General features: G+C 69.0%; 212 protein-coding genes and 3 tRNA genes (2 of these 215 cut by a window edge). 78 read left to right on the top strand and 137 right to left on the bottom strand.

What is annotated here, in order from left to right:
- Together AOP72_RS04600 and AOP72_RS04595 are read right to left on the bottom strand one after the other, a co-directional pair.
- Positions 1-720, bottom strand: partial view of an alpha-E domain-containing protein gene (locus AOP72_RS04600; RefSeq protein ID WP_062133031.1) — the 5' portion only. It extends 204 nt beyond the left edge of the window; 720 of the gene's 924 nt are visible here — the first part of the coding sequence; the start codon lies at positions 718-720; its stop codon lies beyond the left edge, outside the window.
- Positions 714-2315, bottom strand: a complete 1602-nt coding sequence (locus AOP72_RS04595) for a circularly permuted type 2 ATP-grasp protein (RefSeq protein ID WP_062133027.1) — start codon at positions 2313-2315, stop codon at positions 714-716. The genes AOP72_RS04600 and AOP72_RS04595 overlap by 7 nt, the downstream gene beginning before the upstream one ends.
- An 88-nt stretch (positions 2316-2403) precedes the next feature.
- Here AOP72_RS04595 and AOP72_RS04590 point away from each other — a divergent pair, with 88 nt between their 5' ends.
- The 7 genes from AOP72_RS04590 (at position 2404) to AOP72_RS04560 (ending at position 7550) form a co-directional block, all read left to right on the top strand.
- Positions 2404-2919 carry a PH domain-containing protein gene (locus AOP72_RS04590; RefSeq protein WP_062133024.1) on the top strand — a complete coding sequence of 172 codons (516 nt, stop codon included), beginning with the start codon at positions 2404-2406 and terminating at the stop codon, positions 2917-2919.
- 126 nt (positions 2920-3045) lie between these two features.
- Positions 3046-3558 (top strand): MogA/MoaB family molybdenum cofactor biosynthesis protein, encoded by a 513-nt coding sequence (locus AOP72_RS04585; protein WP_062133022.1) that lies wholly within the window; start codon positions 3046-3048, stop codon positions 3556-3558.
- Positions 3558-3977: a molybdenum cofactor biosynthesis protein MoaE gene (locus AOP72_RS04580; protein ID WP_062133019.1), complete on the top strand. Its 420-nt coding sequence runs from the start codon at positions 3558-3560 to the stop codon at positions 3975-3977. The genes AOP72_RS04585 and AOP72_RS04580 overlap by 1 nt, the downstream gene beginning before the upstream one ends.
- The gene (moaA, locus tag AOP72_RS04575; RefSeq protein WP_062133016.1) at positions 3974-5014 is read left to right on the top strand and encodes a GTP 3',8-cyclase MoaA; all 1041 of its coding nucleotides are present in this window, start codon (positions 3974-3976) and stop codon (positions 5012-5014) included. Before AOP72_RS04580 ends, moaA begins: the two co-directional genes overlap by 4 nt.
- Entirely contained in the window at positions 5015-5758 is a 744-nt protein-coding gene (gene modA, locus AOP72_RS04570; protein WP_062133012.1) for a molybdate ABC transporter substrate-binding protein, read from the top strand.
- 20 nt (positions 5759-5778) lie between these two features.
- Positions 5779-6537 (top strand): ABC transporter permease, encoded by a 759-nt coding sequence (locus AOP72_RS04565; protein WP_369345469.1) that lies wholly within the window; start codon positions 5779-5781, stop codon positions 6535-6537.
- The gene (locus tag AOP72_RS04560) at positions 6537-7550 is read left to right on the top strand and encodes a sulfate/molybdate ABC transporter ATP-binding protein (RefSeq protein WP_084631276.1); all 1014 of its coding nucleotides are present in this window, start codon (positions 6537-6539) and stop codon (positions 7548-7550) included. The genes AOP72_RS04565 and AOP72_RS04560 overlap by 1 nt, the downstream gene beginning before the upstream one ends.
- A gap of 31 nt (positions 7551-7581) precedes the next feature.
- On the opposite strand, the gene AOP72_RS04555 is transcribed toward AOP72_RS04560, so the two are convergent.
- From AOP72_RS04555 to AOP72_RS04460, 20 genes are all read right to left on the bottom strand, one after another.
- Positions 7582-7818, bottom strand: coding sequence for a MoaD/ThiS family protein (locus AOP72_RS04555; RefSeq protein ID WP_062133001.1), 237 nt, complete (start codon positions 7816-7818; stop codon positions 7582-7584).
- On the bottom strand, positions 7818-8069 hold the full coding sequence (locus AOP72_RS04550; RefSeq protein WP_062132997.1) for a DUF6457 domain-containing protein: 252 nt from the start codon (positions 8067-8069) through the stop codon (positions 7818-7820). The genes AOP72_RS04555 and AOP72_RS04550 overlap by 1 nt, the downstream gene beginning before the upstream one ends.
- The gene (gene mobA, locus AOP72_RS04545; protein ID WP_062136848.1) at positions 8066-8644 is read right to left on the bottom strand and encodes a molybdenum cofactor guanylyltransferase; all 579 of its coding nucleotides are present in this window, start codon (positions 8642-8644) and stop codon (positions 8066-8068) included. Before mobA ends, AOP72_RS04550 begins: the two co-directional genes overlap by 4 nt.
- On the bottom strand, positions 8641-9111 hold the full coding sequence (gene moaC, locus AOP72_RS04540) for a cyclic pyranopterin monophosphate synthase MoaC (protein ID WP_062132994.1): 471 nt from the start codon (positions 9109-9111) through the stop codon (positions 8641-8643). The genes mobA and moaC overlap by 4 nt, the downstream gene beginning before the upstream one ends.
- Positions 9108-10316 (bottom strand): molybdopterin molybdotransferase MoeA, encoded by a 1209-nt coding sequence (locus AOP72_RS04535; RefSeq protein ID WP_062132991.1) that lies wholly within the window; start codon positions 10314-10316, stop codon positions 9108-9110. The genes moaC and AOP72_RS04535 overlap by 4 nt, the downstream gene beginning before the upstream one ends.
- The gene (locus AOP72_RS04530) at positions 10303-11046 is read right to left on the bottom strand and encodes a HesA/MoeB/ThiF family protein (RefSeq protein ID WP_062132989.1); all 744 of its coding nucleotides are present in this window, start codon (positions 11044-11046) and stop codon (positions 10303-10305) included. Before AOP72_RS04530 ends, AOP72_RS04535 begins: the two co-directional genes overlap by 14 nt.
- Positions 11027-11713 carry a sirohydrochlorin chelatase gene (locus AOP72_RS04525; protein ID WP_062132986.1) on the bottom strand — a complete coding sequence of 229 codons (687 nt, stop codon included), beginning with the start codon at positions 11711-11713 and terminating at the stop codon, positions 11027-11029. Before AOP72_RS04525 ends, AOP72_RS04530 begins: the two co-directional genes overlap by 20 nt.
- On the bottom strand, positions 11710-12816 hold the full coding sequence (locus AOP72_RS04520) for a uroporphyrinogen-III synthase (RefSeq protein WP_369345474.1): 1107 nt from the start codon (positions 12814-12816) through the stop codon (positions 11710-11712). Before AOP72_RS04520 ends, AOP72_RS04525 begins: the two co-directional genes overlap by 4 nt.
- A 20-nt stretch (positions 12817-12836) precedes the next feature.
- On the bottom strand, positions 12837-14057 hold the full coding sequence (gene cobA, locus AOP72_RS04515) for a uroporphyrinogen-III C-methyltransferase (RefSeq protein ID WP_062132981.1): 1221 nt from the start codon (positions 14055-14057) through the stop codon (positions 12837-12839).
- On the bottom strand, positions 14054-14473 hold the full coding sequence (gene nirD / locus AOP72_RS04510; RefSeq protein WP_084631274.1) for a nitrite reductase small subunit NirD: 420 nt from the start codon (positions 14471-14473) through the stop codon (positions 14054-14056). The genes cobA and nirD overlap by 4 nt, the downstream gene beginning before the upstream one ends.
- Positions 14470-17043 (bottom strand): nitrite reductase large subunit NirB, encoded by a 2574-nt coding sequence (gene nirB / locus AOP72_RS04505; RefSeq protein ID WP_062132978.1) that lies wholly within the window; start codon positions 17041-17043, stop codon positions 14470-14472. The genes nirD and nirB overlap by 4 nt, the downstream gene beginning before the upstream one ends.
- 13 nt (positions 17044-17056) lie before the next feature.
- Positions 17057-18574: an FAD-dependent oxidoreductase gene (locus AOP72_RS04500; RefSeq protein ID WP_084631272.1), complete on the bottom strand. Its 1518-nt coding sequence runs from the start codon at positions 18572-18574 to the stop codon at positions 17057-17059.
- A complete protein-coding gene (locus tag AOP72_RS04495; RefSeq protein WP_062132974.1) occupies positions 18571-20742 on the bottom strand; it encodes a molybdopterin oxidoreductase family protein in 2172 nt (723 codons plus the stop codon). The genes AOP72_RS04500 and AOP72_RS04495 overlap by 4 nt, the downstream gene beginning before the upstream one ends.
- Positions 20743-20744: 2 nt before the next feature.
- Positions 20745-22145, bottom strand: a complete 1401-nt coding sequence (locus AOP72_RS04490) for an MFS transporter (RefSeq protein ID WP_062132970.1) — start codon at positions 22143-22145, stop codon at positions 20745-20747.
- A 267-nt stretch (positions 22146-22412) separates the two neighbouring features.
- A complete protein-coding gene (hemL, locus tag AOP72_RS04485) occupies positions 22413-23723 on the bottom strand; it encodes a glutamate-1-semialdehyde 2,1-aminomutase (RefSeq protein ID WP_062132967.1) in 1311 nt (436 codons plus the stop codon).
- 37 nt (positions 23724-23760) lie between these two features.
- Positions 23761-24747, bottom strand: a complete 987-nt coding sequence (hemB, locus tag AOP72_RS04480; RefSeq protein ID WP_062132964.1) for a porphobilinogen synthase — start codon at positions 24745-24747, stop codon at positions 23761-23763.
- Positions 24744-25673: a uroporphyrinogen-III synthase gene (locus AOP72_RS04475; RefSeq protein ID WP_062132961.1), complete on the bottom strand. Its 930-nt coding sequence runs from the start codon at positions 25671-25673 to the stop codon at positions 24744-24746. Before AOP72_RS04475 ends, hemB begins: the two co-directional genes overlap by 4 nt.
- A gap of 1 nt (position 25674) precedes the next feature.
- Positions 25675-26592, bottom strand: coding sequence for a hydroxymethylbilane synthase (gene hemC / locus AOP72_RS04470; RefSeq protein ID WP_062132958.1), 918 nt, complete (start codon positions 26590-26592; stop codon positions 25675-25677).
- Between the two features lie 19 nt (positions 26593-26611).
- The gene (locus AOP72_RS04465; protein ID WP_062132955.1) at positions 26612-27853 is read right to left on the bottom strand and encodes an MFS transporter; all 1242 of its coding nucleotides are present in this window, start codon (positions 27851-27853) and stop codon (positions 26612-26614) included.
- A gap of 31 nt (positions 27854-27884) precedes the next feature.
- A complete protein-coding gene (locus AOP72_RS04460) occupies positions 27885-28496 on the bottom strand; it encodes a copper resistance CopC family protein (protein WP_062132951.1) in 612 nt (203 codons plus the stop codon).
- A gap of 129 nt (positions 28497-28625) precedes the next feature.
- On the opposite strand from AOP72_RS04460, the gene AOP72_RS04455 reads away from it, so the two are divergent.
- From AOP72_RS04455 to AOP72_RS04445, 3 genes are read left to right on the top strand one after another with little or no spacing between them, the layout of a single operon-like run.
- On the top strand, positions 28626-29795 hold the full coding sequence (locus AOP72_RS04455; protein WP_062132949.1) for a glycosyltransferase family 4 protein: 1170 nt from the start codon (positions 28626-28628) through the stop codon (positions 29793-29795).
- Positions 29792-30982, top strand: a complete 1191-nt coding sequence (locus AOP72_RS04450; protein ID WP_084631268.1) for a glycosyltransferase — start codon at positions 29792-29794, stop codon at positions 30980-30982. The genes AOP72_RS04455 and AOP72_RS04450 overlap by 4 nt, the downstream gene beginning before the upstream one ends.
- Before the next feature lie 16 nt (positions 30983-30998).
- The gene (locus AOP72_RS04445; RefSeq protein ID WP_193746353.1) at positions 30999-31775 is read left to right on the top strand and encodes an SGNH/GDSL hydrolase family protein; all 777 of its coding nucleotides are present in this window, start codon (positions 30999-31001) and stop codon (positions 31773-31775) included.
- A gap of 45 nt (positions 31776-31820) precedes the next feature.
- Here AOP72_RS04445 and AOP72_RS04440 read toward each other — a convergent pair whose 3' ends face one another.
- Positions 31821-32399 carry a DoxX family protein gene (locus AOP72_RS04440; RefSeq protein ID WP_084631261.1) on the bottom strand — a complete coding sequence of 193 codons (579 nt, stop codon included), beginning with the start codon at positions 32397-32399 and terminating at the stop codon, positions 31821-31823.
- Positions 32400-32561: 162 nt separating this feature from the next.
- Here AOP72_RS04440 and AOP72_RS04435 point away from each other — a divergent pair, with 162 nt between their 5' ends.
- Positions 32562-34508, top strand: coding sequence for a M3 family metallopeptidase (locus tag AOP72_RS04435; protein ID WP_062132939.1), 1947 nt, complete (start codon positions 32562-32564; stop codon positions 34506-34508).
- Positions 34509-34532: 24 nt separating this feature from the next.
- Here AOP72_RS04435 and AOP72_RS13880 read toward each other — a convergent pair whose 3' ends face one another.
- Positions 34533-35135, bottom strand: a complete 603-nt coding sequence (locus AOP72_RS13880) for a TetR/AcrR family transcriptional regulator (RefSeq protein WP_062132936.1) — start codon at positions 35133-35135, stop codon at positions 34533-34535.
- Positions 35136-35202: 67 nt separating this feature from the next.
- On the opposite strand from AOP72_RS13880, the gene AOP72_RS04425 reads away from it, so the two are divergent.
- From AOP72_RS04425 to AOP72_RS04390, 8 genes are all read left to right on the top strand, one after another.
- Positions 35203-37449: an exo-beta-d-1,3/1,6-glucosidase gene (locus tag AOP72_RS04425; RefSeq protein WP_062132933.1), complete on the top strand. Its 2247-nt coding sequence runs from the start codon at positions 35203-35205 to the stop codon at positions 37447-37449.
- Positions 37450-37457: 8 nt separating this feature from the next.
- Positions 37458-38693: an MFS transporter gene (locus AOP72_RS04420; protein WP_062136840.1), complete on the top strand. Its 1236-nt coding sequence runs from the start codon at positions 37458-37460 to the stop codon at positions 38691-38693.
- 97 nt (positions 38694-38790) lie between these two features.
- Entirely contained in the window at positions 38791-39552 is a 762-nt protein-coding gene (locus tag AOP72_RS04415; protein ID WP_062132930.1) for a fructosamine kinase family protein, read from the top strand.
- Positions 39553-39746: 194 nt separating this feature from the next.
- A complete protein-coding gene (locus tag AOP72_RS04410) occupies positions 39747-40931 on the top strand; it encodes an LLM class flavin-dependent oxidoreductase (RefSeq protein ID WP_062132927.1) in 1185 nt (394 codons plus the stop codon).
- Positions 40932-40941: 10 nt separating this feature from the next.
- Positions 40942-41406 (top strand): MarR family winged helix-turn-helix transcriptional regulator, encoded by a 465-nt coding sequence (locus tag AOP72_RS04405; RefSeq protein ID WP_062132924.1) that lies wholly within the window; start codon positions 40942-40944, stop codon positions 41404-41406.
- On the top strand, positions 41403-42107 hold the full coding sequence (locus AOP72_RS04400; protein WP_062132922.1) for a CE1759 family FMN reductase: 705 nt from the start codon (positions 41403-41405) through the stop codon (positions 42105-42107). The genes AOP72_RS04405 and AOP72_RS04400 overlap by 4 nt, the downstream gene beginning before the upstream one ends.
- Before the next feature lie 64 nt (positions 42108-42171).
- The gene (locus AOP72_RS04395) at positions 42172-42462 is read left to right on the top strand and encodes a GNAT family N-acetyltransferase (protein WP_062132918.1); all 291 of its coding nucleotides are present in this window, start codon (positions 42172-42174) and stop codon (positions 42460-42462) included.
- Between the two features lie 9 nt (positions 42463-42471).
- Positions 42472-43506 carry a pirin family protein gene (locus AOP72_RS04390; protein WP_062132913.1) on the top strand — a complete coding sequence of 345 codons (1035 nt, stop codon included), beginning with the start codon at positions 42472-42474 and terminating at the stop codon, positions 43504-43506.
- Here the strand turns inward: AOP72_RS04390 and AOP72_RS04385 are convergent.
- A complete protein-coding gene (locus AOP72_RS04385; protein ID WP_238581606.1) occupies positions 43472-44203 on the bottom strand; it encodes an NADPH-dependent F420 reductase in 732 nt (243 codons plus the stop codon). The two genes, AOP72_RS04390 and AOP72_RS04385, sit on opposite strands and share 35 nt — an antisense overlap.
- Before the next feature lie 57 nt (positions 44204-44260).
- Between AOP72_RS04385 and AOP72_RS04380 the strand changes: the two genes are divergently transcribed.
- Together AOP72_RS04380 and AOP72_RS04375 are read left to right on the top strand one after the other, a co-directional pair.
- Positions 44261-45097 carry an HAD-IIB family hydrolase gene (locus AOP72_RS04380; protein WP_152650245.1) on the top strand — a complete coding sequence of 279 codons (837 nt, stop codon included), beginning with the start codon at positions 44261-44263 and terminating at the stop codon, positions 45095-45097.
- 79 nt (positions 45098-45176) lie between these two features.
- Positions 45177-46697 carry a DHA2 family efflux MFS transporter permease subunit gene (locus AOP72_RS04375; protein ID WP_084631259.1) on the top strand — a complete coding sequence of 507 codons (1521 nt, stop codon included), beginning with the start codon at positions 45177-45179 and terminating at the stop codon, positions 46695-46697.
- A gap of 40 nt (positions 46698-46737) precedes the next feature.
- On the opposite strand, the gene AOP72_RS04370 is transcribed toward AOP72_RS04375, so the two are convergent.
- From AOP72_RS04370 to AOP72_RS04340, 7 genes are all read right to left on the bottom strand, one after another.
- Positions 46738-47220 carry an NUDIX hydrolase gene (locus AOP72_RS04370; protein WP_062132905.1) on the bottom strand — a complete coding sequence of 161 codons (483 nt, stop codon included), beginning with the start codon at positions 47218-47220 and terminating at the stop codon, positions 46738-46740.
- Positions 47221-47224: 4 nt separating this feature from the next.
- Positions 47225-47986: an SGNH/GDSL hydrolase family protein gene (locus AOP72_RS04365; protein ID WP_062132903.1), complete on the bottom strand. Its 762-nt coding sequence runs from the start codon at positions 47984-47986 to the stop codon at positions 47225-47227.
- A 9-nt stretch (positions 47987-47995) separates the two neighbouring features.
- Positions 47996-49969 (bottom strand): glycoside hydrolase family 127 protein, encoded by a 1974-nt coding sequence (locus AOP72_RS04360; RefSeq protein WP_152650244.1) that lies wholly within the window; start codon positions 49967-49969, stop codon positions 47996-47998.
- Positions 49970-49972: 3 nt separating this feature from the next.
- Positions 49973-50794: a carbohydrate ABC transporter permease gene (locus AOP72_RS04355; RefSeq protein ID WP_062132900.1), complete on the bottom strand. Its 822-nt coding sequence runs from the start codon at positions 50792-50794 to the stop codon at positions 49973-49975.
- Complete coding sequence (locus tag AOP72_RS04350) at positions 50794-51759, bottom strand: carbohydrate ABC transporter permease (RefSeq protein WP_084631257.1); 966 nt, start codon at positions 51757-51759, stop codon at positions 50794-50796. The genes AOP72_RS04355 and AOP72_RS04350 overlap by 1 nt, the downstream gene beginning before the upstream one ends.
- Before the next feature lie 74 nt (positions 51760-51833).
- Positions 51834-53120, bottom strand: a complete 1287-nt coding sequence (locus AOP72_RS04345; RefSeq protein ID WP_062132896.1) for a sugar ABC transporter substrate-binding protein — start codon at positions 53118-53120, stop codon at positions 51834-51836.
- A gap of 54 nt (positions 53121-53174) precedes the next feature.
- Positions 53175-54200 carry a LacI family DNA-binding transcriptional regulator gene (locus AOP72_RS04340; RefSeq protein WP_062132892.1) on the bottom strand — a complete coding sequence of 342 codons (1026 nt, stop codon included), beginning with the start codon at positions 54198-54200 and terminating at the stop codon, positions 53175-53177.
- Positions 54201-54354: 154 nt separating this feature from the next.
- Here AOP72_RS04340 and AOP72_RS04335 point away from each other — a divergent pair, with 154 nt between their 5' ends.
- The 3 genes from AOP72_RS04335 (at position 54355) to AOP72_RS04325 (ending at position 56621) form a co-directional block, all read left to right on the top strand.
- Positions 54355-54837, top strand: coding sequence for a glutathione peroxidase (locus AOP72_RS04335; RefSeq protein WP_062136834.1), 483 nt, complete (start codon positions 54355-54357; stop codon positions 54835-54837).
- Between the two features lie 72 nt (positions 54838-54909).
- On the top strand, positions 54910-55956 hold the full coding sequence (locus AOP72_RS04330) for an LLM class flavin-dependent oxidoreductase (protein WP_062132889.1): 1047 nt from the start codon (positions 54910-54912) through the stop codon (positions 55954-55956).
- Complete coding sequence (locus tag AOP72_RS04325; RefSeq protein ID WP_062132885.1) at positions 55953-56621, top strand: NADPH-dependent F420 reductase; 669 nt, start codon at positions 55953-55955, stop codon at positions 56619-56621. The genes AOP72_RS04330 and AOP72_RS04325 overlap by 4 nt, the downstream gene beginning before the upstream one ends.
- A 27-nt stretch (positions 56622-56648) precedes the next feature.
- Here AOP72_RS04325 and AOP72_RS04320 read toward each other — a convergent pair whose 3' ends face one another.
- Positions 56649-57416, bottom strand: a complete 768-nt coding sequence (locus AOP72_RS04320) for an SDR family oxidoreductase (RefSeq protein WP_062132884.1) — start codon at positions 57414-57416, stop codon at positions 56649-56651.
- Positions 57417-57646: 230 nt separating this feature from the next.
- Here AOP72_RS04320 and AOP72_RS04315 point away from each other — a divergent pair, with 230 nt between their 5' ends.
- From AOP72_RS04315 to AOP72_RS04285, 7 genes are read left to right on the top strand one after another with little or no spacing between them, the layout of a single operon-like run.
- Entirely contained in the window at positions 57647-60448 is a 2802-nt protein-coding gene (locus AOP72_RS04315; protein ID WP_062132881.1) for a DUF4040 family protein, read from the top strand.
- Positions 60445-60783, top strand: coding sequence for a cation:proton antiporter subunit C (locus tag AOP72_RS04310; protein ID WP_062132878.1), 339 nt, complete (start codon positions 60445-60447; stop codon positions 60781-60783). The genes AOP72_RS04315 and AOP72_RS04310 overlap by 4 nt, the downstream gene beginning before the upstream one ends.
- A complete protein-coding gene (locus AOP72_RS04305) occupies positions 60780-62336 on the top strand; it encodes a monovalent cation/H+ antiporter subunit D family protein (RefSeq protein WP_062132875.1) in 1557 nt (518 codons plus the stop codon). The genes AOP72_RS04310 and AOP72_RS04305 overlap by 4 nt, the downstream gene beginning before the upstream one ends.
- Positions 62333-62698: a Na+/H+ antiporter subunit E gene (locus AOP72_RS04300; protein ID WP_062132872.1), complete on the top strand. Its 366-nt coding sequence runs from the start codon at positions 62333-62335 to the stop codon at positions 62696-62698. Before AOP72_RS04305 ends, AOP72_RS04300 begins: the two co-directional genes overlap by 4 nt.
- Positions 62695-62952, top strand: a complete 258-nt coding sequence (locus AOP72_RS04295; protein WP_062132870.1) for an MrpF/PhaF family protein — start codon at positions 62695-62697, stop codon at positions 62950-62952. The genes AOP72_RS04300 and AOP72_RS04295 overlap by 4 nt, the downstream gene beginning before the upstream one ends.
- A 1-nt stretch (position 62953) precedes the next feature.
- Entirely contained in the window at positions 62954-63289 is a 336-nt protein-coding gene (locus tag AOP72_RS04290; protein WP_062132868.1) for a cation:proton antiporter, read from the top strand.
- On the top strand, positions 63289-64524 hold the full coding sequence (locus tag AOP72_RS04285; RefSeq protein WP_062132866.1) for a BaiN/RdsA family NAD(P)/FAD-dependent oxidoreductase: 1236 nt from the start codon (positions 63289-63291) through the stop codon (positions 64522-64524). The genes AOP72_RS04290 and AOP72_RS04285 overlap by 1 nt, the downstream gene beginning before the upstream one ends.
- Here AOP72_RS04285 and AOP72_RS04280 read toward each other — a convergent pair.
- Positions 64521-64907, bottom strand: coding sequence for a DUF1304 domain-containing protein (locus tag AOP72_RS04280; RefSeq protein WP_062132863.1), 387 nt, complete (start codon positions 64905-64907; stop codon positions 64521-64523). The two genes, AOP72_RS04285 and AOP72_RS04280, sit on opposite strands and share 4 nt — an antisense overlap.
- A 211-nt stretch (positions 64908-65118) precedes the next feature.
- Between AOP72_RS04280 and AOP72_RS04275 the strand changes: the two genes are divergently transcribed.
- Positions 65119-66204, top strand: coding sequence for an ATP-binding protein (locus AOP72_RS04275; RefSeq protein WP_062132860.1), 1086 nt, complete (start codon positions 65119-65121; stop codon positions 66202-66204).
- Positions 66205-66337: 133 nt separating this feature from the next.
- On the opposite strand, the gene AOP72_RS04270 is transcribed toward AOP72_RS04275, so the two are convergent.
- The 14 genes from AOP72_RS04270 to AOP72_RS04210 all read right to left on the bottom strand — a co-directional run bounded on the left by AOP72_RS04270 (position 66338) and on the right by AOP72_RS04210 (position 80980).
- Positions 66338-66410, bottom strand: a tRNA-Ala gene (locus AOP72_RS04270).
- 53 nt (positions 66411-66463) lie between these two features.
- Positions 66464-67063 carry a histidine phosphatase family protein gene (locus AOP72_RS04265; protein ID WP_062132858.1) on the bottom strand — a complete coding sequence of 200 codons (600 nt, stop codon included), beginning with the start codon at positions 67061-67063 and terminating at the stop codon, positions 66464-66466.
- Positions 67060-67677 carry a histidine phosphatase family protein gene (locus AOP72_RS04260; protein WP_062132855.1) on the bottom strand — a complete coding sequence of 206 codons (618 nt, stop codon included), beginning with the start codon at positions 67675-67677 and terminating at the stop codon, positions 67060-67062. The genes AOP72_RS04265 and AOP72_RS04260 overlap by 4 nt, the downstream gene beginning before the upstream one ends.
- Before the next feature lie 10 nt (positions 67678-67687).
- Positions 67688-68065 carry a ribosome silencing factor gene (gene rsfS / locus AOP72_RS04255; RefSeq protein WP_367304238.1) on the bottom strand — a complete coding sequence of 126 codons (378 nt, stop codon included), beginning with the start codon at positions 68063-68065 and terminating at the stop codon, positions 67688-67690.
- On the bottom strand, positions 68041-69972 hold the full coding sequence (locus AOP72_RS04250; RefSeq protein WP_062132849.1) for a hypothetical protein: 1932 nt from the start codon (positions 69970-69972) through the stop codon (positions 68041-68043). Before AOP72_RS04250 ends, rsfS begins: the two co-directional genes overlap by 25 nt.
- Positions 69965-70561, bottom strand: a complete 597-nt coding sequence (gene nadD, locus AOP72_RS04245; RefSeq protein WP_062132847.1) for a nicotinate-nucleotide adenylyltransferase — start codon at positions 70559-70561, stop codon at positions 69965-69967. The genes AOP72_RS04250 and nadD overlap by 8 nt, the downstream gene beginning before the upstream one ends.
- 1 nt (position 70562) lies before the next feature.
- The gene (locus AOP72_RS13520) at positions 70563-70709 is read right to left on the bottom strand and encodes a hypothetical protein (RefSeq protein WP_193746352.1); all 147 of its coding nucleotides are present in this window, start codon (positions 70707-70709) and stop codon (positions 70563-70565) included.
- A 67-nt stretch (positions 70710-70776) separates the two neighbouring features.
- Positions 70777-72063 (bottom strand): glutamate-5-semialdehyde dehydrogenase, encoded by a 1287-nt coding sequence (locus AOP72_RS04240; protein WP_062132843.1) that lies wholly within the window; start codon positions 72061-72063, stop codon positions 70777-70779.
- Positions 72064-72176: 113 nt separating this feature from the next.
- Complete coding sequence (locus tag AOP72_RS04235) at positions 72177-74930, bottom strand: cation-translocating P-type ATPase (protein WP_062132840.1); 2754 nt, start codon at positions 74928-74930, stop codon at positions 72177-72179.
- Positions 74931-74998: 68 nt separating this feature from the next.
- Positions 74999-76114 carry a glutamate 5-kinase gene (gene proB / locus AOP72_RS04230; RefSeq protein WP_369345468.1) on the bottom strand — a complete coding sequence of 372 codons (1116 nt, stop codon included), beginning with the start codon at positions 76112-76114 and terminating at the stop codon, positions 74999-75001.
- Between the two features lie 33 nt (positions 76115-76147).
- The gene (gene obgE / locus AOP72_RS04225; protein ID WP_062132834.1) at positions 76148-77671 is read right to left on the bottom strand and encodes a GTPase ObgE; all 1524 of its coding nucleotides are present in this window, start codon (positions 77669-77671) and stop codon (positions 76148-76150) included.
- A 90-nt stretch (positions 77672-77761) separates the two neighbouring features.
- On the bottom strand, positions 77762-78013 hold the full coding sequence (gene rpmA, locus AOP72_RS04220; protein ID WP_062132831.1) for a 50S ribosomal protein L27: 252 nt from the start codon (positions 78011-78013) through the stop codon (positions 77762-77764).
- A gap of 14 nt (positions 78014-78027) precedes the next feature.
- On the bottom strand, positions 78028-78336 hold the full coding sequence (gene rplU, locus AOP72_RS04215) for a 50S ribosomal protein L21 (RefSeq protein ID WP_062132823.1): 309 nt from the start codon (positions 78334-78336) through the stop codon (positions 78028-78030).
- Between the two features lie 139 nt (positions 78337-78475).
- Positions 78476-80980 (bottom strand): Rne/Rng family ribonuclease, encoded by a 2505-nt coding sequence (locus AOP72_RS04210; RefSeq protein WP_062132820.1) that lies wholly within the window; start codon positions 80978-80980, stop codon positions 78476-78478.
- Between the two features lie 417 nt (positions 80981-81397).
- On the opposite strand from AOP72_RS04210, the gene AOP72_RS04205 reads away from it, so the two are divergent.
- Genes AOP72_RS04205 through AOP72_RS04185 form a run of 5 tightly spaced genes read left to right on the top strand, consistent with a single transcriptional unit; the run spans position 81398 to position 88783 of the window.
- A complete protein-coding gene (locus AOP72_RS04205) occupies positions 81398-82870 on the top strand; it encodes a cytochrome ubiquinol oxidase subunit I (RefSeq protein ID WP_062132817.1) in 1473 nt (490 codons plus the stop codon).
- Between the two features lie 11 nt (positions 82871-82881).
- Entirely contained in the window at positions 82882-83904 is a 1023-nt protein-coding gene (gene cydB / locus AOP72_RS04200) for a cytochrome d ubiquinol oxidase subunit II (RefSeq protein WP_062132814.1), read from the top strand.
- Positions 83905-83908: 4 nt separating this feature from the next.
- The gene (locus tag AOP72_RS04195) at positions 83909-85495 is read left to right on the top strand and encodes an ABC transporter ATP-binding protein/permease (RefSeq protein WP_062132810.1); all 1587 of its coding nucleotides are present in this window, start codon (positions 83909-83911) and stop codon (positions 85493-85495) included.
- Entirely contained in the window at positions 85492-87168 is a 1677-nt protein-coding gene (cydC, locus tag AOP72_RS04190; protein WP_062132807.1) for a thiol reductant ABC exporter subunit CydC, read from the top strand. The genes AOP72_RS04195 and cydC overlap by 4 nt, the downstream gene beginning before the upstream one ends.
- On the top strand, positions 87161-88783 hold the full coding sequence (locus AOP72_RS04185) for a sensor histidine kinase (RefSeq protein WP_062132804.1): 1623 nt from the start codon (positions 87161-87163) through the stop codon (positions 88781-88783). Before cydC ends, AOP72_RS04185 begins: the two co-directional genes overlap by 8 nt.
- Here the strand turns inward: AOP72_RS04185 and AOP72_RS04180 are convergent.
- From AOP72_RS04180 to rsmD, 7 genes are all read right to left on the bottom strand, one after another.
- Positions 88780-89397, bottom strand: a complete 618-nt coding sequence (locus AOP72_RS04180) for a response regulator transcription factor (RefSeq protein WP_062132802.1) — start codon at positions 89395-89397, stop codon at positions 88780-88782. The genes AOP72_RS04185 and AOP72_RS04180 overlap by 4 nt on opposite strands.
- Before the next feature lie 36 nt (positions 89398-89433).
- A complete protein-coding gene (mutM, locus tag AOP72_RS04175) occupies positions 89434-90363 on the bottom strand; it encodes a bifunctional DNA-formamidopyrimidine glycosylase/DNA-(apurinic or apyrimidinic site) lyase (protein ID WP_062132800.1) in 930 nt (309 codons plus the stop codon).
- Between the two features lie 51 nt (positions 90364-90414).
- Complete coding sequence (gene rnc, locus AOP72_RS04170; protein ID WP_062136832.1) at positions 90415-91134, bottom strand: ribonuclease III; 720 nt, start codon at positions 91132-91134, stop codon at positions 90415-90417.
- 31 nt (positions 91135-91165) lie between these two features.
- Positions 91166-91360, bottom strand: coding sequence for a 50S ribosomal protein L32 (gene rpmF / locus AOP72_RS04165; protein ID WP_062132798.1), 195 nt, complete (start codon positions 91358-91360; stop codon positions 91166-91168).
- A 2-nt stretch (positions 91361-91362) separates the two neighbouring features.
- Positions 91363-91914, bottom strand: a complete 552-nt coding sequence (locus AOP72_RS04160; RefSeq protein WP_062132796.1) for a YceD family protein — start codon at positions 91912-91914, stop codon at positions 91363-91365.
- A 119-nt stretch (positions 91915-92033) separates the two neighbouring features.
- The gene (gene coaD, locus AOP72_RS04155) at positions 92034-92513 is read right to left on the bottom strand and encodes a pantetheine-phosphate adenylyltransferase (RefSeq protein WP_062132795.1); all 480 of its coding nucleotides are present in this window, start codon (positions 92511-92513) and stop codon (positions 92034-92036) included.
- Positions 92510-93070, bottom strand: coding sequence for a 16S rRNA (guanine(966)-N(2))-methyltransferase RsmD (gene rsmD / locus AOP72_RS04150; protein WP_062132793.1), 561 nt, complete (start codon positions 93068-93070; stop codon positions 92510-92512). Before rsmD ends, coaD begins: the two co-directional genes overlap by 4 nt.
- 85 nt (positions 93071-93155) lie before the next feature.
- Here rsmD and AOP72_RS04145 point away from each other — a divergent pair, with 85 nt between their 5' ends.
- Entirely contained in the window at positions 93156-95045 is a 1890-nt protein-coding gene (locus AOP72_RS04145; protein ID WP_062132790.1) for a cellulase family glycosylhydrolase, read from the top strand.
- 2 nt (positions 95046-95047) lie between these two features.
- Here AOP72_RS04145 and AOP72_RS04140 read toward each other — a convergent pair whose 3' ends face one another.
- Together AOP72_RS04140 and AOP72_RS04135 are read right to left on the bottom strand one after the other, a co-directional pair.
- Positions 95048-97306, bottom strand: coding sequence for an ATP-dependent DNA helicase RecG (locus AOP72_RS04140; protein WP_062132787.1), 2259 nt, complete (start codon positions 97304-97306; stop codon positions 95048-95050).
- Positions 97303-98805 carry a DAK2 domain-containing protein gene (locus AOP72_RS04135; RefSeq protein ID WP_084631247.1) on the bottom strand — a complete coding sequence of 501 codons (1503 nt, stop codon included), beginning with the start codon at positions 98803-98805 and terminating at the stop codon, positions 97303-97305. The genes AOP72_RS04140 and AOP72_RS04135 overlap by 4 nt, the downstream gene beginning before the upstream one ends.
- A gap of 258 nt (positions 98806-99063) precedes the next feature.
- On the opposite strand from AOP72_RS04135, the gene rpmB reads away from it, so the two are divergent.
- Positions 99064-99255 carry a 50S ribosomal protein L28 gene (gene rpmB, locus AOP72_RS04130; protein ID WP_061962473.1) on the top strand — a complete coding sequence of 64 codons (192 nt, stop codon included), beginning with the start codon at positions 99064-99066 and terminating at the stop codon, positions 99253-99255.
- Between the two features lie 116 nt (positions 99256-99371).
- Here the strand turns inward: rpmB and AOP72_RS04125 are convergent, their stop codons facing one another.
- A complete protein-coding gene (locus AOP72_RS04125; RefSeq protein WP_062132781.1) occupies positions 99372-100316 on the bottom strand; it encodes a thiamine-phosphate kinase in 945 nt (314 codons plus the stop codon).
- Positions 100317-100325: 9 nt separating this feature from the next.
- Positions 100326-101699, bottom strand: coding sequence for an MATE family efflux transporter (locus AOP72_RS04120; protein WP_152650243.1), 1374 nt, complete (start codon positions 101697-101699; stop codon positions 100326-100328).
- Between the two features lie 89 nt (positions 101700-101788).
- Here AOP72_RS04120 and AOP72_RS04115 point away from each other — a divergent pair, with 89 nt between their 5' ends.
- On the top strand, positions 101789-102256 hold the full coding sequence (locus tag AOP72_RS04115) for a DUF3515 family protein (RefSeq protein ID WP_062132776.1): 468 nt from the start codon (positions 101789-101791) through the stop codon (positions 102254-102256).
- Between the two features lie 15 nt (positions 102257-102271).
- Here AOP72_RS04115 and AOP72_RS04110 read toward each other — a convergent pair whose 3' ends face one another.
- From AOP72_RS04110 to murA, 4 genes are read right to left on the bottom strand one after another with little or no spacing between them, the layout of a single operon-like run.
- Positions 102272-103372, bottom strand: a complete 1101-nt coding sequence (locus tag AOP72_RS04110) for a D-alanine--D-alanine ligase family protein (RefSeq protein ID WP_062132773.1) — start codon at positions 103370-103372, stop codon at positions 102272-102274.
- A 1-nt stretch (position 103373) separates the two neighbouring features.
- Positions 103374-104375 carry an NAD(P)H-dependent glycerol-3-phosphate dehydrogenase gene (locus AOP72_RS04105; RefSeq protein ID WP_062132770.1) on the bottom strand — a complete coding sequence of 334 codons (1002 nt, stop codon included), beginning with the start codon at positions 104373-104375 and terminating at the stop codon, positions 103374-103376.
- Positions 104372-105085: a lysophospholipid acyltransferase family protein gene (locus AOP72_RS04100; RefSeq protein WP_062132767.1), complete on the bottom strand. Its 714-nt coding sequence runs from the start codon at positions 105083-105085 to the stop codon at positions 104372-104374. Before AOP72_RS04100 ends, AOP72_RS04105 begins: the two co-directional genes overlap by 4 nt.
- A gap of 3 nt (positions 105086-105088) precedes the next feature.
- Positions 105089-106399, bottom strand: a complete 1311-nt coding sequence (gene murA / locus AOP72_RS04095) for a UDP-N-acetylglucosamine 1-carboxyvinyltransferase (RefSeq protein ID WP_062132764.1) — start codon at positions 106397-106399, stop codon at positions 105089-105091.
- Positions 106400-106560: 161 nt separating this feature from the next.
- On the opposite strand from murA, the gene AOP72_RS04090 reads away from it, so the two are divergent.
- On the top strand, positions 106561-107442 hold the full coding sequence (locus tag AOP72_RS04090; RefSeq protein ID WP_062132761.1) for a PfkB family carbohydrate kinase: 882 nt from the start codon (positions 106561-106563) through the stop codon (positions 107440-107442).
- 9 nt (positions 107443-107451) lie between these two features.
- On the opposite strand, the gene arfA is transcribed toward AOP72_RS04090, so the two are convergent.
- The 5 genes from arfA to AOP72_RS04065 form a co-directional block, all read right to left on the bottom strand.
- Positions 107452-108966 carry an arabinosylfuranosidase ArfA gene (gene arfA, locus AOP72_RS04085; protein WP_238581604.1) on the bottom strand — a complete coding sequence of 505 codons (1515 nt, stop codon included), beginning with the start codon at positions 108964-108966 and terminating at the stop codon, positions 107452-107454.
- Entirely contained in the window at positions 108963-110246 is a 1284-nt protein-coding gene (locus tag AOP72_RS04080; protein WP_062132757.1) for a family 1 glycosylhydrolase, read from the bottom strand. Before AOP72_RS04080 ends, arfA begins: the two co-directional genes overlap by 4 nt.
- Positions 110243-111091 (bottom strand): carbohydrate ABC transporter permease, encoded by an 849-nt coding sequence (locus tag AOP72_RS04075; protein WP_062132754.1) that lies wholly within the window; start codon positions 111089-111091, stop codon positions 110243-110245. The genes AOP72_RS04080 and AOP72_RS04075 overlap by 4 nt, the downstream gene beginning before the upstream one ends.
- Entirely contained in the window at positions 111088-111930 is an 843-nt protein-coding gene (locus AOP72_RS04070; RefSeq protein ID WP_238581603.1) for a carbohydrate ABC transporter permease, read from the bottom strand. Before AOP72_RS04070 ends, AOP72_RS04075 begins: the two co-directional genes overlap by 4 nt.
- 188 nt (positions 111931-112118) lie before the next feature.
- Positions 112119-113420, bottom strand: a complete 1302-nt coding sequence (locus tag AOP72_RS04065) for an ABC transporter substrate-binding protein (protein WP_062132747.1) — start codon at positions 113418-113420, stop codon at positions 112119-112121.
- A 317-nt stretch (positions 113421-113737) separates the two neighbouring features.
- Here AOP72_RS04065 and AOP72_RS04060 point away from each other — a divergent pair, with 317 nt between their 5' ends.
- On the top strand, positions 113738-115840 hold the full coding sequence (locus AOP72_RS04060; RefSeq protein WP_062132744.1) for an RICIN domain-containing protein: 2103 nt from the start codon (positions 113738-113740) through the stop codon (positions 115838-115840).
- A gap of 23 nt (positions 115841-115863) precedes the next feature.
- Here AOP72_RS04060 and AOP72_RS04055 read toward each other — a convergent pair whose 3' ends face one another.
- The 4 genes from AOP72_RS04055 to leuC all read right to left on the bottom strand — a co-directional run bounded on the left by AOP72_RS04055 (position 115864) and on the right by leuC (position 120177).
- Positions 115864-116889 carry a LacI family DNA-binding transcriptional regulator gene (locus tag AOP72_RS04055; protein ID WP_062132741.1) on the bottom strand — a complete coding sequence of 342 codons (1026 nt, stop codon included), beginning with the start codon at positions 116887-116889 and terminating at the stop codon, positions 115864-115866.
- A 52-nt stretch (positions 116890-116941) separates the two neighbouring features.
- The gene (locus tag AOP72_RS04050) at positions 116942-117787 is read right to left on the bottom strand and encodes a CPBP family intramembrane glutamic endopeptidase (protein WP_062136826.1); all 846 of its coding nucleotides are present in this window, start codon (positions 117785-117787) and stop codon (positions 116942-116944) included.
- A gap of 302 nt (positions 117788-118089) precedes the next feature.
- The gene (gene leuD, locus AOP72_RS04045; RefSeq protein WP_062132738.1) at positions 118090-118731 is read right to left on the bottom strand and encodes a 3-isopropylmalate dehydratase small subunit; all 642 of its coding nucleotides are present in this window, start codon (positions 118729-118731) and stop codon (positions 118090-118092) included.
- Positions 118732-118743: 12 nt separating this feature from the next.
- On the bottom strand, positions 118744-120177 hold the full coding sequence (leuC, locus tag AOP72_RS04040) for a 3-isopropylmalate dehydratase large subunit (protein ID WP_062136823.1): 1434 nt from the start codon (positions 120175-120177) through the stop codon (positions 118744-118746).
- A gap of 50 nt (positions 120178-120227) precedes the next feature.
- Here leuC and AOP72_RS04035 point away from each other — a divergent pair, with 50 nt between their 5' ends.
- The 4 genes from AOP72_RS04035 (at position 120228) to AOP72_RS04020 (ending at position 125422) form a co-directional block, all read left to right on the top strand.
- Entirely contained in the window at positions 120228-120947 is a 720-nt protein-coding gene (locus tag AOP72_RS04035; RefSeq protein ID WP_062132734.1) for an IclR family transcriptional regulator, read from the top strand.
- A 220-nt stretch (positions 120948-121167) separates the two neighbouring features.
- Positions 121168-124224: a glycoside hydrolase family 9 protein gene (locus AOP72_RS04030; RefSeq protein ID WP_084631245.1), complete on the top strand. Its 3057-nt coding sequence runs from the start codon at positions 121168-121170 to the stop codon at positions 124222-124224.
- Positions 124225-124359: 135 nt separating this feature from the next.
- A complete protein-coding gene (locus AOP72_RS13515) occupies positions 124360-124914 on the top strand; it encodes a hypothetical protein (RefSeq protein WP_062132731.1) in 555 nt (184 codons plus the stop codon).
- Positions 124915-124945: 31 nt separating this feature from the next.
- Entirely contained in the window at positions 124946-125422 is a 477-nt protein-coding gene (locus AOP72_RS04020; protein WP_193746351.1) for a thiol-disulfide oxidoreductase DCC family protein, read from the top strand.
- 4 nt (positions 125423-125426) lie between these two features.
- On the opposite strand, the gene AOP72_RS04015 is transcribed toward AOP72_RS04020, so the two are convergent.
- From AOP72_RS04015 to AOP72_RS04005, 3 genes are all read right to left on the bottom strand, one after another.
- Positions 125427-126536: a hypothetical protein gene (locus tag AOP72_RS04015; protein WP_062132725.1), complete on the bottom strand. Its 1110-nt coding sequence runs from the start codon at positions 126534-126536 to the stop codon at positions 125427-125429.
- Positions 126526-127119: an RNA polymerase sigma factor gene (locus tag AOP72_RS04010; protein ID WP_193746350.1), complete on the bottom strand. Its 594-nt coding sequence runs from the start codon at positions 127117-127119 to the stop codon at positions 126526-126528. The genes AOP72_RS04015 and AOP72_RS04010 overlap by 11 nt, the downstream gene beginning before the upstream one ends.
- A gap of 120 nt (positions 127120-127239) precedes the next feature.
- A tRNA-Glu gene (locus AOP72_RS04005) sits at positions 127240-127312 on the bottom strand.
- 279 nt (positions 127313-127591) lie between these two features.
- Between AOP72_RS04005 and AOP72_RS04000 the strand changes: the two genes are divergently transcribed.
- Positions 127592-129745 carry an ATP-dependent Clp protease ATP-binding subunit gene (locus AOP72_RS04000; protein ID WP_062132719.1) on the top strand — a complete coding sequence of 718 codons (2154 nt, stop codon included), beginning with the start codon at positions 127592-127594 and terminating at the stop codon, positions 129743-129745.
- A gap of 69 nt (positions 129746-129814) precedes the next feature.
- Here AOP72_RS04000 and AOP72_RS03995 read toward each other — a convergent pair whose 3' ends face one another.
- The 7 genes from AOP72_RS03995 to AOP72_RS03965 form a co-directional block, all read right to left on the bottom strand.
- A complete protein-coding gene (locus AOP72_RS03995) occupies positions 129815-129994 on the bottom strand; it encodes a hypothetical protein (protein ID WP_062132715.1) in 180 nt (59 codons plus the stop codon).
- 193 nt (positions 129995-130187) lie between these two features.
- Positions 130188-130262: transfer RNA gene (locus AOP72_RS03990), tRNA-Gln, on the bottom strand.
- A gap of 117 nt (positions 130263-130379) precedes the next feature.
- Positions 130380-131396 carry a hypothetical protein gene (locus AOP72_RS03985; protein WP_062132713.1) on the bottom strand — a complete coding sequence of 339 codons (1017 nt, stop codon included), beginning with the start codon at positions 131394-131396 and terminating at the stop codon, positions 130380-130382.
- A 79-nt stretch (positions 131397-131475) separates the two neighbouring features.
- On the bottom strand, positions 131476-132465 hold the full coding sequence (locus tag AOP72_RS03980; RefSeq protein ID WP_062132710.1) for a hypothetical protein: 990 nt from the start codon (positions 132463-132465) through the stop codon (positions 131476-131478).
- Positions 132466-132599: 134 nt separating this feature from the next.
- The gene (locus AOP72_RS03975) at positions 132600-133325 is read right to left on the bottom strand and encodes an HAD family hydrolase (RefSeq protein WP_062132708.1); all 726 of its coding nucleotides are present in this window, start codon (positions 133323-133325) and stop codon (positions 132600-132602) included.
- Positions 133326-133335: 10 nt separating this feature from the next.
- Positions 133336-134838, bottom strand: a complete 1503-nt coding sequence (gltX, locus tag AOP72_RS03970) for a glutamate--tRNA ligase (protein ID WP_062132705.1) — start codon at positions 134836-134838, stop codon at positions 133336-133338.
- A complete protein-coding gene (locus AOP72_RS03965; protein WP_062132702.1) occupies positions 134835-135620 on the bottom strand; it encodes a fumarylacetoacetate hydrolase family protein in 786 nt (261 codons plus the stop codon). Before AOP72_RS03965 ends, gltX begins: the two co-directional genes overlap by 4 nt.
- A gap of 86 nt (positions 135621-135706) precedes the next feature.
- Between AOP72_RS03965 and AOP72_RS03960 the strand changes: the two genes are divergently transcribed.
- From AOP72_RS03960 to AOP72_RS03950, 3 genes are read left to right on the top strand one after another with little or no spacing between them, the layout of a single operon-like run.
- Positions 135707-136795, top strand: coding sequence for a heparan-alpha-glucosaminide N-acetyltransferase domain-containing protein (locus AOP72_RS03960; RefSeq protein WP_193746349.1), 1089 nt, complete (start codon positions 135707-135709; stop codon positions 136793-136795).
- Positions 136796-136838: 43 nt separating this feature from the next.
- A complete protein-coding gene (locus tag AOP72_RS03955) occupies positions 136839-137798 on the top strand; it encodes a hypothetical protein (RefSeq protein ID WP_062132696.1) in 960 nt (319 codons plus the stop codon).
- Positions 137799-137841: 43 nt separating this feature from the next.
- Positions 137842-138720, top strand: coding sequence for a hypothetical protein (locus AOP72_RS03950; protein ID WP_062132693.1), 879 nt, complete (start codon positions 137842-137844; stop codon positions 138718-138720).
- A gap of 63 nt (positions 138721-138783) precedes the next feature.
- On the opposite strand, the gene AOP72_RS03945 is transcribed toward AOP72_RS03950, so the two are convergent.
- Positions 138784-139347: a TetR/AcrR family transcriptional regulator gene (locus AOP72_RS03945; protein ID WP_062132690.1), complete on the bottom strand. Its 564-nt coding sequence runs from the start codon at positions 139345-139347 to the stop codon at positions 138784-138786.
- A gap of 239 nt (positions 139348-139586) precedes the next feature.
- Here AOP72_RS03945 and AOP72_RS03940 point away from each other — a divergent pair, with 239 nt between their 5' ends.
- Positions 139587-141149 (top strand): MFS transporter, encoded by a 1563-nt coding sequence (locus AOP72_RS03940; protein WP_084631239.1) that lies wholly within the window; start codon positions 139587-139589, stop codon positions 141147-141149.
- Positions 141150-141246: 97 nt separating this feature from the next.
- On the opposite strand, the gene AOP72_RS03935 is transcribed toward AOP72_RS03940, so the two are convergent.
- The 5 genes from AOP72_RS03935 to AOP72_RS03915 form a co-directional block, all read right to left on the bottom strand.
- Complete coding sequence (locus AOP72_RS03935) at positions 141247-142332, bottom strand: hypothetical protein (RefSeq protein ID WP_062132686.1); 1086 nt, start codon at positions 142330-142332, stop codon at positions 141247-141249.
- Positions 142325-142891, bottom strand: coding sequence for an RNA polymerase sigma factor (locus AOP72_RS03930; RefSeq protein WP_062132683.1), 567 nt, complete (start codon positions 142889-142891; stop codon positions 142325-142327). Before AOP72_RS03930 ends, AOP72_RS03935 begins: the two co-directional genes overlap by 8 nt.
- Before the next feature lie 211 nt (positions 142892-143102).
- Positions 143103-143759 (bottom strand): CueP family metal-binding protein, encoded by a 657-nt coding sequence (locus AOP72_RS03925; RefSeq protein WP_084631237.1) that lies wholly within the window; start codon positions 143757-143759, stop codon positions 143103-143105.
- Positions 143760-143874: 115 nt separating this feature from the next.
- Positions 143875-144288, bottom strand: a complete 414-nt coding sequence (locus tag AOP72_RS03920) for a hypothetical protein (protein ID WP_062132680.1) — start codon at positions 144286-144288, stop codon at positions 143875-143877.
- Between the two features lie 121 nt (positions 144289-144409).
- Positions 144410-145063, bottom strand: a complete 654-nt coding sequence (locus tag AOP72_RS03915) for an IMPACT family protein (RefSeq protein ID WP_062132677.1) — start codon at positions 145061-145063, stop codon at positions 144410-144412.
- Between the two features lie 62 nt (positions 145064-145125).
- Between AOP72_RS03915 and AOP72_RS03910 the strand changes: the two genes are divergently transcribed.
- Positions 145126-145722: an RNA polymerase sigma factor gene (locus AOP72_RS03910; protein ID WP_062132674.1), complete on the top strand. Its 597-nt coding sequence runs from the start codon at positions 145126-145128 to the stop codon at positions 145720-145722.
- Complete coding sequence (locus AOP72_RS03905; RefSeq protein WP_062132671.1) at positions 145715-146473, top strand: hypothetical protein; 759 nt, start codon at positions 145715-145717, stop codon at positions 146471-146473. The genes AOP72_RS03910 and AOP72_RS03905 overlap by 8 nt, the downstream gene beginning before the upstream one ends.
- Positions 146474-146637: 164 nt before the next feature.
- On the opposite strand, the gene rnhA is transcribed toward AOP72_RS03905, so the two are convergent.
- Positions 146638-147063 carry a ribonuclease HI gene (gene rnhA / locus AOP72_RS03900; protein ID WP_193746421.1) on the bottom strand — a complete coding sequence of 142 codons (426 nt, stop codon included), beginning with the start codon at positions 147061-147063 and terminating at the stop codon, positions 146638-146640.
- Positions 147064-147154: 91 nt separating this feature from the next.
- Here rnhA and ybaK point away from each other — a divergent pair, with 91 nt between their 5' ends.
- The 6 genes from ybaK (at position 147155) to AOP72_RS03870 (ending at position 155830) form a co-directional block, all read left to right on the top strand.
- Positions 147155-147649: a Cys-tRNA(Pro) deacylase gene (ybaK, locus tag AOP72_RS03895; protein ID WP_062132665.1), complete on the top strand. Its 495-nt coding sequence runs from the start codon at positions 147155-147157 to the stop codon at positions 147647-147649.
- Positions 147646-148389, top strand: coding sequence for a YggS family pyridoxal phosphate-dependent enzyme (locus AOP72_RS03890; protein ID WP_062132662.1), 744 nt, complete (start codon positions 147646-147648; stop codon positions 148387-148389). Before ybaK ends, AOP72_RS03890 begins: the two co-directional genes overlap by 4 nt.
- Positions 148390-148456: 67 nt before the next feature.
- Complete coding sequence (locus AOP72_RS03885) at positions 148457-151159, top strand: DEAD/DEAH box helicase (protein WP_084631235.1); 2703 nt, start codon at positions 148457-148459, stop codon at positions 151157-151159.
- Positions 151160-151282: 123 nt separating this feature from the next.
- The gene (locus AOP72_RS03880; protein WP_062136811.1) at positions 151283-151987 is read left to right on the top strand and encodes a VIT1/CCC1 transporter family protein; all 705 of its coding nucleotides are present in this window, start codon (positions 151283-151285) and stop codon (positions 151985-151987) included.
- Positions 151988-152144: 157 nt separating this feature from the next.
- Positions 152145-154631 (top strand): hybrid sensor histidine kinase/response regulator, encoded by a 2487-nt coding sequence (locus AOP72_RS03875; protein WP_193746348.1) that lies wholly within the window; start codon positions 152145-152147, stop codon positions 154629-154631.
- Entirely contained in the window at positions 154628-155830 is a 1203-nt protein-coding gene (locus AOP72_RS03870) for an EAL domain-containing response regulator (protein ID WP_062132656.1), read from the top strand. The genes AOP72_RS03875 and AOP72_RS03870 overlap by 4 nt, the downstream gene beginning before the upstream one ends.
- Before the next feature lie 23 nt (positions 155831-155853).
- Here AOP72_RS03870 and cimA read toward each other — a convergent pair whose 3' ends face one another.
- The gene (gene cimA, locus AOP72_RS03865) at positions 155854-157449 is read right to left on the bottom strand and encodes a citramalate synthase (RefSeq protein ID WP_062132651.1); all 1596 of its coding nucleotides are present in this window, start codon (positions 157447-157449) and stop codon (positions 155854-155856) included.
- Positions 157450-157755: 306 nt separating this feature from the next.
- Here cimA and AOP72_RS03860 point away from each other — a divergent pair, with 306 nt between their 5' ends.
- From AOP72_RS03860 to AOP72_RS03850, 3 genes are read left to right on the top strand one after another with little or no spacing between them, the layout of a single operon-like run.
- The gene (locus AOP72_RS03860) at positions 157756-160956 is read left to right on the top strand and encodes a CDP-glycerol glycerophosphotransferase family protein (protein ID WP_193746347.1); all 3201 of its coding nucleotides are present in this window, start codon (positions 157756-157758) and stop codon (positions 160954-160956) included.
- A 3-nt stretch (positions 160957-160959) separates the two neighbouring features.
- On the top strand, positions 160960-162414 hold the full coding sequence (locus tag AOP72_RS03855; RefSeq protein ID WP_062132645.1) for an MBOAT family O-acyltransferase: 1455 nt from the start codon (positions 160960-160962) through the stop codon (positions 162412-162414).
- A gap of 1 nt (position 162415) precedes the next feature.
- Positions 162416-163684 carry a DHHW family protein gene (locus tag AOP72_RS03850; RefSeq protein WP_062132642.1) on the top strand — a complete coding sequence of 423 codons (1269 nt, stop codon included), beginning with the start codon at positions 162416-162418 and terminating at the stop codon, positions 163682-163684.
- A gap of 9 nt (positions 163685-163693) precedes the next feature.
- Here AOP72_RS03850 and AOP72_RS03845 read toward each other — a convergent pair whose 3' ends face one another.
- From AOP72_RS03845 to AOP72_RS13380, 3 genes are read right to left on the bottom strand one after another with little or no spacing between them, the layout of a single operon-like run.
- Positions 163694-164071 carry a type II toxin-antitoxin system death-on-curing family toxin gene (locus tag AOP72_RS03845; protein WP_062132639.1) on the bottom strand — a complete coding sequence of 126 codons (378 nt, stop codon included), beginning with the start codon at positions 164069-164071 and terminating at the stop codon, positions 163694-163696.
- Positions 164071-164277: a hypothetical protein gene (locus AOP72_RS03840; protein ID WP_062132636.1), complete on the bottom strand. Its 207-nt coding sequence runs from the start codon at positions 164275-164277 to the stop codon at positions 164071-164073. Before AOP72_RS03840 ends, AOP72_RS03845 begins: the two co-directional genes overlap by 1 nt.
- Positions 164278-164324: 47 nt before the next feature.
- Positions 164325-164882 (bottom strand): M48 family metallopeptidase, encoded by a 558-nt coding sequence (locus AOP72_RS13380; protein ID WP_193746346.1) that lies wholly within the window; start codon positions 164880-164882, stop codon positions 164325-164327.
- A gap of 132 nt (positions 164883-165014) precedes the next feature.
- On the opposite strand from AOP72_RS13380, the gene AOP72_RS03830 reads away from it, so the two are divergent.
- A complete protein-coding gene (locus AOP72_RS03830) occupies positions 165015-165578 on the top strand; it encodes a sigma-70 family RNA polymerase sigma factor (RefSeq protein ID WP_062132630.1) in 564 nt (187 codons plus the stop codon).
- On the top strand, positions 165578-166555 hold the full coding sequence (mltG, locus tag AOP72_RS03825; RefSeq protein WP_193746345.1) for an endolytic transglycosylase MltG: 978 nt from the start codon (positions 165578-165580) through the stop codon (positions 166553-166555). Before AOP72_RS03830 ends, mltG begins: the two co-directional genes overlap by 1 nt.
- Here the strand turns inward: mltG and AOP72_RS03820 are convergent.
- The 5 genes from AOP72_RS03820 to AOP72_RS03800 all read right to left on the bottom strand — a co-directional run bounded on the left by AOP72_RS03820 (position 166552) and on the right by AOP72_RS03800 (position 172510).
- Positions 166552-166893 carry a YciI family protein gene (locus tag AOP72_RS03820; protein ID WP_062132625.1) on the bottom strand — a complete coding sequence of 114 codons (342 nt, stop codon included), beginning with the start codon at positions 166891-166893 and terminating at the stop codon, positions 166552-166554. The genes mltG and AOP72_RS03820 overlap by 4 nt on opposite strands.
- A gap of 141 nt (positions 166894-167034) precedes the next feature.
- Positions 167035-168849, bottom strand: coding sequence for a glycoside hydrolase family 9 protein (locus AOP72_RS03815; RefSeq protein WP_062132621.1), 1815 nt, complete (start codon positions 168847-168849; stop codon positions 167035-167037).
- Positions 168850-169021: 172 nt separating this feature from the next.
- Positions 169022-170287 carry an AGE family epimerase/isomerase gene (locus AOP72_RS03810; RefSeq protein WP_238581601.1) on the bottom strand — a complete coding sequence of 422 codons (1266 nt, stop codon included), beginning with the start codon at positions 170285-170287 and terminating at the stop codon, positions 169022-169024.
- A gap of 31 nt (positions 170288-170318) precedes the next feature.
- Entirely contained in the window at positions 170319-171812 is a 1494-nt protein-coding gene (locus tag AOP72_RS03805; protein ID WP_062132618.1) for a mannitol dehydrogenase family protein, read from the bottom strand.
- Positions 171809-172510, bottom strand: coding sequence for a nucleoside/nucleotide kinase family protein (locus tag AOP72_RS03800; RefSeq protein ID WP_062132615.1), 702 nt, complete (start codon positions 172508-172510; stop codon positions 171809-171811). The genes AOP72_RS03805 and AOP72_RS03800 overlap by 4 nt, the downstream gene beginning before the upstream one ends.
- Positions 172511-172684: 174 nt before the next feature.
- On the opposite strand from AOP72_RS03800, the gene AOP72_RS03795 reads away from it, so the two are divergent.
- A complete protein-coding gene (locus AOP72_RS03795) occupies positions 172685-173416 on the top strand; it encodes an SDR family oxidoreductase (protein WP_062132612.1) in 732 nt (243 codons plus the stop codon).
- A 79-nt stretch (positions 173417-173495) separates the two neighbouring features.
- A complete protein-coding gene (locus AOP72_RS03790; protein WP_062132609.1) occupies positions 173496-174500 on the top strand; it encodes a LacI family DNA-binding transcriptional regulator in 1005 nt (334 codons plus the stop codon).
- Here the strand turns inward: AOP72_RS03790 and AOP72_RS03785 are convergent.
- From AOP72_RS03785 to AOP72_RS03750, 8 genes are all read right to left on the bottom strand, one after another.
- Positions 174497-175384, bottom strand: a complete 888-nt coding sequence (locus AOP72_RS03785) for a hypothetical protein (protein ID WP_202965639.1) — start codon at positions 175382-175384, stop codon at positions 174497-174499. The genes AOP72_RS03790 and AOP72_RS03785 overlap by 4 nt on opposite strands.
- Positions 175385-175445: 61 nt before the next feature.
- On the bottom strand, positions 175446-176804 hold the full coding sequence (locus AOP72_RS03780; RefSeq protein ID WP_062132604.1) for an FGGY-family carbohydrate kinase: 1359 nt from the start codon (positions 176802-176804) through the stop codon (positions 175446-175448).
- A gap of 112 nt (positions 176805-176916) precedes the next feature.
- Complete coding sequence (locus AOP72_RS03775) at positions 176917-177927, bottom strand: ABC transporter substrate-binding protein (protein ID WP_062132601.1); 1011 nt, start codon at positions 177925-177927, stop codon at positions 176917-176919.
- Positions 177924-179039: an ABC transporter permease gene (locus AOP72_RS03770; protein ID WP_062132598.1), complete on the bottom strand. Its 1116-nt coding sequence runs from the start codon at positions 179037-179039 to the stop codon at positions 177924-177926. The genes AOP72_RS03775 and AOP72_RS03770 overlap by 4 nt, the downstream gene beginning before the upstream one ends.
- On the bottom strand, positions 179036-179800 hold the full coding sequence (locus AOP72_RS03765; protein ID WP_062132595.1) for an ATP-binding cassette domain-containing protein: 765 nt from the start codon (positions 179798-179800) through the stop codon (positions 179036-179038). Before AOP72_RS03765 ends, AOP72_RS03770 begins: the two co-directional genes overlap by 4 nt.
- Before the next feature lie 64 nt (positions 179801-179864).
- Positions 179865-180932: a LacI family DNA-binding transcriptional regulator gene (locus tag AOP72_RS03760; protein ID WP_062132592.1), complete on the bottom strand. Its 1068-nt coding sequence runs from the start codon at positions 180930-180932 to the stop codon at positions 179865-179867.
- 302 nt (positions 180933-181234) lie between these two features.
- Positions 181235-181804 (bottom strand): P-loop nucleotide/nucleoside kinase family protein, encoded by a 570-nt coding sequence (locus AOP72_RS03755; protein WP_062132588.1) that lies wholly within the window; start codon positions 181802-181804, stop codon positions 181235-181237.
- Positions 181805-181898: 94 nt separating this feature from the next.
- Positions 181899-183005, bottom strand: coding sequence for a branched-chain amino acid aminotransferase (locus AOP72_RS03750; RefSeq protein WP_062132585.1), 1107 nt, complete (start codon positions 183003-183005; stop codon positions 181899-181901).
- Between the two features lie 117 nt (positions 183006-183122).
- Between AOP72_RS03750 and AOP72_RS03745 the strand changes: the two genes are divergently transcribed.
- Positions 183123-183506: a RidA family protein gene (locus AOP72_RS03745; protein WP_062132582.1), complete on the top strand. Its 384-nt coding sequence runs from the start codon at positions 183123-183125 to the stop codon at positions 183504-183506.
- 4 nt (positions 183507-183510) lie between these two features.
- On the opposite strand, the gene AOP72_RS03740 is transcribed toward AOP72_RS03745, so the two are convergent.
- From AOP72_RS03740 to AOP72_RS03730, 3 genes are all read right to left on the bottom strand, one after another.
- Positions 183511-183948 carry a hypothetical protein gene (locus AOP72_RS03740; protein WP_062132579.1) on the bottom strand — a complete coding sequence of 146 codons (438 nt, stop codon included), beginning with the start codon at positions 183946-183948 and terminating at the stop codon, positions 183511-183513.
- Between the two features lie 80 nt (positions 183949-184028).
- Positions 184029-184883 (bottom strand): ABC transporter permease, encoded by an 855-nt coding sequence (locus tag AOP72_RS03735; protein ID WP_062132576.1) that lies wholly within the window; start codon positions 184881-184883, stop codon positions 184029-184031.
- A complete protein-coding gene (locus AOP72_RS03730; RefSeq protein ID WP_062132573.1) occupies positions 184880-185851 on the bottom strand; it encodes an ATP-binding cassette domain-containing protein in 972 nt (323 codons plus the stop codon). Before AOP72_RS03730 ends, AOP72_RS03735 begins: the two co-directional genes overlap by 4 nt.
- A gap of 117 nt (positions 185852-185968) precedes the next feature.
- Here AOP72_RS03730 and AOP72_RS03725 point away from each other — a divergent pair, with 117 nt between their 5' ends.
- Positions 185969-186625: a TetR/AcrR family transcriptional regulator gene (locus AOP72_RS03725; protein ID WP_062132570.1), complete on the top strand. Its 657-nt coding sequence runs from the start codon at positions 185969-185971 to the stop codon at positions 186623-186625.
- Here AOP72_RS03725 and AOP72_RS03720 read toward each other — a convergent pair.
- The 3 genes from AOP72_RS03720 to AOP72_RS03710 all read right to left on the bottom strand — a co-directional run bounded on the left by AOP72_RS03720 (position 186591) and on the right by AOP72_RS03710 (position 189323).
- Positions 186591-188354: an AfsR/SARP family transcriptional regulator gene (locus AOP72_RS03720; protein WP_062132567.1), complete on the bottom strand. Its 1764-nt coding sequence runs from the start codon at positions 188352-188354 to the stop codon at positions 186591-186593. The two genes, AOP72_RS03725 and AOP72_RS03720, sit on opposite strands and share 35 nt — an antisense overlap.
- A 33-nt stretch (positions 188355-188387) precedes the next feature.
- Entirely contained in the window at positions 188388-188660 is a 273-nt protein-coding gene (locus tag AOP72_RS03715; RefSeq protein ID WP_062132564.1) for a hypothetical protein, read from the bottom strand.
- Positions 188661-188876: 216 nt separating this feature from the next.
- The gene (locus AOP72_RS03710) at positions 188877-189323 is read right to left on the bottom strand and encodes a MarR family winged helix-turn-helix transcriptional regulator (protein ID WP_062132561.1); all 447 of its coding nucleotides are present in this window, start codon (positions 189321-189323) and stop codon (positions 188877-188879) included.
- 62 nt (positions 189324-189385) lie between these two features.
- Here AOP72_RS03710 and AOP72_RS03705 point away from each other — a divergent pair, with 62 nt between their 5' ends.
- Both AOP72_RS03705 and AOP72_RS03700 read left to right on the top strand, forming a co-directional pair.
- On the top strand, positions 189386-189754 hold the full coding sequence (locus AOP72_RS03705; RefSeq protein WP_062132558.1) for a VOC family protein: 369 nt from the start codon (positions 189386-189388) through the stop codon (positions 189752-189754).
- A gap of 59 nt (positions 189755-189813) precedes the next feature.
- Complete coding sequence (locus AOP72_RS03700) at positions 189814-190644, top strand: alpha/beta fold hydrolase (protein ID WP_062132555.1); 831 nt, start codon at positions 189814-189816, stop codon at positions 190642-190644.
- A 134-nt stretch (positions 190645-190778) separates the two neighbouring features.
- Here AOP72_RS03700 and AOP72_RS03695 read toward each other — a convergent pair whose 3' ends face one another.
- Both AOP72_RS03695 and AOP72_RS03690 read right to left on the bottom strand, forming a co-directional pair.
- On the bottom strand, positions 190779-191081 hold the full coding sequence (locus AOP72_RS03695; protein WP_062132552.1) for a DUF427 domain-containing protein: 303 nt from the start codon (positions 191079-191081) through the stop codon (positions 190779-190781).
- Between the two features lie 65 nt (positions 191082-191146).
- A complete protein-coding gene (locus AOP72_RS03690; protein WP_062132549.1) occupies positions 191147-191794 on the bottom strand; it encodes an NADPH-dependent F420 reductase in 648 nt (215 codons plus the stop codon).
- A 92-nt stretch (positions 191795-191886) separates the two neighbouring features.
- Here AOP72_RS03690 and AOP72_RS03685 point away from each other — a divergent pair, with 92 nt between their 5' ends.
- Positions 191887-192429: a hypothetical protein gene (locus tag AOP72_RS03685; protein ID WP_152650239.1), complete on the top strand. Its 543-nt coding sequence runs from the start codon at positions 191887-191889 to the stop codon at positions 192427-192429.
- A gap of 477 nt (positions 192430-192906) precedes the next feature.
- Here AOP72_RS03685 and drmB read toward each other — a convergent pair whose 3' ends face one another.
- The 6 genes from drmB to AOP72_RS03655 all read right to left on the bottom strand — a co-directional run bounded on the left by drmB (position 192907) and on the right by AOP72_RS03655 (position 203605).
- A complete protein-coding gene (drmB, locus tag AOP72_RS03680; protein WP_274519734.1) occupies positions 192907-194808 on the bottom strand; it encodes a DUF1998 domain-containing protein in 1902 nt (633 codons plus the stop codon).
- A 14-nt stretch (positions 194809-194822) separates the two neighbouring features.
- Entirely contained in the window at positions 194823-198335 is a 3513-nt protein-coding gene (locus tag AOP72_RS03675) for a helicase-related protein (RefSeq protein ID WP_238581599.1), read from the bottom strand.
- Entirely contained in the window at positions 198332-200038 is a 1707-nt protein-coding gene (locus tag AOP72_RS03670; RefSeq protein ID WP_238581598.1) for a nuclease-related domain-containing DEAD/DEAH box helicase, read from the bottom strand. The genes AOP72_RS03675 and AOP72_RS03670 overlap by 4 nt, the downstream gene beginning before the upstream one ends.
- On the bottom strand, positions 200026-201288 hold the full coding sequence (locus AOP72_RS03665) for a DISARM anti-phage system protein DrmE domain-containing protein (protein WP_062132540.1): 1263 nt from the start codon (positions 201286-201288) through the stop codon (positions 200026-200028). Before AOP72_RS03665 ends, AOP72_RS03670 begins: the two co-directional genes overlap by 13 nt.
- A gap of 257 nt (positions 201289-201545) precedes the next feature.
- Entirely contained in the window at positions 201546-202406 is an 861-nt protein-coding gene (locus AOP72_RS13755; RefSeq protein ID WP_238581597.1) for a hypothetical protein, read from the bottom strand.
- A gap of 188 nt (positions 202407-202594) precedes the next feature.
- Entirely contained in the window at positions 202595-203605 is a 1011-nt protein-coding gene (locus tag AOP72_RS03655; RefSeq protein ID WP_062132537.1) for a DNA cytosine methyltransferase, read from the bottom strand.
- Between the two features lie 278 nt (positions 203606-203883).
- Between AOP72_RS03655 and AOP72_RS13750 the strand changes: the two genes are divergently transcribed.
- Positions 203884-204009 (top strand): PDDEXK family nuclease, encoded by a 126-nt coding sequence (locus AOP72_RS13750; RefSeq protein WP_238581596.1) that lies wholly within the window; start codon positions 203884-203886, stop codon positions 204007-204009.
- Positions 204010-204018: 9 nt separating this feature from the next.
- A complete protein-coding gene (locus tag AOP72_RS03650) occupies positions 204019-204588 on the top strand; it encodes a dihydrofolate reductase family protein (protein WP_062132533.1) in 570 nt (189 codons plus the stop codon).
- Between the two features lie 37 nt (positions 204589-204625).
- Here the strand turns inward: AOP72_RS03650 and AOP72_RS03645 are convergent, their stop codons facing one another.
- Positions 204626-205675 carry a zinc-binding dehydrogenase gene (locus AOP72_RS03645; protein WP_062132530.1) on the bottom strand — a complete coding sequence of 350 codons (1050 nt, stop codon included), beginning with the start codon at positions 205673-205675 and terminating at the stop codon, positions 204626-204628.
- A gap of 77 nt (positions 205676-205752) precedes the next feature.
- On the opposite strand from AOP72_RS03645, the gene AOP72_RS03640 reads away from it, so the two are divergent.
- Entirely contained in the window at positions 205753-206325 is a 573-nt protein-coding gene (locus tag AOP72_RS03640; protein ID WP_062132527.1) for a TetR/AcrR family transcriptional regulator, read from the top strand.
- Positions 206326-206347: 22 nt separating this feature from the next.
- On the opposite strand, the gene AOP72_RS03635 is transcribed toward AOP72_RS03640, so the two are convergent.
- The 7 genes from AOP72_RS03635 to AOP72_RS03605 all read right to left on the bottom strand — a co-directional run bounded on the left by AOP72_RS03635 (position 206348) and on the right by AOP72_RS03605 (position 212664).
- Positions 206348-208147 carry an AMP-dependent synthetase/ligase gene (locus AOP72_RS03635; RefSeq protein WP_084631231.1) on the bottom strand — a complete coding sequence of 600 codons (1800 nt, stop codon included), beginning with the start codon at positions 208145-208147 and terminating at the stop codon, positions 206348-206350.
- A 139-nt stretch (positions 208148-208286) separates the two neighbouring features.
- The gene (locus AOP72_RS13690) at positions 208287-208598 is read right to left on the bottom strand and encodes an SHOCT domain-containing protein (RefSeq protein ID WP_202965638.1); all 312 of its coding nucleotides are present in this window, start codon (positions 208596-208598) and stop codon (positions 208287-208289) included.
- A 175-nt stretch (positions 208599-208773) separates the two neighbouring features.
- Positions 208774-210201 (bottom strand): multicopper oxidase family protein, encoded by a 1428-nt coding sequence (locus AOP72_RS03625; RefSeq protein ID WP_238581595.1) that lies wholly within the window; start codon positions 210199-210201, stop codon positions 208774-208776.
- On the bottom strand, positions 210198-210467 hold the full coding sequence (locus AOP72_RS03620) for an SHOCT domain-containing protein (protein ID WP_152650238.1): 270 nt from the start codon (positions 210465-210467) through the stop codon (positions 210198-210200). Before AOP72_RS03620 ends, AOP72_RS03625 begins: the two co-directional genes overlap by 4 nt.
- 109 nt (positions 210468-210576) lie before the next feature.
- A complete protein-coding gene (locus AOP72_RS03615) occupies positions 210577-211302 on the bottom strand; it encodes a M50 family metallopeptidase (protein WP_062132514.1) in 726 nt (241 codons plus the stop codon).
- On the bottom strand, positions 211299-212285 hold the full coding sequence (locus AOP72_RS03610; RefSeq protein ID WP_193746344.1) for an alpha/beta fold hydrolase: 987 nt from the start codon (positions 212283-212285) through the stop codon (positions 211299-211301). The genes AOP72_RS03615 and AOP72_RS03610 overlap by 4 nt, the downstream gene beginning before the upstream one ends.
- Before the next feature lie 40 nt (positions 212286-212325).
- Positions 212326-212664: a YrdB family protein gene (locus AOP72_RS03605; protein WP_062132507.1), complete on the bottom strand. Its 339-nt coding sequence runs from the start codon at positions 212662-212664 to the stop codon at positions 212326-212328.
- Between the two features lie 43 nt (positions 212665-212707).
- Here AOP72_RS03605 and AOP72_RS03600 point away from each other — a divergent pair, with 43 nt between their 5' ends.
- Positions 212708-213175, top strand: a complete 468-nt coding sequence (locus AOP72_RS03600) for a hypothetical protein (protein ID WP_062132503.1) — start codon at positions 212708-212710, stop codon at positions 213173-213175.
- Between the two features lie 161 nt (positions 213176-213336).
- Here AOP72_RS03600 and AOP72_RS03595 read toward each other — a convergent pair whose 3' ends face one another.
- Positions 213337-217227, bottom strand: coding sequence for an SdrD B-like domain-containing protein (locus AOP72_RS03595; RefSeq protein WP_062132500.1), 3891 nt, complete (start codon positions 217225-217227; stop codon positions 213337-213339).
- 406 nt (positions 217228-217633) lie between these two features.
- Between AOP72_RS03595 and AOP72_RS13745 the strand changes: the two genes are divergently transcribed.
- Positions 217634-220075, top strand: a complete 2442-nt coding sequence (locus tag AOP72_RS13745) for a helix-turn-helix transcriptional regulator (protein ID WP_238581594.1) — start codon at positions 217634-217636, stop codon at positions 220073-220075.
- Between the two features lie 34 nt (positions 220076-220109).
- Here AOP72_RS13745 and AOP72_RS03585 read toward each other — a convergent pair whose 3' ends face one another.
- The 8 genes from AOP72_RS03585 to AOP72_RS03550 all read right to left on the bottom strand — a co-directional run bounded on the left by AOP72_RS03585 (position 220110) and on the right by AOP72_RS03550 (position 228784).
- Positions 220110-220931: an SDR family NAD(P)-dependent oxidoreductase gene (locus AOP72_RS03585; RefSeq protein WP_062132492.1), complete on the bottom strand. Its 822-nt coding sequence runs from the start codon at positions 220929-220931 to the stop codon at positions 220110-220112.
- 219 nt (positions 220932-221150) lie between these two features.
- Positions 221151-222365, bottom strand: a complete 1215-nt coding sequence (locus AOP72_RS03580; protein WP_152650237.1) for an STAS-like domain-containing protein — start codon at positions 222363-222365, stop codon at positions 221151-221153.
- Between the two features lie 9 nt (positions 222366-222374).
- Positions 222375-223508 carry a branched-chain amino acid aminotransferase gene (locus AOP72_RS03575; RefSeq protein ID WP_062136795.1) on the bottom strand — a complete coding sequence of 378 codons (1134 nt, stop codon included), beginning with the start codon at positions 223506-223508 and terminating at the stop codon, positions 222375-222377.
- A 96-nt stretch (positions 223509-223604) separates the two neighbouring features.
- Positions 223605-224663, bottom strand: coding sequence for a 3-isopropylmalate dehydrogenase (locus AOP72_RS03570; protein WP_062132486.1), 1059 nt, complete (start codon positions 224661-224663; stop codon positions 223605-223607).
- A complete protein-coding gene (gene ilvC, locus AOP72_RS03565; protein WP_062132483.1) occupies positions 224660-225688 on the bottom strand; it encodes a ketol-acid reductoisomerase in 1029 nt (342 codons plus the stop codon). The genes AOP72_RS03570 and ilvC overlap by 4 nt, the downstream gene beginning before the upstream one ends.
- Before the next feature lie 92 nt (positions 225689-225780).
- Positions 225781-226299: an acetolactate synthase small subunit gene (gene ilvN / locus AOP72_RS03560; protein ID WP_062132480.1), complete on the bottom strand. Its 519-nt coding sequence runs from the start codon at positions 226297-226299 to the stop codon at positions 225781-225783.
- A 4-nt stretch (positions 226300-226303) separates the two neighbouring features.
- Positions 226304-228157, bottom strand: coding sequence for an acetolactate synthase large subunit (locus tag AOP72_RS03555; protein WP_062136792.1), 1854 nt, complete (start codon positions 228155-228157; stop codon positions 226304-226306).
- Positions 228158-228493: 336 nt separating this feature from the next.
- A complete protein-coding gene (locus AOP72_RS03550; RefSeq protein ID WP_062132478.1) occupies positions 228494-228784 on the bottom strand; it encodes a DUF1905 domain-containing protein in 291 nt (96 codons plus the stop codon).
- A 142-nt stretch (positions 228785-228926) separates the two neighbouring features.
- Between AOP72_RS03550 and AOP72_RS03545 the strand changes: the two genes are divergently transcribed.
- Together AOP72_RS03545 and AOP72_RS03540 are read left to right on the top strand one after the other, a co-directional pair.
- Positions 228927-229568 (top strand): TetR/AcrR family transcriptional regulator, encoded by a 642-nt coding sequence (locus tag AOP72_RS03545; protein WP_062132475.1) that lies wholly within the window; start codon positions 228927-228929, stop codon positions 229566-229568.
- A gap of 3 nt (positions 229569-229571) precedes the next feature.
- On the top strand, positions 229572-229833 hold the start of the coding sequence (locus AOP72_RS03540; RefSeq protein ID WP_062132472.1) for a DUF5692 family protein. It continues 707 nt past the right edge of the window; only the first 262 of its 969 coding nucleotides appear in the window; it begins with the start codon at positions 229572-229574; its stop codon lies off the right edge, out of view.

Genomic DNA, 229833 nt, shown 5'->3' with positions numbered 1-229833 from the left:
GGATTCCGAGCCTTCGATCTCGGTGAGAATCGTCTCCGCTCGATCGAGGTTGTACGCGATCGAGCGCGGGAACAGCCGGTCGATCAGCAGGAACTCGGCGGCGCGCTCCTCGGTCACGAGCGCACGCACCGTACGGAGGTAGGCCTCATGGGCCGAGCACGTGCGCAGCAGCGTGGTCCAGTTGGGCCCGGTGGTGCCCTCGAGGTTGCGGGTCATGAGCAGGCGGGCGATCATGTCCGCGCGTTCCAGGGATCGTCCCAGCTCCATGAAGTGCCACGCGTCGTCACGCGACGTGGTCGCCGACGACAGTCCCCACACGATCGCTGCCCGCTCGCGCACCCAGACGAAGTACTCGTGGGGCCGGGACGCCCTGGTCCACCGCGGCAGGCCCATGCGGGTGGTATTGAGCGCCTCCCACACCTCGGTGCTGATCACCTCGCGAGCGCGACGGGCGTTCTCGCGCGCAGCCGTGAGGGTGCCGGCGATCGAGGCGGAGCTGCCGACGTCGAACGCGAGCTTGCGCAGCACGTCGTCGCGGTTCACCTGGTCCTCATGCGGGATGTTCATCACGGACAGAATCGACGCGTTGGCGCTCGGCTCGTCGACCCAGGGGTCCTCGAGCAGCACGTTGAGGTGCACGTCGAGCAGCCGGGCGGTGTTGTCCGCGCGCTCGACGTAGCGACCGATCCAGAACAGTGACTCGGCGATGCGGCTCAGCATGGCTCGCTCCCTTGGGTCCGCTGCTGCTGTTGCTGCTGCGCCTGCTGCCCGGCGATGTTGTCCTCGGGGTGCGCGGCCTGCGGCACGGAGGTCATTCCGCTCAGTTCGATCCGGGACTCCGGCGGTGCCTGCGACGAGCCTCGGTGTCGGACGCCGCCCAGCACCCAGGTGTCCTTGGACCCGCCGCCCTGAGAGGAGTTCACGATGAGCTGCCCGCGTGCGAGCGCGACCCTCGTCAGGCCGCCAGGGAGGACCCACACGTCCTCGCCGTCGTTGATGGCGAACGGACGCAGGTCGACGTGGCGCGGCTCCAGCCCGTCATCCGTCAGCGTGGGCACCGTGGATAGCTGCACGACCGGCTGCGCGATCCAGCCGCGGGGGTCGCGCAGAATCTGATCACGCACCTGCGCGAGCTCGTCCTTCGAGGCGCGCGGGCCGATGGTGACTCCCTTGCCGCCGGCCCCGTCGACGGGCTTGACCACGAGCTCGTCGAGCCTGTCGAGCACTTCTTCGCGCGCATCGGCCTCCTCGAGGCGCCAGGTGTCCACGTTGGGGAGGATCGGCTCCTCGCCCAGGTAGTACCGGATCAGATCCGGCATGTAGGTGTACATCAGCTTGTCGTCGGCGACGCCGTTGCCGATCGCATTCGCGATGGTGACGTTGCCCAATCGTGCCGCGGTCACCAGCCCTGGCGCGCCGAGAGCACTGTCGGAGCGGAATGCGACGGGGTCGAGGTAGTCGTCGTCGACCCGTCGGTAGATGACGTCGACGCGGCGGCGGCCCGCCGTGGTGCGCATATAGACGCGGCCGTTGGTGGTCTCGAGGTCGCGGCCCTCGACGAGCTCGACGCCCATGGTTCGCGCCAGCAGCGAGTGCTCGTAGTACGCCGAGTTGTACACACCCGGCGTCAGCACCACGATCGTGGGGTCGTCGACGCCCTCGGGGGCGGACTTGGCGAGCGACGCTCGCAGTCGGCGCGAGTACTCCAGCACCGGCCGGATGCCCATCGCGCCGAACATCTCGGGGAACATCTGTGACATCGCGCGACGGTTGGACAGCACGTAGCTGACTCCGGACGGCACGCGCACGTTGTCCTCGAGCACGCGCCAGATGCCGTGCTGGTCGCGCACGAGGTCGATGCCGGAGACGTGCACCCGCACGCCGTTGGCGGGCTCGACGCCCGCCACCTTCCGGTAGAAGTGCGGCGACGTCGCGATGAGGCGTCTCGGGACGATGCCGTCGGTGACGCAGTGCTGGGATCCGTAGACGTCCGCGAGGAAGGCCTCCAGCGCCTTCACTCGCTGGGACACTCCGGGCGAGATGATGTCCCACTCGTCGCCGCCGATGACGCGTGGCACGATGTCCAGCGGGAACGGCCGCTCCTCGCCAGCATGGTCGAACGTGACGCCCTGCGCGAGGTACGTATTGGCGAGCGCCTCGGCTCGCGACACCAGGTCGTCGCCGGACATGCGGTCGATCTCGGCGTAGACGCGCGCGTACGGTTCGCGGATGCGCCCGTCGACATCCATCGCCTCGTCCCACGCCGCAGACGGCGCGTATCCGGTCCAGGGAGTCGAGGCAACGTCGTCGGTCATGACCCCACGGTAACCTCCGATGGTTGCAGGGACGTTTCTCACCCCGATCAACCGCGTGTCGACAGACGGGTGCCGCTAGAGTCCGACCATGGGATATCCGGAACGCCTGCTCGCGCCTGAGGAACGACTCCTGCTGCACCGGCACCGGCACTGGAAGGCGCTCGTCGCGCCCACGCTGTGGGCACTGGTCCTCACGGCGGCCAGCATCGCGCTGTACGCCTGGCTCGGCGCTCAGGACCTCGACGCGACGCTCGCCACCGTGCTCGAAATCGCCCTGATCGTGGTCTGGCTGATCCTGATGGCATGGCTCGTGGTCGCACCGTACGTGCGCTGGTTCACGACGCACTTCGTCATCACGGACCGGCGCGTGCTGTTCCGCACCGGGGTCTTCACGCGGTCCGGAATCGACATCCCGTTGGCGCGCATCAACACCGTGCAGTTCCGCCACGGCGTCATCGACCGCCTGTTCCGGACCGGGACCCTCGTCATCGAGTCAGCCTCCGACGACCCGCTCGAGTTCGACGACATTCCCCGGGTCGAGCGCGTGCACTCGATGCTCTACGACGAACTCCACCACGAGATCGAGGACGACGAGCGTCAGTAGATCCGGTCCGACTCGCGCGGTTCACGCGTTCACGATCGCGCCCCCAGCGCTGAGCGACCTTCGCAACGCGCCGGAAACCCGCGCCTGCCTACACTGACGTGACAGCGATCAGGAAGGGTCGGGACCATGACTGGTGCACGCGAGACACCCGCGCTGACGGGTGCCGCCGCAGCGGTCATCACCGTCTCCGACAGGCGCTCGGCCGGGCAGGCCGAGGACACGGCCGGCCCCGCCGTCGCCGATGCCCTCCATGCGGCAGGCGCCGCCGTGGAGGCGTGGGTGGTGGCCGACGGGCTGGACTCCGTCACCACCGCGATCGAGCAGGCGCTGGCCTCCGGAGCGCGCCTGATCCTCACCGCGGGCGGCACGGGCGTGCATCCTCGCGACGTCACCCCCGAGGCGACCAGGCCCTTCCTTGCCCGCGACCTGCCGGGCATCCCCGAACTGTTGCGCTCGACGGGCGCGCGCACCACGCCGACCGCCGCGCTCAGCCGTGGGGTCGCAGGAGTCAGCGCCGGACACGGCCCCGCGCTCATCGTGAACCTCCCAGGCTCCGAGGCCGGGGCACGCGAGGGCATCGACACCCTGCTTCCCTTGCTCGCCCACCTGCTGTCGCAGCTCGACGGCGGCGACCACTGATGGGGGTCGCTCTCGCTCGCGTCTCGGCGGAGGCGCTGAGCGTCGACGCTCACGTCGCCGCAGTGACCGGTGCCTCCCATGGCGCGATCGCCGCATTCATCGGACAGGTGCGCGACCACGACCCCAGCGTGGACGGCGAGGTCACGCACCTCGAGTACTCGGCCCATCCCGACGCTCCAGCCGTGCTCGCCCGACTCGCGCGAGAGAGCTGCTCCGGCGACACCACCGTCGCGGTCTCCCACCGCATCGGCCTGCTCGCCGTGGGCGAGGCCGCCATCATCGCTGCCGCCGCGAGCCCGCATCGGGCCGATGCCTTCGATACGTGCCGAGCGCTCGTCGAGCGAGTCAAGGCGGAGCTGCCGGTATGGAAGCGAGAGATCCTCGCCGACGGGTCGCACACGTGGGTGGGGATCCAATGAACGACGCCCGTCGCCCCCGCGCGAGCGACACCGCGCTCGCGAACCCCGATCTCACCGACCGGTTCGGTCGTGTGCACCGCGATCTGCGGATCAGCCTCACCGATCGCTGTTCGCTCCGTTGCACGTACTGCATGCCAGCCGAGGGTGTGCCGTGGCTGAAGAGCGACACGATGCTCACCACCGACGAGCTGGTGCGGGTGGCGCGCGTGGCCGTCGGGATGGGAGTCGAGGAGATCCGGCTCACGGGTGGCGAGCCGCTGCTGCGCCCCGATGTGGTGGACGTGGTGGACCGCCTGTCCCACCTCGAGGGACCCTCGGGACACCCCGAGATCTCCCTCACGACCAACGCTCTGCGCCTGCCCGCCCTCGCCGCTCCCCTGCGGGACGTGGGGCTCGCACGCGTCAACATCTCGCTCGACACGCTGCGTCGCGAGAGGTTCCTCGAGCTCACGCGCCGCGACAGGCTCACCGATACGCTCGCGGGGATCGCGGCGGCGGACGTCGCCGGGCTGTCCCCCGTCAAGATCAATGCCGTCGCGATGCGCGGCGTGAACGATGACGAGATCGTGGACCTCACGCAGTTCTGCGTCGATCACGGATACCAGATGCGGTTCATCGAGCAGATGCCCCTCGACGCCGGGCACACCTGGGACCGTGCCGAGATGGTCACGGGCGAAGAGATCCTCGAGGCGCTGTCCGCTCACTGGACGCTCACCGAGCGGGCCGGCCGCGGAGCCGCCCCCGCTCAGGTATGGGACATCGACGGCGGACCCGCGTCGGTCGGCGTGATCGCCTCCGTGACGCGACCGTTCTGCGGCACGTGCGACCGCGTGCGGCTCACCGCGGACGGTCAGCTGCGTGCGTGTCTGTTCGCGCGCAAGGAGTCGGACCTTCGCACCCTGCTGCGGGACGGCGCGAACGACGCGACCCTCGCGGGCGCCATCGCCGCCTGCCTGCGTCTCAAGCAGCCCGGACACGACATCGACGACCCCGCGTTCCTCCAGCCGGACCGCCCGATGAGCGCGATCGGCGGCTAGGTGAGGCGTGCATCGGCGGCGGCCGTGGGTGCGCTCGTCGCCACCGGAATCGGGGCGTGCGGCGCGCCCGCTGAGCCTGCTCACACGCTGACGGTCTACGCAGCGGCGTCGCTCACCGACGTGTTCGCCAGAATCGAGGAGGACTTCGAGACCGCGCACCCTGATGTCGAGGTCACGACGGTCTACGGAGGCTCCACCGACCTCGCAGCGCAGATCGCGGAGGGCGCGCCAGCGGATGTCTTCGCATCCGCGCACCTCGCCCCGATGGAGGCGATCGCGGACGAACTCGACGCCACCCCCGTCCCCTTCGCCACCAACACCTTGACCATCGCCGTGCCCACCGGCAACCCGGCACACGTCACGAGCCTTGCCGACCTCGCTCATGGGGGCGTCAGCAGCGTGATCTGCGCTCCACAGGTGCCATGCGGAACCGCGACGTCCGAGCTCGCCGCGGCCCAGGGTATGCAGCTGATGCCCTCGTCCGAGGAGAGCTCCGTGACGGACGTGCTGAACAAAGTGGCCTCCGGTCACGCCGATGCCGGGGTGGTCTACGCGACGGACATCGCGCGCGCCACGGGCGTCGAGGAGGTGGCGATCGCCGGCGCTGGTGGAGCCGTCAACACGTATCCGATCGCGGCGCTCGCGGGCGCACGGGACGGCGACCTCGCGGCGAGCTACGTGCGGCATGTGGTCGGAACGAGGGGCCAAGAGATCTTGGCGAGCGCGGGATTCGGCGCGCCATGACCGGGGCCATTCCTCGATGGATGATTCCCCTCGCCATCGTCTCGTCCGCCGTGGTGGCGCTTCCGCTGCTCGCGACGACCCTGCGGCTGGACTGGGCGCGCCTCCCCACCCTCCTCACCTCACCCCCCGCCCTCGAGGCTCTCTCGCTCAGCCTCCGCACGGCCGCGCTGTCCACGGTGCTGTGCATCCTGCTGGGCGTGCCGCTCGGCTACGCGCTCGCCACATGGCGATCTCGGCTCCGCCCCGCCGTGCGCGCGCTGGTGCTCGCGCCGTTGGTGCTCCCGCCCGTCGTAGGAGGTCTGGCGCTGCTGTACGCCTTTGGCCGCCGCGGCCTCATCGGCGGTCCGCTCGCGGACGCCGGGCTGGACCTCGCCTTCTCGACCGCCGCAGTCGTGCTCGCCCAGACGTTCGTCGCCATGCCGTTCATGGTGCTGACCGTCGAGTCGGCGGTGTCCGCACGGTCGGGCCATCACGAGTCGCTCGCGGCCACGCTGGGCGCCAGCAGATCGACGACGCTGTGGCGCGTCACCCTGCCGGCCTTGCGACCGGCGCTGGTCACCGGCACTGTATTGACCTTCGCGCGGGCGCTCGGAGAGTTCGGCGCTACGCTCACCTTCGCCGGCAGCCTGCCGGGTGTGACACGCACGCTGCCGCTGGAGATCTACCTGCGTCGGGAGACCGATGCGGATGCCGCGATCGCACTTGCGATCCTGCTGGTGACCGTGGCCGTGGTCGTGGTCGCCGTCGCGTACCGGCCCACCGTGCGGAGTGATCGCTGATGCTCACGGCGCGCGTGGTCGCCCCCGCACGGGGTGTGGACGCCGCGATCTCGGTGGAGGCGGGCCGCACACTCGCGCTCCTGGGCCCCAACGGCTCGGGCAAGTCCACTCTGCTCGCCGCCATCGCGGGCCTGGTGCGACCCGAGTCCGGGGCGGTCACCTCCGGAACGCGCGTGCTGCACGACCTCGACGCGGCGCGTCCCGTCTGGCTGAGTCCCCGCGAGCGCCGGGTCGGCCTCGTCACCCAAGGCGCGGATCTGTTCCCCACCATGACCGTGCTGGACAACGTCGCGTTCGGCCCTCGGTCGCAGGGCTCGCCGCGGGCCGATGCGCGCGCTCAGGCCGCGCATTGGCTCGACAGGCTGGGGCTCTCCGCATTGAGGGACAGGAGGCCCGCGCTCCTCTCGGGCGGTCAGCACCGTCAGGTGGCGATCGCACGCGCCCTGGCATCGGCGCCGGAGGTGCTCGCGCTCGACGAGCCCTTTGCCGGGATCGATGTGGAAGCGGCCTCTCAGCTCCGCTCCTTCGTTGCGTCCTTCGCCACTGACCTCACGGTGATCATCACCACCCACGACCCGCTCGACGTTCACCTGCTCGCACACGACGTCGCGGTCCTGGACCGCGGCTCGGTGATGGAACGCGGCACCGTCGCCGACGTGCTCACCCGCCCCAGAACCGCGTTCACCGCGCGCATGGCGGGAATGCTGCTGCTCACCGGTGCCGTCGGGGCGGACGGGACCCTCGTGACGGACGGCGGCATGCACGTGCCCTCGCTCGCGCCGCACCTGCCGGAGGGTCGCCGTGCCATGGCGGCGCTGCGCCCGCGCGCCGTGTCCCTCGCTCGGTCCGGCGGGATCGCGGACGTGGTCCGCACGATCGAGCCCCGGGGCGATGTGGTGCGCGTCCATGGAGAACGTCTGATGGCGGATCTCGATCCGGCCGCAGCCGCGGGACTGCTGCCGGGTGCCGCGATCGCCTTCGACATCCCCCCCGTCGCGGTGTACGAGTCCTAGCTGCCGTCCGGGATCAGCGGGCGTGCACGGATCACCCGCCGGCGAAGGGTGGCAGCACGTCCACGGTCGCGCCCGCGGGGATCGTGGCATCGTCCGCGCGCCGGTGCCCCGCCACCACGACGGCGCACTGGCGCAGCACCGCCTCGAGCCCCGCACCGTGAGCGTCGAGGAGCTGAGCGCGCACCTCCCCCACTGTCGTCGCTGACACCTGGCTCTCGTCGACACCGGCCGCCTCGGCGGCGGCCGCGAACAACCGCACGGTCACCATCAGCCGGGCATCTCCTCGGTCCACCGACGTGCGAACGCCGCGGCCGTCGCCGATGCCTCGGCTGCGGTCATGCCGCCACGGCCGACCGCGTATCCCACCAGGAAGGTGGTGAGGGGCGCGGCAGGCCTGGTCACCGAGTGAGCGGCGTCTCGCGCGACGTCGAGCAGCAGTTCGACATCGACATCGGTGAGGTCGAGGTCGAGCTCCTCCGACAGCGCGGCCACCCACGCGTCCAGTTGGCTGGTGGTCATCGCCACTCCTCTCGCAGTGCCATCACATCATCCCAGGTGTCGGCGTCGCGCGCCGCGCCGCCCACCGGCACGGTGCGCATGACGAGCGGCGACGCGAGGGCACGCATCGAGGCGCCGTGGGGGTCGCCCAGGGCTGCGAGCGCTCGCGTCAGCGACTCACGCCGGTAGACGGCGAGCAACGGCTGAGCACGGGAGTCGCGGTCGGTCGCCCAGGCACCGTCGACCCCGTCGGCACCCGGCCCCTCCAACGCTTCCAGCAGCGCGGGCACCGCCTCGTGGGCGTGCGGCATGTCGCATGCGAGCACCAGCACGCGAGACGAGTCGTCCGTCATCACGCCGAACCCCGCGGCGATCGCGGCGACCGGGCCGCCGCCGGGCGGGTCCTCTCGCGTGAAGACCACATCGGGGTGGCCGGGGGCGACGGGCCCCACGATGACGACGGGTGCGCAGCGAGCGGCCGCGGCGAGCGCGTGCTCCAGGAGCGTTGCCTCGCCCACGCGGACGGACGCCTTGTCGACGCCGCCGAGTCTGCGCGCACCGCCCCCGGTGAGGATGATCGCGCCAGTGGTGGTCACGGGCGTGTCCACCCTCCCGACTTGCCACCCTGCTTCGACAGCAGCCGCACGTCACGGATCGACGTGGCCTTGTCGAGCCCCTTGACCATGTCGACCACGTTCAGCGCGGCGATCGAGGCGGCCGTGAGCGCCTCCATCTCGACTCCGGTACGGTCGGCCGTCGAGACTGCCGCCACGATCCGCACCCCCTCCTCCTCGACCGTCACGTCCACTGCCACTCCGTGGACGCCGATCACGTGCGCGAGCGGGAGCAGCTCTGGCGTGCGCTTGGCCGCCGCGATGCCGGCGACGCGCGCCACGGCCAGCACGTCGCCCTTGGGAACCGAGCCGTCGCGCAGCGCCGCGACCACCGGGGCGGCGCACGCGACGAACGCCTCCGCCGTGGCGCGTCGCACCGTCGGCTCCTTCTGCGTCACGTCGACCATCCGGGCGTGCCCGCTGCCGTCCAGGTGCGTGAACTCGCTCATCCGCTCCACCTCATGAGGCTCACCGTATCCCCCGGTGCCACGCGCTCGGTACCGGCCGGAACGTCGGCAAGCGCCTCGGCCGCCGCGAGCCCAGCGATGAGGTGTGACCCGGAGCCGCCAAGCGTCGCCGGGACCACGGTGCCGACGTCGGTGAAGCGCACAGGCATGAACTGTCGGCGCCCCGGCGGCACGGCCCACCCGTCGCCCACCACCGCGGTCTCGGTCGCGCGGCCTCCCCAGTCCAGGCCCCCGTCTCCGTCGCCGCGCAGCCGCCGGAGCATCGGCGCCACGATGGCGGCGAAGCTCACCAGCACGCTGACAGGGTTGCCCGGCAGGCACACCGTCGGGGTGCCGTCCACGGTCCCGAGTCCTTGCGGCTTGCCGGGCTGCATCGCGACCCGGACGAACTCCACTCCGCGGGCGGCGAGCGCCTCCTTCACGACGTCGAAGGCGCCTACGCTCACGCCGCCCGTGGTCACCACGAGGTCGGCGTCGACTGCCGTCATGCGCGCGAGCAGCTCCGCGGGACGGTCGCCCACCCGCGCCATCACGATGGGCTTGGCGCCCGCCTCCCGCAGGAGTCCGGCGAGCAGCACCGAGTTGGAGTCGTGGATCTGGCCGGATGCGAGGTCATCGCCCACGTCCACCAGTTCGTCACCGGTCGCGATGACCGCGACCCGTGGCGTTCGCACCGCGTCGACGGTCTCGACGCCCACTGCCGCGAGGGCCCCCAGCCTCGCGGCGGTGAAGCGGCGTCCGGCATGGACGATGACGTCTCCCGGGCGGGCGTCCTCACCCGCGCGACGCACGTGGCGACCCTCGTCAACCGAGGCGGTCACCGCGGCCTCGGTGAGACCGCCGTCCGTCGACTCCACCGGGACCACGGCGTCTGCTCCGTCCGGCATGGGGGCGCCCGTCATGATCCGCCACGCGTGCCCTGCACGGACCACGCCGGGCGGTGCCCCTGCCGCCGTCTCCCCGGCGACGGGCAGCACCACCGGAGACGCGTGAGTCGCGCCCTGCACATCCGAGGCACGCACCGCGTATCCGTCCATCGCCGAGTTATCGAAGGGCGGACTCGCGTGGCGCGCGACGTGGTCGCGGGCCGCCGTCAGACCCAGCGCACTGGCGAGAGAGTGCGCCTCACCGGGGAGCGGCGCGACGAGCGCGAGCGCCCGCGCGACGTGAGCTTCAAGCTCCCGCACTCGCTGCCTCTCGCCTGGGCGTCACCGGCGACAGTGGGATCTCGCGCCAGCGCCCGGTGCGCGCATCGACCATCGCGAGGATCCCTGCCAGCGACGTGCCCGCGCCGCTCGCCAGCTTGAGCGCCTCGGTCGCCATCGCCGCGCCCACCTGACCGCACAGGGTGCCGAGCACCGCACCGCCCTCGCACGCGTCGAGCGGCTCTGGGGGCTCCACGGGGAACAGGTCGCGCATCCGCGCTGGCCCAGAGAACACGGTCACCTGGCCGTGCCAGCCCTGCACCGCGCCCCAGGCCACGGGAATCCCCAGCGCCTCCGCGGCATCGGCCACCGCCAGGCGTGACGAGAAGGTGTCCGTGCTGTCGACGATGGCGTCGTGACCCGCGAGCAGCGCGGCGGCGTTGCTCGCCTCCAGCCGGCGCACCACCGGGTGGAGGTCGAGCCCCGGAGCGAGCAGGCGCAGCGGGCGCACGGCCGCGTGCACCTTCGGACGCCCCACGTCGTCGGGACCATAGAGGATCTGCCGGTGCAGGTTGGTGAGCGAGACGTGATCCGCATCGATGAGCGTGAGGTGTCCCACGCCGGCGGCCGCCAGGTACTGCGCGGCCGGGCACCCCAGCCCGCCGACACCCACGATCGCGACCGAGGCGCCCGCGAGCGCGCGCTGACCGGCTTCGCCGAAGCCCGAGAGTCCTCGCTGGCGGGAGTACCGATCAGGCGCTGAGCGCGTCATGGAAGCGGTCCGCGATGATCTCGAGCAGGAAGTGGTGCGGCGCAAGCGGCTCCGTGACGAAGTCCGCGCCCGCGTCGTGAAGGCGGCGCTGGAACAGTCCGGGAGCGAGGAGGTACGAGGCGACGGCCACGACGCCATCCTCGCCGTTCTCGCGGGCCGATGCCACCGCATCGGTCACGGACGGCTTGGTGCCCGCCGCGAAGCCGATGCGCACCGGCCCGTCCCAGTGTTCGCGCAGCATCTCGGCCGCCCGCTCGGTGTCCGCCTGCGAGCGCGGGTCGGATGACCCGGCCGCCGCGAGCACCACGGTGGCGTCGTGCGGCACGCCCTGGTCGTCGAGACGTTCGCGCACGATCTCGAGCAGACGCGGGTCGGGCCCGAGCGCCCCCACGGAGCGGACGTCCGTGCGGCCCTCGACGGCCTCGGCGATGTCGACGTAGACGTGGTAGCCGCCGGCGAGCAGGATCGGCACCACCACCGCGGACACGCCATCGCCAGGCTCGACGCCCGCGATGACATGATCGATCTTGGGGTCCTGCACGTCGACGTACGCCTCGCGGACCTCCACGCCCATCGTCTCGCGCACCGCGTCGAGCAGTTCTCGCACGGTCTGCTGTCCCTCGTCTGCGCGTGTGCCGTGGGCACACCCGATCAGAATTGCGCTCATGTGGCGCTCACCCCCAATGCGTAGCCCCTCTTGACGACAGTGCGCACCAGCGAGCGGCTGCCCGCGTTCTCACGCAGTCGATTGATCGCGGCCTCGACCGCATGCGGCCCGGCCTGCGCCCCCGGCAGCAGCTCTCCGAGCTGGTCCCGCGTGAGCACGTTGCCTCTGGCATTCGCGAGCGCACGCAGGATCTCGAGCCCCGTGGGCGTCAGAGGCAGCACCTCGCCGTCGAGAACGGCCGCGGTGGCACGCATCACCAACGGCCCGTCGGGCGTCGCGACGGCCTCCGTCGCCTCGCCGTAGTGCTTGACGAGCTCGCGCACGAGCGCACCAAGCCGCCAGCGATCCGGAAAGCAGGTAGGCAGCCCCGCGCCCTCCAGCGGCGCGGCGGTCACCGGACCGACGCCCGCCAGCAGCAGGTCACCCGAGTGGACCCGTCCGCTGATCGCGTCGAACAGACCCGCCCGCCGCACATCCGTGAGCCAGGCGTGAGAGCCAGGAGCAGACGTGAACAGCACCGCATCGGCGTGCCCGGCTGCAGCGCCGTCGATCCAGCGCAGATGGGCGGCGGGGTCGAGCGGCGGCCCCCAGCCGTAGATGAGCAGGGACTGGACGTCCGCCCCGGCCGCCTCGAATGCCTCATCCAGACCATCCGAGCCGTTGCCGTGGTGCTGCACTGCGATCCGCAGGCCCGCCACGCCCTCTGCGAGCAGGTAGCCCTGCAGCTCGGCCGCGGTCTCCGACTCCGCGACCCAGTCCGCCTCGAGCCCGGCCGCCTGAATGGCGCCCCTGGCCTTGGGGCCGCGGGCGATGAGCCGTGCGTCGCGCATGCAGTCGAGAAGCTCTTCCGCGATCCCGGCGGCGTCGGCCGCCTCGATCCAGCCACGGAACCCGATGCCGGTGGTGGCCACGACGACGTCCGGGGGCGCGGCGATGAGCGCGCGCGAGTCCGCGATGAGCTGCTCGTCGTCCAGGTGCGAGATCGTGCTGAGCGCCGGGGCGTGGTGGACGGTCGCGCCACGGCGCTCGAGCGCCGATGCGAACTCGCGCTTGCGACGGTCCGCGGTGATGACCATCGCGCACCCTGCGAGCGGTTCCCCCACGTGACTCACGGCTCCCCCGTTCACAGCTCAGGCGTCGCTGCCACGGCGCTCGCCAACAGGCCCGGCTGACTCACCTGTCCCACGACGATAATGGCTGGAGGTTTCACGTCCGTTTCGTCCGCACGACGAACGATATCTGCCATGACGCCGTGAGTGACCCGCTCGTGAACGGTGGTGCCATTCTCGACGATCGCCACCGGCGTCTCCGGATCGCACCCGCCGGCGACGGCGGCCCTGACGATCTCGGGCAGCGCCGTCACACCCATGAGGATCACCACAGTGGCGCCGGCGGCCATGGCCGCGATCGAGGCGGGATCGGCCCCCGCGTGACCGGTCGTGACCAGCACGGACGTGGAGACCCCTCTTTGGGTCACGGGAATCCCGGCGCGGGCGGGCACCGCGAAGGCGGACGTGATTCCCGGCACCACCTCGACGTCCACCCCCGCCTCGATGCAGGCGTGGACCTCCTCGCCCCCGCGGCCGAACAGATACGGGTCGCCGCCTTTGAGACGCACCACCGTCTTGCCTTCGAGCGCTCGGCCCACCAGCAGGCTGTTGATCTCCCGCTGCGGCACCGGGTGGCGGTCGGGGGACTTTCCGACGTTCACGACCTCGACGTCGTATGGCACGGTGACCAGCAGCTCGGCGGTGCCCAGGCGGTCAGTGACCACGACGTCGGCCTCCGACAGGGCCTGGCGTCCGCGGACCGTGATGAGGCCGGGGTCGCCGGGGCCGGAGCCGACCAGGATGACCCGGCCGGAACCTGGCCGGCGGCGGCGCAGATCGACCTCGCCGCCGTCCAGATGCGCGGCGACCGCATCGCGCACCGCGCGAATCCGTCCAGGATCAGGGGCGCCGAGAGAGATCACTCCGACGCCGAGGTCGCCGTGCTTCGACATCGCCGCCTGCCGAGCAGTTCCCTTGGAGGCGTCGGACGCGTCGATGCACCAGATCTGACGCTCGTGCGCCCACTGCGCGACGGCGTCGTTGAGGACCGGGTCGTCCGTCGCGGCGAGCACGAACCACGCACCGTCAAGATCCATGGGTGCGACGCCGCGCCGGTGCACGACGATGTCGCCGTGGCCGGCATGCCGCTCGATGTCCTGCGAGACGTGAGGCGCGACCACCGTGACGCGCGCACCCTCGGCGACGAACCGTCGGACGCGCCGGGACGCGACGGAGCCGCCGCCCACGATCAGGATCGGCTTGTCCTTGAGATCGAGTCCGAAGAGTGCCGTCACTCGTCACCTGCCAGGTCGATGTACACCTGGCCATTGTCGACGGTGACGGGGTAGACGACCAAGTCCGCCGCGCGCCCGGGGCGCGGCGCCTTGTCCATCGTGGCCAGACACGTGCCGTCCACCAGGGAGAACACCTGCTTGTAGAGCGGCGACGCGATGGTGGGCACTCCCCCGCGGTCGCCTGTGATGCCCCGCGACATCACGGCAGCTCCCGAGAAGGGGCACACATTCTGCACGGCGTGGACGCTTCCGTCGGCGAGCCGGAAGATCGCCACCTGGTGTCCGTCCACGAGAGCGGCCACCCCGAGGTCCGGCGTGAGCCTGTCCACATCGCAGATCGGGACGCGAGTCGTGGCGGAGCCGCGCGTCCGCCCGGCCGATGCGGTGGTCGGGTGGTTCACGGAAGCGCCGGTCATGAGCGGACCTCGAGCGTCGCGGGAGCGATGAGGACGGCGCCGCCACCGCGCTCGGAGTCCGTGGCGGGCCGGCGCTGGCCGCGCTCCTCGACGTAGGCGAGAGACGGGTCGGGCTCTTCTGGCGCGTTGACGAAGGAGCTGAACTGGCGCAGCCGCTCCGGGTCCTTCAGCACGGCCGCCCACTCGTCCTCGTAGGAATCGATGTGGCGCGCCATGTGCGCGTCGAGATCGTCGCAGATGCCGAGCGAGTCGTTCACCACGACGTCGCGGATGGCATCGAGGCCGCCCTCGTACTCCTCCTGCCAGGGCGCGGTGCGCTGCAGTCGGTCCGCAGTGCGGACGTACAGCATCAGATAGCGATCGATGATCCGGAACACCGCATCGTCGTCGACGTCCTCGACCAGCAGCTGCGCGTGCCGGGGGGTGAACCCCCCGTTGCCGCCGACGTAGATGTTCCAACCGTTGTCCGTGGCGATCACGCCCACATCCTTGCCACGCGCCTCGGCGCACTCGCGTGCACAGCCGGACACTCCCAGCTTGATCTTGTGCGGGCTCCGGAGCCCGCGGTACCGCAGCTCGAGGGCGATCGCGAGCCCCACCGAGTCCTGCACTCCGTACCGGCACCAGGCCGAGCCCACGCACGACTTCACCGTGCGCAACGACTTGCCATAGGCGTGCCCGGATTCCATGCCCGCGTCGACCAGGCGCTTCCAGATGCTGGGCAGCTGCTCGAGACGCGCACCGAACAGGTCGATCCGCTGGCCGCCGGTGATCTTCGTGTAGAGCCCGTAGTCCTTGGCGATCTCGCCGAGCAGGATCAGGTGCTCGGGCAGGATCTCTCCTCCCGGCACGCGCGGGACCACCGAGTAGGTGCCGTCCTTCTGCATGTTCGCCATCACGCGGTCGTTGGTGTCCTGGAGCGCCGCCCGGTCCGCCGCGAGCACATGCTCGTTGTACAGCGTCGCGAGGATCGACCCGATCACCGGCTTGCACAGGTCGCAGCCACGGCCAGTCCCAAACCGCTCGATGATCTCGGAGAAGGTGCGCAGACCGCTCACCTGGACGGCGCTGAAGAGCTGCGCCCGCGACATGTCGACGTGCTCGCACACGGCATTCGAGATCTCGATGCCGGACTTCTCGAGTTCGGCGCCGACGATCTTCTTCACGAGCGGGAGGCAGGAGCCGCACGACGTCCCCGCCTTGGTGCAGGCCTTCACTCCCGCGACGTCGGTGCAGCCCTCGTCCGTCACGGCGCAGCGGATCGCGCCCGCGCTGACGTTGTTGCACGAGCACACGGACGCGTCGTCGGGCAGTTCGACGTTCGGGCGCTCGACGGCGCCCTCGGGCAGCAGCCAGCCGCCCGGATCGCCGCCGAGCTCGGATCCCACCATGGGGCGGAGCGAGGCGTACGCCGACGCATCCCCGACCAGGATCCCGCCCAGCAGCGTGCGTGCGTCGTCGGTCAGCACGAGCTTCTTGTAGACGCCCGCCACCGGATCGGCGTAGACCAGCTCGAGCGCACCCGGGGTGGTGGCGAATGCGTCGCCGAATGACGCCACGTCGACGCCCAGCAGCTTGAGCTTCGCGGCGGTGTCCGCACCAGGGAACGTGGAGTCGCCGCCGAGCAGCCGGTCCACCGCGATCTCCGCCATGGCATTGCCCGGAGCGATGAGCCCGATGCACGCGCCCTGGATGCAGGCGACCTCGCCGATCGCACTGATGGCCAGGTCCTCGGTCAGGCACGTGTCGTCGACCACCACACCGCCGCGCTCGCCCATCGCGAGCCCTGCGGCACGCGCGAGCTCGTCACGCGGCCGCACGCCGGTGGCGAAGATCACGACGTCGACCCGCTGCTCGCCGCCTCCCTCGAACACCAGTCGGCCCGCGCGGCCCGCGCGGTCGGGCTTGATGGCCTGCGTCTTGGTCGAGCAGCGCACCGTGACGCCGAGCCGTTCGATGAGGCGCTGCAGCGCGTGGCCGCCGCCCTCGTCCACCTGCAGGTTCATGAGTCGGTCCGAGAACTGCACCACCGTGCTGGTCGCCCCGAGCTCCTGGAGCGCTCCTGCGGCCTCGAGCCCCAGCAGCCCACCGCCGATCACCGCGCCGCGCACCGGACGCCCGAGTTCCTGCGCGCGGTGCTCGACGTACGTGCGCAGAGCGGCGACATCGTCAATGGTGCGGTAGACGAACACCCCGGGCAGGTGGGCGCCCTCCGTGGGCGGCGTCCAGGCGTACGAGCCGGTCGCGAGCACCAGGTGGTCGTACGGGTGCTCGCGGCCATGGCGGTCCGTCACCACCTTGGCATCGCGGTCCACCGTGTCGACGCGGGCATCCCGCTCCAGGCACACCAGGGGGTCATCCCACAGCGCCCGGTCACCGAGTTCGAGGTCCTCGGGGTGTCGACCCGTGAAGTAGGTGGTGAGGGCGACCCGGTCGTACGGCGCTCTCGGCTCCTCGGCGAGCACCGTGACGGCGAACCGCCCGTCGGCATCCCGTGCGCGCAGCGCCTCCGTGAACCGGTGCGCGACCATACCGCCGCCCACGACGACGATTCTTTGCGTCTCCGTCATGATCTTCCTTCTCTCAGGCACCCGCGAGCGCGGGGGCCGACATCTCGTCGTCATGGCTCGGCGAGCCGGGGTTCTCGGAGGCGCTGACGGCGATCAGCGCGGCCACCACGGAGCGGCAGTCGCCGCATCCGGTGCCGGCGCGGGTGGCCTTGGCCACGTCGTCGACGCTGGCGCAGCCGTCGCCCACCGCCGCCACGATGCGGCCCTTCGAGACGGAGTTGCATTGGCACACCGTGTGGTCGTCGCCCATGTCTGCCACCGCCGTCGCGGCCGGGCGGGCCGCACCCGCGAGCGGCCTGATGATGAGGTGCGCGGGGTCGGCAGGCACCGGCAGCATCCGTGTGTACATCGCGCTCAGCTCGGAGGCCGCCTGCTTGTCCCCCACGACCGTCGCGCCGACCAGCAGCCCGTGCGAGACCACCACCTCGACGAACCGGCCGATCGCGGGGTCGCTCATGCGCACGGCGCGCAGCTCGCGCTCGCCGTGCTCGAACTTGCCCGACAGCCCCATGGTGACCACGTCGAGTCCGGCGGCCTTGACCCGCACCACGTTCGTGGGGTCGAGGCCGTCAGCGTCCCTCTCCTCAGGTGGAGCATCGGCGCCACTGGTGCCGGTGCTCGCCCAGGAATCGACCAGACGCGTCGCCTGCTCCCATCCCTGCGCCACCAGCCCGGTGCCGCCTTCGGGCGGCTGGGCGCAGTCGCCGATCGCGAAGACCCGCGCATCGGCCGGCGAGGCGAGGTCGGCGCCCACGACGACCCCACGCTCGCACGGCAGCCCTGCGGCACGCGCCAGTGCGGTGTCGGGAATGGTGCCGGCGCACATGACGAGCATGTCGGTGAGCATCTCGGTGCCGTCGGTGAGCCTCACGGCGCTGAGTGCGCCCCGACGGTCCAGGGCGTGGGCCACAGATGTCTCGGTGATGACCGTGACGCCGAGCTTGCGCAGCGAACCCGTGGTCACCTGTGCGGCGGCCTCGCCGAGCTGGCGCTCCATGAGCCTGCCGTGATGGTGCACGAGAGTGACGGCCAGGCCTTGCGACGCAAGGCCGGTCGCGACCTCGAGGCCGAGAACGCCGGCGCCGAGCACCACCGCTCGACGTGCTTGCGGGATGCCCGCAAGGATGCGGTGCGCGTCGTCGAGATCCTTGAGGACGCTCACTCCCGGCAGGAGCCCACGGTCGTTGGCGACGCCCTGGATCCCCGGCACGCGTGCCTGAGAGCCGGTCGCGAGGACCAGTCGCTCGTACGGGTGATGTTCGCCCGCGGAGTCCACGACCTCGCGAGCGTCGCGGTCGATCGAGGCGGCCGAGACGCCGCGGAGCACCCTCACCCTGGCGGTCGGCGCACTGGGGAGCGCGAGGGAGCCGGGCTCGGTGCGACCGCTCACGACGCTCGACAGCAGCACGCGGTTGTAGGGCTCGTGGCGCTCCTTGCCGAGCACCGTGACCTCGGCGTGGGGGTCGCGTCCGACAAGGTCGTCGACGAACCGCGAGCCGACCATGCCGTGGCCGATCACCACCACCTTCATGGCGCAGTCACCTCCACGGGAACGCGGGCAGGAGCAATGGCGACGGCGGTGACCTTGAACTCGGGCATGCCGCTGATGGGGTCGGTGGCGTCGTTCGTGAGGCGATTCGCGCTGCCCGCGCCCGCCCAGTGGAAGGCCATGAACACCGTGTCCGGTCGGACGGACTCGGTGAGGCGCACGCTCACCGTGGCCGTGCCGCGTGCGGTCGTCAGCACCGCGTCCTCGCCTTCGGTCAGGCCGATGCGCTCGGCGAGCAGCGGGTGCACCTCGACGAAGGGCTCGGGCTGAGCGGCGGAGAGCTCGGGGACGCGACGGGTCTGCGCGCCCGACTGATAGTGCTGGAGCACGCGGCCCGTGACGAGGTACGTCGGCGCGTCGGCGCGCACGTCGTCGTCAGGTGCGTGGTGATCCACGGCCGTCATCCGCGCCCTGCCGTCCGGGGTGGGAAATCCCTCGAGGAACACTCGTGGTGTGCCCGGATGGTCCGCCGACGGGCACGGCCACTGGATCTGCTCGCCCGCGTCGAGGCGGTCGTAGTCGATGCCCGAGTAGTCGGCGACGCCCCCGGCCGATGCCCGCGCAAGCTCTGCGAAGACCGCCCGCGGGTCGTCGGGAAAGCCCTCGCTCACGCCCAGGCGACGGGCGAGCTCGCCCAGGATCCACAGTTCGGAGCGAGCGCTGCCCGGAGCGTCGACGGCCTTGCGGCGCCGCAGCACCCGACCCTCGAGGTTGGTCATGGTCCCGTCCTCTTCGGCCCACTGCGTGACCGGCAGGATCACGTCGGCGAGCAGCGCGGTCTCGGACGGCACCATGTCGCACACGACGAGCAGATCGAGCCTGGAGAGGGACTCGCGGACGGCATCGGCGTTCGGTGCAGAGACGACCACGTTGCTGCCGTGCACGAGCAGTGCTCGGGGTCCGCCCTCTCGCCCCAGAGACGCGAGGAGCCGCACGGCTGGCACGCCGGGGCCGGGCAGCGACTCCGGTGCGACTCCCCACACGCCGGCCACGTGGGCGCGCGCCGCGGGATCGGAGATCGACCGGTAGCCCGGAAGCTGATCGGACTTCTGGCCGTGCTCACGCCCGCCCTGGCCGTTGCCCTGTCCCGTGACGGGCCCGAAGCCGGACCCCTCGCGTCCCACGAGGCCCAGGACGAGGGACAGATTGATCGCGGCGGTCACGCACGCGGTGCCCTGCGTCATCTGTTCGACCCCGCGGCCGGTGAGCACGTAGGCGCCACGGCCGCCTTTCGAGGGCGAGGCGGCGGCCAGCAGGCGCGCGGTGCGGCGCAGCTCGTCTGCCGGGATGCCGCAGACGGTCTCCGCACGTTCAGGCCACCAGGACGCCACCGACCGCCGGACGGCGTCGAATCCGTGGGTGCGTTCCTCGAGGTAGTCCACGTCGGCGAGCCCCTCGGCCAGCACCACGTGGGTGATCGCAAGCAGCACCACCATGTCGGTTCCGGGCACGGGGGCGAGGTGAATGCCCTGGCCGTCGCTCGCCAGACGCGCCGTCACCGTCTCCCGCGGGTCCACCACCACCAGACCGCCGCGCTCGCGCGCTCCGGCCAAGTGCTGGACGAACGGAGGCATCGTGACCCCCATGTTCGAGCCCAGGATGAGGACCGCATCGGCGCCACCGAGGTCAGCGAGGGGGAAGCCCAGGCCCCGATCCATGCCGAAGGCTCGGTTGGACGCCGCCGCGGCGGAGGACATGCAGAACCGGCCGTTGTAGTCGATGTACGGGGTGCGCAGCACGGTGCGGGTGAACTTGCCGAGCGCGTACGCCTTCTCGTTGGTGAGCCCTCCACCGCCGAACACGGCGACCGTCTCGCGGCCGTGCGCCTCCTGCAGCGTCGTCAGGCGATCAGCCACCAGGTCGAGGGCCTCCGCCCACTCGGCCTCGCGGAAGCCGCCGTCGGTCGTGCGGATCAGCGGTGTGGTCACGCGGTCCGCGGCCCGCAGCACCTCGGCGGACGTCCAGCCCTTCTGGCACAGCCCTCCTCGGTTGGTCGGGAACTCGCGCCCGTCCACCTCGACCGGCAGGCGGCCGTCGGGAGTCCGGGTGAGAGTCTGCGCGCACTGGAGGGCACAGTACGGGCAATGGGTCGCGACGGCGTCGCCCGGCGCGGTGGCCCCGGGCGACGCCGACTCGGCGGGAGCAGACACGATCAGACGTTCGCCATCGGCGAGCCCTTGCGCAGGTAGAACACCCACGTCAGGGCCGCCATGACAAGGAACACGACCACGTAGATCTGCAGCGCGGGAACGATGGAGCCCTCGAAGGTCTCGCGGGACCACATGTAGACGAACGGGATCGCGAAGCCGCCGAAGGCGCCGATCGACGAGATGATGCCCACCGCTCCGGCACTCTGCCTCTTGAAGTCCAGAGCGGACGCCTCCGAGCCGTCGCCTCGGGTGTCGCGCAGGCGGGTGAAGATCGACGGGATCATCCGGTAGGTCGAGCCGTTGCCGATGCCGGTGAGAGCGAACAGGGCGATGAAGCTCGCGAAGAACATCCCCAGGCTCTCCTGCTGCACTCCGACGACCGCCGCATATCCGGCGGCCGCCATCGCGACGAACGCGATGATCGTGACGATCGACCCCCCGAACCTGTCGGCCAGACGGCCGCCATAGGGACGCGCGAGCGAGCCCACCAGTGCCCCGATGAAGCCCCACGCGAGAGCGATGTCGGTGCGCTCGAAGACCACGGACAGGAGCGTCGGGAAGGCCGCGGAGTAGCCGATGAACGAGCCGAAGGTGCCGATGTAGAGGAACGCCATCAGCCACGTGTGACCGTGACGCAGGGCGCGGGCTGTCGGCTTGGGATCCGCCTTCGCCTCGCGCAGATTGTCCATGTAGAGGAACGCCAGCACTGCGGCGGCGAGGGCGAGCGGGACGTACACGAGGCCCGCAGCGGCGAGGCCGACACCGCCGATTCCGATCACGAATGGGACCAGCTTCTGCGCCACGGCGACGCCGATGTTGCCACCCGCGGCGTTCAGGCCCAGCGCCCAGCCCTTCTGCTTGTCCGGGTAGAAGAAGGTGATGTTCGCCATCGACGAGGCGAAGTTTCCGCCTCCGAAGCCTGCGGTGGCGGCGATCGCCACGAGCACGCCGAACGAGGTGTCCGGCCGGCCCACGACCCACGCGAGGCCGAGGGTGGGGACGAGCAGCAGCAGGGCGGAGACGACCGTCCAGTTGCGCCCGCCGAAGATCGGCACGGCGAACGTGTACGGGATGCGCAGGAAGGCTCCCACACCGGAGGCGACCGCCAACAGCGTCAGTCCTTGGCTCGCCGTGAGCGCCCACCCGTTCGACCCGGCGGTCACCAGCGCGCCCGACTCGTCGAAGGTGCCGTACATCTTGACCACGACGATCGACCAGAGCAGCCACACCGAGAAGCCGATGTGCTCCGCGACGATCGAGAACGTCAGGTTGCGGAAGGCGATGGCCTTGCCCTTGGCCTCCCAGAACGTCCCGTCCTCTGGCGTCCAGTGCTCGATCCATCGGCCATGGCCGACAACGCCTGGCTCGACCTCTGCCGTGCCGGTCTTGTCTTGAATCGTCATGAACCCTCCCCAGGGTGCGATGCTGCGAGTGTTGTCCGCGCCAGACAATCGGCGGCGCGCTGACACAGCGCTCCATCGGACACGTCTCACGCTAGGGAGGGGATGTTTCTATCGGCTCCGCGCCATGTGAAAGGGGCGAGAACTCTTGCTCACCTCACAGGGGCGGCCGTTGTGAGGTGATCTTCTCGCAGGCCCGGCGCGCTAGAGGGACATGGGTGCAGGTTTCGGCCTCGATCCAGCACTCATGTCCCTCGAGGGAGCAAGAAGTCAGGCTGAGGGCTGCTCCGAGGCCGCCCACGCTCGCACGGCGTCGAGCACGTGCTCGATCTCGACGTCGCCATGCGAATACGACACGAACCACGTCTCGAAGGCGCTCGGCGGCATGTGCACGCCCGCGTCGTGGAGGGCGTGGAACAGGCGCGCGAAGGCCGCAGTGTCCTGAAGCGCGGCCTGCTCGAAGGTCACCGGTGGCTCCCCCAGTCCCAGGAACACCGAGAACAGGGTGCCCGCTCGGCCCACCGCGTGACGGACGCCCGCCTCGGCCAGGATCTCGCTGACGCCCCCAGCCAGCGCGTCGGCCGTGTGAGAGATGGTCGCGTAGACATCGTCAGTGAGCAGGCGCATCGTCGCGAGGCCGGCAGCGACCGCCACGGGGTTCCCCGACAGCGTGCCGGCCTGGTACACCGGGCCGAGCGGGGCAAGCTGCTCCATGAGATCGGCGCGACCGCCCAGAGCCGCGACGGGCATGCCGCCGCCGATGACCTTGCCGAAGGTCACGAGGTCCGGCTGCCACGGGTCGACGCCCGAGGCGAGGTCCGCATCGCGCTCGATGCCCCAGTACCCCGCAGGTCCCGCCCGGAATCCTGTCAACACCTCGTCGACGATGAACACCGCGCCCTCGTTGCGGCACAGCGTCGCGATGAGGCGGTTGAAGCCCAACGGTGGCGTGACGGTGCCCATGTTCGCCGGCGCTGCCTCGGTGATCACCGCGGCAATGCGCGGACCGTGCTCGGCGAAGGCGTCGGTCAGAGCCTCCTCGTCGCCGTACGGAAGCACGATGGTGTCGGCGGCAGTGCCACGCGTGACCCCAGCGCTGTCGGGCACGCCAGAGGTCGCGAGCCCGGAGCCCGCGGCGACCAGCAGCGAGTCCGAGTGGCCGTGGTAGCAGCCGGCGAACTTCACGATCGTGTTCCGGCCGGTCGCACCGCGCGCGAGGCGGATGGCGGTCATCGTGGCCTCGGTGCCGGTCGACACGAGCCTCACCCGCTCGGCGGGGGCATAGCGACCACGGATCTCCTCGGCCAGCTCGACCTCCCGCACGGTGGTCGCGCCGAACGACAGCCCGCGTGCTGCCGCTTCCTGGACCGCTTGCACCACGGTCGGGTGCGCGTGGCCCAGGATCGCGGGGCCCCACGACCCGACCATGTCGACGTACTCGCGTCCGTCCGCATCGGTCACCCGCGCGCCACGGGCGGAGGCGATCGGCACCGGCTCTCCCCCGACTCCATTCCAGGCGCGGACAGGTGAGTTGACGCCGCCGGGCAGAATCGCTGCGGCTCGCTCGGAGAACTGGGTCACTGCTCGCTCCTCAGGGATGGTGCGGGGCGCTGGTCGCTCACGCGTCTCTCAGCCAGCCGGCGAGTTCCACCGCCGCGTAGGTCAGGATGATGTCGCCGCCAGCGCGAGCGATCGACGTGACCGCCTCCAGATGAGCGGCGCGCCGGTCGATCCATCCGCGCTCGGCGGCGGCCTCGATCTGCGAGTACTCGCCGGACACGTGGTACGCGGCGACGGGGACGGCCGATGCGGCAGCGACGTCGGCGAGCACGTCCAGATACGGCAGGGCGGGCTTGACCATCAGCATGTCCGCGCCCTCGGCCTCGTCGAGCGCGGCCTCGAGGATGCCCTCGCGACCATTCGCCGGGTCGAGCTGGTATGCGCGCCGGTCGCCCTGGAGGTCGCTCTCGACGGCGTCACGGAAGGGTCCGTACGCAGCGGAGGCGTACTTCGCGGCGTACGCGAGCACGCTGGTGGACGTGTGGCCGGCGCCGTCGAGAGCGTGGCGCACCGCGGCGACCTGGCCGTCCATCATGCCGCTCAGTCCCAGGACGTGTGCCCCGGCATGTGCCTGGGCCAGCGCCATCTGCGCGTAGACCTCGAGCGTGGCGTCGTTGTCGACCGAGCCGTCGCTCGCCATCACCCCGCAGTGGCCGTGATCGGTGAACTCATCGAGGCACAGGTCTGCCATGACCACGAGGTCGTCGCCTGCGGCCTCGACAGCCGCCGCGATCGCTCGATTGAGGATGCCGTCCGCCGCGCATGCCTGAGTGCCCGTCGCATCGCGCGTCTCGGGGATGGCGAACAGCATCACGCCGCCAATCCCCGCATCGGCCGCCCGACGCACCTCGGCGCCGATGCCTGCCAGTGCGTGCTGGCATACGCCGGGCATGGAGGCGATGGGGCGCGCCTCGGCGGCGCCTTCGCGCACGAACAGCGGCAGCACGAGCTGAGCGGGGTCCACGCGGGTCTCGCGCACCAGCCGGCGCATGGCCGGGGTGGTGCGCAAGCGGCGCGGCCTGCGCGCGGGCTGGGGAACGTTCATCGGTTGCCGTCGTCCTCGGGAAGGTCATCGGCTGCTGACTCGTCGGCGTCCGTCGCATCGTCGTCGGCGTGAGGGGCGGCGTCGTCCTCGCCTGCAACCGTCTCGGTCGCTTCGATCTGGGCGTCCTCGGCGTCCTCGTCGTCGTACGCCTCGGCGACGTCGGGATCGAGAGCCTCGAGCAGTCCTGCGACGATGCCGTCATAGGACGGCGCGGTGGCGACGGCACTCACCGTCAGGCCCGCGGCACGCGCCGAGGCTGCGGTCATGTCGCCGATCGCGACCACCATCGTGTGCTCGGGCAGATCCGGCACGGTCGCGGCGAAGCGCTCGGCCACGGAACCCGACGTCAGCAGCACCGCGTCGAACTCCCCCGCCTCGAGTTCCTCGCGCGTCGCGCGACCCACGCCTGGACCGTCGATGGTGCGGTAGGCCTCGACACCGTGCACCTGCCAGCCCTTGCGCTCCAGGCCCCGCGGCAGCACGGGGGCCGCCAGATTGCCCAGGGGCGCGAGCACACGGCCCGGCCCCTCGGGAAACTCCTCGACGATGCCGCGCGCGTTCTGACGCCCCGAGGGCACCAGCGCCACGTCTAGACCGAGGCTCTCGCACACTGTCCGGGTCGCCTCGCCGACCGTGGCGACCTTCGCCTCCGGCAGCGGTGCCGAGAGCGACATGCCGCGCGTGGATGCGATGCGGTTCATCTCACGCAGCGCGTTGCGGCTCGTCACCGCGAGCCAGTCGTAGTCGCCGGAGCACCACGCCAACGTCGCCTCCTCCAGAGCGTCCTGGTCCTCTGCGGGGGCGATCGCGATGAACTCCGCCTCCTCGACCACGGCGCCGGCCTGGGCGAGTCGCTGCGCCAAGTGGCGACGGTGTGCGGTCACCGGCACCAGCAGGCGCCGTCCTCGTAGAGCTGTGAGATCCATGTCAGTTCCTCCCCATCAGGCGGGCGGCTCCGCGCCCCAGCAACGTCCACCCGGTGCTGCGTCCCAGCGACGCAGCTTCACTGGCCGGTCCTCGCATCGACTCGTTGAGGGCGAGGGTACCGGCCACGTCCACGACCCGTGCCCTGAGCGACAGCTGCCCGCTCTCGACCGTCGCGTAGGCGCCGATCGGCGCGGAGCACCCCGCATCGAGCACGCCCAGCAGCGACCTCTCCGCCGTGACGGCGGCGCGCGTGGCCACGTCGTCAAGCGCGCGAACGATGTCCGCCCACTGCGCATCCGCCGTCGGCAGGATCTCGATCGCGAGCGCGCCCTGACCCGGAGCCGGCATCATGTCCTCCGGATCGATCAGTTCGGTGGCCTCGCCCAGGCGCCCGAGGCGCGCGAGGCCAGCAGCGGCCAGCACGACGCCGTCGAGGTCCGCCCCCACACGACCCAGCCTGGTGTCCACATTTCCGCGCAGCGGCTCGACCCGAAGGTCCGGCCGTACGGCCAGCAGTTGGGCCCCGCGCCGCGGCGAGCCAGTGCCGATCGCCGCACCCTCCGGGAGGTCGCGCAGTCCTGGACCGGTGGTGCACAGCGCGTCTCGCACGTCCTCGCGGGCGGACACGGCCGCGAGCTCGAGCTCCGGGTGGAGCTGCGTCGGCATGTCCTTGAGGGAGTGCACCGCGAGGTCGCAGGTGCCGTCGAGCACGGCCTCGCGGAGTGCGGCGACGAAGACACCCACCTCCGACAGCCCCACCAGCGAACCACGTGAGATGTCGCCATGAGTCGTGATCTCGACCAGCTCGACCTCGAGGTCGACCCCACGCTCCCGTGCGCGCTCGGTGAGCGCATCGGCCACCATGCCCGACTGGGTGCGGGCGAGAAGGGACGCGCGCGTGCCGAGTCGAAGCTTCATGTCCCCCACTTTTCCATAGTCACGCGGTGGGCCGCCGCCACTGGACCGGCCCGCGGTAGCCGGGGCCGACGATGACGATCACGAGTGCCGCCACCGCGAGGACGAGCGCGACCCAGGCCGGAGCCCGGTATCCGAATCCCCACGCGATGACCAGCGCGCCGAGACCGGTGCCCACGGCGGTCGCCGCATTGAGCGCGGCGTGCGCGAGCGCAGACCCGAGCGACGGGGAACCGTGCAGCACGTCCATCAGGTGCACCTGGGATGACTGCGAGAACACCTGGACGGAGGCTCCGAGCGCGACCAGCAGCACCACTGTCGCGACGGGGATGTCGCCGAACAGCCCGATTCCCAGGAGTGCGCACGCGACGCCCACGAGTCCCAGGCGTCCCGCACCCACGTGCGAGCGGTCAGTGAGCTGTCCGCCCAGCCACGCGCCGAGCGTCATGGCACCACCCCACGCCACGAGGATCCACGTGACCTGGCTCGGCGCGAAGCCATTGGTGATCTCCAGCAGGGGAACGATGTACGAGAACACCGCGCCAAGCCCCGCGAAGCCGACGGTGATGGCGACGATCGCGGTCCACAGCGGCCGGCCGTGCAGCGCGCGCAGCTCAGATCGAGGTGAGGCGGCGGGGTCGCCCGGCAGGTCGGGCGTGAACAGCCAGACTCCCACCAAGCCGATCGCGGCGATGATCGCCACCACGATGTACGCCATGCGCCACGAGGCGACATTCGACAGCCATTGCATGAGGGGAACCCCGACCACCAGGGACGTCGTGAGACCCAGCATGATGATCGACACGGCCTTGCCGCGACGTTCGCGGCCCAGGACGCTCATCGCCACGAACGACGCGACGCCGAGCAGCGCACCATGGGGAAGCCCCGCGACGAAGCGCACGACCAGCAGGACCTCGACGGTCGGGGCGATCACCGTCGCCACGGTCGTCAGCAGGAACAGCCCCGCCATCACCACGAGCAGCGGCCTGCGGCGCACGCGGCCCAGGCCCACCATGATCAGCGGCGCTCCGACCACGACGCCGACCGAGTACGCGACCATGGTGAGTCCGAGCACATCGATGGTCGTGCCGAGGTCCGCGATCTGGTCCTGCACCACGCTGGCCGCGCCGTTCTGGGTGAGTCCGATGCCGAACCCGATGACGGCGAACGCGGCGAGCACGTGCCAGGCCCGAGGATCGAGAGCAGTGCGCGGAACCTTCCAGCGCGGTTGCCCGGCGGCGAGGGTCGACGGGAGGTCCGTCATGCGGACCGTGCCCTGAGGTCGGTGGCGCGTGTCATCGCTGGCGGGCCCGGGCCGCGAGGATCGCGACGAGAGCGCCGCCCGCCGCGAGCACCCCGAGCAGGGGCAGGACCCAGGTGGGAATGTCGTCGGGCGCACCGGAGTCGGGGACGGTCGACGCAGTGGGAGACGGATCGGCCTCGGGAGTGGCGGGCGTCGCGACCTCCTCACCGGCGGGCTCGTCGTCCGTGGCGGCGGGGCTCTCCACCGGCGCCTCGGGCTCAGGCGCTCCTGCGTAGGTGAATGCGAGCACGCCCTCGATCGGGTGTCCGTCCTCGGCGACGATGCGCCAGCGCAGCTCCGTCTCTCCCGCGGACAGCTCGTCCTCGACGGATCCCGTCACGGCATTCGCCGAGGGGAACTGCGGCTCCAGCTCGTGCTCGGCGCCGTCAGCGTCGACAAGGGTGAGCTCGGCGCCGATGTCGAGCAGGTCGCCCGTGAACTCGAGCCGGACCTCGGTCAGCTGCTCGACCGTCGACCCCTGCTCCGGGGTCGACGCCCGCAGCTCGGTGTGGGCGAACGCCGGCGGTCCCCATGCGAGGACGAGCGCCGCGACGGCGGCGAGAACGAGCACTGGACGAGCAAGGCTGCGAGCATCGACGGACATGGTTCCTAGTGTCCCACTCTCGTCGCACGAGAATCCCCCGGCGCCGTCATCGCGCCGACACTCAACGTTCACGCGACATTCGTGACACCGAGGGTCGCCGTCGCTCCCCCGGGTGGCGACAATGGGGGCGTGAAGGTCGCACTGGTCGCCGAGTCGTTTCTGCCGCATGCGAACGGCGTCACCCACTCGCTCCTGCGCGTGATCGAGCACCTCACCGCTCGCGGCGACGAGGCTCTCGTCATCGCCCCGGAGGCGAAGGGGTCGGCCGGTCCGATCCGCTACGGCTCCGCGACCGTGAAGCGACTGCCGTCGATGGGCTGGCCGGGCTACGACGATGTGCGGGTGTCACTGTCAGGCTCGGCGCGCATCGGCCGGATGCTCGACGACTTCGAGCCGGACGTGGTGCATCTCGCGTCCCCCTTCATGCTCGGGTGGTCCGCGATTCGTGCTGCCAACGAACTGGACCTGCCGACGGTCGCCATCTACCAGACCGAGGTCCCCAGCTACGCGGGGAGCTACAACGCAGCGTGGGGCGAGCCGCTCCTGTGGAATCGCGTCCTGAACATTCACGCGCGGGCCGGCCTCACGCTGGCGCCGTCGACGTACGCGATGCGCCAGCTCGAACAGCTCGGAGTCCCGCGCCTGCGCCTCTGGCCGCGTGGCGTCGACACGGGCCGGTTCCGGCCCGACCTCCGCAACGCGGACCTTCGCGCCCGCTGGGCGCCGAATGGTGAGGTGATCGTGGGGTACGCGGGCCGCCTCGCTGCGGAGAAGCGAGTCGAGGACCTCGCCCGTCTCACGGAGATCGACGGGATTCGCGTGGTCATCATCGGAGACGGGCCTTCCCGATCCCGTCTCGAGGCGCTGATGCCGGACGCGGTCTTCACGGGCTTCCTCGCGGGCGACGAGCTCGCGCGCGCTCTTGCAAGCCTCGACGTGTTCGTGCACTGCGGCGAGCTCGAGACGTTCTGCCAGACCATTCAGGAGGCGCACGCCTCTGGCGTTCCTGTGATCGCACCGCGGCGCGGCGGCCCCATCGATCTCGTCGACACGGATCACACCGGCTACCTCTACCCCCCGGGACGGCTCGACGTCATGGTCGACGGGGTGCGCACGCTCGTCGCCGACACCGAGCGCCGCGAGCGCTTCTCCGCGAACGCCAGGGTGTCCGTGGAGGATCGGACCTGGCCGCGGGTGTGCGACACCCTCATCGGCTACTACGAGGAGGCGATCCGCGACCACGGCGCGACGCCAGTGCGCCCCTGGGACGTCCTGGAGCACGACGTGGTCGAACCATGAGGATCGCCCACATCGCGAACTTCTACGGCCCCACGTCTGGCGGCCTCCGTACAGCCATGCATGAGTTGGGACGGGGCTACCGCGAGCGTGGTCACGAGTATCTGATGGTGGTGCCCGGGCCGCACGATACTGACGAAGAGACCGAGTACGGACGGCGTGTCTGCGTCGCGAGCCCCGTGCTGCCGCTCTCCGGGGGCTACCGGATGATCACCCGGGTGGCACAGGTACGGGAGGTCTTGACGGGCTTCGCACCGGATGTGCTCGAGGTGTCCGATCGCACCACCTTGCGCGACCTCGGCACCTGGGCGGCGCGGCGCGGCATCCCGAGCGCCTTCTTCGCTCACGAGCGCGCGGACGGCGCGCTGGCGTCGCACCTGCCGGGATGGCTCGGCGGCGTCCTTCCGCTCGGCCGGATCGCGGATGCCCACAACAGGGGCACCGCGCGCCGCTTCGCCACCATCGTCTGCACCACTGACTACGCGGCAGAGGAGTTCGCACGCATCGGGCAGGAGACCGCCCACGTTCCGCTGGGCGTCGACCTGGAGCGTTTCCACCCCTCGCACCTCGACGCTGCGCTTCGCGCCGAGGTGGCCCAACCCGACGAGGCGCTGCTGCTGATGGCGTCCCGCCTCTCTGCAGAGAAGCGGCCCGATCTCGCCGTCGGCGCCGTGCGCGTCCTCACGGAGCGAGGACGCCGGGTGCGGCTGCTGAGCGCCGGCACCGGCGCGATCGAGTCCGCGGTCCGCGCCGATGCTGCGGGCCTGCCCGTGGACTTCCTCGGGTTCGTCAAGGGACGGTCACGCTTCGCGCGGCTGCTCGCGACGGCCGATGCGGTCATCGCACCTGGCCCCATCGAGACGTTCGGCCTCGCGGCCCTCGAGGCGCTCGCCTCCGGCACCCCCGCAGTAGTGAACGCCGCTTCGGCGCTCCCCGAGGTGGTGGGCGACGGCGGCGAACCGGCAGCGGGTACCGCGGAGGCGTTCGCGGATGCGATCGAGACAGTGCTGGACCGCGATGAGCCCACGCGCCGCGCCGTGGCCCGCGCGAGGGCCGAGACCATGCCCTGGTCCGCCACGGTCGAGGCGATGCTTGCGCTTCACACCCGCGCTCTGGGCGCTGACCTTGACCCTCGCAGCGGCGCGGCGGCACGACGCCGCGCACGCGAGAGAGCCCGCTCCGGGCGCTGACGGACGGAGGATCCCCGTGCCCGCACCTGTGGTCGTCGCGATCGGGGACTCCATCACCCTGGGGGTGGGTGACGGGGTCCAGGACGCCCGCGGCGAGGTGGGGTGGGCGGCGCATACGGCCCGCGCCCTGGGAGCCGCGACCTACCTGAACCTCGCGGCGAACGGCACACGGGTGCGCGACCTTGACGGGGCGCAACTCGCCTCAGCGGTGGCGGTGCGGCCTGACGTGGTGCTCGTCACCGCGGGTGGCAATGACGTCCTGCGCGGCGACTTCGACCCGATCGACGTCGAGCTCAGGCTCAGGGCGGCGTGGGAGCGGCTGTCACGCCCGGGATGCCTGGTGGTCACGGTCACGATCGACAGGATCGGACTGTTCGACCTGCTTCCGGCGGCGGTTGGTGCGGTCATGGCGCGACGGGTCCACGCGCTCAACGGCGCGATCCGTGGGGCGGCAGAGGCGACGGGCACCATCGTCGTCGACGGGGCGCTGGTGTTCCGCCACGCCGGCCGGTCGGCATGGCACATCGACCGCATCCACCCTTCTCCGCTCGGGCACCGCGCCATCGCGGCCGGCGCCCTCGAACGACTGGCGCCGTGGTGGGCACCGGTGGCCCCCATCGAGCCCCCGCCCGTGCCGCCCCGCGCGGCGGAACGTGCCTGGTGGCTGATGCGCAAGGGCGCGCCCTGGGCCGCACGGCGCAGCCGCGATCTGATTCCGCAGGTGGCTCAGGCGGTCACGCACGAGATGCTCGAGGAGCGACGGGCGCGGCTGCGCGGTGCGGCTCGCGCCTGAAGGCGTGGGCCGCACCGCCGCAGCGTCGTCCGCGCAGGGCGGGTGCTAGACGAGCCAGCGGTTCTTCTGGACGATCGGCAGCCGGCGCCACCAGTTGCCCAGGCCCACTGCCTGCCAGGTGCGCTCGAGGAGCACGATGGCGATGATCGCGAGGATCTGGAGGATGTGGTCGTCCATGAACGGGTTGGTGGTGTTGCCGCCCGCGTTCGGCCACGCGTGAGAGACGTACATCATGGCGAGGAGCAGCGATCCGGCTACTGCCGCGACGCGAGTGCCGATGCCGAGAATCAGCGCGAGGCCGACTCCGGCGAGCCCGATCATGAAGCCCCAGTCCGTCCAGCGCTGGTCGGCGAGACCGATGAAGAAGTCGGCGAACGGGCCGGACGATGACGCGAGGTAGCCCTGCGTGACGGCACCTCCCTCGAGCCAGGCGCGCTCACACATCACCTGGATCGAGCCGTCGTCCTGGCGGCAGGTCGAGAAGCCCAGTCCGAACAGCTTGTCCAGGAACGCCCACAGGAAGATCCAGCCGATCGCGATGCGGGTGAGGCTGAGGAAGATCCAGCCCGTGCGCGACCCGACGGGTCCGGTTGCGTGGTCCTCGTTGTGCTCCATTGCAGACATGACAGTGCTCCTCGGGGTCTGAATCGGTCGTTCGCTCCCGACCGTAGCGAAGAAGGACGCAGGAAGCACGGCGAGAACCCGCAGGGACAGCGCGTGTCGCCGGGATCCAGGGGGCTGCCGGGCCCCGTCTGGGACGTACGTCCCGGGAGTACAGTCGTCGCCATGAGCCGAGCGCCCTCCTTCGTGACCCTTCCCACCGCCGACGCCGACTGGTTGGCCTTTGCCGAGAACTACGTGTCCGAGCGGCTCGACACCGCGCGGGCTCGCCTCGGAACACTCACGGCTGACGACGCTCTCACCGCCACGGAGGTGCTGGCGGCGTGGAACGCAGCGGACATCGCGATCACCCACGCGCACCAGCTCATGGAGAGCATCTCCGAGGTGCACCCCGATCGCGAGGTGCGCGTGCGGTGCACCGAGCTCCAGCAGCGCACACAGCGGTTCCGGACCGCACGCGACGGCGACCCTTCGCTCTACGCCGCGGTGGCCGGGGCGCTCCGCGATGCCTCGCTCGAGGGCGACGACGCGTATGCACGGGATCTCATTCTCGAGGACTTCAGGCTGGCAGGCGCCCACCTCGAGGCGGATCAGCGCGAACGGCTCGCCTCCATCGACGACGCGCTCTCGTCCGCCACGACCGAGTTCTCCGAGAACATCCGCGAGGACACGCGGCGCATCCGTGTCGCGCCGTCGGCACTCGCCGGTCTTCCTGAGGACTACGTCGACGCGCACCCCGCGGGCGACGATGGCCTGGTCGAGATCACGACGGATTACCCCGACATGACGCCGTTCCTCGACATGTCGAGCGACGCCGATGCGCGCGAGCAGCTCCTGCGCGCCGACTACCAGCGCGCGTACCCCGCGAATGACGAGGTGCTGGGGCGCCTGTTGCGCCTCCGTGATGAGAAGGCGCGGCTGCTGGGATTCAACGGCTGGGCTGACTACGCGACCGCACGCATGATGATGACGGACGGCGACGGCATCGAGACGTTCCTCGCGGGCGTGGAGGCGGCGGCGAGGCCGGCGGGCGAGGCCGACGCAGCGATGCTGCTCGAGCGCAAGCGCCGCGACGTGCCCGAAGCCACGCAGCTGCTCGTGTCCGACTCCCGCTTCTACATCGAGACCCTCAAGACCGAACGGTTCGGCGTCGATGCGCGCGAGGTGCGCCGCTACCTCGACTACGAGCGGGTGCGCGACGGCATCCTGGACCTCGCGGCCGAACTGTTCGGCGTCGCGTTCTCCCCGGTCCCCGACGCTCCCCGCTGGCACGACGATGTCCAGGTCTTCGATGTCGTCGACGGGGACGACGCGATCGGCCGCATCTACCTCGACATGCACCCGCGCCCGGGGAAGTACGGCCACATGGCCTGCTTCCCCCTCGTCACGGGGATCGGCGGACAGCACCTGCCCGAAGGCGCACTGGTGTGCAACTTCCCGCGTGGCCGGATGACGTTCGACGACCTCGAGACCTACCTGCACGAGTTCGGCCACCTGCTGCACGTGGTCTTCTCCGGTGGCGTGCGCCACTCTCGACTCGCCGGGCTGTCGGAGCAGGGCGAGTGGGACTTCGTCGAGGCGCCATCGCAGCTGCTCGAGGAGTGGGCCTGGACGCACGAGGTGCTGGCGCGCTTCGCGATCGACGACGACGGGGTGCCGATTCCCGCGGAGCTCGTGGAGGCGCTGCGGGCGAGCCGCGACCTCGGCGCGGGCCTCATGACGTGCCGCCAGCTCGTGTATGCGCAGCTGTCCTACCGACTCCACCGCGACATCCCCGAGGACCTCGCGAGCGCATCGGCCGCCATCGAGCGCGAACTGGACGTGCGCACCCCGCTCGACGGGACGCACCAGTACGCCTCCTTCGGCCACCTCACCACGTATTCCGCCTGCTACTACACGTATCAGTGGAGCCTCTCGATCGCCAAGGACCTGTTCACCGGCTTCGACCCCGAGCACCTGCTGGACCAGGGCCGGACGCGCCGTTACCGGGACACCGTGCTGGCGCCGGGCGGTTCGCGGCCCGCGACGCGCCTGATCGAGGACTTCCTGGGCCGACCGTTCAGCACTCGGGCCTACGAGGAGTGGCTGGCAGGCCTGGCCGCTCCGGAATAGCGAGCCGGCTCCAGAGCCAGGACGCTAGAGAGGCTGCGTCAGCTGAGCGTCGATGTGCGCCTTGACGAGGTCGCCCATCGGCGTGGGCCTCGCGCCCATCAGCCACTGCACCTGCAGTCCATCCATCAGCGCGACCAGCTGGGAGGCGGCCGCCGCAGGGTCGATGCCGGGCCGCAGCGCGCCGCGGTCGCGCGCCACCTCGTAGGCGGAGGTGACGCGCGCGAGCAGACTTGCGTAGCGCCTCGCAAAGTACTCGTGAGCTGGGTGGTCAGCGCCCGTCGCCTCGGCAGAGAGCACGGCATAGAGCTCGACGATCCCTCGCTGCGTCTCGTTGTGGCGGGCGGAGGCGACCAGGCTGCGCAGCGAGTCGAGGCCCAGCTCACCGCGCACCGGGCGGTCCTTGGAATCCACGTGGTCGCGGTACTCGAGCACCGCGCTGAGCAGGGACGCCTTGGTCGGGAAGTGGTACAGCAGGCCCGGATGGGTGAGACCCGCGCTGGCCGCGATGTCGCGCAGCGAGCTCCCGCGGTAGCCGCTGACGGCGAACTGACGCATCGCGGCGTCCAGGATCTGGGCACGCGTGTCGCGCCCCTTCTGGTAGCCGTCGCCGTCTCGGTCCGCATCCATAACTGCCAACTTACCACGCGGTAGGTTTGGTGCTACCGTGAGAGCGCTGGAAGGCGAAAGGATACGCGTGAACGACACGGCCCCCTACCTCGACTCGACTCTCGCGACCGCTGAGCGCGTCGCGGACCTGGTGTCCCGCATGACACTGCCCGAGAAGGTGGGGCAGATGATGCAGCTCAACGCCAAGGAAGGCGTCGCCCACCTGGTCAACGACTTCCATGTCGGCTCGATTCTGCACACCTCTCCGGAGAGGGTGCTCGAGGCCCGCGAGCTCGTCGAGGGCACCCGCCTGCGCATCCCGCTCCTGGTCGGAGAGGACTGCATCCACGGCCACTCGTTCTGGGAGGGCGCCGAGATCTACCCGACGCAGTTGGGGCTGGCGGCGTCGTGGGACCGCGACCTGCTCGTCCGCGTCGCGCGCGCGACCGCGGTCGAGGTGGCGGCGACCGGCGTCCACTGGACCTTCTCCCCCGTGCTGTGCATCGCCCGCGACCTCCGCTGGGGTCGCGTGTCCGAGACCTTCGGCGAGGACCCCTTCCTGCTCGGCGAGCTCGCATCGGCGATGGTCGCCGGCTACCAGGGCGACGGCCTGGCGGACCCGACCGCCATCCTCGCGACCGCAAAGCACTTCGCCGGCTATTCCGAGACCCAGGGCGGGCGCGACGCCTCCGAGGCCGACATCTCGCGCCGCAAGCTTCGCTCCTGGTATCTGCCGCCATTCGAGCGCGTGGCGCGCGAGGGATGCGCGACCTTCATGCTCGGCTATCAGTCCATCGACGGCACCCCGATCACGGTCAACGACTGGCTCCTGAACGACGTGCTGCGCGGCGAGTGGCAGTACGGCGGCACGCTCATCACCGACTGGGACAACGTGGGCAACCTCGTCCGCGAGCAGCGCATGTACCCCGACTACGCCGAGGCATCGGCGGCGGCGGTGAACGCCGGCAACGACATGATCATGACCACCCCATCGTTCTTCGACGGCGCTCAGCAGGCCGTCGAACGAGGGCTGCTCGAGGAGTCGCGGATCGACGAGGCCGTCTCGCGCATCCTCACCCTCAAGTTCGACCTGGGGCTGTTCGAGGACCCGCGCCTGCCCGACGTCGACCGTCAGCGGGAGGTCATCGCCCAGCCGGCGCACCGCGAGCTCGGGCTCGAGACGTCGCGACGATCGCTCGTCCTGCTCGAGAACGACGGCCTGCTGCCGCTGGACCCCGCCGGCGCACCCCGAAGGATCGCGGTGGTGGGCCCCAATGCCGACGACGCGCAGACGCAGCTGGGCGACTGGGCTGGCAGTTCCGGCCAGGCGGACTGGCTGCCCGATGGGCAACCGCGCGACATGATCACCACCGTGCTGGACGGCCTGCGGGAGCGGGTGCCCGACGGCTGGGACGTCAGCCACGCGCGCGGCGCGGACATCATCTCCACCGGCCCCGACCCCGCCGGCGAGTTCTTCCCGGACGGGCAGCCGCGCCCCCTCATCGCGATGCCTGTCGGGCCCGACGAGGCGATGATCGCCGAGGCAGTGGACGCGGCCCGCGACGCCGACACCGTGGTCGCAGTGCTCGGCGACCGCATCGAGCTCATCGGTGAGGGAAAGTCCACCGCCACCCTCGAGCTGCTGGGCGGCCAGACCGCGCTGCTCGATGCCCTGGTCGAGACAGGCACCCCGGTGATCCTCGTCGTGCTCGCGTCCAAGCCGCACGTCCTGCCCGCCTCGGCCGAGCGCGCATCGGCCATCATCTGGGCGGCGAACCCTGGAATGGCCGGGGGCCGCGCGATCGCAGAGCTGATCCTGGGCCACATCGAGCCCACCGGCCGCCTGCCGATCTCGTGGCCGCGCCACGTCGGCCAGCAGCCCACGTTCTACAACCAGATCGACGCCCAGCACGGCTATCGCTACGCCGACCTCACGCAGGAGCCCCAGTGGGTGTTCGGCGAGGGACGCACCTACACGACCCTCGAATACTCGAACCTGCAGATCCTGCCGCCGCGCGAGGGCGCAGAGGACCAGATCTTCGCTCAGGTCACGGTGACCAACACCGGCGATCGTGCCGCTCTCGAGACCGTGCAGGCGTACGTCCGCGACGAGGTGACGAGCGCCACCTGGGCGGATCGCGAGCTCAAGGCGTACCGTCAGGTGTGGGTCAGGCCTGGAAGTGCGGAAGACGTCGAGGTCCAGATTCCGGTCGCGTCGTGCACGATGGTGGATGCGAACGGAGTGCGCCGGGTCGAGCCCGGTGACTTCACCCTGCTGGTGGGCCCGTCATCGCGCCTGAACGATCTGCTCGCCGCGCGATTCCGCATCGGATGACGTCTCTGATGTCGCGCGCCTCCGCCGTCATGGAACCCCAGCTGCGTCGGGCACGGCTGGGCGTGGCACTCGTCTTCATGACGAACGGCTTGCTGCTCGGAAACCTCGCCCCCCGCCTGCCGGACATCCGCGAGGGTCTCGACCTGTCGTACGGCGGCCTGGGCGTCGCGATGGCGATGTGGCCCGTGGGGTCGCTGGGACTCGGTCTCCTCGCGGGCGTCCTGATCCGCCGGTTCCGCTCGTCGCGCGTGGCCGTCGTCGCCATGATGGGCAGCGCACTCGCGATGCTCGGCGCGGCCACCACCTCCAGCGTGCTGGTCTTCGGCGCGGCACTGTTCATCGTGGGCGTCACGGACGCGTGGGTGGACGTCGCGCAGAACTCGCATGGGTTGCGCGTGCAGCGGTTGTACGGGCGGTCCATCAACAACGCCTTCCACGCGATGTGGTCGCTGGGCGCGGTGCTGGGAGGCCTGATGGGCGGAGCCGCCGCAGGACTCGAGATTCCGGTCGAGTGGCACTTCGTCGGGATGGCCGGTCTCGTCATCGCGATGAATGTGGCGAGCTACCCCCTGCTCCTCAAGGGCCCCGAGCCCCGCGAGGGCGTGGAGCACGGCGCCGATGAGGCCGGGCTCCCGCACAAGACCAGCATCCGTCACATGCCCGGACGGCTCCTGATGGTGCTGCTCGCGCTCAGCCTCATCGGCATCGCCGGGGGCTGGTTCGAGGACGCCGCGTCCACGTGGTCCGCGAGCTACCTGCGGGACGAACTGTCTGCGAGCGCGACCATCGCTGCGCTGGGATTCGTGTCGCTCCAGGGCTTCCAGTTCATCGGACGCATGACCGGCGACCGCATGATCGATCGGTTCGGCCAGCGCACCATCGCCAGGGTCGGCGGAGTGCTGATGGTCCTCGGCATGGGGCTCGCCCTCGCCTTCCCCTCGACCTGGGGCACGATCGCGGGCTTCGGCGCAGCGGGCCTCGGCATCGCGACGCTCATCCCGGGCGCCTTCCATGCCGCGGACGAGATGCCGGGGTTGAAGCCGGGCACGGGTCTGACCGTGGTGTCGTGGCTGCTGCGGCTCGCGTTCCTCGTGTCACCGCCGCTGGTGGGCCTGATCGCGGACGCGACGAGCCTCCGGGTGGGACTGCTGATCATGCCGGTGCTCGGCGTGCTCGTGATCCTCCTCGCCGGAGTCATGGCCCCGCGCAGGCACGCCCCCGCCCCCTCCCCCTCCCGCGTGTAGGAAGGCTCTGTCCCCACTTCGCCCTCAGGGTGCGCCGTGTAGGAACGTCAGGACTCATCTTGTGCCGTGCCAGCCTCCTGTAGGAGCGTGAGGACTCATGGACACCTTCGTCAAGGAACGCGCCGATGCCCCTCCCGGCTTCTTCGAGGCCGAGGCCGCGGGCCTGCGATGGCTCGCCGAGGCGGGCGGAGCTCGCATCGCACAGGTGAGGAGCGCATCGGCCGGACGCATCGAGCTCAAGCGCATCGAACCGGCCCGCCCCACCGCCGATGCGGCAACGAGCTTTGGCCGCGCGCTCGCTCACACTCACGCGGCAGGTGCGGAGACGTTCGGGGCACCGCCAGAGGGATGGGATGGCCCGCTGTACATCGGCCGTCGCGAGATGCCTCGCGTCACGGACGAGTCGTGGGGGCGGTTCTACGCCGAGGGCCGGGTGCTGCCGTTCCTCGAGCCGGCGCTCAGTGCCGGGCATGTGCGCGAGTCCGAGGCCGGCGTGGTCCGCGAGGCGTGCGAGCTGATCGCGGACGGGGCATTCAACGACGATGCTCCTCCGGCGCGCATCCACGGAGACCTGTGGTCGGGGAACGTGCTCTTCTCCCCAGCCGGCGTGGTGCTGATCGACCCCGCCGCTCACGGCGGCCATGCGGAGACCGACCTCGCGATGCTCGCGTTGTTCGGGGCGCCGCATCTCGAGGCGATCCTGGTGGGGTACCACGAGTCGTCACCGCTTCGCGAGGGTTGGCAGGCGCGAATCCCGTTGCACCAACTGCACCCGCTTGCTGTGCACGCTGCGGGCCACGGGCGCGCGTACGGAGTCGAATTGGCCGAGGCGGCGCGGGCGGTGCTGGCGCTCACGTAGGCCGATGAGTCCTGACGTTCCTCCACGAGGTCAACGGCCGGGATTGTGAGTCCCCACGTTCCTACGAGGCGAAGGTGGGCCGATGCGGGGGAGGGTGGGAATGAACCTCGCCGCCCTGCGTTATTACATGCATACGCATATAATCGATGCAGGCGCGATTCCCCACCCCTCGCGCAGGCAGCCAGGAGGCACTCATGCAGTTCGGCATCATGTCCGTCTCGGACATCACCCGCGACCCCGTCAGCGGCTACACGCCCTCGGAGGCGGAGCGCATCGACGGCATCACGAAGATCGCCGTCAAGGCCGAAGAGGTCGGCCTCGACGTCTTCGCCATCGGCGAGCACCACAACCCGCCGTTCTTCTCCTCCTCCCCCACGACGCTGCTCGCGCACATCGCCGCCCTGACAGAGCGCCTGATCGTCACGACGTCGACGACGCTGATCACCACCAATGACCCGGTACGCATCGCCGAGGAGTACGCGATGCTCCAGCACCTCAGCAAGGGCCGCATGGACCTGATGCTCGGCCGCGGCAACACTGCGCCGGTGTACCCGTGGTTCGGTCAGGACATCCGTCAGGGCCTTCCGCTGGCACTCGAGAACTACAACCTGCTGCACCGGTTGTGGCGCGAGGACGTCGTGGACTGGGAGGGGAACTTCCGCTCCCCGCTCCAGGGATTCACGTCCACCCCACGGCCTCTCGACGACGTCCCGCCGTCCGTGTGGCACGGCTCGATCCGCACCCCCGAGATCGCCGAGCAGGCCGCGTACTACGGCAACGGCTACTTCGCGAACAACATCTTCTGGCCCAAGGACCACTACAAGCGGCTCATCGACTTCTACCGCCGCCGCTTCGAGGCCCATGGCCACGGCAGCCAGGCCCAGGCGATCGTCGGACTGGGAGGCCAGGCCTTCATCGGCAAGAACTCGCAGGACGCGCACGACCAGTTCCGGCCGTACTTCAACGAGGCCCCGGTGTACGGCAATGGTCCGCGCATGGAGGACTTCGAGGAGATGACGCCGCTGAGCGTCGGCTCCCCGCAGGAGGTCATCGACAAGACGCTCACGTTCCGCGACGCGTTCGGCGACTACCAGCGCCAGCTCTTCCTCGTCGACCACGCGGGCCTGCCGCTGGGCATGGTGCTCGACCAGCTCGAGCTGCTGGGCGGCGAGGTCGTACCGGTGCTCCGCAAGGAGCTTGCCGCAAAGCGTGCGCCCGAGGCGGCCGATGCCCCCACCCACGCGAGCCTCGTCAAGGCCAAGTACGGCGACGCCGAGCCGCGCCAGCCACGCCCGAACGCCAACCGCGGCGACAACGTGACCGGCGGCTCGCCGTACCAGGACTCCGACGCGGCAGTCGCGTCGTACCCCACGTCGTAGGGAGCGCCCGATGACCGTCATCGACTCACGCACCCTGCCCCGCTCTCGTACCGTGCTCGCGAACCAGGCCTGGGAGGCGGCGCTCACCGCACACGCGGTGCTCATGCGCCGTTTCGCCGCCGAGGACGTGTGGCACGGGCTGTCGATGCGCGAGTACGACGTGCTGTACACACTGTCCAAGTGCGATGCTCCCCAACGCATCAGCGACCTCGGCCGCCACGTGCTGCTGAGCCAGCCGGGACTCTCGCGACTCGTGGAGCGCCTCGTCGAACGCGATCTGCTCACCCGATGTGCCGATCCCGGCGATGCCCGTGCCTCCCACATCTCGCTCACCACTGCGGGACGAGCGATCCAGCGCAAGATCGGTCTCGCCCACGGTGAGGCCGTCGCGCACTCGCTGACCGCGGCGCTCTCCGACGAGGAGCTCCACGCGCTCGAGAACCTATCCACCAAGCTCGCCCAGGAGGCACCGTGACCGACCAGACCTACCGACTCGTCGTCGTGAGCGCGGGAGTCTCCGACCCGTCCTCGACCAGGCTGCTCGCTGATCGCGCCGTCCAGCGCACCGTCGCGACCCTCGAGGCGCGGGGGCACCAGGCAAGCGTGACCTTCCTCGACCTGCGCGAGCTCCTGCCGGAGCTGCCACAGGCGCTGTCGTCACAGCTGCTGGGCCCCAAGTTCACGCACGCCGTGGAGGCACTGGCAGCTGCGGACGGCGTCATCGCCGCCGCACCCGTGTACAAGGCGGGCGCCTCCGGGCTGTTCACGAGCTTCTTCCAGGTGCTCGACAACGACCTGCTCATCGGCAAGCCGGTGATCCTGGCCGCCACGGCGGGCACCGCGCGCCACGCTCTCGTCGTGGACCACGAGATGCGTGCGTTGTTCGCCTACCTGCGCGCACTGCCGGTCCCGACCGGGCTGTTCGCCTCGACGGAGGACTGGACAGACAAGGCGCTCAGCACTCGGATCGACCGCGCCGCGACGGAGCTCGCGATCCTCGTCGAGTCCGGCTTCGCCAGAGCCGTCCGCGACGATTCGTGGGGTCGCTACCAGCACAGCTTCGGATCCGCAGGCGGCACCGAACTCGGCATCGACCTCGACTCCGACCTGATGCGCCTGGCCACCGGTGGCACGCTTCGGGACGGCGAGGACCCGTTCGACCTGAGCAAGGGCTGACGGAAGACACGCGCCGCCGCGCGTGTTGACGCCCTCGACCACCACACGAGACACCAGGAGACCCATGACTGACACGACCGTCACCCGTAACGAGAGCGAGTCCCGCTACGACGTGCACGTCGACGGCGAGCTCGCAGGCTTCGCCCAGTACGAGATCGACGGAGACCGCGCGGCCTTCACCCACACCGAGGTGTTCGAGGCCTACCAAGGCGACGGCGTGGCCGGCACGCTGGCCGGCGAGGCACTCGCGGACACCGCGTCGCGCGGCCTCACCATCGTTCCCGTGTGTCCGTACATCGCGAAGTACCTGGACCGCCACGAGGTCGAGGGCGCGACGGTCGCGCCACCGCAGTAGGCCGGACCCATGACGCGCACCGACGTTCACGACGACGTCTGCGACGAGCCGGACTCCGGCACTGCGCCGCCGGCCTTCGATCCTGGCCGCCGAGCCGAGGTGCTGCCGTCGCGCGACGTGCCGCTGGGCGGTCTGCGCGGCATGACGGTGAGCCGGTCGCTGCCCCAGCGTGAGGTGCCGACCATCGGTGCGTGGTGCTTCCTGGACCGGTTCGGCCCCCAACGCACCACCATGCGCGTCGAGCCCCACCCTCACATCGGCCTGCAGACCGTGACGTGGCCGCTCACCGGCGAGATCCGTCACCGCGACTCGATCGGGTCGGACGTGGTGCTGCGCCCCGGAGCCCTCAACCTCATGACCAGCGGTCACGGCATCTCGCATTCGGAGTACTCACTGACCGAGGAGCCGATCGACCTCGATGCGCTTCAGCTGTGGGTGGCGTTGCCCGAGCACGTCCGTCACGGCGACCACGGCTTCGAGTCGCACTCGGACCTCCCCGAGGTCGTGCTCGAGGCGCCCCAGAGCACGGCTTCCCGTCACGGGGCCGATGCGGTCGCGGTCGTCGTCATGGGCACGTTCGCGGGTGCGACGTCCCCGGCGACCACCCATACCCCGATCGTCGGCGCAGAGTTGAGCATCCCTGCGGGCGCGACCGTTCGGCTCCCGCTCGACTCGGCCTGGGAGCACGGGCTCGCTCTCATCGACGGAGACATGGCGGTCCGGGGCGATGACGGCGCCGCTCTTCCGGACATCACCGCAGGCGACATCCTCTACCTGGGCAACCGGCGGCCCGAGGTGACGGTCAGCACGACCGGCGGCGCCCGCGTCTTCCTCCTCGGAGGGGAACCATTCCCGGACGATCTGGTGATGTGGTGGAACTTCGTGGGGCGCAGTCACGACGAGGTCGCGGAGGCTCGTCGTGCGTGGGAAGCGCGCGAGCCTCGTTTCGGCCACGTGGTGGGACACGGCCAGACGCGCGTTCCCGCCCCTCCCATGCCAGAAGTGCGTCTCACCCCGCGCCGTCGGCGCCCCGTTCCGGACTGAGCCCGCGCGCCCGCGCCACCACCCGTCCGCGCTGCGAGTCCCAGAAGCGCTCCAGCATGTCGCGCGCTTCGGCCACGTCAGCATCGGCCCCGAACAGCTCGGTGCCCGGCTCGAACCGGACTCCCTCGGCAAGGGTCCCCGCCGGCAGCGGGTCGAAGCCCAAGGCGTCGACCAGGGCGCCCACTGCGGCGACGTCGCGCTCGTCGTCACCCGCGATCGCCATGGCGAGTCGCTCCGGGTCGCCTGCGGCACGCGCGAGCTCCTCCAGTGCGTACGCACTCACATGACCGAAGGCCTTCACCACCCGAGCGTCCGCGAGGTGCGCCTGCACCGTCTCCGACGTGGATGTCGTGGGATCCTCGAACTCGGGCCGCGCGCCGTCGAGTTCCCACCAGTAGTTCATCGCATCGACGACGAGAGCGCCGGCCAGCGCCTCGGGCGGGAGCTGGCGATGACGGCCCAGCGGGATCGCGATCACCACGATGTCGGCGCGCGCGACGTCCTCGACCGAGACGGCCGATGCGCCGGGCGCGGCCGCCTCGACGTCGGCCCGGAGCTGTTCTGGCGGTCGCGACGCGGCGACTCTCACGTCGAGTCCCGCGCGGCGCGCCAGCACGGCGATCGCTCGACCGATGCGTCCCGCACCGATGATGCCGAGCGTCAGGGCGGGGGGCACCACAGTGTCGGGGGAGGTCACCTTCGTACCCTAGGTGATCCGCGACGGGCGCTCCGCAGCGCTCGATAGAGTGGCCAGGTGCCCTCCTCTCCCCTGCCCTCGCCCCGCATGGTCTTCCTCGACATCGACGGCACGTACGCCTCGCACGGGTCGGTGCCTGATGCTCATGTCGAGGCCGTGCGACAGGTGCGGGAGAACGGGCACCGCGTGCTGCTGTGCACGGGGCGTGCCCGATGCGCGGTGTCGTCGCGCCTGCTCGACGCAGGCTTCGACGGCGTGGTCGCGAGCGCCGGAGCCTACGCGGAGATCGACGGACTCGTCCTCCGCGACGAGGTGTTTCCGGCCGCGCTCGCTCGCCGCACCATCGACGCGCTCGCGACCTACAATGCCGTGAGCCTCGTCGAGTCGACGGCGGCGCTCTACGCCCTGTCCGACGCCCACGAGGCCATCGAGGAGCGCTCGCACCGGCACGGCGCTGCGGCCCAGGCCGCACTGTGGGAGGACCTGCGCGCGGCCCGAATCGTGGTCGACACCCTGCACGGGCTCAGCTTCGCGAAGGTGGTGACGCTGTCCGCCGACACCGACCTGTCGGTGATCGCTGCGGCGATCGGCCCCGAGGTCGCGGCGGTCGAGACCTCGCTGCGGGACCTCGGGCGCGGCGCCGGCGAACTGTATCTGACGCACGTCTCCAAGGCAGTGGGCATCGCGGCTGTGGTCGAGCACCTGGGCCTCACGCCGGCGGACGTCATCGGCGTGGGCGACGGCCCGAACGACATCGAGATGCTCGAGTACGCCGGCACCGCCGTGGGAATTGCCGGAGGCCACCCGGACGTTCTCGCCATCGCTGACGTGGTGGCCGAAGGCCCCGAGAGCGCCGGCCTTGCTGCGGCGTTCGCAGACCTGGGCCTCGTCTGACGTCAGTACCCAGTGCCACACTGGGTGGCAGTCGGCGTTCTGTCGCGCCGCCCCTCCTACGAGCAAGAACGGTCCCCGCATGCCTGACGCCCCCTCCTCCCCTGCCATGACGAGCGCGCCCCAGTCGGTGTCGCGCCGCGACGAGCTGGTGCTTCGCGTGTTGATCGTCTCGGCCTTCACGGTGATTCTCAACGAGACCGTCATGGGCGTGGCGATCCCCCACCTCATGGAGGATCTGGGTGTCACCGCCATCGCCGCGCAATGGCTGACCACCGCGTTCCTGCTCACCATGGCGGTGGTCATCCCCATCACCGGCTTTTTGCTGCAGCGCTACCCCACGCGACCGCTCTACATCGGAGCGATGACGCTGTTCCTGGTGGGCACCACACTGGCGGCGCTCGCGCCGGGCTTCGAGGTGCTCCTCGTGGCCCGAGTGATCCAGGCCGGCGGCACGGCCGTCATGCTCCCCCTGCTCATGACCACTGTCATCAGCCTGGTGCCCGAGCGTGAACGCGGCCGCCGCATGGGCACCATCGGCGTGGTGATCTCCGTCGCGCCTGCGCTCGGACCCACCATCTCCGGTCTGATCCTGTCCGTGCTGCCGTGGCGGTTCCTGTTCGTGTTCGTGCTCCCCGTCGTGGTCACCGTGCTGGCATTCGGCATCCTGCGCATGCGGAGCACGAATGAGCCGACCCCCTCTCGCATCGACGTCCTGTCCGTCGCGCTCTCGGCCCTGGGCTTCGGCTCGCTGGTGTTCGGCCTCAGCCGCATCGGCGAGTCCGCCGAGGGCGACCTCGGCACCGCGCTGAGCGCCATCGGCGTGGGCGTGGGCGTGCTCGCGCTGTTCACCTGGCGACAGATCGCGCTGCAGCGCCGCGAAGCCCCGCTGCTGGACCTGAGAGTCTTCAAGGTCCGCACCTTCTCGGTCGCCACCGCGATGTTCGTGGTCGCGATGATCGCGATGTTCGGCACGATCATCCTGCTGCCGCTGTTCATGCAGAACGTGCTGGGTCTGAGCGTCCTCGCCAGCGGGCTCCTGCTGCTCCCGGGAGGCCTCGCGATGGGACTCCTGGCGCCGCCCATCGGCCGTGCCTACGACCGCATCGGCCCGCGCGCGCTGCTGGTGCCGGGAACGGTGCTGGTGGCCGTCGCGCTGTGGGCGATGTCGCTGGTGCTGGGCGTCTCGACCCCGTGGTGGGCGCTGCTGGCCTGCCACGTCACGCTGAGCATGGGTCTCGCGCTCATCTTCACCCCGCTGTTCTCCGCGAGCCTGGGATCCCTCCCGCGGCGCCTGTACTCGCACGGCTCCGCGACGGTGTCCACCCTGCAGCAGGTCGCTGCGGCGGCCGGAACCGCGCTGTTCGTGTCGACGATGACCGCGGTGGCACTGACCCAGACCGATGCGGGAGTCGACGCCGTCGGGGCCGAGGCTGCCGGCATTCGCGCCGCGTTCATGGTCGGCGCGATCCTCGCGACCCTCGGTGTGGGCCTCGCGCTGCTCATCCGTCGACCCGAGTCGGTGGAGGGGACTCCGCCCGCGCCAGGCGAGCCGACGACCGCGGCCCACGTCGACTACGAGGCATCCGCCCCACTCCCGTGACACGGGTGGGGCCGCCGGGCGGTCAGCGCGCGGCGGCAGATCAGCGGAGGAACGCTGCGCGTTCGGACCCGTCGGTCGCCGCTGCGACGCGCGCGAGCATGTCCTCGGACATCGGCGGGAGGTCGTCGAGTGCGAACCATGCGGCGGCGGTGTTCTCGCCGTCTGCGGGATGCGGTTCGCCACTCACGTAGCGGAACCGAAAGGTGTGGTCCAGGTACTGCGCCTGGTCCCCGTTCGGGTAGCGCATCGGCGGCAGGGTGTGCACGCGCACGAGCGCCACCGGCTCGGCGACCACGTCGGCCTCCTCATGGACCTCCCGCACTCCCGCGACTGCGGGCTCCTCACCAGGGTCGACGATGCCGGTGACGGGCGTCCACGCGCCGTTGTCAGCACGCCTCACCAGCAGCACTTCGCGCGTGCCCGCGGGCCCGTCGCGCAGCACCACCGCCGTCACCCCAGGGAGCCACAGAAGCGCGTGGCCCACCTTCTCGCGCAGGTCGAGGACGAAGTCAGGCGTCGCCATCGCGTCACTCAGCAACGGGGTCGACGAGCGACCAATGAGGGTGCTTGGGCTCGCGGCCATCGCCGGACGAGCGGCGCGCGACGCGGCGCGCGAGCCACGGGAGCACGTAGGTGGCGTAGTAGCGCGCCTCTGCGACGGGACCTCCCGGCGGGTCCTCCGTCGCACCTGCTTCCGGCAGCTCCGTCGCAACGCCCAGCGCTGTCAGCACTCGCGCCGCGACCCTGCTGTGTCCCAGGGAGTTGAGGTGCAGCCGGTCAGGAGCCCAATACGGAGAGCGCCGCAGTTCGGCGTCGGACCAGTTGTCGACGAAGGTCACGTCCGGTCGCTCCGCTGAGAACGCGCGGGTCGCCTCGAGGAACTCGTTGCCGCGGCTGCGGATCAGAGAGCCACGCGGAAGACGCTCGGTGGGGTCGCCGCCGCTGAGCACCACGAGGGCAACGCCCTCCTCCGCGCATCGGTCAGCCACCCGCGCGGCGTACTCCATGACGCGCTCCACCCCGAAGCCGGGCCGCATCATGTCGTTGCCGCCGCCGTTGAAGGTCATCAGCGTCGGCCGCGGGTCGAGCGCGAGCGCGTCCTCGAGCTGCTGATCCACGATCGGCGCGATGAGCCGACCGCGAATCGCCAGGTTGGCGTAGTGCACGGGCTCCTCGCTCGCCTGCGCGAGGCCTGCGGCCACGAGGTCCGCCCACCCCCGCACGGAGCCGCCGTCGAGCTGGTCGCCCACTCCCTCGGTGAAGCTGTCTCCGATCGCTGCAAAACGCATACCGTGAGCCTATCCGGCGTCGGGTGCTCCCAGAGGAGTCGACACCGTCGGCAGGAACACTCGCATCGCACTGGGCTGACGAGAAGCCCACCGATGGTAGGGAATCAGGGGCACGAGGCGGTGCTCGCCTCCCTGCGCGGACGGGGCGAGGGATGCACTGAATGGCACCCGACCCTCGGGCACGGCTGGCTCGTCGAGGACCAGTGCTCGCACGACGGCGCCGTCCGCGTACGAGTCCGGTGCGGTGCCCGTGTCGACGAGCAGACGCTCCAGTCGGTCATCGCCGGGAACGTCCACGCCCTCGACGCACAGCACCAGCGGACCGCGCTCGACCGCCACCGTGCCCCGCATCGCGTCCACGCGGGGATCCGGCCAGCTGAAGCGCGGCTGAAGTGGAAGGTCGAGCGTGATGCGGTCCCCACGGACGAAGGTGCGACGCACGTCCCACCAGCCTGGCCCGACGGTGTGGCGCGCCTCGCCAGGACCGGCCCCGGCGGCATCGGCCGCCCACTGCGGAATGCGCAGCCTCACGGTCACGGCACTGGCGGGCGCCTCGGTGACCGTGACACGGATCGCGCCATCGTGTGGGTACGCCGTGTCGACGCGCAGCCCGAGCGTCGCGCCCGTCACCTCGATCGAGATATCGCCGGCGCCGTAGAGCAGCAGCGAGACCACATCACCCTTGACCGCGGACGCATACGTCTCGAGAGAGGCGAGGGTCCTGGCGACATTGGTGGGACAGCATGACACGTCGAACCACGGTGCCCGGACGCCGCCCTCGGCGCGCATGTTGACGTGTTCGCTGACCGCGTCTTCCGGCGCCTCCCGCTGTTGCAGCGGGTTCGCATAGAAGAACGCCCGCCCATCCGGCGCCTGCGCGGTGGCGACGACGTTGTACAGCGTGCGCTCGATCAGGTCGATGTGTCGCGCTTGCCCGGTCGCGAGGTACAGCCGCCAGGCGAACATGACGGAGGCGACGCCGGCGCACGTCTCGCAGTAGGCGCGATCCGGCGGCAGCTCCCAGTCATCGCCGAAGCCCTCATCCTGGTGGCGGGATCCCATGCCTCCGGTGATGTACGTCCTGCGCTCGACCGTGCGCACCCACTGACGCTGAAGCGTGTCCAGCAGCTCCGCGTCCTCGGTCTCGACCGCGACATCCGCGGCGCCTGCCGACAGATACAGCGCACGCACCGCGTGCCCACGGAGCGCTGCGGCCTCCCGGACAGGCACATCATCCTGGAAGTAGTCGGCGGCGAGCAGCGGGCGCACGGGCAGCGTGCCGTACCCACGCCTCGCCACGAACAGTCGTGCCTGCTCGACGTATCGGGCCTCTCCCGTCGCACGACCCAGCTCAGCGAGCGCGACCTCGATCTCGGGATGCCCGCACAGCGTCTCCCTGGCCCCGTCAGCGAACTCACGGCAGATGTGGTCAGCGGCACGGAGAACGACCTCCGTCAGCGCATCGTCGCCGGCGGTGCGCAATCGTGCCACGCCTGCCTGGAGGAGGTGGCCCATGTTGTACAGCTCATGGCCCATCGACATGTCGGTGTATCGCTCGGGAAGGCCCGGGTGCCCGAACGCCGTGCAGAGGTAGCCGTCCTCGTCCTGTGCCGCTGCAATTCGCGCCACGAGCGACTCGTAGCGGTGTTCGAGGAGCGGGTCGGGACGGCGCGCGAGCTCCCAGACGATGCCCTCGACGAGCTTGTAGATCTCCGAGTCCGAGAACTGCCATCCGGGGCGGTCCGTCGTGGTCTCTCCGCGTGCGACTCGATCGAAGTTCTCGAGCCAACCGAGCCGGTCCATCCACGCGATGCAGTGGTCGAAGGTCGCCTGGGCGTTGATGCGGATGCGCGATCCCCAGAAGCTGCCGGCATCCCACCGGACCTCGCCCACCCGCGCTCCACGGCGCGGACCCTTCGATGGGACGACGGGAGAGCCGCCCCGGGAGATCGGCTTCCGGCGAGTGTCGTGCGTCGTCGTCACGGGTCAGTCCTTCACTGCGCCGGCGGTCACGCCCGCAGCGACATAGCGCTGGGCGAAGACGAGCAGGACGGCGGCTGGAATCGAGGCCACGACCGCGGTCGCCATGATGGCGTTCCACTGGGTCGTGTTGTTGCCGATGTAGTTGTAGATGCTGAGCGTCACGGGGATGAAGTCCGAGTTCCGCGCCAGGGTCGAGGCGAACACGAAATCCGACCACGCCCACAGGAACGCGAACAGCGATGCGGTGAGGATGGCGTTGCGGCTCAGTGGCACCACGATGGACCGAAAGGTGCGCCAGGCGCCAGCCCCGTCCATGCGCGAGGCCTGCAGCAGTTCACGCGGAATTCCGCGCATGAAGGCGGTGAACAGCAAGACGGCAAACGGCACCGCGATGGTGGAATCCGCGACGATCAGACCCCAGACCGAGTTGAGAAGACCCAGCCTCACGTAGATCGCATAGAAGCCCATCGCCATCACGACGGCGGGAATCATCTGCGCCACCAGCAGCAGGAAGTTCAGAGTCCGACCGCCGCGGATGTCGAGCATCGCCATCGCGTATCCCGCGGGGGCGGCGATCACCACCGTCAGCACGACGCAGCCGAGGCCGATCAGCAGGCTCGTGACGAGCGCCGGGAGCTGCTGATCGAAGACCGCCTGGTAGCCCTCGAACGTCGGATCGACGGGGAACATCTGCGGGGGGTCGTTGCGCAGGTCGTTGCGCGGCGTCAGCGAGACGTTGAACATCCAATACACGGGGAAGAGCATGATCGCGGTGAACACCAGACCGAGCCCTGCGTGCCACCAGCGTCGAGTGGACGTCCTCATCACTGCTCGACCTTCCTCTGGAGGTTCACATACGCGAGGCCGAAGACGAGCGCGATGACGATCAGGATGTTTCCGATCGCCGCGGCCGGCGAGAAGTCGGGCTGACCGGTGCCGAAGGCCTCGCGGTATGACCAGACGGCCAGCGTCAACGAACTGTTCGCAGGACCGCCCTTGCTCATGATCCAGACCACATCCACGACCTTCAGCGTGTAGACGAGGCCAAGCAGGATGGTGATCGCGGACACGGGCCGCAGCAACGGGAACGTGACGCGCCAGAACACCATGAATGGCCCTGCGCCATCGAGTGCCGCCGCCTCGTAGACCTCCTCGGGGATGTTCTGCAGGCCGGAGTACAGGATGACGAGGTTGAACGGGATCCCGAGCCAGATGTTGGCGATGATCACGGACAGCAGCGACGTCTCGGGCGAGGTGAGCCAGTTGACGGGATCGATACCGACCACGCCCAGGAACGAGTTGAGCACCCCGGCGTCGGAGTTCATCATCCACGCCCACGTGGATGAGGAGACGATCAAAGGCAGGAGCCACGGGATGAGGAACATCGCTCGGAGGACACCCGACAGCGGGAAGCGGCGCTTGAAGAAGACCGCGAGGGCCAGCCCGATCGAGTACTGGAACACGAGCGACACGAACACGAACAGGAAGGTGTTCCACAGCGCCTGGGGGAACAGCGGACTGGACACCACGTTCGCGAAGTTCTCGAGGCCGACGAACTCCGCGTTCCCTTGCACGAATGCGCGAATGTTGTAGTCGTGCACAGAAAGGTCGATGCTGCGGATCAGTGGGTAGGCGTAGAACGCGATCAGGTAGACGATCAGCGGCGCAGCGAACGCGACAGCGACCCATGGTGACCCGTGAATGCGGCGCCTGCGGCGGTCGACGTGAGACCGCGACTCGCCAGGCGGCCGTTCCGGACGGCGCTCGTGCATAGTGGTGGCGGTAGTCATGAGTGTTCCTCGGCTCCGTGGTGTGGGGCGGATCCGAGGGATCCGCCCCACACCACGATCATGGGACGCTGACGTCAGCGGCCGGTGGTGGAGAGCGCCGTGTCCTGAGCGGCGTCAAGGGCCTCCTGCGGAGACATCGCACCCGACATCGCGGCCTGGACCGCGGTCCACAGCTGCTCGGAGATCAGCGGGTAGTCCGTGCCCAGGTTGTCGCTGGTGCGGCCCTTGGCGGCGCGCACCGCATCGACCCACACCTCGAGCTCGGGGTGAGCCTCGATGAACTGCTCCTGGCCCTCCGGCGTCGGCGGGATGTAGTAGGCGAAGGTCTCCGCCGTCTCGACAAATCCCTCAGGAGTCGTCATGCACTCGATGATCTGGCGAGTGGTGTCGTATCGCGCCTCGTCATCCTGCACGGGCGCCATGATGAACTCGCCGCCTGTCGGCGCGGGCGCCGCTCCGCCGTCCTTCGCCGGGAGCGTGATGTAGCTCGCCTCGAAGGGGGCCTCCGCGGCACTGTTGACCTGCCAGGTGCCGTTCTCGACGAACCCGGTCTGACCGTCGAGGAACTCTTCCCACGCGGTGTTCTGCGAGTTCTGGATCGCGGACTGCGGCGCCCAGTCGTTCTCGAGCCATTCGACCCACAGCTCCACGGCCTCGACGGCCTCGGGCGAGTTCAGTTCGAGCAGGTCGGCTCCGGAGCCCCAGAACCAGGGCAGGAACTGGAAGGACCCCTCTTCCGTTCCGATGCCGGCGAAGGTGATGCCGCGGTATCCCGCATCGGAGATCGAGCCAAGGGCGGCGTTCAGGCTGTCCCAGTCGGTCACAGACGCCGGGTCGACTCCCGCATCCTCGAGGATCTCGGCGTTGTAGTACAGCGCCAGGGTGTTGGCGCCGATGGGGATGCCGTAGGCCGTGTCATCGACCACGCCGGCAGCGAGCAGGTTGTCGTCGATGCTGCTGGTGTCGAAGCCCAGCTCGTCCATGCTGATGATGGCTCCCGTGTCGGCGAGCGTCGAGACGGCAGGGTTGTCCAGCAGCACCACATCCGGCGACGTGCCCTCCTGCGCGGAGAGCAGCAGCTGGTTGGTCAACGCGGTCGTGTCGTACGGCGTTCGGTCGATCGTCACGCCGGCTTCGTCTCCGCATGCCTGCACGCGCCCGTCCCAGTCTGATCCGTCTTCGTGCTGGGGATACGGGTCCCACCACGTGAAGGTGCCACCGACGCTGTCGCCGTTTCCTCCACCACCGGACGTTCCCGAGGTCTCGGGGTCCGAGGCGTCCGATGAACACCCGGCAAGGACGCCGAGGGCGAGCGCGGCACTGGCGAACGCCGTGACCGCTTGTGTCTTCTTCGCATACATCAGTGTTCCTCCTTGAACAGTCCCGCCACGAGGACGAGATGGGCTGTATGCCCCTTACAGGGCCTTCCGGGGTGGTGCAGTCGATCCGCGGTCATCGATCGCGGGGGGAATGAGCTCGAGCACGTGAGGGAGGGCGGTCGTGGCGCCACCTTCGATGCGGGCCACGAGCTGGCGCACCGCACGCCGACCGAGTTCGTCGGCAGCGGAGTCGATCGCGGTGAAGGGCAGCGAGAACGTGCGCGCGAAGTCGGTGGAGTAGCGGCCGATCACCGAGATGTCATGAGGAGCGTGGAGGCCACGAGCGGAGAGCACCGACGGCAGTGCGGCTGCCGCTCCCTCGTTGTTGAGGAGCAGGCCGGTCGCCGTCGGGTGTGCGTCCAGGTATCCGTGCAGATCGGTCCCGATCTGCGGTTGCGACGACGCCCCGAAGTAGTGGTGCAGCACGACCCCGCGCTCTTCCGCCCGCGCCCGCGCCGCGTTCGCGAGCCGCCAGACGTATGCCCCGCCACGCACCACGACATCCTCGGGCTGCGACACCAGGACCATCTCGCGATGGCCGAGATCGACGAGGGAGTCGACCATCAGGCGTCCGCTCGCCACGAAGTCGAGGTCGAAGACGTCGAACCCGCTGGTGTCGGCTGGAAGCCCCACCATCGCTCCCGGCTGAGGAGCGGCGCTGAGGATCGGCAGGCGGTCGTCGTGCTCCGCCACGTTGAGCAGCACGAACCCGTCGACCATCCGCGACGAGGACAGCCGTTGGAGGGCGTGGACCCCGTCCTCCTCGGAGACGAGCAGCGTGTCGTAGCCCAGCGCCCGCGCCTCATTGGTGACGCCCAGCACGTACTGGAGCATGGCGGGGGCGAACTCGTCGTCGAGGAACCTCGAGAGCAGCCCGAGCACCTTCGTCTCGGAGGTCGCGAGGGCTCGCGCTCCGGCGTTCGGCGTGTAGCCCAACTCCTCGACGGCGGCGAGAACCCGCTGCCTCACCGGCGTCGAGATACTGCGCTTTCCGGTCAGCGCGTACGACGCGGTGGACCTCGACACACCCGCGGCCTTCGCCACATCGCCAATCGTGACCACAGCGTCACTCCTTCGTTCGCATCATTGTCGAACCGGTTCGATTCGTACCGGTTCGACAGTAGCCGGAGCGCGGATCGAGACGCAACCCGCGAGCGGAGGGCTTTACCGAATCGTGATGCTCGTCCCGCGTCGCGGCGAGTGGCACGATGGCCCTATGCCCTCACTGACTGACTTCACCGCCACCGCTCTCACCGGCGACGAGCGCAGCCTCTCCGAGTTCGCGGGGCAGGTCGCCCTCGTCGTCAACACCGCGTCGAAGTGCGGCTTCGCCCCGCAGTTCGAGGGACTCGAGGCGCTGCAGCAACAGTTCAAGGACCAGGGCTTCACCGTCCTCGGGTTCCCCAGCAATCAGTTCAAGCAGGAATTGGCGGACGCCGACGAGATCGGCGACTACTGCCAGAAGAACTACGGCGTGACCTTCCCGATGTTCGCGACCATCGACGTCAATGGCAGGCATGCCCACCCCGTGTATCAGTGGCTGCGCTCCGAGGCGGGCGGAACGCTCAGCTCTGCGATCAAGTGGAACTTCACGAAGTTCCTGGTGGGACGCGACGGCCACGTGATCAAGCGCTATGGGTCGAACACCGAGCCCGCCGCGATCGCCGCCGACATCGAGGACGCCCTCGCCACCGACTGACCGGGAATGAATGAGCGCACCGGTACGCTCTTAGTTGAAGCATCAACTGATCAACGCGAGGAGCAGCAGTCCATGACGCAAGTCCAGTTCGGCATCGAGACCTTCGGCGACATCCCGCTGGCAGATGACGGCGCCCTGATGACGCACGCCGCCGCCATTCGCCAGGTCGTCGACGAGGCCGCACTCGCGGACCAGATCGGCATCGATGCCGTCGCTCTCGGAGAGCACCACCGCCACGACTTCGCGATCTCCTCCCCCGAGATGGTGCTCGGCGCGATCGCGTCCCGTACGTCCCGCGTGAGCCTCGGCTCCGCGGTGACGGTGCTGAGCTCGGATGACCCCGTCAGGGTCTTCCAGCGCTTCGCCACGCTCGACGCGGTCTCCTCTGGTCGGGCCGAAGTGATCCTCGGTCGCGGCTCGTTCACCGAGTCCTTCCCACTCTTCGGCTTCGACATGGCCGACTACGAAGTGCTCTTCGAGGAGAAGATCGAGATCTTCTCCCGACTCCTGACCGAGAAGCCGGTCAGCTGGGAGGGCACCACTCGCCCGGCGCTCCACGAGGCGGACGTCTACCCCAAGACCGAATCAGGTTCGCTGACCACGTGGGTGGGTGTGGGCGGCTCTCCGCAGTCCGTGATCCGGGCCTCCAAGTATGGATTCCGCCTGATGCTCGCGATCATCGGCGGCCAGCCCGAGCGCTTCGCCCCGTACGTCGACCTCTACCGCCGCGCCAGCGAGCAGCTCGGCACCACGGCACACCCGGTGGGCATGCACAGCCATGGGTTCATCGCCGCCACCGACGACGAGGCTCGCGAGGCGTACTACCCGGGCTACAAGGCGATGATGGACCGCATCGGGGCTGAGCGCGGCTGGCCTCCCATGGCGCGTTCCTCGTACGACGCGGAGATCACGAGCGGTTCGCTCTACGTGGGTTCCCCCGACACGGTGGCGCGCAAGATCGCCGCCTCGATCAGCGGCCTCGACGTGGGCCGGTTCGACCTGGTGTACACCGGCGGCGGCGCGATGCCTGCCAGCCAGCGCATGCGGGCCGTCGAGTTGTACGGCACCGAGGTCATCCCGCGCGTGCGGGAGCTCCTCGCCGACGGAGCACCGTCATGACCGCGACCGGATTGGGCACCGTGGGAATCCTCGGCGCCGGCAAGCTGGGGACCGTCCTCGCGCGCCAGGCCGTCGAGGCCGGCTACCGCGTGCTCGTCGCCGGCTCGGGAGATCCCTCGCGCATCTCGCTCACCCTCGAGGTCCTCTCCCCCGGCGCGGAGGCCACGACGGCCGATGCGGTCGCGCGGGAATCCGACCTCGTCGTCCTGGCACTTCCGCTGGGCAAGTACCCGACGCTCGACGCCGAGTCGCTCCGCGACACCGTCGTGGTCGACGCCATGAACTACTGGTGGGAGGTCGACGGCGCGCGGGAGGACCTCGCCTCACCCGCCACGTCGACCAGCGAGATCGTCGCGCAGCACCTCGAGGGCGCTCGGCTCGTGAAGGGCTTCAATCACATGGGTTACCACGACCTCGACGAGGGGGCTCTCCACGCCGGGGCGCCCGGACGCCGTGCGATCGCGATCGCGGGGGACGACGTCGGAGCGGTCGAGGCCGCGCGCACCCTGGTCGACGCCGTGGGCTTCGACCCCGTCGTGATCGGCGGCCTCGCCGCCGGCAGGAGGCTCGAGCCAGGCACTCCGGCATTCGGGGCCAACGTCGCGGCCGACGCACTCGTCGCCCTCGTCGGTCAGGCGACTGCGGACGCGTCCACGGCGCGCTGAGAGTCCCCGCTCGCGTTCCGGGCCGCCTTACGCGACAGGTCCGCTGGCCGCCGCCCTCAGCCGTTCCACGTCCTCGCGAACACGATCGGGCTCACGCGAGAGCGGCGGACCCGCCGGGTCAAGAGCGGCATCGAGCGAACCCGCGGCGTCCTTGGCGAGCGACCCGAACGCCGCCCGCCAGTCGGTCGCCACGTCTCCCGGGGCAGAGAACAGCTCGAAGGTCACCCCCGCGGCCTCCTCGTAGAGAAGGGCGTGGGCGATCGCCTCAGCGATGTGCCGTCGAGAGACTCCCCTGCGGCTGTCGACGGGCGTCCGATCTCCCTGCTCGAGCGTCGCCGAGTGGAAGCCGGACGGCTGCGCGTCGAACCAGCCGGGGCGAATGATGGTGGCCGGCACACCGCTGGACCGCAGCACCCGCTCGCCACGTGCCTTCCAGCGCATGATCTCGCGCCACGCACCCGTCTCGTGAGTCACCGCCATCGACGTCATCAGCACCACCCGCGGGCGGGCGCCGGCCAGTGCCTCCAGCACCGCCGGCACGGCCCCGTAGTCGACGTCCTCGGGCCGGCGATCCGAGCCGTGCACCATCACGATGCCGTCGGACCCGCGCACGGCCCGAGCGAGCCCAGCATGGTCGGTGACGTCGGCACGGATGGTCTCGACACCAGGCAGGAGCGCCCGGGCGCGCTCGGGGTCGCGCACCGCGGCGACCGGCTCGAGGCCGTGCGCGGCGAGCGCGGGCACGACCTCGCGACCGATGGACCCCGTCGCCCCGATCACGACCACCCGCGTCATGCCAGCCATCCTTCCGCAGCCTCCGCCTCCACAGCGCGACACGTCCGTCCGCCGGCCTCGCGCATCGGCGACAGACGGGCCGACCCCCTGCCCCGTTCCGGTAGAATATGGCGCGTAGTGCAGACGGAACCTCCCGTGCCGTGCACCCGTCCATCCGATTGCTCGCCGGGGGCCCTCAGAACCCTCGTGCCAGCAGCCCAGCGCTCCAGTGACCGGACCCAGGTGGTTTTTTGCTCCTCGCGTGTGTCGCGACTGTCGTCGCCACGTGTGTCCTGGCCCCGCTCGTGACGCGGCTGCTCGGACGCAGCGCCGGCTGGATCCTCTCGATCCCTCTGCTCGCGGCGGCCGCTGGGCTCATCGTCCTCGGCTCGGGAACTCAGCATGTGCCGTGGATGCCGACTCTCGGCATCGGCTTCGATCTGAGGCTCGACGGACTGTCGCTCACCTTCATGCTGCTGGTCCTCCTGATCGGCGCTGCGGTCCTGACGTACAGCTCGCGCTACTTCGCGGTCGGCCGCCACACCCGGTACTTCACGCTCATGACGGCCTTCGCGGCCGCGATGACCATGCTCGTGCTCGCGAACGACGTGGTGCTGCTGTTCGTGTCGTGGGAGCTCACCACCCTGTGCTCATTCCTGCTCATCGCGCGCTCTGGAGCGAAGGCCCGCAGGCCGGCCATCCGGACCCTGCTGGTGACGGCCATGGGCGGGCTGAGCCTGCTCGGCGCCGTCACGACCATGGCCGTGGCCACGGGCACCACCCAGCTGAGCGAGATCATCGCGGATCCGATGTGGCAGGAGGACACTGCCGTCGCGTCCACGGTGATCGCACTGCTCGCGATCGCCGCGTTCACCAAGTCTGCGCAGTTCCCGTTCCAGGCGTGGCTCCCTGACTCGATGGTCGCCATCACTCCGGTGAGCGCGTACCTGCATGCCGCCGCGATGGTGAAGGCCGGCATCTACCTGCTGCTGCGCTTCTCCCCCGCGTTCTCCGAGGTTCCACTGTGGAACACGATGCTCATCACCTCAGGGCTGATCACCGCACTGCTGGGCGCCGTCGCCGCGCTGCGCCGGTACGACCTCAAGGAATTGCTCGCGTACTCGACCATCAGCCAGCTGGGTCTGCTGGTCGCGATGATCGGCGTCGGCACCCCTGAGGCGATCAAGGCCGCGACCGTGCACACCGTGGCCCACGCCCTGTTCAAGTCTGCGCTGTTCCTCTTCGTGGGCGTGATCGACCATCGGGCAGGCACGCGCGACATCCGCGCCCTGACGCACATGCGCATCCGCATGCCGGTGACGCTCGGAGCGATCACGATCTCCGCCGCGTCGATGGCTGGTCTGCCACCGTTGCTGGGCTTCGTCAGCAAGGAGTCGATGTTCACGGCCTTCGTCGACGCTCCGGCGACGCCCTGGGGACCGATCACCATCACCGTAGCGGCCGCCGTCGCCTCCGCCCTGACCTTCGCGTACTCCGCCCGCATCGTCATGGGCGCGCGCGGCCACGATCCGGACGGCCGGGAAGTGACCGAGGTGCGACCCGCCGTGTGGGCCGCCCCGAGCCTGGCCGCGCTCGCCGGACTCGTGCTCGGGCTGATGCCGTTCACCCTCGACCCGCTCATCTCCGGCGCGGCCACCGCGGCGACCGGCACCACCGTCGAGGCTCACCTCGCGCTGTGGCACGGATTCAACCTGCCCCTGCTCATCTCCGCACTCGTCATCACCACCGGCGTACTGCTGGTGCTCGCGCGCAAGAAGATCCAGCCGGTGCTCCTCACGTACCGACTGCCCTTCTCCGCCCTCGACGTGGTCGAGGCCATCCTGGCCGGCCTCGCCCGGACGGGCCGCGTCGTGAGCGGCTGGTCCAGCTCGACCGCGCCGCGCCTCCACCTCGCCATGCCGGTGATCGTCACCATCGGCATCGGCACCGTGGGAGTGCTCGGCCTCTCGGGCCTGCCCGCCATCGACGGGAACGCCTCACGGCCGCTGGACTGGGTCCTGGTCGTGCTGCTCGCGGCCGGCGTCATCGCCGCCATGATGGTGTCCACGCGCGTGGGTGCCGTGGTCGTGGTCGGCGTGGTCGGATTCGCGATGACGCTGTGGTTCATGTCGCTGGGAGCGGCGGACGTCGCCCTGACTCAGCTGCTGGTCGAGATCCTCACCGTCACGGTGATGGTGCTGCTGCTGCGCCGGCTGCCCACGGACTTCAAGCCCACCCCGCTGCGTCGCACGCTGCCCTCCCTCGTGATCGCCGTTGCGGCCGGGCTGACCACCACACTGGGAGTGTGGGCGCTCACGGGCCGCCGGTCGATGTCGAGCGCCGCCGAGTACTACCTGACCGAGGGTGAAGGCGTCACCGGAGGCGCCAACGTCGTCAACACCATCCTGGTGGACTTCCGTGCTCTCGACACGCTCGGAGAGCTCTCCGTGCTGGGCGTCGCCGGCATCGTGATTGCGACGCTGCTGCGTTCACGCAGGCCCGCATCGGCCCGCCGGATCGAGATCGACGAGAACTCACCACTGGCCGATGCGCTCGACAACTCCGTCTTCACCCGCACCTTGGCCCGGCTCGTCGGCCCGCTGATCGTGATCCTCTCCGTCTTCCTCCTGCTGCGCGGTCATCAGGAGCCGGGCGGCGGGTTCATCGCCGCGCTGGTCGGCGGCGCGGGATTCGCCCTCATCTACCTGATGTCCCCCACCGACGATGTACGGCGCATCCGCCTGCCCTATCTCGCGCTGATCGGCGCCGGCATCGTGATCGGCGCGGGTACGGGCCTCTTCGGGCTGACGGAGGGCTCCTTCCTCGCGCCGCTGCACACAGAGATCCTGGGCTACAAGCTGACGTCGGCCCTGGTGTTCGACGTGGGCGTCTACCTTGCCGTGATCGGCATCGTGCTGTCGGCCTTCAACCTGCTCGGCCTGCCGCACCCGCACGAACGTGACGCGGCGCATGGCTTCGACGAGGGCGACGACGGTGACGACCCGCACGCCGATGCCCCTCAGACGCCCGACCACCAGGAGGTGACCGCATGACTCTCGCGATCACCGCCGGGCTGCTCGTCATGGGCGCCGTCTACCTGCTGCTCAAGCGGGAGATGCTGCGCATCGTGCTTGGCTTCGTGCTGCTCGGCCACGCCGCCAACCTGGTCATCATGGCCGCAGGGGGCGCCTCGCGACGGGACGCTCCCTTCGGCGCACCCGACGACCTCTCGACCGTGGCGGACCCATTGCCCCAGGCGTTCGTGCTGACCGCGATCGTCATCGCCTTCGCCATCACGATCCTGATGCTGGTGCTCGCGGTGACCGGTCGCGACCAGGACGACGACACCACCGTGGAATCGGACGTCGACGAGGAGGGCCGCTCATGACCGCGTCGATGCTTCCTCTCTTCGTCGCCATCCCCCTGGCGGCGGCAGGCGCGCTCACCATCCTCGGGCGTCGGCCACGCGTGCAGGCGGTGGCGATGCTCGTCGTGCTCGCATCTGCGCTCGCCGGGGCCGTCGCCCTGATCGTCGCCTTCCGCGACGGAGGGGCGTGGGCCGATGCAGTGGGTCTGTGGCCATTCGGCATCGCCATTCCCTTCGCGGCGGACATGTTCACGGCATTGATGCTCACGTTCACCCTGTTCGTCACGATCGTGTGCGCCGGCTTCGCGATGGCGTCCGGCCGCGCCGCGTCTCCGTTCTTCTCCCCGCTGCTGCTCGTGATGGTGGCGGGCGTCAGCGGCGCGTTGCTCACCGCGGATCTGTTCAACATGTTCGTGTTCATCGAGGTGATGCTGCTGCCCGCCTACGGCCTCTTCGTGCTGGCCGCACCGGGCTCCGCTCCGCTCCGCCAGATCGCGGGCGCACGTCTGTACGTGACGGTCAACCTGCTGACATCGACGATCTTCCTCACCGGAGTGGGATTCGTGTACGGCACCGCCGGCACGGTCAACCTGGCCGAGCTCGCCGGCGTCGCTGCGGAAGACGACACCGTGGCGCTCGCCATGGCGATCTGCATCTTCGCGCTGAGCATCAAGGCAGCCGCAGTGCCTGTTCACGGGTGGTACGTGCGCGCCTACCCCGCGACGTCTCCCGCCATGACCGCATTGTTCTCCGCCCTCCACGCCAAGGTCGCGATCTATGCGATCTACCGGCTGTACGCCGTGGTCTTCGACGGCGAAGAGCGGTTCCTGTGGATCGGTATCGCCGTGGTCATCACCGGAATGGTGATCGGCGGCCTCGGCGCGCTGGGCGAGAATGACAGCAGGACGGTCCTCGCGTTCAGCACCGTGAGCCAGATCGGCTACATCCTCCTGGGAGTCGCCCTCTTCACCGGAGCTGGGCTCGCTGCGGGCATCTTCTACCTGCTCCACCACATCGTCGCGAAGACCTCGCTGTTCCTCTCCGTTGGTGCCGTCGAGGAACGCTATGGCACCGGCACTATCGGCCACGTGTGGGGGATCACCAAGCGCGAGCCGTGGATCGCCGCAGCCTTCTTCGTCGCAGCACTGTCGCTCGCGGGCATCCCGCCGTTCTCTGGCTTCGTCGCCAAGCTGAGCATGATCATCGCTGCGATCGATGCGGGCCAAGTGCTGGCCGTCGTGGTGATGCTGGCGGTGAGCCTGATCACGCTGATCGCGATGCTCAGGATCTGGAACGGCGTGTTCTGGGGCCGGCCCCCTGACCAGGTGCTGCGCACCCACGAGGAGAAGGATCTGCCCGTCGCGGGGGCGACACCCGGCGACGGCACCTCCGTCGTGCTCGACACTGGCACCAAGCCGCGCATCGGCGTCGCGCTCGCCGTCCCTGCCGTCGTGCTCGCCATGCTCACCATCGCCCTCGGCCTGGGAGCAGAACTGCTGCTGGGGCTCTCCGAGACGGCCGCCGCTGGACTCACGGACACCTCCGCGTACATCGAGGCGGTGACGAACCCATGACCTGGCTGACCTGGCCCGTACGCATCGTCGCCTTCCTGCTGTGGTTCGCCTGGCTGGTGGTGCGCACCAACGCCGTTGTCCTCCGCGACGCGCTCACGCGTGGACAGGACTCGACGCCCGGCATCGCACGCTACGACTCCCGCTGCCGCACCGACGCCGAGATCACGCTGCTGTCGACCTGCATCACCCTCACGCCGGGGACGCTGACGGTGGGCCACCACACCCCCGAAGAGTCCGACGTCGGCCACACCATCTACGTCCACGGCATGTACTCCCCTGACGCCGACCACCTGCGGGCCGAGCTGAGAGACATCGAGGGGCGACTGCTGTCGGCGATACGTCGCGAGGGGGGTCCGTCATGATCGGCGTCGTCATCGGCATCGTGTTGGTGGGCCTCGCCGGGGTCTCAACCGTGTACCGCATGGTCACGGGCCCCACGGACGCCGAGCGCGCCATCGCCGGCGACATGCTGATGTTCTGCGTGATCGCGATGCTCGCGCTGTTCGGCGTGCTGCTCGACACGCCTTCTGCGCTCGAGATCGTGCTCATCGCCGCGCTGCTGGCGTTCCTCAGCACGATCGCGCTGGCGCGCGCACTCACGCGAGGAAGGAGATAGCGTGCTAGAGATCATCGGCGCAGTCATCATCGTCCTGGGCGCCTTGGTGTTCGTGACCGGCGCCCTTGCGCTGCTGAGGTTCCCCGACGCGTACACCCACGTCTCCGCCGTCGGCACTGCCGGCGGAATCGGCCTCGTGCTCATCGTGGTCGGGGTGCTGCTGCACGACTTCACCGTGTCGAACGCCGTGGTGGCGGTGTTGATCGTCACCGCCCAGCTGCTCACGTCCGCCGTAGGGTCGATGGCGCTCGCCCGCTCGGCCTACCTCGCTGGCTCTCCCCTGCGCCGCGTGACCTTCAACGAGCTCGAGGACGACGCCGGCGCTCGGCGCGCCTGATGCCCACCGCACGCGTTCTCGGGGGCGGCCCGGCTGGCCTGATGGCAGCCGAGGTGCTGGCCGGGGCCGGAGTCGACGTCACGGTCCACGAACGTATGCCGTCGCCAGGCCGCAAGTTCCTGCTCGCCGGTCACGGCGGGCTGAACCTCACTCACAGCGAGGACCGCGACCACTTCGTCACGCGCTACGGCGAGTCGGCGGAGCGGATCGCGCCGATGCTCGAGAGGTTCGGCCCGGACGTCCTTCGCGCGTGGGCCGCCGACCTTGGGGAGCCGACGTTCGTCGGCTCCAGCGGGAGGGTGTTCCCGCAGGCTCTTCGGGCGACGCCCCTCTTCCGCGCATGGCTCGCGCGGCTGTCTGATCTGGGCGTGGACATCGAACGCCGGACATCCTGGTCTGGCTGGGCGGGCGATGTGGGATCGGCGGACCGCACGCTGCTGATCACGAATGAGACGGGTCACACTCGCGAAGTCACCAGCGACGTGACGGTGTTCGCGCTCGGCGGGGCGTCATGGCCTCACTTGGGCGCGGACGGCACGTGGGTGGGGCCTTTCACCGCACGAGGAATCGACGTCACGCCCCTCGAGGCCGCGAACGTCGGCGTGCGCGTCGAGTGGTCCGACCTCTTCGCCGACCGATTCGCAGGCACGCCCCTCAAGAACGTGTCCGTCACCGTCAGCGGCGGCGATCCGCAGCGTGGTGAGCTGATGCTCACCGCCACGGGGGTCGAGGGTGGACTCGTCTACGCGCGAGGTGCCGCCATCCGCAACTCCCTCAAGGCACACGGCCGATGCGCCGTCAGGGTCGACCTCCGACCGGAGGTTTCGCTCGAGGACGTCGCGAAACGCCTCGGCAAGCGCAGGGCCAAGGACTCGGCCACCAATTGGCTGCGTCGGTCCATCGGCCTCGACCCCGCCTCCATCGGTCTCTTGCGGGAGACCTCCGGCGGCACGCTGCCCCACGACGCCGCCACCGTTGCCGCGCTCATCAAGGCGGTGCCCGTCGTGGTGACGGGAACGATGCCCATCGACCGCGCGATCTCGACGGCGGGTGGCATCGCGTGGACGGAGGTCGACGAGCGCCTCATGCTGCGCCGCATGCCCGGCACCTTTGTGGCGGGCGAGATGCTCGACTGGGAGGCACCGACAGGCGGCTATCTGCTCCAGGCCTCGTTCAGCATGGGCGTGGTCGCGGCGCACGGTGCGCTGGCGTGGCTCGAGGAACAGCACTCCTAGAGAGCGAGACCGGCCGCGAGCAGCACGACGGCCGCGGCGGGCAGCGCGCCCTGCTTGAGAGCGGAGCCGGCGTGTGCACGGTCGGAGAGCACCAGCACCAGCGCGGCTGCTGCCATGGAGCCCGCCCCGACGAACACCGAGGTCGCACCCGCCACGGTGTGCCCCACCGCGACGAGGACGATGCCGGCCACCACCGCAATCGCCAAGAACAGATTGTAGAACCCCTGGTTGAACGCGAGCCCGCGAGTCGCATGAGCCTCGCTCTCACTAGTGCCGAACACCGCGCGTGCCCTGGGACCAGTCCACGCGACGGACTCAAGGTAGAAGATGAAGACGTGCACTGCGGCGGCAAGCGCCGCGAGCACGAGGGCTGCGGTGACCATGAGGTCCTCTCGTATTCGCGCGCCCGCCTCGGTCACGAGCGCCTGTTGCTCCGAGTATGGCCTACGACGCTGCGCATCGACTGCGTGTCGGATCGTCGGACCCTGCGGGGCGCGGACGGTTCACCGTTCCACCCCCCACGCTCCACAGTCCCCTCCGCCAGGATGTGTTGCATGATGGCTCTGTAGACCGGCACCGCACGAAAGGACCGCCGTGACTCACATCGACATCGGGGCCTCACTCGGGGAGCGGGAGACGACAGCGCGACTCGATGCCACCCGGTTCAATCGACACACCTTCTGGTGCGGCCAGAGCGGCAGCGGCAAGACCTACGCGCTGGGGGTCGTGCTTGAGCAGCTGTTGCTCCACACCGAGCTCCCCATCCTGATTCTTGATCCCAATTCCGACTATGTGCGGCTGGGCGACGTTCGAGCGGCCCCGTCGAGTGAGGACGCATCGCGATGGCGCGACCTTGACATTCGCGTGCTTCGCTCGGGTCACGTCACGGGGGACCCGCTGCGTGTCCGATACGTCGACCTCTCCGCCGCTTCCAAGGCGGCGGTGCTTCAGCTCGACCCCATCGCGGACTCGGAAGAGTACAACGTGCTCCTGCACATGGAGATCGACGGTGAGTCGTTCGATGGTGAGGCCACGGTGCGTGACCTTCGCGCCAGCAGCGACCCGGTGAAGCGTCGGCTCGCCAACCGGATGGAGAACCTGCAGGTCTTGGAGTGGGATCTGTGGTCCCTGGGCACCGCGTCGGCCGTCGACACCGTCGACGAACGCCCTCGGGCGACGGTTCTCGACATCGGCGGGTTCGAGCACCCGGCTGAACCCAAGGTCGCCGCTCTCGCGGTGCTGGAGCGGCTGTGGGCGCGGCGTGAAGAACGGCGACCGGTGCTCATCGTCATCGATGAGGCGCACAACGTCTGCCCACCGTCACCCCTCACGGCTGTAGAGAGGGCGCTCACGGAGCAAGTGATCCAGATCGCGGCCGAGGGCCGCAAGTTCGGGCTGTGGCTGTTCCTGTCGACCCAGCGCCCCACCAAGATCCACCCGAACGTGCTGTCGCAGTGCGACAACCTCGGCCTGATGCGAGTGAACGCCCCACGTGACCTGGCGGAGTTGGCTGCCGTGTTCGGGTTCGCACCGGAAGACGCCGTTCGTCGGGCGCAGACCTTCGCCCAAGGGCAGGCGCTCTTCGCAGGAGGCTTCGTCAGCGCCCCGGTGTTCGTTCAGATGAGAGAGAGGATCACCCCCGAAGGCGGTGGAGACGTCAAGGTCCCGTTGCGGCAGTGACCGCAGGCCCCACGCGCGGAGTCCACAATGCTGGACACACCGCCGAGACGTCTCGGAGTCACGACTGCATGCGGAGACAGCGAAGGCCGCCCCTGACAGGGAGCGGCCTTCGTGATGCTGTCTCAACACATCGTGGAGCTGAGGGGACTCGAACCCCTGACCCCCTGCATGCCATGCAGGTGCGCTACCAGCTGCGCCACAGCCCCAAACCTCGCCCCGAAGAGCGACTGACAGTGTAACGCACCGCGAGGACGCGGCGCTAATCCGCTCCCTGCGAGAACGCGTCCACGTGCCATGCCCCGGAGTCGGACAGCGTCAGCACGTGCCATGCGCCGTGCGGGATCGTGCCGAAGGCCCGGGACGAAGTGTCCAGGCCGACCAGATCGAGCACCCCCAGCTGGATGGCGCTGCCGTGGCTCACCACGACGGTGGGCACCTCAGCGTCGTACCAGCGCCGCAGCCCCTCACCCACGCGTGCGGCGACGTGGGAGGACGACCCCCAGCCGTCGATGAAGGGCTCCTCACCTCGGTGACGGCGGTCGTAATCCTCGGGCCAACGCTCCCGGATCTCGTCCCAGGTGAGCCCCTCCCACACCCCGTAGGGGCGCTGCGTGAACGCGCCATCGACCACGGTCTCGACGCCCATCAGCGAGGAGAGCTCGTCCGCCGATGCGGTCGCGCGGGCAAGCGGCGACGACACCACGCGCGCGCGGTCGCCCACGTGCGCGGCGATGCGGGCGGCCGCGGCCGCAGCCTGCGCGCGCCCGTCCGCGTCGAGGGGGATGTCCAGAGACCCCTGCAGACGCCCCTCGGTGTTGTGGTCGGTGCGCGCGTGGCGCCACAGCACGAGCGAGCTCATGGCCGCTCCCCCAAGGTCTCCGGCGTCACGTTATGGCGCTCGAGCGTCCAGTCGCCGCAGTCGCGGCGCGTCAGTCGCGACCAGGCGGCGTTGCCGAGGTTGCCGAGCGTCCGGTGATCGAGCGACAGCCCGATCACGCCCTGCATCCCCACGCGAGCCGAGCTGCCGTGAGACACCACCAGCAGCGTGGATGGCGTGCGCTCCGCCCACTCCTCGAGGGCCTCGACCATGCGCGCACGCACGGTGTCATGATGTTCGAAGCCGGGCACGTCGGCGCTGCCGTACTTGCGCCACGCGAGGACCTCCTCCGGCCATTCACTCTCCCGCTTCTCCGGCGTGATGCCCTCCCATGCGCCGTAGGCGCGTTCCCGCAGCCGTTCGTCGACCTCGACCGCGGCACCGATGGCCCCCGCGATCGCATCGGCCGTGTCACGCGCGCGCACCAGCGGAGAGGTGACGACCGTCGTCTGCGAGCCGAGCAGGCCCGCCAGCGCCTGGGCGGTCGCGGCAGCCTGTGCCCGCCCCGCGTCCGTCAATTCGACGTCCGAGGAGCCCTGCAGGAGACCCTTGACGTTCCATTCGGTCTGGCCGTGCCGCACCACGAAGACATCCATGGCCGGCACCCTAGCCGAGCTCGACGACCGGGCAGTCCTTCCAGAGGCGCTCGAGCTCGTAGTACGCCCGATCCTCCTGGTGCATCACGTGGACGATGAGGCCGTTGAAGTCGAGCAGGGCCCAGCGGCCCTCGCGCACGCCCTCACGTCGCAACGCCTTCGAGCCCACGTCGTGCAGCGCCTCTTCGATGCCCTCTGCGATCGCGATGACCTGGCGTTCGGAGCTCCCCGACGCGACGAGGAAGATATCGGCGAGCGGCATGCGCGCACTCACGTCCAGCGCCACCAGTTCCTCCGCCTTCTTGTCGTCCGCTGCCTTGGCGGCGAGGCGTACCAGCTCCACCGCTTCCTTGGACGCGCCCATCAGGGCTTCACCGCGACGTTCCACACAACCACTCCTAGGAGAAAGGCGACGGCACCGAAGACCGCCAGATGAGCCCACTTGAAATGACGTGGGCCGCCGTCGGCCTCCAGGTCGGGACGCTCGCGTGGCGGCACCTCGATCTGGCCTGTCGGCACGGGTTCGATCGACGGCATGCCGCCGGACTGCGGCTCGAACGTGGGCCGCCGGACACTGCTCAGGTCCGGCTGAGGGATGTTCTGTGAAGGCCGGACCTCCGGCAGCTCGGGAGCAGCGCGCTGGACGCTCATGAGCGGGTGCGCCGCCCACGGCGACTCGGCCTGATCAGGAGCCTGGACCGACCCCTGCGGAACGTCGAACGCGGCATAGTGCGGAGCGAGCTGCGCGGAGGCATCGGGCACGCGCTCGGCGGCGCCGTACTGCGGCTGCGCCGAGACGGAGTGGAAGGCCGGCCGGTGCATCTCAACCGATGCCGTCGACGCCTCGTCGAGAGCCGCGGTCCCTGGGTGGTGGCCGATGATCGCATCGAAAGGGGCCTCGTCGAGCGACACGGGGGCCTGCTGGGACGGCTCGTCATCGGCGCGCGACGGCGCATGAGGGTCGCCGTCGCTCGCTGGCGATCCCCAGGCCGTCGGCGCGGAGGGCGCAGACCCTGCCCACGGCTGCGCGGCGTCGGGGAACGCGGCCTGCGGAGCGCTCGGCGACGACGGCGCCGTGTCGCTGGTGGAGTCGCTGTCGGCGTCCCGAGGTGGCTGCGCGTCACTGGCCGCCGGTCCCCATGCGTGTGGCAGGACAGCGTGAGCGGCGGATTCGGCCGCTGACTGGGCAACTGGATCCGCGTCGGCAGGCGTGGAGACGGACCGGCGCGAACTCGCGGCGTCGATGCCTGCCACGGCCTGCTGCGTCAGACGGCGAATCTCCTCCGCCGGGTCCTCGACGTCCGGCTCTTCCACGGCAGGCTCGGCCTGGTCGGTGGCCTGCTGCTCCATCAACCGACGCTGGAGAGAACCGGGCGGGAAGAGCGCGGCGAACATCTCTGGAGACATTCCCGGTGGCATCCCCAGGACCGACGGGGGTGCGGGGGGCGTCGGCTCCTCGTGGGGTGCGTCGTCGTGGTCGGACGCCTCGTCCTCGGGGACGGAATCGACGTGAGCGGGCGACTCGTCGGTCTCAGGAGCCCAGTCGACACCGGACTCCGGCTCGCTCTGCGGCGCCGAGACCGCGTGCGCGGGAGAGGGCTTGTGAAGGGCGGGGTCGGGGTGGCCCGCGTCCGGAGAGGCCGGGATCAGGCTCGTGCGCTGCGGGGCCGTGGGTCGCTCGGGCTCCGTCGACGGCTCAGGCTCCACGGGCTGCTCGGGCGACGACTCGGGCTCCTGGGAGTTCTCCTCCACCGCAGGCGCATCGTGCGAGCCATCCTCGGCGGACGGAGCAGAGACGTCGACGTCGTGATCGGTGCTCGCGGCCCCGTCCCGGACAGTCTCAGGCTCCTCATCAGCGTGCGTGTGCCACGAGGCGGGTGCCGCGGGCTCAGGCTCCGGCTGCTCGACCGCAGGAGCCTCGCCTTGGTGCGAGTCGACGGCGCCGGACTCGGAGGCGGCCTCGGCGGCGAGGCTCTCGGCCTCTCGCTGCGCGGCTTCGGCGCGCTCGCGCTCGACCCGCTCCTGTTCGGCGATCCGCTCGGGGGTCATCGCGGGGATCTGACCGGTGGCGATCATCTCTTCTTCCGCGGTCCACGTCTCGATGGGCTGGCGTGCGCGCTCGAGCCGGCGCCGCTCGCGGCGCGTCAGCATGCGCCCCTCGGGCGAGTGGGTGGGTATCGACTCCGAGATAGGCGCTCCGAGCAGTGCGTCGGTGTCGTCCGCAGGGCGGGCGGCGTCGCGAAGCTCCTGCTCGCGGCGTTCCCGCCGCGACAGCGGGCGGCTCTCGTCAGTCATCGATTCCTCCGGCATACAGATCGTGCTGCGCGATGTAGTCGGCGACCAAGCGGGGCACGAGGTAACGGATCGGTGCACCGGTCCTCACCCGACGGCGAACATCCGTTGAGGATACCGCCAGCGCCGGCACTTCTACCCACGCATGTGGAGTTTCCAACTCAGGGAACGAATGGCCGGGCCGAGTCACTCCCACGAACTGGGCGAGATCGCTCAGGCGGTCCGCGTCGCGCCACTCGTCGAACCGTTGCAGCGCGTCTGCTCCAGTGATGAAGTACAGGCTCGCATCTGGCAGCTGTGCGCGCAGATCGGTCAGCGTATCGACGGTGTACGTGACGCCGCCGCGCTCGATGTCGACGGGGCTCACGGCGAAACGATCGTCACCCTCGACCGCCAGACGACACATCTCGAGCCGGTGATCGGCGTCCGCGACGTCGAGTCCGTCCTTGAACGGCTGGATGTTGGCGGGGACCAGCAGCACCTGGTCGAGCCGCAGGGCAGCACACACCTCTGAGGCCGCCGCGAGGTGGCCGTGGTGGATGGGGTCGAATGTCCCGCCGAGGACTCCGACGCGCGCCTGCGGTGCGCTCACGTCAGTGACGCGTGCCGACGCTCCGGAAGGCGAAGGTGATGAACAGCAGGGCCATGAGCCCCGTGAACGCCAGCAGCCCGAACGCCTCGGCAGGAATGGGCAGCTCGTTGACGACGTGCTCGGCCGTCTCCGTCACCTGGGTGATCACTGTGAGTCCTTTCGTGTGCTTGGCTGTCGATTATTCCACGGTTGAGGGCCGTGACCCTGCACCCTCGTCAGCCGCGGACGTGGCCGTCGCCGTAGGCGACCCACGTGGTGGTGGTGAGTTCGCCGAGACCCATGGGGCCGCGCGCGTGCAGCTTCTGTGTCGAGATCCCGATCTCGGCTCCGAGGCCGAACTGCGCCCCGTCGGTGAACCGCGTCGACGCGTTCACCATGATGGCGGCGGTGTCCAGCTGGCTCACGAACAGATCGGCGGCACCGATGTCGTCGGTGACGATCGCCTCCGTGTGACCCGTTGAGTAGCGCTGCACATGCGCGATCGCCTCGTCGAGGTCATCTACGACCCGGACGGCGAGGTCGAGGCTCAGGTACTCCGTCGCCCAGTCCTCCTCCGTGGCGGCGACGGTGGGCACCCCCTGCGGGGCGAGGGCCGATGCGGACGCGTCCGCGTGCAGCGTCACCCCTTCCGCGTGGAGCGCGGCGAGCACGGCAGGGAGTACTCGCTCGGCCGCGTCGCGATGCACGAGCAGCGTCTCGGCTGCGTTGCAGACCCCCACCCGGTGCGTCTTGGAATTGACGACGATCTCGACAGACCGGTCCAGCGGCGCCGACGCGTCAAGGTAGACGTGACAGTTGCCCTCGCCGGTCTCGATCGCCGGCACAGTCGAGTCCCGCACCACGGCCTGGATCAGGCTGCGTCCGCCCCGCGGCACGAGCACGTCGACCAAACCTCGTGCGTTCATCAGCACGCGCGCGCCTTCGCGGCCGTAGGCATCGATCGACTGCACCGCATCGCGCGGCAGCCCCGCCGTGTCGAGTGCTCCCTGGAGCACGTCGACGATGGCCTCGTTCGACCGTGCCGCAGCAGAACCTCCGCGCAGCACCGCGGCATTGCCCGACTTCAGCGCGAGCCCCGCGGCGTCGACCGTGACGTTCGGTCGCGCCTCGTAGATCATGCCGACCACGCCCATCGGCGTCGCCTTCTGAATGAGCCTCAGGCCGTTGGGCAGCGTGGAGCCGCGCTTGATCTCTCCCACCGGGTCGGGCAGCGTCGCCAGGAACCGGAGGGCCTCGGCGATGCCGCCGATGCGCTCCTCCGTGAGCGCCAGTCGGTCCAGCAGGCCGGGCGTCATGTCGCTCGCGCGCCCTCGCTCCAGGTCTTCTGCGTTCGCCGAGACGATGCGCGCGCACTGCTCGACCAGCGCATCGGCCATCGCGTGGAGCGCCGCGTCCTTGGTGGAGCGCGTGGCGGTCGCGAGCGCTCGGGACGCGACCTTGGCGCGCCGACAGGCCTCGAGAACAGCGCTCTCGATGTCGACGGAGGGGACGGTCGCAGTCATGACGTCCAGTCTAGTCCCGGCGTCTGCCCGAGCCTCGTGGCCGCGCGAGGCGGACCTCCATCACGACGAGGCGGTCGATGTGGATGACCTTGCGGGCGTGGCCGTCCCCGAGCTCAGCGAACGCGAGCGGGCGCGACCGCCTCGGCGACGGCGAGCCCAGCGGTCGTGGCGTGCTGTCGCGAGCGCATCCATGCCTTATGCCCCTCGACGGCGACGACGACTCCGCCCGTGAGCAGCAGGCACGCGCCCCACTGCGCCCCGGACAGCGCGGTGGTGTCGAACCACTCCTGCAGGAACCCGATCTCGGTGACGAGTATCACGAAGCCCACGGGCCACAGCAGCAGACGTGCGCCGCGTCCCCACGGGCCGGTGAGCCCCGATTCGGGGTCGCGACGCAACTGCAGCCCGGTGGTGAGCGTGCCGAGAGCGACAATGACGAAGGCCATCGTCATGGGAGCCGATCCCGCGTCGGGAGACAGCTCCTCCGCGCCCACCAGCAGTGGCACCAGCGCCGCCGCACACAGCACGCCGCCGTAGAGCACCCAGCGCAGCACGTTGTCACCAGAGGCGAGCCCTGCGCCAGGATCGCGAGGTGGGCGTCTCATGAGACCCGGAGGAGATGGCTCCATCACGATGACCACCACCGCGAAGATGGCGACCGCGAAGTTCAGCGTCAGCACCTGCGTAGGCGTCATCGCCACTCCGTCGTTGAGATCGGCCGCGCTCGCGACGAGGAACAGCAACAGCAGCGCGATCAGCTGCGACATCTGGAACGTGAGGTAGCTGGAGATCTTCTGGTAGACGACGCGGCCCAGTTCGACCGCCCTCACCAGCGTTGCGAAGTTGTCATCCGTGAGCACGAGCTTGGCTGCCTGCTTGGTCACCTCAGAGCCCGAGCCCATGGCGACGCCGATGTCCGCCTGCTTGATCGCTGCGGCATCATTGACGGCGTCACCCGTCATCGCCACCACCTCGCCGCGAGCCTGAAGGCGCTGAACCAGACGCAGCTTGTCCTGCGGCGTGACGCGGCCGAACACCGCAAGGCGATCCAGTCGCGCATCGACCTCATCGTCATCGAGCGACGCGAACTGCTGTCCGGAGAGGCCCTCGCCGACGAGGCCCAACTCGTCACCGATCGCGGTCGCCGTCACGACGTGGTCGCCCGTGATCATGCGCACGTCGATCCCGGCGGCATGAGCCTGCTGGACCGCGATCCTCGCCTCCGGACGGAGCGGATCGACGATGCCCACCACCGCGACGAAGCCAAGGTCTGCGACGGCAGCCATCGGGTCGGCGACCACGGCCGGCTCCTCCTCGATCTCGTACACCCGCAGTGCGAGGGCGAGCGTGCGCAGACCCTCAGCCGAGCGGCGCTCGATCTCGGCCGTCACGTCATCCGCCAGCGACGCGATCGGCAAGACCTCGCGGCTCGCACCGAATGCCGTCGAGGATCGCGCCAGCAGCACGTCCGGCGCGCCCTTCACCACGCCGACCAGGCGTCGCTCGCCCTGCCACGGAACATGGTGGAAGGTCGCCATGAACTTGTAGTCGGAGTCGAACGGCACCTCCGCCACGCGCGGGAAGCGGCGTCTCACCTCGGGAGCATCGACGCCGAGCTTGTGCGCGAGCACCACGAACGCCGCCTCCGTGGGATCTCCCACCACCGTGCCGTCAGCGCTGACCGTCGCATCGTTCGGAAGCGCAAGCGCATAGGCGATCGGGGCGCCCAACGGCACCTCGTCACCCTGCGACCGGCACACTCTCCCGTCGAACGAGTAGCCCGCGCCGTCGACCGTGAAGGACTCGCCGCCGACCCACACGCTGCGAGCCATCATCTCGTTCATAGTGAGCGTGCCGGTCTTGTCGGAGCAGATGGCACTGGTCGCGCCCAAGGTCTCGACGTCGTTGAGGGAGGCGACGACCGCCTTCGCCTCCGCGAGCCGCGAGGCCCCCCACGACAGCAGTCCCTGCACGAACGTCGGAAGCCCGGTGGGGATCGCCGAGATCGCGACCGCGGTGCCCAGGAAGAGGAGGTCCGCGGGCGACTGCCCGCGGACGATGCCGAGACCGACGATGACCGCGACCGCGCCCCAGGCCACCGCACCGATGATGCGAGTGAGGGTGCCCAGTTCCTTCTGCAGCGGCGACTGGACGCGTTCGACGGTCGACAGCATCGTCGCGATCGCGCCCATCTCCGTTGCCATCCCTGTGGCGACGACCAGCACGGTGGCCGTGCCGCGCGTCACCGACGTGTTCTGGAACAGCATCGACGTCCGGTCGCCCAGTCCCGCCTCCGGGTCGGTCAGCGCCGCAGGCGACTTCGCAATGGGCGCGCTCTCGCCAGTGAGGGCCGCTTCCTGCGTCTCAAGCGAGGACGCCACCACGATGCGGGCATCCGCGGGCACGATGTCACCGGCCTCGAGCTCGATCACGTCGCCGGGGACCAGGTCGGGGGCAGGCACCGAGGCGAGCGTCCCATCACGACGGACGCGCACGCGCGGGATCTGCATCGTGGCGAGCGCGTCGACGCTCGCCTGCGCCTTGCGCTCCTGGCTGGCCCCCGACCCGACGTTGAAGACGACGAGCAGACCGACCATCACCGCTGTCGAGACCTGGCCGATCGCCGCGGATATCGCGGTGACCGCAAGCAGCATGAGGTTCATGGGATCCGCAAGTTGACGCATCGCGAGTTGCAGCAAGGTCGCCGACGGCGCCGCGGTGAGCGCGTTGGGGCCGTAGCGGGACAGACGTCGCTCCACCTCGGAGGACTCCAGGCCGTCGAGCCCGGTGGTGAGCCGCGCCGCTGCCTCGGCGGGCTCCATCGCCCACCATGCATCGGTGCCGCGGGAGTCGTCTTCCTTACCCAAAGCAGGCCCTTCGTCTCGGTGCCTCGATTCTAGGCACTGCGACGAGGTCGCGCGCGGGAGGGACGGCGTTACATCACCACAAGGTCGTCGATGTGGATCAGCTCGCGGGCGTAGCCGTCGCCGAGTGTCTCCCCCAGTGCATCGGTACTGAGCCCGCGCATCTGCTCCGCCTCTGGGGAGGAGAACCCCGCGAACCCGCGCGCGACGATCGCGCCGTCAGGGCCGACGAGGTCGACGGGCTCGCCCGCCTCGAACGAGCCCCGGATCTCGGTGACACCGGCCGCGAGCAGGGACGCGCGCCGGCCACGCAGCGCACGCACCGCACCGTCGTCTACCATGATCGCCCCGCGTGTCCGCGCCGCGTGCGCCAGCCATTGCAGTCTCGTGGTGTCGCGCTTGCCCGTCGGGTGGAACAGCGTCCCGACCGCGTCGCCCGCAACAGCCGATGCCGCATCGGCCGCGCTGGCCAGCACGACGGCGATGCCGGAGGTCGTGGCGATCGACGCGGCCTCGAGCTTGGTGATCATCCCGCCAGTGCCGAGGGCGGAGCCGCGCCTCGATACGTCGATGCCGGCAAGATCCTCCGGGCCGCGCACCTCGTCGATGCGCTCGGAGCCGGGAGTCCCCGGCGCGGCCGTGTACAAGCCGTCCACGTCGGTCAGGAGCACGAGGGCGTCGGCGTGGGCGACCGTGGCGACGAGCGCCGCGAGCCTGTCGTTGTCGCCGAACCTGATCTCGTCCGTCGCCACCGCGTCGTTCTCATTCACGATCGGCAGCACGCCCAGGTCGAGCAGGCGGTTGAACGCGCGCTGGGCGTTGCCGTAGTGCGAACGGCGCATCATGTCATCGGCGGTGAGCAGCACCTGGCCGACCGTGAGTCCGTGCCGCGCGAAGGCGGCGGAGTACGCGGCGACCAACGCGCCCTGACCCACCGACGCGGTCGCCTGCGCGGTCGCGAGGTCTCTGGGACGCTCGGGCAGCCCCATCGGACCCACGCCGGCGGCGATCGCGCCCGAGGTCACCAGGATCACCTGGCGGCCAGCGGCGCGCACCCCCGCCAGCACATCGGCCAGGCGGGTGACGGACTGTTCGCTCAATCGGCCATCGGCGCCGGCGAGCGAGGACGATCCGATCTTGACGATGATGCGACGGGACTGCGCGATGATCTCTCGCGTGGCCTCCACCGGGCCTCCTTCGTGTGCGGTCATACGGGACAGTCACTCGTCCTTGGCGGGATCCGTCCAGTGCCCGGAGCCACGCTCGGTCCAGAGTTCCTCGCGGGCCGCAGACTTGGCGTCCATGCGGTCCTTGTGCTCGGCCCTCTTCTCGGCGCGCGTGGCGCGACCGGAACGCTCGTGGTCCTCGACTCGCAGGTCGGAGCCCCGCTGGCCGAGCAGTTCGGCACCGGTGCCCATGGTGGGCTCCCAGTCGAACATGACGCCGCCCTGACGCGGCCCGATGACCACCTCTGAACCCGGCACCGCGCCCGCGCGGAACAGTTCGTTCTCGACCCCGGCCTTCGCAAGCCGGTCCGCGAGGTATCCCACGGCCTCGTCGTTGGCGAAGTTCGTCTGACGCACCCACCGCTCGACCAGCGAGCCGCGCACCTGGAAGTAGTCCTCAGCACCGTCCCGCACATGCGTGACGGTGAAGCCGGACTCGTCGACTGCCTTGGGCCGGATCACGATGGGAGCACGCTCGATGACCGGCGCCGCGGCGCGGTGATCGGTGACCATCGTCGCGAGCGCGAAGGACAACGGGCGCAGGCCCTCGTGGCTCACGGCGCTGACCTCGAAGATGGGCATGCCCGTCGCCTCGAGGTCCGGGCGCACGATCTCGGCGAGATCGCGGCCGTCGGGCACGTCGACCTTGTTCAGGATGATGATCTGGGGGCGATCCGCGAGCGGGATGCCGCTGATCGCGTCGTCTCCGCTGTACGCACGCAGCTCTGCCGCGATGACCTGGAGGTCACGAACAGGATCGCGGTCGGATTCCAGGGTGGCGGTGTCCAGGACGTGCGCGATCACGGAGCAGCGCTCGATGTGGCGCAGGAAGTCATGTCCGAGACCCTTGCCCTCGGACGCTCCCTCGATCAGCCCGGGCACGTCCGCCATGGTGAATCGTGTGCCGCCGGCCTCGACCACGCCGAGGTTCGGCACGAGCGTGGTGAAGGGGTAGTCGGCGATCTTGGGCCGCACGGCGCTCATGGCGGCGATCAGCGAGGACTTGCCTGCGCTCGGGTAGCCCACCAGGGCCACGTCTGCGATGGACTTGAGCTCCAGAAGCACGGTGCTCTCTTCGCCCGGCTCTCCCAGCAGCGCGAAGCCAGGGGCCTTGCGCTTGACGGTGGCCAGGGCGGCGTTGCCGAGCCCGCCCCTGCCGCCCGTGGCGGCGACGAACTCCGCGCCCTCGCCCACGAGGTCGGCGAGCACCTCGCCGGTAGGCGACTTGACGATGGTGCCGCTCGGCACGCCCAGGCGCAGATCGGGCGCGCTGGCGCCGTGCCGGTTGTCGCCTGCACCCTGTCCACCGCTCGCGGCGGTGCGGTGAGGTCCGTGGTGATAGTCCAGCAGGGTCGTCACCTGCGGGTCCACGCACAGAATGACGGAGCCGCCGCGGCCGCCGTTGCCGCCATCGGGGCCGCCGAGCGGCTTGAACTTCTCACGGTGCACGGACGCGACTCCGTGACCGCCATTGCCCGCCGTCACATGCAGGGTGACGCGATCCACAAACGTGGCCATGACGCCTCCCTTCGCGAGGTGGTCAGAATATGCGTCAGGGGCGCCGCCATATCGGCGACGCCCCTGACGAAGACGGTGATGCGGGTCGGGCTAGCCGGCCACCACATCGACGACCTTGCGACCGCGTCGCTGGCCGAACTGGACCGTGCCGGCCGACAGCGCGAAGAGCGTGTCGTCCTTGCCGCGGCCCACGTTGTTACCGGGGTGGTGGTGCGTGCCGCGCTGACGAATGATGATCTCGCCTGCGTTGACGACCTCTCCACCGAAGCGCTTGACGCCCAGGTACTGAGCGTTGGAATCCCGACCGTTGCGCGAGGAGCTCGCGCCCTTCTTATGAGCCATGAGTGCTTCCTCGCCTACTTGATGCCCGTGACCTTCAGGCGCGTGAGGTCCTGACGGTGACCAATGCGCCTGCGGTATCCGGTCTTGTTCTTGTACTTCAGGATGTCGATCTTCGGCCCGCGCTCGTCGCGAACGACCTCAGCGGTGACCGTGATCTTCGCCAGTGCCTTCGCGTCGGAGGTGACCTTGTCACCATCGACGTGCAGCAGTGCGGGAAGCTGGACAGAGTCACCTGCCGCAGCCTTGAGACGGTCGACGACGATGATATCGCCCTCGGAAACCTTCTCCTGGCGGCCACCGGCCTTCACAATCGCGTACACCATGAAATCTACAATCCTCTACATATGGTCTGGTTTCCTGCCGCTGCCTCACTGGGCGCAGGCAGGCCCTGACGCTTTCGCGCCGACGTACAAATGTACCCGGCCAAGACGCCCCCGGTCAAACCGGCGGCGTCCGGGGCGGCTACCGCTGCGCGTCCCCGTCGGAAGGCTCGGTCGGGTGGTCCTCACCGGCCATCGCATCCGCCTCGGATGTCTGGCTCGGCGAGTCGTGCGTGTCGGCCGATGACTCGGCCTGATCCGTGCGCTCGGGAAGATCGATGAGGGGCTCGACGACAGCATCGCCGTCGGTCCCCTTCTCGGCGCCCGAGGTGTCGTCCGTTGCCTCCGCCGGCGCGTCGACATCGTCATGATGATGCGCCTTCTCCGCCGCGGCAGCGATCGATGCGAGCGTCGCCTTGACGGCGGCGCGCGCCTCATCACGATCGTCCAGAGCGTGGGTCTCACCCTTGCCCTGGCCGTGCGAGTGGTCGTCGGACCCCGACTGCTTCTTGGCCGTCCTGGTCCCGCCACCGCGGTTGCCACGACGCTTCTCGGGCTGCTTCTCCGTCGCCTCGGCGACGGGCTCCCCCTTGACGAGGAATCCGCGACCCTTGCAGTGCTCGCAGGTCTCCGAGAACGCCTCGACCAGTCCTTGGCCCACGCGCTTGCGGGTCATCTGGACCAGACCCAGGCTCGTCACCTCGGCGACCTGGTGCTTGGTGCGGTCGCGCCCCAGGCACTCGATGAGTCGGCGCAGCACGCGATCGCGGTTGGCCTCGAGAAGCATGTCGACGAAGTCGATGACGATGATGCCGCCGATGTCGCGCAGACGCAGCTGCCGGACGATCTCCTCGGCCGCCTCGAGGTTGTTGAGCGTCATCGTCTCTTCGAGAGTGCCGCCCTTGCCGACGAACTTGCCGGTATTCACGTCGATGACGGTCATCGCCTCGGTGCGATCAATCACGAGCGACCCACCGGACGGGAGCCACACCTTGCGGTCCATGCCCTTGGTGAGCATCTCGTCCACGCGGAGTTCGGCGAAGAGGTCGCCGTCACCGGTGTACTTCTGCAGGCGGGGCAGCAGGTCGGGGGCGACTTGTCCCACGTAGGCGCTGAGCGAGTTCCAGGTGTCGTCCCCTTGGATCGTCAGCGACTCGAAGTCCTCGTTGAAGATGTCGCGCACCACGCGGATGGCCATGTCAGGCTCGCCGCGCAGCAGCGTGGGGCCCTTGTTGGACTTCGCCTCGGCCTGGATGTTCTCCCACTGGCGCTTGAGGCGCTCGACGTCGGCGCGCAGCTCGTCCTCGGAGGCGCCCTCGGCCGCGGTGCGCACGATCACGCCGGCATCCGCCGGGATCACCTCGCGCAGCAGCTTCTTGAGGCGGGCGCGCTCATTGTCGGGCAGCTTGCGGCTGATGCCGGTCACCCCGCCGGCGGGCACGTAGACGAGGAATCGTCCGGCCAGCGAGATCTGGCTCGTGACACGTGCGCCCTTGTGACCGATCGGATCCTTGGTGACCTGGACCATCACGGTGTCGCCGGGCTTGAGCGCGAGCTCGATGCGACGCGGCTTGCCCTCGAGGCCCGCAGCGTCCCAGTTGACCTCTCCGGCGTACAGCACGGCGTTGCGCCCCCGGCCGACATCGACGAAGGCGGCCTCCATGCCGGGCAGCACGTTCTGCACGCGCGCCAGGTAGACGTTGCCGGCCATGGACTGCTGCGCCTGGTGCGAGACGTAGTGCTCGACGAGCACCTCGTCCTCCAGCACGGCGATCTGTACGCGGTGGTCCTTCTCGCGCACGATCATGTCGCGCTTGACGGACTCGCGGCGAGCGAGGAACTCGGCCTCGGAGATGGTGGGCCGGCGGCGCTGGCCGTCGCGGTTGTCGCGGCGGCGCTGGCGCTTGGCCTGAAGTCGCGTGGAGCCCTGCAACTGGTCGTCGGAGCCGGACTTGTCTCCGGAGTTCGATCCCGAACCGGGGCCTGAACCCGAGCCACTGCTGGAGCGGGACCCGCGGCGGCGGCGACGTCGCCGCGACGAGCCGTCACCGTCGTCCTCGCCGGAATCCCCGGAGTCGTTGTCCTGGTCATCGCCGGCGCCGTTGCTCGCACCCTGGTCGCCGCCGGTCGACTCGTCATCTCCGGAGGAGTTGTCGCCGTCGGTGCGCTTCTTGCCGCGACCCCGACCACCACGACGACGGCGGCGCTTGCTGCCGTCTCCCGAGTCGCCGTCACCGTCGGAACCGTCGCCGGATCCCTGGTCCCGGGAGCCGGGGCTGCGGCTGTCGTTGTCGTCGGACGACGGCGCATCTGCGCCGGCCCGGTGCTCACCCGACGTCGCGCCCTCGGATGCCACGACCTCGCTCGAACCCGCGTCGGGGTTCGCGGAACTGTTCTTGGAGTCCGCGTTCTTGCCGCCCTTGGCACGACCGCCGCCGGACTTGCGCTTGGGCTTGTCGCCCTCAGACGAGTCGGAGGACGCCTTGCCGCGCCCTCGCGATCCAGATCCCTGCTCGGCCTTGGCCGGCGCATCGGGAATGGAGGGGGGTCCCGCGGGCGCCGATGCGCGGCGTGGGGCAGCGGGCTCGGGGGCCTGGAAGATGACGGCCGTGGATGGCGCTTCGGGTGTGGTCTTGTCCTCGCTCAACGCGGGTACCTCAGATCGATACGGCCCACACACCGCATCGACGCTCTCTCGTCGGTCGTGACTCGCGTTCTGCGGCCACGGAAGTCTTCAGGTCGCGGCGGACAGCGGCGCCTGCTCGAGAGCGCCTATCCCCGATGTCTCCGCCTCCGGCTGTAGCCGGACGGGACCGTGACGGGACTGGCAGCTGTCGCGGGCGCTGCGTCTGTCGCGCGGTAGGCACCCGGTGTGGCTGGGTGCGACCTGTCGACCATTGTGACACACGAACACGCGAACGCCTCGTGACGCGCCCGGCGATGATGGGACCGACGACAAGACATGAGGTTCTAGGACCAAGGTCCTGGCTCCCCACCCGGGCACACCCAGGTAGGTTAGGTGGCGCGATATTCCCCGTCTCGTGCCTGACCCTGGAGGCCCCGAATGGAAGTGCTTGAACTCGCCCGCTGGCAGTTCGGGATCACCACCGTCTACCACTTCATCCTGGTGCCCCTCACGATCGGGCTGTCCACGTTGGTCGCGATCCTGCAGACAGCGTGGGTGCGCACGGGCAAGGACAAGTACCTGCGGCTCACCAAGTTCTACGGCAAGCTGCTGCTGATCAACTTCGCACTCGGCGTGGCGACCGGCATCGTCCAGGAATTCCAGTTCGGCATGAACTGGGCGGAGTACTCGCGGTTCGTCGGCGACGTCTTCGGCGCTCCGCTGGCGATGGAGGCACTCGCCGCGTTCTTCCTCGAGTCCACCTTCCTCGGCCTGTGGATCTTCGGCTGGGACAAGCTGCCCAAGAAGGTGCACCTCGCGACCGTGTGGGCGTTCGCGATCGGCTCGATCCTCTCGGCCTACTTCATCATCGCCGCGAACTCGTGGATGCAGCACCCCGTCGGTGCCGAGTTCAACGAGGAGACCGGCCGCGCCGAGATGACGGACATCTGGGCCGTCCTCACCAACAACACCACCCTGGTCGCCTTCCCCCATGTGATCGCCACCGCCTTCCTCGTCGCCGGCACCTTCGTGGCTGGCATCGCGGTGTGGTGGATGGTCAAGAAGTCCCGCGAGGACCGCGACCACGCGGACCTCGGCATGTACCGCACCGCCGCGAGGTTCGGCGCCGTCGTCATGCTCGTCTCCGGCATCGGCGTGGTCGTCACCGGCGACGTCCAGGCCAAGCTCATGTTCGAACAGCAGCCCATCAAGATGGCGGCGGCCGAGGGACTGGTCGCGACCCCCGTCGGGCCTGCTCCATTCTCACTGTTCACCATCGGCAACCTCGCGGGAGACGACCCCGACTCGGTCCATCACATCCTCGAGATCCCGTACTTCCTCTCCTACATGGCCACCGGCGATTGGGAAGGTGAAGTCAAGGGTCTCGATGAGCTGCAGGAGATCTACGCCGAGCGCTACGGTGCCGTGGACGAGAACGGCGAGGCGATCGAGTACCGGCCCAACCTGGCCGTGACGTACTGGTCCTTCCGTCTGATGATCGGCCTCGCCTTCTTCAGCGCCGCGCTGTGCGTCGCGATCTTCTGGTTCACCCGCAAGGGCCGCGCCATCGACCAGGAGTGGATGTCGAAGCTCGCGCTGATCGCGCTGCCGATGCCGTTCCTCGCGGCCAGCTTCGGATGGATCTTCACGGAGATGGGACGCCAGCCGTTCGTGGTCGCACCGAATCCGACCGGGTCCGACCAAGTGATGCTGATGACCACCTTCGGGGTGTCCGACGCGACGTCCGTGGGCGAGGTGGCGACCTCTCTCGTGGCATTCACCGTCATCTACGCCGTGCTCGGGATCTTCTGGTACCGACTCATCCAGCGCTACGCGTCGGAGGGTGCCGCCCACGTCACGTATGAAGAACCGAGCGACGATTCCGACCGACCGATGTCGTTCGCGTACTAGAAAGGGCCGTCATGGATCTCGCAATCTTCTGGTTCATCCTGATCGCGGTCCTGTGGACCGGCTACCTCGTCCTCGAGGGTTTCGACTTCGGCGTCGCCATGCTCATGGAGAAGGTGGGCAAGGGCGACCGCGGGCGACGCACCGCGCTGAACACCATCGGCCCCGTCTGGGACGGCAACGAGGTGTGGCTGCTCACCGCAGGCGGTGCGACGTTCGCCGCGTTCCCTGAGTGGTACGCGACGCTGTTCTCCGGCTTCTACCTGCCGCTGCTGCTCATCCTCCTCGCGCTCATCGTGCGCGCGGTCGCGATCGAGTACCGGGGCAAGATCAACGACGACGCGTGGCGTCGCCGCTGGGACTGGGTCATCATGGGCTCAGCCTGGGTGCCGTCCATCCTGTGGGGAGTGGCGTTCGCGAACATCGTGCGCGGCGTGCCGATCGACGAGACCTTCACCTACACCGGTGGGTTCTTCAACCTCCTCAACCCGTACGCCCTGCTGGGCGGCGCGACCACTCTCGCCCTGTTCCTCAGCCACGGCGCGATCTTCCTGTCTCTCAAGACCGACGGCGAGGTGCGCGAGCGCGCCGAGGCGGTGGCGCGCCGCATGGCACCGATCGCGCTCGGGATCGCGGCGGTCTTCGCGATCTGGACCCAGCTCGCCTACGGGGTCGCGTGGACCTGGATCGCGGTCGTGGTCGCCGCCGCCGGCCTCGCGGTCGCACTGGTGGCCGGGCGCATCGGCCGATACGGCTACGCCTTCACCGGCAACGCCGTCGCGATCGCCTTCGCCGTGGTGCTGATCTTCGGCTCGCTCTACCCGGACGTGATGCCGTCCAGCACCGACCCCGCGTTCTCGCTGACGGTCCAGAACGCCTCGTCGACCGACTACACGCTGACCGTCATGACGTGGGTCGCCGTGATCCTCACTCCCGTGGTGCTGCTCTACCAGGGCTGGACCTACTGGGTGTTCCGGCGCCGGCTCTCGGCGGAGAACATCCCCGAGCACAACTCCCTCACGTTCCTCAAAAAGTAGGGACGTGCGCCCCGTCGACCCACGGCTGATCGCCCGCATCGGCCCTGCACGCCGCTACGTCATCACCACGGCGGTGCTGGGCCTGCTCACGGCGATCGTGATCGGCGTGCAGGCGCTCGTCATCGCGCGGCTTGTCGCGCCGGTGCTGGCACCGTCCCCGTTGACCGAGGACGGTCTGGGCTGGATCGGCACGATCGTGCCCACGAGTGCCCGGGCTCTCGAGACCGGTGTGGTGTGGTTGGCCGCGCTCGTCGTGGTGAGGGTGCTGCTGGTCGGGATTCAGGAGCGGCTGGCGCACCGCGCAGGCGTGGCCGTGATCGCGGACCTTCGCGGACGCGTGGTGGCCCACGCCGCGCGTCTGGGACCGAGGTGGGCGGCCTCCGGCGAGGGGTCGACGGTCACCACCACCGTGACGCGCGGCCTCGACGGGCTGCTCCCGTACTTCGTGCGCTACCTCCCCCAGCTCATGCTCGCGGCCACCGTGACGCCCATCATGCTGCTCGTGGTGCTCGACCTCGACTGGATCTCCGCGGCGATCATCGCTGGCACGCTCCCGCTGGTGCCCCTCTTCATGATCCTGATCGGCCTCGTGACGCGCCAGCACTCGGCGAAGCACCTCGAGGCCATGCAGCGGCTCTCCTCGCGGGTGCTCGACCTCATCTCCGGGCTCCCGACGCTGCGGGCGCTCGGCCGTCACCGTGGCCCGGCGGGCCGCGTGCGCGAGCTCGGCAATGCTCAGCGCCGCGCGACCATGGGCTCGCTCCGAATCGCCTTCCTCTCCGGCATGGTGCTGGAGCTGCTCACGACTCTTGCGGTCGCGTTGGTCGCCGTGACTCTCGGGTTCCGACTCGTCTACGGCGAGGTCAGCATCGAGACTGCGCTCGCGGTGCTGGTGCTCGCCCCCGAGGTCTACCTGCCCGTGCGCAACGTGGGCATGCACTTCCACGCGTCTGCCGACGGCCTTGCTGCGGCCGATGCGGCGTTCGACGTCCTGGACACGCCGGTCGCGCGCGTGGGCGGCACCGGCCCCGCCCCCTCGCTCGCCGGAGCCACGTTGTCGATGCGCGGGCTCGCCGTCGCGACTCCGGACGGGCGCCGCCACGCGCCCGAGTCGCTGACGTTCGACGCACCCCCTGGCTCCATCACGGCATTGGTGGGTCCCAACGGCGATGGCAAATCCACGGCGTTGCTGGCTCTCATGGGCCTGCTGCGCCCCGACGCCGGCGAGGTATCGGCGATGCTGGCCGACGGCACGAGCGTCCCTCTTGATGATGTCGACGCCGACGGCTGGGCACGCGAGTTCGCGTGGGTGCCGCAGCGGCCCGACCTCGGGGTGCCGGGTCGCACCATGAGCCTCGGGCAGCGGGAGCGGGCCGCGCTCGCTCGTGCCTTCGAGTCGGGACGCCCCGTGATCGTGCTCGACGAACCGACGGCCCACCTCGACATCGAGGCGCGCACCGAGGTGGTGGCGCACATCCGTGCGGCGGCCGCCCGCGGCGTCGCCGTCGTGGTCGCGACGCACGAGGTGGAGCTGATCGCAGCGGCCGACGCCGTGGTCGAGGTGGCGTCGGCCACGGCGGTCACGCCATGACGGACCTGCTCGCGACCCAGATGCGCAAGGGCGCGTTGCGGCGCGTGCTCGGAGACGCCGGCCTGAGCCGCGGGCGCACCGTGCTGGCAGTCCTGACCGGATCCGCCGCGCTGGGCTCCGCGGTGGGGCTGGCGGCGGTGGCGGCGTGGATGATCGCGCGCGCGGCAGGCATGCCCTCCCCCGCCGATCTCGCCATCGCCGCCGTGGTGGTCCGCTTCTTCGGCATCGGTCGGGGGCTGTTCCGGTACCTGGAACGCCTCACCTCTCACGATGTGGCGCTGCGCGGAGCCGTCTCCCTCCGCGTGCGCGTCTACGAGCGCCTCGCACACGCCCCGGCAGCGCACGTGCTCCCCCTGACCCGGGGACAGGTGATGGCGCGCATCGGCGCCGACGTCGACGCGATTGCGGACGCGGTGGTGCGCGGCCTCATCCCGATGGCGGTGGCCGTGGTGGTCTCCGGCGTCTCGGTCGGCATCGCCGCGTTCATGGTGCCGCTGGCGGGCGTCGTCCTCGCGGCATGCGTGCTGATCGCCGGCGTCGGGGCGGCGGCACTGACCCTCCGCTCAGCACGCGCCGCAGCGGCGCTGGCGGTGACCGCCGATGCGCGCGTGACTGAGAGCGCACTGTCGGCGCTCGAGGCGGCAGCCGAGCACCGCGTGTGGGGCACCACCGCGTCGGCCGAGGCAGAGCTCGCTGAGGCCGACGCAGCGTCGGCCCGCGCGCACGAGGCGATTGCGCGGCCCGCCGCCTTGGCCGCGGCCGTCCAGACCCTTGCCGCTGGGCTCGCACTGATCGGGTCGATCGCAGTCGCGGTCACCGCTGCCGCCGACGGCGCCATCGGGCCCACGACTGCCGCCGTCATCGCCCTGCTGCCCCTGGCGGCGTTCGAGGCCGTGGGCGCCGTCCCGGCAGCGATGCAGCAGCTGTTCCGCTCCGCCCGTGCGGCGGAGCGGATCGAAGAGCTCGCGCCGCCCTCGGACGCCGACGCCCCCGACCACGCCACGAGCGACTCCGACCCCCGCGCATCGGCCGTCCTCGAGGCGCGCGAGGTCTCGGCGGCGTGGCCGCGCATGACGCCCACCGTGCCCGTCAGCCTGCGGGTCGCGCCAGGCGAGGTCCTCGCCGTCGTGGGCCGCTCCGGGATCGGCAAGACGACCCTGCTCGCCACCCTCGGCGGCGCACTGGCCCCCGCTGCCGGAGAGGCGCTCATCGACGGTGCGGCCGTCACCGAGGATGACCTGGGCACCGTCGTGGCGATCACTGCCGAGGACGCTCACCTGTTCGGCACCACCGTGCTCGAGAATCTGCGCGTGGCGCGCGGAAGCGTCACCGAGGACGAGGCTCTCGACGCGCTCGGCGTCGTGGGACTGCGGGACTGGGCGGTGGCGCTGCCAGACGGCCTCGACACCGTGCTCGGCTCTGGCGGCGGGACGGTGTCCGGAGGCGAGCGGCGACGCCTGCTGCTTGCCCGCGCGCTCCTCGCGCCGCACCCGGTCCACCTCATCGACGAGCCGGGCGAGCACCTCGACCGCGCTGGTCGCGAGGCGCTGCGCGCGGCTCTGGCCCGGCTCAGCGGCGAAGGCCGTAGCGTGGTGATCGTGACCCATGACCTGACGCTTCTCGACGCCGCTGACCGCACCGTCAGCCTTGACGCGGTGAACTCCGATGCCTGACGCACACGCCAGAGAGATCGCGCTCGCACGCGCGGTCATCGCGCTCAACGAAGAGCTCGACCTGCCGCTCGTGCTCGACGCGTTCCTGGGCGCTGCGGCGGAACTCACCGCCGCGCGCTTCGCCGCCATCAACGTGCTCGATTCGAGCGGCCAGAGCACTGCCTTCTATGTGCACGGCATGCCCGCCTCCGTGCATGAGCAGATCGGCCGGCCTCCACGGCCCGTCGGCGTGCTCGGAGAGATCCCTCGCGAGGGAACGATCGCGCTCGAGGAGGTCGCGGCGCACCCGGCGTCGATCGGTCTTCCGGAGGGGCACCCGCCGCTCGACAGCTTCCTGGGCGCCGGACTGCACGTGGGCGGCCGGGCCTTCGGCCAGCTGTACCTTGCGAACAAGCCGGGCGGATTCCACCCCGCTGACGAGCAGGCGATCCAGGCGCTCGCGGCAGCCGCCTCGGTGGCCATCGACCACGCTCAGCTGTACGACCTCGCGCGGCAGCGGGAGCGATGGCTGGTCGCCACGCAGCGCATCACCATGGACCTTCTCTCCGACCCGGGGGCGGAAGGCGCCTTGCAGCGCACCATCGACGCCGCCCTCGAGCTCTCCGGTGCGGCGGCGGCCGCCTTGGTGCTGCAGGGCGTGGGCGACGCCTGGGTCATGGAGGTCACCGCCGGTGAGGGCGCCGATCACCTGCTCGGGCTCGCCCTGCCGCCAGGCGGGACGGGCATGGACGTGATCCATTCGGGCGAGGGGCTGATCGCCGCGGAGCCGCCCGGGAGTCACGTGCTCGCACCCGTGATGTCGTACGGGCCCACGCTGTACGCGCCGCTGGTCGCGCAGGGCCACGCCGTCGGCCTGCTGATGCTCTGGCGCACCCGTGGCGAGCCTGAGTTCGATGCCGGCGACCTGTCGCTCGCGCAGCGCTTCGCGGGCCAGGCGGCGCTCGCGCTCAGCCTGTCGGAGCTCAGCCACGTCAAGTCGGTCTCGGCCCTCCTCGAGGAGCGGGCGATGCTCGCGGACGATCTCCACGACTTCGTCTCGCAGGAGCTGTTCGCGACTGCGATGCAGATCGAGGCCATCGCAGAGGACAGCGATCAGAACGTCGCGACGCGACTGCGCGGCACGCTGGAGCACGTCAAGCGTGCGCAGCACGAGGTGCGGGGAGTGATGAGCTCGCTGGCGGGTCAGCGAAGCAAGGAGCCGATCGCGGAGCGGCTGCGCCGCGAGCTCCTGCTCGCGCGATCATCGCTGGGCTTCGAACCGTCCGTGGTCGCCGAGTGGCCACACCTGGACGACGCGGTGATGGGCGACCCGACCCTCGCGGACGACCTGGTGGCGGTCACCCGCGAACTCGTGTCGAACGTCGCACGGCACGCCCGGGCGCACGCGGTCAGGATCGTGCTCACTGCCCACGAAGGCCGCGTCGAGGTCCGGCTCGAGGACGACGGCATCGGCCCGGCCGGAGCCACTCAGCGGCACTCGGGAACGTCGAACCTCGCGAACCGCGCACTGCGGCGCAACGGCACCTTCAGCCTCACCGAGCGCTGGCCCGGCGAGGACCGCCCGGGATGCGTGGCCGTATGGAACGTCGAGTGCGCGCGCCGGGAGGGCGACTAGCGCCGGAACGACTGTGCGCGGCGCTGCGTGGCCCACGCCACCACCTGCGTGCGCCGCTGCAGGCCCATCTTGGCGAGGATGCTCGTCACGTGGTTCTTGACCGTCTTCTCGGCGATGCCGAGCCGGTCCGCGATCTCCTTGTTGGACATCCCGTCGCCGACGGCGGTGACGATCTTGCGCTCGGTGGGCGTGAGGGCCGCGATGTCGGCGTCCTCCTGCACGTCGATGTGCTGTCCGTGCTCGCGTCCGGAGGCCGCGTCGCGCACCGCCTTGAGGACCTCGGCCGAGCCCGCGGTCTTCGCGACGAACGCATCGGCACCCGCTGTGCGAGCCGCCGCCTTGGCGTCATCGTCGTCATAGCTCGTGAGCACCACGATGTGGGTGTCGGGGTGCGTCGCACGCACGTGGGCGATCACATCGAGTCCGGTGCCATCGGGCAGCCGCAGGTCGGACAGCACCACATCGGGGCGGGTCGCGTCGACGCGACGGATCGCCTGCGCGACAGTCGAGGCCTCAGCCACCACCTCGACGCCGTCGGCGCGGTCCAGGATGTCGCAGATCCCACGTCTCACGACTTCGTGGTCGTCCAGCACGAGCACTCTCACATCAGGCATACCCCGCATCGTAGCGGGACGCCGTTGCCGCTCGGCTCAGCCGCGCGCGGCGTACCGCCGTTGGCAGCGCGCGCACCAGTGCGTCGACCGCCCTCCGATGGTCTCGCGCCGGAGGGTCGCGCCGCAGCGGCCGCACGGCTCGCCGCCGCGTCCGTAGGCCTCCAGGTCGCGCGCGAAGTAGCCCGACTCGCCGTTGACGTTCACATACAGCGCGTCGAAGCTCGTGCCTCCCTGGGACAGCGCGCGCCGCATGACCGCACGCGAGGCGTCGAGCAGCGCACGCGCCTGCGGCGCCGTCACGGCCGATGCGGGACGCTGGGGGTGCACGCGCCCGAGCCACAGGGCCTCATCGGCGTAGATGTTGCCGATGCCGCTCACGAGGCTCTGGTCGAGCAGCACCTGCTTGACGCCCCTCGTCCCTCGTCGCCACGCGCGCACCACCGCGGCCTCGTCCAGGTGTGGATCGAGAGCATCGCGGCCGATGTGAGACACCGAGAGCGGGACCGCGGCGAGCTCCGCCCCCTGTCCCCCGGCGAGGGCGTCGGGCGTCGGAACGAGCGGCTCGACGTGGAGATAGCCGAACGTGCGCTGGTCCAGGAAGTCGAGCGTCAGCGGGGAGCCGTCGCGATCGAGCAGGAGCCGCGCACGGCAGTGCGGGTGCGGTTCGGGTGCACCGTCCCACGGTCCGGGGTGCACGCGGAACTGGCCGGACATCCCCAGGTGCGCCGAGAGCGCCTCCGCGGGCTCCGGCGCACCCGCGTGCGCCAGCGGCAGCCACAGGAACTTGCCTCGACGCACCACGGCGCCGATGCGCGCATCGGCCGCCATGGCGCTGAACTGGGCGGCGCCACCAGGGAGCAGGCGGACGCAGCTGTCCCGGCGGATGTCGACGGCACGGACCACCGCGCCCGTGATGAGCGGCGCAAGGCCTGATCGCACGGTCTCGACCTCGGGGAGCTCGGGCACGATCAGTGAGGAGGTGCGGTGGGCCGTCGCGGGCGGTGGCGCACGAGCCCGTCAGGCCGTGGTGTCCGGCGCGGGGTCGTCGGCGGTGATGGCGGCGTACGCACGCTCGGCGGCCTCCTGCTCGGCGTGCTTCTTGGCGCTCCCCGTGCCGGTGCCGCGCACGACGCCGTCGATCGCGACCGTCGCGGTGAAGGTGCGCGAGTGGTCGGGTCCGGCGCCCTCAGCGGCGTACGCGGGGACGCCGAGGCCGCGCTGGGCGCAGGCCTCCTGCAACGAGGTCTTCCAGTCGAGTGCCACGCCAGACGAGGCAGCGGCGACGAGCGACGGCCCGACGAGTCGCAGGATCACGTCACGCGCCGTGTCGATCCCATGCGTCAGGTACACCGCCCCGAAGACGGCCTCGAGCGAGTCGCACAGGATCGAGTCCTTGTCGGCTCCGCCCGTGGCGGTCTCGCCCTTGCCCAACAGCACGCATGGACCCAGCTCGAGGTCGCGCGCCACTCGCGCCAGCGCGCGCTGCGAGACGGTGGCGGCGCGCATCTTGGCGAGCTCGCCCTCTGGCAGGTCGGGGTGGGCGTGGTAGAGGCGGTCGGTGACGACCACGCCGAGCACCGAGTCCCCGAGGAACTCGAGGCGCTCATTCGTGGGAAGGCCACCGGCCTCGTACGCGAACGACCGGTGAGTGAGCGCGAGCACGAGAAGTTCGGGGTCGACAACGACACCCAACCGCTCTGCCAGGGCGGTGGCCGCAGCCTGCCCTGGAACGCTCACCTGAGTGCCTCGCACATGCGGCGAGGCCTGATCAGGCTCCGTGCTCGGTGCGCAGCGCCTCGGAGTACTGGCGACCGTTGTAGGCGCCGCACGTGGGGCATGCTGCGTGAGCGAGCTTTGCGCCCTTGCACGCGGGGCACGCGGTGAGGTTCGCAGCAGTGGTCTTCCACTGGGAGCGACGTGCACGCGTGTTCGAACGCGACATCTTGCGCTTCGGAACTGCCACGGTTAACTCTCTTCCTGTTCAGTCAAACTTGTGAGCGCCGACCACCTCGGGTCGATCACTTCGTGGGCGTGGTCCGGATCGTCCGCGAGCCTGGCGCCACATTGGTCGCACAGGCCCGGGCAGTCCGGGCGGCACAGCGGGGTGAACGGCAATTGAATCACGACCGCGTCCCGCACCACCTCTTCGAGATCGAGCGTTTCCCCGTCGAACTCGAAGACATCCTCTGATTCCTCGTCACCCTGATCCACGTGCGGATCGTCGTGCACGAACAGTCCCTGGACCGTGGCCGCGACATCGAGTCGCACCTCGTCCAGGCATCGTCCGCACTCGCCGACCGCCTCAGCGGTCACGGTTCCGGAGACCCAGATGCCTTCGGACACGGATTCCAAGCTCACCTCGAGCGTGGTCTCCGTCCCCTCCGGCACACCGACCATAGCGGTGCCGAGGACCGCGGGGGCCGGAAAGGTGCCGCTCACCGTGCGCTGAGCGCCCGGCTTCCGTGCGATATCCCTCACGGAGAAGGCATACGGAGAGCTGTCTGGGCGGTGCGACATCCGCGCCTCCCATCCTTCCGGTCCTGGTGGACCCCGGCCCGTGCACGTTCGGCAGGACCGGCGCACTATCCTACGTGATCCCCAGGGGGTCACTCAACCCGGCGCAATCGCCCGGGCGGTTAGGCGGCGTCGAGGGCGGTGCGCACGGCGGCGGCCACCCCGGCCGGCACGTACGCGTCGATGTCGCCACCGTGGCGCGCGACGTCCCGCACGAGCGATGAGGCAATGTGGCTCAGCGCGTTGTCGCCCGTGACGAACACCGTCTCCACCCCGGTCAGCGAGCGGTTCATCAGGGCCATCGGACGCTCGACGTCGTAGTCCGCACCGCCGCGCAGCCCCTTCACGATCGCGGTGGCTCCCACGTGTGCGCAGAAGTGCACCAGCAGTCCGTCGATCACCTCGACGCGGACGCCCTCGACGTGCGCCGTCGCCTCGCGCGCGAGGCGCGCACGCGTCTCGACGTCGAGCAACGGGGACTTGGTGGAGTTGTGGGCGATCCCGATGACCACCTCGTCGAACAGCCGGCGGGCTCGCACCGCGATGTCCACGTGGCCCAGCGTGATGGGGTCATACGTGCCTGGCAGAACTGCGAGCGTCATGCCTCGACGCTACCCCAGCGCGCCCAGTGCAGACGGGTCTCGCCGTAATCGCGTTCGCGCTCGACCACCAGTCCGGTGGGCCAGGTGAGCCGCGGCGCGCGGCTGGTCCACTCCACCACCACCACCGCATCGGCCATGAGACGCGGCGCGAGCGCCTCCAGCACCGCTGCGAGATCGTCGGCCGCGATGTCGTACGGAGGGTCGATCAGGACGAGGTCCCACTGGTCGGTGGTGCGGGCGAGGAACGGCAGCGACCGCTCCTTGACCACGCGAGTGCGGTCGGTGGCGCTGAGAGCCTTGGCGTTCGCGGCGATCACGCGCGCGGCGGAGGCCGCTGCCTCGACGAACGTGGCGGACGTCGCACCGCGACTGAGCGCCTCGAGACCCAGCGCCCCTGACCCTGCGAACAGATCGAGCACCCGAGCACCGTGCAGCGCGTCCTGGTGATCCAGTCGGGAGAACAGCGCCTCGCGGACGCGATCGGTCGTGGGACGGGTGCCGCGCGGGGGGACAGCGATGCGGCGGCCCCCGAGCTCTCCGGCGATGATGCGTGTCACCCGGACACTCTATGACCCTCGCCTCCGGCGTCAGGCGCCTCTCCGGCCGCTGGTTAGGCTGTGCCGGGACCGATGAGGGGGGCTCATGAGCGACCAGACGACACCCGGCGACGCCGCGGACGATCAGCACGCGGACGGCGAGGCCGCACCGACCACGCCCGCCCAGCACGAGCCCAGCCAGGCGCGTGCGCGACGCTGGCCGCCCACCACTCGCCGCGGCTGGGTGATGATCGCAGGCGCCGCCGTAGGCGTGCTGGTGCTCGTCGTGGCGGGGACCTGGGCGCTGGCGCAGTCGTCACGATCGGACACCTCTGCTGGCACCTCCCCCACCCCGTCCTCGACTGCGCTCGCCGACGCGGCCACCTCGGCGTCCTCGTGCTCGGCGGAGGTGGTGGTCCGCGACGAGTGGGACGGCGGCTTCACCGCTGACGTCGTGGTGCACGCGAGCGCCGGAGCGCTGGACTCCTGGTCCGTCATGCTCGAGCTCGGCGACGCCGTGGTCGACGGCGCGTGGAGCACGACCCTCATGCGAGGCGCCACGGGGCTGGTCGAGGCCGCGAACCTCGAATACAACGGTGTGGTCGCCGACGGCGCGGAGACGACGTTCGGCTTCACCGCGTCCGGCACGGCCGATGCGGTCTCCGCCGCGTGCGGCGGCACGGTGACGACTTCACCTGGCGACGAGGACAGCGACGACGTCGAACGCGCCCCCGGGGCCGCCGCCGACGTCGCTCCCCCGTCGAACGCGCCCAGCGGTGACGACTGGCTCAGCGTGGACGGCAGCAGCATCGTCGACGACGACGGCAACGCCGTCTGGCTCACGGGAGCGAACTGGTTCGGCTTCAACACCTCCGAGCGTGTGCTGCACGGCCTCTGGTCGGTGAACCTCGAGAGCACCATCGCGGCGATCGCGGAGCGCGGGTTCAACGTCCTGCGGGTGCCGATCTCGACCGAGCTGCTGCTCGAGTGGCGATCCGGCGATGCCCCTGCCGCCGACAACGTCAACACCGGCACCAATCCCGACCTCGAGGGCGCCACCACCCTCGAGGCGTTCGAGGCGCTGCTCGTCACCTCGAAGGCTCACGGGGTCAAGGTGATCCTCGACGTCCACTCGGCCAAGGCCGACAACGCGGGCCACAACGCGCCCCTCTGGTCCGCCGAGGGCATCTCCACCGAGGACTTCATGGTGGCGTGGGAGTGGGTGGCCGAGCGCTACCGCGACGACGACACCATCGTCGGCTTCGACCTCCAGAACGAACCGCACGGCAAGCCGCCGGAGGATCCGCGCGCGACGTGGGGCGACGGCTCGGACCATGACTGGCGCGCGGTCGCCTCAGAGGCGGCGCAGCGGATTCACGCCGCGCACCCGGAGGCGCTGCTGCTGGTCGAGGGCATCGAGGCGACCCCGGCCGACGGCGAGCAGTGGTCCTCGAACGATCCGGGCGACTATGACATCACCTGGTGGGGCGGCAACCTCCGCCTGGCTGGCGACCAGCCCGTGGACGGCCCGGCGGACAAGGTCATGTACTCGCCCCACGACTACGGCCCGCTGGTCTACGAGCAGCCATGGTTCCGGGGAACGTTCTCGGCCGCCAGCCTCGAGCGCGAGGTGTGGGGACCGACGTGGCTCTACCTTCACGACGACGGCCTCTCCCCCCTGCTGATCGGCGAATGGGGCGGTCGGTTGGGTCAGGACGAGCGCCAGGACCGGTGGATGACGTATCTGCGAGACCTCATCGTGGACCGCCACCTGCATCACACGTTCTGGGTCGTGAATCCCAACTCCAGCGACACCGGTGGGCTGCTCAAGGACGACTGGACCACGTGGGACGAGGAGAAGTACGCGCTCGTCGAACCCGCGCTGTGGCAGGACGAGGATGGGGCGTTCGTGGGCCTCGACCACGAGGTGCCGCTGCCGGGTGGCGTCACGGTGAGCGAGTACTACGAGAACGGCGGGAGTCCGCCCCTCGACTGACGTCAGCCGCGCTCGAGGAAGTCCTCGCGCTCGGGTCCCAGCCACAGGCTGATCGCAGACGCGAGCGCGGGGGCGGTCTCGAGCCGGGGGTCCGCGGCGACCAGGTCACGCGCGACGAGGCGCGCCTGGTCGATCAGGGTCGCATCCCTGACCACCCGCAGAAGCCGGAGCGAGTTCCGCCCTCCCGACTGCGCCGCACCCAGGACATCGCCCTCGCGCCTCAGCTCGAGATCCTTCTCCGCCAACGCGAAGCCATCGGTGGTGGACGCAAGCGCCTCGAGGCGCTCTCTCGACACCGAGCCCGGCTCCGCGCGAGACACGAGCAGGCACAGTCCAGGGAGGGTGCTGCGGCCCACCCGACCCCGCAGCTGGTGCAGCTGGGAGATGCCGAACCGTTCGGCGTCGAGCACGATCATCACCGTCGCCTGCGGCACGTCCACGCCCACCTCGATCACCGTGGTCGAGACCATCACGGGCGCCTCGCCCGACGCGAACGCCGCCATCGCGGCGTCCTTCGCGTCCGCCGCGAGCCGGCCGTGCAGACGTCCGATGCGCACGCCGGCGAGCTCGGGCCGGTCGGCGAGCATCGCGGCCGTCTCCGTCACGGAGGCGAGCGGGACGCTCGCTGCGGGTGCATCGTCGCCGTCCCACTCGAGCGTGAACGGCTCGTCACCGGGCGCATCGGCCGGCTCGGTCGGCGGGGCGTCCTCGCCCCGTGCCTGCTCGTCCGCGTCGATGCGCGGGCACACCACGTAGACACGCCGACCCTGGTCGACCTCCTCGCGCACGCGCTGCCAGGTGCGCGCGAGCCAGGCCGCATTGTCAGCGGGCACGATGTGCGTCACAGTCTCCGCGCGACCGGGTGGCCGGTCGGAGAGGGTGGACGTCTCCAGGTCCCCGAACACCGTCATGGCGACGGTGCGAGGGATGGGCGTCGCCGTCATCACGAGCATGTGAGGAGGGCGGTCGCCGCGGGCGCGCAGGGCGTCTCGCTGCTCGACGCCGAACCGATGCTGCTCGTCCACGACCACCAGGCCCAGGTCGGCGAACTGCACGCCCTCGCTCAGCAGCGCGTGAGTACCGACCACGATTCCCGCGGCGCCAGACGCGGCCTCGCCCAACGCCTGGCGTCGCGCCGCAGACCCTTGCGAGCCCGTGAGGAGAGCGACCCTCGTCGCGCGGGCGTCGCCGCCGAGCATCCCACCATGCGCGAGCGGCCCCAGCAGCTGCTCCAGGCTGCGCAGGTGCTGCGCGGCGAGCACCTCGGTGGGTGCCAGCAGCGCCGCCTGGCCCCCGGCGTCCACCACCTGCAGCATGGCGCGCAGCGCGACCACCGTCTTGCCGGCACCCACGTCGCCCTGCAGCAGTCGCATCATGGGCGTCGCACCGGAGAGCGACTCAGCGATCTCCCGCCCCACGCTCTCCTGCGCAGGCGTGAGGGTGAACGGCAGGCTCGCGTCCAGTGCGGCGACGAGGCCGTCGACGACGGGAGGCCGCGGCGTGGCGGCGAGATCCTCCCGCGCGGCCCGCCGGCGCGCCAGCGCAGTCTGCAGCACCAGCGCCTCCTCGAACCGCAGTCGGTCCTGACCACGTTCCCAGTCCTGTTCCCGTTCGGGCACGTGGACGGCACGGAGCGCCTCCAGCAGCGTCGGCAGCGAGCGCTCCGCGCGGATCCCGGCGGGGATCGGGTCCGGCACGTCCTCGTCGGTGAGGGGGTCCAGGACGGTGCGCACCGAGCGGCCGATGCGCCACGTGGGCACCGCGGCGGCCGCAGGATAGATCGGGATGGGACGGGAGGCCTCGAGGACGGCCTCAGCCTCGTCGGCCGCATCCACCCCCACGATGAGGTAGTCGGGGTGAGTGAGCTGGCGCCTGCCGCGGTAGTCGCCGACGGTGCCGGTGAACAGTCCGGTGCTGCCCGGCTTCAGCTTCGACTCGTGCATGCGCAGCACTCCCGCACGCTTGGCGAAGAACGTGAGCTGCAGCGTGTGGTGGCCGTCGGTGACGATCGCCTCGAGCATCGCGCCGCCGCGCGAGCGCATGCTGCGCACCTGGGTGGAACGCACCTCGGCCATGACCGTGACGTGCTCCCCCACAGTCAGCGCCGACATGTCCGTGCGCTCTCCTGGCGATCCGTAGCGACGCGGGTAGTGGCGAAGCAGATCCTCGACCGTCTCGAGGCCCAGCTTGGCAAGTCCGCCAGCGGTGCGGGCGCCCAGCACCCGCGAGAGCGGCTCGGCAAGCCTGTCCGCGCCGTTCATGAGGGCGCGCGCTCGACGCCGATCAGCACCCCGGGGTGGGCCTGCTGACCCTGGTACACGTTGACATCCGCATGGGGGGCGGCGGCCCGCACCGACATGCGCGCGGCATCGGCCACGCTGACGGCCACTCCCGCGGCAAGGATCAACGACACCACCTCGGCATCCGGGGTCATCAGGCGGTCGATGTCGTCGTCGAGCGCGTCGCCGCTGCTCTGCCCCACCGCGGTCGCCGCGACGGCCGCACCCATCTCGTCCGCGAGGTCCTGGCCAGGAGTGACCAGGGCCGCGGCGGCGACCGCGGCGATCACCTGCGCCTCGTGTTGGCTGTCGAGAATGGTGAGTCGGGGCTTGCGACGCTTGCGAGCGAGCTCCTCTGCCGCGGCGCGCAGGGCCGGATGGCCGGCCACGACGACCGCCGCCGTGCCGGAGGCATCCCTGACGGCGCGTCGCAGTGCGCGGCGCTTGAGCGCGGTCGGCTCGGGCACCACGAGGACGATCGCGCCCGCATCGGACAGCGGCTCCGCGAGACCGGGGCAGTGGGTGAGGGCGACGATGCCGGTCGACGCGCGGTCGGAGTCATGACCCACGCGCACGTTGCGCACCACGATCTGGCGGGCTTTGGCCTCGATCCCGCGCTCGACCGCCAGATGCGGCTGATTGGTGTGCACGTGCGCCTGCCACAGCCCGTGCGTGCCGGAGACGGCGACGGAGTCGCCCATCGCCTCGAGGTCGCGGGTGAGCGACTCGTGGATGTCGTCATCGGACTTGGCGACGAACATCACCTCGTACGTGCCCTCGTGGTGGTGATGGACGTGGGCGATCCGGGTCGTGCCCGCGTCGGTGACCTCCCACTCGACCCGGTCGAGGGAACTGAGGACCTCGGAGCCGCCGAGCGTCTCGGCGAGCATCTCGAGCTGCAGCACCAGCCCTGCAGCACCGGCGTCGACGACGCCCGCCTCTTTGGCGAGCGGCAGCTGCTCGTGAGTCTGCGCGAGTGCGGCGCGCGCGTCCTCGACCGCCGCGACGAGCGTGGCGTCGCGGCTGGCGCGGGCATCAACGCCGCGCTGGGCTCCGGTCGCCGCCGCGCGCGCCACCGTGAGGATCGTGCCCTCGACGGGCGAACCGACGGCGCGATAGGCGGCGGCCGCCGCGGCATCGAGCGACTGGGCGATGCCCCGTCCGTCGACCCGGCTGAGGCCGCCGTGCTGATCGATCGCCGAGAGGAACCCGGTCAGGTACTGGGAGACGATCACGCCGGAGTTGCCGCGGGCACCCATCAGCGAGCCGCGAGCGAAGGCGGCGACCACCTCGCGGTGACTCGCGTCAGACGCGAGCTTCGCGACGGCACGGTTCCCCTCCTGCAGGGTGAGGTAGAGATTGGTGCCGGTGTCGGAGTCCGCCACCGGGAAGACGTTGATCGCGTCCAGGCGCTCACGGGCATGCTTGACGGCGCGGGCACCGGCGTCGAGCCAGCGCCTCACGTCCGTTGATTCGTGCATCCATCCCGCCCGTCACGCGACTTGCGCGCAGTTCTTCGGCGCCGATCCCGCTGCGCCTGTCGCCCGATTTCCTGGCACCATGGTGTCACGGTGGGCGCCGGGAACCGTTGACCCCACTCACCTGGCGACCGTGCCGCGGCGCCTCGGTTGCTCGGTGCGGCATTCGTCAGATACCCTAGTGCGGTTGTCCGACACCGGACAGATGAACGTGGCGCCGCCCAGTCGGGCGAAGCGCAAGTGCAACTGAGGAGAACTATCGTGGCTGCCAACTGCGACGTCTGCGGCAAGGGTCCGTCCTTCGGACACTCGATCTCGCACTCGCACCGCCGTACCAAGCGTCGCTGGAACCCCAACATCCAGCGCGTGCGCGCCGTGGTGGCGGGAACGCCCAAGCGCGTCAACGTCTGCACCTCCTGCCTCAAGGCGGGCAAGGTTCAGCGCGCCGTCTGACGACGGCGTACTCGGGAAGCCGGCGCACCCCTCGGGGGGCGTCGGCTTTTTCGCGTCTGTCCACGGCCATGCGACTGCTGGACCACCACGCTGGTGAGGAGTTCCTCACCCTCCGGTCAGGAGAAGTGGTCCCACCCCTGGTCCACGGGAGTCTCCCCGTCCACCAGCAGCGTTCCCGGGCCCTCGACGGCGGCCCCGATCACGTGCCAGCCCCCCGGCACCGCCGACGCGCGCGGGAACGTCGCCAGCATGTGGTGGTCCTCCCCGCCAGCCATGGCCCACGCCAGCGCGCGACCCGGCTCGCCCAGCGCCGCGGCGGTGCGCAGCGCCGCCGCGTGGACCGGCACCGCCGATGACTCCACCGTGATCGTCAGGCCCGAGGCCCGCGCGAGCCTCGCGGCGTCGCGAGCCAGCCCGTCGGACAGGTCCATCATCGCAGTCGCACCATGCAGGGCCGCCTCCAGGCCGGCGCCGATGCGCGGACGGGGCCGAAGGAACAGCGCCACAGCCTCCTCGTCCACGCGCTCGCCGCGCGAGAGCTGCTCGTAGCCAGCCCTCGCCGCGCCGAGCGCGCCCGCGACCGCCACGACGTCCCCCGCCACCGCATCGGCCCGTGTGATCGGCTCGGTGCCGTGGGTCTCGCCCATCGCGGTCACCGCGACCACGATCTCGCTGGCCCCCGACAGATCCCCGCCCACCACGCCCACGCCGTGCGGCTCGCACGCCTCCCGCAGCCCGTCGGCGAGCCCGAGCACGAACTCCACCGGGGTCGACGACGGCGCGCACAGCGTCACCTCGAGCGCGGTGGGAACCGCGCCCATGGCGTCGATGTCAGCGAGGTTCTGCATCGCGGCCCGCCAGCCCACGTCCGCCCCGGTGGACCATTCGAGGCGGAAGTGCCGGTTCTCGACGAGGACATCAGTGCTGACCACGAGGTCGCCGTCGACCGACAGCACCGCGGCGTCGTCGCCCGGCCCCAGGATCTCGGCGTCCGTCGTGGGCAGTCTCGGGGAGAACAGCGCGATCAGCGCGTCCTCGTCCATCTCTCCGAAAGTCGTCATGGCACGAGCCTAGGCGCCCGCATCGGCCGTCCGAAGCCATCCCCGCGTGCGGGTCAGGCGCCAGTACGCGGCACCCAGCAGCACTCCGCGCGCCACATTGAGCAGGGTGAACGCCAGCCACAGTCCGTCGTTGCTGGCCGCACCCGTCATCCACGCCGGCACGAAGAACACCGGCAGGTAGACGCCGACCACGGCCACGAGCATGGTGTTGCGCATGATCCGTGACTGACCCGAGCCGATGAAGATGCCGTCGAGCTGATACGCCGCGACCGAGATCAGCGGCAGCCACGCGGCCCAGTGGAAGTACTGGGCCGTGGTCGAGGCCAGGCTGGGCAGGTCCGTCATGAGCGCGATGAACGGGTCCTGAGCCACCAGGAAGACCGCCGTGAACGCTGCGGCGATACCAAGTGCGGGCAGCGTGGCCGCGGCGTTCACACGGTGGAACTCGGTGAGGTTCCTGGTGCCGAGCGCCTTCGCGCTCATGGCCTCCGCCGCATGGGCGTACCCGTCGAGGCCGTAGCTCGCCAGCAGGGTCACCTGCAGCAGGATCGCATTCGCGGCCAGCACGTCCTCGCTGATGCGCCCGCCGGCGGCAGTCAGGAACGTCAGCGCGACGTACAGCAGCGCGGTGCGCACCGCGAGATCGGCGTTCATCGTCAGCAGCGCGCGCCAGCGCCGGCGCAGACCCTGGCCACGCCACTTGCGCAGTCGCTCCCGCAGCGCTGGGTCGAGGAACCTCCACAGCAGCACGGCGGCCACCGCGAGGCCCACCCACTCGGCGATCATCGTCGCCCACGCCGCGCCGGCGGCGCCCCAGCTCAGTCCGCCCACGAAGGCGATGTCCAGCACCAGGTTGAGCACGTTGACCACGACGGCGATCGCCAACGGCCGCCGGGTGTCCTGCGAGCCGATGAAGTACCCGGTGACCACCGACGTTCCCAGGACGGCCGGGAGCGAGTGCACGCGGATCTGACCGTAGGCCGTCGCCAGGTCGCGCACCTCACCGGCAGGGGCGACGATGGTCATCGCCAGCGGGATGAGCACCCACTGCAGCACCAGGATCGCCGCCGCGATGACGCCCGCGAGCATCAGGCTCCGCTGGAGGTGCGCGATGGTGTCGAGGGGACGCCCCGCGCCGACCGCGCGACCCACCAGGCTGGTGGTCCCGAGGCGCAGGAAGGACAGCACCCAGTACGCCGCCGAGAGCACGATCGCGCCCGCCGCGACGGCGCCCAGGTTCTGCGTGTCCGAGAAGTGCCCCAGCATCGCCGTGTCGACCAGCCCGACGAGCGGCACCGACACGTTCGCGACGATCATGGGCCACGCGAGGGACAGAGCGCGCCGGTGCGGGAGCCCCCTGAGGAGGTCGCGGCGAGAAGTCACGGATCGACGCTACCCGTTCCGGCACCGGCCGCCCGCCAGGGCCGATGCGGTGGCCCGGGGCGCCAGGCGACCGAACTAGGCTGGGACGCATGCCCAGCCGCCTTGCCGTCGCCGCCGCATCGGCCGTCATGGCGGTGCCGCTCCTGGCCGGATGCGCGCACGCTGAGGTGATCGACGCCGCCCCCTACGCTGCAGACCCCGACTGCGCCCGGGTGATGCTGGCGGCCCCCGAGACGGTGGGAGGACTGGAGATGCGGGCCACCACCTCGCAGGCCACTCAGGCGTGGGGTGCCGAGTACCCGATCCTCGCGCGGTGCGGCGTCGAACCGCCCGGACCCACCACGGAGCAGTGCGTTGCGGTGGAGACGCCCGCGGCGACCGTCGACTGGCTGCTGCGTGAGGAAGGCGAGAACTGGGTGGCAGTGACGTTCGGCCGCTCCCCCGCGCTCGAGCTCACGGTGCCGCAGATTCGCGCGGACGAGGCGGTGGGCGACGTCCTCGCGGAGCTGTCGCCCGCAGCAGCGTTGGCCCCCGAGAACGGACTCGAGTGCAGCTGAGCCGGGCGTCTCGGACTAGCGGAGACCGGTGGTGCGCTCGAGCGCACCCGTGAGCAGCGTCTCGATGAGCTCCGGGTAGCTCACGCCCGCCGCCGCCCACATGCGCGGGTACATGCTGGTCTCGGTGAAGCCGGGCATGGTGTTGATCTCATTGACGGTGACGGTGCCGTCGTCGCTCACGAACACGTCGACCCGCGCGAGGGACTCCGCCCCCACCGCCGCGAAGGAGCGTAGCGCCATGTCGGCGACCTGTGCCGCGACATCGTCCACGAGCTCGGTGGGGCACCGCAGGTCGACGGCAGACTCGTCGAGATACTTGGCCTCGAAGTCGTAGAAGTCCCGGCCGGCGCCGGTGACGATCTCGCCGGCGGGGGATGCCACTGGGCCCTGGGGCCCGTCGAGCACCGCCGTCTCGATCTCTCGACCGACCACCGCCTGCTCGATGAGCACCTTGGGATCGTGCTTCACCGCGGCCGCCACTGCCGCGTCCAGCTGCGACCACTCCGACACCTTCGAGATGCCCATGCTCGACCCGGCGCGTGCGGGCTTGACGAACACCGGCATGCCCAGCGCCTCGATCTCGACGCGGCGCTCATCGGGGCTCTCCCCCGGCGCGAGCACCACGTCCGGCGTCACGGGCAGCCCTGCGGCACGCAGCGCGATCTTCATGTAGGCCTTGTCCATCCCCACGGCGGAGGCGAGCACGCCCGAACCCACGTAGCGCACATCAAGCAGCTCGAGGGCGCCCTGGATGGTGCCGTCCTCGCCGAACGGCCCGTGGAGCAGCGGCAGCACCACGTCGACCTCCGCCAGGGCCGATGCGGTCCCGTCAGGGTCGAGCACGCGCCACGTGCGCTCGGAGGCATCACGAGGGGGAAGCACGGTGCGATCATCATGGGGAACGTGAGGGAGGGCGCCGTCGCGGATGCGCCACTGCGCCGCATCGGCAGAGGCCGGCACCCAGCGACCCTCTCGGGTGATGCCGACGGCGACCACGTTCCAGCGGTCGCGGTCGATCGCGCCGAACACGCCACCGGCGGTCGCGCACGACACCTCGTGCTCGGAGGACCGCCCACCGAACAGCACGGCAACGGTGGGCCGGGACGGCGCGCTCACGCTAGCTCAGCTCCGCCTTGCGCGGCCGGGACAGCAACGAGGTGAGCACGTCTGAGAGCGGCTGCTCGTGATGGAGCATGTCCACCACGGCGTCGCAGATGGGCACGTCGATGACGTGCGCGCGCGCGAGCTCCTGGATGGACAGCGACGTCTGAACGCCCTCCGCAGTGCCGCCCGTGCGTTCGATCGCATCGGCGAGGCTCAGCCCGCGGCCGATGTGCGCACCCAGCGTGTGGTTGCGGGACAGCGGCGACGCGCACGTGGCGATGAGGTCGCCCATGCCGGCGAGGCCCGAGAACGTGTCCGGGTGCGCCCCCAACGCGACGCCCAGGCGTGTGATCTCGGCGAGGCCCCGGGTGATGACCGTGGCCGTGGTGTTGTGCCCGAACCCCATGCCGTCGGTGACGCCCACGCCCACGGCGATGACGTTCTTGAACGCCCCGCACAGTTCGACACCCACGACATCGGGGTTGGTATACGGGCGGAAGTAGCTGGACGCGGTCGCAGTCGCGAGCATCTCCGCGGCGTGCGAGTCCGTGCCCGCCACCACCGTGGCGGTGGGCTGCTTGACCGCGATCTCGCGCGCCAGGTTCGGTCCAGAGACCACCAGCGTGCGCTCGGCGGGCAGGTCCCACACCTCGCGCAGAACGTCGCTCATGCGCGCGTGCGTGCCGACCTCGATGCCCTTCATGAGCGAGGCGACCACCGCGCCGGCCGGGACCGCATCGGCCCATTCGCCGATGATGCCGCGCACCCGCTGGGCGGGCAGCGCCACCGCGACGATGTCGGCTCCCGCGAGAGCCTCCCGCGCATCGACCGTCGCCACGATCCCCTCGGGGAGGTCCATTCCCGGCAGGAACCGCTCGTTGCGTCGCTCGGCGTTGATCTGGTCGGCGACGTCAGCGTCGCGACCCCACAACGTGACCTCGGTGCCGGCATCTGCGAGCACGGCGGCGAACGTGGTTCCCCACGCCCCGGCGCCCAGCACTGCGGCGCGGGTCATCGGCCGCCACCATCGCGGCGCATGTCCCACGGCTTCGTCGGCGCCTTCTCCCCACGGATCTCTTCCAGCATGGAAGTCAGCGTAGCCATGATGCGGTCGGTGGCTGCACGCAGCACCTCGATGTCGAGCGGTCGCCCACGAAACTCGTCCAGGTCCACCGGCGGTCCCGCCTGGACCGTGACGTCCGTGCGTGGGAACAGGCGCGGTCGCTTCGCGTAGGGCGCCAGCAGCTCGTGCGCGCCCCACTGGGCGATGGGGATCACAGGAACGTTGTGCGCCAGCGCCATGCGGGCGGCACCGGTGCGGGCGAGCATGGGCCACATGTCTGGGTCGCGCGTCAGCGTGCCCTCGGGAAACACCACGATCGAGTCCCCGCGCTCGAGCAGCCGCACCGCCGCCTCGACGGCCTCGCGCGCCTGGGCGCTGCCGCGGTGCACCGGAACGTGATCGAGGCTCGCGAGGAACTTCCCTGCCACGGGGATCTCGAAGAGCGACGCCTTCGCCAAGAAGTGCGGAGCGAACCCTTGGTCGTAGAGGTAGTGCGCGACGGTGAACGGGTCCGCGTACGTCACGTGGTTGGACACCGCGATGAAGCCCTGATCGCGCGGCAGGTGCTCTTCACCGGACCAGTGGCGCCGCGTGGTCGCCGTCAGTACCGGCTTGACGAACGTCGCGACAGCGCGGAATCCGGCGGGGATCTTGGGAGGCACGGGCTACTCGACCGCCGCGCCGAGCGCCGTCAGCTTGTGCCGGAACGCCTCGTAGCCCCGGTCGATGATGCCGATGCCGGACACGGTGGAGGTGCCCTGAGCCGCGAGCGCGGCGATGAGGTGCGAGAACCCACCGCGCAGGTCCGGCACCTCGATGTCCGCAGCGTGCAGCGGCGTCGGCCCGGAGATCACCGCGCTGTGGCGGAAGTTGCGCTGGCCGAACCGGCACTTCTTGTCGCCCAGGCACTCGCGATAGAGCTGCACCTCGGCACCCATCGCCACGAGCGCGTCGGTGAACCCGAACCGATTCTCGTACACGGTCTCGTGGACGATCGACAGGCCCTTCGCCTGCGTGAGCGCCACGACCAGTGGCTGCTGCCAGTCCGTCATGAAGCCGGGGTGCACGTCGGTCTGCAGCGGAATCGCGTTGAGGTCGCCGCCGGGGTGCCAGAACCGGATGCCGTCCTGCTGCACGTCGAACTCGCCGCCCACCTTGCGGAAGACGTTGAGGAACATCCCCATGGTGCGCTGCTGGGCGCCGTGGATCGTGATGTCGCCGCGCGTCGCGAGCGCGGCCGAGGCCCACGACCCCACCTCGATGCGGTCCGCGAGAGCGGTGTGGTCGTAGCCGCGCAGTTCCTTGACGCCCTCGATCGTGATCGACCGGTCCGTGTCGACCGAGATGATCGCCCCCATCTTCTGCAGGGTGTCGATCAGGTCCTTGATCTCGGGCTCGACGGCCGCGTTGTCGAGGGTCGTGATGCCCTTGGCGAGCACCGCCGTCAGGAGCAGCTGCTCGGTCGCGCCCACCGACGGATACGACAGGGTGTGAGCGATGCCCGTCAGTCCGTTCGGCGCCGTGAGGTGCAGTCCGTCGCCGCCCTGTTCGACCTCCGCCCCGAACTTCTGCAGGATTTCGAGGTGGAAGTTGATGGGACGATCGCCGATGCGGCATCCGCCGAGGTCGGGGATCACGGCCTCGCCGAGCCGGTGCAGCAACGGGCCGCACAGCAGAATTGGGATGCGCGACGATCCGGCGTGCGTGGCGATCTGCAGGGCATCGGCGGACTGCAGCGTCGTCGTGTCGAGTCTGATCTCGCCGGAGTCGACGCTGTAGTCGACGCCAGCGCCGTGCAGGCGCAGCAGTTCGGAGACGACCTTGACGTCCCGAATGTCGGGCACATTGCGGAGCGTGGAGGGCGTCGATCCGAGCAGGGCGGCGACCATGGCCTTCGAGACGAAGTTCTTGGCGCCGCGCACCGTGATCTCGCCACGCAGCGGCACGCCGCCGTGGACACGAATGGAGTCGGTCATGGTTGCTATCTTCCCCCATTGCGGCAGTCGGCACCGCATCGGCGCGTCGCCCGCACCGCCCAGCGCCGTCCCTCCCCTGGAGGAAAGATCTGTACCCAGTTCGCGCTCGGGGTGCGCGCTGGAGGAAGAATTCGTCCACGCCTGGGTGACACGATGGTGCGGTGACCGCATCTGCCGCCCGCGCCCTCTTCGTCGGCCTCTGCACCCTCGACATCATCCAATCGGTGGACCGCGTGCCGGGTGCGAACGAGAAGGTCGTCGCACGGGAGTCGCTGCTCGCCGCTGGCGGTCCGGCAACCAATGCGGCGGTGGCCTTCGCGCACCACGGCGGTGCTGCGACCCTGCTCACTCGACTGCCCGACCATCCCCTGTCCGAGGTGATCAGGGACGACCTCGGGACGTGCGGCGTCACGCTCTCCGAGGCGCGCGCCGCCTCCGGAGCTCCCGTCACCGCATCGATCATGGTGACGCGTGGCACCGGCGAGCGCGCCGTCGTGTCGCCCACCTCCCGTGCGAGCGCTCTCGACGACGCACCTATGGCGATTCCGTCGCTCGAGGGAGTCGGCGCGCTGCTCGTGGACGGCTACCACCCCGCCACCGCGATCGCGGCCGCGAAGGCCGCCCGCGCCTCGGACATCCCCGTGCTCATGGATGCCGGCAGCGTCAAGCCGCACACCGCGGACGTGGCGCGCGAGGTCGACATGGTGATCGCATCGGCCGATGTCGCGACGCCGGAGGGATCGACCGAACCCGCTGACGTGGTCGCGTGGTTCGTGTCGCTCGGCGTCGAGAGCACCGTCATCACCCGCGGCGCACGCGACGTGCACTGGCGCACGCCGGGCGCGACGGGAACCGTGGAGATCGTGCCCATGGACGTCGTGGACACGCTGGGCGCGGGAGACTTCTTCCATGGGGCTCTCGTGTGGCGGGTCGCGACGCTGGGCCTGCCCGATGCGCGTCTCGCCGAGGACATCGCGTGGGCAGCGCGGGCCGTGGCACCGTCGCTCGCCTCGTTCGGCACGCGGGCGTGGCTACGGACGTGACCCCGGCAATCAGCGAAGGGCGACCGCCGTCCACGACACGGGAGGCAGGGTGACATGCAGGGTGCCGTCGGCGACGGCTGCATCACTGCGACGAGGCACGACCCGATCAGGTTCATGCAGGGTGTTCTTCGCGTAGACGTCCTCATCATGCACCACGTGGGACTCGTGCACGTCCGAGACGCCGAACTCGCCGACGTCGACGGCGACCTGCACCGACACTGCGGTCGACCGGTTGACGAGGAAGACCGCGACGGTCCCGTCGCTCTCATCATGGGTCGCGACGGCGTCGACGAGCGGCACCTCCCCATGCCGGCGGGTGTCGTACGTGGGCGCGTCGAGCGACAGCACGTGCGCTGAGCCACGCGCCAGGCGCGAGGTGATCGCGAACGGGAAGAACGTCGTCTGTCGCCACGCCGGGCCGCCCGGCTCGGTCATGATCGGGGCGATGACGTTCACGAGCTGTGCGAGCGACGCACTGGTGACGCGATCCGCGTGCTTGAGCAAGGAGATGAGGAGGCTGCCGAACACCACCGCGTCCGCGACCGAGTAGACGTCCTCGAGCAGCCGTGGTGCCGTGGGCCAGTTGTCGATGCCCTCGATCTTGTCGACGTTCTCGAACCGGGTGTTGTACCAGACGTTCCACTCGTCGAAGGAGATGTTCACGGTCCGGTCGCTGCCGAGACGGGCCTTGACCTCGTCCGCGATCGCGACAACGGTCTCGATGAAGTGGTCCATGTCGACCGCGGACGCCAAGAAGGACCCCAGGTCTCCGTCCCGCTCCTCGTAGTAGGCGTGACAAGAGATGAAGTCCACCAGGCCAGCGGTGTGTTCGAGCACCGTGCGCTCCCACGTTCCGAACGTGGGCATCTGAGAGCTCGACGAGCCGCACGCCACGAGTTGGATCCGATCATCGAGCTGCCGCATCGCCCGAGCCGTACGCGCCGCCAGCTTTCCGTAGTCCTCGGCACTGCGGTGACCGATCTGCCACGGCCCATCCATCTCGTTGCCCAGGCACCACATCCCCACCTCGAAGGGAGCGTCGCGACCGTTGCGACGGCGCTGTTCCGACAGGGCGGTGCCCTCTGGGACGTTGGCGTACTCGAGCAGTTCGAGCGCCTCCTTGGTGCCGCGCGTCCCGAGATTCACCGCCAGCATCAGGTCGGAGCCCACCTTCTCGAGCCAGGAGTGGAACTCATGAAGGCCGACCTCGTTGGTCTCGGTCGAATGCCACGCAAGATCGAGCCTGCGCGGCCGCTCCTCGACCGGCCCTACCGAGTCCTCCCACTGGAAGGCCGACACGAAGTTCCCGCCCGGGTACCGGATGGTGTCGACTCCCAGCTCCTTGACCAGTTCGATGACATCGGTGCGCCACCCCTCGGTGTCGGCCGTGGGGTGGGTGGGCTCGTAGATGCCGTCGTAGATATGACGGCCCAGGTGCTCGACGAATCCGCCGAACAGCCTCCGGTCGACGACGCCGACCCTGCGGGCGGCTCCGGCGCGAATGGCGAGGTGGTCGTTCTTCACTGGTTCATGCTCCTTCTGATCGTGTCGTCGTCGCGCACCGAGGCGGCGATCTCGCGAAACACTCTCGCGACATCGGTCTCTCGCCGCAGCAATCCCTCGGGCGCCTCGACCAGCTCCCACAGCCCCATCGTGAGCCGATGCGCCTCCCGGGGCCGGTCCGAATGCCGCCAGGTCCACTCGTACATGTCGAACAGCGGCCACCACGTGTAGCCCACGAGGTCAAGCCCCGTCCGACGCGCGTCGAGCGCCCAGGCGACTGACTCGCGAAGCCATTGCACCCGCTCCGCCACCGTCCCCGTGACGCATGTCTCCGTCACCATCACCGGCACGCCGAAGCGCGCTGCCGCGTTGCGCACCACCTCATCCAGGCCGCGAACGCCCGCATCGTCACAGGGTCTCGGGTCGGCGAAGCCCCCCGTGTGGAAGACGCCCCGCTCGAAGACCTCGGTCGAGTGGCGTGGGTAGTAGTTGATCCCCATCACGTCGGGAGGCGTCGGGCGGTCCGCGAAGGCCGCGAAGTCCGCCTCGGACCATCCGTTGGCGGCGAGCAGCGGGTGGAGAGGGTGCCTCTCGTCGACGGTGCCCACGACGAGATCCTCGACGAGATGGACCTGGCCCTGGAGTCGACGGACGTGCTCCGCATGCTCCGGCGCGTCGACATCGCCCGTGTAGCGCATGCCGGCGTCGACGTGCACGAAGACCGCGGATTCGCCAAGCACGGCCGCGATGGCACGTTGAGTCTCCTGGAATCCGAGCGCCACCTGCTTGACCATGCGACTCAGCCCAGCCTCCCCCGCGAGATACGGCGGCCAGTAGGCGTACTCGCCAGAGAACAGCGCGTGGATCATCGGTTCGTTGACCGGCGTGTATGAGGTGACGCCCAGGTGGGCGTACCGCTCCGCGACGCGCGCGCCGTACTCGGCCACACGGGAGGGGTAGTCGTCGTTGTCGAATTGGCCGTCGAGCCACAGCGGCGTCCCGTAGTGCATCAGGTCGACGAGCGGTGTCAGGCCCGACGCCCCAAATGCGTCCATGGCGCGGTCGAGCCAGTCGAAATCCCAGGAGTCCCGCTCCGGCTGGATGCGGTACCAGGGCACACCCCACCGGACCAGGCCCGCCCCCACATCGGCGGCAAGAGCGAAGTCGCTCTCGACCTGGCCGTAGTGCTCGGTGAGCTCGTACTCGTCGATGGGCCGCTCGCCCGGCCGCCCCTGCGGAACGAAGGTGTCCTCGATCCCGACGGCCATGTGGAACGTGCCGTCACGGTGCCAGGCGCTCATCCCTTGAGTCCCGTCGTCGCGATGGACTCGATGAACCGACGCTGCACCAGCAGGAAGATCACCACGAGGGGGATGATCGCCACCAGCGATCCGGCCATCATCACTCCGTGGGGGACGATGCCGCTCGGCCCGGTCAGCAGGGTGAGTCCCGACGTGATGGTTCCCATCTCTTGCGAGTTGGTGAAGACGAGGGGCCACAGCAGGTCGTTCCAGTTGTTGACGAACGTGAACACTCCGAGGGTCATGACGGCGGGAACCGCATTGGGGAGCACCACCGAGCGGAAGATCCGGAACTCCGACGCGCCATCGATGCGCGCAGCCTGGTCGAGTTCACGCGGGATCGCGAGGAAGAACTGCCGGAGAAAGAAGATCCCGAACGCATCCGCCGCTCGCGGGGCGATCATGCCCGCGAACGTGTCCACCCAGCCCAGGTCCGAGACGACCTGGTAGACGGGGACCAGGGTGGCCTGGAAAGGGATCATCAGACTTCCGATGATGGCGGCAAGCAAGACGCCCCTGCCACGGAAGTCGATGCGTGCGAGCGCGTAGGCGGCGAGTGAGTCGAAGCACAGCGCGAAGAGAGTGACACCCCCGGCGAAGACGAAGCTGTTGCCGACCAGGCGGGCGAGGGGCAGGTCGTCCAGGATGCGCCTGAAGTTGTCGAGGGTCCACTCCCCTGGCGCCAACGTGGGCGGGTAGGCGTTCACCTCCGCGATGGGCTTGAAGGCGGTGAACACGACGATGGCGATCGGCAGGAGGGCGACCGCGGTGGCGAAGATCAGGGCGGCGGTCGCCCCGAGACCTCCCGGCGTGATCCGACGGCGTGCCGCGACGACGGCGCTCATGAGAGGTCCTTTCCGCGCCGCCCAAAGAAGACGAACTGGATGACGCTGAGCAGGATGGTGGCGACCAGCAGGATGTAGGACAGTGCGGAGGCGAACCCGAGCTCGAGCCGCCCGAATCCAGCGTCGTAGATCTCCATGACGATGGTCTGCGTGTGTCCGTAGGGCCCGCCGCCGGTCATGACGTAGATCTGATCGAAGGTCTGCAGGGCCGCGATCATCGCGAACACCAGCACGAACGTGAAGGTGTTGGCCAGCATGGGGATGGTGATCGAACGGAAGGTGCGAAGCACCCCCGCGCCGTCGACGCGCGCCGCCTCGTACAGCGAGGCCGGGATGTCCTGGAGCCCAGCGAGAAAGATCACGAAGTAGAACCCGAAGTTCTTCCAGACTCCCACCAACGCCACCGTCGGCATCGCCAGCGTCGGGTCCTGCAGCACATTGCCGAGCTGCACGCCCGAGGTCGACAACCAGTAGTTCAGCAAGCCCACCTGCGGATCCAGCAGGTAGCTCCATGCAAATGCCCCGACGGCCAGGGACACCATGAATGGCAGGAACAGCGCGGTGCGGAAGAACGACCGGAAGAAGACCTTGGAGTTGTTCACCAGCAGCGCGAGCACCAGCGCAGTGATGACGGCCGCCGGCGTGAACAGGGCCGTGTAGATCACGGTATTGACCATGGCGTCGAGCACGTCTGGGTCGGTGAACGCCCGGACGTAGTTGTCCAGCCCCACCCATGCGGTATCGCCGAATCCGCTGGCATCCGTGAATGACATGCGCAGCGCGACGAGCATCGGCCACGCCACGAAGATGCCGAGGACCACGAGGGCGGGTGTCAGCATGCCCCATGCGGCACCAGACGACCTCCGGCGCGGGGGCCGTCGCCGTGGTCGCCCGCCGAGGGGCGCAGGCGCTCGGTAGCGCGCCTTGCTCGTGGTCAGCATCAGAACTCCTTGGGTTCCCAGTGGGAGCTGGTGGTGGCGCCGCGTCGTTGCGCGCCGCGCCACCACCAGCCTTCGTGATCGTCGGATCAGTTGTCCAGCGCGGCCTGCACCTCGGACTGCGCCTGGTCGAGCAGCTCATCGATATCCTCGCCTGCCAGCGTGCGCTGAGTGAGCTCGTCAATCGCAGCGAGCACGTCGACGCTGTTGACCACGCCCGGCAGCAGCGGCTGGCCCAGATCGGCCATCCCGGTGAGCGTCTCGACCGTCGGGTTCTCGGCCACCTGCTCCGGCGCGATGTCCGTGCGCAGCGGCGGCCAGCCGGACCCGAGCGACCACTCGACGGAGTTCTGCTCGTTGAGGAAGTACGCGAAGAACTCCTCCGCGGCAGCCTGGGCAGCCTCATCGCCCTTGTCTGTCACTCCCATCGACACACCGATGGCCGAGGCGGCCTGCTCGACCGGACCTGAGGGAATGGCCGCGATGCCCAGCTCGATCTCGTTGTCGGCTGCGATGAACACCATCCAGGGTCCGCCGATGGTCATCGCCGCACGGCCACTGGAGAAGACCTCGTCGGCACCGATGCCGTCAACGCCGGTGGGCGAGATCGAGTCGTTCACGACCGCGTCCTGCCAGTAGCGCAGGGTCTCCGCGTTGGCCTCAGAATCGATCGCAGCCGTACTCGAGTCGGCGATGATTCCTCCCCCATTGCCATAGAAGAGCGACGGCCACACACCGTTCGCGACGGTGGCGTGGTCGGGCAGCACCATTCCGTACTGCTCCGGTGTGCCGTCGCCATCCTCATCGACCGTGAGCTGTTCAGCGACGTCGACCCACTCGTCCCATGTCTCGGGCGCGCTCTCGATGCCCGCCTCGTCGAACTGCGCCTGGTTGTAGTAGAGCGCGAGCGGCACGAATCCAGTCGGGACACCGTAGCGCTGTTCGTTGACAGTGATCATCTCGACCGCGCCCGGGTTGAGCGCCGGGGTGATGTCTCCCGCACCGTCATAGAAGTCGTCGAGCGAGGCAAGCGCGCCAGCATCCGCATAGACCGGCAGGCGCTCGGCGGGCATCGCCACGATGTCCGGCCCATCGCCGGCAGAGAGTGCCGGGAGCAGGGTGTCGTCGATCACGTCCCAGGGGTTGACCTCGGTGCTGATCTGAATGTTGGGGTGCTCATCGTTGAAGGCCTCGACGATGCCGTCCAGGACATCGCCGTCGGCCTCGGTGTAGCCGTGCCAGAAGGTCAGCTCGACCACCTCGCCCGTGCCTGCATCGGTGTCGCCGGTGGCATCCGTCGATTCTGGCTGGTCACCGTCGCTCGAGCACCCTGCGAGCAGCAGCCCGCCGAGAGCGACCGACGCAATGCCTGCGTTGATTCTCCGTGTCATGGTGTCATTCCTTGGCTCGTACGCGCGACGTCATTGTCAGCGTGAACGGATGACGGCGCGTCGTCATCCACCACGATTTACAACGTTGTAGAGACATCGTGACGCAGCGCGCGACGGATGTCAACACGCAGCCTGCTCGGTTACCGATTCGTGATGGAGAGGACCGCTCACCCACCCCCGCCGGCGGCGCCGTCAGCCACGGAGCGGGGGCTTCCAGTTGCGGATGCCACGAACGGGTCCTAGCCTGAGAGAGATCTACAACGTTGTAGATCGGCTCGTGCGAGCCCCGTCCTGACATCTCGAGGAGGAGATCACTCATGCAGATAGCCCGCACCACTCACCCACCGCTACGACGACGAATCGCTGCGGCGGCTACGGCAGCCGCGCTCGCCCTCGCGCTCGCATCCTGGGCCGCGACAGGACCCGCGCAGGGCGTCTCGCCCGCCAACGGCTCACTGGTGTACTCACCGGCCGCAGGCTCATCCTTCAACCCCGAGGGCGGCGCCCCCGCGGGCACCACGTACGCAAAGATCGCGGCGCTCCAGCACAATGGCTCCGCGAACGGGGATCTTGTCGTGACATACGACCAGCTGGTCCTCGTGGGCGGGGTCCAGGTGTACCCGATCCATCGCAGCACCGACGGCGGGACCACCTGGACTCACGTCACGGACGTGGTTCCCAGCGACGACTTCCCAACGCTCACACGGACGGCACAGCCGTTCCTGTATGAACTCCCTGAGGCTTCGGGAAGCCTCCCGGCGGGCACACTGCTCCTGGGCGGCATGCTCATGCCGGAAGATCGATCGAGCAGCCGACTCGTCGTGTACAAGAGCACGGACCAGGGCGACTCATGGAGCCTGCTCAGCACCATCGACTCTGGCGGTCCCGCCGTCTACGACCCATCGCCGTCGTCGACCACGACCACGGTGTGGGAGCCCTCGTTCGCAGTCGACGCCTACGGCGGACTCGTCGCCTACTACTCGGATGAGCGCCAGAAGGCGGATGACGTCCTGCAAGCCGTCTCCTACCGGCGTTCGACGGACGGGGGCCAGTCATGGGGCCCCCTGGTGAACGTCTCGGCTCCCGACAACCAGAGCGATCGACCCGGCATGATCACCGTGGCGAAGCTGCCGAACGGCACGTACATCGCCACCTTCGAGGTGGTCAACCGCCCGAGTCAGTCACAGAACGCGGCACCGGTGTACTTCAAGACCTCTCCTGACGGCCTCGATTGGGGATCAGAGACCAGCGTCGGCCAACCGATCGAACTGGAGGATGGCCGCGGCATCGGGTCGTCCCCCTTCGTCACCTGGGTGCCCTCGGGTGGCCCGCAGGGCACGCTCGTCGTCGCTTCCATGTGGTCGCTCGATTCGTCAGGCGCCATCGACGGCGGCCAGAATCTTTACGTCAACTATGCGCTGGGCCAAGGACCGTGGGAGCGCCTGCCCATGCCCGTCACCTTCGACGCGACCGACACGCAGGGCGGCAACTTCAGTGGCTTCGCCCAAGGCCTTGCCGTCGCCCCTGACGGGCGAACGCTGTACCAAGCGGTCAACGTCGAGAACCTGAACACGGGGCTCAACGACATACGCGTGGGCAGCATGCGTGTGGACGCCCAGCAGTATGAGGCCGAGCTCGCGACGATCAACGACGCCTCTCTCGTCACTCACCCTCAGGCCTCGAACGGTTCCAAGGTCGGCAACATCAACAACTCCGGCAGCTATGTCGAGTTCGAGGTGGACGCACCGGCTGGCGGGAACTACACGCTCAGCGTGCGATACGCCAACGGCACAGGCGCCACCGCATCGCACGCGTTGGCAGTCAACGGCGTCTCCGCCACGGCGGTCACGTACCCCGCGACGGTCGATTGGGGACGGTACCAGTGGTCGACCGCAGGGGTCTCGCTCGTCGCCGGCACCAACACGATCCGCCTCGCCAAGGGCACCGGCTTCGCGGAGGTGGATGTGGTCCACCTCGATCGGGCCAGCGCGTTGGCACCGCAGTTCACATTGGCGAACCGCAACAGCGGGAAGCTGCTCGAGGTGTTCGACGCGGAGACCACCGACGGCGCTGCGGTGGGACAGTGGACGGACAACGGCCACCCGACCCAGCGCTGGCGCGTAGTCGATGATGGATCCGTCGTGCAGCTGGAGAACGTGAACAGCGGAAAGCTGCTCGAGATCCCCTCAGCGCAGACGGCTGATGGAATCGACGCGGTCCAATGGGGACCCACGGGGCACCCCACCCAGGACTGGACGGCTCAGTCCGACGGCGGCTGGTGGACGTTCGACAACGCCAACAGCGGCAAGCGCCTCGAGATCGACTCCTGCTCCACTGACGACGGCGCCGTGGCGCAGCAGTGGCCGGCCAATGGCGCACCGTGCCAGGAGTGGAGGCTGGTGCGGGAAGGCATTCAGTAGGCCCGTCCGGCGGGGCGGAGCGCCTAGGTGCTCCGCCCCGCCAACGTCGACTCACGCTCGACGATCCGGTACGGCGCGAAGAGCGTGCGACTGCGCTCTTCTCGTGACACCGAACCGTCGATCCGGGCGTTGAGCGCCTTCACCGCGGTGTCGGCGATCCAGCCACGGCCCGGCTCCACCGTCGTCAGCGACGGGATCGAGTACTGCGCCTCGTCGAGGTTGTCGAAGCCGATGACCGCGACGTCGTCCGGCACCGAACGCCCCAGCTCCTCCAGTGCACGCATCGCCCCGAGTGCCAGGGTGTCGTTGAGACAGAATGCCGCATCGAAGTCCACGCCTGTCTCCACCAGAGCCCGCATCGTCTCCGCGCCGTTGGCACGATGCCACAGCCCTGTGTAACCCACGAGAGCCGGATCCACGGCGATGCCAGCGCCCTCCAGCGCGGCGCGGTAGCCCGCGAACCGCAGCCCGGCCGAGCCGATGACCTCTCCCTCGTGGGCGCCGATGATGGCGATTCGACGGCGGCCAGACTCGAGCAGGTGCTCGGTCGCCGCACGGGCGGCATCGTGGTTGCGCATCGTGATGTGGTCGGTGGGGCCATCGAAGATGCGCTCGCCGAGGAGCACGAGCGGATAGGGGACGTTGAGCGCGCCCGCATCGTCCTGGCTCATGCCAAGGGGGCTGAAGATCAGCCCATCGCTGCTCTGGCGGCGCGGGCTTCTCAGGAGTTCAAGCTCTCTCTCGCGGACGCCGCCCGTGTGCTCGAGTTGGACGATGAGCCCCGCCGACTCCGCAGTCTCGATGACCTGTGCCGCGAGCTCCGCGAAGTACGCGAGGCCCATATCGGGCAGCGCCAGCGTGATCGCCCCGGAGCGTCCCGCACGCAGATTTCGGGCAGTGAGATTCGGCGTGTAACCGAGCTCCGCGATGGCACTCTCCACCCGCTCCCGAGTGGCCGGCCTGATGTGGGGGTAGCCGTTGATCACGTTCGACACCGTCTTGATGGACACGCCTGCGAGCTGCGCCACCTCTCGCAACGTCGGCGTCATGGTCCCTGCCCCTCATTCGGTGGCAATCAGGCTACAACGTTGAAGGCGAGAGTCAGCGCCCCGGGACGGTGATGAAGATATTGAACAGGTCCGGGTGGTGCGCGTGCACCAGCACCGCGAACACCACCGCGTCGAACAGCAGGTGCACCGCGAGCACATACGGCAGCGACTTGAAGCGCGAGAAGATCCACGCCTGGATGAGGGCGAACGGGATGGTCAGCAGCGGGCCCCATTCGCGGTAGCCGAGCTCCCAGAGGAACGACACGAACACCAAGGACTGCAGGATGTTCGCGAGCCACATCGGGAAGTGCCGCATCAGCAGCGCGAACACGGTGCAGATGAAGAACAGCTCGTCCCAGATGCCGACCGCGTTCACGCCCACGAAGAGCCGTGCGATCTCGTTGCCGCCGGTGATCTCAGGCCAGTTCATGTACGCGCCGGAGCCGATGAAGTAGAACGGCAGGATCAGGTACCCGGCGAGGACGACGAACCCCAGGTACCACCACTGCGCCCGGCTCCAGCGGCGCCCGGTGAACATGGGGAACTTCACGGCATCGTGCTTGAGCCAGTAGCGCGCCAGCGCCCACGGCACCAGCACGGCCAGCGACAGCGCGATGGCGAAGCGGGTGATGCCCGCGTCGGAAAGGTCGGCCTCGAGCGAGATCGTGGAGATGATCAGCTGGCCGAGAGCGATGAGGCTCAGGTCCTTGGCAAGACTGCGGTCGATCAGGAACGCGAGCACCACTCCGGCAATCAGTGGGACGTACCCGAGCGGGCGCTCGTGAATCGCGAAGAGCAGCACCGCCGCACCGCACACCAGCACGGCGGCCGCGACCCTGCCCGCCGTTCGCGCGTCGGCGCGCAGGGGCACGATCTCCACTGGGGCCTGAGAGGTCATGGTGACGAGCATCCCATGACCCACGGCCGATGCGGTCGCACGCCTGGACGCGCGAACGCACCCCCCGGCCCCGAACTAGGAACGCGAGGACTCACTCTCGGCGTGGCGCGCTCCCTGGAGGAACGAGAGGTCTCATCGGAGGCATCAGACCTACCGGGGCCGTGGCATTCCGAGGGATGGCGCTCGGCAACTCGGGTGAGTCCTGACGTTCCTACAGAAGGCGCCTGCGGATGAAGACGAGTCGTGACGTTCCTACTTCTGGGGCGGCGGTGCGAGAGGGTGCGGCCGATGCGGTCGCCGGGTCAGGCGTCGACCGGGCGGGCCGCCTCGACATGAAAACCCGGCTCGGTCTTGGCGGGCAACGTCTTGGGGCGCCACGAACCGCGAGTCGCCTCGAAGGCCGTGATCTCCTCTTCGTGCTTGAGGGTCAGGCTGATGTCGTCCAGCCCCTCCAGCAGGCGCCAGCGCACGTAGTCGTCGATCTCGAATGGCACGGTGAGCTCGCCGCACGTGACGGTGCGGTCCTCGAGGGACACGGTGATCTGCTTGCCGGGCTCGGCCTCGAGGAGCTTCCAGATGAGCTCGATGTTCTCCTGCGTCACGATGCCGGTGACGAGGCCCTGCTTGCCGGAGTTGCCGCGGAAGATGTCCGCGAAGCGCGGCGCGAGGACGACCTTGAAGCCGTAGTCCTTGAGCGCCCACACGGCGTGCTCGCGAGACGAGCCGGTGCCGAAGTCCGGGCCCGTGACCAGCACGGAGCCCTGCTTGTACGCCTCCTGGTTGAGGACGAACGACTCGTCCCCACGCCACGCGGCGAACAGCGCGTCCTCGAAGCCGGTGCGCGTCACGCGCTTGAGGTACACGGCGGGGATGATCTGGTCGGTGTCGACGTTGGACCGGCGCAGCGGGACGCCGATGCCGGTGTGGGTGGTGATCTTCTCCATGGCGTCTCTCCTTTAGGCGGAGGCACCGACGAGCACGTCGGCGTCTTCCAGGTCGGCGGGGCTGGACAGGGTGCCGCGCACCGCCGTGGCGGCGGCGACGAGCGGGCTCACCAGGTGGGTGCGGCCGCCCTTGCCCTGGCGCCCCTCGAAGTTGCGGTTCGAGGTGGAGGCACTGCGCTCCTTGGGCTTCAACTGGTCCGGGTTCATGCCCAGGCACATCGAGCAGCCGGCATTGCGCCACTCGGCTCCAAAGTCCTTGAACACCTGGTCCAGCCCCTCCTGCTCGGCCTGCAGGCGCACGCGCGCCGATCCCGGCACCACGAGCATGCGGGTGTTCGGGGCCTTGGTGCGGCCCTGGATGATCGCGGCGGCGGCGCGCAGGTCCTCGATGCGGCCGTTGGTGCATGATCCCAGGAAGACGGTGTCGATCTCGAGGTCGCGCAGCGCCTGACCAGGCTCGAGGCCCATATAGACGAGGGCGTTGGCCGCGGCCTCGCGCTCGTCGGCGTCGGCGATCTCCTCCGGGTTGGGGATCGAGGCGCTCAGCGGCAGTCCCTGGCCCGGGTTGGTGCCCCAGGTCACGAACGGCTCGAGGTCGCTCGCCTCGAGGTTCACCTCGGTGTCGAACGTCGCGTCGTCATCGGTCACGAGCGTGCGCCAGTACTCGACGGCCTCGTCCCAGTCCGCGCCCTCGGGGGCGTGCGGGCGGCCCTTCACGTACTCGAAGGTGGTGTCGTCGGGCGCGATCAGTCCGGCGCGTGCGCCAGCCTCGATGGACATGTTGCACACCGTCATGCGCGCCTCCATCGACAGCGACCGGATGGCCTCACCGCGGTACTCGAGCACGTAGCCCTGACCGCCGCCGGTGCCGATCTTGGCGATCACCGCGAGGATGACGTCCTTCGCGGTGGTGCCCTCGGGGAGGGTGCCGTTCACGTTGATCGCCATCGTCTTGAACTCCTTGAGCGGAAGCGTCTGCGTGGCGAGCACGTGCTCGACCTCGGAGGTGCCGATGCCGAAGGCCAGCGCGCCGAACGCGCCGTGCGTCGAGGTGTGCGAATCGCCGCAGACCACCGTCATGCCGGGCATGGTGAGGCCCAGCTGCGGGCCCACCACGTGGACGATGCCCTGGTCGGCGTCACCCAGCGAGTGGATGCGCACGCCGAACTCCTTGGCGTTGGTGCGCAGCGTGTCCACCTGGGTGCGGCTCGTGAGGTCCGCGATCGGCTTGTCGATGTCCAGCGTGGGGGTGTTGTGGTCCTCGGTCGCGATCGTGAGATCGGGCCGGCGCACCTCGCGGCCGGCGAGACGCAGTCCCTCGAAGGCCTGGGGGCTGGTGACCTCGTGGCACATGTGCAGGTCGATGTAGATGAGATCCGGCGCGCCGTCCTCGCCCTTGCGGACCAGGTGGTCGGCCCACAGCTTCTCCGCCAGTGTCTTTCCCATCTCAACCTCCGTGCTCGACATCTCATATTTTGAGACGCTAGTATCGCTCTATGGACAAGCATAGCGGCGTCGGCGTCGTTGACAAGACTGCGGCGATTCTGGGCGCGCTCGAGCAGGGACCGGCGACTCTCGCCGAACTCGTCACGACCACGCACCTGGCGCGTCCCACCGTGCACCGGCTCGCACTCGCGCTCGAGCACCACCACCTCGTGGGCCGGGACGCACGCGGCGCCTTCATCCTGGGCCGCCGCTTCTCTGAGCTTGCGGCGACCGTGGGCGAGGATCGCCTCGTGTCCGCGGCGCTGCCGGTCCTCACGACCCTGCGGGACCGCACCGGCGAGTCGAGCCAGTTGTACCGCCCGCACGGCGCCCACCGCATCTGCATCGCCGCCGTCGACCGCCCCGTGGGCCTGCGCGACTCGATCCCGGTCGGCACCACCATGACCATGAGCGCCGGATCCGCCGCGAAGGTGCTGCTCGCATGGGAGGAGCCCGGCCGCATCCATCAGGCACTCGCCGACGCGAACTTCACCGCCGCCGATCTCGCCCAGGTCCGCGACGCGGGCCATGCCGAGAGCGCCGGCGAGCGCGAGGCGGGCGTCTCGTCCGTGTCTGCGCCGGTGTGGGGCACGGCCGGGACGGTGATCGCGGCCGTGTCGATCTCCGGGCCCATCGAACGGCTCACGGCGCACCCCGGGGCGGCACACGCATCGGCCGTCATGGACGCCGCGCGCCAGCTCAGCGACGTGCTGCGCCGCACCGACCACTAGCGCCATACCGCATCGCAGGGCCGATGCGTGCTTGAGCGCGGGCTCTCCCCCGCGCGGCGGGCGTTCACGCATCACCCCTGGCACACCATTCATTTTTCGATGTGAACGTTCTACAGCGCGCGTATCGAAACGTTTCTTGCTACGTTCCTGACACGGGCTTCGGGGCGCCTCGCGCCCGGCCTGGGAAGGTCACGTATACCTCGATGGCCCAAAGGAGAGCATGGTGAACCGAGCAGCGTCAAGACGCGCATCCATCGCCGCGGCGAGCGCCGCCATTCTGGTCGCCGTGGGGCTTTCGCCCGCGAGCGCCGACGTCGTCAACGGCGACTTCGAGTCCACCGTCGACCCGTGGTGGACCACTGCGAACCTCACCGACAGCGCGAGCGTCGACACCGGCGCGCTGTGCGTGGACGTGCCCGGGGGCACCGCCAATCCCTGGGACGCGATCGTGGGCCAGGACGCGCTGAGCCTCGCCCCCGGCGACTACGTGTTCGGCTTCGACGCATCGTCCTCGACCGGCATGTCGACCGCGGTAGGGCTCGTTCAGTTCCCCGTGGACCCGTGGACCCAGCTGGCGAACGTGACGCAACCGCTCACCACCGAGATGACGCGGTACGAGACGTCCTTCACGGTCGACGAGGACGTCACCGGACTGCAGACGGCCTTCCAGATCGGCGGCGCGAGCGACCCCTGGACCTTCTGCGTGGACAACGTGTCGGTGGCGCCCGCGGGCGTGGAACAGGTGGTCAACGGCACGTTCGACGACGACCTGACCGGGTGGACCCACTACGGATTCGTCGACGGAAGCGCACGGGTCGAGGACGGCACCTTCTGCGCGACGGTGCCGGCGGGCACCACCAACCCGTGGGATGTGGCGCTGTTCCAGGACCTGCAGCTCGTGGCCGGCGACTACTCGTTCAGCTTCGACGCCAGCGCCGCGGGGCCGGTCCGGGCGATCGTGCAGCAGGAAGGCGGCGCGTATGCCTCGTACGGCGAGATCGCCGCAGGCAACGACGCCGAGTGGACCCACTACGAGACCTCGCATCAGGCGAACAGCGACCCGGTCGACCCCCGGCTGGGCTTCCAGGTCGGCGGCGCCGCGTCCGAGTGGGAGTTCTGCCTTGACAACGTGTCGTACCTGGGCGGCGTGACGGTCGAGCCCTACGAGCCCGAGACCGGCCCGCGGGTGAGAGTCAATCAGGTCGGCTACCTCACTCACGGACCCAAGGAGGCCACCCTCGTCACCGACGCGACGGACCCCGTCAGCTGGGAGCTGCGCGACAGCGCCGATGCGGTGGTCGCGTCCGGCACGACCGTCCCGCGCGGCACGGACGAGTCCGCGGATCAGAACGTGCACGCCATCGACTTCTCCGATGTCACGGCGACCGGCACATACACGCTGGTGGCGGATGGCGAGGCGTCCTATGAGTTCGAGATCGGCACGGACGCCTACGAGCGGCTGCGCTACGACGCGCTGAACTACTTCTACCTGGCGCGCTCGGGGCTGGAGATCGATGGCGACCTCGTGGGCGAGGAGTACGCGCGGGCCGCCGGCCACGTGTCGTCGCCCGCGGACGGCGTCGCCAACAAGGGCGACCTCGACGTTCCGTGCCAGAATGCGGCCGATGCTGCGGCGGTGTACACCGACGAGTACGGGTGGGAGGACTGCGACTACACGCTCGACGTCGTGGGCGGCTGGTACGACGCGGGCGACCACGGCAAGTACGTGGTCAACGGCGGAGTATCCACCGCACAGCTGCTCGGGACCTACGAGCGCACCAAGACCGCCGCATCTGCCGATCTGGGCGCTCTCGGCGACGACACCCTCGACCTCCCCGAGACCGGCAACGACGTTCCAGACGTGCTCGACGAGGCCCGCTGGCAGCTCGAGTTCATGCTGGCGATGCAGGTGCCAGAGGGGGCTCAGTTCGCTGGCATGGTCCACCACAAGATCCACGACGACGGCTGGACGGGCCTGCCGCTGATGCCTGCGAACGACGCACAGGTGCGGGAGCTGCACCGGCCCTCGACCGCGGCGACGCTCAACCTTGCCGCGACCGCAGCACAGGGCGCCCGGCTCTTCGCTCCGTACGACGAGGACTTCGCTGACGAGTTGCTCGCGGCGGCCCGGTCCACGTGGGCGGCGGCGCTCGCCACCCCCGACCTCTACGCTCCGGTGGCCGACGGCGCGGATGGCGGCGGTCCCTACGACGATGACGACGTGTCCGACGAGTTCTACTGGGCCGCGGCCGAGCTGTTCCTCACGACCGGAGAGCAGGAGTTCGAGGACTACCTGCTGGCGTCCGATGTCGACGCCGCGGCCGACGTCGCAGACGGCTTCTACTGGGGCTCGCTCGCCGCGCTCGCAAAACTGGACCTCGCGACAGTGCCGAACGACTACGCGCACCGTTCGACCATCGTCGACCAGGTCATCGCCGGTGCCGACGCGCTGCTGGCGGTCCAGGAGGGCCAGGAGTTCGGCCTCGCGCTCGCTGACGATGCCTTCGAGTGGGGATCGAACTCGGCAGTGCTCAACAACCAGGTCATCCTGGGCACCGCGTTCGACCTCACGGGAGAGCGCGCGTATGCCGATGCGGTGATCGAGTCCATGGACTACCTGCTGGGCCGCAACGCGCTCAACCTGTCGTACGTCACCGAGTACGGCGACGTGACGAGCCAGAACCAGCACTCGCGCTGGTTCGCTCACCAGCTCAACGCCGAGCTCCCGAACCCGCCTGCAGGCTCGGTGGCGGGCGGTCCGAACCCGGACTACGGCACGTGGGACCCGACCATTCAGAGCCTCTACCCGGATCAGGACTGCGCCCCACAGCTGTGCTACGTGGACCACATCCAGTCCTGGTCGACCAACGAGATCACCGTCAACTGGAATTCGGCGCTCAGCTGGGTCGCCTCGTGGATGGCGGACCAGGGGCAGGCCGCGACCGAGGTCGCACCGTGCGAGGTCTCGTACACCGTCCACGGGTCATGGCCCGCGGGCTACAACACCCAGGTGTGGATCACGAACACCTCGGACCAGGCGATCGCCGATTGGTCGCTGACGTGGGGCTACCCCGCTGACGACGCCGTGAGCAGGCAGGCGTGGAGCGCCCAGTGGAGCCAGGACGGCGCGTTCGTCACGGCGGAGTCGATGCCGTGGAACGGGTCCATCAGGCCCGGCAAGCGCACCACCATCGGCTTCATCGGCTCTCCCGGAACCCTGGCCGATGCGCCGCCCGAGCAGTTCTGGGTGAACGGCGCCGCCTGCACCACCGGATGAGCGAGCGGGGCAGGGTCCCCGGGCGACACCGCCTGGCGACCCTGCCCGTCACGCGGTCCCTGCTCGTCACACGGATCCGGGGCGCTGGGACCTAGGTCCGTTGCGACCGGGCCGCATCCGGAGTAGACCTGAATCATGGACGCCGTCGTCGTGTATGAGTCGCTGTGGGGCAACACCGCCGCCATCGCTCAGGCGATCGCGCGTGGCTACGGCAACGGCGCTGTGGCACTCACGACCGACAAGGCCACGCCCTCCGTCGTCGCTCGCGCCCGCCTCCTCATCGTCGGGGCTCCGGTCCACGCGATGAACCTCCCCACCGACGCCTCCCGCACCTCCGCGATGTCGAAGGTCTATGGCCGCCCCGGTCTTCACGCCGACGTGAGCCACCCCTCGGTTCGCGATTGGCTCGAGGGACTTCCCCCCGCCGAGCGTCAGTGCGCCGCGTTCGAGACCGGCATCCGCGGACCATTGGGGCACGGGGCGGGACGCGCGATCATCGCCCGCCTGACGGCGCTGGGCCACACCCCTATCGACGAGCCCCATGCCTTCACCGTTGCGCTTGTCACCGGGTCGGCAGAACCCGCGGCGCTCCTCATCGGCGGACAGGAGGAGAAGGCCGTGCACTGGGGCGAGCATCTCGCCACCGTCATGTCCTCTCCACAGAGCAAGGATCCACAGCACCGCTCGTGAACACCGCGTGCGCGTGGCCTACGCTGACCGCATGACTCACCAGCCGCGCGACATCGTCGTATTCGACGGCGACTGCGGGCTGTGCAATGGGTTCGTCGCGTGGCTGATCCGCCACGATCGCGACCGCCGGTTCCTGATCGCAGGCAGTGCGGGCGCGGTGGGCCGTGCCGCACTCGACGCCATGGACCTCGCCCCCGAGGTGGCGGCCTCGACGCTCGTGATCGCGACCCCCTCGGGCCCGCACCTGCGCTCTGACGCCGTGGCGACCGTTGCCTCGAGGCTCGGGTGGCCGTGGCGCGGCGGTGCCGCGATCAGCTGGGTCCCGCGCGGGCTTCGGGACGGCGTGTACGCCGCGGTAGCGGCGAGACGCCCTCGGCGTCCCGCCAATGACCCGGCCTGCGGCACTCCCCCTGGGGAGCTCGTGACCGAGTGGCGTGCACGCCTCGCCACTACCGAGGACGTCGAGGCGATCGTTGCCGCATCGCCCGGCCGTCATCGCTCACCGTGAGCGACTAGGGCCGTCCCCCTCCTGCGTTCTTCCCGTTCTCGCCCGCGTCTGCCGGCGGTCCCGCGTTCTCTGAACCACCCGGGTCCTCAGGCTTTCCCGCGCCAGCGGGTGGCGCGGAATCATTCGGTGCCCCCACCCCGGCGGGCGGACCGGAGGTCTCCGGCCCGGGAGCACCAGCGGGTGCGCCAGCGCCACCGGACTTAGCCGCATCGTCCGAGTCGCCGGCGTTGCCGGAGTCTCCAGCGCTCTCCTGCTTGCCGCGCACCTCTGGCTTGCCCGCGCTTCCCGAGGTGCCACCATCGGCTCCCACAGACGGGCGTGCCTGCTGCGGCGTGCCTGCGTTCCCGGCTGCGGCTGACGTCGAGTCCTCGCTCGGCACGCCGTCAGCCGCGGCTCGGCCGTTGCCGATCGCCCTCGCGCGCTCCGCGACGCCTTGGCCGAACTCTCGGCCCTCCAGGTCGGTCTCCGACATCCACGTCAGCATCGCCGACACCTGCTCCCGGACCTCGAGCGACTGTTCGGAACCGGCGGATGCCACCGATGCCGCGGCCAGACGGAGCGCCTCGGTCGCCTCGGGTTCGAGTTCATCGGTGGCCTGCTCGGCGTGACGGAGCGCCCCGTCGACATCGCCCGCCTCGAGGAGCACGCGCACTTCGGCGAGACGCTCATGCGCCCCACCGTCGTTGATGCCGACTCCCTCGAAGGCTCGGTCGAGCCCGTAGAGCGCGTCACCGGGTGCCGCACCGTCCGCGGCCGCGGCGCCGGCGAAGCCCGCCCCCAGGAGTCCGGCTCCCGCCGCGATGGCGACGAGGCGCCGCGACAGCGCCGAGGCGCGTCGCGGCGACGTCCGCGTGCGGGCTCGTGCGACGCCACCATCGGTCGTCGCAGGAACCGCACGGGACAACGCGACCGCCATGGAGGCGACCTGGTCGTCGGGGGGCGAGACGATGGAGGTCGACCGCAACGCGGCCACCGCGGGCACAAGGTCCGCCAGGCGTGCATCGACGTTCTCGCGGCCAGAGAACAGTGCGCTCAGGTCGCGGTCGGTGAAATCCTCGTCAGCAGTCATCTCACCCTGGTCATCGCTCGGGAGCCCGCCCGCGTTACGCGTCATCGCCGGATTCCTTTCTGGACTCGTCGGAGCTGCCTCGACCGAGGGCCTCGCGCAGCGCGCGCACCGCGCGGTTCTGCAGCACGCGCACGGCACCTTCCGACTTCTGCAGCACCTCTGCGGTGTCCTTCACCGACATGTCGGCCACGACCCGCAGCATCAGCACATCGCGCTGCAACGCGGTCAATCCACGAATCACTGCGCGCAGTTCCATGAGGGACAGGTCGCTCAGTGCCTCCGACTCCACGTCGCCGAGGAACCGCTCATCAGCGATCGTCAACGGGTCAACGTCGTCAGAGATGGGCGCGGTGCGCCCGTGCGATCGCCATGCGTCCTGGATGCGCCGGCGCGCGATGGTGAAGGTCCACGCACGGAATCGGTCCTCGTCGCCTTCGAAGCGGTGAATGTCACGGGCGATGCTGAGGAAGGTCTCGGAGACCACATCCTCCGCCTCGCCCGGAACACCCGATCCACGCACGAACCCGTGGAGGGGTCCGTAGAGATCCCGGTAGATGTTCTCCCACGCCCAGGTGGCACCTTGCCGCGCTGCCGCGAGCGTCGCAGGGAAGAACTCGCCCAAGGTCACGGCCGAGCCACCTCCCATCTCTTCGCATCATGGCACGGCGAAGATCGACGCGGTGCACCACCGTGTGCACGCGCCGCACAACGAAGAAGACTCCCCACCTGATGGTGAGGAGTCTTTCCGTAGCCCCGACGGGATTCGAACCCGCGCTACCGCCTTGAGAGGGCGGCGTGCTAGGCCGCTACACAACGGGGCCCTAGCGGTCCGCCCAAACCTGCGGCGAACGCGAGTCACGATGATAGCCGATGTTTCGACCGTTGCGCTAATCGCGGCCGCGCACTCCACTGTCGCCCTCACGAACGACCGCAATCGTCCCAGAGACCGAGGCTCAGGCCACACCCACGCCGCCGCCTGAGCACCCACCCCTCCCCCGCATCGGCCGCCTTTGCCCTTGCCGTTCCGGGAAGCGTTATGTAAACTTGAGTGCATACGGCTCAACTCTGAGCCTCATGTCACATCACGCAGGAGGTTCATCATGACCACCCCCCAGCAGACGCCTCAGGCCGATGCACAGCCGAGCGCTCTCGAGCAGTTCGGACAGGACTTCACCGCCCTCGCGGAGTCGGGCTCTCTCGACCCCGTCATCGGCCGCGACGAGGAGATCCGTCGTGTGATGCAGGTGCTCACTCGGCGCACCAAGAACAACGCCGTGCTCATCGGTGAGCCCGGCGTCGGCAAGACCGCGATCGTCGAGGGCCTCGCGCAGCGCATCGTCGCCGGCGACGTGCCGTCGTCGCTGAAGGACCGCCGCGTGATCGAGATCGCCATGAGCTCCGTGGTCGCTGGCGCCGCCTACCGCGGCCAGTTCGAGGAGCGCCTGAAGGCCATTCTCACCGAGGTCGAGCAGGCCGAGGGTCGCATCCTGCTGTTCATCGACGAGCTCCACACGATCGTGGGCGCCGGCAAGGCGGACGGCAGCGTCGACGCAGGCAACATCCTCAAGCCGATGCTCGCCCGCGGCAAGCTGCGCATGATCGGGGCGACCACGCTCGGCGAATACCGCGAGCACATCGAGACCGACTCCGCGCTCGAACGCCGATTCCAGCCCGTCTACGTGGGCGAGCCGTCGATCGAGGACACGGTCGCGATCCTGCGCGGACTGCAGGAGAAGTACGAGGTCCACCACGGCGTGAAGATCACCGACGAGGCCATCGTCGCCTCAGCCCGCCTCTCCGACCGCTATATCTCGGACCGGTTCCTGCCCGACAAGGCCGTCGACCTGATCGACGAGGCCACCAGCGCCCTCAAGATGCAGCTCGACTCCATGCCGATCGAGCTCGACCGCGCGCGCCGCCGCATCATGCAGCTCGAGATCGAGCGCACGCAGGTGGCGAAGGACAAGTCCCCCGCCGCCCGTGCCCGCCGCGACGAGATCGATCGGGACATCGCACGCCTCAAGGCGGAGTCCGACGAGCTGAACATGCGGTGGGCCCGCGAGAAGGATCTGATCGTCCGCGTGTCCTCCGCGACGGAACGGCTCGAAGGCCTCCGCGGCGAACTCGACCGCGCCGAGCGCTACGGCGAGCTCGAGCGCGCCGGCCGCATCCGCTACGGCGACATTCCGGCTGCGGACAAGGAGATGGCCGATGCGCGCGCTGAGCTGGAGGCGATTCCCACCGAGGAGCGCATGCTCCGCGAGGAGGTCACCGGCAACGACATCGCCAGCGTGGTCGCGAAGTGGACCGGCGTGCCGGTCGAGAAGCTGCTGACCGACGAATCGTCCAAGCTGGGACAGCTCGAGGACCGGCTTCACGAACGCGTCGTGGGACAGCACCGCGCGATCGCGAGCGTGGCCGATGCGATCAGGCGCGCCCGCGCAGGGCTCGCCGACGAGCACCGGCCCATCGGCTCGTTCCTCTTCCTCGGCCCCACCGGTGTGGGCAAGACGGAGCTGGCGCGCGCTCTCGCGGAGCAGCTGTTCGACGACGAGCGGGCGATGATCCGCATCGACATGTCGGAGTACATGGAGAGTCACGCGGTGGCACGCCTGATCGGCGCACCTCCGGGCTACGTGGGCTACGACCAGGGCGGACAGCTCACGGAGGCCGTGCGGCGCCGGCCATACAGCATCGTGCTGTTCGACGAGGTGGAGAAGGCCCACCCCGACGTGTGGAACGTGCTGCTGCAGGTCCTCGACGACGGCCGCCTCACCGACGGCCACGGCCGCACGGTGAACTTCACGAACACCATCCTGATCATGACGTCCAACCTCGGCTCCGACATCGTGCTCGGCTGGGACGGCGTGGACCGGGCCGCGCTCGAGGCGAACCTGCAGGTGGCGCTGCGCGCGGCGTTCCGTCCCGAGTTCCTCAACCGGCTCGACGACGTGGTGATCTTCGACCGCATCGACCCGTCGGCGATGGGCGACATCGTGGAGACGGAGCTCGCCAAGGCCGTCGCACGGATCGCTGCGCAGAAGGACATCGCGCTGACCGTCACGGACGCGCTGCGGGAGTCTCTCGCGCGCGACGGCTTCGACCCTGCGTTCGGCGCACGTCCGCTCAAGCGACTCATCCAGACCCGGGTGCTGAATGCGCTGGCGAAGGAGATCGTGGACGGCACCGTCGGCGAGGGCGATCAGGTGCGCGCGGACTGGGACGGCACTCAGGTGGTGCTCGAGTCCGCGTAGGGCAGGTGACAGGAGGCGCGTCGAGGACCGTGCCTCGGCAGACATCGACGCGCCGAGGGCGTCGGGGCGCTAGTCCTTTGCCGCGCGCTGAGCGTCTCGCCAGCGCACGACGAGGTCCTGCTCCCGTGCGCTGAGCTCTCGACAACCGCAGGCCTCAATGTGCTCGCTGTGCCATGCGCCGCGCTGATCCTCCGTGGCCTTGGCGGGCATGCGGTGATCTGCGTGCCACTGGCGATTGATGGTGCCCATGATGCTCCCTTGTCCCGAAGACACCACCGTAGGCACGACAACGGTCCTGCGTCGCGGGTCTTTGGTCACAGCTGACCTTAGGAGGCCTGTTCCGCCGATGCGGGTCCGCGATCGACTCTTGGTGGCCTTGGCGCACGTCCACTGCGCCGACTCCGGAAACGAGAAAAGGCCCGCCGTAGCGGGCCTTCTCTTCTGGCTGGGGTACCAGGACTCGAACCTAGACTAAATGAACCAGAATCACTCGTGCTGCCAATTACACCATACCCCAACGGTCCCGGCCGGAGCCGAGACGAAGGCCGAGCACCAAGCCCGGCCGACGAACCACTCTACCCTGCATCGGCCGCCTGTCCAAAACCACACCTGCGAGCGCGTCGCGCGCGCCGCCTCAGTCCCAGTACACATCCGCAAGGCTCTCGGCCTCGACGATTCCGTCCCTGATCAGGGCGTTGCATGCGGTTCCGAGCGCGTCCATCACATCGGCCAGATCCTCGCCGTCTCCCCACGGCCCCTTCACGGCCGCGCTGATGGTCACGGGGCCGCACTGGATCGCCTGGGCGCGCGACATGTAGGTGCCCCGGTCGAGCGCGGCGTCCTCCTCTCCCACGCGCACCGCGACGGCGCCGCCGCTCACCGTCAGCCCCACGGACTGGGCGAACGTCTCCTGCGACGCGTTCACCACCGGCACCCACACGGTGCCCTCGCTGGCCACGTCCGCGACGAGAGCGAGCGCCCGGTCCCAGCGGGTCGACTCGTCGGCGCCCATCCCAGCGGACCTGTCGTGGCGCAGCAACGAGACCTCGTGGGTCACCTCGGCGGGATGCTGCTGGACCCACACCTGCTCGGCGACGGTCGCGAGGAAGAGCTCATCGACCCGTGCTGCCGCGACGGCCTGATCGACCACCGTGTCATCGGTGGTGTCGACAGGCGTACGCGGCAGCGTGCAGGTCGCTTCGCCTCGGAGCGCCTCCTCGACCACGCCGCCACCGCGCCCAAGGTAGAGGTCGGGCTGGCGCAGCATCGGCACGGGCGCACTCGGCGTGCCGGTCGCCGGCTCCACACCCAGGTATTGCGCCACCGTCCCGAGGGAGCCTTGGTGGTCGACGATCCGCGTCTCGTAGGAGAAGCCTCGCTCGTCAAGGCACTCCACCAGCGCACGCCTGTCGTTCCATTCCTGGTAGACGATGGCGGTGGTCTTCGCGGCGGTCGCGGTGGGCGGGCCAATCTCTGGCAGCGGATCGGTACGGTCGTCGGGCCACGCGAGCACCATGCCAGCACCGAGGACCACGAGCGCTGCGGCGGCGACGAGGGCGATCCGAGTGCGGAGCGCGCGGCGCGGGGCCGAGAGCCGCGGTCGGTCGCGCGCGGCGTGCTGGTCCTCGACGACCACGTACTCCTGCGTCACCCGTCACCTCGCCTCGTCGCGCCCCTCGCTTCGGACCCTACCCCTGCGGCTCCGTGGCGGCGAGAGTGGGCGGCCACCGTCAGCAGAAGCCCTCGGTGATCGCCTGATGCGCGATCGCCGCCGGTCCGTCCACTCCCCCGCGGGACGCAGCCCAGGATGGCCACGCCGCGATCTCGATCTGTTGGCCGGCGCACGTGATGAGGTCCGGCATGACTCCCGCCGTTGCTGAGACGATGCGCGGCTCACCCTCTCGCGCCACGCGCACCAACAGCGCGGTGCCGTCGCCCGCAAGCCCAGCGACATCGGCGTGCGACGCGGCGCGCACCGGGTCCTGAGGAATCCACACCATGGACGCGCCGAGCAACTCGTTCACTCGTGCAAGTTCCGTGTCCCATTGCCCGTCGGCGGCGGGCTCCGGCTGCCCGCTTCCCACCAGGGCGGCCGACTGGACTGCGCGCACGGGATCGTCTCGCAGGTGCAGCACTTCGGCCACGTAGGCGCGGAAGTCCGTGTCCGTTCTCGCGGCCTCGACCGCCTCCGACACGGCCCTGGTGTTGTCGATGTAGACGAGGTGGGACGGAGACGCGCAGCCCCCGGCGCTGGACTTCGCCGCGAGCGCGGCGCGCCAGGACTCCTGCCCGGCCGGTTCGAGCAGGGCGAGGACATGGGCGTTGCGCATGGTGGCGGAGGCGATGTGCGCGCCGGTGGGTGTGGGCGCGATGTCGAGCAACGACGCGACGCGGTCGGCACGCCCCGCCTCGCGCTGAGGATCTGCCTCATACGGCAGCCCCCGCTCCTCCATGCACGCAGCGACCTGCTGCTCGTCGGTCCACTCGTGAAAGAGGAGGAAGGTCTGCTGCTCGTCAGTGAGCACTGTGCCGGACCGGACCTCGGGAGCGGGCTCCGCCTGGACGACCGGCTCACTCGTGGAGAACTGATCGATCCCGACGAGCACGGCCACCGCGACAGCGATCGTGCCGAGCACGCGCCACGGCACGTGCCACCCCCGGAGAGACCGCGGTCGAGCACCGCTGCGCTCTCGCCCTCCGACCACGTCGACGGTCTCCATCGCGCTCCCCTGAGCGCCCGAACACGCCGCGAATGGGGACCGGCGCCGTTGCGCTCTCCATACGACGATACGTCGCCCGGGTGCGCGGGGCCAGAGGTGGGCGAAGTCCTGCCGAGAGCAGGTGCTCGGCGCCGCTACCGGAGCGCGGCGAGAACCTCGTCCAGGCAGCTGACGCGCATGACGCCCGCAGCGCTCGGCGCTGACTCCTCGTGGGTGCCCCGGCGTGCGCCCGGCCGGTCGAGCCACACGCCTGCCAGTCCCGCCGCGGCAGCGGCGCCGGCGTCGATGTCAGGCTCGTCCCCCACGTAGGCGACCTCACCCGGCTCCAGACCAAGGCGACGCGATCCCTCGACGAAGACCCTCGCATCGGGCTTGCCGACGCCGAAGGTGTCGACGCCCACGAACACCTCGACGCGCTCGAGTCCGCAGGCGGCCAACTTGAGCTCCTGGTACGCCGAGGCCGCGTTGGTGACGGCGCCGTATGGGATCCCGGCCTCGACGAGGGCATCGAGGAACGGCACCGCGTCGTCGAACGCGCGCCATCCCTCCCGGAAGTACCGCTCGAAGCCCTCGTCCCAGACGTCGTAGGCATCGTCGTCCATGAGGTCGCCGCCGAACTCGGCGTGCAGCTCGTTCGCCCGCCGCTGTCGCTGCTCGCGGTGGGTCAGTTCACCCCGGGTGTGAGCGCGATACCAGCCAGAGCGGTCCGCACGCCAGAACTGCACCAGCTCCTCAGGGTCGATTCCGTCCCTGAGGTAGTCCCGTCCCACACGCACCAAGGCGTGCCGAAACGCGCCGCGCGTGTCGACAAGAGTGTCGTCGACATCGAGCAGCAGGCCCCGGATCGGGCCGCCCGTCACAGCCCTGCCGTCACAGTGTCGCGCGCAGGCGGCGCAGGCGGGCGAGCGCGTGGTCCTTGCCGAGGATCTCCATCGACTCGAACAGCGGCGGCGATACGAGCCGGCCGGTGATCGCGACGCGCAACGGCCCGTAGGCGAAACGGGGCTTGATGCCCATCTCGTCCACGAGCGTCGCCTGCAGCGCCTGCTGCTGACCCTCCGCGCCGAAGTCCTCGAGCCCGTCGATCACGCGGATCGCGGCGTCGAGCACCTCGGCGGCGTTCTCCGGGAGCTTCGCGAGTGCGGCCTCTTCGTACGTCAGGTCCTCGTCGCCCACGAAGAGGAATCCGAGCATGCCGGGAGCCTCGCCGAGCAGCGTCATGCGCGTCTGCACCAGAGGCGCGGCCTCGGCGAGAATCTGCTCCTCGTGAGGCAGGAGCTCGCGCGTGTCCGCCGTGGACAGGTGACCGCTCGCGTGCAGGTACGGCGCCATGCGCACCACGAACTCGCCCACGGGGAGCTTGCGGATGTGCTCGGCGTTGATCGCCTCTGCCTTCTTGAGGTCAAACCGCGCCGGATTGGGGTTGACGTCGCGGATGTCGAAGGCCTCGACCATCTCCTCCGGCGTGAACACGTCGCGGTCCGGGCCGATGCTCCAGCCGAGCAGCGCCAGATAGTTGAGCAGTCCCTCGCGGATGAAGCCGCGGTCGCGGTGCAGGAACAGGTTCGATTCGGGCGCACGCTTCGAGAGCTTCTTGTTGCCCTCCCCCGTCACCATCGGCATGTGACCGAACTCGGGCACACGCTCCGCGACACCGATCTCGACCATCGCGCGGTACAGCGCGATCTGGCGCGGCGTCGAGGACAGCAGGTCTTCGCCGCGCAGCACGTGGGTGATGCGCATCAGCGCGTCGTCCACCGGGTTGACCAGCGTGTAGAGCGGCTGGCCGTTGCCTCGCACGATCACGAAGTCAGGGATGCTGCCCGCGGGGAACGTCACGTCTCCACGGATGAGGTCCGTGAAGGTGATGTCCTCGTCAGGCATGCGCACGCGGATCACAGGCTGGCGGCCCTCCGCGCGGTATGCGGCCTTCTGATCCTCGGTGAGATCGCGGTCGAAGCCGTCGTAGCCCAGCTTGGGGTCACGCCCGGCCTCGCGGTGACGAGCCTCGACCTCCTCGGGGGTGGAGAACGACTCGTACGCGTACCCGCCCTCGACCAGGCGGCGCGCGACGTCCATGTGCATCTGGTGGCGCTCGGACTGGCGGTACGGTGCGTACGGGCCGCCCACTTCGGGCCCCTCGTCCCACGTGAGCCCCAGCCATCTCAGCGCGTCGAGCAACTGCTCGTAGGACTCCTGAGAGTCTCGCTCGGCGTCCGTGTCCTCGATGCGGAACACGAACGTGCCGCCGTGGCGGCGCGCGTGCGCCCAGTTGAACAGTGCGGTACGGATGAGCCCCACGTGGGGCGTGCCAGTCGGAGACGGGCAGAACCGCACCCTCACCGCATCGGCCGTCGTGGTCGTCTCCGTCATCGGCGGATCACCGGATTGCGCAGCACTCCCAGCCCTTCGATCTCGATCTCCACGATGTCGGCGTGGCTCAGCTTGGTCACTCCCGACGGGGTGCCGGTGAGGATCACATCACCCGGCAGCAGCGTCGTCACTTCGGATGCCATCGCGACGGCCTGCGCGACGTTCCTGATCATGTCGCGGGTGTTGCCGCTCTGCACCACCTCGCCGTTGATGCGCGAGGTGATCTCGGCACCGTCCGTCGCGAGCTCCGTCTCGATCCACGGGCCGAGCGGCAGCGAGGTGTCGAAGGCCTTGGCGCGGAACCACTGGTCCTCGGCACGCTGCAGGTCGCGAGCGGTCACGTCGTTGGCACAGGTGTATCCGTAGATGAAGTCCTCGGCGCGCTCAGCGGTGACGTCCTTGCACACGCGACCGATCACCACCGCGAGCTCCGCCTCGAGCTGAATGTCGTCGCTGTAGTGCGGCAGCACGATGGGGTCGTCCGGGCCGATCACCGCGGTGTTGGGCTTGAGGAACAGGATCGGCACCTCGGAGGCCGGGCCGCGGTGCGGGATCTCCTTCGCGTGGGCCTCGTAGTTCTTGCCCAGGCAGATCGCCTTGGAGCGCGGAATCACCGGCGCGAGCAGCCGTACGTCGTCGGTGAGGGGGATGCGCTCGTTCGTCACCTCCCCTGGCGTGTACATGGGGTCCCCGGTGAGGACGATCAGTTCTTCCTTGCCTGGCTCGCCGTCGACGATCGCGTAGCGCGGCTCGCCTCCGGTCGTGAATCTCGCGATGCGCATGGTCTCCACAGTAGCCCGGCAGCGAGCCTGCGCACGCGGCGGAACGCCGCGCGGGCGGCCTTCCGCCGATGCGTACGATGCGAGACATGCAAGCGAGCACGGCCGATGCGTCCCCCACCGCAGCCACTGCACGTCGCCGCCTGCGCATCGACGGACTCGACGTCGCCCGCGCGATCGCCGTCCTCGGCATGGTCGGCGCCCATACCGGCGACGAGGGCGGCGAGGGCGGCGGCTGGGCCTGGCTCACTGTCACGCACGGCTACCCCTCCGCACTCTTCGCCGTGCTGGCCGGGGTGTCCATGACCCTGATGGTCACGTCGCGAGGCGCGGTGCCGGTCGCCGAGGTGCCCACGGATGACCTCGCCAGCACCCGCGTGCGCATCGCCGTCCGTGCCGCGATCCTGATCGCGCTCGGGTTCGTGCTGGCCGGTCTCGGCACGCCCGTCATCGTGATCCTGATGAACCTGGGCGTCATGTTCCTCCTCGCGCTGCCCATGCTGAGGTGGCGCGCTGGTGTGCTGCTGGGCGGGGCGGCCGTGCTGACGGTCGGTGGCGGGTGGCTCGCGCGCACCGCGGCGCAGTGGTCCGCCGCCGCAGGCGTGGGCGACTGGCCCGTGCTGAGTGCGCTGTGGTCGGAGCACTACCCCGCGCTCGCGTGGATGGCGTACATCATGGTGGGCCTCGCTCTGGGGCGCATGGACCTGCGGTCGACGTCTACGGCGCTGCGCATCCTCGCCGCCGGAGCGGTGATCGCGGTCGGCGCGCGCGTCTCGGGATGGACGCTGCGCGACCGGCTGCCCGACATCTCCGAGACCACTCTCGAGCGCTGGCTCACCGACGAACCGCATTCGTACACTCCGCTCGAGATGACCGAGAACATCGGCGTCGCGTGCGTGGTCATCGGGCTGTCGCTGCTGGCGGCGTCATTGTGGCCGCGAGCGCTGTGGCCCCTCATCGCGGCCGGGTCGATGGCACTCACGCTCTACGTCGCCCACCTGATCGTCATCGCTGCCGTGGGGGTCGAGATGGTGTGGCAGCCGTCGAACGTGTCATTCGTGGTGCTCGCGGCGGCGTTGGTGGCTCTCGCGTGCCTGTGGCGTGCCGCCCTTGGCCAGGGCCCGCTCGAGCGCATGCTCACGGCGGCGTCGACCGCGGCAGCGACGCGCTGGACGTAGACCCTGGCGCGCAATTGCCGCGCATGCCGCCTACGCTCGCCTCATGAGCTTCTCGCGAGACGACGTGGTCGAGTGGCTCCTCGAGGCCGATCCGGCCATCCGCTGGCAGGTGATGCGCGACCTGCTGAGCGTCGATGCGGAGACCGTCGCCATCGAGCGTTCACGGGTCGCACGGGAGGGCTGGGGCGCTCGCCTTCTCGAACTGCAGTGGGACGACGGCAGTTGGGATGGCGGCGCGTGCTTCCCGAGCCCGTTCTCCGAGGCGCTGTACGAGCGCGAGGGCCAGCCGTGGACTGCGACCTACCCCACGCTGTCGCTGCTGTGCCAACTCGGCGTTGACCCGGCGGAGCCGTCCGTCGCCGAGGCCGTGACCCGCGCCGGAGACGGCGTGCGATGGGAAGAGGGCGGCCAAGAGTTCTTCGACGGCGAGGTCGAGCCGTGCATCAACGGCCGCACCGTCGCGATCGCCACCTACTTTGGCCGCGACGCCACCCCCATCGTCGAGCGGCTGCTCACGGAGCGCCTCACTGACGGCGGGTGGAACTGCGAGGCCCCCCACGCATCGTCGGTCTCAAGCTTCGACACCACGGTCAACGTGCTCGAGGGCCTGGCGGCGTATGCGGCCGCCGGCGGACCCCTGCACGTCGACGCCGCCATTCGGGGCGGCGAGGAATACCTGCTCGAACGCCGCATGTTCCGGCGTCGCACCACCGGTGAGGTCGCCCATCCCGGCTACCTGCGGCTCGCGTTCCCACCCCAATGGCACTACGACATCCTGCGCGGCCTCGACCACCTTCGGGTCGCCGGCAGGGCTCCCGATCCCCGCGCGGCCGAGGCGATCGAGGTGCTGCGGTCCAAGCAGCGCGACGACGGACGCTGGGAACTCGACCGAGCGCATGCCGGGCGCATGCACTTTCCGCTCGAGGAGGTCGGCGAACCGAGCCGGTGGATCACCCTGCGGGCCCTCAGGGTTCTTGACTGGTGGGAGAGCACCCAGGGCTGACCGGCAGGCCCGGGCCCGCATCGGCCCCTGAGAGAATGACCGCATGCCTGCCGTCGTCACCGCGCTGCCCCGCGCCGAGTGGGAGCCGCTTGCGCGTGCTCACGCCGGGCGGGCGGACGCGCTGACGGCCGCGCACCTCGACCGTCGCTCCCGTGGCGAGCGCCACGCGATCGAGGACTTCCTCTTCGAGTACTACTCGACCAAGCCGGGCAGGCTGCGCCGATGGCACCCCGGCGTCGGCGTCGCACTTGCGGACGCTCCCGAGCACCAGCAGTGGCGCTGGTACCGCACGGATGCGGAGGTGACGACTGTCGATGTCGGGGCCTTCCACGCCGACCGGGGTGACGCCGTCGCCCACATCCGGCGACTGCTCGCCGCGACGGCGGGCCGCGCTCCCCTGCTGGGCTGCTTCGGCATGCACGAGTGGGCGATGGTCTACCGCGCATCGGACCAGGGACGGCGCCACGGCCTGCCGCTGCGCCTGGGGCCCGGCGGGACCGACGCCGTGGTCGAGGCGCACCCGCTGCAGTGCACGCACTTCGACGCCTTCCGCTTCTTCACTGATGACGCGACTCCCCGCAACGCCCACGCGCTCACGCGGCTCTCGCAGCCCGAGATGGAACAGCCCGGCTGCCTGCACGCGACGATGGACCTGTACAAGTGGTGCCTCAAGCTCGAGCCTGCGGTGCCGGGCGACCTGATGCTCGACTGCTTCGAGCTCGCGCGCGACGTGCGCCGGGTCGACATGCAGGCGTCACCCTACGACGTGTCCTCGTACGGGCTGGCCGCGATTCCGGTCGAGACGCCTGAGGGCAAGAGCGAATACGCGAGTCGTCAGCGGGAGTTCGCGGAGCGGGCGGCGCCGTTGCGCTCACGTCTCATCGAGGTATGCGACGCAACTCTCTCCCCCACCCGCCTGTAGGAAGGTTCTGTCCACGCTTCGCACTCGCGGGGCGCCCTGGGGGACGTTCTTGTACCCGCCGGGCTAGGGAATGACGTCCTCGGCGATCGCCAAAGCGGCGGCGGACCGCTCGGCCGCGGTGCCCCCCAAGTCGCTGCCTGGCTTGTTGGCGAACAGCACCGCCATGACGGCCATGCGCATGCGCAGCTTCTCCTCGACGGTGGCGTCCTCGGGAAGAGCGGCCGCCCACAGGCGCTGCTTGATGTCATGGACCAGGTCCGTGGTGGCGCGGAGGTTGTGCAGCGCGACTTCGTTCTGCTGGACGCACTGCATCACCCCACCGCCGGCACCGCGGGTGATCTCGGCGAGCCGCCGGATCATCTCGAACCGTCGTTCACGTGTCGAGGGCCCGTCGAGCATCCATGACACCAACCCGTCGACATCCGCAGAGACCTGGCTCAGGAGGGAATCGAGGATCTCCTCTTTGGTCTTGAAGTGGTAGTACAACGCCGCCTTGGTGACACCGAGGTCCTCCGCGATCTCGCGCAGCGAGGTCTGGTCATAGCCGTTGGAGGTGAAGCGCTCGAGCGCGACAGTCTGGATGCGCTCGCGCGTATCGCCGCGCCGGCGCGTGCCTGCCTCGACCATGGGTGCTCCTTCGATGCATCGAAAGTTCTTGAGAAATCTACTTGACGGCCGGCTAGTAGTCGTACTAGCGTCACAGTCGTAACTTACCGGACGGCTAGGAAGTTCCGCAAGGAGCCCCCGGCCGCCCTTCTCGCCGGCCTCTCCCGAGGCCGCGACGACGCCCCCACGGACGTCTCCCCGCCAGCGCCGGCCGCCAACGCCCCCGTTGCCGCCGCGGCCATCGTCACGAAAGGTCCCCCATGGACACCACCCCCGATCCCCGCCGCTGGTGGGGGCTCGCCGCGATCGGGCTCGCGCAGCTCATGGTCGTGCTCGACATGACCATCGTCAACATCGCGCTGCCGACCGCCCAGGCTGACCTCGGCATCTCTGATGCTGATCGCCAGTGGGTCATCACCGCCTACACGCTCGCGTTCGGCGGGCTCCTGCTCCTTGGCGGACGGCTCGGCGATGTCCTCGGCCGCAAGCGCACGCTGATCATCGGCCTCATCGGCTTCGCCGTCGCCTCCGCGCTGGGCGGCATGGCTCAGAACTTCGAGATCCTCATCACGGCCCGCGCCCTCCAGGGTGTGTTCGCCGCTCTGCTCGCACCGGCCGCGCTGTCGATGCTCAACGTCACCTTCACCGACGCTCGCGAACGCGCCCGGGCCCTGGGCGTCTACGGAGCCATCGCGGGAGGTGGCGCCGCCATCGGCCTCATCCTCGGAGGCGCCCTCACCCAGTACGTCGACTGGCGCTGGACCCTCATGGTCAACGTGCCCATCGCGATCCTGGCCGTCGTCGGCGCGGCGCTGTTCCTGCGCGACCACGGGACCGGCGGAGTGCGGGTACGTCTCGATGTTCCCGGCGCGCTGCTCGCCTCGGGCGGACTGCTCGCAATCGTCTTTGGCCTCAGCGAGGCGGAGCAGGACGGCTGGACCTCCGCGATCGTGCTCGGCTCTCTCGCGCTCGGGCTGCTGCTCATGGCCGCATTCGTGCAGGTCGAGCGACGCACGCCGCACGCGCTGCTGCCGCTGCACCTGCTGCGTGACCGCAACCGGGTGGGAGCGCTCACTGCAGTGGGACTGTCGCAGATCGGCATGTTCGGCGTGTTCTTGTTCCTGACGTACTACATGCAAGGCGTCCAGGGATTCTCGCCGATGGCGACCGGCATCGCGTTCCTGCCCATGGTGGTGGGCATGATGACCGGCGCCGTGGTGCTGTCCGCTCGACTGCTTCCCCGAGTCGGCCCGCGCCGGCTCATGGTGCCGGGACTGCTGATCGCAGCCTCAGCCCTCACGTACCTGACTCAGATCGAGGTCGGCTCGTCGTACTGGGTCAGCGTGTTCCCCGGCCTCATCTTCCTGGGACTCGGCATGGGCCTCACGTTCATGCCCTCGATGGCCACGGCCACTGGCGGCGTGCGCGGCACCGACGCCGGCGTGGTGTCGGCGACGCTGAACACCACTCAGCAGGTGGGCGGTTCGATCGGCATCGCGCTGCTGAACACTGTGGCCGCGACCGCGACAAGCACGTGGATCGCCGACAATGGCGGAGCCGCTGCCAACGTCAACGAGGCTGCGGTGCAGGGATTCACGACGGCCATGTGGGTGTCGGTGGGCGCCGTGCTGCTCGCCGCGATCGTGGCAGCGGTCCTGGTCAACGCCAGGCCGAGCGACAGCCACCGGTCCCTCACTCCTGAAGGGCTGGCCGAGGCCGAGGCGACCGGAGCACCCGTGCCCGGCGCCGTCGTTCCCGTCGCTGTCGGAGTTCACCAGAACCACACGACCGGAGGGGGCGCGCCTGCCGAGAGGCGCCCGTAGCTCTCTCACCCTCGCGGGACAGCGCACGTGGAGACATGTCCGCCACACCGCCCCCAGCGCAGCGCCCCCGGATTCGTCCGGGGGCGCTGTCGTGTGGTCACTCCGCCAAGAGGTGCCAGGCGACCAGCTCAATGAGATATTGGTCGGCCGAATCTCCGGTGCCCACGACAACCAAGGTCGCATCGTCCCCGATGGGGACGCCCAACTGCATCGTCCGCGCCGCCATGTCCCCGGGCTCCATGACGTCGAAGAGCACCGCGCCAGCTACTGGCAGTCCAGTCTCGAGTGCTTCAGCCTCGGGTGACGGTGCCGCCGTCTGGTCCCCTCGCACGAGTCTCGCCACGATGGTCGGCAGATCCTCGCTGAGCGGGTGGTCAGCCGGGACGAACACGAGCGGGTCCGCGAGATCGGCCTCAGTGCCCGGACCGGTCGCTTCAGCGTCGATCTGAAACCCGTCTGGAGCCTCGCCCCCGCGCGCCAGACCCTCGAGCCGATCCGCGAGCGCATCGCGGTCGCCCACCAGCCGGTCGGACAGTTCGGTCGCGCCCCCTTCGGCGTCGCCGAACGTCTCGGGCACCTCCTGCACCAGCAGCACCTCACCAGTCTTCGCATCGATCAGGACCACCATGTTCTCTGGCCAGTCCGGGTCGGGAGTGGGAACCTCGAAGTCCGGCCCCAGATCGGCGTACGGACCCAGGGCGTCGATGCTCGTGCGGTAGTACGCCTCGACCATCGTGTTGTCCGCCGTGTAGATGAGCACCGTGTCAGGGTGGTCGAGAATCTGCTGGTCCCACTCGTCGCATGGCGCCGATGGCGTGTCACTGAACCAGCCCATCAGGCCGCCGAAGTTGCCGATCGCCTTGCCGGGCACCACTGTGGCCTCCGCACACGGGGACGGGTCCGTGCCACCCATCGAGACCCCAGGGGCTGGCATCGCCGATGCGGTCACGGGCGGCTCCACCGGGCTCCCTGGCAGTGGCACGACCGCGGGGGATGAGTTGAGCCCCACGGCCATCATCGCCACGACAGCGATGCCCGCCACCGACGCGAGCGCGGCGCGGGCGTCGCGCCATCGTGCCACCCGGCGTTCGACCCGCTCGGGACCGTCGGCGAGCCCGGTGCCGTCAAAGCCCGCGCCTGCGAGCCCGTGCAGGTCATGGAATGCCTCGCGTGCCTCACTCATCGCGTCCCCTCTCGTGCGTGTGAACCGCGACCATCTCGGAGCCGTCGAAGTTCATCTGGGGTAGAGCGACCTTGAGTCGGCCGATCCCGTCGGACACGTACCGCTTGACCGACCCGGCCGCAATGCCCAGAGTGTCCGCGACCTCGGTGGTGGTCATGCCTTCGAGATAGCGGAGCACCACGCATGCCCGCTCTCGAGGCGACAGCGTGAGCAGCGCGGACCGGAGGTCGATCGCATTGTCCACACGGGTGCTGTGGTCCGCAGCCGCCGGATGCTGGCGGGCCCACGTCTCGAACTGGCCGCCGCCCGCGGCGATGATCGGCCTCGAGGCCGCTCGCCTTCCCGAGTCGATGAAGGACGTGGCTATCGAGCGCTTCACATACACGTGCGCCGCATCGAGCGATCGCGCGTGCCGGCCACTGCGGAAGGCCTTGACGAGCGCGTCCTGCAGCAGGTCCTCCGCCCTCGACGCATCGCCCGTGAGCATGTACGCGTAGCCGAACAGCGCGCGGCCACGAAGCCGCACGAGGTCGTCGAGCGTCTCGCGCCACGCACTCACCGTGTGGTCCCCCCGGTTCTCATGCGAGCAAGAACGTACCGCGGACCGATCCGGTTGGGGCCGCATCTTCTAGGAAGCTCAGGACCCATTTTCGCGACCTTGCGCCTCGTGTAGGAACGTCAGGACTCACTTGTCAGCATGTGAGGCCTCACGACTCTGGCGGGCACCGCCATCGCAAGGAGGCACCCGCCGAAACCGCTGGTCGCAGGGGTCAGGCGAGCTGCATCGTCGTGATGCAGGTCGCGTCGTCGGCCTCCGATGTGGAGACCGTGGTGCTCGCGCTGAGCCCGTCGTGCTCCACCGTGACGTCCGCATCGATGTCGCGCGGAAGCCACACTCCGACGAATCCGTTGTCGAACGTCGTCATCGTCTCGTCGACCAGCACCTCGCCGGTCGCGGAGTCTGTCACGACGACGTCGATCTGCTCGCTCTGCAACTCACCGACGCACGTGGTGAGCGAGTGGAAGTAGCACTCGTGGGTCGTGTCGACGTACGGAGCGAAGGAGACGTAGAACGCGTCATCCGGCATCGGCACGGAGGCCTCGGCGCCGGTCGCGTCCGTGAGCAGAAGCTCGTCGGGGCGCACGGACGCGATGAGGCCCTCGGGCCGTTCGGACAGCGCCGTCGCATCGAGCGTGTCGATGAGCGCGCGGGTGTCGAGCCCATCAAGGCCCTGCGCCGCGAGCATCGCGTCCGCCTCGGCGGAGCTCGGCGCGGCGGCCTCTGCGGTGGACGCCGGGGTCTCGTTGGCGGGTGCTGGTGCGGACTCGGGCGTGCTCGAGCACGCCGAGACACCGATGGTGATGGCCGCAGTAGCGGCGATGATCGCGACGGTGCGTCGCGCGGTGAGAGAGAGAAAGCGGTGCATGATCAGTCCTTGTGTCGTGAGGAAAGTGGAAGTTCGCCCGGTCCGCGTGGGAGCGGGTCGATGCGGTGCGGGCATTGGTGCCCGTCCCTGACGGGCAGGCACGCGCGCCTCTCCCTCACGTGCGACAGATGCAGAGCGCATTCAGGCTGGGCGTCATGGGCCGGTGGAGGATCCGCGGTGCCCACCGACGCTCACGCGCGGGGATCCTGATCTCCCACGATCTCGGCATTCCCCGCGGCGAGCTCATCATCACCACGATCACGAGCACCATGAGGCACGCCGCCATGACGCCACCGTCGTGCTCACCACAGGTGACGCAGCCCGCGTCGGCGTCGGCGTGGGTGGCGTCGGCGTGGGTGGCGTCGGCGACCGCATGCGCGGCTCCGGCTGACAAGGGCGCCGCGTCCGCCGTGGTGTGAAGCGAGCCGAATGCCAATGCCGCCATCACCGCCACCAGACCGGCGAGCGCGATCACCCGCGCCGCGACCGGCGTGCGGTGGCGGCGTGCGGAGACGAATCGCGGGAGCATCGCATGCCAGGATAAGCCGATATCGGAATCCCCGGCCCGGGACGATAGGCCCGCACGGATCTGCCACGGAGGCAAGCGCCACCCCCGGACCACGTCGACGAGGCAGGTCAGGGCCACCCGACTAGTGCGCAGGCCGGTCAACGATGGCCGTCTCGCCCACCGCCATCGCCACCGCACCGCCCGTCAGCGCGGCCATGTCAGCCTTGAGCACCGGCACCCGGTCTGGCGCCACATGGATGGAGAGAGTCACCGCCGCGCCGTAAGTGGGATCGTCCAGGACGGCGCCGTGCGCCTCCGCCCACTGGTGGAGGAAGGCGACGATGCGCCCTGCCTCGGCCTGCGGCGCATCGGCCGTCACCTGGGTGAGGTGCACGCGCTCCACGAGCTGAGCCCGATCGAGCGCGCCGGTCACCGCGCCTCCGTAGGCGCGCACCAGTCCGCCAGCGCCCAGCAGTGTGCCGCCGAACCAGCGCGTCACGACCGCCACCAGGTCCGTGACCTCACGGTGGCGGAGCACCTCGAGCATGGGCGCGCCGGCGGTGCCCGCGGGTTCGCCGTCGTCATTGGATCGCTGCCGTTCCGCGTGCGGCCCGATCACGAGCGCCACGCAATGGTGACGCGCCTCCCAGTGCTCCTTGCGCACCCGGGCCACGACCGCATCGGCCGCCTCAACGGACCCGACGGGCTCGAGCCGAGCGAGAAAGACCGACTTCTTCACCTCCACGCGATGCTCGACGGCCGAGCGAACAGTCGACGGGAGCGCGCGGGAGGTCACCCTGGCAGGCTATCGCCGCGCACCGAGTGTCACCTGCGGCGACGTGCCGGACACTCAGGGGCATGAGACGCGCTGACGAGCCAGAGGCCCCCCTGTGGCGGCGTGCCCGGGACGGGGACGGCGAGGCTCTCGGGCAAGTCTTCGACCGACATCACCCGCGCGTCTATGGCCTCGCGCTGCGGACCCTCCGCGACGTGCATGCCGCCGAAGACGCCACCGCCACCGCCTTCTTCGAACTATGGCGCCGCCGTGACACCGTGCGCGAGGTCGACGGAAGCGTGCTCCCCTGGCTGCTCGTGACCACCGCGCACACGTGCCGAAACGTCACCCGCTCGGCTCGCCGATACCGAGCGCTGATCGCGAAGCTTCCCCGCGAGAGCGGAGCGCCAGCCGCTGACGATGTCGCTGCGCGCGAGGCAGGTGAGCTCTGGGACCACCTCGATCCGCGCATCGGCGATGCCCTGCGAGCGCTGCCGCGGGACACGCTCGGCCTGTTCGTGCTCACCGTGCTCGAGGGCTACTCCGTCGCGGACGCGGCGGCGACCGTCGGCACGACGCCCGATGCTGCCAAGCAGCGCCTGTCTCGCGCGCGGGCCCGGCTGCGCGAGGACTTGCGAGAGCTTCACCCGTCTGCCCGCGAGGAGGCTCACCATGATTGACACCCTCGATTCCGCGTTCGCCGCTGCGCTGCGGCGCGAACTCGTCAGCGCGGCCGATGCGACGGCGGCCCGAGTGCCTTCGCGGCGGTTCTGGCCGCGGCGGAGTGGGCTCATCGGAGGGCTCACCGTCGTGCTCGTGACAGGTGCGGGCGTCGCGACGGCGGTGATCACGGGCACACCGGGAGGCGAGATCGTCACCCCGCTCGGTGAGCCGAAGACGATGGCAACGCACGGACCCGGAACGCTCGACTTGGGACAGGCTCCCGACGAGGCCACTGCCATCAAGTACCGCCTCGACTGCCTGACACCCGGGCACTTCGAGATCGAAGGTTCTGGGAGCGTGGTGTGCGGCGAGGACGACATCCTCGCGGGGACCGCTTGGACGGGCGGTCAGATCCCACTCGATGCGGTATCTGACGGCATGGTCGAGATTCGCGCGTCGGTGTACGACGAGTGGTCACTGACGGCCTCGTACATCGCGGCCGAGCCGGTGCCGCTCGCGGTGAATGAGAACGGGGAGACGTATGGCACAGACGCGTTCGATGCCCGGCCGGACCTGATCCTGGCATGGGCGACGAACGGTCGTGAAGGCTACATTCGTCGAGCGGAACTCGACGCTGCGCACGGACCGATGCCCACCTCGCCCGCGCACGCCCTGGAAATGCAGGCCACTCCCCCACCCCGGCCGGACACGATTCCGGTTTACGAGAGCGACGGCATCACGGTGATCGGCGAGTTCTCAGTGGGTTGAGCAGCACCCAGATGAGTCCTGACGTTCCTATAGCCGGACGCCAAGGCCAAAATCGAGTCGTCAGCTTCCTCGTTGGTGGGAGCGAGGGCCGGGTGACGCAAGTCGAATGAACATGACTTGCCTAGAAACCTGGGGCGTGAGGGGCGACGCGGGGCCGGGGCGGATTAGGCGCCGCGCACCTTGTCGACGCCCTTGTTCGCCAGCTGGTCCGCGCGCTCGTTGCCCGGATCGCCCGCGTGGCCCTTGACCCACACCCAGCTGACCTCGTGGCGCGCCACCTGCTCGTCGAGCGCGATCCACAGCTCCTTGTTCTTGACCGGCTTCTTGTCGCCGGTCTTCCAGCCGTTGCGCTTCCAGCCGTGAATCCACTTGGTGACGCCGTTCATCACATACGTGGAGTCGACGTGCAGCGTCACCGCGCACGGCCGATTGAGCGCCTTGAGTCCCTCGATCACCGCCGTGAGCTCCATGCGGTTGTTGGTGGTCTGGAGTTCGCCGCCGAACAGCTCGCGCTCCTTGCCGCCGGTGCGCATCCACGCGCCCCATCCGCCCACGCCGGGGTTGCCCTTGCAGGCGCCGTCGGTCCACATGTCCACAGGGGTCAGGGTGTCGCTGGTCACCCCGAGAGCGTAGGCCATGCGCGCGGCTGGACGGCGTCGCACATGCGGCACACTGGTGCCCATGGCCAGCCACGAGAGTGCGAGCACCCCCGCCGTTGCGGCCCTGCTCGCCGCCGACGTCGCACACACCGTCCACCACTACGATCATGATCCCTCGTCCGAGCTGTCGTACGGACATGAGGCCGCGCAGGCCCTCAGCGCCGCGCCGGAACGCGTCTTCAAGACGCTGTGCGTGCGGGCGGACGATGCGCTGGCGTTGGCCGTCGTCCCCGTCGCCGGCCTGCTGGACCTGAAGGCGGTGGCACGCGCCCTCGGCGTCAAGAAGGCGATCATGGCGGAACCCGACGAGGCCGAGCGCGTCACGGGGTACGTGCTGGGAGGCATCTCGCCGCTGGGCGGGCGCAAGAAGCTGCCCGCCATCATCGACTCGAGTGCGTTCGACCATGATCAGGTGTACATCTCCGGTGGGCGCCGCGGCCTCGACATCGAGCTCGCGCCCGCGGACCTGGTGTCGCTCACCGACGCCGCCACCGCGCCCATCGCGAAGGACGCATGAGCACGCTCGCCGCGCCTGCCCCCGACTGGGACCACGCCGCGCGCTACGCCGAGGTGAAGGCCCGCGTTCATATCGCCGAGGCCGCGTGCGGGCGCGCGGGGGCGGGAGTGCGTCTGCTGGTCGCGACCAAGACGTGGGGCGCCGATGCTGCGGTGGCGGCAGTCTCCGCCGGCGCCACACTGGTCGGCGAGTCTCGCATGCAGGAGCTCGCCGAGAAGGGCGCGGCGCTGCGCACGGCGGGCGCTCGCATCCACGTGATCGGGCAGCTGCAGCGCAACAAGGCCGCCATCGCCGTCGAGTTCGCGGACTGCGTGCAGACGGTCGATTCGATGAAGCTCGCGGAGCGCCTGTCCCGGCTGTGCGTCGAGGCCGGGCGCGATCTCGACGTGATGATCCAGGTCAACGTCTCGGGCGAGGAGTCGAAGGCCGGCGTGGACCCGTACGACGCTCTGGCTCTCGCCACCGCGGTGCAGGCGCTGCCCGCACTGACGGTCACGGGGTTCATGACCATCGGGCTCCACTCCCGCGTCGAGGAGGCCGTGCGCGCCGGGTACCGGCGGCTGCGCGAGATCCGCGACGCTGCGCTGATCCGCTCCGAGAGCGGCGCGCTCCCCCTGACCGACGCGTGGCACCTGTCGATGGGCATGTCGCGCGACCTCGAGTGGGCGATCGCGGAGGGCGCGACGATGGTGCGCGTGGGCTCCGCGGTGATGGGCGCCCGCCCCACGCCCACGACGTAGGAGCGTCGGGGCTCATGTCTGGGCCGCGCTCCCTGTCGTGGGAACGCGAGGACTCACGTCCGCCACAATGGTCACGATGACCTCCGCCGACGCCCCACTCCTCTCCCGCCTGCCCGACACCGCGCCGGGCACCGCGCCCGACCCGGACGGGCTCTACGAGGCGTTCAGCCAGTGGGCCTCCGATCAGGGCCTGCCCCTGTACCCGCACCAGGACGAGGCGCTCATCGAGATCGTCTCCGGCTCGCATGTGATTCTGGCGACGCCCACGGGTTCCGGAAAGACTCTCGTGGCCACGGGAGCGCACTTCGCGGCGATGGCCGCTCACCGTGCCGGAACCGGAGGCCGCACGTACTACACGGCGCCGCTCAAGGCCCTGGTGAGCGAGAAGTTCTTCGCCCTGATCGAGATGTTCGGCACCGAGAACGTCGGGCTCATGACCGGCGACTCGGCGGTCAACGCGGACGCCCCGATCATCTGCTGCACCGCGGAGATCCTGGCGAACTTCGCGCTCCGCGACGGGGCGGCGACCGACGCCTCGCTGGTGGTGATGGACGAGTTCCATTTCTACTCCGACCCGCAGCGCGGATGGGCGTGGCAGGTGCCGCTCATCGAGCTGCCGCGCACGCAGTTCGTGCTCATGTCCGCGACTCTCGGGGACACCACCTGGCTCGTGGACGCGCTCAAGGAGCGCAGCGACCGCGCGGTGGCCGAGGTGACGACGCTCGAGCGACCCGTGCCGCTCACGTTCGACTACAGCCTCGAGCCGCTGCCCGAGGTCGTGGAGAAGATCGTCGAGACCGGCCGTGCGCCGGTGTACATCGTGCACTTCACCCAGAAGGACGCCGTCGACCGCGCCCAAGCGCTGCTCAGCACGCAGGTCGCGACCAAGACGGAGCGCCAGGCCATCGCCGATGCGCTCGCGGACACGCACTTCCGCACAGGCTTCGGCAAGACGTTGAGCAAGTTCCTGCGGGCGGGCATCGGCGTCCACCACGCGGGCATGCTCCCCAAGTACCGGCGCACGGTCGAGCGACTGACGCAGCAGGGACTGCTCAAGGTGGTGTGCGGCACCGACACCCTGGGAGTGGGCATCAACGTGCCGATCCGCACGGTGCTGCTCACGTCGTTGGTGAAGTACGACGGCGAGCGGATGAGGCATCTGACGGCGCGCGAGTTCCACCAGATCGCGGGGCGCGCGGGCCGCGCCGGGTTCGACACTGAGGGCGAGGTCCTCGTGATGGCACCGGAGCACGTGATCGAGAACCGCAAGTCTCTCGCCAAGGCGGGCGACGACCCCAAGAAGCGCAAGAAGATCGTGCGCAAGTCGGCGCCGGCAGGGTCCGTGAACTGGACGGACGCCACCTTCGAGCGGCTGCGGGACGCACCCCCAGAACCCCTCACCAGCCGGTTCTCCGTGACGCACGCGATGGTCCTCAACGTCCTGTCCCGGGGCGTCGCCAACCCGTTCCTGGACCGCGCACCGGAAGACCCCGTGCTCGCGATGCGCACCCTGCTCGAGGCCGTGCACGACACTCCCGCACAGCGATCGGCACACCTGCGCCAGGCGCTGAGGATCTACCGCTCGCTCCGGATCGCGGGCGTCGTCGAGCACATCCGGGTGCCCGACCCCGCTCACCCGCGGGGCGAACGCCCCTCGGTGCGACTCACCGTGGACGTGCCGCGAAACTTCGCACTCAACCAGCCGCTGTCTCCGTTCGCGCTGGCGGCGATGGACCTCCTCAACGTCGACGCTCCTGACCACGCGCTGGACGTGGTGTCGGTGATCGAGGCGACGCTGTCGGATCCCCGCCAGATCCTCATGGCGCAGCAGCACGAGGCGCGGGGCGTCGCCGTGGCCGCGATGAAGGCGGACGGCATCGAGTACGAGGAGCGCATGGAACTCCTCGACGATGTCACCTGGCCCCGGCCTCTCGCGGACCTCCTCGAGCCCGCGTTCCTCGCCTATCGCCGCACCAACCCATGGATCCTCGGCGCCGAGCTGTCCCCCAAGTCCGTGGTGCGAGACATGCTCGAGAAGGCGATGTCGTTCGGCGACGTCGTGTCCGTCTACGGGCTCGAGCGCACGGAGGGTGTGGTGCTGCGCTATCTGGCGGAGGCCTACCGGGCGCTGCGGCAGACGGTCCCCGAGGAGCACCGCACCGACGAGGTCGAGGCGATCACCGACTGGCTGGGCGAGATGGTGCGCGCCACCGACTCGTCGCTGCTCGACGAGTGGGAGAGCCTGATGAATCCTGACGTCGCCCTTGGCGACGATGCGGATCCAGCCTCGGTGGCCGCGACGAGCACCGTCACGGGCCCGGCACGACCCATGTCCGGCAACCCCCGCATCCTGCGCCGACTGGTGCGCAACGCGATGTTCCACCGCATCGAGCTCGCCTCGCGCGAGAACTACGCGGCACTCGGTGCACTCGACGGGGCCTCGGGATGGAACGCCCAGGCCTGGCGCGATGCACTCGACCCGCTGTTCGAGGCGCAGGGCGGCGCAGCGATCGGCATCGGCCCGGATGCGCGGTCCGCCGCGCTGATCACGTTCGTGGAGCCTGACGGCGACCACGACGAGGGACGTGCGCGAGCGGCGCTTGCGGCGGCCCCGGACGCCCAGCTGCCGCCCGGCACCTGGGTGGTGCGTCAGGTGATCGACGACCCCGCGGGAGACCACGACTGGGCCATCACGGCGCTCGTGAATCTCGATGCGTCCGACGAGGCCGGCGCGCCGGTGATCGAGCTGCTCGACGTGGCAGCGCAGTAGGCGCGCAGCGGACCACGCAGGCCCGAACCCTCGATTCAACCGCACCGTTACCAGGGGTTTCGGTGCTCCCAAATGAGGCTAGCCTTGCTAGCGCCCATGCCGGTGGCGGCCTACTCTGGCCGCATGAGCAGTCGCGCAGCACCCGACGAGAGCCGCATCACGGGACGCCTGAACCAGTTGCGAGCGGGCGTACTCGGGGCGAACGATGGCATCGTCTCGATCGCCGCGCTCGTGGTCGGAGTGGCCGCGGCAACTCCGGAGAATCACGCGGCCATCCTCGCGGCCGGTGCCGCGGGTCTCGCCGCCGGCGCGCTGTCGATGGGAGTCGGCGAGTACGTCTCGGTCTCGTCGCAGCGCGACGCCGAGAAGGCCCAGCTCGCGCGAGAGGAGCGCTGGCACGACGAGCGGCCCGAATGGGAGCTCGAGCAGCTCACGCGACTCAACATGAGCACCGGCATGTCCGAGCCCACCGCGCAGCTCGCCGCCAAGGAACAGACGGAGCATGACGCGCTGGCGATCCACGCGCTCATGCATCTCGGGATCGACCCCAAGCAGCTCGTGAGTCCCCTGCAGGCCGGCATCGCGTCTCTCGGCGCCTTCACCCTGGGCGGCATCATTCCGCTGCTGACCATCCTGCTCGCTTCGCCGCCGCTGCAGGTGCCGCTCACCTTCGCGGGCGTGATCGTGGCCCTCGCGCTCACCGGCATCACGTCCGCATGGATCGCCCACTCCGCGTTCCCGCGCGCGATCGTGCGGAACGTGGTCGGTGGCACGCTGGCGATGGCGATCACCTATGGCATCGGGCATGTGGTCGGAGTCGCCCTGTAGGAGCGAGACCGCAGCGGGCACACCCCACCGCCTGGGGGCGCACCGCCCCACAGGGGCGGATGCGCACGCGCCTCTTCACCTGCCCCATCGGGCCTTGGTAAGGTCCACCATGGAGCCGATGCAGCCACCGTTGCCCCGTGCGGTCGGGGTCGGAGCTGTGGGCACAGCCACCCTAGCAGGGCTGATCACCGTCGCCGCCATCGTGACGGACCAGCCGTCCGCCATCACCATCCTTGCCGCGTCCGCGATGGTCCTCTCGCTCATCGTCGCAGCCGCAGCCGTCTGGAACCGCCGTCAGCCCGCCCCGGCTCGACCAGTGATGGACCCGTCGGGCCCGACTGACGCCACAGACACATCGGACCCGGCGTCCGTACAGAATGCTGGCGAGGCCCCGCCCCTGGGCGCAGTGGGAAGGCTGAGCCACATCGGCACCTGGACCTACGACTACGACACCGGCGATGTCAGCTGGTCGGGCGAGGTCGCCGAGATCCACGGCCACCCCGCCGGCTACCGCCCCACCGCAGACGAGACACTCTCCTACTTCGTCGCGGATGACCGCGACCGGCTGCGCGACGCCATCACCCGTGCGGCGGTGGACGGCGAACCGTTCATGGAGGAGTGCCTCATCGACGCCGCCGATGGCGTGCGACGGACCATCCTGATCATCGGAGAGCCCCTGCTCGACGAGCAGGAACGCCCCCAGCGGCTGCGCGGCACCATCCAGGACCTCACCCCGTGGCGCGAGGCCAAGTCGTCGGCAGAGGCCCAACGACGGCGGTTCGACCAACTCACCCGTGCGCTGCCGCTCGCCGTGTGGAGCGCCACCCCAGACGGCGTGGTCGACTACATCAGCGAGGCGCTTGCGGAGTACTCCGGGGGAAGCGTCCTCGACTTCGTCGACGCGGGCTGGCTCTCGCTGGTCCACCCCGACGACAAGGACATGATGGTCGAGCGGTGGACCGCCGCGATCCACACCGGTGACCCGTACGAGGTGGAGTGTCGTGTGCGCAATCGTCACGGCGAGTACCGCTGGCACCGCGTGGGCGCCAGGGCCGAGCGCGGGAGCGACGGCGAGGTCACGCGCTGGTGGGGCAGTTCCATCGACATTCACCGCACCCGAGCGCTCAAGCAGCAGGCGCAGCAGTTGGCGCGCGAGAGGGACGTCATCCTCGACAGCATGTCGGACGGCGTCCTCGGGCTCGACGCGCACTGGCGCATCACGTACATGAACGATCACGCGCAAGGAATGCTGGGTCAGGGCCGAGAGTCCCTGCTGGGAAAAGACCTTCTGGTGGAGTACCCGAACATCATCGAGACGCCGGTCCACGAGGCCTACGGCAAGGCGATCTCCACCGGTGAACGCCAGTTCCTGTCCTTCCACGACCGCGCCCAGGATCGCTGGCTGGAGATCACCGCCACGCCGAGTGAGCTCGGAATCACCGTGTTCCTCCGCGACGTCACTCAGACGCGGCTCCTCAGCGAACAGCTCGAGCAGGCGCAGCGGCTGGAGGCGGTGGGCCGCCTGACCGGAGGCATCGCCCACGATTTCAACAACCTCCTCACCGTCGTCATCGGCGGCGCGGACGCGGTGGCGCGCGACTCGGCGATCTCCCCGCAGTCTCGAGAGATGATCGGACTCGTCAGACAGGCCGCCGACAGAGGCGGCCAGCTGACCAGCAGGCTGCTCGCCTTCGCACGCCGCCAACCCCTGGCACCGCAGCACACCGACCTCAATCGCCTCCTCGACGAGTTCGTACCGCTGCTGCACCGCACCTTGGGCAACGGGATCACGATCACCTCCGTGATGGAGCCGGGGCTGCCTCCGGCACTGGTCGATCCGGGGCAGTTCGAGAACGCGGTGCTGAACCTCGCGATCAACGCGCGGGATGCGATGCCGGACGGCGGCACCCTCACGCTGGAGACGTCGCTCAAGCACTTGGACGAGACCTACACGACCGCGCACGCCGAGGTGGAGCCAGGAACCTACGCAGTCGTGACGGTCACGGACTCCGGCACCGGCATCGCGCCCGACCACCTGGACCACCTGTTCGAACCGTTCTTCACCACCAAGGAGGTGGGCGAGGGATCAGGCATGGGCCTCGCGATGGCGTGGGGCTTCGCGCGCCAGAGCGGTGGCCACATCACGGTGTACTCCGAGGTGGGAATCGGCTCCTCCTTCCGGCTGTATCTCCCCTTGGCGCCCGAGGGCTCCCCCGCAGCCGAGCCGGCACGGATGCCGGGCACCGCCCCGGCGAAGGGAAGCGGGGTCATCCTGCTCGCGGAAGACGACCCGCTGGTGCGCACCTTCGCCACGGACCACCTCCGCTCCCTGGGCTACGACGTCGTTCCGGCGGCGACCGGACCGGAGGCCCTCGCACGCATGCTGCAGCTGGAGACGGTCGACCTGCTCTTCACCGACGTGATCATGCCGGGGGGCATGACGGGCCGAGACCTCGCTCAGAGCGTGGTCGCCGCTCGACCCGGAACCCCCGTCTTGTACGCTTCTGGCTACACGGAGAATGTGATCATGCACAACGGCAGACTCGACGAAGGCGTCGCGTTGCTGACCAAGCCGTATTCGGCCGAGGAACTGGCGTTTCGGGTTCACGAACAGATGACCGAGGCGGCACGCGAGGAGCGATGACCGACTCAGCCAGCGCCGGACGCGTACTCATCATCGACGACGACCCGCTCGTCGGCCGGATGCTGCGCGCACACGTCGAAGCAGCCGGGTTCGAGGGCCGAGTCACCGAGGACGCGGACACCTTCTTCGAGATCGAGCGCGAGTGGCATCCCAGTCACGTCGTGGTGGATCTGGTGATGGAGCACATGGATGGGCTCGCGGTCCTCGAAGGGTTGGCGAAGTCGGGCTCTCAGGCGGCGGTCGTCATCTCAAGCGGCATGGGCGCACGGGTGATCGGCGCCGCCCAGGAGGTCACCGCGGCGCGTGGACTCACCTACGCGGGTGCGCTTGCGAAGCCGTTCACGGCGGCCGACGTCGAGGTGGTGCTGAGGGCGACCCCGAACGCGCGCCGACAGGCCACGCTCGGCGTCGACGAGTCCCTGTCCCGCTGGAACGACCCCGAGTTCACCGAAGTCTTCCGCCAGGCGCTCGACGACGGCGAGGTGCGGTTCGCGGTCCAGCCCAAGGTGTCCTGCCAGACCCGCGAAGTCGTGGGCTACGAGGTGCTGTCGCGGTGGGAGGTCGGTGGCGTCTCGATTCCGCCATCGAGCTTCGTCACGCGCGCCGAGAAGACCGGCCTCGCGTCCGCACTCACGGATCGAGTCTTCGCGGACGCGCTCGCATGGTTCACCGATGCGGTGGGCCACGGCGACGAGCACTTGTCGATCAACCTGTCCGCGAGCGAGTTCAGCACGCCGGGACTCGACCAGCGCCTCGCCGGAGCCTGCAAGAAGGCCGGCGTCGACCCCCACCGCGTGATCCTGGAACTGACGGAGACCAGCCCCCTCGAGGACGCCCGGCTCTCGCTCGAGCTCCTCACGCGGTTGCGACTTCAAGGCTTCCGGCTGTCGATCGACGACTTCGGCGTGGGCTACTCGTCGATGCGCCAGCTCGCGGCGCTGCCATTCAGCGAAGTGAAGATCGACCGCTCCTTCGTGATGGAGATCGCGGAGACTCGGGAGGCCGAGATCTTCGTCCGCTCCATGCTGGATCTCGCTCACGCACTCGGGCTCGAGTGCACGGCCGAGGGCGTCGAATGCGCCGCCGTGATCGACCTGCTCACCGAGTTCGGATGCGACCACGCGCAGGGGTATCACATCGCCCGTCCGATGTTCCCCGAGGCCCTCGCGTCCTGGACGGCTCCAGCACCGCGCACCTGAAGGCGCAGCACACCTGACTCGCGCTAGCGGCGCGCGACACCAGCCTTGAGCAGCCCGTAGACCAGCGAGTCCGCGAGCGCCTCCCACGACGCCTCGATGACGTTCGGGCCCACGCCGACGGTCCGCCACGTGGTGCCGGTCTCGCGGTGCACGGTGGTGATGAGCACGCGCGTCACCGCATCGGTGCCATGCGACGCCTCCATGATGCGCACCTTGAAGTCGGTGAGCTCGAACTCCTCGATCTCCGGATACACGCCGCACAGCGCGTCCCGCAAGGCGTGGTCAAGGGCGTTGACCGGGCCGTTCCCCTCGCCCAGCGCGACGATGCGCTCGGACCCGGCGCGCAGCTTCACGACGGCCTCGGCATCCGCATCGGTCGGGTCGCCCGGTACGGACGAGACGCGCACGCGCCAGGTCTCGACGTCCCAGAACGAGGGCGTCTCCCCCAGCTCACTGCGAAGGAGAAGCTCGAATGACGCATCGGCCGCATCGAAGGTGTAGCCGGCTGCCTCGGCGTGCTTGACGCGGTCCGTGACCCGGCCCAGGAGCTCGTTCTGCCCCGCCAGATCGAACCCAAGCTCCTTGCCCTTGAGCTCGATCGACGCACGCCCCGCCATCTCGGACACGAGCATGCGCATGTCGTTGCCCACCAGCGAGGGATCCAGGTGCTGGTAGAGGTCCGGGTCCACGCGGATTGCCGAGGCGTGCAGGCCCGCCTTGTGCGCGAACGCCGATGCCCCGACGTACGGCTGGCGCGCAAACGGCGCGATGTTGGTGATCTCGGCGATGGCGTGCGCGATCCTGGTCGACTCCGCGAGGCCGTCGTGCGTCAGGGCGGTGACGCCGCGCTTGAGCTGGAGATTCGCGACCACCGCGACGATGTCAGCGTTGCCCGTGCGCTCGCCATAGCCGTTGACGCAGCCCTGCACGTGGGTGGCGCCGGCGGCGACGGCGGCCATCGAGTTCGCGACGGCGCACCCGGAGTCGTTGTGCGCGTGCATGCCGAGCACCGCGTCGACCCTCTCGCCGACGGCCGCCACGATCGCGCTCACGTCATCGGGCAGCATCCCGCCGTTGGTGTCGCACAGACACACCACATCCGCACCAGCCCCGACGCCCGCCTGCAGCGCGCGGACCGCATACTCCGCGTCGTACTGATAGCCGTCGAAGAAGTGCTCAGCATCGAGAATCACTCGCCGACCCTCCCCCGCGAGGAACGCGACGGTCTCCTCGATCATGCGCAGGTTCTCGTCTGGCGCGACGCGCAGCGCGCGCTCGGCGTGGCGGATGTCCGACTTCGCGACCAGCGTCACGATCGGCGCCTCGGAGTCGAGCAGCGCGCGCACCTGCGGGTCTGCGGCAGCGGTGGTGCCCGCCTTGCGGGTCATGCCGAACGCCGCCAGCTGGGCGTTCCTGAAGGTCAGCTCCTTGGCGGCGAGCGCGAAGAACTCGGTGTCCTTGGGCACGGCGCCGGGCCAGCCGCCTTCGATGACGCCCACGCCGAGTTCATCGAGCAGCGGCGCGATGGCCATCTTGTCCGCGACGGACAGGTTCATGCCCTCCTGCTGCGCGCCGTCGCGCAGAGTGGTGTCGTAGACCTCCACTGTGAGATCCGTCATCGTGTTCTCCTCGGTTCGTGCTCACTCTCGGCACCGTGCGACGACCATTCGCCCAACAAAAAAGCCCCCCAGGGTACGGGAGGCTGCGCGTCGGGAGGGTGGTCGCCGACGCGCTACGGAATGATGATCGCGGTATCCATCGGGTTCAGTATGGCATAGGGCGTGCAGACGGCACATCGGCGGCGTCCGGCATGGGGGCGGGCGTGGGACGCGGCTCCTGAGAAGCGTCTGAGTTGGCACTGGGTAAAATGGACCTTCTTCACATCTCCCCGGTCAGCGCAGCATGCGTAAAGAAGGATGGGTTCCGTGCACGCAAATGGTGGTGGTGCTGTCTCGACGGCCCTTCGCCAGCACGGCGATCTCGTCACGGTGTCCCTCGCTCACCTCGATCCCACGCCCGATGCCGTCGTCGCGATCTCGCGGAACTCGGGCGCCCGCGTACCCCTGCCGCTCGCGTCCGACGGCGCGCACGCGGTCACCCAGATCGACCTGCGCCAGTTCGCGGCCGTGGAGCGCGAGCTGTGGTCGGTGCACACGCTCACGGGGGAATCGCGCGTTCCCCTCGCACTGCCCAGGCGTGTCGCCGTCGAGACGATGCGCCCCCTGCGCGAGCGCGACACCGCTGCGCTCGTGTCGATCTCTGGAGCGGGCAACGTCGTAGTCGTGGCCGGCCCGCCCTCCCCGCCCACGCCCAAGGTCGTGACCAACGCGATGATCTCCCGCCCGTCAGCCTTGACGGTCGCGGGGTTCGCCTGGGTGCCCCCACACGGCGACTCATCCGCGAACCTCGTGCTGCGCGAGCGGGGCACCGACAACGCCGTCTCGCTCCCCGTCCGCATGTGGCGTGCCACCAAGAACGCGGGAGGCCTCCAGCGTCACGCCTTTCGCGCGACGCTGCCGTGGGCCGACACCCTCCACGCGTTCGCCGAGCCGGGAACCCTCGACGTCTCCTTGGAGATCGCACTCGAGTCCGCCGACACGGTCCGAGTGCGGATGCCACGGCCCCGGACCGCGGGCATCGTGCGCATGAGCCCGAGCTTCGCGGTCGACGGGGACGGGGGCCACGTCTTCAGCCCCTTCTTCACGTTCAAGGCCAAGCGGCTCTCCTTCACCCACAGCAGACTGCCCCGCGATGTGATGGCCTTCATCCGGTCAGAGTCGCGTCTGATCCGGGTTCGACGCACGTGGTCCCGGGTGCGGCATCCGTCCCAGCGGCCTATCTGGGTGATCGGCGAGCGGCCCGATAGGTTCCAGGACACGGCGTTCGCGTTCTTCGCGTGGCTGAGCGCGCACCGCCCGGACATCGACGCCCGCGCGGTGATCGACGCCGACAGCCCCGACGTCGACCGCGCCGCCGCAGTGGGCACCGTCGTCAGGACGGGGACCGTCGACCACGTTCGCTCCGTGCTGCACGCGACGCGCGTCATCGGTTCTCACCACCCCGGCTACCTGTACCCGCTGCGCACGGATCGCTTCGACGCCCGGGTACGGGGCCTGCGCGTGTTCCTGCAGCACGGCATCATGGGCACCAAGTGGATGGCCGATCTCTACGGTCGCGACGCCGACGGCTTCTCCCCCGACCTCGTGATCGCGAGTTCCGAACGCGAGCGAGACCTGTTGGTGCGCGACTTCGGCTACCGGCCCCGGCAGATCGCCGTGACAGGATTGTCGCGGTTCGACACGCTGATGGCGCACCATCCCGCACCTCGCCGTCGCCTGCTGGTGATCCCCACCTGGCGCGACTGGCTGGCCAACCCCGACGACTATGCGGGCAGCGAGTACTCGCGGGAGTGGCACGGACTGCTCACCGACCCGGCCTTCGTCACCATGTGCGCCGATGCGGGGCTCGAGGTCGCACTCTCGCTGCACCCCAACATGCGCCGCTACGTCGCGGACTTCGAGGACGCCGGCGTCACCGTGATGCGGGCGGGCGAGAGCAGCGTGCAGGACCTGCTGATCGACTCCGCCGTCGTGCTCACCGACTACTCCTCCGTGGGCTTCGATGCGGCGCTGCTGCACCGACCAGTGCTGTACTTCCAGTTCGACCGCGACCGGTTCCTGGGCCGCAAGGGATCCCACCTCGACCTCGACACCGACCTCCCTGGCGACATCGCCTTCACCCGCACGCAGGTGATGGCGGCGCTGTCGAGAGTCATAGGCAACGGCCTGCGGCCGTCGGAGGAGAACGTCCAGGTCGCGGACTCGTATTATCCCGCCCGCGACCAGCAGGCCAACGCCCGCATCCACGCCGCCATCGCATCGGCCCATCGCACGCGCGGCCTGCGCATCGCGACCAATGCGCGCCGGACTCGCGAGCGCATCGCGGCCGCGGCCTACCGGCGCCTGCGGCGCTCCGACCTCTACTTCCCGCTCGCACGGTTGGTGCTCAGGGTCGCATCGGCGCTGCCGAGGGATGACCGCCGCGTGGTCTTCGAATCGGGAGTGGGCAAGCAGTTCGGCGACAGCCCACGAGCGATCTACGAGGAGGTCCTGCGCCGGAGGCCCGACCTCCGCACGGTGTGGGCCTACAACGGTCGACCAGCGGACATCGGGGGCGGCGCTGACGTGGTCAAGCGCCTATCGCTGCGCTACTTCGCCCATCTGGGGCGCGCCCGGTTCTGGGTCTCCAACCAGAGCCTGCCGCACTACGTGCACAGCGACGCCCGGCGCGTGTACATCCAGACGTGGCATGGCACTCCGCTCAAGCGCATGCTCCACGACCTGGACGCCGTCACGGGACGTGACTCCGGCTACATCGAGCGCGCCACGACGGCCGCGCAGCAATGGTCAGTGCTGCTGTCGCCGAACCCGCACTCCACGACGGTGATGCGATCGGCCTTCCAGTTCGGTGGCGAGATCGCGGAGCTCGGGTACCCGCGCAACGACGTGCTGTTCGGCATCGCACGCCTCGGTGCCGAGGCTCGAGTGCGCCGCGCGTACCGGCTCTCACCCACGAGGCGCATCGTGCTCTTCGCCCCGACGTTCCGTGACGATCAGCTGGGCAGCACGAGCGGCGAGGGGCCGGCCGGCAATGTCGATCCCGTGATGTTCGCTCGTCGGTTCGGCGCCGACGCGGTCCTGCTGGTGCGCAAGCACGTCCTGGACCGCACCGCCGTGGTGATCCCCGACGAGGCGTCGGGCTCCGTCATGGACGTCTCGGCCTACCCGGACACCCAGGACCTGCTCGCGGCCGCCGACGTGCTGATCACCGACTATTCGTCGCTGTTCTTCGACTTCGCGAACTTGCGCCGGCCCATGATCTTCCACGTGCCGGATCTGGACCGGTATCGCGACGAGCTCCGTGGCTTCTACCTGAACATGGAGACCGACCTGCCCGGCCCCCTCACCCGGACCGACAGCGAGGTGCACGATGCGATCGACACCGCGCTGACCCAGGGTGCATTGCCCGGGTACGACATCGACGCGTTCGCCGCACGGTACTGTCCGCAGGATGACGGGTCGGCCTCGGCGCGTGTGGTCGAGACGCTGATGACGGACAGGAGCTGACGCATGGTCTTCACGAGCGTCGTCTTCGTCTTCCTGTTCCTGCCTATCGCGATGGCGCTGTTCTACCTCTTCCCGGCGCGGTGGAGAACGATCCCGCTGCTCGTGACCAGCGCGGTGTTCTATGCCTGGGGCGAGCCCGTGCTGGTGCTGCTGATCCTGGGCACCGGCATGGTCACCTATTACCTCGGCAAGGTGCTGCTGCGGGCCGAGGGAGTCGCGCGCAAGTGGTGGCTGGCGGCCGGCATCGTCGTGATCTCCATCCCGCTGGTGGTGTTCAAGTACCTCGAGTTCGTGCTCGACTCCCTGGGGCTCGAACGAGTGTCGGCGGAGGTCACCCTCCCGCTGCCCATCGGCGTGAGCTTCTACACGTTCATGTCCATCAGCTACCTCGTGGACATCTACCGTCACCGCGACGATGGCGCCCCTGGGCTGCTCGACTTCTCCGGATTCCTGGCGATGTACCCGCACCTGGTCGCGGGCCCCATCGTGCGCTGGGCGCACATCGGCCCTCAGCTCGCGAAGCCCACGTTCGACCCGGGCCTGTTCACGTACGGCGCCATCCGCGTGGCGACGGGACTGGCGAAGAAGGCCGTGCTGGCGGATTCGATCGCGCCCATCGTCGACAGCCTGTTCGCGAGCGGCCACCCCACCTCGGTGGGAGCCGCGTGGCTGGCGGTGATCCTCTACTCGCTTCAGATCTACCTGGACTTCTCCGCCTACTCGGACATCGCCATCGGCCTTGCCGCCATGATGGGAATCCGCTTCCACGAGAACTTCCGGTACCCCTACCTGGCGCGCTCCGCCCGCGAGTTCTGGCAGCGGTGGCACATCTCGCTCGGTTCGTGGTTCCGCGACTACGTGTACATCCCGCTGGGCGGCTCCCGCGTCTCGCCCCTCAAGGTGTGGCGCAACCTCTTCGTGGTGTGGGCGCTCACGGGCCTATGGCATGGTGCCGCGTGGACCTTCGTGCTGTGGGGCCTGTACTACGGCGTGCTCATCGGCATCGAGCGCTTCGCGATCGGCAAGCCCCTGGAACGGCTGCCGCGATGGCTGCAGCACGTGTACGGCGTCCTGGTCGCAATGCTCGGCTGGGTGCTGTTCCGGGCCGTCGACGTGGGCCAGGCGATGGCGTACTACCGTTCGCTGTTCGGCGCGGGCGGGGTGCCGCTGTGGGACGCCCAGGCCACGCTCGCCCTCCAGCGTGGCGCGGGCCTCGCGATCGTGTCGATCGCTCTCGCCGCCGGCGCCGCGAAGTGGCTGATGGATCGCGTCCGCAGCCAGATCGCGCTGCCGGATGACGATGAGTCCCTCACGTCCCTCGCCGAGACACGAGCCACACGCGTGCTGTCGACACGCGCCGCGATTGGCTGGTCCGTGGTGGTGGTGGCGTGCATGCTGATCGCGACCGCCTACATGGTTTCCTTGACGTACGCACCCTTCATCTACTTCAGGTTCTGACATGGCTGACACCCCCTCGCACGCCGCCCCTCGCCGCCGCACCCTCCTCGTGACGCTCCTGCCGGCGGTCGCGCTGCTCGCCGTCGTCGTCGTGGGACTGGTGGGTCTGTCCCTGCGCACCGAACCGCGCGCCTCGAACCTCGACGGCCGCGACCTCGTCGAGTTCCCGGCCCCCGATCCGGACGAGCCGGTGGAGGCCATCGAGGCCGTCATCGACAAGTCCTGGATGGCCGGTGTCGAGGACTGGGCAGGAGATCAGATCCCCGGACGCGCCACGTGGCTGTCGATCCACGCCGTGGTGCAGACCGATGTGCTCCAGGACCCCGTGGTCGATGACGTCTACATGGACGGCCCCGACGGGTTCCTCTTCGAGCGGCACCTCGATCGCTCGGTGCCGGAGAACATGGCCACCAACGCGCAGGCGCTGTCCGACCAGCTCGCTGAGGCAGACATCCCGCTCATGTGGATCTACGCCCCGCGCAAGGAGGAACTGCGTCCCGAGGTGACCCCCGAAGCGTGGGGAAACGACCTCATCGCCGAGCGGCCCAACGTGATGGCGGCGCTCGATACCGGCGACCCGATGCTCGACCTCACCCAGACCTTCGATGACCCGGAGCTGTTCCGGGTGCAGTACTTCCGCAACGACCACCACTGGACGGCCGATGCGGCGGCGCTCGCCGTGCAGGAGGCGGCAGAGCTGGCAAGGGCCGAGCTCGACGTCGACATCCCCGACGATGCGCGCTCGTACGAGCGGGTCATCTACGACGATGCAGCGTTCTACGGCACGCTCGGTCGCCGCGTGACCGCGCCCGTCACCCCGGGGAAGGACTTCCTCTCCTGGCTGGAGCCCGAGGGCGGCTTCTCGGCGCGCCAGTGCCTGGACGACGCGTGCGACTCGCCGCTCATCAACACGTACCGGCTCGAGGAGGACTCGCTGTACGCCAACCGCTATCGCGTGTTCCTCGGCGGCGACTCAGGGCTGCTGCGGATCGTGAACGAGGACGCACCCTCGGACACCACGGCAGTGCTTCTCAAGGACTCGTACGGCAACCCGTTCGCGATGTACCTCGCCGAGCGGGTGCGCGAGCTGTACGTCATCGACGAGCGGCACTACGACGGCGATCTCGAGATGACCGAGTTCGCCGCGGACGTCGACGCGGACATCATGATGGTGCTCCACAACCAGGTGTCACTGCTGGGTGTGACGCGCTTCGACTCGACGTCGTGGGTGGACGTCAAGGGCGCCAGCACCTACGAGGAGGGCGACTGACCCTCGCGGCTACCGCGCCTCGGTGCGCAGTCGCGCCGCGATGTCCTCCACGTCGCGCAGATCGCCGCTGGCGACGGCCATCGTGAGGTCGAACAGCTCGTCGTTCGACAGTGCAAGATCCCGGCCGTTGACGTACAGGAACATCGCGGCGAGCAGAGCCGCGAGCCGCTTGTTGCCGTCGACGAGTGGGTGGTTGAGGCACAGCGAGTGAAGGAGCGCGGCGGCCTTCATCTCCACGCTTGGGTAGGCGTCAGCCCCCATGACAGTGGTGCTCGGCCGCATCAGCGCGGAATCCAGGAGCCCGTCGTCGCGGATAGGCCCGATTCCTTCTCGCCTGATGACCTTCACGGCAACCGCGAAGGACGGGTAGATGACGGGTTCCGTCATCACACGCTTCCAAGACGATCAAGCGCGTCGCGGTACTTACTGCTCACGTGCTCGTAAGCGTCGGTGAACGCAGCGTCGGTGCGGTCGGCGCTCGCCGACTCCTCGACCGCCCGCAGGATCGCCTCGTTCTTCGAGACTCCCCACCGCTTGGCGAGGGCCGTGACCATCGCGTCCTGCTCCGCCGTCATCCGCACCGTCATCGCCATCCCCCGATGGTATCAAAGTGGTATCACGCTGTATGAGGGCCGGGCGTTCAGAGCGGACCCAGCCTCTTCCGGCGGTCGCGCCAGTCAGGCAGGTGACGGTCCATGAGCGCGTAGAAGTCGCGTCCGTGGCCGTTGGCGAACAGGTGGCACAACTCGTGCACCAGCACGTACTCGGCCATCTCGTACCCGCGCCGCGCGAGCTCGATGTTGAGCGTGATGCGACGGGTGGACGGGCGGCAACTCCCCCACTGCGTGCGCATGATCCTCAACGACAGGTGGGGGGTCGCCACGTCGAACTCGGCACACCACCGGGGCAGCAGGATCTCGAGCCAGTCCGCGAGCTCAGCCCTGAGCGCCTCTGCCTCGGCGCCGTGCTCCAGTCGCGGCTCCATGCCCACCAGCAATGCGCGTCGCTTCGCGATCCACGTGCGCCTGGAGGTCACGAACTGATCGATCTGCCACAGCGGCGTCGCGTGCGGCGCGCTCACGCAAATCTCGCCGTCCGGCGGCACCACTCGCATGCGGATGCTCCGCATCCGCTTGCGGGTCAGCGTGTACTCGAGCGAGGGGGCCGCGGATCGGTACTCGGCGTGGTCTCGTGACATGACCAGAACAGTATGCGCGACCGCTGTCTCGGGGCCGCGCATCGGCGCCACTGCGGTGGGCATCTCGAGCGCACCCAACCTGGGGACGGCCACTTGCGTCCTAGCCACTATGAGCAATGGGACGATGACCGCATGAGCGCCTGGTCGAGCACTCTCGACGCCCTGATGCGCGAGCGCGCGGCCGCGTTGTTCGGCTACGCGTACGTGCTGACGGGTGACGCACATGAGGCCGAGGACCTGCTCCAGGAGGCGCTGGTCCGCACCTTCCGCAGCAGCCGCCGCGTCACGAACATCGACGCCGCCCACGCGTACGTGAAGCGCGCCATCTCAACGGCCTTCATCGATCGTCACCGCCGCGCGACCGCCCGCCCGCAACGCGCCCGAGGCGACGACGGCGACTACACCCTCGCCCGCGCATCGGCCGCTGGCGCGGATCCCTCCGTGCGCGTGGCTACGCACCTGGATCTGCACGCCGCCATCCTCACGCTCCCGGCCCGCGAGCGCGCGTGCGTGGTGCTGAGGTACCTCGACGACCTGCCCGTCGCGGGCGTGGCGAGCGAGCTCGGCCTGGCCGTCGGGACGGTCAAGCGCTACCTGTCCGATGCGGTCGCGCGGCTGCGCGAGATCTGCGCCGACGTCGACTTCGATACACCCGAGTCCATCCCCGTGAACGCCCACGCCCGAGGAGGCAGATGATGAGCACCGCACGCGAACAGCTCGCCGCTATCCAGCACCGCGGGGCGACCGCGTACGCCGGCACGGCCCTCGCCTCCAGCCACCGGGGCGTGACCAGGCGGGTGCGCCGCGACCGCACCGTCCGTGCGAGCGCCGCCACTCTCGCCGGCGTCGGGGTGGTGGGCGCCGGCACCTTCGGCGCCCTGCACCTGCGAGGGGCCGATGCGCTCGGGCCTATGGGAGCTCCGTCGCCTTCCCTCTCGGGCTCCGTCAGTCCCTCACCGGCGCCGAGCGACTCTGCTCCCGCCGGGACCGTCATCGAGGTCAAGGCGGGCGAGCGCGCCGATGCGATCATCGAGCGCCTCGCGGAGGCCTACGAGACCGACGCCGAGACAGCGCGCGAGTCCGTCGCCCTCCGACTGCCACCCGAGGCGGCGGGCAACCCCGAGGGCTGGCTCGCAGCAGGAGAGCACGCCACGTGGGCCGAGGACGGCTCGGCGACAGCGGGCACCCTCACCCACCAGGCATCGTCGATGGTGGCCGGCACCGAAGTAGCGCTGTACGACGTGCCGCGCGAGCAGTGGCAGGAGGTCCTGACCATCGCGTCGCTCGTCGAGCAGGAGACCTCGCGCACCGAGGACATGCCTCAGGTGGCGCGAGTGATCCGGAATCGCGTCGATGCGGGCATGCGGCTCGAGCTCGACTCGACTGTTCACTATGCCCTTGGCGCGGAGGGAGACATCTCACCGTTCACCACCGCTGAAGACCGAGAAGTGGACTCCCCCTACAACACCTACGTCAATGCTGGGCTGCCTCCCGGGCCGATCGCGACGCCGTCCCGCGAGGCGCTCGAGGCCGCGATCGACCCGGCAGACGGCCCGTGGATGTACTTCGTCGTCGTGGACCCGGACACGGGCGAGATGCGGTTCGCGGAAGACTTCGAGGAGCACCAGGAGAACGTGATGCTGCTCCAGCAGTGGGCGCAGGAGAACGGCTAGCTCGCCGGGTCGTACCCGAAGGCGCGCAACTCCTGCGGGCAGCGGCAGGCGGCGGCGATCGTCGCGGCCCATTCGACGGCATCCTCACGTGAGGGCAGCTCCAGCACCAAGAAGCCACCCGTGAGGCTCGAGCCCGGGTATGTCTCTGCGCTCACCGAGCCATCGGCGGCCACGCGCACCGGCTCGACGGCTTCGTCGATCCCGCCGCCGAACACGTAGACACCCGCCGCCTTGGCCTCCTCGATGACGGCGTGGGAGTCGGCGGAGGCGGCCGCGAGCTCGTCTTCGGTGAGAGCCGCCATCGCCACGCTCGGGAACGTGATCAGGAACTTCGTCATGGCTCGATGATGCGCCCGGTGCACGGTGCGCGCCAGTGGTGGGCGGGCGGCATGGTCAGCAGGACTACGCAGGACGCACGCCGACGGTGAGAGTGGGCCCGGCGACTATCTGGGGCGCAGGGCACCACGGGTGGGGCGGGGCTAGAGCGTGACGCGGGCCTCAGGGAACGCCAAGAAGGCCGTGGCCGCCGCCAGCGCCGAGTTCCAGTTGATGGTGATCTCGTTGGTGGACCACGAGGAGATGTCGTCGACGTAGGCCAGTTGCGGAGCGCAGTCCTTGTCCGGGTACAGGGCCGTGATCGCCTCGTCCCACGTCCCGACGTCGGCATTCGGCCCTCCCGCCACGGAGCCCACGGGCGGGTGCGGAAGGGACTCGTCGGCCTGGTGCGCGAACCACCGCGAGTGCTGGTTCTGCACATCCCTGGTGCCATAGCCGGTGATGTAGGACAGATCCAGCGCGTTGCGTCCGAGCAGGTAGTCCATGCTCTCCCGGGCGGCGGCCAGCAGCGACTCGTCACCTGACAGGTCGTACCCCGCGCCGAGCACCACGATGTTGTTGAGGATCTGGGCGTTCGAGGCCCACACGTAGCCATCCTCCGGCAGCGCCTGCCCGAAGGCCTGCTGCGCCTGGACCGCGGCGATCGCGCGCGCCCCGGCCACCACCTGGGCCGCGAGGCCCGCGCGGTCAGGAAGCGCGCTGTCCACCGTCGCGAGCTGGATCTTGGCGATGCCGTCCAGCTGGTCCCAGCTGAAGCCCTGTACGGGGAACGAGTCGGCGGAGTGCACCGGCGACGCGGCCAGGAAGTCCGCGTACTCGGACTCCCCCGTGGTGAGGAACAGCTCCGCGGCTGCCCAGTAGAACTCGTCGGAGACGTCCTCGTCGTCGTAGGGCCCGCCGCCGTTGGCACCGTCCTCCTGAGGCGCGTACAAGTCCGGGTTCGCGAGCGCCGCCTTCCACGCCGTGATCGAGGCCGCGAGCAGCGTTCGCGCGTAGTCGCCGTCGTAGGGTGCCCACAGCCGCGCCCCCTGGGCCGCCGTGGCCGCCACGTTCAGGGTCGCCGCCGTCGACGGTCGGTGCAGGTATCGCTCTCGCGGATCGTCGGCAGGCAGCATCGGCAGGCCCGTCCACCCGAAGTCGTGGACCTTGTGGTGCACCATGCCGGCGAGCGGCTCGCCTTCTGGCACCATCATCGACATCAGGAAGTCGAGCTCCCACCGGGCCTCGTTCAGCACGTCTGGAACGCCGTCGCCATGCTCGGGAAGAGGCAGCGAGCCGTCCCCCAGGGCGTCGACGGCGGCTCCGCCCGCGCGGAGCGCCCGCTCCCACACACCCAGGAGCTGCGCCACCGCGATGCCGCCGTTCACCACGTACTTGCCGTGGTCGCCGGCGTCGTACCAGCCTCCCGCCACGTCGAGCCGGTAACCGGCCGTCCACGGCTCCCCGTAGACCTTGGCCGATTCCTCCGCCGGCTGGCACGCCACGTTCAGGTCGCCCTTGTTCGTGTCGCGGCCGGTCGCATCGGAGACGTGACCGGCGGCTCGCGCGTAGTCGTCCCCGACGATGCTCGCCTCGATCTCGGTGCCTGAACGCGCAAGATAGAAGTACGCCAGCGCATCGGTCATCAGGGGCGCGTACAGCCGCTCCCGGACCACGAAGAACGCGCTGCGTTCGCCGTCCGCCTCGAGCGCGTAGATCCCCGCACCGTCCACCGTCGAGAAGTCCACCCGGTGCACGTGAAGGCCTGCGGTCGCATCGGCCCCCAGGACGGTCGTGGAGCCGGAGGCGACGACGGCACCCTCGCTCGTCCGCACCTCCCACGCCACCGGCGCGGTGGCGTCGCACACCACAGTGGCTCGCTTGCGCGCGCTCGGCTCGTAGCCGTACTGATTGACCCGCACGCGAGAGCCGGTCACAGGGGTGAATGCCGTCGCGGCGGCGCGGGCGTCATCGTCCACGGTTCAGGTCCAATGCGTCGGTGAGGAGCTGGCGTCGATGTCGTGACCCCAGACGGTTCGGGGCCCACCCTAGTGGACGGGGGACCCCACCCTCCCGGGGGGAGGCGGTCAGAGCTGGACCTTCGCGGAAAGCATCACGGGCGACAGCGCTGGAGCTCCTCCACGGCGCGAGTCACGCTCGAGGATCGATCAGGCCCTGTCGCAGCGCACTCGCCAGCGTGGGTGCCTGCGGCAGACGCGGAATCAGCGTGGCTTGGAGCGCATGATAGATGTCCGGCTTCCCCTCCCACACGGTGCTCGACGGTCGGTTCTGGGAATCGAGCTCGTGCACCCACGAACCGGTCCCATCGATGAAGGAGGTCGCGGCGTGATCCCACCAGCGCGCGTACCAGTCGGCGTAGCTCTGCTCTGAGGTGGCGCGCCAGAGTGCGGCGGCGGCGCCGATCGCCTCAGTGACCACCCAGTGCATGCGCGCGCGGATCACCGGAGCGCCATCGAAGTCCACGGTGTACACGAAGCCCTCTGCCCCATCGACTGCCCAACTGTCGGCGACGGCCCTGTCGAACAGCGACTGCGCCGCGTCCCACAACCACGAGACGCGCCCCGGAGCCGTCCCCGCTGCCACCTCGGCAGCGCGAGCATGAAGGGCCAGCCTCGCCCACTCGAAGGAGTGCCCCGCTGTGGCGCCGAAGGGGCGGAACGGGTGCGCCTTGTCATCCTCGTTGTACCTGGGCAGTGGCTCCCACTGTTCTGAGAAGTGCTCCGGGATTCTCCAGTGCTCGTGAGCTGCATAGCCACACACCCGCTCGAGCACTCTCAACGCGCGGGCACGCCATGAGGGGTCGCCGGTCGCATCGGCGACTGCGAGGTACGCCTCGACGGTGTGCATGTTCGCGTTGACGCCACGGTAGGGCTCTGAATGGGACCAGGTCTCGTCCCACCCCTCTACCGCCATGCCCTCGTCCTCGCGCCAGAACTTGTCGAGATGCACCACCATCGCGCTCTGCAGCAGCTCCGCAGCGCCCGGCCGTCCCGCGACGGCTGCCGACGAAGCCGCCAACAGGACGAAGGCATGCGCGTAGGCCTGTTTGGTGCGATCCACCGGACCATCGACATTGACGGAACTGAACCATCCCCCATGAACCTTGTCCGCGAAGGCTCCTTGCAGACTCGCGATGCCGTGGTCTGCCAACGCGGCGCACCCCGGACGCCCGAGGAGCGCGCCAAGACTGAACGAGTGCGTCATGCGGCACGTCACGTACAGATCGGAGTAGCCGTCAGGGCGGGACGGCGCGACCTGCCCGTGCGAGTCGAGATTCCCGAAGCCCGTGCTGATGGCGCTGCCTGCACCGAACCGCAGGAGCCCGTCGACGTGATCGTCGAGCCATCGCGCATGCTCAGGATGCCCGAGCCTCATGTTCGGCTTCATCTCCACCATGGCCTCCCCCTTGACTCGCCTCGTTCAGCATTCACGAGAGCGACCTGTCCCTCGCCGGTGCGACTCCCGTCAGGAGGGATGTCAAGGCGGACCGAACTCCGTGCTCACGGATGCGTGCGCGATGACTCCAGTACGCGTCCCGAGCGTCGGCGTCCCGGCCAAGCGCGCCAAAGATGGGTTCGATGTCCAGGAGAACTCCCACATCCCCGGCCTCTTCTCGAGCGGCCGTCGCGAGCAGAAGGTCGAGCCAGGTGTCTGTGATGCCCTCACCGGCCGTGGGCAACGCCTCGGCAAGCCACGCGCTCCACGCGGCCACCGCGAAGAGTCCATGGTGGCTGAGCGCGCCCGAGCCGCGCGCGGCCAGCACCGGAACCACGAACTTCGGAAGTCGGTCAGAGGAATTGACGACCTGTCGCGCCACGGTGTCGCGCACCGCTCGCGAACCGAAGCGCTGGATGAGCGTCTCGCAGTACTGATCGAGGTCCACTCCTGGCACAGGCGCAAGGGTGGCCCGCGCTTCGCGCATCCACCCCGACAGCAACGCCACGATCTGCGGGTCGCGGCACGCCTCGTCCACCCACGTGAGGCCCGCGAGGAGCGCGGGATAGCTCATGACCTGGTGCGATGCGTTGAGCAGCCGAAGCTTCATCAGCTCGTAGGGCTCGACGTCCGTGACCAGTTGAACGCCCGCGTCCTCCCACGCAGGGCTCCCGGCGGGGAAGTCGTCTTCGAGCACCCACTGCAGAAACGACTCGGCTCGTACTGGCCAACGGTCCTCGAGTCCGATGTCGCTGGCGACGGCTCGGCGCGTCTCCTCCGTGGTGCCCGGTGTGATGCGGTCGACCATCGAGTTCGGGAACGACACCTCGTCGGCTATCCAGCGCGCGAGCTCCGGTTCCCGCGCGTGCGCGACCGCGATCAGCGCCTTTCGGGCCACGCTCCCGTTGTGCTGCACGTTGTCGCAGGACACCACCGCGAAGGGCGCGACCCCGTTGTCTCGTCTGCGCCGCAGCGCCTCAGAGATCAACCCGAACGCACTGGACGGAGTGCCCGTGCCTTCCATGTCCTCCCGGGTCGCCTCGTCGGGGGGCGAGAAGTCTCCCGTCGCGTCGTCGATGCCGTAGCCGCCCTCGGTGATCGTGAGCGAGACGATGCGCACGGCGGGGTCTGCCATCTGCTGGAGCACGGCCTCTGGGTCGTCCGGCGCGTGGAGGTGCTTGACGAGACTGCCGACCACGCGCACCTCCTCCGCCCCATGCGGGTCGACGGTCGTCAGCGTATAGAGCCCGTGTTGAGGCACCAGTGCGTCACGCATCTCGGCGTCTGCGGGGCGAACGCCCACGCCGCAGATCCCCCATTGGGGATCCGCCGCCAACAGCCGGTCCACATACAGCGCCTCGTGCGAACGATGAAACCCGCCGACCCCGATGTGCACGATGCCGATGCGGACTGCGGCTCGGTCATACTCGGGTCGCCGCACATGGGGCGCCAGGTCGGCCAGCGCGTGCGGGCTCAGGCTCGTCATCGGGTCTCCTCGTGTGCGATGTGCGTGCTGACGCGGCCATCCGCGGGCGGGCTCGAAGGAAGGCGGGCGATCAGGTCGGCGCGGTCGCGCGCTTCACTGACGAACCGGGCGTTCGGGAGATCGACGGACTCCACCCACTCCGTGGCAGCGTCCAGCGGGTGGCCGTGTCCGGCGCGCCGCTCGACTAGGCGCCGGCGGACCACCTCGGTATCGACGTCGATGTACCAGACCTCATCCAGCAGGTCGCGCACCTCCGACCACCCGTGCGAGGTCGTCAGGAGGTAGTTTCCCTCGGTGATCACCAGGGGGATCGTCGCGGCCACCTCCTGCGCGCTTCCGATTGACTGCTCGATCGCGCGGTCAAAACGGGGTGCGTAGACGTGTGCGTCGCGATCTCGGATGCGCCGAAGCAAGGACACGTAGCCAGCGACGTCGAAGGTGTCGGGTGCGCCCTTGCGGCCCCTGCGACCCATCTCGGTGAGCAGTTCGTTCGACAGGTGGAAGCCATCCATCGGGACCACGACTGCGTCGGCGCCTAGCGCGGCGCCAAGGTGCTCCGTGACGGTCGACTTGCCCGCACCCGGCGGCCCGGTGATGCCGAGCATGGTGCGCCCCGGTCGCTTCAGGAAGCTGCGCGCACGTGCCAGGAGGTCCTCGAGCGTGAGTTCGACCGGACCACCACCCTGCAGATTCGGCATCTGTGCCTCCGTCCAGCGGTCGACGTCTTCGCAGCGACGAGTGCTACGCTACGCACGGATGACACCGGTGTCAATTGGGCCGGTCATCCGTGTCACGACACGCAGTCCGAGCGACTTCTCGGGATGGGCCCGCCCCTGACGAGACACCGTCACGGACCTACGAAGGGATCAGACATGACGATCGATTTCGAGCAGCGGCCCATTCTGGTGACGGGCGCCGCGGGTGGCATCGGGAGCGCCATCGTCCGGCATCTCGTCGCCGCGAATGCGGATGTGATCGCGAGCAACCGCACTGCGGAGAGCCTCGAGGAGATCAGCTCAACGACCGGCTGCCGGACGTTGCCCTTCGACCTGACGTCGGAAGACGAGATCGCATCGGCACTCGGGGACCTCGACGTCTGGGGCGTCGTGAACTGTGGTGGATTCGGCGGCGAGATTGCCACGCCGATGGAAACGGACATCGACGTCTTCGACAAGGTGATGGCGGTCAACGCACGTGGCACGCTGCTGGTGACGAAATACGCCTCGCGGACAATGATCCGCCGCGAACGAGGCGGCGCAGTCGTCAATGTCTCCAGCCAGGCATCTCTCGTCGCGCTCGCCAATCACGTCTCCTACGGCTCCTCGAAGGCTGCGGTCGACAACATCACACGAGTGAGCGCTCTCGAGCTTGGCCGGTACGGCATCCGCGTCAACAGCGTCCACCCCACCGTGGTGATGACAGAGATGTCGGAGTTCTACTGGGGACGCCCAGAGATCGGCGAGCCATTTCTCGCACAGATGCCGCTGGGTCGCTGGGCAACGCAGGACGAAATTGCCGCACCGGTAGTATTTCTGCTGAGCGACGGGGCTTCGATGATCTCGGGAGCGCACTTGCCGATCGACGGCGGATTCACCGCGACCTAGCAAACCGCGCGCATCCCAGGAGCGTCGTCGTCCAACGTCGCTGGACAGCGGCCGATCGCAGTGGAGGAGACGAGCCCACATGGTGAGTATGCGCGACGTCGCACATGCGGCAGGGGTCTCAGTCAAGACCGTCTCGCGTGTCTACACCGGTGACGCTCATGTCTCACCGGACACCAGGGAGCGTGTCGAGCGCGCCATTCACGAGCTCGGCTATGTCGCCAACGGGCTGGCGTCGACCTTTCGCACAGGGCGCTCGCCGGTCATTGGAATCGCGGTGCCGGATATCAGCGACCCGTTCTTCGCCGCACTGGTGCAAGGGGTGGATGCGGTCGCGGCCGAGAATCGGCTGATCACTGTCGTGGCATCGATTGCCGACGAGGAACTGGAGCGGGAACGGGTCGAAGCGCTGCTCAGCCGGCGCCTCCAGGGCTTTGTCCTCGCACCCACCAGTCACGATCACGCGTACCTCACGCCATGGGCGCATGAACTGCCGATAGTCTTTGTCGATCGCCAGCCGATTCACCTCGCGGTGGACTGGATCGAGTCGGACGACGAGCACGGGGCGTACACCGCGGTGAGCCATCTGATCGCTCTCGGGCACCGGACTGTGGCGTTCCTTGGCGACAACGCTGGGGTCTCCACCACGAACGCGCGCTTCGAGGGCTACCGACGCGCTCTTGAGGAGGCGGGCATCGCCCCCGACTCCACCCTGGAAGAGTTGGTGGAGACGAGCACCGCAGCCGTGGAGGCCGCCACGACCCGTCTGCTCCAGCTATCGCACCCACCCACCGCCATCTTCTCCTCGAACTCTCGCTCGACCATGGCGCTGGTACCGATGCTGAAGCACCATCCCGTCGCCGTCGTGTCCTTTGGCGACTTCCCACTCGCGGATGCCCTTCAACCCGCGATATCGGCGATGGCGCAGAACCCACGAAGGATCGGCATGCTTGCCGCGCAGCGCGTGCTCGACCGGATCGAGGACCCCGAGCGCGACTTCCCACGTCGGCTCGAGGTCCCCACGACACTGATCGTCCGAGAGTCGAGTACGGGAGTGCCCTCTGGTGTCGAGGGCGACCCCAACTAGATCCGGTCGACCGCTGCCTCCAGCTCGCGAAGCCGCGGGAGCGCACGGGACGTGAGAAGGCCTGCCCGCACCTCATGACTCACCGACAAGCTGTCCTTCCAGAGGGAGCGGCCCGCCATGGCACCACTCGCACCGTTTGCGACCGCGGTGCGCACCTGCTCGATGAACGTGGTGTGATCGACTCCGGCGGAGAGCACGGCCCACGGGACGCCCTGGGCGGCGTCGGTGACAGCAGCGCACGCGGCCGCCGATCCCGGATACTGAAGCTTCAACACCTTCGCCCCGCATTCGACGCTGATGCGCGCGGCCTCGGCCACGAGCCCGGGCAGCTTCTCCGCGTACTCCTCTTCGCTCTCCCCGTCGAGGCGATACGTGAGGATCTCCACGATCAGCAACAGCCCCGCTTGTTCACAGGCAGTCACCAGGTCCCTGATCTCATGAGCCACACGCGAGTCCGCGTCCTGACGATCGGCGCGCATGTACCACAGCATCTTCGCCACATCGCCTCCCAGATCGAGCACCGTCTGGGGGGTCACGCCGTCGGAGAAGCGAGTGAATCGCAGGCCGTCAACCTCGTCGAAGCCTGACGCATCCATTCCGACGACGAGCGCCGTGTCACGCGAGATGACGCCGTTGTCCGGGATGGCGGGCAGGGCCACTTCCGGATCCAGAAGGATCGCAGAGGCCTCGTTGCCGAGGTAGCGCACCAAGTCCGCCTTCGCCTCTGCGAGCTCCGCCGGGGTCACCGCGCCGTCGGGGCCGTCGGTCATGACGGCCTTCATGCCGTTGCGCTGGTCAGCGGCGACAATCAGCATGTTTCCAGCGGCGGTCGAGATGGCCGCCATTGCGCGCTTCTCCCGAGTGTTGAGTTCGTTCTTAGCCATAGTTCTCTCCATTGTTGTGAGGTGATCTGGTCTGGATCTTGTGCGTGAGGGGGCGCGCCCGTCACGAGCGAGCAGTGGCGTCCACGAGGTCGCGTGCTGCCATCGCGGCACCGAAGGCGGTGTCCTGCGCCTGTGCCGACACCCGGATGTTGGGGAGGACGCGTGCCCGAGCCTGCCGAACACTGTCCATCGCCGCCCACCCGCCTGACAGCAGCGTGGACGTGGCGGGAGGGACCTCCCTGCTCATCGCGTCGAGCAGGATCGCGATCTCGTCGTTGCCGTGATGCAGCACGGCGAGGAAGGCCTCGGCCGGGGTCACGCCGTCGGCGGGGATCGTCAGCGACAGGACGCCGTCGTCGTTGCGTGCGCCTCGTACGACCACTGAGCCTTCCGGGAGTCGCCCACCCGGCGGCAGCATGCAGACCTGAGTGTCGAGACGTTGCCGTTCATCGTGGCCCTCCACACCGAGGAGCTGGAGGCTCCGACGCATGAGGAGCCCCGTCTTCACCCCGGCGACGAGGACGAACTGCCCGTCGACCACGTGGCGCACACAGTTGATGAGATGCCCCGCGAGACGCTCACGTGCGGCACGTGACAGCGGCTGATCGAGCACCCTCAGGATGACCTCGGCCGTGCCCATCGACACCTGGTATTGCGAGCCCGGGATGGTGCCGCCGGAGACGGCTGCCACGAGGTGGTCGTGCCCCGCGACTGTGATGGCCGCTCCCGCGAGCGCGCGTGGCATCCACTCCTGATCGGCCACGCCCCGGAACGTGCCGGCGGCGACGAGCGGCGGCATGAAGCCCTCATCCACCCCGAGGTAGGCGAGCATCTCCGGCCACGCCTGACCGGTGTCCTGGTCGAGGAGACCTGTGCGCGAGGCCAGAGACAGGTCCGCTGCCGGAGCGGCGCCGAGCGCCGCCGCAACGAACTCGGGAAGGTTGAGCCACCGCAGACCCGTGAGGTCGAGACCTTGATCGCGAAGGTAGAGGATCTTCGCCACGGAGACCTGTGCACCGAGTGGCAGACCGGTCCGACCGGCGAACTCCGACCGTAGTTGCTCGGGCATGGACGCCACCTGGTCGGCGCCGCGTGGATCGAACCACGCGAAGGCAGGAGCCACGGCAGACGATGCGGCGTCGACCAAGAAGCCGGTCTCCCCCATCCCTGCGACCGCGATGGACGCGATGCGTGCGTCGGGGTCTCCAGTTCGGTCGACCACCGCCGCGGCCGCAGACTCCAACAGCGAGCGAACGGCTGCGATCACGGCCGTCGACTCGAGTTCGGTGGTGCCCGCAGGGCCCGCGATCCATGGAGTCGGCCGCTGCTCGACGAGCAGCTCAGCGCCGGTCTGGTCGAGCACCAGGATCTTGACGCCTGTGCTGCCCAGGTCGAGGCCGGCCACAAATTCGGTGTGCACGGTGCATCCTTTCCGTCGCGGAAGAGTCGTGGGGGTCAGTGATCGCTGCCCGCCCCCTCGGTGGTTCTCCCCGCGTTGCGCAGGGAGAACCACCGAGGTGTGAGTGGTGGACCTAGCAGGAGGACGCGTACAGCGCCGCCTGCCCCTCTTCGCTCTCGAGGTTGTCCAAGGTGACGATGGAGAATCCGGTCTGGATATTGGACTCCGTGGACTCTCCACGGATCGCCGCGACCGCCTGCTCGACTCCCTGGTACCCGATCTGGTACGGCTGCTGAGCGATGATCGCCTGGACCGTTCCGTCCTGGAGGGCCTCGACCTGGGCGGGTCCGGCGTCGAAGCCGACGACCTGCACCTCGCCTGCGACGCCGGCCTGCTCGATGCCAGTGGCGGCGCCCTCAGCGCCGTAGATGTTCGTCGCGAAGATCGCGGCGAGGTCGGGGTGGGCCTGGATGGTCGAGGTGACGATCTCGGCCGCGGTCCGGGGCTCGTTCTGGGCGTACTCCACGCCGATGTACTCGAAGGACGAGTCCTGTGCGACGGCCTCCTCGAAGCCCTTGACGCGGTCGTCGGAGGTCGAGATGCCCGGCTGGTTGTCGATCACGAGCACCTTGCCGCCATCGGGCACGAGCTCCTTGATCGCGTCGAATGCCGCGGCGCCGCCGCCGACGTTGTCCGAGGCGATGTGCGACACAGCGAACGAGGGGTCCTCGACCGTGGTGTCGACCAGCACGACTTCGCTGCTCTCCGCGACCTGTTCAAGCGGGCGTTGGAGCGCGGAGACGTCGTTCGGTGCGATGAGCATCGCGTCCGGCTCGCTGGCCATCACGGAAGCGACGATGGGCTGCTGCAAGGCGGGGTCCCACCTCTGGGGTCCCTGAACGCTCACCTCGATGTCTCCCATCTCCTCGGCCGCCGCGCGAACGCCGCACTCCATCGAGATGTAGAAGTTGTCTCCGATGACGCCCTGGACGAACGCGATTTCCAGTGCTTCGTTCGAGCTGCCCGTGCCCTCTCCGGTCGCCCCGTCGTTGGGGTCGGACTCGCCTGCACTCGAGCACGCAGCGAGCGTCAGCGCCATTGCTGCGGCTACGGAGCCGGCCTTGATGGTGGTGATGCGACTCATTTCTTACTCTCCTTTTCTTGGGACTTGCGTTTGCGGGGGAAAACTCGGGCCAGGAGCGACTGACCGGACGAGCCGCCAGCGTTGGCGGCCCGGCGCGTCTGATCGACGTACACCGCGGCGACGAGGAAGGCACCGACGACGACCTGCTGCCAGTACGGCTCGACGCCGAGGATCACGAATCCGTTGCGCAGCGTCGCCGGGATGGCGAGGCCGACGAGGGTGCCGAACACCGTGCCGATGCCGCCGAAGAGGCTGGTACCGCCGATGACGACTCCCGCGATCACGTCGAGGTTCGTCAGGCTGTGGCCGGCGATGGTGGTCGAACGGAAGAACGACAGGTTCAACACTCCAGCGAGGCCCGCGAGGAGGCCAGCGAACGCGTAGACCTTGATGAGCTGGCGATCGACGTTGATTCCCACCCGACGGCACGCCTCGGCGTTGGAACCCACGGCCGAGGTGCGGAGACCGAACCGCGTGTAGTTGAGCAGCACGATGCCGATGATCACCACCACACCCGCGATGATCACGAGGCTCGGCACTCCGAAGAGGCTTCCGAAGCCGACGGAGTCCACCAGCACATCGGGGGCCGCGCGCATATCGATGCCGCCCGTCAGCACTTGAGCAAGCCCGAGCGCCGCGACGAACGTTCCCAGGGTGACGATCATGGGAGGCACCTTCGCCTTGGCGACGAGGAAGCCGTTGATCAGCCCCCACACCAACCCCGATAGCAAGGCGGCGAGGATGCCGGCGATGGCGGCTCCCCAGCCTTGGCCGTCACCCGTGCCCTGGACGACCAGGGAGGCCATGACGCCGCTGAACACCAGGACCGACCCCATGGAGAGGTCGATGCCGCCGGTGATGATGATGAACGTCGTCCCGACGCCCAGAATCGCGAGAATCGACATGCTGATGGCGGTGTTGCGGAAGTTCGCAATGTCGAGGAACGCACCCGGACTCAACACGGAGAACACCACGACGATCCCCAGCCACACCAGCACGATCTGCATGGCCTGCGACTTGAGGGTGTCGCTCAGACGTCCACCCAACGGTCGGCGTATGACGGCATCCTCTGCGCTGCGCGAGGTGATGCCGTCTTCAGTGGTGAGCGTCATGCCGCTTCCTTCCCGTCAAGGGCACCGGTCATGGCACCGACGAGCTCCTCGACGTTGGTCTTGCTCGATTCCATGACCGCGACTCGCTGTCCGTGGCGCAGCACGTGCACGCGATCCGCGACGTCAAGCACCTGAGGCATCGAGTGGCTGATGAGAACGACGGCGACGCCCTTGTCCCGGATCCTGCGGATGAGATCCATCACGCCTTTGGTCTGCACGACTCCGAGCGCGGCCGTCGGCTCGTCGAAGAAGATGACTTCGCTGGCCCACGCCGCGGCCCGCGCGACGGCGATCGCCTGCCGCTGCCCTCCGGACATGGCCGTCACCGGTCCCGTGAAGTTGCGCACGGTCGCGCCCAGGTCCTCGAACGCAGCCTTGCCCTGCTCCCTCATCAAGGAGCGCTCCATGAATCCGAGCTTCCCCAGGAGGCCTGGCTTCATCACTTCACGGCCCAGGTACATGTTCTGGATCGGGTTCAGGTGGTTCGCCAGCGCGAGGTCCTGGAACACGGTCTCGATTCCTCGGCGACGGGCGTCGGTCGGAGTGCTGAGGTGAATCGGCTCCCCGTTGTAGAGGATCTGCCCCTCGTTGGGCTGATCCGCACCCGCGAGAATTCTCACGAGCGTCGACTTGCCAGCTCCGTTGTCGCCGACGAGAGCCGAGATCTCGCCCGGGTAGACGTCGAAGTTGGCTCCCCTGAGCGCGTGAACCGCACCGAAGGACCGCACAATCCCACGTGCTTCGTAAATAGGTGTTGTCATCGTTGACTCCTTTCCAAGACACCAGCAGCGCTTGCCATGTCCACCACTCCCCTGCTCGATTGGTTCACGTGTGCCCTCCGGCCGTGTCGACTGTCACGGACGCGCGACTGTCTCCCGCCGTCGGACGTGGCGGAAGCTCTCCAGATCCCCGCGCGATCAACTGTGCGGGCACCACGATCGGACTCGTCTCGACACTCGTCCCATCGCCGCGCAGCCGGTCCAGCAGCGTGTCCGCGGCGACCTGGCCAAGCCGGTGCGGCGAATGGTCGATGACGGTCACCGCCGGGGTCAGGCTCTCCGCCATGGGGAAGTCGCCAAAGGCCAGCAGCGCGGTCTCAGTTCGTTGGACGAGATGGAGGGCAGGGACCGCGCCCAACGACAGCCGGGTATTGGTCGCCACCAGTGCGGTCGGGGGCGTCTCCAGAGCGAAGAGCTCAGCCACCGCGTTGCGGACGAAGCTCTCGTCCAGGCACTCGTCCCGCACCAGCGCCCGGTCGACGGGGTGGCCCGCGTCCGCCATCGCGCGCTGGAATCCAGCGTGGCGGTCTCGCGTGGTCGGCACCTTCTGTGAGTCGCTGAGGATGGCGATACGGCGGTGACCGTGATCAATGAGGTGCTGAGTGGCCAGCCTCGCGAGCGCGTAGTCATCGGACACCACAGAGCGCGAGCCCGGGAACTCGCCAACGCGGTCCACGAAGACCACCGGCATGGTGCCCAGCCGAAGCCCGACCAGGCTCGTCTCCGAGCTCGGCATCACGATGACGCCCGCGCATCTGCGCTGCTGAAAGTCCTGCACGATGGCCCGCTCGCGGAGCGGATCGCGGTGGCTCGAGGTGATCAACACCTGGTACCCGGCGTCCGAGAGCCGTGCCTCAATGCGTGCGACGAGGGCTGCGACGAAAACGTCGCCGATGTTCTCGACGACCACCCCGACACTGAGGTCTCTGCCAGCTCGCAGTGAGCGCGCGGCAGGGTCTGGCCGGTAGCCCAGCTCGAGCATCGCGGCACGCACGTTCTCGCGAGTTGCCGGAGCAACTCGGGGGTCGTCGTTGAGCACACGTGACGCCGTCTTGATGGACACCGACGCCATCGCGGCGACGTCTCTCAGGATCGGTTCCTTGGCGCTGGTCACGATGCCGCTCCACTGGCGTACACGACCGCGGCCGCGGTGGCCGGTCCGTCGAGCCGAATGTTCGGGGCAAGCATTCGTGGAGCCCTCCTCGTTGAGGCATGTCATCGTTGTCATGGTGACGCGAGTCCCATCCTGGGCCGTCGTGACACCGATGTCAAGCCCGCGATGACATCGGTGTCATCTTTGTTGCACGACTGTGACATTGAGCGGAGGCGTAGCGAGAGGTGGACGCCCGAGGCTTCGACCCACCTGCCGCGAGACCCCGATGCCACGGGCCCCGACGTCAGCGGGGCGGGTGGGGACTACGCAGCGAAGTCGGAAAGCGACTCGAGGATTCGCGTCGCTTGTTCGCTCGCCGTCAAGGCGCCGTCCACCTCGATGTGCGGCGCGCGAGGCGGGTCCAGATCGAGAGACGCGATGTAACCGGGAAGGTCGTCGATCTTGCCCTGATCACGCGGGGCGGCTCGCGCAACAAGGCGGTCAATCAGGAGCCCAGGCGAGATGCGGATCCACACCAGCCGAACACGGCCGCCCGTATCCGCGAGCTGGCTTGCGAGCCGATCCCACGCGTCAGGATCCTGGCGCTCGGCGGTGAACGGCGCGATCATGATCACGGGCACGCCCGAACGCAGGCAGTCCGAGGCGACACGAAGCAGGCACTCGTAGCGGGCCTCGCGGGTCAGCGCGGCGAGCCGGGGGTCGGCGTAGTCCGACGTCCCCACCACTCCCGCGACCACGTCGACCAAGGGGTTGGTCATCGAGTCCTGATCCAGCAGCGCTGCACCCATGCGTCGCGCGAGTTCAGCGGCGGTGGTCGACTTTCCTGAGGCGGGCGCACCCGTCATCACCAGGGCGAAGGGCTCGGAACTCACACGCGTACCCTACCCACACCGTCGACAACCCGCGGTGCCGGGCTCCTCGCGACGAACACGCCATGCACCGCCAGTCGGCGACGCAGACACGCGTCTAGGCGACGCGGCGCATCCAGCCCATCACGTCGTCGGCGCGCCCGTACTGGATGTCGGTGAGCCGCTTCCGCAGCGCCATCGTCACGGTGCCGGGACCACCGTCGCCCACGACCACGTCGTGGTCGGGCGACACCAGCCGCGCGATGGGCGTCACCACGGCGGCGGTGCCGCACGCGAACGCCTCCTGGATCGAACCATCGGCGATGCCGTCCCGCAGCTCCGTGATGGAGATGTCCCGCTCCATGACGTCGCGACCCTCGGAGCGCAGCAGCTCGATCACCGACGAGCGGGTCACGCCCTCGAGGATGGTGCCGGTCACGCGGGGCGTCCAGATGGTGCCGTCGCGGCGCACGGCGAACACGTTCATGCCGCCCAGCTCCTCGACGTACGTGTCGCGCGCGGCGTCCAGGAACAGCACCTGGTCACAGCCGTGGTCCGTGGCCTGCTGCTGCGGAAGCAGCGACGCTGCGTAGTTGCCGGCGGTCTTGGCCTGGCCGGTGCCGCCGTTGCCCGCACGGTGATACCCCTGCGCCACCCAGATCGACACGGGCTTCACGCCATTCGGGAAGTATGCGCCCACCGGAGACGCCAGCAGCACGTACTCCACGGTCTGCGACGGCCGCACGCCCAGGCAGGGCTCGGTGCCGATCAGCATGGGGCGCAGGTAGAGGCTGGTCTCCTCAGCGGACGGCACCCACTGCTCGTCCACGGTGAGGAGAGCCTCGACGGACGCCATGAAGTCCGCCTCGGGCAGCGGGGCCAGGGCCATGCGGAGCGCGGAGGTCGCGAGCCGAGCGGCGTTGGCTTCTGGCCGGAACAGGCGGATCGAGCCGTCGGCCCACCGATACGCCTTGAGCCCCTCGAACACCTGCTGGCCGTAGTGGAGCACGGTCGCCCCGGGATGCAGCACGAGGTCGCCGAACGGCTCGATGCGGTGATCGTGCCACCCCTGCTCCGCCGTCCAGGTGGCTTTGGCGAGGTGATCGGTGAACACCGTGCCGAAGGGCTGCGAGTCCATACGGCGGGCGCGCTCCTCGGCCGATGCGGGCGCGGGGTTCTGCGTCACGGCGAAAGTGGGTGTGGTGCCAGCCGTCGAGTCGCTCATGCCGTCACCTTAACCGCGCTGGGGGAACGCGACGCGCCCGCCTCGCCGCGCATCCTGCCCTCTCCCGCGCTACCGTCAAGGAAGCGGGCCGACCGCGTCCGCGGACGGGAGGCAGTCATGGCAGTCACGCACCTCAATCCCGAGTCGATGCATCGCTCCCCCGCGTTCTCGCAGGGCGCGGTCGCCACGGGTTCCCGCACGGTCTACGTGGGCGGGCAGAACGGCGTCGATGCGGACAACGTGATCACCGGCGACCTCGTCACCCAGACCGAGACGGCGCTGCGCAACGTGCTCACCGTGCTCGCCGAGGCCGGCGCGTCGCAGGAGGACGTGGTCAAGCTGACCATCTATCTCCACGCGGAGACCGATGTGCAGGAGGCGTTCGCGGCCTCCCAGGAGGTGTGGGGACCGCACGCGGTGCCCGTGACCGTGGTGGTCGTCGCCGGCTTCGGACGACCAGAGGCATTGGTCGAAATCGACGCGATCGCAGTGGTGGGCTAGAGGCTCAGCCGCACCAGTCGCACACGCCCGTCGACGGCAGATTCGTGTAGCAGGACGGGCAGGTCGCGACGGCCTGTGCGCGCGCAGGCTCCGCTGCAGGCCTGCGCCGCGGCGAGGCGCGCCGGATGCCCGAACGCGACCCCGCATCGGCCGGTGCCGGCGGGACGCTCTCCGGTTCTGCGATCTGGACCCAGTCGCGCACGCCGTCCGGCGGGTGGATCGCGACGAAGGTGCGGGTGATGTACGCGATGGGGGTGGTCTGGCCTGCGCGCTCGAGCGCGACGTGGTCGCGAGAGTCCGGGATGAATACGTGCTCGAAGTCGAGCGCGCGCACGGCTGCGCGGGCCTTGTCGACGGCCCCGAGGGGCAGTTCGAAGTCCGCGAGGGCGCCATCGAGGGTGGAGAAGTAGGTGCGGGATTCGAGGTCAGTGCTGGGTGTCACTGGCCCATTTTCCCGCACTCGGCGGGGTGCTCTCGACACGATGTCGAGCACCCCGCCTGAGCCCTAGCGCGGGACCGTGCTCATCGCGGATCCCTGTACTTCCACATGGTGAGCGACCCGAACACGGCCACGAGCGCCGCGGACCAGCCCACGACCCACACCATGGAACCGCCCACGGGCGTGTCGTTCATCAGTGCACGCACCGCGTCCACCACGTGGGCGACCGGGTTGACGCTGATCCAGCCCTGCAGCCAGCCGGGCATGGTGGTCGGGTCAGCGAAGATGTTGGAGCCGAACACCAGCGGCATGAGGATCATCATCGCGGTGCCCATGACGGCACGCTGCGATCGCATGATCAGCGCGAGGAACGTCCAGACCCACGTGAGGCCGAACGCGAACACCAGGAGCAGCAGCACTCCGAGCACCACCCCCATGAGCCCACCCTCGGGGCGCCACCCGATGACCAGGCACACCACCCCGGTGACCAGCGCCGCAAGCGTGTAGCGGGCCGCATCTCCCAGCAGCATGCCCACCAGGGCGGACGGTCGCCAGATCGGCAGCGAGCGGAACCGGTCGAACACTCCCCTGTCGATGTCCTCGCGCAACGTCGCCCCCGTGTACATGGTGATGAACAGCACCGACTGCACCAGGATCCCGGGAGCGAGGTACGCGATGTAGTCCTGCGTCGAGCCGGCGATCGCGCCGCCGAACAGGTACGTGAAGATCAGCGTCATCATCACGGGAAAGATGGTGACGTCGAACAGCTGCTCCGGCACGTGCTTGATCTTGAGCAGCGCGCGCCAGCCGAAGGTCATGGACGTCGACAGGGCGCTCGGCCGCGCTGGCCGCTCTCCCCTGGCAAGCGCGGCGGCGATCGCGTGGGGCTGCTGGCCCGTGGTCGTGGTGGCCGATGCGGGGGCCTCGGTGGCACTCATGCCGCCTCCTCCTCGTGCGGGTCCGTATCTTCTGCGGGATGGCCGGTCAGGGCGAGGAACACCTCGTCGAGGCTCGGCTGACCCAGGGAGAACTGGGCGACGTCGATGCCCGCCCCCTCGAGCGCACCCAGCGCCCGGGTGGCGCGGGCGCGGTCCTCGACGGACGCGCTGAGCGCCTGAGGGTCGGGCTCGCGGTTCACCTCGACGCCCAGCTCGCGGACCAGCACCTCATGAGCTGCGTCGCGGTCGTCCCGGTGCATCACGCGCACGTGCAGCGACCCGGCGCCCACGGACGCCTTGAGCTCGGTGGCGCTTCCCTCGGCGATGATCCTGCCGGTGTCGATCACGCTGATGCGGTCCGCCAGCTGATCGGCCTCGTCGAGGTACTGAGTGGTGAGCATCACGGTGGTGCCGTAGTCGACGAGCGCGCGGATGATGTCCCACACCTCGTTGCGGGCGCGCGGGTCCAGGCCGGTGGTGGGCTCGTCGAGGAACAGGAGCTCGGGGCTGACGATGATCGAGGCCGCGATGTCGATGCGGCGACGCATGCCCCCGCTGTAGTTCTTCACCTGCTTGCCTGCCGCATCGGCCAGGCTGAACGCCTCGAGCAGTTCGTTGGCGCGGCGCACGGCGGCGGTGCCCCGATACCCGTACAGGCGTGCGATGAGGCGCAGGTTCTCCATGCCCGAGAGGTCCTCGTCCACCGAGGCGAACTGGCCGGTGAGGCCCACCAGGCTGCGCACCTCATCCGCGTCGTGGACGATGTCGTGCCCGAGCACGCGGGCGTGGCCGGCATCGGGGCGGATCAGGGTGGCGAGCATGCGGATCGCGGTGGTCTTGCCGGCACCGTTCGGCCCCAGGAAGCCGTGCACTCCCCCGCGTGAGATGGCGAGGTCGATGCCGTCGACCGCGCGCAGGTCGCCGTACGTCTTGGTGAGACCAGCGGTCTCGATGGCAAGGTCAGTCATCAGGAATCCCCCGGGGTGGGTCCGGCTCGAGCAGACAGCGGCCGAGCCGGTACTATGTTCACAGTGTCCACATCGGACCAGCAACACGCTACACACCGATCCCCTAAGGTGCAACAGATGGCGACGACAGAGGAGACATACCACCACGGCGATCTGCGCCCCGCGCTCATCGACGCCGTGCTGGAGATCGCACGCGACGGCGGGGTCGAGCATCTCTCGCTGCGCGCCGTCACGCGGCTCGTGGGTGTCGCCCCGAACGCCGCCTACCGCCACTTCGACGACTTCCGGGCGCTCACGGTCGCGGCCGCACTCGTCGCGCAGGATCGCCTCGCGGCGGCCATGCGCGAGCAGACGTCGGCGCTGCTCGCCCAGGTCGACTCGGCACAGCCGGCGGCCGATGCGGCGATCGCCCGCCTGCGCGGGGTGGGCCTGGGCTACATCCACTTCGCGATCGCTGAACCGGGATGGTTCGCGCTCGCTCTCCTCACGTTCGATCCGAACTCGAGCGGTGAGCCGAGCGTCACTGTCGATGCTCAGGTGCCGCCGCCGTTCCAGCTGCTGCTGGACGCCCTGGACGGCATGGTCGAGGCGGGCGCACTGTCCCCCACCGAGCGCGAGCATGCCGAGTGGCCGTGCTGGTCCGCCGTGCACGGCTTCGCGGACATCGCCACGCGCGGACCGCTCCAGCGCCAGCCTGCAGAGGTGCTCTCGGCCCTCGGCGCCCACGTGGTGGACCGCATCATCGCCGGGCTGCACCAGCACCAGCACCGCTGAACGCGGGCGCACGATCCGGGGCGATCTCGTCCAGCAGCGCCGTCGCCGCGTCGAGCATGCCGTCCATGCCGTAGCGCACCGCCACCGCTTGGAGCGTCTCGGCCTGCTCTCGCGCCATCGTGAGATCGCCCCAGTCCATCGCCATCCGTGCGGCCGCGAGCGCCACGTCGGCGCGGACCCAGACGTGGGCGTCGGTCTCCCGGGCACAGGCGCGTGCCGCAGTCGCGAGCCACCACTGAGCGCCGGCGCGGTCGAGCTCCGCGTGGCACGCGAGCGCCATCGCCTTGGCCGCGAGTCCCTGCCAGCACGCATCGCTGAGTTCGCAGGCCGTCGCGAAGGTGGACTCGAGCTCCTCCCTCACCCCGCGGGGGTCGCGGCCCAGCGCGAGGTTCACGTGCGCGCGCCACGACTCCACGCACGGCCGGAACGCGTTCCAGTGCTCGGCGTCGATGATCGCCAATGATTGATCCAGCCACCGCTGCGCGCCCGCATAGTCGCCCAGCCCGTAGAGCGTGCGCCCGCCCACTCCCAGGGACCACGCCTCTCGCCGCACCTTGCCGGCCGCCCGCGCGTGGTCGATCGCGGCGCCGAACCGCTCCGCGGCCTCGGCCAGCCTCCCGCGGTCATGCAGGTCCGTCGCCTCGATCGACGCGACCGTGGCCAGCAGCCCACGGTCGTCCCCCGCGATCTCCCGCGCCCACTCCAGGTGGAGGCCAGCGGTCACGCGGCGACCGGACAGCACGTCCACGTAACCGAGCTCGGCCAGCGCACGCGACGCGACCGCATCGTGCCCGGCATCCATCGCGACCGCGACCGCGCTGCCGAGCACCACCGCACCCTCGTCGTCGTGGCGGTGGACCGCGTGGACCAGCGCCGTGCCGAGCTCGAGCAGGCACTCGGCCAGCAGGGTCGCATCGTCCGCCTCGGCCGCTGCCGCCGCAGCGCTGCGCAGGCGGTCGATGCCGCTGGCAGGCACGCCTGCGGAGAGCGCTGCGAGTCCCGACGCGCGCAGAGCCGCGGACGTCGCGCGCGGCGACACTCCGGCCGGCAAGGGCTGGGGCGGTGGCGTGGCCGCGTCGCGCAGCGCGCTGCTGGGAGCGATGCCCAGTTCACGGCGCAGCATCGCGGTCGCGGATTCGGCCTGCTGGGACGCGGCGTCGTGGCGCCCGGCCGCCGAGAGAGCCGAGATCAACAGCACGTGCGGACCCTCGGACAGGGGATCGCGCGCCACGAGCACCCGCGCCAGGTCGATTGCGCGCTCGGCGTCCCCTCCGGACATGGCGCGAATGATGGCCTCCCGGATGCCGCCGCACACCTCGGCGTCCACCCGCTCGCGCTCGACCAGCAGCCACGTCTCGAACGACGCGCTGTCGCGCACGTCGACGCCCTCCAGCAGCCGCCCCTCGGGCGGGAGCCCCGTGAAGCGGCCGTGCGAGGCCACCGTGACGTCCACTTCGATGCCTGGACCCAGGTCGCCCGTGAGCGGGTTGCCGTGGAAGGCATCCGGCGTGCCGAGCCGCCGGCGCAGCTCGGCGAGGCTCCAGCGCAGCGCGCCCATGGGGTCGTCGGCCTGCGAGAACAGCTCGTCGACGAGGCTCTGGCGCGTGACGGGTTGCGGCGACCTCACCAGTCGCGCGAGCAGGGCCCACGACTTGTGACCGCGGGGGCCCGGTATCGGCACGCCTTCGCGTTCGAGCCGCGGGCGCCCCAGCAGTCGGACTGTCAACATGGGGCCGGGCCTCCCCTCACCCGTGAGACGGGCTCATACCGCCAACGCTACTCCGTGGAGCGCAAGCAGGCTCGACGCCAGTTCGTGCCGATGGACCGCGTCGGCGTACGCGGCCTCCCTGCGGAGGATCGCGAACGCTCGCTCGCGCGCGATCTCCGCACCGTGCCAGTCGGTCAATGCCGCCGCGGCGCCGGGGTGGTCGGCCTCGGCGCTGCGGGCGAGCACGTCGAGTTCATTGCGCACGGCACCCGTTCCACGCTCCAGAATGATGTCAGCGATCCGGTCGAGAATTGCCTTGAGTTCCATGATGATGCCCCTTTCCTGTGGTGACACCGCCATCGTTCATCGCGCGCATGTGACGGGGCGTGTGACGCCGGAAGGAACCCGAACGTCGCAGGAAATCACCTGGTAGGCCTCCGGTGAGCGGCACAGTTCCGAGCCGCGGCGCGTGCCCGCTGACCCCTCACAGGATGCCCAGCGCACCCGTGCCGGCGTCCCCGCCGTCCGGGGGCCCTTCGCCGGCTACCCCTGACGAAGGGACGCGACCATGGTGCGGAGCACGCGGAGCGCCGCCGACTGATCCGCGTCGGTGAGATCGGCCAGCATCCTGCGCTCGACACCGCGCACTGCGGCGGTGGCCCTGTCAAGGCTGCGGCGCCCGTGGGGCGTGAGTCGCGCCGGGAGCACCCTTCCCACCGACGCCTCGGCCGGCCTGCTCACCTGCCCCTGTCGCTCCAATGCCTGCAGAAGCACATTCATCGACTGGCGCGTCACGAATGCGCGCCGCGCGAGCTCGGAGTTGGACAGGCCCGGCCGCTGCGCCAGGAGTTCCAGGCACGCGTAGTGCGTCACGGTCATGCCGAGCGGCTTCAGCACCTCCTCCATGGAGAGGCGAAGGGCGCTTGAAGCCTCCTTGAGGAGGTAGCCCACGGAGGTGTCGAGGTCGATGCCGTCAGCGTCTTGACTCATGTCAGGATTCTGACATAGATTGCGTCATGTCAGAAAACTGACACACCGAGAAGGAGCTGCTCATGCCCGTCACCGGACCCGACTTCATTTCACTGCAAGCGCGCGATCTGGATGCGTCGCAGGCGTTCTACGAGACATACCTGGGACTCGTGCGCTCGCAGTCTGGGCCGCCGCACGCGGTGGTGTTCGAGACCCAGCCCATCGCGTTCGCACTGCGCGAGGTCGTCGAAGGGACTGACCTCGACTCCGTCGCGCAGCCCGGCATCGGCGCGGCGCTGTGGATGCACGCGACCGATGTCCAGGCGATCCATGACGCGCTCGTCGCCGACGGCCACACGATCGTGTCGGCGCCGATCGACGGCCCGTTCGGCCGCACCTTCACGTTCGCCGACCCGGACGGGTACCACCTCACCCTCCACGACCGCACGTGAATCGCGTGGCGCGGGGCCGGCCTTTCGGCGTGGCGTCGCGTCCCTGAGAGGATTGGACGATGGACTCCCCCACGCTCGCTCGCACACTCCACTGGCGCGGCCGCTCCGTCGCGTGGGACCGGTTCGGGGACGGCCCTGCGCTTGTCCTGCTGCACGGAACGCCGTGGTCCTCGGCGCTTTGGCGACCCATCGCCGACGAACTGAGCGCTCGCTACACCGTCTACCTCTGGGACATGCCCGGCTACGGGGCCTCATCCAAGGATCCAGACCACGACGTCGACCTCGCCACTCAGGGCGAACTCTTCGCGCATCTGCTCGACCAGTGGGGGCTGGACCGACCGCATGTGGTCGCCCACGACTTCGGCGGAGCCGTCGCTCTGCGAAGCCGAATTCTTCACGGAGCACGGTACGCATCCCTGTGCCTTGTGGACGTGGTGGCGCTATCGCCGTGGGGCTCGCCGTTCTTCACCCTCGTGAAGGATCACGCAGATGTCTTCAGCCGATTGCCTGCGGCCATCCACCGCGGCGCCCTCGAGGCATACATCCGTGGAGCGAGTCATCGTGGCCTCAGCGAGGACGATCTTGCGATGCTCGTGGCACCATGGCTGGACTCCGAGGGGCAGAGCGCGTTCTACCGGCAGATCGCTCAGGCCGACGAGAGCTATACCGACGAGATCGAGGGACGCTACGGCACCATCGATGAGCCGACACACATCGTGTGGGGCACTGCTGATACGTGGATCCCTGTGGACCGCGCGCACCGGCTCAAGCAGGCGATCGGCCATGCCTCGCTCGCCGAGGTCGACGGCGCCGGCCACCTCGTCCAGCTCGATGCTCACCGAGAACTCTCTGCGGAACTCACGCGGTGGCTCACGAGGCAGGCCCCCTGAAGACCCGGCTGGCCCGAGCGTGGCCTCGGGCTTTCCACCTCAAGTCGCGACGCCACGCGCAACCGGGCGAGCGGGCATTCACGTCAGTGAGTGCACGCCCGCCCGGCAGCGGTCAGAGCTTCGACGTTGTTGCTCTACTCCGTGATCTCGACCGAACGGTCGAAGGCCACGTAGCCGGAGAAGTCCTTGCCCACCCGGTCCACCGCTCCAGGCAACAGGTCGTTGTAGGACCATGCCGCATCGGCCTTCTCGCCGGTGTCGGTGGTGGCGTTGTAGTACTGCGCGTCACCCTTCCATGGGCAGTGGTACTGCGTGGGGCTCGTGGGCGTGACGTTGTCCGTCAGGCTCGACGGCGGGAAGTACCAGTTGCCCTCGATCTTCACGAGGTCGTCGGTGCTCGCCTCTGCCAGAACAGTGTCGTTCAGAATCGCCTTCATGGGGTTACCTCCGTGGTCGGTGGCGCGCTTCGGTCGAAGCCGCCGTCAAGGGGTGATGCGGGGGTTCAGATCTGCTGGACGCGATCGACGTCGCGCGTGAGCGCCCGCAACTCGTCTGCGGTGGTGCGCTTCACGTATGCGGGGGTGTCGCGCTCGACCCGCCAGCTCTCGCTCAGGGGGCCGAGGTCCACTGCGTCGAAGCCGAGGTCGTCAAGGAAGCCCACGACCACCGCCTTGGCGTGGCCGTTGTTGCCAGCGATGGGCAGCGCGCGGCGATCCGGGTCCCCCTTGGGAAGCCCGTCCGTGGGGATCTGCTTGGCCGGAATGTTGTTGAACGCCTTCACCACGTGGCTGTACGGCAGCCGTGCCTGCAGCAGCTCGGAGGTGGTGGTCTCGTTGCGGTCCAGTGCCTCGATGCGACCGTCCCGCTGCGGGTAATAGTTGTTCGCGTCCATCACGATCTTGTCCTCGAAAGGCTCGACGGGAAGATCGCCGATGCTCTTGAGGGGGATCGCGACCAGCACGATGTCTCCCTTGCGGATGGCGTCCTCCACCGTGACGGCTGTGGCGTGCTTGCCCAGGTCCCGCGCCAAGTCCTGCAAAGTCTCGGGGCCGCGCGAGTTCGCGATCAGCACCTCGTGCTCGTGGTCGACGGCGGCGCGAGCGACGTTGGAGCCGATGTTACCGGCGCCGATGATTCCGATGGTGGTCATGGTCGGAAGAACGTGCAGGTTTGGGTGGGTATTCCTGATGGGCCTGGCACCGGAGCTAGCTTCTTGCCTAGTACTCGGGCAAGCTGCACCACGTGGCCAACCAGTATCCGATGTGGAAGTACTACCCGCTGAACTCGACCCCGCCGGAGTGGGTGGGCGACGTGGTCGATACGGTCAACCGAGCGGAACTCGCCATCTCCACGTTCGATGCGCACACCGGGCTGAGCTCCGACGCCGTACTCGCAGAATTGCGACCCGGACTTGAGGCGTTGGGTTTCGAGGTTGAGTCGGGTAAGGGCGCGAACCAGAAGGTGCGTCGGACAGTGCTCTATGGCGAGAATGGCGTCCCCGAAGTCAACTACGACATCGACGCATTCAACGACTTCATCGGCGTTGCGGTCGAAGTTGAAGCCGGACGAGGTGCGGCGAACGGAGCGGACTACCGCGACATCGTTCGGACGGCACTGATCCTGGACGCCAACTACCTGGTCCTCATGCAGCCGTACGCGTATCGCTCCAACCCGAGCGCAACGGCGATCCACGCCTACTCCAATTCTCGAGCACAGGTGGACGCTATCTACCAGTCCCGAAGGCTCGAGCTGCCGTTCAAGGGCGTACTCCTCATCGGCTACTGAAGGCACTGTCGCGGGGCGACCGCAAGGTCAGCCAATGACTGTGACCTCACCGTCGAACGCGCGAGTCGGTTGCCCCTATCGCGTCCACGATGCGGCTCTCCCGGACGTGATCTCGCGCTCTGCTCCCGCCCCGCTGCAGGACCGTGTCTACCCAAGCCCTCGAGCGGGACACTGCAACCTCAACCACCCTCGTGCATGAAGACGCGCCATCGGCACTTGCCCAAACTGCGCCACGAAGATCCATTGAGCAAGGCCATCGCCTACACGGGGCTAAAACATGCCTTGTAGCGTGCACGCATCACCTGTCAGTGGTTAAGGCTGGATACGATCAAACCCTAGTCGGTGGAATCGCGTGCTACAGAAAACAGAGGTAACACCTCCGGCCGGTCGGGCATACATATGCGCACAAGCGGCCTTGTGCCCTCCAGTGCAGGCCTCCGCGAGTCACACAGAAGTAGCCTCCTAGTACCTAACCGGCTAGCCACGAAGCGATGAAAGAAACCCCAACTCCGGGTCGGCCAACGTGCCAATCACGAGCCCTCGGTCCATGAACCGATTGAATTCTTCGCAACTCGTTTCCGGTAGCAGCGCACAGCTATGACAGGCAGCAAGGTTGCACGACTCGGGGCCCTGGCCCTTCTCACCTGCATCCATGCACACAGGGTCTGTGGAGCACCAAGCCGCCTTCGTAACCGCAGACCGGAACACTGCAGCCAAATTGTCAGGCCGCGCCATCCTAACTAACCCTCCCATCGTTCCCTCTGAGTCGCCCGCAGCCGTGTAGATTAGCAGTCCCGCCATGAGCCGTTTGGGGTCGTCCGAGACGTATAGGCGTTCGCGCAGTGAAGCCGAACTGTAGCCGCAAGTGAACACCAGTTCATTGATGAGCAAGTGCGCGAGAGTATGAAGCATCACGAACCGCGGCCCCAAAGCACGGGCTTCCAGACCCCGGGCGGAAGCGACGGTCCCGTAGTGATCAGTGATCTTTTGGGCGCGGCTCCGAACTCCCGGATGGCGCTCCCATTCCGAGAGCGTCTGGTCGTCCAATTCTATGTAGATGCCCTCGCCCCTTACCACATACGCTGGCAGCCAATCCTGCTCAGGCGGGAGAGGGTGACGTCGCAACTGGTGCTTCCCCACAGATAGCCGGAGCGCGTCGTCGTTGACGCGCGTAAATCCGCGGAGCGCGCGGGTCTCCCGAAGCGCGTCGACCGAACGCACGCGCGCCAGGTAACGTGCGAGGCCATGATCAACGCCGGGGTCCGACGCTGCGAGATAGTCGTTCTGGGGTTCCTCGCGGATTCGCATGTACTCCGGGTACCGCCACTCATCATCTCCCGTCAGAATCTCCATCGTCCCGCTGTTCAAATTGGCGAGCGTGTCACTGTCTGATCCGAGGTACTCGAGATAGGCAGCCATAAGATTGTCGTCCGAGTGCGGATTAAGAACCTCCGGAGAGAGATGCTTCATCAACTGATTTCGAAGCTTTGCGGGCGTAATGTCTATTCCCACGAACTCGCGAAGCATTCCAAGTCCAGTGCGAACACCTGGGTGGCGAAGAAATTCATGGAGTTCTGCACTAATCCCGCCTTCTTCCGGGGGTAGGTAGATCGACGACTCAACCTTCGGAAAATAGACATTGCCCGCAGCTCGGAGGGCGCCCCTCATCGGAAGGGAGCATGCACTCGCCGGTTCCGCGAGCCAAGGCATAGAACCGGTGCAGAGATACGGATCGTCGGCTGCGATCAGCTGATCACTTAGGTTTGTGTGCTCGACGCCACCAGGATCGGTTCGCGACTCCATTATCCCTCGCAACGACCGCTCCTTTCCGCAAGCGTCACACGCAACCACCTGCCCTTCAAGACCCCCACCGCCACGTGACTTCAACCGCAACGGACCAGAGCACCCGGGGTATCTCAAGCGGTGAACCCACTCGTTGAAAGGAAAGTCATCGAGATGGCCATGCTTGCAAACCGCGACGAATGGCACCTGCGCCATACGAGTCCTGTACCCCTTGCTTTGGCATTTCGCGTCGGGGCATATGTGCGCCACTTTCCTGGTCAGCGTGGCGCGCTCGAGTCGCTTGCAGTACATGCAGAAGGACCACAACGGGAATCGGAGCACAGGCACTCTGAGACCGACGTTGCGGTTGTCACCGTCCTTCGATCCTCTCCGGTGATCCGGCGGCAGCCGGAACCCTGAGACGTGCAGACGCTCCTGGAGCCTCCAGTCGTACTCCTGGTACTCCGCCTCATCGAGCGTCGTGGCCTGGTCATGGTCGAACCAATAATCTAGCCCGGCGGTAATCACCGATGTGCCATCGACCAGCACGCTCATCGCCCCGACACCAAAGGGCGCCACCAACTGTGACCGCCGCATCTTCCCGCTAGCCATCATTCCCCCTTGTGTTCGGGATCGTCCTCAAGTGCGTATGCCATCGAAACGGAGAGTTCGCACTCAGCGTCGACGTTCCTCATGCTTGTCGGCACGTCCCAGATCACGGCCCGGTTGTCGAGGTTCGGAAGCGTGCCCGCGTACCGCATGAGGCCTTGTCGTGGGTCTCCGCTGTGTGGGTTCGCATCCCACTCCGTACGCTCCCAGCGTTCCCATTGGCTTGCTTTGGACTTTGCGACGCGATCCAAGACGTGGAGTTCGCATTCATCAACGATTCTGGCGCGGTCCCGAAGGAGTGCTATCGCGCGGTCGTATGCTTCGCGGGGAAACGGGTACGGCTTCTCTTGAGCCGTGGCTTGCCTGATGTGCGCGACCACCGCGGCATGGAGCGCTCGTCGCAACACCGGCAGAGCAAAGGGTGTGACAGAGGTGGGCTCTACCTGTGCATAGAGTTGCTGATGGTAGGTGCGGAAGCGCTCGTAGTGGCTGCGGTCACGAGGCTTCATCGAGCCATAGATGGTGATGACAAGACCGGGACTCACCGATGGCCGTCGACCGACGCGTCCGCTTACTTGAATGTACTGAGCAGTCGTCTTTGGTTGGCCAACGATGGTCATCAGGCCGAGGCGCTCAATATCAACGCCCACCTCGATGATATTCGATGCGAGGCAGATGTCGACGGCATCCTGCGGCCCGCTGAAGTTGGGCCTGTACCGTCGCTGGAGCTCCTCGATCGCGCGAGGAATCTCATCCGACCGTCTCCGCGAGGTGAGCTCCATGGTTCTACCTGGGCGGGGCCATCGAGGTTCGATGCCGTCGCGACGCTTCAAGCCCGTCAAGTAGTCGGGAACGTCGGACTGAAGCAGGGAGACAGTGTTGCCCAACTCTCGCAAACTATTCAGGAAGTTGACGTTGGTCCAGTAACCGTCACGATGCTCCTCCGGGATCTCAGTCGCCCCTTGCAGCGTCGCAGCCATGGTCCGAACCTGGACCGTCTGGGTCGAACCGAGGGACGCACTCATCACGCCCAAGTAGCGCCGCCCCGGTTCCAGCGATCCGTCAGCGGCACGCGCCGGTTCCGCGAAGAACGAGTGGCCCTCCTCCAGGCCGTGAGGCGGGAACAGGGCCACCTCACGCCTGCCGAACAAACCAGCGATCTGCTGTCCGTAGCGCCGGACGGTCGCGGTGGACGAGATGACCTTCGGTACTAGGGGCTCACTTCTCCGGCGATCAGTACACAACTCATCGATGACCGCTTCGTACAGTCCGACCATGGAACCCAGCGGCCCAGAAATCAGATGCAGCTCGTCCTGCACGATTAGTCCGGGCGGAGACACCTCGCGTTTGCCACCATCACCGAGTCCGAACAGTCGCTTTGCTTCTGGGCGCCAGGCCAGCATCGCGAACTTGTCGACTGTGCCGATCAGAATCGATGGACGCGTTTCGTAGATGTCTTCATCGACGACGTGGACCGGCAGGCCCGCCTTTCGGCTGTAATGGCACTCCGGGTCGACGCACTGAAAGACAACCTTGTTCTCGGCGCGGCGATACTCATACCCGAGAACGACCTGACCGCCTCGCTTGGGCTTCGTGCCCATCTCGGCCCCACACCAAGGGCACCGTAGGAGTAGGAATCGGTTGCGCTCACGATGGTCGCGTTCCAGCCTTTTGCGCAAGTCGACTGCTGCGCTCCAAGTGTTCGGCGTCGAGTCCTGGCCGAGCCAGACGCCGATACCGAAGGGGGTGTCGCCGAGCGCGTCCGCGTTGTCTTCACGCATCTTTTCCAGCACGCAGACTAGAGAAGCCGCCCGTAGGAATTGCTGAGCGGTGAGTAGCCTCAACGTGTACCGCATGAGCGTGTCCGTTCCGGCGTCGCTTGGGTTCCGCAGACGGCGGGCCAACAGGCTAATCGCAGACGCTCCAAGATAGGCTTCTGTCTTGCCGCCACCGGTCGGAAAATAGATGAGGTCGACAAGAGCCCGCTCCCGCCGTGACGGCTCAACTAGTTCAGGAAGGCTCGCAAGAAGAAAGGCGATCTGGAAGGGTCGCCAGATTCCGCGGCCCTCCGGCACCGCAAACGTCGGGTGAGGGTCAACCACACGCCAGAATCCACCCTTAACGCTCTTGACCTCGCGGGTGGGGAAGTTGGATCGAACCTGCTGGTCCAGCATCGCTCGATTCGCCCAGCGGAATGCTCTCTGGGCGATGCCCGGGGAACTCGCCATCTCCCAACCAGTCTTCATGCGGGTCAGTGCTTCGTCCGCTCGGCGCATATGGGTTGTGGCAATGGGCTGCAGGTGGTCAGGCAGCCGCGGTATCTCGCCTCGGCGCCTTTGAATCCAGGTGGAGTAATGGCTGAGCAGACGCTCAACCTCATCATGGCCGGTACTGGTGCCATCTGCGAGCGCTTTCATACTCACCGAGATGACTTGACGGTCTCCTCGATCGTCAAGGACAAATTCTCCAGCCTCATCGGTCAGATACACGTCGGGCGTCAGGCTCTCAACTTCATGCGCGGGAAGAGCTACCGCTTCGACCCAAGTGCTCTGCGCTTCGCTTCCCGCGACCCATTCCGCCGCGCAACCGTGCCCAATCGCGAACGTTCGCTTCTTCCTGTAGAGCAGCTCAATCGACTGCTCTTCTTCGTCGTTATCCGGCAAGCGAACTTCGGGGTAAGGCTCAATGGCCGTGCCACCACCGACAGTCACCTTAAAGCCCATCTGGAAGAGAGCCGAGGCTGGACCGGTACCAGGGCTTTGGTTGACTATGGCGACGGTCACCAGCCGCTCGTCCGAACTCGAGCGCCCCGGAATGTGTCGACTCAGCGCCTTCACCGTAGGCGCAAGTCTCGGCGCCTCTCCGTCCGACACGGTTGGAATCACCGTCAGGTGTCCGACCCCTCGCAGCAGTGTTGACGCATCGATCTGGCCCCGGATCGTGAAGGGCGACCGGCGCCACCAATCAGCCACCCTCGCAACGCCGGGAATCGCAACCTTCAACCGCTCGTAGTAGGCGCCCGTCACACACACGTCGAGAGTGCCTCCCCCAGGGACTCGGCACTGAAACGAGATCGCCATGGCCGAGGGCTGTCGGCGATTGGCGTCGGTCAGGTCGAAGTCATCATCGTCAGCGGCTGGCTTCGATGTAGCGCCTTCCACCTCGACCGGCGGCTGGCTGGGATCGTCTTGGCTTTGGGGAAGTCCGGGTACCGCTTCGGAATCGTCAGCTGCTTCAGGTACTGAGTCGGCGCCCGAGGACGTTCCCCCGACCGAGCCGCCGCTGTAGAGGATTCCGACCCCATACCGCTGCAGCGGCGTGCTCTGGTTGAGGATCTCCTGTCCAGTGGCCTGGCAATGAAACTGGCCACGACTGTCCTCAACGGAGTCGAATTGCAGCGACAAACCGCTGCAGTCCAGCGGCCTGCCTCTCGGCTCAACAGTGTCGATGGGTCCGAACAACTCCCTCCTGACGGCTTCTTCGATGGTGTCCCGTGCGGCCACTCCGGACATCATGCACCCCCTCCTAGTGCTCGCTTGAGCGTCTCGGCTTCAAAAAAGGCGACAAGTCGGTCAGTCGCGCGCGTGAGGCCCACGTACATGAGCGACTCGAAATTTGGAAGGTTGGCGTCGCACAGGTCCGTCACGATCACCGCGGGGGCATCAAGGCCCTTGAACGCCTGGATCGTTGTGTAGAGAAGTCGGCCTGGGCGCACCCCCTCACTAGACATTGGCTCTAGGTTTTGGCGGAGCCATACGTTGCTAGTCTTCGCCGCCGCAGAGTTTGCCCGCAGCGGGCTGAGCACGACGATTTCATGCAGTGCAAACCCCTCGTCCCGGAGATTCCGAACAGCATCAACGAGCCGAGCCTCCTGGTCCTGCGCTAGGCCATACCGGACAATCATCGGCTCAACGTGATCATCAAGACGACGGAAGTCCGCGTACCCGGGTTGCAGCTCAGTGAGCGAGTTGACGCCGTAGCCTATGCGCGGGAGATTGCGGCAATTCACCGTAAGTCGGAACGTCGCCAACCTTGGAAGGCGCTCGGACAGCAACTCCCGGCCCGCCTGGTTCTCGAAGATGGACTGACGCTCAAAATCTCCGAAGAGGAGCAGTCGACCTTCTGCGAGTCCGCCCGAAACCATGAGGTCCAGCACGTCCAGGTACGGCTCGACCGCAATGTCCTGCACCTCGTCAATGACGGCGAAGTCCTGGACGGCAGCGTCGCCACGAGACACGAGTCCTTCCAGGGCCAACATCGGCAGTTCCTCGCGCCAGAACGCTGAATCCGCGCCTTTGGGAGCGGCACGCATGCCCGCGAGGCTGAGAAGGTCCTGATGGATCGTCCTGACCGTTAGTCCAGCGAGGCCCTTCGCGTCGCCTGCAAGCTGAGCCGCGAGAAGGCTGTTGAAGCAGAGGAGCCGCCCCTGACGGCCCTCAAGAGACTCGCGGCGAGCGGCCTCCAGCGCTAAGAACGTCTTGCCCGTTCCTGCGGCACCAGTGAACAGGACCTGGCGGTTGTCGACCATGGCGTCGAGCGCGCTGAACTGCTCTTCGACGAATCCCGAGAGCTGCGTTTCACGCGCGCGTCGCCGATCGCCTGGTGACATCGCCAGCTCGAACCGTGGTCGGAGCGCGCGAACAACCCGGTCGACTTCTTCGTTCGTTGGCCCCTTCGCCCCGCCCGAGAACGCCCTCGAAGTCGCTTCCAGATGAGCGATCCCAGCAGCGAGCGTGCGCTGGATGGCGCTGACTGCGTCCGCGAGATCTTTGGAGTCCAGGACTTGCCATGAGTGCCATTCGGGGCTGTCATCGAGCGTCCGCCGGGCAGGGGCTCCTGTGAACCACACCGCGCATAGCATCGGAATTGATCGCAAGGTGGTGTGCTTCTTGAGATAGCCACGAAGGCTATACATCTCGTCATGCGCCTGCTTGAACGGGCTACGCGCAGTGGGCGGGTCGCCGCCCAGCTTCCATATCCCGTCCGGCGACCGTTCGACGTTCAGGTGCGACTTGACTTCGATACACAGAATCCCGCCACCAGGTACGACGACGACGAAGTCCGCTTCGCCCTCGACCTGACTCACGTGATTCGCGATGTCGAGCGAGTGCAAGACCGCCCAACCGTCGGCGCCGCTGCTCGAACTCAGAGCGTCGAAAAGACTCAACTCGCCCGGTGCCACACCCAATGGTCGGACGGGTGGGATCATTCGAGCCATCGGCCACTCCTATCAGGTTCCGGGACGCGAACCTCATGCCTCGCGACGCGCCTGGTGAACGGCGACACCGCAAGCACGCGGGTCGCCAACATGGCACTGACCCCTACCATCGGTGCCTCCAACTCAAGAGTCCCGTCGCGCTCCAACGACGTCACGTCAGCCGCCGACACCGCGTGCTCAAGTTCTTCGCGGAGCCTCACGCTTGCCCGCAAGATCGCACGATGAAGGGCCGCAGCATTCTCGACGTATGGCTCGTGCGACAGCCCTAGCCAGGAGAGGAGTAGGCGGAAGTCCATCTCGCGCTGAGGCCGGATCAGTGCGGGATCAGTCCAGGCGCGCACCTGCGCGACCGCTTTGACGCCGTCGTCTCGCAGCGAACGAGTCACCATCACCAAGTCGCGCGTGCGGAGTCGATCCGCTAGGCGCGCCTTCCACTCACGCTGGCTCTCGGCGATGCCCGCTCCGCGGGCGCCCAGTTCGCCGAGCGCAATATCGACCAGGGCCTGATGCTCGGTTGCGCCCGGCCGCAGGAGCAAGTAGGTTCCCGGGCCCACGGAGTCGACCTCGACATAGGTCACGCGCTCGCCAGGAGGTTGCCTTGGATCAAAGGAGCGGATCTTGCCCGAATCCAGCCACATGGCCAGTTCCCCTGCTAGCACCACCCTTCTTGCATTAACAGCGTCCTGCCCTACTTCAACCACCGCATGAAGCCCACTACTCCAGCTCGGCCGCGGGAGTAGGGCCGTCTCCGCCTCTGCGGCGTCGTCATCCTGAGGCGGAGGATGATACTCAGCAAGCCGTTCGCCTACGTCAAAGATCCTGGCCGACACCTTGACGGCACCTTCAGCGTAGTCAGACAGCACCGAGTGCGGCAGGCTTCGATCTCCGAACCACTCAGGCACTAGAAACGTGACTCCGTACGACGCGGGTGCGGCCACCACTGGATGGGCGTAGAAACGCGGAGGCCCGACAACATACGACTGCTCGACCACGCTCGACGTCGTGCGCACCTCGCTCGCAGTGACTACTATCACGCCCAAGTCGCTGAGCCACCCGCGAATACCGTCTCGTGCTGCCACGCTCGCGGCAATCACGAGGCAGTCTTGGGCACCAACCTCGACGATCGACTCTCGCAACGTGGATCCGAACCCGGGATCGACCTCAGCCACTCTCTGTGCGGCGCCCGCAATCTCGTCAAGTAGATCCTCTTCACCGACGGCGCCGCGCAGCGAGTTCGCTTCATGCAACACCGACTCAACCCCTTGCAGCAATGCCGGGCTAGCGCTAATTGGCTGCGGATGTGTCGCCATGCGCCACCGTAGCGACTTCGAGGCACCGAGCAGGTCCTCCCACACTCCCGGCCCATCTGTTGTAGTGGCACGCAACACAGCGCGTACTGCACGGTCGAAGCGGGAACCTTCTTCGTCGACGACTACGAAGATCTCGACGCCCTGCTGTTGGACCTGTGCTGCTGCCCCATATCGATCCAAGAGTTGACGGGACCGGCTCATAGCGGCTCCGTATATGCCATGGCCTCGATGCCTCTTGGCGGACTCCAACGAAGATCACCACTCACTGAGAAGTGCGCCCCACGGACAACGCGGCGTCCTACGAGGGTCTCGGCCGCCCTATCGTCGGCCACCGAGCGGTCGACTACGCAGACGACCGCAGGCACGTCAATGTCGCTCAAATACTCGATCGCGCCGGAGCCGTCGAGGATCGCGCACATAGTCGCGTCTGGGAGGGGCAGATTCTCGGCGAGTCGCGTGCATGAGAGGACACGCGCGCCCATCGACGCGGCACCATCTCTGTCAGGAAGAAGTAGTGAAGACAGTGAATCTGCCGGACCATCGTCACCCTCAACTCCCAAGAGCGCCTGGAGGTCAAGCTCGAGCCATGCACGCGTGCCAATAAGTGCTAGGTCACTGGGCGGTGCGGCGAGCCGCACATCCCAAGCCCCGTCTACGTGCGCGAACCGGGCGATGCTCCCTGGATTCGGTCGGCGCATACGCGTCGCCGCGGGTACCGTGCGGAGCGGGGTCACGGCGCGGATCTCATCGAGGTGCCACCAACTCTCCGCAAAGAAAGCCGTCCCCGCCGCCTCATGAAGTTTGCCGAATGCGCCTGTCACGACGTACTTGTCGTTGACCGCGCGGATCCCCTGACCGCGCTCAAGCAAGCGCAAGACTTCGAGCGGCGAGCCTAGGATCTTGGGTTCGCGAGCCAGCGACCAGCCCGTGGCAATAATCGCAGCCGCGAAGTCTCGTCGTGGCACAGAGACCGCGACAACGAGCTTGCGATGTCCATCACCGTGCACAAGTCGGGCGAGCCGCGCGCCGAGCGCGAGAAGGCTACCGATCCAAGTCAAGGGAACGCCAGGGAGGTCGAGCTCAGAATCGGCCAACAGTAGCCGCGCCAGGGGGTACGACGGATCTGTATTCTCCCCGGTTCCCCGTGCGTGCCTCGCTGGCTCTCCCTGGTACATATGCGTCTATCGAACCGTACACCTGCAGTTTTCGCTCCTGCATCGAACCGGCTCCCGCGTAGAGGTCTGCGTCATTGCTCTACGACCGGGCTCTCCGACATGGCGTCCCGAATCGCCGTCGCAAGTGATTCTGCAAGTGGTGGTGGGACAGCGTTCGATACCTGCTCTACTTGCGCCGATAGTGTCCCTTCGAGCACGAACTCGGGGGGGAACCCTTGGAGAAGCATCGCCTCATAGACACTCAACCGGCGTCTCCCATTGGGGTGAACGTGGATCTCTCGGTGGCCGTACGCCACGGTCGGGCTCGGTTTGTCCCAATCAAGGCGACGAAAACTCCGGCCGGACTGTTCAGCACCATTCGGCTGCGAAAACTTCTTGGACACCGGACGCATCGTCCAATGATTCGTGTGATGTGGAATCTCTGACGCATCCAGCTCACGCGAGAAGAACGTCGGCTCGGGAAGAGTTCCGATTGCCGACCTGACAGACAAATCTGTCGAGTCCACCTTCACTGGTGCGAAGCGCTTGGCGACCGTTCGATCCCGGAAACCCGAGATTATGACACGCCGCCGAGCCTGGGGCACGCCATAGTCAAGTGCCGAGTATTCCTTCACATCAGCAGTGAATCCCATTTTCTTGAACTTGGCAAGAATCCCCGAGAAGACTTCCGCGTGTTTTGCATCGCGGATCCCAAGAACGTTCTCAAACAGGACGAAGTCGACTTGATACTTCTCTTGAAGTGACTCGACGATCTGCAGATAGAGCATCGGCAACCGATTCCGCGGATCGTCGGCGCGTGAGTTGGTGTTGGCACGCGAGAAGCCCTGACACGGGGGCCCCCCGATGACCGCGATAGCCTCACCGGGGTTAAGCATGTCCTCCAATTGTTCGAGGACACCGGCGGGCCCGAGTTCTGTCAGGTCGGCCGCGATCGACTTCGTGCCCGGGAAGTTTCTTCGGTGTGTTTGGATCGCCGCTAGCGATCGGTCGAGCGCGAACACAAGACTGAATCCAGCCTCATGGAAGCCCAGATCTAGCCCTCCCGCGCCCGAGAAGACACTCACGATTCGCGGCAGCGCCATTCACGCCCCTCACTCCAACTTCGCCAACAATGAAACGCGCCCGTGCAGTACGGAAGACGTAGGCCGACACGGTCTTTGACCAAGACTCTAGCGGGGCACGCACTAAAGATCACGCAGTGCTTGCCCCAACGAACCAAACTGGCGACGAGCGCAGCGGATCTAGATGCCACCGTGCAACGGACGCAGCGAGCTCACCAGGCCTCACGCAGGGAACGTCATGGATTGGCTACCGGGTGCCCACACTCGCGCGGAATCGCGAGCGAGACTCGGAGACCAACGTGGCACTCCGACAAGCGGGATGGACGGTGCTCCGCTACTGGGAGCACGAAGATCCCGCAGTGGTGGCCACCAACATCGTCGAGGTCGTGCGATCACGCCGCGCGCAAGCGAACGACGGGTCTTAGCCTGACCCCATGGGACGCATCATCGTGGAGCAGCACGTCACCGCCGACGGGTTCGCCGCCGGACCTAACGGGGAGCTGGACTGGGTCGACGCCTCGGTCTCGGAGCCGGGGCCCATGGTCGATCAGGCGCTCGCCGAGTTGGAGCACGCCGACGCCATCCTGCTGGGCGCGAACACCTACCAGTTGTTCATCGGCTACTGGCCGCACGCGACGGCGCAGCACGATCCGCTCGCCGAGCCCATCAACCGGCTGCCCAAGCACATCATCTCGTCGACGCTCGGCGAGGCCCCGTGGGGGCACCATGCGCCCGCCACCGTCGAGACCGGCGATCCTGCCGACATCGCCGATCAGCTCAAGGCCCACTACGAGCGCGACATCATCCTCTGGGGAAGCCTCCAGCTCGCATCGGCACTCCTGGACGCTGGCCGCGTGGACCAGTTGCGCCTGCGGGTGGCGCCCGTGGTGCTGGGGCGCGGCACGGCACTGTGGGACGCCGCGCTCCTGCCCCGGCACCTCACGCTGAGCTCCGCCACTCCCCTGCCCACCGGGCAGGTCACGCTCATCTACGACTTCGCGTGACGACTCAACCCCGAAGCGATACGCAGGTCTCTCGTGATCACGGGCGGAGCAGGATCTTGCCCACGTGCTCGCGTCGCTCAAGTTCGTCCTGAGCCTGGGCGGCCTCCGCAAGCGGGTAGGTCTTCGCCACCATCGGCTCGATCTGCGCCGTGCGCGCCATGTCCATGAGCTGCTCGAAGTGGGCGCGCGTGTGCATCGAGGAGCCGATGATCTGAATGTTGTGCAGATACAGCCTGCGCACGTCGACGTTGATCGCGTACCCTCCGAGGGCGCCCGCGACGACCCAACGGCCGCCCTCGCGCACGAGCGGGAGCCCCTCGGTCAGCAGATCACCGGCCACGACGTCGAGGACCACGTCCACGCCTTCGGGCGCGACTTCGCGCAACTGCTGGGTGACGTCTCCGCCACGGTCCATCACCTCGTGGGCGCCCGCCTCGCGCACGGCCTCGATCTTGGAGCCGCTGCTGATCGCGATCACGTGTGCACCTTTGGCGCGCGCGAGCTGGACCGCCGCGAGCCCCACACCGCCCGATGCGCCCGAGACCAGCGCGGTCTCCCCCTCGCGCAAGCGCCCGCGCTCGATCATGCCGAGAGCGGTGCCGTACGCGGTGGGGAGCGACGCGAGCTGCTCGTCGACCAGCGGCGAGCCCGTGACGTCGTGGACGTGGGTGGAGGGGGCGGTCGCGTACTGCGCGTAACCGCCGTCGCGCTCGCTCCCCATGAGCCCCACCGGGTGGGCGTCGGGGCCGTCGCCGTCGTAGATCGCGGGGTCGACGACGACGCGCGTGCCGATCAGAGCGGCGTCGACACCGTCGCCGACTGCGACCACCTCGCCGGCGACGTCCGCCCCCTGAATGCGCGGGAAGTCGATCGGGCCGCGCCAGCCGGCGAGCGCATCGGGATCCTCGGGAAGTCCGTAGGCGCCCTGGCGCGTCCACAGGTCCGTGTTGTTGAGCGCGACCGCGCTCACGCGCACCAGCACCTCGTTCTCACCCGGCCGAGGAACCGAGACCTCGGTGTGCTCGAGCACCTCGGTGCCGCCGTGAGCCGTGATGCGGACCGCGCGCATGGTGTCGGGGACTGTCATAACGTTGCTCCTTCTCGTCGTGGGTATACTGATCGGTGAACTCATGCCAATGTATACCGATCGGTGAAGGATTGCCAATGCGCAGCACTGAGACGATGTCCCCCGCGGCCAGCCGCGTGCTCGACGCCGCCGAGGAGCTGTTCTACTCGCGCGGCATCACCGCGGTGGGCGTGGACCTCGTTGCCGAGCGCTCCGGGGTCACCAAGCGGACGCTGTACAACCGATTCGGCTCCAAGGACGGCCTCATCGCCGCGTATCTCAGCTCGCGCGACGAACGCTGGCGCGCCGAGGTGATGACCGCGGTGGAGTCAAGCGGCAGCCCGGCCGATGCGGTCACCGCTCCCTTCACGGTGCTCGCCTCGCAGGACCGCAGCAGCGCGCGCGGCTGCGCGTTCATCAATGCCCTCGCCGAACTCCCCGACGCCGACCACCCCGGCCGCCGCATTGCGATGGACGAGAAAGCGTGGCTGCTGGACCTGTTCGCACGCCTCGCGACGGACGCCCGATGCGCGGAGCCGCCCGCTCTCGCGCGCCGGCTCATGCTCATCCACGAGGGCGCGCTCGCCACCGAGCCGCTGTCACGAGGCCTCCTGACCGACGCAACCGAACTCGCGCGGTCGCTCGTGCGCGAGGCCGCGCAGCGGGCCTAGACGCCGGCGGTCCGCGCGCTCGTCACGGACGACTGGGCGGCATCGCCTTCGAGTAGATCTCGTCGACCACGGCCGCGTAGTGAGCCATGATCACGGCGCGTCGGGTCTTGAGCGAGGCGGTGAGCTCCTCGCGCGCCTCGGAGAACGAGCTGGGCAGGATCCGGAACTCGCGAATCGACTCGGCGCGTGACACTTGGGCATTCGCGAGGGCGATGGCACGCGAGATCAGGTCCTGCACTCGGGAGTCGGTCGCCGCCTCCTCCACCGTCATGTCGGGCAGCTCGTGCTGCTTGAGCCATGCGGGCAGCATCGCCTCGTCCAGCGCCACCAGCGCGGAGACGAAGTGCTTGCCTTCACCCACCACCACCGAGTCCTGGATGGCGGGGTGCGAGCGCATGGAGTTCTCCAGCACCGCAGGCTGCACATTCTTGCCCGAGGACAGCACCAGGATCTCCTTCTTGCGGCCCACGATGTTCAGCGCGCCGTCGACGATCTCGCCCATGTCGCCGGAGGCGAACCAGCCGTCGCGCATGACCTCGGCCGTGGCCTCGGGCGAGTTCCAGTAGCCCTGGAACAGGCTCGCGCCGCGCAGCAGAATCTCGCCGTCCTCGGCCAGCTTCATCTCGTTGCCCGCGATGGGCCTGCCCACCGTTCCCATGATGTTGGCATCCTCAGGCGTGCCCATCGCGGCGGCGGTGGTCTCCGTGAGGCCGTAGCCCTGCAGCACGGTCACGCCGAGCCCCTGGAAGAAGTGCCCCACGTCCTCATTCAGGCGAGCGCCGCCCGCGAGCGCGTACTTGAGTTTGCCGCCCAGCTTGGCGCGCAGCTTCGACAGCACCAGCCTGTCCGCGGCGGCGAGCTTCATCCTGAGGCCGAGCCCCGGGGTGCCCGTCTCCGTGGCCTTCGCGTACTGGCGCGTGACCTTGGCGGACCAGCGGAAGATGCGCTTCTTGAGGCCGGACTGTGCCGCATCGGCCCTGTTGTAGACGGTCTCGAGCACGCGCGGCACCAGCACCAGGAAGGTGGGGCGGAACGTCCCGAGGTCGTCAGCGAGCGTCTTGTGGCTGGGGGCGAACCCGATGACGGTGCCGGCGGACAGCGCAAGAATCATGGCGATGCGGCCAAAGACGTGCGCGAGCGGCAGGAACAGCAGCAGCCGGGCGTCGTCGCCCGCGACGAACCCGCCGTAGCCGGGGTCGCGCTCGATGTTCAGCACCTGCTCGACGAAGTTGCCGTGCGAGAGCATGGCGCCCTTGGGGCGGCCGGTGGTGCCGGACGTGTAGATGATCGTGGCGATGTCGTCGCCCACCACGTCGGCGGTGCGCGCGTCGAGGTCAGCATCCGAGACCGACTCCCCTGCGGCTGCGAGCGCATCCAGGCCGTCGTCGTCCAGCATCACCATCGCGACCGATGCCTGGGTCACCAGCTCCGCGCGCTCGAGGGTGTCGACGGCGACCAGGCCGATGCCGGCATCGGCCACCATCCACTCCACCTGCGTGGCGGACGAGGACGGGTAGACGGGGACGCTCACGGCACCGGCGGCCATGATCGCGAAGTCCATGACCGACCACTCGTAGCGCGTGTCGCCCATGATGCCCACGCGGTCGCCGACCGTGATACCGCGGGCGATCAGTCCCTTCGCCACGGCGCGCACGCGGGAGTGGTACTCGGCCAAGGTGATCTGGCGCCAGGCGCCGTCCGGGTCCTTGACTTCGGCGAAGACGGCGCGGGGTGCAGCATGGGCGCGCGCGGCCAGCATGGCGGTGAGGTGCGTGATCTCGTCACGCTGGACCAGCGTTGGCGTCGACATTTCTGTGGGCATATCTCGATTCTAACCTACGGTCCCGTAGGTTAGCCGGGACAAGGTCCCGGTTTCGCCCCCAGCGCATCGGCCGTCCGCGCGAGCCGCAGGGAGAGGAATCCACGGTGCGACGACGGCCGATGCGGGTCAGGGCCGGGCGCTACTGGTCCAGCGCCTCCAGGCGTTGCTTGTACTCGTCGACGTCGATCTCGCCCCTGGCAAGCCGCTCGGACAGGATGGCGCGCGCGCTGGTCGCCGGCTCCACCTGAGCGGCGGGCGCGGCGGCGGACTGCTCGCCGAGCGCATCGGCCCGTCGGTCAGTCACCAGGCGCACGGTCAGGTACACGGCCGCGCTGATGGCGAGCACCGCCAACACCCAGAACACGCCCGACCAGATCACCGGTGCGACGCTGTGGTCGATCCCACGCATGAGCCTTCTCCCTTCGGGCACCCACGGTCGGGGTGCCGTCATGAATCCATGCTCGTCGCGGATCCTCAGAGGTTGCTGAGAACGGGCAGGGCGTTCTCAGGGAGTGTTGTCGCCATCTACGCCCGAGCACCTCGCCGAGCACGTGAGCCGCCGGGTCCTGACCCGTGTCTCCATCGCCCGACGACTACGGCACGGCCGCCTCAAGAGACGCCGCTCGTCAGCGGCTCTGCACCACTCCCATCATGCCCAGGTCCTCGTGGTCGAGGACGTGGCAGTGATAGACGGTGCGGCCCGGGAAGCGGTCGAACGCGATCCTCACGGTGACGGACTCTCCGGCGGGCACGTCGACGACGTCACGCGTGTCGACGCCCTCGCCGTCCACCAGCTGCATCGGCCAGGTATGCAGATGGAAGGGGTGATCCATCATCGTGACGTTGACCAGCGTCCACTCCTCGACGGAACCGACGTCGACCGTGTGGTCCACGCGGCCGGGATCGAAGGCGACACCGTCGATCAAGAACCTCATGCCGCCCCCCATGCTCATGGTGAAGGTGAGCGTGCGGGCACGGTCGATGCCGGCATCTCGCAAGTCGTGTGGAGGGCGCTGCGGGGGCACGACGGCACTGGGGGCAATCGCGGCGTCGGGCACCAGCGTGAGGATGGTGGCATCGGACTCCTGCGCGACTGCACCCATCATTCCCATGCCGACCCCGCCCCGCTCGTAGGCACGCGCCACCAGGGGCGTGGGGTGTGCGGGTCCCTCGAGAAGCACGTCCGCCCGGCTGCCCGGAGCGAGCACCAGTCGGTCGACCACCCGCGGCGGAACGAAGGCCCCCGAGTCGAGACCACGCACGGTCATCGCGAGACCACCCAGGTCCAGATAGCGGCTGGTGCACGCGTTCACCAGCAGGAGCCGCCCCGTGAGCCCGGGCGGGACTGGGAGGGGTGGGGACGCCAGCCCGTTGGTGATCACCATTTCTCCCACCCGGCCCTGGCGACGCTCGGCATCGGAGACAGCCGCGACGGCGCCCCTCGACAAGGTCACATCGGACACCACCACCACGCGCGGCGCTCCCTCGGACCAGTCCTCCTCGTCGACCACGATGGCGCCGTAGAGTCCCCCGAACACCTGGTCTGCGACGAACCCGTGGAGATGCGGGTGATACCAGAACACGCCGTGCGGGTGATCGTCTGGCAGAGAGATCTCGTAGTCGAACGACTCCCCCGGACCGATCGACACGAAGGGGTTGTCCCCGTTGCCGTCGGCGCTGACCACCAGGCCGTGGGTGTGGAGGTTGGTGGGCGTCTCGAGACCGTTGACGAGGCGAACGCGCAGCGTGTCCCCCGGGCGCAGGTGGAGCGTCGGTCCGGGGACCGTGCCGTTGTACGTCAGCATCCGCGCAGACCCGCCGCCGACGTCGACCGGCCTCTCGGCAACGGCAAGTTCGCACGTGAGGACGCCGTCGGAGGAGGCGAGCACCGCGGGCTCCGCCCATGAGGCCGCAGCGGCACCGCCCGGCACGTTCGTGGCCGACACTCCGGAGCGGAAGCCGGCCGATGTGACCCCGGCAATCCCAAGACCCAGCGACCCCACGCCGAGCAGGCCGAGGCCGATCGCTTGGCGGCGCGAGATCGGGCCCGTCACTGTCCCTCGAGAGCGCGCACTCGATCGTTGAACTCTGGGATATCGATCTCGCCGCGAGCGAGGCGCTCCTCAAGGATCTGACGCGCGGCCGGCGACCGTGACTGACCCGGCGCGGATGCCGCCGCAGAGTCGGACCGCTTGCTGTCGTCAGGCCGGGACGCGAGCCTTGCCACCACGTAGGCGAGAAGGCCGATTCCGATCGCGATGAAGAGCCACGACGCCCCCATCCACCAGAGGCCGCCCATTCCGTGTCCCCAGTCAGGCATGACTTCCTCTCCCGGGCGACTTCCTTGGCAACCCGTTCCCCTCCATCATCTCTCTTGGCCGCCCCCGAGACCACCCCCGGCCGTCTGCGGAACTGTGGAGGAGCGTCCGCTATCCCCCGATCACATCGCCCAGCATCAGCCAGGCCCCACCCGCGGCGCACGCGACCGTCACCAGCCAGAACAGGCCCACCCACACCAGTGCCGGCACGCGCGTGGTCCGAGCCAGCGCGTCGGCATCGGAGCCGCCGCCCTGGACGCCCCGCCGCGAGCCGTGCAACTCCACGACCGCACGCACCGCGCCCAGCAGCAGCAGCCACGTCACGCCATAGGCCACGCCCACGCGCCACGGGTCGGGCGCGGACCACGCCAGCCACCCGAAGCCGCCGATGGCGAGCACCATCACGAGAAATCCGTACACGTTGCGGATCTGCACCAGGACGAGCAGCAGCACCACCAGCAGGACCCACAGCAGCCCGAAGGCGTACCCCGCGCCGAGCAAGGCCGCCGCGCCCACGCCCAGCACCGCAGGGGCCGGGTAGCCCGCGAAGGCGGTGAGCGTGAGCGGCAGCCGCTTGGTCGAGCCCGAGTGCGTGGTGAGCCCCGAGGTGTCGGAGTGCAGGCGGATGCCGCTCACCTTCCGGCCGAGCAGCGTCGCAACCACGGCGTGACCCGCCTCGTGGGCGATGGTGACCACGTGACGCACCGCGTGCCAGGCCTGAGGGATCGCCAAGCAGACGATCACGGCCGCCAACGGCACCAGCGCGGCCACCGTCGATGCGACCACCGGGGTGGTCGCATCGGTCCAGATCGTGTCCCACACGTCAGCAACGTTCATTCGGTGTCTCCTTCTGAGGCGCGACCCGCGCCGATGCTCGCCCACCAGTCCTCGAGGATGCGCGCGTGGTCGGCCGGGTGGTCGATCCACGGCTGGTGCCCCGAATCCGGCATGACCCTCACCGTCGAGCCGCGGGCATGAGACGCCCATTCGCCGATGCGCTCAGGCGTGGCGAAGGGGTCGTGCTCCCCGGCCACCCACAGCGACGGCGCGGCCAACGACTCGATCTCCGCGGTGCTCGCCACCCACCCAGGGCGCGGGCCACGCCACGTGGCGGCCAGGCGCATCAACTGCATCTCGTGCGCGTACGTGGTGGTGTCGCGCGACAGCGCGTAGCGCCACTCGAGGTCCGCTGTGGAGAGCCCGCCGTTGCGCACCAGGTCGCCGTGGCCCATCGACTTGAAGGACCGGCGCAGGTCGCGCTCGTTGACGCGGTGCCGAGCCACCGCGCGTGCCACCGGAGCGAAGGTGCCCAAGCGCATCGAACCCGGCAGGTTCATGCCTTCCACCGCCGGCGCGCCCAGCAGCGCGACGCTGCGGATCAGCTCCGGATGACGGGAGGCCAGCACCAGCGCGACCAGCCCGCCCGCGGAGCTCGCGACGAGGTCCACGGGCTCGTCGCTCACGGCCTTCACCACTGCGGGTGCCCAGCCGTCGATCACCTCGCGCATGCGGTCGGGGGTGAAATCGTCGAAGTCCAGCGGATCGCTCAGCGCGCACCCGGGGCGATCCACCACGATGGCGCGAACGCCGCTCAGCTGCCCCACGAGAGGAACGAACACCCCACCCGCTGTGGGCGTGCCGTGGATGAAGACCACCGGCCGGCCCTCGCCGTGCTCCTTCGCGTGGACCCGGATCCCGAGCGCATCGGCCTCGATCCAGCGCTCCGTGGGCGACATGCCGTGGTGCGCCCACATGGCGGATTCGGCCGCGCGGTAGCGCTGCTCGCTGCCATCGGGGTCCGGTGCTGCTCCAAAGATCACGGTGCCATTGTGTCGCGACCCAGCCGGCGCATCGGCCGCCTCAAGGACGGTGGTCGCCGCGGCCGCGCCGAGACAGTGCGGTCCCCACGACCGCGAGCACCGCCTGGGCGATTGCCAGCACCGGCATCCCGACGGCCCAGAAGGCTGCGGCACCCACGAGCAGCAGCGCGACACGGACGGCCACCTGCGCACCATCCGGCAGCGGCATGCCCGCGCGCGGGGACAGGAACACGGCCCAGATGCCCATGACGGCCAGCGGCAGGCCGATGCCGACGATCCACGACCACACGCCCTCGTACGCGGCGAGCCCCCACCACGCCACACCGACGTACATGCCGAGCTCGGCCAGGAACACGGTCGCGCTGCCGGCCCCGTTCATGGACGCTCGCTGTTCATGCACACAGCGTGCCACGATCCATCACATGGGATCGCAGGTGGGGCGGCCAGGGTTGGGATCGGCGCTGGGGCGCGCGGTGCTGCTGGCGCCAGCAGTGTTCTTGCTCATCGGGCTGCCCGAGAACGTCGACTCCTGGGACTCACCCAACGCAAGTGTGCTGCCGAGCGAGCGGACCATGCCGGTGTGGGGCAACTCCGTGCTCGCCATCGTCACGGTGGCCGCGATGGCGCTCCTGGTGGCCGGGTGGGTGCAGCGGCGTTCGGCGGGAACCGAGGCATCTCGTGTCCAGGCAGCAGTCACGTGGGCCACGCTGGTGGGGCTGGCGGCGTGGTCGGTCGCCCTCCTTGCCTCCCAGGTGATCAGGCTGTTCCCCGACGACGGCGTGACCGGTCAGGGCTTCGGCATCTACATTGACGGCGTGTTCGCTGTCGCCGCACTTGCGACTGCGGCTGTCGTGATCCGCGACGCGTTCGCACTGCGCCGCGCTCAGTAGTCGCCTACCGGCCTACCGGCCCGCCTGCCAGTGCTGACTCCTTCACCAGAGCCGCTTCCGTCGCGCGGGAGCTCGGCAGCAGGAATCGGCCGCAAAAAAAGGTGCGGCGGCCGGGGGTGAGGGACCCCCGACCGCCGCGAGCGCTGTCACGCTGGGGGTGATCAGCCGTTCACGCGGCGCCGCCAGGCGAGCACGAAGGCCCCTGCCATGATCAGCAGCGCACTGAGGAGCACGGCTCCAGTCGCCTGAACGCCGGTCGATGACAGCACTCCGCCGGACTCGGACGGGCCTGTAGGCTCCCCGGGCTCGGACGATTCTGGGCGGACGAACCCGAAGTCGAGCGTGAGGTCGAACTCGCCCGCCTCCGTGAGTCCCTCGGACGATGCGGTCCACGAGGACGAGTCGCCCCCGCGATCCCCCTCCCCGGGGAGGGTGATGTCGAACTCAGCGAGAGCATCGGCCGATGCCTCGCGGTCGATCGCCACCGTGTAGGACTGGCCCTCCTCGAGGACCGGCAGGTCCGTGAAGAGGTAGCGGCCGTCCCGGTCCGTCACCTGCGGCTGGACCGTGCGGCCATCCACGTCGATGACGGGCTCGCCGTCGGGCCCGGTCAGCACCAGGGTGACGCCGGGGATCCCCGGCTCGCCCTCATCCTGACGGCCGTCGCGGTCCTCGTCGATCCACACGTAGTCACCCACGGCGACCGTGCCGGGTCGCAGCACCACACCGGCGTCCCACGTAGGATCCACACCCAGGAAGGCCTGGACATCGCCGTGCGGGTAGCTGGGGCCGGGGATCACCGCGGTGTTGGTCTCGCCGAGCGCGATCACGCCCGTCTCGCCAGTGGCGCGGTCGGCATCCGACTCCACGGTGCCGTCCTCGCCCATGTGGGGCGTGGTGAGGGTCCACATCTTGGCCTGCTCCTCGGTCAGCGTGAACCGCACGCGGTACTCACCTTCGGGAAGCAGGTCGAAGAGATAGCGGCCGTCCGCGTTCGTCGTGGTGGTGCGCAGCACCACGCCGGTGTCGGCATCGACCAGCTCGACGGTCACGCCGTCGAGCACGGCCTCCTCCGGCCCCTGGAGGCCATCGTTGTCCGCGTCGATCCACACGAGGTCGCCGATGGCATACAGCGGCAGCGGGTCGTTGAACAGCGTCACCGAGTTCGATCCGCCCTCGTCGTCGATGGTGACGACCACCGGCTCGTCTGCCAGCGCATAGCCGGCAGGCGGCATCGTCTCCGTGATGGTGTACTGGCCGGCGGGGATGCCGTCCACGGCGTCCGGGTCCTCGGGCACCACGATGGCGGTGTCCCCGCCGTCGCCCGCCACCATGAGCTGGCCACCCACCACGTAGGCCTCATCGGTGATGACGCCGTCCGGGCCGGTCACCGTGAAGCGTGCGTTGCGGTCGGTGATGCTGACCGTGGGGCGCTCCGAGTCCTGCTTGAGCACCATGAGCGGATAGCCGTTGGACGGGGTGATCGTCGCAGAGGCGTTGCCGATCGAGTTGGTGATGCTCACGTCCTCCGTGAAGTCCGTGACCTGCACCTTGAAGTTCACGGCGACCGAGGCGCCAGCAGGCAGCGTCGTGCCCTCCATCTGCTCGATCTCCACCGTGTTGTCAGCCTCGACCCACGTCGCCCGGACGTTGCCGCCCATGGCCTGAGTGTTGCTGCCGGTGACGTCGCCTGCCTCCAGCTGGGCGTCCGTCACGAAGCCCTCGAACGTGGTGCCTGCGGGCAGCGTGTCCTCGAGCGGGATGATGCTCACGCCCGAGTAGTTGCCGTGAGGGATCAGCTCGACGCGGTAGATGAACGATGCGCTCACCATCTCGCCCTCGCTGTCCAGCTCCACTCGCAGGTTGCGGGTCCACGTGTCGTCACCCGCGTACAGCAGCTTGCTCACCTCGAGCTCGTCTCCGTACGTGGTGGCAGAGCCCCGGGCCTCCGAGACCCACTCGTAGGCGTCCTCGTCGTCACCCTCGACACGAGCGGTGTTGCTCACCTCGAGGGTCTGCTTGCCCTGAATCACGTGCGTGGGCAGGTCGAACGAGAACTGCAGCCGGTCAGTGAGGGCGCCGGTCAGGTCCACTGATCCGGGCAGGTCCGCGCCGAACGTCGACGACGGAGTGAACACCAGGTCATCGCCGGAGAGAACGACGTCGAAGTCCGAGCCGGAGAGGGTCCCCTGGTAGTCATAGGTGCCCGTAATCGAGTCCTGGATCACGCCGAGGTCGCTGACGTCGAACACCGTGGTGTCCACCTCGTCGATCAGGCGTGTGGACGCGAGGTCGGGGACCGCACCGGCGGCCAGCGTGAAGGTGTACGGCACGTCCGCGCTCTCGCCCGGTCGCAGCACGATGGGAGACTCGGTGGTCTTCGTGAACTCACTCGGGTCGTTGATCACGCTTCCCGGAGCCTTCGGCACGAGCAGAGTGTTGCTCGCACTGCGACGGTAGGGAGTACGCGTGTCGCTGTAGTCGAAGTCCGCAGCGTTGGTCACGGTGTAGCGCGTCTGCACCTGCGGCTGGTTGCCCGGCTCGTTGACGGCCGTCAGGCCCTCAACGCTGGTGATGACCGCCTGAGCGTCGATCAGGTGGTTGGCCGCAGTGTCGCCTCCCACATTGATCATCAGCGTCTTGCCCGCGTCGATCACCTGGTACTGACCCACGCACGAATCGTCCGAGAAGTCACCGGCCGCGAGACACGTGCCATCCGCAGCCACGAGGCCGATCCCGTTGTCGCTGATGAACGCTGGTGACGCCCACTCGATCGATGCCGGCAGCGTGTCCGTGATCACCACGTTGCGCGTCAGTTCGTGCTGCGTGCCTTCGAAGCCCGCAAACTGCGTGAGATTCGCGCGGAGTCGGTACGTGACGTCGATGGGAGTCACGAGCTCCCCGTCGCCATCGACCTCGATCTCGAACGAACCCGTGGGAGTCACGGTCTTCGCGAAGGCCGCACCCAGGTTCGGCGTCGGCGCCGGCGCGATATACCCGCCGATGCCGATCGAGGCGTTGGAGCCCACCGAGCCGTCGATGACGGCATCGTTGCCGAAGACCACGGCGTAATTGCCGCCGGACTCCTCGTCGACCGCATCTGCCTGGGTCTGCAGGGCCGCTTCGAGAGCGGCCACCCGGCCGGGAATCACGGACGCGTCGTAGCGGATCTCGAGGACTGACTGCGCGGGAAGGTTGAACGCGCCGATGGTCATGGTGTCGCCGGTGACATCTGCCGCAGGGAGCGTGAATGGCGCCTCGGTGCGGTTGAGCCCGTCGGCGTCCCACGTCACGAGGGTGGCGACGACGCTCGCTGCGTCGTGCTGGAGGTAGTCGCTGATCACGTCGGTGATGGTGACGCCGGTACGGGCCGTATCGGACTCGATGCGGATCGTGTACGGAATCTCGGCGTCGACAACCGTGGGGTCCAGGGTCACGTCGCCCAGGGCGTCGCGGGTCACGAACGAGTTCAGGTTCGCACCGCCCACCGACTTGCCCTCAGTGTCGTTGAGGTCGGGACGGAACTGGTCTCCGGGCTCGCGCACGATGATGGTGAGGGAGTCCTCCACGCCCTCGAGCCGCCACGTGACGGTCTCGATTCCGGATCCCCCCGGACGAGCGTCGAACACGAAGTCGAACGCGATCACGCCCTGGTCGATCGAGTTGTCGAGCGGGTCCTTGAAGGTCATCACCACGTCGCCGTCGCCGTTGAGCTCCAGCGTGTCGACGATGGTGTTGCCGCCGGGCACCACAAGCGCACCCGCAGGAACGGTGATGCCGTCCGGCACCTCGATCACCACCGATGCGCCCGGCGTCAGGTCCGGGACCGAGTACTGCAGACGCGCCGTGTAGGACGTGCCGGTCTCGACGACGGGGTAGCCGTCGTAGGACTGAGAGCCGTAGTCGATGGTGAGCGTCACGCCATCCGACGTCGCTGCTGCGAACGCCGGGGAGTGGATGCCGGCGATCGCCAGCACCGTGGCCAGAGCTGCGGCCACCGTGGCGCGCCACGCGCGCACGGGTCGATTGCGGGTCGCGGTCGTACTGTTCATCCGGGGCATACCTTTTCCTCAGTCGCATTTCTCGTCCGAGACGCTCGACGCAGGTGAGGAGAATGGCGCGCGATAAGGCGGTACGGCTGATGCCGCACGGCGCACGAGCGCACATGTACAGACCCACCGGGCCCGGGATTCCCTCAGCTGCCGCAGTCCACGGCACCCTCGGTGGCGATCCATCGCTCACCGACTGCTCCAGTGGAGCATCGGGCCCCTACCTGGGTCTTCGCCTCCTGAAGAATTCACCCCCAGAATCACCCCCCGTCACCCCGCGCCTCACCCGACAACTCGCTCAAAGCGGACATGCCGTGCGCTAGCGTCGGCATCACAGCCCCAACCGCCACTCGCCTGGCACGCGCCCCGCACGTGCCCGGTGTGGCCTTCTCGCGAGGACGCTATGACGGTGACGCACCACGCACTCGGTGCAGGTGGCGACGGCATGTGGGTCGAGATCGAGCGCGCGGGGGCCCGCATGGCCTTGTCGGATCTGGCTTCGCTCACGGTGATCGCGACGATCCCGGGCTGGGGCCGCACCACATGGATGCGCCAGTGCCGCGCGCACCTGATCGCCGCGGAGGGTGCGCGCACCGCCTGGATCGGTTCGCAGCGGGCGCTCGAAGACCTCGTGAACGCCTCGCCGGAAGCCCTGGACGTGGTCTTCATCGACGATGCCGTGGTCACCGCCGGCGACGAACGATGGCAGCACATCGCCGCTCTCACCCGCGCACCGTCGCGACCGCGGGTGATCGTCTCGTCCCTCGACTGCCCACCACCGCTGCCTGGCCACGACGTCAGAGTGCTCACCGAGCGGGACCTCGCGTTCACGCCAGATGAGGTGGACCGTCTCGCCGCCGCCAACGAAGTGTCAGCCCCACCGGGCCTCTACGCGGCGTTGGCCACCCGCTATCGCGGCAGCCCTACGCTCGCCCGCCGCCACCTCGAGCGGCTGCGCGCGAACGAGCACAGCGCCCCGTGGGCGGGCCCCGACACTCGGCTGGACATCCACCTCGCACGCGAGCTGATCTCCCGCGTGCTGAGCAGGAGCCCATCGACCCCGGCCGAGAGCTCACTGGTCACAGTGATCACGCGGGCGTCACGGTTCCGGCGCGTCTCGGTGGACCTGCTCTCGCTTCCCGATGTCGACGAGGCGGAGATCGCGAGCCACTTCGCGCGCCTCACCGCGCTCCCCTTCGGCGATATCGAGGTGGACTCCGAGACGGGCCAGACCGTCTTCGAGTGGTCCGAGCAGGTGTGGACACTCGTCGAGCAGGAGCGCCGCGCGGAAGGCCTCGAGGTGCGCCTGCGTGACGCACTCGCCACCACTCGCGCACGCGGGCACCTCGCGATGCAGCCGTACTACCTGGTGCGGCTGGGCGAATTCTCGGCGGCCGATGCGCTCGTGTACGACCACTTCCGATACTTCCTGCTGGCCACCCACGACGTCACGGTGCAGGCCATCCAGGACGTGCCCTGGCGCACCTTGAAGGCATTCCCGAGCCTGCTGCTGCTCCTGGGCGAGCTGCGCATGCGCGCCACAGGCTCGGCCTCGGAGGCCGTGACGTACCACGCGGCCGCAGCCAAGGCCCTCGCGACTGTGGCCGCTGACACTCCCTTCGAGCGCCTGCGCCTCACCACGCGTCGCATGTTCGCCAGCGTGTCGCTCGGGGAGCGGGCCGAGACTCGTCGTCACCTCGACACTGTGGTCGAGCTGCTGGGCGAGTCTCCCGGGGATGGTGTGCTCGCCGAGTGCGTCCACGACCCCTCCATCATGACGAGGCTCGCGGCGGAGATGTACCTGCCGTTCTGGGCTGCGACGCAGATCGATGATCACGCACTCGGCATGCGGTTCGCCTCCATCATGCGGTCTCACGCGAACCCCCGCAGTCCCACCGCGATCGCCGAGCACCTCACCGCGCTCACCGAGGAGGTCTTCGCAGGCATCCATGAACCGCATGACGAGGACCTGACAGGCACCACCACGTCGCCGATGACGCTGATCGAGGTCGGAGACGACGCCCGTGCTCTCGATCGAATCCGCTTGCTCGCCGAACGCAGCGAGTCCTCCCCCTCGCGGTCCGCTGCCGAGGGCTTCGTGCTGTCGCTCCAGGCACTCGTCGCTCCCCACACGCTCACCCCGCACGCGAAGAGCACGCCGCTCGAACGGAGTCGACGGTTCTGGTCCGACGGTCAGCCCAGCACCGTGGTCCTGGCGTCGACGGCTTTCGCTCAGGTGGCGAGCGGCGATGCCGTCGGTGCCGAGCGCACCTTGAGGACCGCCCCCACTCGCGACTGGTTCACCGCCATGGTGGAGGCGATCGTGCTGCTGGTCACCGATCGCGCGGGCAAGTCGCTGACCCTGCTGGACGTCGCCGCGCGCCTGTGCGAGGCCCCCCGCGCGCACATCGTCACCGACGTTCTTGCTGTGGCCGCACTGCACCGCCTGGGCCAGCACGCCTACGCGATCGAGCGACTCGAATCGGCCTGGCACCGCACCACGCCCGGTCTCATGAGGTTCGCTCTCAGGATGGTTCCGGCCGAAGACTTCGCCGCCCTCACTGAGGACATGTCGGTCTGGAGCGCGGATCTTGCGGCCACGCTCGATGAGGCTCGGGCGGACGCGAGGCCCCTCAGCCACGTCACCACCGTGAGGTTCACCCGCCCCGACCTGGAGAACCTGGCGCTACTGCGCGAAGGCTGCACGAACGCACAGATCGCGGAGCGCCGGTTCGTGTCTGTCAACACCGTGCGCACGCAGCTGCGGCTGCTCCTGCGCAAGCTCGACGCGCACGACAGGGCCGATGCGGTGGCGAAGGCAGCCCGGCTGGGAGCGTTCGACCGGACCTGATCGCCGCATCTGCCGGCCTTGGCCCCGCCAGCGCTCAGACCAGAGTCGCGGAGCGCTCCCACAACTCGCGAGCCAGCGCGGCGTCGCCGAGCTCCCGGGCGACCTTCGTCGCGACCTTGTAGGACTCGTAGTAGCGGCCCGGCGCGAAGTCCACGCCCGGTTCGCCGGTGGCCAGCCACACCAGCTGGCCGGCGCCCTCGTCCGCGCTGATGGTGAAGAGGCGCTTGAGCGGGGTCTGGTAGAGCCATCGCATGTAGTGGGTCGTGCCGGCCGCGAAGCCGGTGGCGACCAGGCCCGGGTGAAAGGACACCGGCGCGATGCCGCGGTCGCCGTAGCGGCGCTGCAGTTCCTCGGCGAACAGGATGTTTGCGAGCTTGGCATTGCCATACGCCGTCTGGGGCGCGTAGTCCCGCTCTCCCTGGAGGTCCTCGATGTCGAAGTCGGAGAACCTGAGCGCCGCCGCGCTCGACGTCTGGATCACCGTGGCGCGGCCGGCCTCGAGAGCCGGCATCAGCTCCATGGTGAGCACGAACGGCGCGAGGTGGTTGACCTGATGCGTCTTCTCGTGGCCGTCGACGGTCAGCTCGCGATGGCCCATGATGCCGCCGGCGTTGTTGGCGAGGACGTCGATCGAGGGGTGCGCCCTCAGCAGTGTCGCGGCGAGGTCGCGCACCTGGGAGAGGTCCGCGAAGTCCGCGACGTGATGGGCGATGCCGACCTCGCGCGCGACCGCGGCCGTCTTCTCGGGGTTGCGACCCACGATGACCACCTCGTGACCATCCGCCGCCAGCCTGCGTGCCGCCGCCGCGCCGATGCCGTCACTGCCGCCAGTGATGACGATGGTCTTGCGGGACATGCGGGGTCCTCTCGTGGATCCTCGGTGGGCATGGAGCGTGACGCGTCAGGATACGTGCCCACCGAGGCCCGGCGAGCGCATCGGCCGGACTGCCCCGGCCAGACACGCCCTAGGCGACCCGGCGCATCCAGCCGTAGGTGTCCTCGTCGCGACCGTACTGGATGTCCGTGAGGCGCTGGCGAATGCCCATGGTCACCTCGCGGGGCACCTCCCTCGGAACTAAGGAACCTCTCGCGCGGGATGGTCCTCGTCACCCTCCTGTACCCGCTGCACGATAGACCGATCAACAATCCCTTGGACGGTTGATGACATGTTCCGCATTCGGACCCGATTTGCGAAGAAATCCATGCCGCGTGCAAGGACAAGTTTACCCAATACCTCGTCGGCGAAACTAGAGGAGATTACAGCGATCCCCCCAAAGTCGAGAACAACCGGTGCTGTTGAGTCTGAGATCGCGTTCTCGAGCCTGATACGAATATTCCTCGCGGCAGTGCGAGAACCAATCTCATCCTCAAAGTCGCTAACCCTCAGGCGTATCTGGCCGTACTCATCCTCAACATCTTCGAGCCTCGACGGAGTAGCGCGGGGCGTGTCGAGGGCGTCGTTCAGAGTTACGGCGCGACCCATGTGCAGCTGCCAGTCGACCAATGTTCCCTGGTGGTTCTCTTGATCCATCAGTGGGGTTGACAAACTCACACCGCCCTGAAGTTGCCAGTCCGCAAACTGCAGCGCACCGCGTCCCGATCGGATCTCGAGTTCGCCGCCGTTGAGGCCCACGACACGAATTAGTCCGTAGAGTCCGTTGCCCATATTCTTGGTCTTGCTCGTCACTCGCTCCTGGACGGCAAGCTTGAGAGCTTCATACGCATCCTTGGCTGGATGGACACCCGATTCAATGAACGACTTATGGATTCCGATACCAGAGTCCCCCACAGCGATCGCACACTGCTGACTTTTCGGATGGATCTGCATCATCACATAACCTGACGCCGCGTTTGAGTGCTGAAACACATTATCCATCACCTCAAAGAGGCACCAGGTGAGCGCGTCAATCACACCTCGACCGCAGTGGACGTTGTCCTCAATCGCACGCGTAAAGGCAGTCGTTAGTCGACTCGCTTGTTCGGGCGTCGTGTACTCCCACAATCGGTTCGTCGCCCGGGTTCCGGCCTCATAGCTGGATGCAGGGGACGGGTTGAGCACGTGGGCGTCGAGCACGGACTTCGATGGCGTCCCTAGTTCAATATTGAACAAACCGCGACGAAAGAACTGCAGAGCCGTGGCGAACCCGACTGCGCCGTTTGGAAAAACCGCGCGGGTCCGAGAGAGGTCCAGCACCAAAGTCCCGCGTGTGCCGTACCTCTTGGCGTTGTAAATGAGGTCGACTGTGGCTCTCGATCCGGCAAGGTCGGACACTGGCAATATCTTGCGCACAGCGCAATCCTAAGCGACGCGGCGCATCCAGCCGTAGGTGTCCTCGTCGCGACCGTACTGGATGTCCGTGAGGCGCTGGCGAATGCCCAGGGTGACCTGGCCGGCCTCTCCCCCGTTGATCTGCACGTCGAACGTGGGCGACGCGAGCCGGCCCACGGGCGTGACGACCGCGGCCGTCCCGCACGCGAAGATCTCGGCGATGTCGCCGTCCTCGACGCCTGCGCGCACCTCGGCCAGCGTGATGTCCTTCTCGATCACCTTGCGGCCGTCGTCCTCCAGCTGCTGGATCACGCTGGAGCGCGTGATCCCCTCGAGGATGGTGCCCGTCAGGCGCGGAGTCTCGATGGTGCCGTCGCGGCGCACGACGAACACGTTCATGCCGCCCAGCTCCTCGAGGTAGCTGTCGTTCTTCGCGTCGAGGAACAGCACCTGCTGGCAGCCGTGCTCGGCCGCCTGCTGCTGAGGGAGCAGCGACGCGGCGTAGTTGCCGCCGCACTTGGCGTCGCCAGTCCCCCCCGGTCCGGCACGGTGGAAGCCCTGCGCGACCCAGATCGACACCGGCTTGACGCCGCCCGGGAAGTACGGGCCCACGGGAGAGGCGATCAGCAGGTAGTCGATCACGTGGGCGGGGCGCACTCCCAGAAACGCCTCCGAGGCGAACATGAAGGGGCGCAGGTACAGGCTCGACTCCTCGACACCCGGCACCCACGCCACGTCGGCGGAGATGAGCGCCTCGAGCGAGCCCACGAAGTCCTCGACGGGCAGCTGCGGCAGCGCGAGACGATGCGCGGAGCGGTTGAAGCGCTCGGCGTTGGCCTCGGGGCGGAACAGGTGCACGCTGCCGTCGGCCCACTTGAAGGCCTTGAGCCCCTCGAAGATCTCCTGCGCGTAGTGCAGCACGGCGGCAGCCGGGTCGAGCTGCAGAGGACCGTAGGCCTCGACGCGGCGGTCGGTCCAGCCCTCGTCCTTGCGCCACTGCATGCGCGCCATGTGGTCCGTGAACTGGGTGCCGAACTTGAGGTCCGCGAGCGCGGCGTCCCGCTGAACCGCCGGCAGCGGGTTCGCGCTGGGGCGGACGTCGAAGGCCGCGACGTTGGACGGCGCGGCACTCGCCTGAGCAGCCGATGCAGTGGTCTCAGTCATGTCGGTTCCCCTTCGTGATGCGTTCTGGAGGGACATGAGCGCAAGATTCCGGTCGGATCCTGCGCCCATGTCCCTCCAGCGCGCATGAGCATGGTGCTAGCCGCGGATCCGCGCGGCCAGGGCGTCGCCCACCTGCACCGTGGTGCGGGAGGCGCCGTCCTTCGCCGCCGCATCGGCCGCCACCGCGTCCTCCACGCGAGCGGCGAGCTCCGGGTAGCCCAGGAAGTCGAGCATGAGCCCCACCGACAGCACCGTGGCCGACGGATCCGCGATGCCCTGACCCGCAATGTCCGGCGCCGAGCCGTGCACCGGCTCGAACATGGACGGGGAGGTGCGGTCCGGGTTGACGTTGCCTGACGCGGCCAGGCCGATGCCGCCGGAGATCGCCGCAGCCTGGTCCGTGAGGATGTCGCCGAACAGGTTGTCAGTGACGATCACGTCAAAGCGGCCCGGGTCGGTGGTCATCACGATGGTCGCGGCGTCGATGTGCAGGTAGTCCCACGTGACGTCCGGGAACTCGGGCGCGACGGCCTCGACCGTGCGGCGCCAGAGGTGACCTGCGTGCACCAGCACGTTGTGCTTGTGGACCAGCGTGAGCTGCTTGCGGTCGCGCTTGGACGCCACGTCGAACGCGTAGCGCACCACGCGCTCGACGCCGTGGCGGGTGTTGATGGACACCTCGGTCGCGATCTCGTGAGGCGTGTCGACGCGCAGCGCGCCGCCGTTGCCCACGTACGGGCCCTCGGTGCCCTCGCGCACCACCACGAAGTCCACGGCGTCGACGTCGCGCAGTGGCGACACCTCCCCCGGGTAGAGGCGCGAGGGGCGCAGGTTCACGTACTGGTCGAGCGCGAAGCGCAGGGGCAGCAGCACGCCGCGCTCGAGCACGCCGGACGGGACCGACGGGTCGCCGATCGCGCCCAGCAGGATCACGTCATGGCCCTTGATGGCTTCGAGGTCATCCGCGGCCAGCGTGTCGCCCGTGGCGTGCCAGCGCTTGGCGCCCAGGTCGAACTCGGTGGTCTCGAACGTGATGCCCGTCCCCTCGGTCGCCGCGGCGAGGCACTTGAGCCCCTCCGCCACGACCTCGGGGCCGATGCCGTCGCCAGCGACGACGGCGAGGCGGTACGCCTGCGGCTGGGTCTCCACGGTCATCGAGCGGTCTGTCCGTCCACGTAGTCCGAGTCCACGTCGTCCTTCCAGGCGAACAGCTTGCGCAGCTCGCGGCCGGTCTCCTCGATCGGGTGGCCCTCGCCCTTGGCGCGCAGCTCTGCGAACTCCTTGCCGCCGTTGTCCTGGTCACCGATGAACCGCTCGGCGAATGCGCCGGACTGGATGTCTGCGAGCACGGCCTTCATGTTCTCCTTGACCTCGGGGGTGATCACGCGCGGTCCGGAGACGTAGTCGCCGTACTCGGCGGTGTCGGACACGGACCAGCGCTGCTTGGTGATGCCGCCCTCGTGCATGAGGTCCACGATGAGCTTGAGCTCGTGCAGCACCTCGAAGTAGGCGATCTCCGGCTGGTAGCCGGCCTCGGTCAGGACCTCGAAGCCGTACTGCACGAGCTGGCTCGTGCCGCCGCACAGCACCGACTGCTCGCCGAACAGGTCCGTCTCGGTCTCTTCCGTGAAGGTGGTCTTGATGACGCCGGCGCGGGTGCCGCCGATGGCCTTCGCGTACGACAGCGCGAGGTCCCAGGCGCCTCCCGTGGCGTCGGCCTCGACGGCGACGATGTCCGGGATGCCGCGGCCGGCGACGTACTCGCGGCGCACGGTGTGGCCGGGCGCCTTGGGGGCGATCAGCAGCACGTCGATGCCCTCGGGCACCTCGATGTAGCCAAAGCGGATGTTGAAGCCGTGCGCGAAGGCCAGTGCCTTGCCCTCGGTCAGGTACGGCTTGATGTCGTCGTTGTAGATGGTGCGCTGGTGCTGGTCGGGCGCGAGGATCATGATGACGTCCGCCCACTGCGCGGCGTCGGCCACGGACAGCACCGTGAAGCCGTCGTTCTCCGCCTTCTGGGTCGAGCGCGAGCCCTCGCGGAGCGCGACGCGCACCTCGACGCCGGAGTCGCGCAGGTTCTGCGAGTGCGCGTGGCCCTGCGAGCCGTAGCCGACGACGGCCACCTTCTTGCCCTGGATGATCGACAGGTCCGCGTCCTGCTCGTAGAACATTTCAGCCATGGTGGTTCTCTCCTTCAGTGTGAACAGTGGTCAAGCGGGGGAAACTGCGTGCGGCCGATGCTCGGGCCGGCTTGGGGTGGTGACGCTGAGGCTTACGCGCTCACGCGCTCGAAGGCGCGCTCGGTGATCGACTTCGCACCGCGGCCGATGGCGACGGTGCCGGACTGCACGATCTCCCGGATGTCGTGCGGCTGGAGCGCTGCGAGCAGGGCCTCGAGTTTGTCGGGAGACCCCACGGCCTCGATCACCAGCGAGTCGGCCGCGACGTCCACCACGTGGGCGCGGAACAGGTCCACGACCTGCAGCACGTCCGCGCGTTGACGGACGTCGGCGCGCACCTTGATGAGCAGCAGGTCGCGCTGGACCGACTTGTCGCGGTCGAGTTCGACGATCTTGAGCACGTGCACCAGCTTGTTGAGCTGCTTGGTGACCTGCTCGAGCGGCAGCGCGTCCACGTCGACCACGACGGTGATGCGCGAAATGCCGGGGTGCTCGGTCTGGCCCACGGCCAGCGAGTGGATGTTGAAGGCGCGGCGGGAGAACAGTCCGGAGACGCGTGCGAGCACGCCCGGCTTGTTCTCGACGAGCACCGAGAGCGTGTGCTTGGTCATGCTGTCACTCCTCCTCGCCGCGGTCCCACTCGGGGGCGATGCCGCGGGCGTACTGAATCTCGTCATTGCTCGTGCCTGCCGCCACCATGGGCCACACCATCGCGTCACGCGAGACGGTGAAGTCCACGACCACGGGCTGGTCGTCGATCTCCATGGCGCGCTTGATGGTGGCGTCCACGTCCGCATCGGTCTCGCAGCGCAGTCCCACGCAGCCCATCGCCTCCGAGAGCTTCACGAAGTCCGGGATGCGGCGGGTGCCGTGACCGGTGTGCAGGTCCGTGTTCGAGTAGCGCTGGTTGTAGAACAGCGTCTGCCACTGGCGCACCATGCCCAGCGACGAGTTGTTGATGATCGCGACCTTGATCGGGATGTTGTTGAGCGCGCAGGTGACCAGCTCTTGGTTGGTCATCTGGAAGCAGCCGTCGCCGTCGATGGACCAGACGGTGCGGTCGGGCTCACCCACCTTGGCTCCCATGGCCGCGGGCACCGAGAAGCCCATGGTGCCCAGGCCGCCGGAGTTGATCCACGTGTTGGGTCGCTCGTACTTGATGAACTGGCTGGCCCACATCTGGTGCTGTCCCACGCCCGAGGTGAAGATGGTGTCCGGCCCCGAGATCTCTCCCAGGCGCTGGATCACGTACTGCGGAGAGCCGTGGCCGTCGTCGGTGGGCGTGTAGCCCAGCGAATAGGTGGTGCGCCAGTCGTCGAGCTGCGCCCACCACGCCTCGAGGTCGGGCTTGCCGTGGCGCGCGTGCTCAGCCTCGAGCGCGGGCACCAGAGCGGCGAAGACCTCCTTGAGGTCGCCCACGATCGGCACGTCCACCGCGCGGTTCTTGCCGATCTCCGCCGGGTCGATGTCCGCGTGCACGATGGTCGCATGCGGGGCGAAGCTCTCGAGCTTGCCGGTGACGCGGTCGTCGAAGCGGGCGCCGAGCGCGACCACCAGGTCCGCCTTCTGCAGCGCGGCGACCGCGGCCACCGTGCCGTGCATGCCGGGCATGCCCAGGTTCTGCGGGTGCGAGTCGGGCAGTGCGCCGCGGGCCATCAGCGTGGTCACGGCGGCCGCACCCGACAGATCGGTGAGGCGGCGCAGGCCGGCCGATGCGCCGGAGCGGATCACGCCGCCACCCACGTAGAGCACGGGACGACGAGCGGTCGCGAGCAGGCGGGCGGCCTCCTGGACCGTCTTCGCGTGCGGGCGCGCACCGGCGTTGAAGCCGGGCAGCTCGATGCGCTCGGGCCAGTGGAACGTGGTCTGGGACTGCATCGCGGACTTGGCGACGTCCACCAGCACCGGGCCGGGGCGGCCGTGGGTGGCGATGTAGAACGCCTCGGCCACGGCGCGCGGGATGTCGTCGGGGTCCGTCACCAGCACGTTGTGCTTGGTGATGGGCTGCGTGATGCCCACGATGTCCGCCTCTTGGAAGGCGTCCGTGCCGATCGATGCCGCCGCGACCTGACCGGTGATGGCGACCAGAGGGATCGAGTCCATGTTCGCATCGGCGATGGGCGTGACGAGGTTGGTCGCGCCGGGGCCAGAGGTGGCGATGCACACACCCGGGCGGCCGGTCGCGTGGGCATAGCCCTGCGCGGCGTGGCCGGCTCCCTGCTCGTGGCGCACCAGGATGTGGCGCAGCTGGGTGGAGTCCATCAGCGGGTCGTACGCCGGCAGGATCGCGCCGCCGGGGAGACCGAAGATATCGGTGGCCCCCGCGCTCTCGAGCGAACGGATGAGCGACTGCGCTCCCGACATCCGCTCGCCTTCGCTCACTGATGCGGTCGCCGTCGAGGGCGGCCGAGCGGACCCGGGCGCGGGGCTCATCAGCGCCGAAGGCTTAGGTGCCTTGACCTGTGCCATCTTCTCTCCCATTGAGTCGAAATGATGAGGCGGCTCTCGCGTCCGCCTCGCATGAAAAAACCCCTCGGCCTTGGGTGGCTGTCGGGGGATGCGCGCGGACGATGCCTGGGCTTGGACTAGAGGTCCGCGCGCCCGGTAACTACGAGAATCGTCTGCATGGGATCGACTGTACGCCCAGGACGGCACTCATGTCGCCATTTGGGCCAACAATCTCACATTCTGGTTCACCGTCTCGCATACTGGACACCCCCGACCCTCTCCCGCCTTGGCGTCACGGTGGGCGCTGAGTGTCGGTTCTGGAAGCTCCATGCATCCTGAGGGGCGGTGAGTGTCGCCCTACGTCAGCCTGCGAGTGAGCGACACGGTGACCTCGTCGCCGATGTCCTTGCCGAGCTGCTTGCGAACCTTTGCACTGAGCGACACCATATGGCCGCCTCGACCTGTCGGCATGAACCCCACGTTCTCGAGCGCCACGCCGTCCACCTCGGCGTCGACCTTCACCGACTTGCCAGTGCCGAAGAACTCGGCGGAGTCGGGCATCTCGACGCACGCCCACGTCTCGCTCTTCACCTCGACGCCGATGGGCGCCGTGAAGGTGTGATCCAGGGGTCCGATCTCGTGAGCCATGAGGCCATCCTGCCAAACCGCCAGCCGCGCCGCAGGTCCGTTGACTGCGCCGCCCGCACGCGCCGAGCAACGACGCGCAGCGCAGCGGGCCCGTGCCAAAGGTCCTATTGACGGTCCGTCAATGCGCACTAGCGTCCCTGCTATGGCCCGCACCGTGAAAGATCCCACGATCAGGCGCGAGGAGATCCTTGCCGCCGCGAGAGTGCTCTACGCCCGCCAAGGGGTGCGCGCGACGACCGTGCAGGACCTCGCCACGTACGTGGGCGTCACGCGGGGGCTCATCTATCACTACGTCGGGGACATGGACAGCCTGGTGACGCAGGTGCTCGACAGCTACATCGATCAGTTCACCGCCGACGTCCGCGAGTGGGACGCGAACCGCACGCCGGGCGACATCGACGCGGCCGTCATGGAGTGCATCGGCCTGTTCCGGCGGTATGTCCCCACCAGAGGCGACCACCGGCCCCCTCCCGCCCCTCCACTGCCCCGCATCGACGACGCTTCGCTGTCCTTGCACTTCTTGGACCGGGCAGTGGATGCACTGGTGGACGTGCTCGAGGAGACCACTATCCCCGCCTACGCGGCACGGCACCCCATCGAGATCACTCACGTGCGCGAGACCTTCATCGCCCTCATTCACGGCCTCATCGCGCTCGTGCGATCGCAACCGACAGTCGAGGACGACGTGCTCGCCTGCCTCGTGCGCCAGACGCTGCGCCTGGCCCCCAGCGCCCCGGACCCGCATCCCGCGGACCAACCCACCACTGCACTCGAAGGAGAGTAAGAAATGTTCCTGTTCGGCGACATCAGTTGGCAGGCGGGCCTCATGTGGTTCGTCGTGCTCGGCGCACTGATCGGACTCAACGAGATCTCCCGCCGCGGAAAGTGGGCGGGACTGTTTCTGTTCGTTGCTGTGCCGCTCGCCCTCACGGTCGTCGTGTGGCCGCACACCGCTGGCGCGGACTCCTCGACCGGCACGTGGTTCCACTGGGTCAAGGTCTACTCGGCGCTGGCGGGCTGTCTGGGCTTCATGGCGATTCGATACATCC

The organism is Demequina aestuarii (genome assembly GCF_000975095.1).
Lineage (GTDB): Bacteria > Actinomycetota > Actinomycetes > Actinomycetales > Demequinaceae > Demequina > Demequina aestuarii.
This window is presented reverse-complemented; position numbering and strand designations above follow the sequence as displayed.

Excerpts from the sequence above, each read along its gene's own strand:
- AOP72_RS03945 (WP_062132690.1), bottom strand. The coding sequence starts at position 139,347 with ATGGTCGAGGCAGGCACGCGCCGGCGCGGCGATACGCGCGAGCGCATC.
- AOP72_RS04065 (WP_062132747.1), bottom strand. The coding sequence starts at position 113,420 with ATGACACGGAGAATCAACGCAGGCATTGCGTCGGTCGCTCTCGGCGGG.
- AOP72_RS03940 (WP_084631239.1), top strand. The coding sequence starts at position 139,587 with ATGGACACCACCCCCGATCCCCGCCGCTGGTGGGGGCTCGCCGCGATC.
- AOP72_RS04080 (WP_062132757.1), bottom strand. The coding sequence starts at position 110,246 with ATGAGCGCCTGGCACCGTGACGGCACGTTCCACATGGCCGTCGGGATC.
- AOP72_RS03635 (WP_084631231.1), bottom strand. The coding sequence starts at position 208,147 with ATGCCCACAGAAATGTCGACGCCAACGCTGGTCCAGCGTGACGAGATC.
- AOP72_RS03605 (WP_062132507.1), bottom strand. The coding sequence starts at position 212,664 with ATGAACGGGGCCGGCAGCGCGACCGTGTTCCTGGCCGAGCTCGGCATG.
- AOP72_RS04055 (WP_062132741.1), bottom strand. The coding sequence starts at position 116,889 with ATGACGCCGACGTTGCGAGAGGTGGCGCAGCTCGCAGGCGTGTCCATC.
- AOP72_RS03905 (WP_062132671.1), top strand. The coding sequence starts at position 145,715 with ATGATTGACACCCTCGATTCCGCGTTCGCCGCTGCGCTGCGGCGCGAA.
- AOP72_RS04020 (WP_193746351.1), top strand. The coding sequence starts at position 124,946 with ATGACTCACCAGCCGCGCGACATCGTCGTATTCGACGGCGACTGCGGG.
- nirD (WP_084631274.1), bottom strand. The coding sequence starts at position 14,473 with ATGACCGGCGCTTCCGTGAACCACCCGACCACCGCATCGGCCGGGCGG.
- AOP72_RS04335 (WP_062136834.1), top strand. The coding sequence starts at position 54,355 with ATGCCCTCACTGACTGACTTCACCGCCACCGCTCTCACCGGCGACGAG.
- coaD (WP_062132795.1), bottom strand. The coding sequence starts at position 92,513 with ATGACGCTCGCAGTTCTGCCAGGCACGTATGACCCCATCACGCTGGGC.
- AOP72_RS04000 (WP_062132719.1), top strand. The coding sequence starts at position 127,592 with ATGACCACCCCCCAGCAGACGCCTCAGGCCGATGCACAGCCGAGCGCT.
- AOP72_RS04555 (WP_062133001.1), bottom strand. The coding sequence starts at position 7,818 with ATGGTGACCGTGCGGTTGTTCGCGGCCGCCGCCGAGGCGGCCGGTGTC.
- leuC (WP_062136823.1), bottom strand. The coding sequence starts at position 120,177 with ATGGGAAAGACACTGGCGGAGAAGCTGTGGGCCGACCACCTGGTCCGC.
- AOP72_RS03585 (WP_062132492.1), bottom strand. The coding sequence starts at position 220,931 with ATGTCCCGCAAGACCATCGTCATCACTGGCGGCAGTGACGGCATCGGC.
- AOP72_RS03870 (WP_062132656.1), top strand. The coding sequence starts at position 154,628 with ATGACCGACTCAGCCAGCGCCGGACGCGTACTCATCATCGACGACGAC.
- cimA (WP_062132651.1), bottom strand. The coding sequence starts at position 157,449 with ATGACGGATCTCACAGTGGAGGTCTACGACACCACTCTGCGCGACGGC.
- leuD (WP_062132738.1), bottom strand. The coding sequence starts at position 118,731 with ATGGAGAAGATCACCACCCACACCGGCATCGGCGTCCCGCTGCGCCGG.
- AOP72_RS04355 (WP_062132900.1), bottom strand. The coding sequence starts at position 50,794 with ATGAGGACGTCCACTCGACGCTGGTGGCACGCAGGGCTCGGTCTGGTG.
- AOP72_RS03770 (WP_062132598.1), bottom strand. The coding sequence starts at position 179,039 with ATGACGCTCACCACTGAAGACGGCATCACCTCGCGCAGCGCAGAGGAT.
- nirB (WP_062132978.1), bottom strand. The coding sequence starts at position 17,043 with ATGACGGAGACGCAAAGAATCGTCGTCGTGGGCGGCGGTATGGTCGCG.
- AOP72_RS03550 (WP_062132478.1), bottom strand. The coding sequence starts at position 228,784 with ATGGCTCACGAGATCGGACCCCTGGATCACACCTTCACGGCGCCCATC.
- AOP72_RS03920 (WP_062132680.1), bottom strand. The coding sequence starts at position 144,288 with ATGCTCCCGCGATTCGTCTCCGCACGCCGCCACCGCACGCCGGTCGCG.
- mltG (WP_193746345.1), top strand. The coding sequence starts at position 165,578 with ATGAGCACCGCACGCGAACAGCTCGCCGCTATCCAGCACCGCGGGGCG.
- AOP72_RS04420 (WP_062136840.1), top strand. The coding sequence starts at position 37,458 with ATGTCGCGCGCCTCCGCCGTCATGGAACCCCAGCTGCGTCGGGCACGG.
- ilvC (WP_062132483.1), bottom strand. The coding sequence starts at position 225,688 with ATGGCTGAAATGTTCTACGAGCAGGACGCGGACCTGTCGATCATCCAG.
- AOP72_RS04145 (WP_062132790.1), top strand. The coding sequence starts at position 93,156 with ATGAGCGACCAGACGACACCCGGCGACGCCGCGGACGATCAGCACGCG.
- AOP72_RS04405 (WP_062132924.1), top strand. The coding sequence starts at position 40,942 with ATGACCGTCATCGACTCACGCACCCTGCCCCGCTCTCGTACCGTGCTC.
- AOP72_RS04135 (WP_084631247.1), bottom strand. The coding sequence starts at position 98,805 with ATGCACGAATCAACGGACGTGAGGCGCTGGCTCGACGCCGGTGCCCGC.
- AOP72_RS03690 (WP_062132549.1), bottom strand. The coding sequence starts at position 191,794 with ATGACCACCATCGGAATCATCGGCGCCGGTAACATCGGCTCCAACGTC.
- AOP72_RS04580 (WP_062133019.1), top strand. The coding sequence starts at position 3,558 with ATGGGGGTCGCTCTCGCTCGCGTCTCGGCGGAGGCGCTGAGCGTCGAC.
- AOP72_RS04305 (WP_062132875.1), top strand. The coding sequence starts at position 60,780 with ATGACCGCGTCGATGCTTCCTCTCTTCGTCGCCATCCCCCTGGCGGCG.
- AOP72_RS04015 (WP_062132725.1), bottom strand. The coding sequence starts at position 126,536 with ATGACGCGTAACGCGGGCGGGCTCCCGAGCGATGACCAGGGTGAGATG.
- AOP72_RS03620 (WP_152650238.1), bottom strand. The coding sequence starts at position 210,467 with ATGCCTGACTGGGGACACGGAATGGGCGGCCTCTGGTGGATGGGGGCG.
- AOP72_RS03645 (WP_062132530.1), bottom strand. The coding sequence starts at position 205,675 with ATGACAGTCCCCGACACCATGCGCGCGGTCCGCATCACGGCTCACGGC.
- AOP72_RS04370 (WP_062132905.1), bottom strand. The coding sequence starts at position 47,220 with ATGGCGACGCCTGACTTCGTCCTCGACCTGCGCGAGAAGGTGGGCCAC.
- AOP72_RS04330 (WP_062132889.1), top strand. The coding sequence starts at position 54,910 with ATGACGCAAGTCCAGTTCGGCATCGAGACCTTCGGCGACATCCCGCTG.
- AOP72_RS03730 (WP_062132573.1), bottom strand. The coding sequence starts at position 185,851 with ATGACTGACCTTGCCATCGAGACCGCTGGTCTCACCAAGACGTACGGC.
- AOP72_RS04125 (WP_062132781.1), bottom strand. The coding sequence starts at position 100,316 with ATGACGACTTTCGGAGAGATGGACGAGGACGCGCTGATCGCGCTGTTC.
- AOP72_RS04390 (WP_062132913.1), top strand. The coding sequence starts at position 42,472 with ATGACGCGCACCGACGTTCACGACGACGTCTGCGACGAGCCGGACTCC.
- AOP72_RS03735 (WP_062132576.1), bottom strand. The coding sequence starts at position 184,883 with ATGAGTGCCACCGAGGCCCCCGCATCGGCCACCACGACCACGGGCCAG.
- AOP72_RS03575 (WP_062136795.1), bottom strand. The coding sequence starts at position 223,508 with ATGACTGAGACCACTGCATCGGCTGCTCAGGCGAGTGCCGCGCCGTCC.
- AOP72_RS03725 (WP_062132570.1), top strand. The coding sequence starts at position 185,969 with ATGGCGACGACAGAGGAGACATACCACCACGGCGATCTGCGCCCCGCG.
- AOP72_RS03925 (WP_084631237.1), bottom strand. The coding sequence starts at position 143,759 with ATGCACCGCTTTCTCTCTCTCACCGCGCGACGCACCGTCGCGATCATC.
- AOP72_RS04530 (WP_062132989.1), bottom strand. The coding sequence starts at position 11,046 with ATGACGCGCTCAGCGCCTGATCGGTACTCCCGCCAGCGAGGACTCTCG.
- hemC (WP_062132958.1), bottom strand. The coding sequence starts at position 26,592 with ATGAAGCTTCGACTCGGCACGCGCGCGTCCCTTCTCGCCCGCACCCAG.
- AOP72_RS04185 (WP_062132804.1), top strand. The coding sequence starts at position 87,161 with ATGCCTGACGCACACGCCAGAGAGATCGCGCTCGCACGCGCGGTCATC.
- AOP72_RS03570 (WP_062132486.1), bottom strand. The coding sequence starts at position 224,663 with ATGACCGTGGAGACCCAGCCGCAGGCGTACCGCCTCGCCGTCGTCGCT.
- AOP72_RS04500 (WP_084631272.1), bottom strand. The coding sequence starts at position 18,574 with ATGAAGGTGGTGGTGATCGGCCACGGCATGGTCGGCTCGCGGTTCGTC.
- AOP72_RS04325 (WP_062132885.1), top strand. The coding sequence starts at position 55,953 with ATGACCGCGACCGGATTGGGCACCGTGGGAATCCTCGGCGCCGGCAAG.
- hemB (WP_062132964.1), bottom strand. The coding sequence starts at position 24,747 with ATGAACGTTCCCCAGCCCGCGCGCAGGCCGCGCCGCTTGCGCACCACC.
- AOP72_RS03720 (WP_062132567.1), bottom strand. The coding sequence starts at position 188,354 with ATGTTGACAGTCCGACTGCTGGGGCGCCCGCGGCTCGAACGCGAAGGC.
- AOP72_RS03965 (WP_062132702.1), bottom strand. The coding sequence starts at position 135,620 with ATGCGCATCGCGAGATTCACGACCGGAGGCGAGCCGCGCTACGCGATC.
- AOP72_RS04490 (WP_062132970.1), bottom strand. The coding sequence starts at position 22,145 with ATGACGATTCAAGACAAGACCGGCACGGCAGAGGTCGAGCCAGGCGTT.
- AOP72_RS03700 (WP_062132555.1), top strand. The coding sequence starts at position 189,814 with ATGGACTCCCCCACGCTCGCTCGCACACTCCACTGGCGCGGCCGCTCC.
- AOP72_RS04260 (WP_062132855.1), bottom strand. The coding sequence starts at position 67,677 with ATGGATGTCTTCGTGGTGCGGCACGGCCAGACCGAATGGAACGTCAAG.
- AOP72_RS04320 (WP_062132884.1), bottom strand. The coding sequence starts at position 57,416 with ATGACGCGGGTGGTCGTGATCGGGGCGACGGGGTCCATCGGTCGCGAG.
- AOP72_RS04180 (WP_062132802.1), bottom strand. The coding sequence starts at position 89,397 with ATGCCTGATGTGAGAGTGCTCGTGCTGGACGACCACGAAGTCGTGAGA.
- AOP72_RS03910 (WP_062132674.1), top strand. The coding sequence starts at position 145,126 with ATGAGACGCGCTGACGAGCCAGAGGCCCCCCTGTGGCGGCGTGCCCGG.
- gltX (WP_062132705.1), bottom strand. The coding sequence starts at position 134,838 with ATGACGGAGACGACCACGACGGCCGATGCGGTGAGGGTGCGGTTCTGC.
- AOP72_RS03595 (WP_062132500.1), bottom strand. The coding sequence starts at position 217,227 with ATGAACAGTACGACCGCGACCCGCAATCGACCCGTGCGCGCGTGGCGC.
- AOP72_RS13690 (WP_202965638.1), bottom strand. The coding sequence starts at position 208,598 with ATGACGGCACCCCGACCGTGGGTGCCCGAAGGGAGAAGGCTCATGCGT.
- AOP72_RS03980 (WP_062132710.1), bottom strand. The coding sequence starts at position 132,465 with ATGGAGACCGTCGACGTGGTCGGAGGGCGAGAGCGCAGCGGTGCTCGA.
- obgE (WP_062132834.1), bottom strand. The coding sequence starts at position 77,671 with ATGGCCACGTTTGTGGATCGCGTCACCCTGCATGTGACGGCGGGCAAT.
- AOP72_RS03950 (WP_062132693.1), top strand. The coding sequence starts at position 137,842 with ATGCCTGCCGTCGTCACCGCGCTGCCCCGCGCCGAGTGGGAGCCGCTT.
- AOP72_RS03855 (WP_062132645.1), top strand. The coding sequence starts at position 160,960 with ATGGTCTTCACGAGCGTCGTCTTCGTCTTCCTGTTCCTGCCTATCGCG.
- AOP72_RS03640 (WP_062132527.1), top strand. The coding sequence starts at position 205,753 with ATGCGCAGCACTGAGACGATGTCCCCCGCGGCCAGCCGCGTGCTCGAC.
- AOP72_RS04105 (WP_062132770.1), bottom strand. The coding sequence starts at position 104,375 with ATGACCCGCGCCGCAGTGCTGGGCGCCGGGGCGTGGGGAACCACGTTC.
- AOP72_RS04460 (WP_062132951.1), bottom strand. The coding sequence starts at position 28,496 with ATGTCCGTCGATGCTCGCAGCCTTGCTCGTCCAGTGCTCGTTCTCGCC.
- AOP72_RS04115 (WP_062132776.1), top strand. The coding sequence starts at position 101,789 with ATGCCCAGCCGCCTTGCCGTCGCCGCCGCATCGGCCGTCATGGCGGTG.
- AOP72_RS04280 (WP_062132863.1), bottom strand. The coding sequence starts at position 64,907 with ATGGTCACCGCAGCCCTCGTGCTCGCGGCGCTTGCCGCCGCAGTGCAC.
- AOP72_RS03775 (WP_062132601.1), bottom strand. The coding sequence starts at position 177,927 with ATGAGTCGCATCACCACCATCAAGGCCGGCTCCGTAGCCGCAGCAATG.
- AOP72_RS04295 (WP_062132870.1), top strand. The coding sequence starts at position 62,695 with ATGATCGGCGTCGTCATCGGCATCGTGTTGGTGGGCCTCGCCGGGGTC.
- AOP72_RS03555 (WP_062136792.1), bottom strand. The coding sequence starts at position 228,157 with ATGGCACAGGTCAAGGCACCTAAGCCTTCGGCGCTGATGAGCCCCGCG.
- AOP72_RS03745 (WP_062132582.1), top strand. The coding sequence starts at position 183,123 with ATGGCAGTCACGCACCTCAATCCCGAGTCGATGCATCGCTCCCCCGCG.
- AOP72_RS04350 (WP_084631257.1), bottom strand. The coding sequence starts at position 51,759 with ATGACTACCGCCACCACTATGCACGAGCGCCGTCCGGAACGGCCGCCT.
- AOP72_RS03750 (WP_062132585.1), bottom strand. The coding sequence starts at position 183,005 with ATGAGCGACTCGACGGCTGGCACCACACCCACTTTCGCCGTGACGCAG.
- AOP72_RS04435 (WP_062132939.1), top strand. The coding sequence starts at position 32,562 with ATGAGCCGAGCGCCCTCCTTCGTGACCCTTCCCACCGCCGACGCCGAC.
- AOP72_RS04265 (WP_062132858.1), bottom strand. The coding sequence starts at position 67,063 with ATGAGCTCGCTCGTGCTGTGGCGCCACGCGCGCACCGACCACAACACC.
- AOP72_RS04345 (WP_062132896.1), bottom strand. The coding sequence starts at position 53,120 with ATGTATGCGAAGAAGACACAAGCGGTCACGGCGTTCGCCAGTGCCGCG.
- AOP72_RS03545 (WP_062132475.1), top strand. The coding sequence starts at position 228,927 with ATGGCCCGCACCGTGAAAGATCCCACGATCAGGCGCGAGGAGATCCTT.
- AOP72_RS03650 (WP_062132533.1), top strand. The coding sequence starts at position 204,019 with ATGGGACGCATCATCGTGGAGCAGCACGTCACCGCCGACGGGTTCGCC.
- AOP72_RS04060 (WP_062132744.1), top strand. The coding sequence starts at position 113,738 with ATGCAGATAGCCCGCACCACTCACCCACCGCTACGACGACGAATCGCT.
- AOP72_RS04550 (WP_062132997.1), bottom strand. The coding sequence starts at position 8,069 with ATGACCACCAGCCAACTGGACGCGTGGGTGGCCGCGCTGTCGGAGGAG.
- AOP72_RS04205 (WP_062132817.1), top strand. The coding sequence starts at position 81,398 with ATGGAAGTGCTTGAACTCGCCCGCTGGCAGTTCGGGATCACCACCGTC.
- AOP72_RS04240 (WP_062132843.1), bottom strand. The coding sequence starts at position 72,063 with ATGACTGCGACCGTCCCCTCCGTCGACATCGAGAGCGCTGTTCTCGAG.
- ilvN (WP_062132480.1), bottom strand. The coding sequence starts at position 226,299 with ATGACCAAGCACACGCTCTCGGTGCTCGTCGAGAACAAGCCGGGCGTG.
- AOP72_RS03935 (WP_062132686.1), bottom strand. The coding sequence starts at position 142,332 with ATGAGTGAGGCACGCGAGGCATTCCATGACCTGCACGGGCTCGCAGGC.
- ybaK (WP_062132665.1), top strand. The coding sequence starts at position 147,155 with ATGGCCAGCCACGAGAGTGCGAGCACCCCCGCCGTTGCGGCCCTGCTC.
- AOP72_RS04250 (WP_062132849.1), bottom strand. The coding sequence starts at position 69,972 with ATGACTGACGAGAGCCGCCCGCTGTCGCGGCGGGAACGCCGCGAGCAG.
- AOP72_RS04450 (WP_084631268.1), top strand. The coding sequence starts at position 29,792 with ATGAGGATCGCCCACATCGCGAACTTCTACGGCCCCACGTCTGGCGGC.
- AOP72_RS03710 (WP_062132561.1), bottom strand. The coding sequence starts at position 189,323 with ATGAGTCAAGACGCTGACGGCATCGACCTCGACACCTCCGTGGGCTAC.
- AOP72_RS13515 (WP_062132731.1), top strand. The coding sequence starts at position 124,360 with ATGGACGCCGTCGTCGTGTATGAGTCGCTGTGGGGCAACACCGCCGCC.
- AOP72_RS04590 (WP_062133024.1), top strand. The coding sequence starts at position 2,404 with ATGGGATATCCGGAACGCCTGCTCGCGCCTGAGGAACGACTCCTGCTG.
- AOP72_RS04375 (WP_084631259.1), top strand. The coding sequence starts at position 45,177 with ATGCCTGACGCCCCCTCCTCCCCTGCCATGACGAGCGCGCCCCAGTCG.
- AOP72_RS03890 (WP_062132662.1), top strand. The coding sequence starts at position 147,646 with ATGAGCACGCTCGCCGCGCCTGCCCCCGACTGGGACCACGCCGCGCGC.
- AOP72_RS04310 (WP_062132878.1), top strand. The coding sequence starts at position 60,445 with ATGACTCTCGCGATCACCGCCGGGCTGCTCGTCATGGGCGCCGTCTAC.
- AOP72_RS03600 (WP_062132503.1), top strand. The coding sequence starts at position 212,708 with ATGGGATCGCAGGTGGGGCGGCCAGGGTTGGGATCGGCGCTGGGGCGC.
- AOP72_RS03850 (WP_062132642.1), top strand. The coding sequence starts at position 162,416 with ATGGCTGACACCCCCTCGCACGCCGCCCCTCGCCGCCGCACCCTCCTC.
- AOP72_RS04030 (WP_084631245.1), top strand. The coding sequence starts at position 121,168 with ATGGTGAACCGAGCAGCGTCAAGACGCGCATCCATCGCCGCGGCGAGC.
- AOP72_RS13880 (WP_062132936.1), bottom strand. The coding sequence starts at position 35,135 with ATGGATGCGGACCGAGACGGCGACGGCTACCAGAAGGGGCGCGACACG.
- AOP72_RS04050 (WP_062136826.1), bottom strand. The coding sequence starts at position 117,787 with ATGACCTCTCAGGCCCCAGTGGAGATCGTGCCCCTGCGCGCCGACGCG.
- AOP72_RS04140 (WP_062132787.1), bottom strand. The coding sequence starts at position 97,306 with ATGAACGGCGCGGACAGGCTTGCCGAGCCGCTCTCGCGGGTGCTGGGC.
- AOP72_RS03960 (WP_193746349.1), top strand. The coding sequence starts at position 135,707 with ATGCAAGCGAGCACGGCCGATGCGTCCCCCACCGCAGCCACTGCACGT.
- murA (WP_062132764.1), bottom strand. The coding sequence starts at position 106,399 with ATGACCGACTCCATTCGTGTCCACGGCGGCGTGCCGCTGCGTGGCGAG.
- AOP72_RS04560 (WP_084631276.1), top strand. The coding sequence starts at position 6,537 with ATGCTCACGGCGCGCGTGGTCGCCCCCGCACGGGGTGTGGACGCCGCG.
- AOP72_RS04440 (WP_084631261.1), bottom strand. The coding sequence starts at position 32,399 with ATGTCTGCAATGGAGCACAACGAGGACCACGCAACCGGACCCGTCGGG.
- AOP72_RS04410 (WP_062132927.1), top strand. The coding sequence starts at position 39,747 with ATGCAGTTCGGCATCATGTCCGTCTCGGACATCACCCGCGACCCCGTC.
- AOP72_RS03955 (WP_062132696.1), top strand. The coding sequence starts at position 136,839 with ATGAGCTTCTCGCGAGACGACGTGGTCGAGTGGCTCCTCGAGGCCGAT.
- AOP72_RS04285 (WP_062132866.1), top strand. The coding sequence starts at position 63,289 with ATGCCCACCGCACGCGTTCTCGGGGGCGGCCCGGCTGGCCTGATGGCA.
- AOP72_RS03885 (WP_084631235.1), top strand. The coding sequence starts at position 148,457 with ATGGTCACGATGACCTCCGCCGACGCCCCACTCCTCTCCCGCCTGCCC.
- AOP72_RS03670 (WP_238581598.1), bottom strand. The coding sequence starts at position 200,038 with ATGGCTCGAATGATCCCACCCGTCCGACCATTGGGTGTGGCACCGGGC.
- AOP72_RS04395 (WP_062132918.1), top strand. The coding sequence starts at position 42,172 with ATGACTGACACGACCGTCACCCGTAACGAGAGCGAGTCCCGCTACGAC.
- rnhA (WP_193746421.1), bottom strand. The coding sequence starts at position 147,063 with ATGTGGACCGACGGCGCCTGCAAGGGCAACCCCGGCGTGGGCGGATGG.
- AOP72_RS03765 (WP_062132595.1), bottom strand. The coding sequence starts at position 179,800 with ATGACAACACCTATTTACGAAGCACGTGGGATTGTGCGGTCCTTCGGT.
- AOP72_RS03675 (WP_238581599.1), bottom strand. The coding sequence starts at position 198,335 with ATGATGTCCGGAGTGGCCGCACGGGACACCATCGAAGAAGCCGTCAGG.
- AOP72_RS03840 (WP_062132636.1), bottom strand. The coding sequence starts at position 164,277 with ATGGCGATGACGGTGCGGATGACGGCGGAGCAGGACGCGATGGTCACG.
- AOP72_RS03790 (WP_062132609.1), top strand. The coding sequence starts at position 173,496 with ATGGTGAGTATGCGCGACGTCGCACATGCGGCAGGGGTCTCAGTCAAG.
- AOP72_RS13380 (WP_193746346.1), bottom strand. The coding sequence starts at position 164,882 with ATGTCACGAGACCACGCCGAGTACCGATCCGCGGCCCCCTCGCTCGAG.
- AOP72_RS03805 (WP_062132618.1), bottom strand. The coding sequence starts at position 171,812 with ATGACGAGCCTGAGCCCGCACGCGCTGGCCGACCTGGCGCCCCATGTG.
- rpmA (WP_062132831.1), bottom strand. The coding sequence starts at position 78,013 with ATGGCTCATAAGAAGGGCGCGAGCTCCTCGCGCAACGGTCGGGATTCC.
- cydC (WP_062132807.1), top strand. The coding sequence starts at position 85,492 with ATGACGGACCTGCTCGCGACCCAGATGCGCAAGGGCGCGTTGCGGCGC.
- AOP72_RS04465 (WP_062132955.1), bottom strand. The coding sequence starts at position 27,853 with ATGACGGACCTCCCGTCGACCCTCGCCGCCGGGCAACCGCGCTGGAAG.
- AOP72_RS03615 (WP_062132514.1), bottom strand. The coding sequence starts at position 211,302 with ATGAACGTTGCTGACGTGTGGGACACGATCTGGACCGATGCGACCACC.
- AOP72_RS04475 (WP_062132961.1), bottom strand. The coding sequence starts at position 25,673 with ATGGATCTCACAGCTCTACGAGGACGGCGCCTGCTGGTGCCGGTGACC.
- AOP72_RS04300 (WP_062132872.1), top strand. The coding sequence starts at position 62,333 with ATGACCTGGCTGACCTGGCCCGTACGCATCGTCGCCTTCCTGCTGTGG.
- moaA (WP_062133016.1), top strand. The coding sequence starts at position 3,974 with ATGAACGACGCCCGTCGCCCCCGCGCGAGCGACACCGCGCTCGCGAAC.
- AOP72_RS03810 (WP_238581601.1), bottom strand. The coding sequence starts at position 170,287 with ATGGTGGAGATGAAGCCGAACATGAGGCTCGGGCATCCTGAGCATGCG.
- AOP72_RS03880 (WP_062136811.1), top strand. The coding sequence starts at position 151,283 with ATGAGCAGTCGCGCAGCACCCGACGAGAGCCGCATCACGGGACGCCTG.
- AOP72_RS03795 (WP_062132612.1), top strand. The coding sequence starts at position 172,685 with ATGACGATCGATTTCGAGCAGCGGCCCATTCTGGTGACGGGCGCCGCG.
- AOP72_RS03845 (WP_062132639.1), bottom strand. The coding sequence starts at position 164,071 with ATGACGGAACCCGTCATCTACCCGTCCTTCGCGGTTGCCGTGAAGGTC.
- AOP72_RS03785 (WP_202965639.1), bottom strand. The coding sequence starts at position 175,384 with ATGGCTAAGAACGAACTCAACACTCGGGAGAAGCGCGCAATGGCGGCC.
- AOP72_RS03830 (WP_062132630.1), top strand. The coding sequence starts at position 165,015 with ATGAGCGCCTGGTCGAGCACTCTCGACGCCCTGATGCGCGAGCGCGCG.
- AOP72_RS04365 (WP_062132903.1), bottom strand. The coding sequence starts at position 47,986 with ATGCGTTTTGCAGCGATCGGAGACAGCTTCACCGAGGGAGTGGGCGAC.
- AOP72_RS04595 (WP_062133027.1), bottom strand. The coding sequence starts at position 2,315 with ATGACCGACGACGTTGCCTCGACTCCCTGGACCGGATACGCGCCGTCT.
- AOP72_RS04075 (WP_062132754.1), bottom strand. The coding sequence starts at position 111,091 with ATGAGCGCCGTCGTCGCGGCACGCCGTCGGATCACGCCGGGAGGTCTC.
- AOP72_RS04160 (WP_062132796.1), bottom strand. The coding sequence starts at position 91,914 with ATGTCGCACCGCCCAGACAGCTCTCCGTATGCCTTCTCCGTGAGGGAT.
- AOP72_RS04415 (WP_062132930.1), top strand. The coding sequence starts at position 38,791 with ATGGACACCTTCGTCAAGGAACGCGCCGATGCCCCTCCCGGCTTCTTC.
- AOP72_RS04035 (WP_062132734.1), top strand. The coding sequence starts at position 120,228 with ATGGACAAGCATAGCGGCGTCGGCGTCGTTGACAAGACTGCGGCGATT.
- AOP72_RS04070 (WP_238581603.1), bottom strand. The coding sequence starts at position 111,930 with ATGCTGACACCCGCCCTCGTGGTCCTCGGCATCTTCGTGGCGTGGCCG.
- AOP72_RS03715 (WP_062132564.1), bottom strand. The coding sequence starts at position 188,660 with ATGGAACTCAAGGCAATTCTCGACCGGATCGCTGACATCATTCTGGAG.
- cydB (WP_062132814.1), top strand. The coding sequence starts at position 82,882 with ATGGATCTCGCAATCTTCTGGTTCATCCTGATCGCGGTCCTGTGGACC.
- AOP72_RS04565 (WP_369345469.1), top strand. The coding sequence starts at position 5,779 with ATGATTCCCCTCGCCATCGTCTCGTCCGCCGTGGTGGCGCTTCCGCTG.
- drmB (WP_274519734.1), bottom strand. The coding sequence starts at position 194,808 with ATGCGGCGGTCACAGTTGGTGGCGCCCTTTGGTGTCGGGGCGATGAGC.
- AOP72_RS03705 (WP_062132558.1), top strand. The coding sequence starts at position 189,386 with ATGCCCGTCACCGGACCCGACTTCATTTCACTGCAAGCGCGCGATCTG.
- AOP72_RS04525 (WP_062132986.1), bottom strand. The coding sequence starts at position 11,713 with ATGAGCGCAATTCTGATCGGGTGTGCCCACGGCACACGCGCAGACGAG.
- AOP72_RS04585 (WP_062133022.1), top strand. The coding sequence starts at position 3,046 with ATGACTGGTGCACGCGAGACACCCGCGCTGACGGGTGCCGCCGCAGCG.
- AOP72_RS03820 (WP_062132625.1), bottom strand. The coding sequence starts at position 166,893 with ATGACGAAGTTCCTGATCACGTTCCCGAGCGTGGCGATGGCGGCTCTC.
- rplU (WP_062132823.1), bottom strand. The coding sequence starts at position 78,336 with ATGGTGTACGCGATTGTGAAGGCCGGTGGCCGCCAGGAGAAGGTTTCC.
- AOP72_RS03800 (WP_062132615.1), bottom strand. The coding sequence starts at position 172,510 with ATGCCGAATCTGCAGGGTGGTGGTCCGGTCGAACTCACGCTCGAGGAC.
- moaC (WP_062132994.1), bottom strand. The coding sequence starts at position 9,111 with ATGAGCGAGTTCACGCACCTGGACGGCAGCGGGCACGCCCGGATGGTC.
- AOP72_RS03695 (WP_062132552.1), bottom strand. The coding sequence starts at position 191,081 with ATGAAGGCGATTCTGAACGACACTGTTCTGGCAGAGGCGAGCACCGAC.
- AOP72_RS03995 (WP_062132715.1), bottom strand. The coding sequence starts at position 129,994 with ATGGGCACCATCAATCGCCAGTGGCACGCAGATCACCGCATGCCCGCC.
- AOP72_RS03655 (WP_062132537.1), bottom strand. The coding sequence starts at position 203,605 with ATGGCGCTGCCGCGAATCGTGAGTGTCTTCTCGGGCGCGGGAGGGCTA.